Source organism: Arenimonas composti TR7-09 = DSM 18010 (assembly GCF_000426365.1).
GTDB classification, from domain to species: Bacteria; Pseudomonadota; Gammaproteobacteria; order Xanthomonadales; family Xanthomonadaceae; genus Arenimonas; species Arenimonas composti.
Genome location: NZ_AUFF01000002.1, coordinates 1 through 225,717, shown reverse-complemented (window position 1 = coordinate 225,717; position 225,717 = coordinate 1). Strand labels below are relative to the sequence as shown.

Sequence of the window (225,717 nt, the reverse complement as noted above, 5' to 3'; positions counted from 1 at the left end):
AGGCGCACGGCATTCCGGTGTACGACCTGAACGCGGTCGGGCCGCTGAAGCTCTACATCGACGGCGCCGACGAATGCGACCCGTGGGACCGCCTGATCAAGGGCGGCGGCGCCGCGCTGACCCGCGAGAAGATCATCGCCCAGGCCAGCGAGACCTTCGTCTGCATCATCGATCCGGCCAAGCAGGTCGAGCTGCTGGGCGCCTTCCCGCTGCCCGTCGAGGTCGTGCCGATGGCGCGCAGCCTGGTCGGCCGCGAGATCCTGAAGCTCGACGGCCAGCCGGTCTGGCGCGAGGGCGTCGTCACCGACAATGGCGGCTGGATCATCGACGTGCACGGCTGGCGCATCCAGGACCCGGTGGCGCTGGAAGCCAGGCTCAACCAGATCCCCGGCGTGATCAGCGTCGGCCTGTTCGCCGCCCGCCCGGCCGACGTGGTGATCGTCGGCGACCAGATCCGCCCGAAGCGCCCCCTCGCCGCCCCCTGACCCCGCCCACGTCCCCTCGGTCTGTAGGAGCGCCTTCAGGCGCGATAAGCGAAAACGAGAAACGAGAAACGAGAAACGAGGAACGAGGAACGAGGAACGAGTGAAGGCGGGCCGCCCCACTCGTTTCTCGTTCCTCGTTTCTCGCTTCTCGTCTTTCTCCCTGCCGCGGATCGCGCCTGAAGGCGCTCCTACACGGGAGGGGGGGGAGGTCAGGCTGCGGGCGCGTTGGCGAGCAGGCGCAGCATCGCGCCGAGGCCGCCGTGCAGGGCGCTGACCTCGTAGCCGAGGCGCTTGAGCACGAACGCGGCGGCGGCCGAGCGCTCGCCGGTGTTGCAGTAGACGACGAGGCGGCTGCCCGACGGCACGACCTGGTCGATGTCCTCGCGCAGGCGATAGAGCGGCACGTTCACCGAACCGTCGATCGCGCGCTGGGCGTGCTCCTCCGGCATCCGCACGTCGAGCAGCGCGGCACCGGACTGCACCAGGCGCGCGGCCTCGGCCGGCAGCACCCACGACAGCATCGGCGGCTTCAGCACCGCCTCGAAGGCCTCGCGCGACAGCCGCATCAGCTTGCCGCCCTGCATCATCCGCACGGTGGCGTTGCGCGGCAGGTTCGACAGCAGCGCGTCCTCGCCGAAGGTGTCGCCCTCGCGCAGGTAGGCGACGACCTGCGGGGCGCCGTCGAGGTATTTGGACACCGAGGCGGTGCCCTCGCGCACGACGTAGAAATAGTCGGCCGTGTCGCCCTCGCGCATCACGACCTCGCTGGGCTTGACCGTGACCGGCTCGAACATCTGGAACATCTTCTCGATGTTGCCGGTCGGCAGGCGCGCGAATGCCGGCGCCCGCAGCAGCCGGAACACCCAGTTGTTGCCGCCCGGGGCGGTGCCGAAGTGGCGGTAGCTGTCGTCGCGGCTGAGCTGGTCCCAGGTGATCAGCTTCTCGAGGTAACGCCGGTCCAGCCGCATCACCTTCGCCTTGCCCGACACGACCTTGGCGGTGAAGCGGCGCGGCACCGCGTCGTTCAGCGAATAACGCCCGTGCGGCGCCGTGGCGATGTGGGCGACGCTGCGGCCGTCGGGATAGTTGCAGCGCAGCTCGCCCTCGAGCAGGTACACGGTGTCGTCGTCGAGGTCGCCGGCTTCGAACACGTTCTCGCCGCGCTGGTACTCCGACACCAGGGCTTCGCGCGCCAGCTGCTCGCGCGTCTCCTGCCGCAGCGATTCCAGCGGGAACAGGCGCGAGAGGGCTTCGACGGGAACGGGCATGGGGACAACTCTCCGGGAGCGTACCGCCCGAGTCTAATCCCCGGCGGCGCGGCTTGGGTAGCGGACGAACGCGGGCCGCGACGGGGAGCGGACAAGGAAAAGGCCCCCTTGCGGGGGCCTTTCCAGTTTGGCTGGGGGACTAGGATTCGAACCTAGATAGGCAGAGTCAGAGTCTGCAGTCCTACCATTAGACGATCCCCCAATCCGGGGCCGCGACAGTTTACGAAACGATCAGCGCTTCGAGAACTGGGTCGCGCGGCGGGCCTTGTGCAGGCCGACCTTCTTGCGCTCGACCTCGCGGGCGTCGCGCGTCATCAGACCGGCCTTGCGCAGATCGGCCTTCAGCGTGTCGTCGTACTCGACCAGGGCGCGGGCGATGCCGAGGCGGATGGCGCCGGCCTGGCCGGTGATGCCACCACCCTCGACCGTCACCATGACGTCGAACTTGTCGCTCGTCTGGCTGACGACCAGCGGCTGGCGCACGATCATGCGCGAGGTCTCGCGGCCGAAGAACTCGTCGACCGGACGGCCGTTGACGACGATGTTGCCGCTGCCCTGGCGCAGGAACACGCGGGCGGTGGAGGACTTGCGACGGCCGGTGCCGTAATTCTGCTGAAGTGCCATTTCTGTGCCCTTGGCTTAGAAGTCCAGCGCCTGCGGCTGCTGGGCGGTGTGCGGATGCTCGGAGCCCTTGTAGACCTTGAGCTTGCGGAACATCGCGCGGCCGAGCGGGTTCTTCGGGAGCATGCCCTTGACGCCGATCTCGATGACCCGCTCCGGATGCGCGTCGAGGGCCTGGCCGAGGGTCTCGGTCTTCAGGTTGCCGACGTAGCCGGTGAAGCGGTGGTACTTCTTGTCCTGCAGCTTGTTGCCGGTGACGTGGATCTTCTCGGCGTTGATGACGACGAGGTAATCACCGGTATCGACGTGCGGGGTGTAGACGGGCTTGTGCTTGCCCTTCAGGCGACGGGCGAGTTCCGAGCACAGGCGGCCCAGGGTCTTGCCGGTCGCGTCGACCACGAACCAGTCGCGCTGGACGGTCTCGGGCTTGGCGCTGACGGTCATGGACTTCATGACGGCTCCAAAGAGGAATGCGGGGTAGAAAGAAGCGGAATGATAACGGGCCCTCCGGGCTCGCGCAAGCCCGATTTGCTCGCGTGCTAGCATCCGGCCATGTCCGTAGCGCCCGAACAGGCGGCCCGCGCCGCGCCGGAGCCTTCTCCGCCGGGGGCGGATCCGCGGATCGCGCCGCTGCTGGCGCTGGCCGACCGCTGCGTGCAATGCGGCCTGTGCCTGCCGCATTGCCCGACCTACCGGCTGGACCGGATCGAAGCCGAATCGCCGCGCGGCCGCATCGCCTGGGCGCGGGCCACCGCGGCCGGGCGGCTGGCCCCGACGGAGGCCGGCGACGTCCATCTCGACCACTGCCTGGGCTGCCGCCGCTGCGAACCGGTCTGCCCCGCGGGCGTGAAGTATGGCGAACTGCTGGTCCAGGCGCGAACCGTGCAGGCGCAGCGCCGGCCACCGGCGCCGCGCGTGCAACGGCTGCTCGCACTGCTTCGCCGCCCGCGCCGGCTCGCGGCCCTGCTGCGCCTCTACCGCTTCGCCTGGCCGCTGCTGCCGGCGCGCTGGCGCCCGCTGCCGCGGCCGCCGGCGTCGTTTCCGTCGTCATCCGCGTCATCCGGGTACGTCCCCGTAAGCACCGGGTACGTCCCTGTAGGAAGTCCGGCGCTGGCGATCTTCGTGGGCTGCATCGCCCGCAGCTACGAGGGGCCGGCGCGCGCCGCGCTGGTCGCCCTGCTGCGCGCCGCCGGTGTCGAGCCGCGGCTGCCGGACGGCCAGGGCTGCTGCGGCGCCGCCGACGCCCATGCCGGCCTCGCGGACCCGGCCGCCGTCAGTGCGGCCACGAACCGCCAGGCCTTCGCCGGTGCCGGCGACGTGCTGTGCCTGGCCAGCGGCTGCCACGACAGCCTCGCGCGCAGCCTCGACGGGGTCGCCACGGTGTCGGAACCGCTGGCGTGGCTGGCCAGCCGCGGCGAGGGACTGCGCTTCCGCGCCGCGAACCGGCGCGTGGCCCTGCACCTGCCCTGCACCCAGCGCAGCGTCCTCGGCGGTGGCGAGCCGATCCGGGCGCTGCTGGCACGAATTCCCGGCCTCGAACTCGTGCTGCTGCCCGACACCGGTTGCTGCGGCGCCGCCGGCCTGCACCAGATGACCGAACCGGCGCGCGCCGCGGCGTTCCGGGCGCCGCTGCTCGAGGCCTTCACGGCCAGCGGCGCCAGCGAACTGCTGTCCACGAATATCGGTTGCCGGCTGCACCTCGGCACCGGCACTACACTCCCCGTCCGTCACCCGATCGAATTCCTCGCCGAGCACCTGGCATGAGCACCCGCAGCTTCAGCCCGCTGGACCGCCTGCTGATCGAGGCCCAGCGCGCCCTCACCACCACCCTGGGCCCGGCGCATGCCGAGCGCGGAAACCCGGCCGGCGATATTCCGGAGCCGGCGCTCGACGACACCGACCGCCGCCACGCCGCCGGCCTGATGCGCATCAACCACACCGGCGAGGTCTGCGCGCAGGCGCTGTACGTCGGCCAGGCCGCGGTCGCCCGCGACGAGGCGACGCGGGCGCAGCTACTGCACGCCGCGCAGGAGGAAGAAGACCACCTGGCCTGGTGCGCCGACCGCCTGCGCGAGCTCGACAGCCGCCCGAGCCTGCTGAACCCGCTGTGGTACGCCGGCAGCTGGGCGATCGGGTTCGCCGCCGGCCTGCGTGGCGACGGCTGGAACCTCGGCTTCGTGGTCGAAACCGAGCGCCAGGTCGAGGCCCACCTCGACGAACACATGGTGTCCCTGCCCGCCGCCGACGGTCGCAGCCGCGCGATCCTGACGACGATGAAGGCCGACGAGGCCCGCCACGCCGACAACGCCGAAGCCGCCGGCGCCCGCATCCTGCCGCGACCGGTGGCGGCGGTGATGGCGGGGATGTCGAAGGTGATGAAGACGGTCGCCTACAGGCTCTGAGCGGCTTCGATGCGCTTCCCCCTCCTCCACGGCCCCTGGCCCGCCACCGTCTGGACGCTCGGCCACTCGACGCTGACGGCCGAGGCCTTCGTCGCGCGGCTGCGCGGCCACGGCATCGAGGCGATCGCCGACGTGCGGCGGTTTCCGATGTCGCGGCGACATCCGCAGTTCGGGCGCGAGGCGATGCAGGCCTGGCTCGCCGACGCCGGCATCGACTATCGGTGGCTGCCGCAGCTCGGCGGCCGTCGCCGGCCGGCGGCCGACAGTCCGAACTCCGCCTGGCGCAACGAGTCTTTCCGCGGCTATGCCGACCATCTGGTGAGCGCCGAGTTCGCCGAGGGCTTCAATGCCCTGCTCGCGCTCGCGCACCGGCGCCGCACCGCGCTGATGTGCGCCGAAGTGCTGTGGTGGCAATGCCACCGCTCGCTGATCGCCGACGTGCTGAAGGTGCACGGCGTCGAAGTGCGGCACGTGACCGGCGACGCGGCGAGCGCGGAGCAGGCGCATCCGTTCACCGGCGCGGCGAGTGTGGTGGATGGCGAGCTCCGGTACGGCCCGCCGGCGCAGCCCGGCCTCTTCTGAATCACGAACGCCCCCTGTAGGAGCGGCTTCAGCCGCGATGCCCCCTCGCGCGCGCTGCGCGCGAATCGCGGCTGAAGCCGCTCCTACCGATCGCGGCTGAAGCCGCTCCTGCAGGGGCGGGGTGTTACTCGCTCCAGAGCTTCAGGCCGACGATGCCGGCGCAGATCAGCGCGATGCAGGCGAGCCGCGGCCACGCTGCCGACTCGCCGAACAGCACGATGCCGAGGATCGCCGTGCCGACCGCGCCGATGCCGACCCAGACGGCGTAGCCGGTACCGAGCGGGATCTGCTTCAGCGCCAGCGCGAGCAGCCAGAGGCTGCCGAGCATCGCCACCACCGTGATCGCGCTCGGGACGGGCTTCGTGAAGCCCTGCGCATATTTCAGTCCGACCGCCCAGACGATCTCGAGCAGTCCGGCGAAAACCAGGTAGACCCATGCCATCTCGTTCTCCTCGCGGGCCGGGTTCACCGGCCTGAAAACGGCGACGGCCCGGGGCCTTCGCCACGGACCGTCGTCGGTCGGGGTTCACCGGCGGACCGGTGCGCGGGTCGTCCCGCGGGGGGTGTTCAGTCGATCAGGTTGCGGCCGTGGAAGAGTTCCTCGATCTCGCGCTTGAGCTGCATCTCGATGCGCTGGCGGTCCTTGAAGCCGAGGTTCTTCGCCTTCTCCTCGAACAGGTAGGTGTCGAGGTCGAAGTCCTTCAGGTGCATCTTCGTGTGGAACAGGTTCTCCTGGTACACGTTGACGTCGATCATCTCGTAGCGCTGCTTGATCGGCTTCGACAGGAAGTCCTGGATCGAGTTGATCTTGTGGTCGATGTAGTGCTTCTTGCCCTTCACGTCGCGGGTGAAGCCGCGCACGCGGTAATCCATCACCACGATGTCGGACTCGAAGCTCTCGATCAGGTAGTTCAGCGCCTTCAGGGGCGAGATCACGCCGCAGGTGGCGACGTCGATGTCGGCACGGAAGGTCGCGATGCCGTTGTGCGGATGCGTTTCCGGATACGTGTGCACCGTGATGTGCGACTTGTCCAGGTGCGCGACGACGGCGTCGGAGATCAGCTCCTTGCCGGCCGCCTTCTTGTCGATCACCGGTTCCTCGGAGATCAGGATCGTCACCGACGCACCCTGCGGGTCGTAGTCCTGGCGGGCGACGTTGAGGATGTTGGCGCCGATGATCTCGGCGACGTCGGTGAGGATCTGCGTCAGCCGGTCGGCGTTGTATTCCTCGTCGATGTACTCGATGTAGCGCGAGCGCTGCTCCTCGCTCACCGCGTAGCAGATGTCGTAGATGTTGAAGCTCAGGGCCTTGGTCAGGTTGTTGAAACCCTGGAGCCTGAGGCGCGGAAGCGGCTTGACCACGGTGGCTTTCCTGCTGCGGGAGGGGGCTTGCGAAGGGGGCGCATTATCCGGCAATCGCCCCCCGGGGGAAACCGCTGTGGGTCAGCGGGCCTTCACGTCGATTGCCCCGCGCGGGCGTGCTGCTTAAGCTGGCCGCCGCTGCCCGCGCCCGGAAACGAAGGGATCGAAGATGGCCCTGCATGCCCCCAAGGTCGTGAACAGCCCACTGGCGCCGGATTCGGCGACCATGGGGCGCTTCCTCGACTACTGCCACCGCCGTCGCTACGGCAGCCGTACCGACGTGTTCCGTCCGGGTGCGCAGGCCACGTCGCTGTATTACGTCGTCAGTGGTTCACTCAGCGTGATCAGCGAGGAACCCGACGGCCGCGAGCTGATCCTCGGCTATGTGAATGCCGGTGAGTTCATCGGCGAGATGGGCCTGTTCTTCGCGGCCGACAACCGCGCGGTCGTCGTGCGCACGCGCGCGCCGTGCGAACTCGCGGAGATTCCCTACGAACGCCTGCACCAGCTGTTCGAAGGTCCGCTCGCCGCCGAATGCCCGCGCATCCTCTACGCGATCGGCCTGCAGCTCTCCAAGCGCCTGCTCGACACCAGCCGCAAGGCCAGCCGACTGGCCTTCCTCGACGTCAGCGGCCGCATCGTCCGCACCCTCAACGACCTGTGCCAGGAACCGGACGCGCTGACGCATCCGCAGGGCACGCAGATCAAGGTCTCGCGACAGGAGCTGGCGCGCATCGTCGGCTGCTCGCGCGAGATGGCCGGCCGCGTGCTCAAGCAGCTGCAGGAACAGGGCATGCTGCAGGCGCGGGGCAAGACCCTCGTCATCTACGGCACGCGGTGACTCAACAACTGGGGTTAACAACTGGGGTCGGATTCCTTCGTTAAGACAGGCGACGCCTGTCTTAACGAAGGAATCCGACCCCAGTTGTTAACCCCAGTTGTTAAGCGAGTTCTTCCACGCGGCCGCGCAAGCGCCGCAGCACGCGCTTCCTGCTCCGCGCGTCCGGGCAGACGAGTACCGGCCTGGCCGTTTCGCAGAGCAGCGGCAGGTCGAGGGCGCTGTCGCTGTAGACGGCGGCGAACGGCGGGCGGAAGCCGCTGCGGGCCAGCGCCGCCAGCTTGCGCGGGCCGATCGTGTGCTCGGCGCCGATCCAGCCACCGAAGGCCGGGCGGATGCTCGAGCCGATCACCGGCACCTCGGGCTGCCCCAGCGCCGACCACAGCCCGCGGGCCAGTCCAGCCTCGGCGCCGGTGACGATCACGACCGGATCGCCGGCGGCGAGATGGGCGCGCAGCCGCGCCACCGCCGGCGCGATCAGCAGCGCCTCGCGGCGGGCCGCGCATTCGCGCAGGTAGTCCTCGCGCGCTTCCGCCAGGGCCTCGGGGGTGCGGCCGACGGTCGCGAGCCAGGAATAGAAACTCGCCGGCAGCCAGGCACTACGCCACCAGCGGAAGGCCGGTTTCAGCACCGGGAAACTGAGGCCGGCGACCAGCTTGCGCAGCGGGTGCGCCGTGAGTTGTCCACGCAGCCAGCTGGCGACGCAATCGCCGCGCACCAGCGTTCCGTCGAAGTCGAAGACGACGGCGCCGGACACCGCCGCCGGGTTCGCACTCATGCCGCGAACAGCCGCGCCAGTTCGGCCCCGGGATCCTGCGCGCGCATGAAGGTCTCGCCGACCAGGAAGGCGTGCACGCCGGCGGCACGCATCCGCGCGACGTCTTCCGGCGTCGCGATGCCGCTCTCGGTGACGAGGCGGCGGTCCGGCGGCACCGCGTCGCGCAGCGCCAGCGTGGTGTCGAGCGAGACCTCGAACGTCCGCAGGCTGCGGTTGTTGACGCCGACCAGCGGCGCGCCGATCTGCAGCGCGCGCTCGAGCTCGTCGACGTCATGCACCTCGACCAGCACGTCCATGCCCAGCTCCAGCGCCAGGTGCGACAACTCGGCGAGCGCCGCGTCGCCGAGCGCGGCGACGATCAGCAGGATGCAGTCGGCGCCGAGCGCGCGTGCCTCGTAGACCTGGTAGGCGTCGATCGTGAAATCCTTGCGCAGCACCGGCAGCGTGCAGGCGGCGCGGGCCTGGCGCAGGTGGTCGTCGTGGCCCTGGAAGAAGTCGACGTCGGTCAGCACCGACAGGCAGGCGGCGCCGTGGCGGGCATAACTCGCGGCGATCGCGGCCGGGTCGAAGTCCGGGCGGATCAGGCCCTTGCTCGGGCTGGCCTTCTTGATCTCGGCGATCACCGCGGCCGCACCGGCGGCGATCTTCGCCTCGAGCGCGTTCGCGAAACCACGCGTCGGCGGCAGGTCGGCGCAGCGCGCGGACAGCTCGCGCAGCGGCAGGCGGGTCGCGCGTTCGGCGACTTCTTCGGACTTGCGGGAAAGGATGCGGGTCAGGATATCCACGGGGGCAACCGGAAAACCGGGCTCGTAAAAACTGGGGTCAGAGTACATTTCCCTCGGGATCTCCCGAGGCGCTCGTGGCAACCGGGGGAAATGTACTCTGACCCCAGTCTTGCCGGTTTTCGCGGCCGTAGGCGCGTTCGACGCGCGCGACGCGCAATTCGAAACCGGCGTACCAGCGCGCCCGCCCGTCGTCGCGCGCGGCGGTGTGCTCGGCATGGCGGCGCCAGGCGGCGATCGCGTCCTCGCTCTCCCAGTAGCTGACGGTGATGCCGAGGCCGTCGGCGTCGCGCACCGACTCGACGCCGAGGAAACCCGGCTGCTGCGCCGCCAGCTCGACCATGCGGTCGGCGGTCGCCGCGTAGCCCTCGGCATCGTCGGCCGTGCGCCGGCTGGTGAAGATCACCGCGTAATACGGCGGCGCCGGCGTGCGCGCGAGGCCCGCATCGCCGGCCTCCGGATCAGCGGACGGCGCGGAAGACATCTCAGCCCGCCGCCAGCCGTCGCGTCGCCGCGACGAACTCGTCGAGCTTGCGCCGCGCCGCGCCCGAGGCGATCGCCGCCCGCGCCAGGCCGATGCCGTCGGCGATCGACACCGCCTTGCCGGCCGCGTACAGCGCCGCGCCGGCGTTGAGCGCGACGATCTCCCGCGGCAGCCCGTCGACGCCTTCCAGCGCCTCCTTCAGCATCGCCATCGACGCCTGCGGGCCGGCGACGCGCAGGTTGCGGGTCGAGGCCATCGCGATGCCGAAGTCCTCGGGGTGGATTTCGTACTCGATCACGTCGTCGCCGCGCAGCTCGCCGACCATCGTCGCGCCGCCGAGCGAGATCTCGTCCATGCCGTCGCGGCCCCAGACCACCAGCGCCCGCTTCGCGCCGAGCTTCTGCAGCACGCGCGCCTGGATGCCGACGAGGTCGGGGTGGAACACGCCCATCAGGATGTTCGGCGCCGACGCCGGGTTGGTCAGCGGCCCGAGGATGTTGAAGATCGTGCGCACGCCGAGCTCGCGCCGTACCGCGGCGACGTTCTTCATCGCCGGGTGGTGGATCGGCGCGTACATGAAGCCGATGCCGGTCTCGGCGATGCAGGCCGACACCTGTTCCGGCTGCAGCTCGATCGCCACGCCGAGGGCCTCGAGCACGTCGGCGCTGCCGGAACTCGACGACACGCTGCGGTTGCCGTGCTTGGCGACCTTGGCGCCGGCGGCGGCGACCACGAACATGCTCGCCGTCGAGATGTTGAAAGTGTGTGCGGAATCGCCGCCGGTGCCGACGATGTCGACGAAGTCGCCGGCATCCGGCACCACCACGCGGGCGGCGAACTCGCGCATCGCCTTCGCGGCGCCGGCGATCTCGCCGACGGTCTCCTTCTTCACCCGCAGGCCGATCAGCAGCGCCGCCAGCATCGGCGCCGGCACCTCGCCGCGCATCACCTGGCGCATCAGCCCGACCATCTCGTCGTGGAAGATCTCGCGGTGCTCGATCACCCGCTGCAGCGCGTCCTTCGGCGTGATGCCGGTCGGCGCCGCGCAGTCGCGGGCAGCGTCAGCGGGCGAGGAAATTGCGGAGGAGGTCGTGGCCATGCTGGGTCAGGATCGATTCGGGATGGAACTGCACGCCTTCGACGGGCAGGGTCTTGTGGCGCAGGCCCATGATCTCGTCGACGTCGCCGTCGGCGGTTTCGGTCCACGCGGTGATCTCGAGGCAGTCGGGCAGCGATTCCCGGCGCACCACCAGCGAGTGGTAGCGGGTCGCCTCGAACGGATCCGGCAGGCCGGCGAAGACGCCCTGGCCGCGGTGGCGGATCGGCGAGGTCTTGCCGTGCATGATCGTCTTCGCGCGCACCACCTCGCCGCCGAAGGCCTGGCCGATCGCCTGGTGGCCGAGGCAGACGCCGAGGATCGGCATCGTGCCGGCGAGCTCATGCAGCACCTGCAGCGACACCCCCGCCTCGTTCGGCGTGCACGGGCCCGGCGAGATCACGATGCGCTCGGGCTTCATCGCGGCGATCTCCGCGACCGTCTTCGCGTCGTTGCGGATAACGACGACGTCCTGCCCCAGCTCGCCGAAGTACTGCACGAGGTTGAAGGTGAACGAATCGTAGTTGTCGATCATCAACAGCATGGGTCGGTTCGCCCGCTTGCCCCGGCCGGGGGCCGCCAAGGATAGCCGGCCCACCGCCGGCTGTGAGACCTCGCGCGGCGAAGGGGATCGGCCGCCGGGGCTAGGGCGGGTCCGCGCCCGGCGGTGGGCCGGGTGCGAAGCCGGCCGCCGCCAGCAGCATCGGCAGCGCCGTCCCGCGCCAGAACGGCAGGAAAACGTAGCCCGACGACATGCCGCCGTGCGCGTACGCCTGCACGAAAACCTCGCGGCGGGGATCGTCGAGCGGAAACCCGGCCAGTTCGGCGAAGGCGGCTTCGATCAGCGTCCGCAGGGCCTGCGCGTCGTCCGGCACCGGCACGCCGGCGAAATGTCGCTCCAGGGCAGCCCACAGGTGCGGGTCGCCGCGCAGGCCCCACTGCCAGGGCCGGGTCGCGAACAGCGCGGCGACGTCGCGGCTCATCGCCCGGCGATGCCTTCCAGCGCCGCGATCGCCAGCGCGAACGAATGCAGGCGGGCGGCGTGATCGAATACGTTCGCGGTGAGGATCAGTTCGTCGGGCCGGTAACGCTCGACGAAGGCGGCGACCTCGGCACGCACCTTCTTCGGCGAGCCCACCGCCCGGCAGGCCAGCGTCGCCTCGAGCATCGCCCGCTCGGCCGGGCTGGCGTAGTCCTCGATCGCCTCCGCGGAGGCCAGCGGCGGCGGTACGAGCCCGGGACGACCGCGGCGCAGGTTCACGAAGGCCTGCTGCTGGGTCGTGAACAGCCGCCCGGCTTCGGCGTCGTCGCCGGCGCAGACGACATTCAGCGCCAGCATCGTGTGCGGTTTCGCGCGGCGCGGCGACGGCCGGAATTCGCGGTGATAGAGCGCGAGGGCCTGCTCGAGGGCATCCGGCGCGAAGTGCGAGGCGAACGCGTACGGCAGCCCGAGCGCCGCCGCCAGCCGCGCGCCGAACAGGCTGGAACCGAGGATCCACACTTCGACCTCGATGCCGGCGCCGGGCACGGCCTGCACCGGCTGACCCGGCACCACCGGCGCGAAGTAGCCGAGCAGTTCCTGTACGTCGGCCGGGAATTCCTCGGCGCTGGCGTAGTAGCGGCGCAGCGCCTGCGCCGCCGCCTGGTCGGTACCGGGCGCGCGGCCGAGGCCGAGGTCGATGCGGCCGGGAAACAGCGCGCCGAGGGTGCCGAACTGTTCGGCGACCTGCAGCGGCGCGTGGTTGGGCAGCATCACCCCGCCGGCGCCGACGCGGATCGTCGACGTGCCGGCAGCGACGTGGCCGATCAGCACCGCGGTCGCGGCGCTGGCGATCCCGGGCATGTTGTGGTGCTCGGCGAGCCAGAAACGGCGATAGCCCAGGCGCTCGCCGTGGCGTGCGAGGTCGAGGGTGTTGGCGAACGTGACCGCCGGCGTCGAGCCTTCGGTCACCGGCGCCAGGTCGAGGATCGACAGCGGCAGCGTGCTTTTCATGGCGGCCAGTCTAGCCGCCGGGCGACAATGGGCCGCCGGAACACTCCGGTGCCACAGGACACACGACCCGATGCCCTCGCCTTCCCTGTCGACGACCGGCCGCGTGTTCGCGGTCGCCGCCTTCCTCGAAGCCCTGACCTGGGTCGGCCTGCTGGTCGCGATGTTCCTGAAGTACCAGGTGCAGACGCCGGACAACTACGTCTGGCTGTTCGGCCGCCTGCACGGCGGCATGTTCCTCGCCTACTTCGTGATCGCCTTCGTCGCCGGCGCGCGGCTGAAGTGGCCGGGCTGGGCCCTGCTCGTCGCCCTGCTGGCGGCGGTACCACCGCTGGTCACGGTGCCGGTGGAGATGTGGTTCCGGCGGCGGGGGCTGCTGGCGGCGGCCTCCGGCGGGAGTGAGCCGCACTGACGCGCTGAGGCTCGCTGCGAAACACGCGGGCGCCGATGGACGCGGCGGCGCGGCCCCTACCTTCGCAACGGGTTCGACTGTTCGGTGATCCGGCCGCCGCCCACGATCACAGCCGGGCGATCAGCGCCCGCGCCGTCACGATCGCGACCTCGCGGTTGCGCGCCATGTCGTCGCTGACGTCGACGACGAGCTTCGCGCTGCCGCCGTTGTGGAAGATGTGCAGCGTCGGCACATCGGCACCCGGCTCCCACATCGCCGCCTCGCCGACGCCCTCGACCGGCTCGACGTCACGACCGTCGTTACCGGCCTCCAGCGCCTGCATCGCCGCCGCGGCGACCGCGCGCTGCTGGTCGTTGCCGTCGAAGTGCTCGTCGAGCGCGCGCCGGGCGGCAGCCTTCTGGTCCTCGCCGATCGCCTCGAAGCGCGACAGGAAGAATTCGCGGGTGATGCCGGCGAGCATCGGCGTGAACTCGATCGCGTCCTTCTTCGGGATCCGCGAACCGGCGTATTCGGTGCTGCGTCCGCCGTTCCACTCGTAGCGGATGCGCAGGCCCGGGGTCAGGCGCTGGTGGGCGGCGGCCTCGTCGTAGCCGGTGACCTCGGCGGCGAGCGCCGGCGGGAACAGCGCCGCCAGGTCCGCGCGGTGCTCGATGAAGCCCGGGCCGTGGGCGACGGGCGCCGCATCGTCGGCGTCTCCGGCGGCACGGTCGCGGACGTCCTGCATCGCCTCGGCGATGCCGGCGGGGCGGGACGCCGGTTCGCTGCCGCAGGCGCCCAGCAGGGTCGCGAGCAGGGCGCCGGAAAGCAGTCGGTTCATGGATCGGGTCCTTCGCAATGGGCCGGCTGGCCGGGACTGCCCTCTTACGCGATGACCGGAGGCAATCCGGACATTCCGGCGATGTCCGGATCGGGCCCCGCGGCTGCGTAGGGCGGCCCACCCCTTTCGTGGAGTTCCCGATGCGACGGCTGTCGATCCCTGCCCTGTTCTCGCTAGCCCTGCTCTCTGCCGAACCGGGTCTTGCCGTCCCGCCGGCCGATGCGCCTGCGGCGATCGTCGGTGACGACCCGGGCGCGGGTCCCGACGACGACGACATCCGGAATATTCCCGGCCCGCTGCAGGGCACCTGGCGGCTCGTGCATGCCGCCGACCGGACCGACGCGCCGCTGATGCGCTTCACCCTGCATCACGACCACGGCGCCACCATCGCTCAGGGCGAGTTGCTGATGTATCCGCCGTTCTGCGCGACCGTCGCCGGTGGCCCGCCGGGCAGCGAGCACGACTGCGAGCTGGCCTTCGAGTCGATGGAATTCAGCGCGATCGAGGTCGACTGCGTGCAGTTGCACGCCGTGTTCCACCCGACCGCCGACGGACTGCCGCACCACCTCGAACTGAGGCTGTCGCAGGGCCGCCTGGTCGGCCACTACCGCAGCGACGACGGCGAAATCCGCGTGCCGGTGATCGCCAGCCCGCCGCCGAAGTGAGGTTCAGACCCGCCCGGTGATCGGGATCAGCGCGCCGGTGATCGCCGACGCGCGCTCCGACAGCAGGAACACGATCGCGTCGGCGATCTGCTCCGGCCGCACCCACTTGCCGAAATCGGCGTCGGGCATGTCGGCGCGGTTGGCCGGGGTATCGATGATGCTCGGCAGCAGCGCGTTGACGGTGATGTCGCGCGGCTTCAGTTCCTCGGCCAGTGCTTCGGTCAGTTTCGCGACGCCGGATTTCGACGCGGCATAGGCGCCCATCCCGGCCGCCGCCTTCACCGCGCCGTTGGCGCCGATGTTGACGATGCGGCCGCCGGCGCCCAGATGCGGCAGCGCCGCGCGGCAGGCGGCGACGGTGCTGCGCACGTTCATCCGGTACAGCGCGTCCCAGCTGTCGAGCGAACCGCCTTCGACGGTCTCCCAGCGAAAACCACCGGCGATGTTCACCAGGCCGTCGATGCGGCCGAACTTCGCGATTACCGCGGCCATCGCCTGCGCCGCCGCCGCCTCGTCGGCGACATCGACGCCGCCGAAGGCTTTGGCCCCGTGCAGCGCCGCCGGATCGCGCGGCGCATCGGCGCGGTCGAGCGCGGCGACATCGGCGCCTTCGCGGCGCAGGGCCTGCACGACGGCGGTGCCGAGGGCGCCGAAGGCGCCGGTGATGGCGAAGGTCTTGCCGGACAGTGTGGTCATTTCTTTGCTCTCCTGTCTTATCCGCGTTCATCCGCGTGGATCCGCGTCGAGAAGCATCGCGCCTGAAGGCGCTCCTACAGGCCTGAGGCGGCCTGGGCGACGGCGCGGAACAGGGCGCGGCCCTTGTTCATCGTTTCGTCCCATTCCTTCGCGGGATCGGAGTCGTGGACGATGCCGGCGCCGGCCTGTACGTGCAGGCGGCCGTCCTTGATCACCGCGGTGCGGATCGCGATCGCGGTGTCGGCATCGCCCCACCAGTTCAGCCAGCCGACGGCGCCGCTGTAGACGTTGCGGCGCACCGGCTCGAGTTCGCGGATCACCTCGAGCGCGCGGATCTTCGGCGCGCCGCTGACGGTGCCGGCCGGGAAGGTCGCCTTCAGCACGTCGGCGAAGCCGAGGCCGTCGCGCAGCTGGCCCTGGACCTCGCTGACGATGTGCATCACATGCGAGTAGCGCTCGATCACGAAGCGGTCGGGAATGCGCACGCTGCCCGGTTCGGCGACGCGGCCGACATCGTTGCGGCCGAGGTCGATCAGCATCAGGTGCTCGGCGCGCTCCTTCGGATCGGCGAGCAGCTCGGCCTCGAGCGCGGCATCGGCCTCGGGCGTCGCGCCGCGCGGTCGGGTGCCGGCGATCGGGCGCACGGTGACCTCGCCCTGCTGCAGGCGCACCAGGATCTCCGGCGAGCTGCCGACGACCTGGAAGCCGTCGAGGTCGAGGAAATACATGTAGGGCGAGGGATTCAGCGCCCGCAGCGCGCGATACACGTCCACCGGGCGGGCGCGGAACGGCACGCTCATGCGCTGGCTGAGCACCACCTGGAAGACGTCGCCGGCGCGGATGTATTCCTTCGCCTTCTCGACCGCAGCGAGGAAACCCTCGCGGGTGAAACCGCTGACGAAGTCGGCCTCCTGCAGCAGCGACGGGTCGAGCACGTCCGGATACGAACGGCCGGAATGGCGCAGGCGGTGCACGAGTTCATCGAGCCGGCGCAGCGCACGCGCATACGCCTGCGGCTGCGACGGGTCGGCGTGCACGATCAGGTAGAGCCGCCCGGCGAGGTTGTCGAAGACCGCGACCTCGTCGCTGAGCATCAGCAGCGCGTCGGGGGTGCCGAGGTGGTCGGGCTGGTGCGCGCCGGAGGCCGCCAGGCGCGGTTCGATCCAGTCGATCGTCTCGAATCCGAAATAGCCGACGAGGCCGCCGCTGAAGGCCGGCATGCCCGGCAGCTGCGGCACCGACCAGGCCGCGCGCAGGGCCTCGATTTCGGCCAGCGGATCGGCGACCTCGCGCGACTCGATCAGTTCGCCGTGATCGCGGGTCTCCAGGGTGTTGCCGCGAAAGGTCCAGGTGCGCTTCGCCGGCAGGCCGATGATCGAATGCCGTCCCCAGGTCTCGCCGCCCTCGACCGATTCGAACAGATAGGTGTGCGGGCCGTCGGCGAGCTTCAGGTATACCGACAGCGGCGTATCGAGGTCCGACAGCACCGCGCGCACGACCGGGATGCGGGTGTGGCCGGCGGCGGCGAGCTGGGCGAATTCTTCGGCGGAAATCATCGGCACGAGGGCGTTCGGCGGGGCGGCCGAGTATGGCAGGACTCCACTTTCTCAGCCCATGCCGCGCAGATGCAGCACGAACTCCACGCCGCTGCCGTCCGCCAGATTGCGCGCTTCCGCCCGGCCGCCGTGCAGTTCGGCGACCAGGCGCACGACGTAGAGGCCGAAGCCGAGATGGGCGGCGCCGTCGGTGCGCTGCGGCTTGTCGCGCAGGCTGACCAGGGAATCGAAGAGCTGGGTGCGCATCGATTCCGGCAGGGTGGGCCCGGTATTGGCGAGGGCGATGCGGACGCCGTCGCCTTCCTTCGTCAGGCTCAGGCGCACGCAGCCGTCCGGCGGGCAGAAGCTGCGGGCGTTGTCGACCAGCTTGTCGAGGGCCTGCACGATCAGCTCGGGCGCGCCCCGAAGCTGAACGGGGTACGTCCCCGTTTCGAAGGTGCGGGGGGCGAGGAGGTCGGCGTAGGCGTCGGCGCAGCCGGCGAGCAGGGCGGCGAGGTCGAAGTCCTCGGCTTCGGCGGCCTCGATCGCGTGTTCGATGCGGGTGACTTCGCTCATCGTGCGGACGAGATTGCCCATGCGCTCGACGCCGTCGCGGGCGCGGCCGAGGTAGGGCCGCACGTCCGCGGGCAGCGCCGCGCTGTCGAGGTTGTCGAGCGAGGTGCGGACGATCGCCAGCGGCGTGTTCAGTTCGTGCGACAGCTTGCCGGACAGCGAGCGCAGGTAGTCGGTGTAGGCGGCGACGCGGTCGAGCAGCGCCGCGAAGCTGCGCGACAGGTCGCCGATCTCGTCGCGGGCACGGGTGCGCGGGAAGGCGCCGACGCGGCCCTCGCGGTCGAGCGCGGATTCGGCGGCATCGCGCAGGCGGCGGATGCGCGCGGCCAGGCGCGAGGCGTACCAGAGCAGCACGCCACCGCTGAGCAGCAGCGCGACCAGGGTGACCGCCAGCAGGCGCGAGAACGCGCGGTCGGTGAGCAGCAGCACTTCCGAGTTCGTGCGCTCCAGCAGCAGGGCGCCGCGGATCGCGCCGTCGCCGGCGCGCAGCGGCACCGCCGCCGCCAGCAACAGCCGCGCGCCGCCGGGATCGCGCCGCCAGGCGACGCCGCTGCGGCCTTCCAGCGCGACATCGACTTCCGGCCGCTCGACGCGACGCTCGCCGGGCGCGGTCGCGATCTCGTCGACGTCGCGGAACAGCAGCGCGCGATACAGCGCTCGGCGCCACGGCAGCAGGTCCTCGTCGGTGGCGTCGGCCCGCAGGGTGCCGGCGCGCGCGAACACCGTCGCGTCGCGGTCGACCAGCACGACGCGCATGCCCGGCGGCGCCAGCGCCAGCAGTTCAGGCTCGAGGGCGCCGACGTAGCCGTGCAGCGCTCGCAGCGCCAGTTCGCCGTTCGCGAGCGTGCCGGCCTCGCGGCGGTCACCGCCGGCATCGAGGTCGAGCGCGGCGATGCCGACGGCGTCGACCTGCAGCGCCTGCGGCAGCGCCAGTTCGACCGTGTAGCCGGCGTCGTGTTCGCGCCAGAAGCCTTCCACCCGGAACGGCAGCGCGCCGCCGTCGGCACCGGCGACGCGCAGTTCGCCCGGCGTGTTGTTGGCGACGTGCAGCAGCCAGTCGCCGCCGGGGCCGCGCAGGCGCAGGCGCAGGCGGTCGAAGGCGAGATCGCCGGGCCAGTAGGCCTCGCCGCGCTGGCGGCTGGTATCGGCGACCTCCACCAGCAGGTGCAGGCGTTCGGCGCTGCGGGCGAGCGCGACACGCAGCCAGGGATTCGCGCCGCCGAAGACCGCCGGCGCTTGCTGCGCGCCCTGCCAGTCGCCGCCCTCGCCGTCGAGGCGCGGCGCGAACTGCAGGCGGTGCACGAAGAAGCCGCCTTGCGCCGGGGGCAGCCGCCCCGGCCGCACCGCGACCCCGCGCGCCAGCGCTTCCGCCGACGCGACGATCGCCTGCTCCTGGCCCTGGCGCAGCAACTCCTCCATCTGCCGCACGAACTGCCAGCCGGCCCACGGCAGCACCAGCACCGACAGGGCGACCAGCAGCAGCTTCGCGCGCAGCGACATCAGCGGGCGGCCGGCATCGCGCTCAGGCGCGCCAGCGGTAGCCGGCGCCGTGCACGGTGTCGATCTCGTCGAAAGCCGGATCGAGCGCCTGGAACTTCCGGCGGATGCGCTTGATGTGCGAGGTGATCGTGGCGTCGTCGACGACGATCTGCGCCTCGCGCATCAGCTGGTCGCGCGACTTCACGTGGCCGGGGTAGCGCACCATCGCGTGCACCATCCAGAACTCGGTGACGGTCAGCGCGACTTCCTGTTCGCGCCAGGTCACGCGCATGCGCTCGAGCTCGAGCGTCAGCTCGCGCAGCCGGAACACCGACTCGCGCACCTGCGGCGCCGCCAGCGAATCCATGCGCCGGAACAGTGCGTGGATGCGCGCGGTGAGCTGCGGCAGCGAGGTGTGCTTGCTCAGGTAGTCGTCGGCGCCCAACCGGAGGCCCGAGATCACGTCGAAGTCGGAATCGCGTGCGGTCAGGAACAGGATCGGCAGCGTCGCCGAACGCGCACGCAGCTCGCGGCACAGATCGAAGCCGCCCTCCGGCTCGTCGCCCAGGCCGACGTCGATGATCACCAGGTCCGGCAGCTTCAGCGCGAAGGCCGCCTTCGCTTCGCTGCGGCTGGCGAAGGCCGCGACCTGGTAGCCGTGGCGGCGCAGGGCCTCGGCGTAGTTGTCGCGGATGGCGGGTTCGTCTTCGACGATGGCGACGGTTCTGCTCATGGCCGCAAGTCTGGCCGCCGCGACCGGCGCCGGCAATGGACTGCCCGCGAATCGCCATGAATGATCGCCGTCCTGCCCGCAGCCGCGCCCGCGCCTTGCGCCGGGCCGGGATGCACTGGTGCCGTCCACAGGAGGCGAGCCATGCATATCCGCGAGACCCGCAAACCCCGCATGTTCCGGCGCCTGCAGCGGCCGCCGCAGCCGGTGCGCTGCTACTGGGCGGGAATGATGCTGCTGATCGGTTTCCTCTTCGCCGGGTTGCCGGCGATCGCCCGCGCGGACGGCGCCGGCAACGGCCTGCTGCTGCGCGACGGCGACACCTGGATGCCGGGTCTGGTGATGGACACCCGCGTGGAGATGCAGGTGCGTGGCCTGCTCGCCGAGGTCACGGTGACGCAGACCTGGGTCAACGCCGACAGCGACTGGCGCGAGGGCCGGTATCTGTTGCCGCTGCCGGAGAACGCCGCGGTCGGCGCGCTGACGCTGCGCATCGGCGAGCGGCTGATCGAGGGCGAGATCCGCGAGAAGGAGGAAGCGCAGCGCGTCTACGCCGAAGCCGCCGCCAGCGGCCGCCGCGCCGGCCTCGTCGCCCAGGACCGGCCGAACCTGTTCCAGACCGCGGTCGCCAACGTCGGCCCCGGCGAGACCGTCGAGATCGAAGTGCGTTACTGGCAGCCGGTCGACTTCCGCGATGGCGTCTTCTCGCTGTCGCTGCCACTGACATTCACCCCCCGCTACACCCCCGCCCCTTCTGTAGGAGCGCCTTCAGGCGCGATGCCCCCCTCCCCTGGTACCGCGCCGGGAGGCGCTCCTGCGGTTCGAATTGCTTCCGGAAGTTCCGAGATTTCGGTGATCGCGCCTGAAGGCGCTCCTACGGGAGCGGCGGAGGGGCGTGGCGTGATGGGTTCGACGCTGCCGCCGACCTTCGAGCTGGTCGCCGAGATCGAGGCCGGCCTGCCGCTGGCCGTGGTCGAAAGCCCCAGCCACGTCGTCGACGTGCACGAATCGGCCGGCATCCACCGCGTCGTGCTCGCGCACTGGGTCGAGGGCAGCGACCGCGACTTCGTGCTGCGCTGGGCGCCGGTGCCGAGCGACGCACCGCGCAGCGCGCTGTTCACCGACCGCGTGCACGGCGAGGACTTCGCGCTGCTGATGCTGGTGCCGCCGACGCTGCCGCAGGCGCCGCTGTCGCGCGAACTCGTGCTGGTCATCGACAACTCCGGATCGATGGAAGGCGCGTCGATGCGCCAGGCGATCGAAGGCGCCGACCGCGCGCTGGCGCGCCTGCGTCCGGGCGACCGCTTCAACGTGATCCGCTTCGACGACAGCTTCGACGTGCTGTTCCCGGAAGCCGTGCCGGCCGAACCCGGCAACGTGGCCCGCGCCCGCGCCTTCGTGCGCTCGCTGCGCGCCGCCGGCGGCACCGAGATGATGCCGGCGCTGCGTGCCGCGTTCGCCGGGCAGGCGCCGGCCGGATTCCTGCGCCAGGTCGTGCTGGTCACCGATGCGGCGATCTCCAACGAGGACGAACTGCTGGCGCTGGTGCAGTCGGGACGCGGCGAATCGCGGCTGTTCCCGGTCGGCATCGGCAGTGCCCCGAACGGCCACTTCCTGCGCAAGGCGGCCGAACTCGGCCGCGGCACCCATGTGGTGATCCGCGACATCCAGGAAGTGTCGGCACGCATGGACGAGCTGCTGGCGAAGCTCGACCGCCCGGCAATGCGCGACATCCAGCTCGACTGGCCGGCCGGCGCCGACGCCTATCCGCAGCGCGTGCCCGACCTCTATGCCGGCGAGGCGCTGCAGGTCGTCGCGAAGCTGCGCGCGATGGACGGCCACGTCACCGTGCGCGGTTTGCGCCCGCAGCCCTGGGTGCGGCAGATCGAACTCGGCGACCGCGCGGTGATCGCGCCGGGTGTCGGACGCCTGTGGGCGCGCGCACGCATCGATGCGCTCGAGGACCAGGTGCGCGCCGGTGGCGAGCTCGCTTCGCTGCGGCCGCTGATCGTCGACACCGCGCTGCGGCACGGGCTGGTCAGCAGCTACACCAGCCTCGTCGCGGTCGAACGCACGCCGGCGCGACCACAGACGGCACCGCTGAGCACCACACGCGTGAACAACGCGTCGCCGGAAGGTTCGCTGGCGTTCGCGCAGGGCAGCCTCGGCTGGCGCGCGGAACTGCTGCTGGCGATCGCGCTCGCGACGCTGTCGGCCTTGCTCTTGCGCTCACGCGGGTGACGCCATGCTCCATCGCGCCGCCGCCTGCGTCTTCTGCACGCTCGTGATGTGCCTGCTGCGAGCCCCCGCACGCCGCTGAAGCCATGAAGGAGACCCGCCATGATCCTGGTCGTCGAGAATGCAACGGACCTGCAGCCGATCCCGCAGGAACCGCGTCGGTGCTCCCTGGAGCAGGCGCTGCGCAACATGGGCTGGCCGTGCCCGGAAGCGACCGCCGCGAAGCACGCGGTCACCCCGGCGCGCCGGCCGCTGCCGCTGAAGCCGCGCCTGCAGGTCGTGCCGGCACCCGCACCGGTGCGCCCGGTCGCCGTGCCGCTGCCGCAGCTGCAGCCGATGCCGCAGGCCGCGATCGCCGTCGCCGGCTGAGTCCGGAGCTTTCATCGGGCGCGGATGCAGGCCCGGCCGCGCGTGGCCCTCGCTGGCTGGCGCGGCTTCTTCTGCCCGTCGCCGCCGTGCTCGCGCTGCACGCCGGCTGGATGCCGGCGAAGGCGGCGCTGGCGCAGCATCTGCTCGGCGAAGCCTGGGAACAGGCGCGTGGCGACGGCGGCGCCCACCGTCCCTGGCCCTGGGCCGATACCCATCCGGTGGCGCGCCTGTCGGCGCCACGCCTGGGCCGGAGCCAGATCGTGCTCGCCGGCGACGCCGGCCGCCCCCTCGCCTTCGGCCCCGGCTGGGCCGAAGCCAGCGCCGCGCCGGGCACCACCGGCACCACCGTGATCAGCGGCCACCGCGACAGCCACTTCGAATGGCTGCGAGAGCTGCAGCATGGCGACGTCGTCGAACTGGAAGCGGCGTCGGGCATCAGCCGCTGGACCGTGGCCGGCAGTGAAGTGGTCGATTCGCGCACGACACGCCTGGACGTGACGGCGGCTGCGGACCGCCTGGTGCTGGTGACCTGCTGGCCCTTCGACGCGGTCGCGGCTGGCGGACCGATGCGCTATGTGGTGACGCTGGAACCCCAGCCGGAGTAGCGGCGACTCGCTCAGGCGTTCGCGCTGCGTGCCGCCGCGACCTCCGCGCGCATCTTCGCGATCACGGCCGCGTAGTCGGGGGCGTTGAAGATCGCCGAACCCGCGACGAAGGTGTCGGCGCCGGCCGCAGCGATCGCACCGATGTTGTCGGGCTTCACGCCGCCGTCGATCTCGAGGCGGATGTCGCGGCCACTGGCGGCGATGCGCTCGCGCACGCGGCGCAGCTTGTCCAGCGCCGACGGGATGAAGGCCTGGCCGCCGAAGCCGGGGTTCACCGACATCAGCAGCACCAGGTCGAGCTCGTCGAGCAAGTAGTCGAGCACCTCGACCGGCGTCGCGGGGTTCAGCACCAGGCCCGGCCTGCAGCCGTGGCTGCGGATCAGCTGGATCGTGCGGTGCACGTGCTCGCTGGCTTCGGGGTGGAAGCTGATGTACGTGGCGCCGGCCTGGGCGAAGTCCGGGACGATGCGGTCGACCGGCTTCACCATCAGGTGGACGTCGATCGGGGCGGTGACGCCGTGCCTGCGCAGCGCTTCGCAGACCATCGGGCCGATCGTCAGGTTCGGCACGTAATGGTTGTCCATCACGTCGAAATGCACCCAGTCGGCGCCGGCCTGCAGCACCGCGTCGACCTCGGCGCCGAGGCGGGCGAAGTCCGCGGACAGGATGGAAGGGGCAATCAGGCAGGCGGACATCGGGGCGGCTCCGGGCGCGGGACGCCATCTTAATCGGCGGGCCGGCCCGCCCGGCGGTTTTTTCCCGGGCCCGTAACCACTACCATGCGGGGCCTGTACGTCCATTCGGCCGCCCCACCGGCCCGGAGAACCCGATGAAGCCGTTGTTCGCCCTTTCGCTGACCGCCCTGTTCGCCGCGGCCTCGACGCCCGCCGCCGCCCAGTGGAGCTGGGACGGCTTCCACATCGGCATCCACGGCGGCGCTACCTCGCAGAGCAACGACAGCCGGGAAATGCTCGACTTCGACACCGACGGCGACGGCCGCTACGGCGACGGCGTGTCCTCGGATCCGGTGCTGCTGATCAACGCGTTCGCGCCGGGCTTCTGCGGCGGCACCGCGAATTCCGGCTGGCCGCAGTCGGGCTGCCGCAACAACATGGACGACAATTCCGGCGACGTCGGCATCCGCATCGGCTACGACTGGCAGACCCTGGACCTGGTGGTCGGCGTCGCGATCGAGCATTCGACGAACGAGTTCGCCGACAGCGTCACCGGCTACACCACCGCGCTGAACACCTACACGATGCATCGCGAGGTCGGCGACGTCAGCTCCATCCGCGGCCGCATCGGCTTCACCTTCGGCGACGGCAGCAACCTGGCCTACGCGACGCTGGGCTATGGCCGCGCCGACGTGGTCAACCGCTTCACGACCAGCGACAACGGCTCCACCTACACCCTGTCCGGCGAGGAAGGCACCGCCAGTGGCTGGCAGTTCGGCATCGGCTACGAGACCTTCGTCACCCGCAACATCACGCTGGGCCTCGAGTGGCTGAGCAGCAGCTTCGACGACGACAGCGACTTCACGGTGCACGCCGACGGCGGCATCTTCGACCACCGCGACCCCGACGGCACCGACATCCGCCGCACCCGTTCCGCGGTCGACTTCAGCTCGACCCGGCTGACCCTCGGCTGGCGCTTCAACGACGGTGACTGGTAACGGTGTCGGAGACAGTTATTTGGATAACTGTCTCTGACACCGTTATCTGACACCGTTATCTGCGGAGTTTCTGGATCCGGTCGTAGGCGGCGTTGATCGCGCGCGCCTTGTCCTCGGCCTGCAGGCGCAGGTCCTCGGCCGCGCCGACCAGGCGGTCCGGGTGGTACTGGGCGATCAGCTGGCGGTAGGCGCGGTCGACCTCGCCGTCGGTGGCGTCGTCGCGCAGGCCGAGCACCGCATAGGGGTCGTAGCGCTTCGGGCGCAGCCAGTCGGCGTCGAAGGCATGGCCGACCAGCAGGCCGATCACCGCGCCCGCCGGATGCCGCAGCAGCAGCCAGCCGGCAATGAATCCGAGCAGCTTTCCGTACCAGCGCATCGTTCCAGGCGTCCTCCGTCGCGGGCCCGCAGTCTAGCAGCGGCCACGGCCGCGCCGGGCTGTGCATAATGTCGCCCCGCCCGCGTACCGGATCCGCCGTGTCCACCACGCTGCACACTTCCGACCTCCCGCTGCCGCTGCTGCATCGCGGCAAGGTCCGCGACGTCTACGAACTGCCGGGCAACCGGCTGCTGATGGTCGCGACCGATCGCCTCTCCGCCTTCGACGTCGTATTGCCCGACCCGATCCCGGGCAAGGGCGAAATGCTCTGCCGGATCAGCAATTTCTGGTTCGCGCGCACCGCCCACCTGATGCCCAACCATCTGACCGGCGACGACGTCGCCGCGGTGCTGCCGGAAGGCGTCGACCCGGCGCCGTACCTGCAGCGTTCGGTGGTGACGAAGAAGCTGCGGCCGGTGCCGGTCGAGGCGATCGCCCGCGGCTACCTGATCGGCAGCGGCTGGGCCGACTACCAGCGCACCGGCGCGGTCTGCGGCATCGCCCTGCCCGGCGGCCTGCGCCAGGCCGACCGCCTGCCGCAGCCGATCTTCACGCCGTCGACCAAAGCCGCCGTCGGCGACCACGACCAGAACGTCGACTTCGACGCGGTGGTGCGCCTGATCGGCGCCGACCTCGCCGAACAGGTGCGCTCCGCGACCCTGGCGATCTATCGCTACGCCGCCGACTACGCGGCCACCCGCGGCATCATCATCGCCGACACCAAGCTCGAGTTCGGCCTCGACGAGGCCGGCGTGCTGCACGTGATGGACGAGCTGCTGACGCCCGACTCGTCGCGCTTCTGGCCGGCCGACGAATACGCGCCCGGAAGCAGCCCGCCGAGCTACGACAAGCAGTTCGTGCGCGACTTCCTGGAAACCCTCGACTGGAACAAGACCGCCCCCGGCCCGCGGCTGCCGGCGGAGGTCGTCGCGGGCACGCGGCAGCGGTATGCGGAGGCGCTGGCGCGGCTGGCTGACCTGTGAAGCGAGTGGAGAGTGGAGAGCGACGAGTAACGAGTGGAGACCCGCGCTCGCGCGAAGCGCGGGGGTTTACTCGTTACTCGTTACTCTCCGCTCGTTACTCGCCCTAGAATGGCCAAAGCATTCTCCGGAGCCAGTCCATGTCGACGACCGAGACCCTGCAGGACGCACCCGACCCGCGCCGGCCGATCGACCGCTGGCTCTTCAGCTATTCCGGCGACCACCAGCACCCGACCAACCAGCTGATCCATGTGATCTGCGTGCCGACCATCGTCTGGTCGGTGACCGCGCTGATGTGGACGATCCCGGTGCCGTCGGCCTACCTGCAGCCGGGCACGTGGATGGCGGTCGGCATGTTCTTCGCGTGGCTGTACTACTGGAAACTGTCGAAGCCGCTGGCGTTCGGCATGCTCGCCACCTTCGTCGCCTTCGGGGTGATCAACCGCCTGCTCTGGCTGCAGTTCGGGATCCCGGGGCTGCTTTGGATCGCGATCGGCGTGTTCGTCGTCGCATGGATCGGCCAGTTCATCGGCCACAGGATCGAAGGCCGTAAGCCGAGCTTCTTCACCGACCTGAGCTATCTGCTGATCGGGCCGCTGTGGACGCTCGACAAGCTCTACCGCCGGCTCGGCTGGGGCCACTGACCGCGACCGATCCTGCCCGGTCGCGGACGCCGAGGCGGACGAGGACGCCGACGCCGACGCGGATGCCGACGCCGCGGTACCGGACCGCGGGCGCATAATGCCGCGCCCCGTCCGGACCCCCTGAATGCCGCTGCGCGATCTCCTGCTGGCCCTGCTGATCTGCCTGGCCTGGGCCGGCAACTTCCTGATGTCGGCGCTGGCGCTGCGCGAGCTGCCGCCGCTGCTGTTCACCGCGCTGCGCCTGGCCGTGCTGGTGCTGCTGCTGGCGCCGCTGCTGCGGCGGCCGCCGCCGGGGCAGTGGCCGCGCCTGCTGGCGATCGCCACGTGCACCGGCGTGCTGCATTTCGGGCTGAGCTTCTGGGCGCTGAAGCTGGCGGGCAACCTGTCGTCGCCGGCGATCGTGATGCAGAGCTACATCCCGATGTCGGTGCTGCTGGCCTGGTTGCTGCTCGGCGAGCGCTTTGCGTGGCGGACCGGTACCGCGGTGGCGCTGAGCTTCGCCGGCGTGCTGGTGCTCGGCTTCGATCCGCTGGTGCTCGCGCGGCCGGCATCGCTGGGGCTGATGCTGGTGTCGGCGTTCTTCCTCGCGCTGGGCACGGTGCTGATGCGCGGGATCGGCGGCCTGTCGCCGTGGAGCATGCAGGCCTGGATCGCGCTGGTCGGGCTGCCGCCGCTGCTCGCGCTCAGCGCGTGGCTGGAACCGGGCGGCTTCGCGCTGATCCCGGCGCTGACGGCGACCGCCTGGGCCGGCATCGCCTGGGCGGCGCTGGTGGCGTCCCTGCTGGGGCACGGCCTCTACTACGTGCTGGTGCGCCGCCACCCGGTCGCGACGGTGATGCCGTGGCTGCTGCTGACGCCGGTGTTCGCGGTCGCGCTCGGCATCGTGTTCTGGGGCGACCGTCCCGGTCCGCGCCTGTGGCTCGGCGGCGCGATGGTACTCGGCGGCATCCTCGTGATCGCGCTGCGCAGCCGGACGCGCGCGCGGCCGCCGGTGGTCGAGCCGCAGGAGCTCTAGTCGTCCTCGCCGATGCGGCGGCTCGGGCGCAGCGGCGGCTGCCTTCGTGGCGGCTCGTCGCTGCCGGCGGCCTCGCGCGCCAGTGACGACACCAATGCGGCGATCGCCAGGGTCTGCGCGTAACTGAGCCGGCGCAGGTCGACCAGGATACGTTCCTCGGTCTCGTCCTGGGCGCAATAGCGCAGCAGCACGCCGGCTTCCTCGCGGTCGTCGAGCGCCTGGTAGACCATGCGGCCGCGGCCGGTGCACAGCCATTCGAAGGCGACCCCGGTGACGTGGGCGACGCAGCTCAGGTGGGCCAGCGTCGGCCGCGTGCCTTCCGGGTGCTCCCAGTGGGTGACGGCGTTGCGGCTGACCCCGCAGGCGGCGGCGACCGCGCTCTGGGTCAGGCGCGCGTATCGCCGCGCCTTGCGCAGGCGCACATGGAAGTCGGCCGCCAGGTCAGGGAGATGCCTGTCACCCATGCGACCGCCTCCGGTCAGAGCTTCGGGCGCCAGTCGTCGCTTTCGCCCGGGCGCAGCAGCCAGCGGCACAGCGCCGGCAGGAAGATGATCGCCGCGATCATGTTCACCACGAACATGAAGGTCAGCATCACGCCCATGTCGGCCTGGAACTTCAGGTCCGAGAAGATCCACATCGCCACGCCCACCGCCAGGGTCAGCGCGGTGTAGAAGATCGCGATGCCGGTGGTCTTCAGCGCGATGAAGTAGCTCTCCGACAGGCTGCGGCCCTGCGACATCGCCTCGCGCATGCGCGCGAAGATGTAGATGCCGTAGTCGACGCCGATGCCGACGCCCAGCGCCACCACGCAGAGCGTGTTGACCTTCATGCCGATGCCGAGTTCGACCATCAGCGAGTGGCCCAGCTCGGTGACCAGCACCAGCGGCGCCAGCACGCACAGCGCCGCCAGCGGGTTGCGGAAGCTGAGCAGGCACATCACGAACACCGCGGCGTACAGCAGGCCGAGGATCCAGTGTTCGGCCTTGCGCACCTCGTCGTTGGTCGCCGCCATCACGCCGACGTTGCCGGTGGCCAGGCGCAGGTTCACCTGGTCGGTCTGGAAGTCCGGCGTGTTCGCCGCTTCCTCGGCCAGCTTCAGCTGCAGGTTGCCCGGCACGAAGGCGTTGTTGGCCTCGCGGAAATCCTTCACCGCCGCGACCACGCGGTCGATCGTCGTCGCCTGGTGGTCGGCGAGGAAGATCGTGATCGGCATCGCGCTGCAGTCGGCGTTGAGCAGGCCGGAATCGGTCTCGAAGTTCTGCGTCGCCTGGCGCAGCGTGTCGGGATCGCGCGGCAGCACGCGCCAGCGCATCGAGCCGTCGTTCCAGCCGGCGTTCACGATCTTCGCCGCCGCCGGCAGGGTGATCACCTGCTCGACGCCCTCGACGTTCTGCATGTGCCAGGCGAAGCGGTCGATCAGCTCCATCGCCGCGTAGCTGGTGGTGCACGCGGACGGGCCGGACTCGGCGATCACGTTGAGGATGTCGACGCCGAGCGAGAAGCGCTCGGAGATCAGCACCGCGTCCTGGTTGTAGCGGGCGTCGGCGTGCAGCTCGGCGACGCCCTTCTGCGCATCGCCGATCATCACGTTGTTGCCGTGCTGCCAGGCGAAGAACCAGCCGACCAGGCCGACCAGGATCACCACCGCCGCCGCCGGCCGACTCGACAGCCGCGACAGCGCCGCCCAGATGCGGTCGAAGCGGGTCAGCTGGCGCAGGCGGAATTCGCGCTTGCGGTCGATGTTGCGCAGCTTCGTGTAGCTCAGCAGCACCGGCAGCAGCACCAGGTCGGTCAGGATCGTCAGGGCGACGCCGACGGTGGCGGTGATCGCCAGCTCGCGCACCATGTCGATCGGGATCACCATGATCGCGCCGAAGCCGATGCAGCCGGCCAGCAGCGCGACGGTGCCCGGGCCGAGCAGCATGCGGAACGACAGCCGCGCCGCCTCCAGCGGCCCGACCGCGTTAGCGGCGCGCGCGCGCAGCTCCTCGACGGTGCCCTCCTCGAGGCCACCGAAGAAGATCTCGCCGCGGAAGCGGTTGATCATCTGTTCGCCGTGGCTGACCGCGATCGCGAATATCAGGAACGGCGTCAGCATGTTCATCGGGTCGATGCCGAAGCCCATCAGCTTCAGCGCGCCCAGCATCCAGATCACCGACACCAGCGCGGCGGCGACGGTCAGGCTCGCCAGCTTCGCCGAGGTCGAGTACAGGAACAGCAGCAGCCACGTGAAAGCGACCGTCAGCGCGAAGAACTTCACCACCGAGGCGGCGCCGTCGGCGATGTCGCCGACCATCTTGGCGAAGCCGATCACGTGGATCGTGACGCCTTCCTTCTCGTACTTCCGGCGGATCTCCTCGAACTGTTCGGCGATCGCCCGGTAGTCGACCTTGTTGTCGCCCGATTCGGGGATCAGGTCGGCCCAGATCATCGCGCCGGAACCGTCGCGCGCGACCAGGCGGCCGGTGATGTTGGCCTTCAGGATGTTGCTGCGGATCTGCGCGAAGTCCTCCGGGGTCGCCTCGAAGCCCGGCACGTTCGGGGTGAACGTCTGCGGGATCACGTTGCCGCCGGACAGGCCGTCCTCGACGACCTCGATGAAGCGCACGTTCGGGGTGAACAGCGAGCGCGAGCGGGCGTCGTCGGTCGCCTCGAGGTTGATGACCTCGTTGGTGACGTTCTCCAGCACCTGCATGAAGTGCTGGTCGTACATGTCGCCGTCCTCGGCGATCACCGCGACCAGCACGCGGTTGGCGCCGCCGAAGTCCGCCTCGTACTCGAGGAAGGTCTGCATGTACTCGTGCTGCAGCGGCACCTGCTTCTTGAAGCCGGCGTCGATCTCGAGCTGGGCGGCGAAGTAGAGCATCGCCGCGGTGATCGCCGCGAAGACGATCAGCACGAGCGGGCGGTTTCCGAAGACCAGCGTCTCGGCGAACCGGGCGAAGGGGCCGGGCTGGGCGTTGGGCAGGCTCATTGCTACTCCGTTACTGCGGGCGGTACAGGTCGGCACCCATCTCGCCGACCACGAGGAAGCCGTCATCGCCGGCCGGCACCACCGCCGAGAGCTGCGGGATGCCGTCGCCGTCGGTCACGGTGCTGGCGCTGAACGGCGCCTGCGCGTTCGCACGCGTCAGCAGGGTGCCGTTGGCGCCGACCAGGATCGCACCGCCGGACGGCAGCGCCGCGCCGCCCATCAGGCTGGCGGTGGTGCCGGTCTCGACGCGCGTCCAGCTGTCGCCGAGGTCGGTGGATTCGTAGACGTTGCCCCGCAGGCCGAAGACCATGATGTGGTCGCCGTCCCAGGACAGCACGCCGAACATCGAGCCCTCGTAGGGCAGGCGGCGGCTTTCCCAGGTCTGGCCGCCGTCGCGCGAACGCAGGAAGGCGCCGCGCTCGCCGGCGATCACCAGCGCCCCGGAACCGCTGCGGGCGATCGCGTTGAAATGCGGATCGGACTCGGCGTCGAGCATCAGGTCGGACTCGTCGAAGGTCCAGTCCTCGCCTTCGTCACCGCCGTCCTCGGCAGCCGCGGCGACCGCCGCCGGGGCGTCGTCCTCGTCGCTGGCGACGCCGCGTGGGGTCCAGGTCACGCCGCCGTCGTCGGTCACCAGCATCAGGCTGTAGGCGCCGACCGCGAAGCCGTGACTGGCGTCGGTGAACAGCAGGTCGAGCACCGGCACGCCTTCACTGGCGTCGAAGGTGTCCGGCGTCCACGGCGCGGCGCGGCGGCGGGTCCAGGTCTGGCCGCCGTCGGTCGAGTGCACGATCACGCCGTCGTGGCCGGCGGCCCACAGGATGCCGTCGGCGGTGGCGATCGAGGTCAGCGTGGAACGGGTCGGGATCTTCGCCTGGGTCCAGCGGCGGCCGTCCTCGGAGACGAGCACGTGGCCGCGTTCGCCGACGACGAAGAAACCGGAATTGGTGCGCACCGCGTCGAGCAGCATCGAGTCGGCGGCGCGGGGCATCGGTTCGGCATCGAGCAGCGCGGGATCGGTCGCCGCGACCGCGGGTGCCGCGTCGACGAGGGGCTCGTCGCCCTCGTCGGTTTCCATCGGATAGTCGCCTTCCCCGGTGTCGTCGGCGATCGGGTCCTGCGCCAGCGTGGGCGCGGCGAGGGCCAGTGCGGCCAGCATGGCCAGCGGGAGGCGCGCGCGTCGGAAGGGGGTTCGGGACATGAAGGCTCCTGCTCGGGTGGCCCCCGGTTCGGGAGCCCGGAACGCCGCCGCGCCCTTGCGGGCGCGGCGGGTGTTGCTACGGCGACTGCCGGATCAGCGCACGCCTGCGGTACGCAGGTTCTGCGGCGAGTAGTTCGCCGGGGTGCTCTGGTAGCCGAAGTCACGCGGCTTGTCCTCGTTGTCCAGCAGCATCGTGATGTAGCGGCCGGACTTGAGGTCGTGGTGGGTTTCCAGCGTCGACCAGAACGTCGGCACCTCGTAGTAGTTCACCGAGGGCGCGTCGGAGAAGCGCCACAGATTCCCCTGACCGTCGTAGTGATCGATCATCAGGATCTGCCAGCTGTCCTCGTCGACGTAGAAGGTGCGGCGGCTGTTGATGTGGCGCTGGCCCGGCTTCAGCTTGGCCTCGACCACCCAGACGCGGTGCCGCTCGTAGCGCATGTAGTCCGGGTTCAGATGGCCCGGGCGGATCAGGTCGCTGATGCGGGTCGTGCCGGCGTGGGCGCGGTAGGCGTTGTACGGGACGAGCATTTCGCGCTTGCCGACCAGGGTCCAGTCGAAGCGGTCCATCGCGCCGTTGAACATGTCGGTCATGTCGTTGGTGCGCAGGCCGTCCGAGGCGGTGCCCGGGTTGTCGTAGGCGACGTTCGGAGCGCGGCGCACGCGGCGCTGGCCCGGGTTGTACACCCACGCCTGGCGCGGCGCGGCGGCCGCGTTCAGGGTCTCGTGCACCAGCAGCACCTGGCCGGCCAGGCGCGCCGGACCGAGCACTTCCTGCTTGAAGTACAGCAGGATGTTGTTGATGGTCTCGGAGGTGTTGCCCGGCTTGTAGTACAGGCCGAGCAGTTCCTCGCGCAGCTTCACCAGCGTGTAGGCACCGCTGGCGGTCGGCGCCGCCTGGTTCGAGTAGCTGACGACCGACAGGCCCTTGTACTTGAGCTTGTGGTTCCAGATGACCTCGTAGGCGTTCTGCGGGATCGGGAACGGAATGCCCTCGGCGCAGTTCTGCACGCCCTCACCGTCGGCGACCAGACGGCACTGGGTCGCGTTGCGGCGGGTCATCTCGTAGGTCCGCTGCGGGAACGAGGCGCTGCGGCGGGTCGGATAGACGTCCATGCGGTAGGTGTTCGGATACCGCTCGAACATCGCCCGCTGGCCCGGCGACAGGTACTGCGCGTACTGGGCGACGTTGGCCCGGCTGATCTGGAACAGCGGCTTGTCGGCCGCGTACGGATCGGGGTGGAACTCGCCGACCTTGTAGCCCGCCGGCGGGCGGGTGATGCCACCGTCCCACGCGGGGATGGTGCCGTCGGCATTGCCGGCGCGTTCGCCGCCGACCGGGGTCAGCGTCGTTCCGAGCTTGGCGGCTTCCGTTTCGCTGACCGCGGCGGTTGCCTGGCCGGCGGTGAAGACCGCGGCTGCGACCGTCATGGCCAGCGCGGTTTTCCTGGTGATGTTCATCCTCTGCCTCCCTTGTATGGCGTCAGAACGAATAGCGGACCGAGAACGCCGCGAAATCGCGGTCGTGGATCTGGTTGTATTCCTCGGCGCCGAAGAAGTACGTCACGCTGAGGTCGAACACCCACTGGTTCAGGTAGTTCGCTTCGAGGCCGACCGTCAGCGACTTGCGGTCCTCGAGGAAGTTGCCGCCCGGGCCGGGGGTGGTACCGCTGACGTCGTGGTTGAAGGCGACGCGCGGCGAGAAGGTCAGCGGGCTGCCGAAGGCGTTCGCATAGTCGGCACGCGCGGCGACGCGGTAGCCCCACGAGAAGCTGGTCGGGAAGCCGCCGGTGAGCGTGTACGGGTTGCGGGCGCAGCCGTACATCAGCACGCCCGGACCGCCGAAGCCGCCGTTGGCGAGCACGTCGCCGACGTCGCAGCTGCCGGCGGTGTCGGTGCCTTCGCCCTCGTAGCGCAGTTCGGACTGCGGCGGCAGGTCGTGGACCTCGGTGGCGCCGACCTCGGCGACCATCGCGAGCTGCTGCGCGCCGAGCACGTTGGCGAACGCCTTCGTGAAGGTCATCTGCAGCTGGCTGACCTCGTGCTCGCGCCAGCCGCGCACTTCCTGGCCGAAGTTGTACTGGCCGAGCTGGCTGTTGAAGCGCAGCGCCGGCGCGGCGATGAACGGATTCAGCGGGCTCAGCGCGGCGTACAGCAGCTCGACGTCGTCGACCTGCAGCGGCATGTTCGGGCGGTGGCTGACCTCACCCTGCCAGGCGATGCCGCCGGGGAGCGTGGTGTTCCACGAGATGCCGTACAGCTGGATGTCTTCCGGATACTCGGCGAAGAAGCGGCCGGTGGCGGCGCCGCCGACCGGGTCGGTGACCGCGCGGCCCGACAGCAGCGGCACGCGGCTGTGGTAGTTCAGGAAGTAGAAGCCGAACTCGGTTTCGTTCAGCGCTTCCGCGTACCAGCGCAGCGCGACGCCGAACTGGCCGCTGTCGCTGGCCGGGCGGTCCGGCAGGCGGCCGACCGCGTTGCCGCAGCCGATCGCGATGATCGCGCCGGCGTTGGCCGGGCCGTAGACCGCGGCGAGGTCGGCGAAGCGGTCGGAGTTCGCGTAACCGGCGGCACCGTTGTAGCAGGTCGCCTCGAAGTATTCCGGGTTGTAGACCGGCTGCGGCGTGGTGCCGAAGCCCAGCATCACGTAGCTGCCGCCCGGGGTGCCGAAGTCGTTCGAGCTGAAGTAGGTGCCGGCGGCGTCGACCTCGATCTCCTCGAACTCGAACATGTACAGCGCTTCGAGCGAGACGTTCTCGGAGATCTGCACCGAGCCCCAGATCATGTCGATCGGCAGGAACGCTTCCTTCAGCTCGGCACCGGCGACGCGCAGCGCCGACAGGTCCACCGGGTTGATGACGTTGATGCCGTTCTGGATGAAGGTGCTCTCGCCCCAGCTGACCGCCTGGCGACCGAGGCGGACGGTGCCGCTGATGCCGCTTTCGCCGCCGCCGAAATCCTTGAAGACGAAGGCGTCGAGCATGCGGAAGCGCTGGCCGATGCGGTCCTGCGCGACCTCGGTCAGGTCGTCGCGGTCGTGGTTCTCGAAGTCGTGGAAGAAGGTCGCGCGGGTGAACAGGCCCCAGTCGCGCCAGTTCAGCGAGAACTCGGAGGTGATCTTCACCGCGTTCGAGATCGCGTCACCGCGGTCGTACTTCAGGTTGCCGTCGTCGCGGTTGGCGGAGAAACGGCCGCGCGCGCCGATCTGGTAGTCCGAACCCGGCACGCCGCCGGTCGAGGTGCAGCGCCCGGTACCGACCGGGATCGCACCCAGCGGCACGTTCTGCGCGCACAGCAGCGGGTCGAACCAGGACTTGCCGATCAGGTCGGGATCCTGCTCGTCGATGCGCCACGAGTAACCGTAGGAGACCGTGGTGTCGAAGCTGCCGGTCAGCTCACCGCGGCTGAATTCGAAGGCCTGGGCCCCGGGCGCCATCAGCAGGCCGAAGGCGACGGCGGCGGCCAGCGGGGCACGAGCGACCAGCCCGTGGCGTGGATGCGGTTTCTTCATGGAGACTTCCTCGGGTCGGTGCAGGTCGGTTTGCGAAGGATCGGGCGGAAGGCCGGGGCGGAGCCGCGAAACGACAGCCGGCTGGCTTGTCGGTCAAGACGGACGTCGCTCTGGATTCCCCCCGGATTAGAGCATTTCCTCGGGCATATTAATTGTTCGTTACGGAAAGGCAATGCTCCTGCGTATGGACAGCGCACCTCACGGTCGGAATGGCCGGGGACGCCACTGGAATCGGGTAGTCGCGGGCCCGGAATCGTGAACCTGGTCACGCCGCAGCCGGGCCAGGCGGCCGGGGCCGGCCGTCAGCGGCTGGCCGGCGATCCGCGCCAGCGCGAATCCCAGCCGGAAGGCCACGTCCGGCAGCACGAGCAGGCGCGCCCCCGGCGCCCGTGACGCCAGCACCCGCGCCACCATCTCCCGCCACGCCAGCGCCTCGCCGCCCGGCAGGTCGTAAGTTCCGGCGAAGTCGCCCGCCACCGCAGCGAGCACCGCGGCGGCGACGTCGTCGACATGCACGGGCTGGCGCAGGCCGGTCGCCGATCGCGGCACCGGCAGCAGGCGCCAGCGGCGCGCGGCGGCCACCAGGGGCGTGAACGCATCCGCTTCCCCGCCCCACAGCAGGCCCGGCCGCAGCAGCACCAGCCGGCTTTCGCGCGCGGCACAGGCGGCGGCAAGCCGCGCTTCCGCGGCGGCGAGACGCGCCGCGAGTTCGCGTTCCGCCGGATCGGGCGAAGCCGCCTTGTCGTGCACGCCGGTGGAGCCGAGCGCGACGAGCACCGGCGCCCGGACGCCCTGCGCGCAGAACCATGCGGCGAAGCGGTCCAGCGGGCCCAGGCTCAGCACGGCGTCCCAGGCCTCGGCGAGCGGTGGCGGGGCTTCGAGGCTGCCGCGGTGCCAGTGCAGGCCCGGCGCGTCGGCGCGCGCCTCGCGGCTCACGGCATCGATCGTCGCCAGCAGTGGCGACCAGCGCGCCCGCAGTGCCTGACCGACGGCGCCGCTCAGGCCGAAGGCCAGCCAGCGCCTCATCCGCGCTTCGGCAATCGCCACGCCAGGAAAGCCCAGCCGACCAGCGCCGACAGCAGCGAGCCGGTCAGGATGCCGATGCGGTTCTCCACCAGCAGGTCGGCGTGACTGGCGTCGAACGACAGCGCGCCGATGAACAGGCTCATCGTGAAGCCGATGCCGCACAGGATCGCCATGCCGTAGAGCGCGCTCCAGCCGACGCCGTCCGGCCGCCGCACGAGACCGCTGGCGATCAGCGCTGCGGCCGCGCCGAAAATGCCGAGCTGCTTGCCGACGAACAGGCCCAGGGCGATGCCCAGCGGCACCGGATGCACGAGGCTCGCCAACGTCAGACCCTCGAGGCTGACGCCGGCATTCGCGAACGCGAACAGCGGCAGGATGCCGTAGGCGACCCAGGGATGCAGCGCGTCCTCGAAGGTTTCCAGCGGCTGTTTCGCGGGATCGCGCCGGTCCTGCAGCGGGACCGTCAGGCCGAGCAGCACGCCGGCCAGGGTCGCGTGCACGCCGGACTTCAGCATCGCCACCCACATCACCACGCCGAGCAGCACGTAGGCCGCCGGACGCACGACGCCGAGCCGGTTGATCAGCAGCAGCCCGGCGAAGGCCGCGCCGGCGATGGCGAGCGACAGCAGGGACAGGTCGTTCGTGTACCAGACCGCGATGATCACGATCGCGCCGAGGTCGTCGGCGACGGCGATCGCGGTCAGCAGCAGCTTCAGCGCGACCGGCACCCGGCTGCCGAGCAGGGCCAGCACGCCGAGCGCGAAGGCGATGTCGGTCGCCGCCGGGATCGCGACGCCGCGCATCGCCACCGCGTCGCCGCGGTTGACGAAGGCGTAGATCGCCATCGGCACCAGCATGCCGGCGAGCGCGCAGACACCCGGCAGCAGCACCTGGCGGCGATCGGCGAACTGGCCGACGACGAATTCGCGCTTCAGCTCCAGCCCGACGAGCAGGAAGAACACCGCCATCAGGCCGTCGTTGATCCACAGCAGCAGCGGCTTGTCGATGTCGAGTTCGCCGACGCGCACCTGCACGCCGACATGGAACAGCTCGGCGTAGGCGTCCGCCAGCGGTGAGTTCGCGACGACCAGGGCCACGGCCGCGGCGATCACCAGCAGCACGCCACCGGCCGATTCCAGCTTCATGAACTCGGCGAATTCGCGCGCGGCGCGCCGGGCCAGGGTCTCGCGATCGTTCATCCATGTCCTCCGTGGTCCGGGCGCGAGTATAGGTGGCCCGGGCAAGCGGAGGACGCTGGCGATAGCGATCGCCTATCGCCGCATTCGCAAGAATCGAATGGACGCCATTGGGCGCCGGCGCGACGATCGTGGCCGATCCCGGAACCGCCGCCATGACCAAGACCCTGTCCTTCGCCGCCGTGCATTTCACCACCGCCTTCGCCGTCGGCTGGGCGATGAGCGGCAGCGTGCTGGTCGGCGGTGCGCTGGCCCTGGTCGAGCCCTTCTGCAACACCATCGCCTTCCACTTCCACGAAAAACTCTGGCGACGCCTCGAGCGCCGCCGCAGCCGCCGCCACGGCGAATTCGCCCACACCCCCCTGTAGGAGCGCCTTCAGGCGCGATCCATCTTCCCCTATCGTGCGGCGAGCCCACCCGGAGCCGCCGCATGGCCCACCCCGCCCGCCAGGCCGCACTGATCGCCGGCCCGCTGCTCGCCCTGCTCTCCTACATGCTGGTCGATCGCAGCGGCGAATCGCATGCCCTGGCCGCGACCGTCGCGCTGACCGTCTGGTGCGCGACCTGGTGGGTGATGGAGCCGGTGAAGGCCCCGGTGACCGCGCTGCTGCCGCTCGCCGCCTTCCCGGTGCTCGGCGTGCTCGACGCCCGACAGGTCGCGCAGAGCTACGGGCATGAACTCATCCTGCTGCTCGGCGGCGGCTTCATGCTCTCGCGCGCGCTCGAACGCAGCGGCGGCCACCGCCGGCTGGCACTGGCGATGGTGCGCGCCTTCGGCGGCCGCAGCGGCCGCCACCTGCTCTACGGCTTCATCGCCGCCACCGGCTTCATCAGCATGTGGATCAGCAACACCGCGACGACCCTGCTGATGCTGCCGGTCGCGATGGCGATCCTGGAGACCTATCCGGACCGCCGCCTGCACGCACCGCTGGTGCTGGCGATCGCCTACGCGGCCAGCATCGGCGGCCTCGGCACCCCGATCGGCTCGCCGCCGAACCTGGTCTTCATGCAGGTCTACGCCGACGTCACCGGCTCCCGCTACGGCTTTCTCGACTGGATGGCGATCGGCGTACCGGTGGTGCTGCTGTTCCTGCCGCTGCTCGGGCTGTGGCTGGGCCGACGCCTCGCCGGCGCGCCGGCGGCGGAACTGCCGGAGACCGGTGCGTGGTCGCCGGCCGAGCGGCGCGTGCTCGCGGTGTTCGCGCTCACCGCCGCCGCATGGATCTTCCGCAGCGAACCCTTCGGCGGCTGGAGCGGCGCGCTCGGCCTCGATGGCGCCAACGACGCCAGCATCGCCCTGCTCGCCGTCGTCGTGCTGTGCGTGATTCCCGACGGCCGCGGCAGCCGCCTGCTCGACTGGGAAACGGCCGAGAAGGTGCCCTGGGGCGCGCTGGTGCTGTTCGGCGGCGGCATCGCGCTGGCGGCGGCGTTCCAGAGTTCGGGACTCAGCGACCGGCTGGCGGTGTCGCTCTCCGGCCTGAGCGCATTGCCGCTGCCGCTGCTGCTGGTCGGCATCGTCGGCAGCGTCGTGCTGATGTCCGAGGTCGCCAGCAATACCGCGACGGCGGTGCTCCTGATGCCGATCCTCGCCGCCACCGGCAGCGCCGTCGGTGTCGATCCGGCGCTCTTCATGTTTCCGGCGGTGCTCGCCGCGAGCGTGGGCTTCATGCTGCCCGTCGCTACCGCCCCGAATGCGATCGCCTACGGATCGGGGCATGTGTCGGCGCAGGACATGCTGCGGGAGGGGGCGGTGTTGGATGTGGTTGGGGTTTGTGTGCTTTGTGGCGTCTGCTACGTCGCGTTCGGGTAAGGCAGAAATGATTCAGGAGAAGTGAGAAATGGAGTCACCGGCGGAAGTGACGGCGCAGCGCCGTCAGCATTCTGCCGGTATCGGACTCGAGGGCAGCGATCCGCTCGAAACTTTCCGGATCGCCCCATCCGAGTCGCCTGCACAGGATCAGCTGCGTCGTGAGTTCCGCGAGTGAGCCTTGCGCTACCGCGAGGAAATGCGACTTTTCCCTGACCGATTCGCGCGCCCAGCCTTCCGCGATGTTGCTGGCCACCGAGACGGCAGCACGAATGATCTGTGGCCGAACGGTGTACCTCTCCTGGCTCGGAAGTGTTGCGGCGAGCCGACAGGCGGCTTCCGCGAGCAACATCGCGTTCTGCCAGACGGGAGCCTGTCGGTAGTGCATGCCCCATCTTCCGGCTCAACCCGAACCCCCCGCCATCAGAGAATCACCCGGAGACAGGTGAGCCTCTTCATTTCTCACTTATGGGCCATCACTTCTTCTTCGGGAGGTAGAGATCGGTAATCGACCCTTCCTGGATCTCCGCCGCCATGCCCACCGACTCCGACAGCGTCGGATGCGGATGGATCGTGTGGCCGATGTCGGCGGCCTCGCAGCCCATCTCGATCGCCAGCGCGATCTCGGCGATCAGGTCGCCGGCGCGCACGCCGACGATGCCGCCGCCGATCACGCGGTCGGTGTCGGGATCGAAGATCAGCTTGGTGAAGCCTTCCGTGCGGCCGAGGCCGACCGCGCGGCCCGAGGCCGCCCACGGGAACTTCGCGACGTGCACCGCGAGGTTCTTCGCCTTCGCTTCGGTCTCGGTGACGCCGACCCAGGCGATTTCGGGATCGGTGTAGGCCACCGACGGGATCACGCGCGCGACCCACTCCTTCTTCGCGCCGTGCGCGACCTCGGCGGCGAGCTTGCCTTCGTGCGTCGCCTTGTGCGCGAGCATCGGCTGGCCGACGAGGTCGCCGATCGCGAAGATGTGCGGCACGTTCGTGCGCATCTGCCGGTCGACGGGAATGAAGCCGCGGTCGGTGACGGCGATGCCGGCCTGGTCGGCGCCGATCTTCGCGCCGTTCGGGGCGCGGCCGACCGAGACGAGCGCGCGGTCGAACACCGAGGTCTCCGGGACCAACTCGCCTTCGAATGTCGCGTGCAGGCCGTTCTTCTTCGCCTCGACCTTCGCGACCTTGGTCTTCAGGTGCACGGCGACGCCCTGCTTCTTCAGGCGCTCGGCGAGCGGCTTGACGAGGTCGGGGTCGGCGCCGGGCATCAGCTGCGGCATGAACTCGACGACGGTGACGGCGCTGCCGAGCGCGGAATACACGCAGGCCATCTCGAGGCCGATGATGCCGCCGCCGACGACGAGCAGCTTCTTCGGGATGTCGGCGAGCATCAGCGCGTCGGTGGAATCCATCACGCGCGGGTCGTCCCAGGGGAAGGCCGGCAGTTTCACCGGCTGCGAGCCGGCGGCGATGATGGCCTTCGCGAAGCGGATCAGCGTGAGCTTGCCGTCGGCGCCGGTCACTTCCAGTTCGTTGGGCGACACGAACATGCCGGTGCCGGTGACGGTGCGCACCTTGCGCTGCTTCGCCATGCCGGCGAGGCCCTTGACCATCTGGCCGACGACCTTGTCCTTGTGCGCGCGTAACTTGTCGACGTCGATCTTCGGGGTGCCGAAGCTGATGCCGTAGTCGGCGGCGTGCTTCGCCTCGTTGAGCACCTCGGCGGCGTGCAGCAGCGCCTTCGACGGGATGCAGCCGACGTTGAGGCAGACGCCGCCGAGCACGTCGTAGCGCTCGACCAGCACGGTGTCCATGCCGAGGTCGGCGCTGCGGAAGGCGGCGGTGTAGCCGCCCGGGCCGGCGCCGAGTACCAGCATCTCGCAGTCGATGTCGGGCTTGCGGCCGCTGGGTTTCGCCGACGACGGCACCGACGACGGCACCGACGCCGGCACCGGCACCGGCACCGACTCCGACGCCGGCGCCGACGCCGACACCGTAGGAGCGGCTTCAGCCGCGATGCTTTTCCCCGCTCCCGCGGGGGCGGCTCCTGCGGGAACCTCCGCGGCGGGTGTGCCGGCGGAAGGCATCGCGGCTGAAGCCGCTCCTACAGGAGAAGAGGCGGGGGATTCGGCTTCGGCGATGAGGTCGCCGGCGCGGACCTGGTCGCCGACCTTGACCTTCAGCGCGGTGATCCTGCCGCCGGCGCTCGCCGGCACTTCCATCGTCGCCTTGTCGGATTCCAGGGTCAGCAGGCCCTGGTCCTTGGCGACGGTGTCGCCGACGGCGACGAGCAACTCGATCACGTCGACGGCGTCGTCGGTGCCGAGGTCGGGTACGCGCAGTTCGATGGTCGCCATTCGCGCGCCTCCGTCAGAGCAGCAGCCGGCGCAGGTCGCCCAGCACCTGCGCGAGATAGGCGGTGAAGCGCGCGGCGGCGGCGCCGTCGATCACCCGGTGGTCGTAGCTCAGGCTCAGCGGCAGCATCAGCCGCGCGTCGAAGTCCCTGCCGTTCCACACCGGCTTCATCGCGCTGCGCGAGACGCCGAGGATCGCCACTTCCGGCGCGTTGATGATCGGTGTGAAGCCGGTGCCGCCGATGCCGCCGAGCGAGCTGATCGAGAAGCAGCCGCCCTGCATGTCGGCCGGCGCCAGCTTCTTCTCGCGCGCCTTCGCGCTGATTTCCGCGAGCTCCTTCGCCAGCTCGAGCAGGCCCTTGCGGTCGGCGTCGCGGATCACCGGCACGACCAGGCCGTCGGGCGTGTCGACGGCGATGCCGATGTGGAAGTACTGCTTCAGCACCAGGTGCTCGCCGTCGAGCGAGGCATTGAAGGTCGGGAACTTCTTCAGCGCGGCGACGGCGGCCTTGATCAGGAACACCAGCGGCGTGACCTTGACGTCCTTGTTCTCCTCGCCGAGGCGCTTGCGGAAGGCCTCCATCTCGGTGATGTCGGCGTCGTCGTGCTGGGTGACGTGCGGGATCATCGCCCAGTTGCGCGCGAGGTTGGCGCCGCTGAGCTTCTGGATGCGGGTGAGCGGCTTCGATTCCACCGGGCCGAACTTCGCGAAGTCGACCTTCGGCCACGGGATCAGGTCCAGACCACCACCGCCACCGCCGCCGGACGTACGCGGCGCGGGACCACCTTCGAGCGCCTTCTTCACGAAGGCCTGGACGTCTTCCCTGAGGATGCGGCTGCTGCGGCCGCTACCGGAAACCTGTGCGAGATCCACGCCGAGTTCGCGCGCGAACAGGCGCACGGCCGGGCTGGCGTACGGCACCTTGCCCGGCAGCAGTTCGTCGGCATCGAAGGCGACGGGCGGCGCGGACCGGCCCGGCGCGGCATCGCTGGCCGGGGCCTGCGCGGCGGCGCGCGCCGCATCGGTATGGGCGGCGGCGGCGGGCGTGCGCGCGGCGGCTTCGGCGGCCGGCTTCGCGGCGACCGGCTCGACGACGGGATCCGGTTCCTTGCCGGGATCCTTCGCGGGCGCGGCGGGCTTCGCCGGCGCGGCCGCGGCTTCTTCGGCCGCCTCGATCAGTGCGACCACCGAGCCTTCCGACAGCTGATCGCCGACCCCGACCTTCAGCTCGCGGATCACGCCGGCGAACGGCGACGGCACTTCCATCGTCGCCTTGTCCGATTCGAGCGTGACCAGGCCCTGGTCCTTCTTCACCGTATCGCCGACGGCGACCAGCAGTTCGATGACCGGAACGTCCTTGTCGTCGCCGATGTCCGGCACCCGCGCTTCTCTGAGCTCGGCCATTTCACACCTGGGGGATTTGGAGTAACCGCTCCATTCTCGCCCCGATCCCCGATCCCAGGCAAAAAAACGCCCCGGCCATCGCTGGCCGGGGCGTCGTCCATCGTGGAACTCAGTCGGCCTGGGCCGGACGCTCGCGGTGACGGCGCGGATGACCGGCGTGGCCTTCGCGATCGCCGCGGGCTTCGGCGAACTCGGCGCGCTTCGCGGCGTGGAAGGCCCGCAGTTCGTCGCGGCTCAGGGCGCCGTCGTCGTTCAGATCGATGACGTCGAAGTTTTCGGCGAGCATCGGCGCCTTGGTGCCGAGTTCGGCGCGGGTGATGTTGCCGTCGCCGTCGTCGTCCATGCCGCGCAGCAGGCCGGCCATGTAGCCCATGCCGTGGTGGCCACGGCCGCGCATGCCCATGCGGTGGCCGGAACGCAGTTCGTCCTGGCTGAGCTTGCCGTCCTTGTCGCGGTCGAGGCGGTCGAAGCGGGCGACGAAGCGCTCGCCGAACGCCGCCGCCTCCGCGCGGTCGATCAGGCCGTCCTTGTCGGCATCGGCCGCATTGAAGCGGGCTTCGGCACGCTCGCGCCATTCGCCGCGGCGGGCATCACGCTCGGCATCGGTGGCGGGCGCGGTACCGGCGAAGGCGAGACCGCTGGCGGCGGCGAGGGACAGGCAAAGAAGTCGCTTGATCATCGGTGTCTCCGGATCGGCGGTGGATTCCGCCAGTGGAGGCAAGAACGCCGCCGCTGCGGAACGCGTTGACTTCGAAGCCGCACCGCGCCGGAATCCGTTCAGCCGCGTGACGACGCCCGCCTGCGCTATTGCCGCCGGCAGGACGCTGCGGCATCGTCGCCGCGTCCCCCCGGAGTCCGCCGAATGAAGCGCGCGCTCGTGCTCGTCCCCGTCCTGCTCCTCGCCGCGGCCTGCGAGCGCGAGGCCGTTTCCGAAGCCGCGACCGCGAACGACCCGGTCGCGCTGGCGACCCCCGCTCCCGCGGGACCCGTCGCCGCCGGCGACGCCGACGGTCACGACGCGGATGCCGCGAACGATGCTTCGCTGACCGTCCTGCGCTTCGACTGCCGCGGCCAGGAAACCGCGTGGCGCCTGCGCCTGGGCGCCGACGGTCGCGGCCGCCTGCGCGAGGACGCCGGCACCACCGAACTCGCCGGCGAACTGAAGCAGACCGGCAGCGGCCACGCCTGGCGGGCGGCGCCGCTCGACGCGCCCGGCGAGTCCTTCGCCGCGCTGCTCACCCCGCTCGCATGCTTCCCGCCGGAAGGCGGCAACGCGAAGCCCTACACCGCCGCGCTGAGCTGGCCCGACGGCCGCCGCGAAGACGGCTGCTGCAGTGCCGTGCGCGGCCTCGACGTCCATCACGCGCCCGACTTCCATGCGCCGGAGGACAGCGCCGACTGGAGCGCGTGGATTCCGCGACGGCTCGCCGGCATCGAACACTGTGCGCTCGATGCCGGCGTCGACGTGCGCGCGGTCGTGCACGTGCGCGAGGGCGCCGCCGGCCGGCTCGTCGTGCGCCTGCGCGACAGCGACGGCGGCCGCTACGACTGCCTGCTCGACCCGGCCGGCGGCGACATCGAGGCGGTGACCGCGGTCGCCGCCGCCGACGTCCTGCGCGGCGAAGGCCGCAGCGAATGGCTGCCCGCCGATCCCGACCGGGCGCCGGCGCTGCAATGCGGCCACGTCTTCGCCACCCGCGACGGCGACGGCGAACTGCGCGGCTGGCTGCACCGCCGCGACGGCTGCTGAGGCGCGCGGCGGCTCAGGCGGCCGGCAGGCGCAGACGCGCGCGCAGGCCGCCGCCGGGGGCGTCGTCCAGTTCGAGGCTGCCGCCGTAACTCGCGGCGATGTCGAGCACGATCGCCAGGCCCAGGCCGCTGCCCGCGACGCGTTCGTCGAGGCGCACCCCGCGCTGCAGCACCGCCGCGCGCTGTTCCGGCGGCAGGCCGGGGCCATCGTCGCTCACGTCGATCCACAGGCGATCGCCGTCGCGGCCGGCGCGCACCGACAGCCGCGCGCGCGCCCATTTGCAGGCGTTCTCGAGCAGGTTGCCGAGCATCTCCTCGAGATCGTCGGCGGTGCCGCGGAACTTCAGCCCGGTGGCGGCATCGGCCGCCATCGCCAAACCGCGATCGCGGAAGGCCGACGCCATGAAGGCCAGCAGGCGCTCGAGCACCGGCGCCACCGCGGTCTCCGCATGCGCCGGCGCCGGCGACGCGGCGGCGAGGTGGCGTTCGATCACCCGCCGCATCCGCTGCACCTGCTCGTCGACTTGCGCGGGCAGCGCCGGCCCGGGCTGCTCCGCCTCGGAGGCGAGCACGGCCAGCGGCGTCTTCAGCGCGTGTGCGAGGTCCTGCGCCGATTCGCGCGCGCGCTGCACCATGCGTTCGTGGTGGCGCAGCAGTTCCTCGAGGTGTTCGCCGAGCGGCCGGACCTCGGCCGGCAGCGCCGCCGCATCGATGCTGGCGGCGTGGCCGCGACGCAGCAGCGCGAGTTTCTCCGCGAGCCCCTGCAGTGGCCGCAGGCCGTAACGCACCTGCCAGGCCGCGGCGATCAGCAGCGTCGCCGCCAGCAGCGCCGCCGCCGCGGCGACCTGCCAGCGGAACCAGGCGACGTCGGCGCGCAGTTCGCCGATGTCGCTGCCGACCCAGACCCGCACGGGCGCGCCGACGCCGGGCAGGCGCAGCATCTGCTCGGCCGTACGCAGCGTCTGCCCGCGCGGGCCGGCGAGTTCGCCGTAGCGCAGGTCGCCGGTGCCCTGCGGCCGCGGCGGCAGCGCCAGCGGGTGGTCCCAGAGCGAACGCGAGCGGAAGTCGTCGCTGCCGTCGTCGACGTACCAGTAGTGCCCGGAGAAGACGCCGGCATAGCGGCGGTCGGACGGCGTGCGGCGCAGGTGCACGCCGCCGTCGCCGTCGCGGCCGAGGGCGCCGGCGACGTAGGCGAGGTCGTCGGCGAGGCGACGGTCGAGCGCGTCCAGCGCGCTGCGCTCGAAGGCCGCACCGAGCAGCCATGCGGCGCCGGCCGCCGCCAGCACGATGCCGGGAATGCCGGCGGCCAGCAGGCGGCCGCGCAGCGAGCGCAGCGGGCTCACGGCGGCGTCGTGCCGAGCAGGAAGCCCTGGCCGCGCACGGTATGCAGCAGGCCGGCGCCGAGCTTGCGGCGCAGGCGGCTGACCATCACGTCGAGCACGTTCGAATCCGGGTCGTAGCCGCCCTCGTACAGGTGTTCGCCGAGGCTCGCGCGTGAGATCACCTTTTCCGGGTGGTGCATCAGGTAGGCGAGCAGGCGGAATTCCTGGGCGGTCAGCGGCAGCGGCGCGCCGTCGAGGCTGAAGCGGCCGGCGTTGACGTCCAGTTCCAGCGCGCCGACCGCCAGCCGCGGATGCGCGTGCCCGGCGCTGCGACGGATCAGCGCGCGCAGGCGCACGATCAGTTCCTCGAGCTGGAAGGGCTTGGTCAGGTAGTCGTCGGCACCGGCATTGAAGCCGGCCAGCTTGTCGTGCCAGCGCCCGCGCGCGGTCAGCACCAGCACCGGAAAGCCGCGGCCGCCGTCGCGCCAGCGTTGCAGCGCCGACAGCCCGTCCATGCCGGGCAGGCCGAGGTCGAGCACGGCGGCGTCGAAGTCCTCGGTCTGCCCGAGGAATTCCGCCTGCACGCCGTCGCCGACCGCGTCGACGACGAAACCCGCCGCCTGCAGCGCGGCGGCGATCCGCTGGCGCAGGTCGGCATCGTCCTCGGCGAGCAGCACGCGCATCAGTCGTCCTCGAACTCGACCCCGAGCAGGCGGCCGTCGCGGGCATCGTAGGTCAGTTCGGCGACGCGGCCGTCGGCGGCGAGGATCTCGATCTCGTATTCCCCGTCGTCGAGGTCGACCTCGAGCACGCGGCCGGGGAAGCGCCGTTCGGCGTCGGCGAGCAGCGATTCCAGCGGCACCAGTTCGCCGCGGGCGACCGCGTCGCGGACCCGGCGGGAATCGCCGTCGCGGATGGCGGGCGGCGCGGCTTCGATGGCGGCGGCGGCGCCGGCGGCGGGGAGGCCGGGCGCCGGTCCGCGCTGCGGCCGCCACAGGGCGATCAGCGCGGCCAGCAGCGCCAGCGAAAGCACGGCGATCACGAGGTTCTTCATGCGCGCCAGTCTGCGGCGGCCGACTAACGGAATCGTGAACCGGCGACTCACGATGCGGTGAGCCGCGATCGGGAAACTGGCGCCACCGGATCCCCCGGCCCTACGGAGAAACACGATGAACCTGCGCCACACCCCCCTCGCCCTCGTCCTCGTCCTGGCCGCCGGCAGCGTCGCCGCCCAGTCGGTGAACGGCCCCGCCGACGTCGAATCGAAGCTGCGCGCCGCCGGCTACACCGAGGTCCGTGACGTCGAATTCGACGACGGCCTGTGGGAAGCCGAAGTGCGCGCCGCCGACGGCCGCTGGCACGACGTCGCGATCGTCGCCGCCGACGGCGAACTGCTCGACGCCCGCGGCGGCCGCCCGCTGCTGACCGCTGCCGAGATCACCGCCCGCCTGCAGGCGGCCGGCTACGCGACGATCACCGACCTCGAACTCGACGACGCGATCTGGGAAGCCGACGCTGTCGCCGCCGACGGCCGCCGCGTCGAGATCCGTCTGAACGGGCACACCGGTGCGGTGATCGATGTCGAGGACGACCGCTGACTGCATGGAGTCAGCCGACAGGAGGTAAGAGGTAGTCGGCGCGGGTGGGGGGCTGCCTCCCCTCCAGCGTCCTCCCTGCAGCACCCGGCGAACCCGGGCACGCCGCGCCTATCCACTACCTCTATCTCCTATCTCTACCTCTGCCTCCGGCGGGCCGGAAAAGCCCGACACTGGCCGAATCCGCCCGCTCCCCGTCGTTTTCGCCACTGCCGGGCGGAAACCGCCAGCGCGATCCTGTCGCTGCCCGGGCCGATGCCCGATCCGTGGAGCCAGCCATGAAAGCCCTCGCCGCCCTGTTCCTCGCCCTTCTGCTGGCCCCGGCCGCCGCGCCCGCGGCGGTACCGGTGGCCGACGACGCCGTATTCGTCGAAGGCGCCCGCTACGACGCCGTGCTCGACGCCGCCTCCGGCGCCTGGCGCCTGCTGCCGATCCGTGGCGCCGACCTGCAGGTGCGCGTCGACGCCGCGTGCCGCACCGGTACCGCGCTGCCGCCCGGCCTGTGGCTGGTGAGCAGCGACGCCCTCGGCCGCCCGGTCCTGCTGGCGCTGTCCTCGACCCCGCTGCCGCCCGGGCATCGCGGTGTGGTGCCGATCGTCGGCTGCGATGCCGCCGTCGCCGGCGCCCTCGCCGTTCCGGCCGGCGTCGCCGCGTGGCTGCAGCAGCACTCGGGGGTCGTGCATGTCGGCCGCTGAGCAGCACCACCGCCTCGGCCTGCTGGCGATGGACGGGGCGATCCTGTCCGCGCTGGCCGGACCGATGGACATCCTGCGGGTCGCCCAGAGGCTGGCGCAGGTCCGCGAGCCGGCGACCCGGCTGCGCCTCGAGGCCAGCCTGGTCGGCGCGCGCGGCCAGGACCGGGTGGCGACCGCCACCGGTCTGGAGGTCGGACCGGTGCAAGACGGCCCCGCCGGACTCGACCTGCTGCTGGTGCCCGGCTACATGCACGCCAGCGCCGAGGATGTGGTCGCCCGCCTCGCCGACTACGGCCCGGAGATCGCCCGGGTCCGTGCCGAAGCCGAGCGCGGTGTGCCGATCGCCGCCAGCTGCTGCGGCGCCTTCCTGCTCGCCGAGGCCGGCCTGCTCGACGGCCGCAGCGCGACCACCAGCTGGTGGCTGGCCTCCGCCTTCCGCCGCCGCTATCCGAAGGTGCGGCTGGAGATCGACCGCATGGTCGTCGAGGACGGCCCGTTCACGACCACCGGCGCCAGCACCGCCGTGCTCGGCTTCGTGCTGCAGTGGCTGGCGCGGCGCACCGACACCGGCCTGGCCCAGCACACCGGCCGGATGATGCTGATCGACCCCGACCGGCAGTCGCAGGCGCCCTACATCAGCCTCGCCCTGACCGAGCGGCCACGGCATTCGCTGTCGGAGAAGGCCGAACACTTCCTGCAGCGCAACCTGCACGCGGACATCGGCGTCGCCGACCTCGCGCGCGCCTGCGGCACCAGCGAACGCAGCCTGCTGCGGCACTTCCGCCAGCACTACGGCGTGCCGCCGCTGGCGCACATCCAGCACCTGCGGGTGGAGCGCGCGAAGGCCCTGCTCGAGACCACCCTGCTGAGCTTCGAGGAGATCGTCGAGCGCTGCGGCTATTCCGATGCCTCGAGCTTCCGCAAGCTGTTCAAGCGGGCGACGTCGCTGACGCCGGCCGACTATCGCGACCGGTTCCGGCTGCGCGCGGCCTGAACTTCAGCCCGAACAGCGGCCGCAGCGGCGGTACCCGGCGCACGAATTCGTAGCCGGCGGCGCAGGCCAGCACCGTGCCGCCGACGACCAGCAGCGCTTCCCGCCAGACCCCGAGCTGCAGCGGCACCACCCAGTACGCGACCAGCACCGTCGCGCTCTGGTGGATCACGTACCAGGGGAAGACCGCCTCGCTGGCATAGGGCAGCCAGCGGAACGGCCGGTTCAGCGCGTGCTGCGCCCAGGCCACGACCGCCAGCAGCACCGTCCAGACCAGCAGGCCCCGCAGGGCGCGGATCGCCACCAGCGCCGGCTCCGCGAACTCGACGCCCGACAGCAGCAGCGGCACGTAGACCGCGATCATGAGCAGCGCACCACCGGCCAGCGGCCGCCGCAGCCGGCGCAGCTCCGCCCAGAAGATCTCGCTGCGCGCGAGCAGGAAGCCCAGGCCGAACACGGTCAGGAATTGGGCGTGCTGGAAGCCGTCGTGCAGCAGGTCGTTGGTGGGCTCGAAGCGCGGCAGCAGCAGCTCGACGTAGAGCACCAACGGAAGCGCCGGCAGCAGCCACAGCTTCCAGCCCCTCAGGCCGGCGACCGCGGCCTGCAGGCGCTGCCCGGGCCGGGTCCGCAGCAGCGGCAGTGCGGCCGCCAGCAGCAGGGTGTAGACCCACAGATAGGCCAGGTACCACAGGTGGTTCCAGGTGATGCCGTGTTCGGCGCCGTCCCAGCCACCGGCCGGCCAGGGCTGTACCTGCCAGTAGCGCCAAAGGAACGCGGCGTAGCCGGGTTCGACGGTCCCGTTGGTCACACCCTGGGCATAGGCCTGTACCGGCACGATCACGAACATCCCGAACAGCAGCGGGAGCAGCAGCCGCCAGGTGCGCATCAGGGCGAAGCGGCCGGGTTCGCGTTCCGGCCGGTACAGGCCGATGGCGATGCCCGAGATCAGGAACAGCAGCGACATCCGCCAGCGGTTCATCGCCAGCATCGGCCACTGCAGCCACTCCTGCAGATAGCCGGACTTGATGTGCCAGCCCCAGTCGGCGACGTAGAGCATGCCGCAGTGGTAGGCGATCAGGGACAGCAGGGCCAGGACGCGCAGGGCGTCGAGGTCGTGGCGGCGGGACATGGCGGGCTCCGGTGATGGGGAGCGCAGGCTGGCCCGGCGGCTGGAAAGCGGCGACCGCAGGGTGACGGAATCGCCGGCCCTGGTGACGGAACGCGGATGGCCGGGACGAGTTCCTGGTTCGTACGAGGTACGAACCGATCCCAGCCAATAGAATGCGGCGATGCCGCCCGCCCCCACCCCCACCGCCTACGCCCGATACGCGCCCTGGCGGCGCTGGGTCGAGATCGGCTTCTGGGTCATGAACATCGCGGTCTCGGCGATCGGCAACTCGATCACCGTCCGGATGGAGATGGCGCGGGCCGGCCTGGTCTTCCACCCGGCGGAACCGGTGGTCTGGGAATGGAGCAGCGCCCTGACCTTCCTGGCGCTGGTGCCGGCCCTGGTCTGGTTCACCCGCCGCTTCCCGCTCGACCGCGAGCGCTGGCGCCGGCACCTGGTGCTGTATGCGGCGGCCAGCGTCGTGTTCAGCCTCGGCCACGTACTCGGCATGGTCGGCCTGCGCGAACTTGCCTATGCCTGGGGCGGCGGCGACTACGACTTCGGACCCTGGGGCCGGCAGTTCCTCTACGAGTACGTCAAGGATGTGCGCACGTTCGTGTCGATGGTGGCGGTGATCGCCGCCTACCGCTTCGGACTGCGCCGGCTGCAGGGCGAAGCGAGCCTGCTCGACGCCCCCGACGACGACAGCCCGCCGGTGGAACCGGTCGAGCGCCCGGAGCGCTTCCTGGTGCGCAAGCTCGGCCGCGAGTTCCTGATCGCCGCCGAGGACATCGAGGCCCTGCACGCCGCCGGCAACTACGTGAACCTGCGCGTGCGCGGCCGCGAGTACCCGCTGCGCAGCACGATCACCGCGATCGAAGGCCGGCTCGACCCGGCGCGCTTCCGCCGCGTCCACCGCAGCCACATCGTCAATCTCGACCACATCGGCTCGATCGAGCCGCTCGACACCGGCGATGCCCGCGTGCACCTGAAGGACGGCACCGTCGTGCCCTGCAGCCGCCGCTACCGGACTGCGCTCAGTTCGTAGGTCGTGGAAGCGACTTGAGAAAGATCATCCACATCGACATGGACGCGTTCTATGCGTCGGTCGAACAGCGCGACGACCCGGCGCTGCGCGGGCGCCCGGTGGTGGTCGCCTGGCGCGGCGCGCGCTCGGTGGTCTGCGCCGCCAGCTACGAGGCCAGGGAGTTCGGCGTGCGTTCGGCGATGCCGGCGCTGCGGGCGGAGAAGCTGTGTCCGCAGGCGGTGTTCGTGCCGCCGGATTTCGTGCGCTACCGGGCGGTGTCGCGACAGGTGCGCGAGATCTTCGCCCGCCACACCGACCTGATCGAGCCGCTGTCGCTCGACGAGGCCTATCTCGACGTCACCGCGCCGAAATCGGAATTCGCCAGCGCCACCGCGATCGCCGAAGCGATCCGCGCGGCGATCCGCGAAGAAACCGCGCTCACCGCTTCGGCCGGCATCGCCGGCAACAAGTTCCTCGCCAAGATCGCCAGCGACTGGCGCAAGCCGGACGGCCTGTTCGTGATCCGCCCGGCCGCCGCACTCGACTTCCTGACGCCGTTGCCGGTCGGCCGCCTGCCCGGCGTCGGCAAGGTGATGGAGGCGAAGCTCGGCGAACTCGGCGTCGCCACGGTGGGCGAACTGCGCGCGCTCGGCGCGGCGCTGCTCGAGGCCCGTTTCGGGCGCTGGGGCCGGCGCCTGCACGAACTGTCGCTGGGCATCGACGAGCACCCGGTGGTTTCCGAGCGGCCGACCACCCAGGTCTCGGCCGAGGACACCTTCGCGACCGACGTGCCGCTGGTGGACACCGCCGAGGCGATCGTGCGGCTGGCCGCGAAGGCCTGGGCCGGCGCCGCCCGCGAAGTGGACCGCCGGCCGCGCACCGTCGTGCTGAAGCTCAAGACCGCCGACTTCCGCATCCTGAGCCGCAGCCTGACCCCACCGGTGCCGCCGGCGTCGCTGGCCGAAGTCACCGCCGTCGCCCTCGCCCTGCGCGAACGCGTCGCGCTGCCGGCGGCGACCCGCTACCGGCTGGTCGGGGTCGGCCTCGGCAACTTCGTCGCGCACGGGCAGCTGCTGCCGCAGCCGGGGCTGTTCCCCGACGGCGCGCAAGAAGAAGGGGCGGACGTCGTCGCGACCGTCCGCCCCGCCCCGCCATGAAAGGCGTGGATGCCGCTACGCCTTACTCGGCGATCTCGTCCTCTTCCAGCGAGCCCGTGTAGGCGTCGAACTCGGCCTGGCTCAGGCGCTGGTCGTTATCGGTGTCGGCCACCGAGAACTGCAGCGACAGCTCGTGCTCGGCCGGAATGTCGGTCGCGGTCAGGTAGCCGTCGGCATCGGTGTCGAGGTCGGCGAAGCTCGCATCGCTGCGGTCACCGGTCATCGGCAGGTCGGTGGCGGTCTGCGTCAGCGGCTCGTTCGGAACCGGGTCGGCGGAACCGGTCAGGTCCGGATCGTTCGCGAACGCGAAACCACTCAGCGCGAAACCCAGCGCGGCGGTCAGCAGGCTGCGGTTGAAAGTCTTCATGTGTTTCTCCTTCGGCGTTCCGTTGGGGGGACGAAGCCGGTGTCCAGCTTCGACCCCAAGGTGCCAAAGGGGCGGCGAACCAAGCCTGAAAAAATCCTCAGCGAAACGTGAGGGCCCGCCGCCGGAAGCCTGCACGCGGCGCTAACGAATCCGCGCTACACGCCTGTCGCGACGGGCTCGGCGGGGGCCACGTCGTCCTGCGCCGGGTCGGCTTCCTCCTCGCCTACCGGCGCCGCCCCGGGCTGCGGTTCACCTTCGATCGTCGAATCGTCCATCGACTTGCCCGCCGGCGCCTCGCGCGCCACATGCTGCTCGGCTCCGACCGGTTGCCCACGCAGGATCGCGCGCGCGGTTTCACGCCGCAGCGCTTCCCCGTCGCGTGCGGCGACGAGGTCGTCGCCGGTGACCACGCGCCCGGCCGGCAGCGAGACCAGCGTGCGGTCGCGGGTGTAGATCAGCACCCGCCCGTCGCCCTCGTCGACCAGCACGCCCGCGAACTCCTCGAGCCCGAGTTCGCCGACCACGCCGATCGCGGCATCACGGGGCACATCGGGCAGCTCGCGTTCCGTCACCGCCAGCCCGACCAGGTCCGCGGCCGCCGCGCTGATCGCGGCGCGCGCCTGCGCCGCATCGTCGGCGAGCCAGGCGGCCAGCGCCTCGTCGCGATCGGCGGCAGGCAGCGGGTCGGTGTACCAGACGATGTCGCGGCGGATCAGGCCCGACATCCGGTTGCGGTTGCCCTGGCGGACATCGACATCGACCGCCAGCCGCAACTGGCGCCCGCTGTCGTGCATCGCGACCGGCAGCGGGTAGGCGCCGTCGGCATAGCGGCCGGGGCGCACGAGCACGAACCGGCGGCTCGTGCGGGCGGCGGCCAGCCGTTCGAACAGCGCCGTCTCGACCTTGCCGGGAGAGAAGGCGAGGCCTTGCTGCGCCATCCCGTGTCGCGCCAGCCCGTCGCCGAAGCCGGCGCGGAACGCCGCCTGGAACCCCTTCTCGCCGAGCGCGAGCTTCAGCGGCTCCAGGGTCGCGTCGACCCGCCGCTGCGCGGCCTCGTCTGCGGTGGCGTTCACGATCAGGCCGGCGATCGCGAAGCCGAGCGCATCGGCGGCGATGTTGCCCGAGCTCGGAATGCCCTGGCCGGGCATCGCCGAGGACATGTCGACGAATTCCAGATCCAGGTCGCCCGGCCAGAGCTGGTGGACCTCGTCGAAGCGGTGGTCGACCAGCACGGCGGTGGGCACCGCCTCTTCGGAAGCGGCCGCCAAACCGGCGACGAGCAGCGGTACGGCGGCGAACAGGCGGCGGCTCATGGCGCTCCAGGGCGTGGAAGGAGCGTGATTCTAATCCGCAAAAGAGAGGGGCCGGACGTGCCGGCCCCTCGGTACCACGCGGATTGTGACGGCGCTCAGTAGTAGAAGCCGTACAGGATGTCGCGGATCAGGCCGGTGGCCAGCGCGACCAGGACGATGTCGCGGTCGACGCGGACCCAGTGGTAGCCGTACGGCGGCGGCGGCAGGTCGTACATCCGGTAATCGACGTAGTAGTCGCGCGCGTAGTAGGTCGGCGGCAGGCGGTAACCGACCTGCCAGCGGTACGACGGACGCCAGTCGCGGGGATACACGTAGCGCACCGGGGCGCGGTAGCGGTACTGCGGATGCCAGTTGTGGCCGTTCCAGCGGCGATCGTCGCGGCGCGAATAGTCGCGGTGGTCGCGGCGATCGTGGCGCGGGTCGTGGCGCACGACCGGACGCGGGTCGTGACGCACCGGCGGCCGCGGGTCGTGGCGGACGGCCGGGCGGTTGTCGTGGCGAATCACCGGACGGTTGTCGCGGCGGTCGTCACGACGCACGACCGGACGGTCACCGCGGTTGTCGGGACGCACAACCGGGCGGTTGTCGCGACGGTCGTCGCGAACCACCGGACGGTTGTCGCGGCGATCGTCACGGGCGACCGGACGGTCGTCACGGCGTTCCTCGCGGTTGCCGCGACGGTCGCCACGATCGTCACGGCTGGAACGGGCATCGCCACTGCGCGCACCGCCGCGCACGTCGGCCGAATGCGAGCGGCCATCGCGCGCCGCTTCGCCACGCGCACTCTGCGCCATGGCCGGCATCGCCACGGCGCCGGCGAGCACGAGGCTCGTCAGGGAAGCAAGCAGGGTCTTTTTCATGTCGATCCTCGCAGCAGGCATGGACCCGATGTCCACGGGCTGCATATAGCCGCTCAGCGGATGAATTCGGATTGAATCGGAACGGCAACGGATGTTCAGTTTCGACAGCCTTCAGGAACGCATACGCGTGCACGCTGGCTGGGAAAGCGCGGAGAGTCGCGCGCAGCCTGCGTTTCCGACGGCTACTCACGTCGCTGCGGTCGCTACTCGCCAGCCGGTCCCGCGAAGATCCGTTCACGATCACTGGTCGGGAGGATCCGCCATTCACCCGCCGCCAACCCCCCCAGTTCCAGGCCCCCGACGCGTTCGCGGTGCAGGGTGACGACGTGATTGCCGGTGGCGGCGAACATCCGCCGCACCTGGTGGTAGCGCCCTTCGTGCAGCACCAGGCGTGCGTGACGCGGACCGAGCACCGTGAGTTCGGCCGGGCGCAGCGGCGTCGTTTCGCCCTCGAGCATCAGCGTGCCGGCGGCGAACAGCGCCGCCTCGTCACCACGCAGGTCCTGCGCGAGGGTCGCGACGTAGACCTTGTCGAGCCCCGACTTAGGCGAGGTGATGCGATGCAGCAGCTGGCCGTCGTCGGTCATCAGCAGCAGGCCGGAGGTGTCGCGGTCGAGCCTGCCGACCGGTGACAGCCGCGGTTCGCGCAGGCGGAAGCGCGGCGGCAGCAGGTCGTAGATCACCCGGCCGGGATCCTTCGTCGAGCAGGTGACGCCGGTCGGCTTGTGCAGCATCAGCAGCAGTCCCGGCGCAGGATCCAGCGGCTCGCCGTCGACGAGCACGCGGGCCGGATCGACGACGTCGTCGCCGTACAGCACTTCGCCGTCGAGGTCGGTGACGAGGCCGGCGCGGAACAGGGCGGTGACCTGCTTGCGGCTGCCGTAGCCGAGGTTCGCGACGAGTCTGAGCAGCTTCATGCCTTCACCGCCCCGATCACCTTGTAGCCGCCGGCATCGCGCAGCACGCGCACGTCGGCGAAGCCCGCCGCCAGCGCGCCTTCGTAAGGCAGATGGCGATTGGCCACCAGCAGCAGCCGCCCGCGTGGACGCAGCGCTGCCGCCGCCGCGGCGATGAAGGCGCGACCGAGGCCGGGGTCGTCCTCGCGGCCGGCGTGGAACGGCGGATTGGTGACGATGAAGTCGTAGCGCCCCGGCACCCCGGCGGCGACGTCGTGCCAGTGGAAGCCGAGCGGAACCCGCGCGCCGGCGAGGTTGCGTCGTGCCAGCGCCAGTGCACGCGCGTTCGCCTCGAACAGGTCGAGCCCGGTGACGCCCGGTGCGCGCGCCAGCACCGCATCGGCGAGCACCCCGATGCCGGCGCCGAGGTCGGCGCCCTGCCCCGTGAGGTCGGCCGGCAGCGCCTCGATCAGCAGGGCGCTGCCGGCATCGATGCGATCCCAGGCGAACACCCCGGGCCGACTGGTGAAGCGGCCCTCGCGCACCGGCCGCGGCGCGTCCAGCGCGGCCCACTCGGCGCGCAGTGCCGGCGCGAATCCGGCGGCGCCGGGCCGTGTCCACATCACCCGGCAATGGGCGCGGCTCTCGACCGTCAACGGTCCGGCCAGTGCCGCGAGGTCGGCCTGCAGCGAACGCGCGCCCTCCTGGTTGCCGGTGCAGGCGACGACCACCCCGTGCCCGCCGGCGAGTGCCAGCGCACGCGCCAGCGTGGCGCGCGATTCCAGCCGCTGCCGCGGCGCCCGCACGAGCACCAGGTCGACCGCGTCCGCCGGCGTCCCGTCGAGCTCGGCGACGACGCGGTGGCCGTCGCGCTCGAGCGCCGCGGCCCAGGGTCGGAACGGCTGCTCGAACAGCAGCGACTGCGCCCGCGCCGCGTTCGCGGCCTCGCCGGCGCGGGCGCCGAGCACGCGGCCGCGCCCGGGCGCCGGCCAGGCCAGCGCGCCGGTCTGCAGCGGCAGGAACAGTACTTCCGAGGCCGGATCGAGGCCGGGACGCATCGGGAACTCCGGGCGGAAACAGCGGCAATTCTAGCCGTCGCCGGCGGCCACCCGGTCGCGGCCGGCCGATTTCGCCGCGTACAGCGCCCGGTCGACCGCGCGGTAGAGGCCGTCGCCGTCGCGGTGGTGCTCCGGGACGAAACCGCAGACGCCGATGCTCACCGTCACCGCCACCGCGCGTCCCTCGCAGTCGAGCCGGGTCGCCGCGAGCGCGGCGCGGAAGGCTTCCGCATGCGCCTTCGCCTGCGCACCGTCGCAGGGCAGCAGCACGCCGAACTCCTCGCCGCCGAGCCGCGCGACCAGGCCGCCGTCGCCGGCGAAGGCGGCGCGCAGGCGCTGGGCGAGCGCGCGCAGGCAGGCGTCGCCGACCGCGTGGCCGTGTTCGTCGTTGATCCGCTTGAAGTGGTCGACGTCGAGGATCAGCAGCGCGAAGCCGGCATCGCCGGACATGCGCGTGGCCTCCGCGAGGCGGACGCCGAACTCGCGCCGGTTCGCCAGCGCGGTCAGGGGATCGGTGCGACTCAGGCGCTCGTAGCGATCGCGCTGTTCGTGCAGCGCCGCGTCGAGGTCGAGCCGGCGCCGGTACTCGCGCGCACTGCGCGGCAGCGCACCGCCGAGGTAGACCGCGTACAGCGTGCAGGCCACCGCCAGCGCACGGTAGGCCGGCTGCAGCCACAGCGCCGCGAGCATCGGCGCGAACAGCACGAATGCGCCGATCGCCGCCGTGCGCGGCATCGTCGTGTAGACGTTGGCGATCACCGTTGCGTAACCGATCGTCGCGATCACCGACACCATCACCGCGTCGGCCCCGAAACGCGGATCCAGCAGCAGCCAGGTCTGCGCCGTCGCCCACAGCAGCGGTGCCAGCGTCAATGCGGCCCCGTAGCGGAGCAGCCAGCGGTCGTGCCCCGGCCGGTCCTCGGCGGCCGGCGGCGGCAGGCGCAGACGCAGGATCGCCGCCACCAGGAAGACCACTGCGCCCGCCACCCCCCAGGCGGGCGCGAGCGCGAACACGTCACCGATCCAGGCCACCACCACCCAGCCGAACACGTACAGGAAACCGGCGATGCGCGAGCGCTGCCAGCTGTCGAGCACGACCTGCCGGCGCCGGCGGAAGGCGGCGTCGTCCTGCAGGGCGTCGGCGGGGGTCGGCGGCATGGCGGCTCCGGGCCGGCGTCGGCCCGCAGCGATTCGACACCGGAAATCCGGCGCGGACAACGCGGACGCGGCGCCGCGCCGACGGCCGGCCGCCGCGGACCCGATGGCCGGTCGCGACGGGGCGGTCGCGGCGGGCCGGTCGCGGCGGGCGGTCGCGACGGGCCGGCCGCGGCGGGCCGGTGCCGGGTTGGCCAGCTCAGCCGCGCGCGGCGGCCGGGGGCGGCGCGCAGCGGCCGGCATCGGCGCGGCGCAGGCTCTGCGGCACGTAATAGCCGAGCATGTCGCGCGCCAGGCGGCGCTGGCCTTCGTCCGGCAGCAGCGGCGCGGCATCGGCGATCCAGCCGTCGATGCACGCCGCTTCCGGCGCCGGCGACGCCGCGCAGGCGAGCAGCCGGTCGAAGGCGCGCCGGTAGACCTCGAGACCGGCGCGGGTCAGCGGCGGCCCATGCCCGGGCACCAGCACGGTGAATTCCTGCGCGGCGAGGCGCTCGAGCGCCGGCTGCCAGTTCGCCGGGCAGGCGGTGTCGAGGAAGGGCACCGGCAGCGTCACCAGGTCGCCGGCCGCGAGCACGCCGCGCTCGCGGTCGAGCAGCCAGAGGTCGCCGTCGCTGGCGCCGGCCGCAGCGCCGATCAGGAAACGCCGGCCGCCGAGCGCGAGCTCTTCGTCGGCACACACGACCCGGTCGGGGCGCAGCGCATCGCCGGCCTCGATCCGTGCCAGCTCGGCCTGCCAGTCCGCGGCTTGCGGCGCGTCCGGCTGCTGCGCCAGCGCCTCGCGCAGCTGTTCGGCATAGCGCGCGAGGAAGCCGGCGAGGGCGGCGTCGATCGCCGGCGACGCCAGCACCTGCAGGCGCGGGAACGCCTGCCGCAGCAGCGGATTGCCGCCGACGTGGTCGAGATGCCAGTGGCTGTTCACCAGCACCACGATCGCGGCCGGCGTCGCGTCGTCGTGTTCCGCCGCCAGCGCGATCAGCGCCTGCGCGTGTTGCGGATGCCGCCCGCTGTCGAAGGCCAGCCAGCCGGCCGGAGTCGCGAACAGCAGGCTGTTGCCGTCGGGTTGGCGCGGAGGCGCGTTCTGACCGCGCAGCAGGCGAACGCCGGCCGGGAGTTCGCCGGCGAACGCTTCGGGCACCGCCGGCGCCGCAGGATCGTCCGCCGCGACCGCCGTCCCCGCCAGCACGGCGACCAGCGCCGCCGCCACGACACCACGGATTCCCCGCCGGTTCCTGTCCGCCATCGCCACCCTCCCGCTGTGCCCGCCGGAAACTGCCGCCTGCACCGAACCTGCGGCAATGGGCCGGAAGCCACGCCTTCAGCCGCTGCGCGCGTCGTCCCAGTCGGTCTCACCGCCGCCGGTCGCGGTAGCCGCGTCGGCGCGTCCGGTGCCGGGCACACGCCACTCCAGCGTGCGGTGGTCGAAACCCATCTCGATCCGCGGCTTCACGATCTGGAAGAAGGGCGAGACGTCGAAGTCGCGCGGTGCGTAAAGACTGTGGTGGCGGATGTGCAGGATCTCGCGGCGTGCGCGTTCGCTGGCGCCGCGGCTCGCGGCGTCGCCGCGGCCGTCGGCGATCTCGACCTCCGGCAGGATCGGGTAGCGGATCGACTCGAAGGCCTGCGCGAGCAGGGTCGAGCAGATCGCCTTCGTCGGTTCGCCGCTGCCCAGCGCCAGCATGCGCCGCCGCATCGAACCCGGCAGCGGTGGCGTGCGGATGAAGTAGCGCGCGAGGTCGAAGATGTTCTTCAGGTCGTAGGTGATGCCTTTGCGGTCGAGCATGAAGCGGATCAGCGCCTCGATCTCGTCCGCGCGGAGGCCGACCGGCCGGCAGATGCGGGTATGCAGGCCGGCGAATTCGCCCAGCGGAATCGTGCGCACGCCCTGCACGACGTCGACGTCGACCAGCACCCGTGGTTCCTCGCCCGGCGGCGGCGGCCCGAGGGTGTCGCCGATGTACAGCGCCGCATGCGACCAGGTCGACTGGGTCAGGTACTTGATCGCCGACGAGAAGCGGCTGCTGCCCTCGACCAGCACGACATCGCCCTTGCGCAGCGTCGCCGCCAGCAGCCCCCACGGACTCGTCGGGATATGGCTGTTGCGCTCGCGCGGCTTCGCCAGAAAGGCGGCCAGGCGGCGGCCGAGGGCGTGCAGGGGGTTCATGGATCGAGACTAGCGAAAAGCAGAGAAACGAGGAACGAGGAACGAGGAACGAGGAACGAGGAACGAGGAACCAGAGAGGGCCCGCGCCTTTGGCGCGGACGCTTCGCGAGGGGGTAGGGATCGCGGCTGAAGCTCCTACAACGCGTTTCCCGGCTCCTGGAGTGGAGTGCCGGCGAGCAGGGCGCGCACTTCCCGAAGCTTGGCCTTGACCCGCGCCGCGTGGTCCGGACCGAGCCGCAACAGGGCCTTGTGGCCGACCGACGCGGCCTCGCGTTCGGGGTCGGCGTAGATCCAGCGCGGACGGTTGGGATCGCGGCGCAGTTCGATCGGGCCGCTGATCTCCGGCGCCGCGAGCAGGTGGTCGACCACCTCGACCAGGCGGTCGTTGAAGCGGCGATCGGACTCCCCGAGCTCGCGCCAGGCGCGTTCGAACAGCGGGTACCACTGCACGTACAGGCTCACGAGCTGGCGCGAATCGCTGCGCATGAAGGCCTCGACCGCGCCGTCGTATCGCGCCGCGTTGCCGGCATCGAGCCACTGTCGGCCGTCGGCGTCGGCGATGTGCAGCTCGCCGGTGGCCGGACGGGCTACATAGATCTGCCGCGTCAGCGACCGCTTCGGCAGGTTGTCGATGGTCGCGACCAGACGCGGGATCACGAACTCGCCGACGAGGTAGTCGCGCGACTGCGCGAACACACCGGCGAGGGCATCGAGGAAGCCGGCATCGCTGGCCTCGAGCGCCGGCAGTTCGATCGCCGGCAGGATCGGGTCGACCGGGATCTGCTCGACCGGATAGGTCGGCGCGGGCGGCTCCGGCATCGGCGTCGGCGTCGCCGCGACCGGCGGCGCTTCGGCCACCGGCGCCGGTGCGGGTGCCGTCCGCGGCCAGAAGAACCAGAGGGCGCCACCGGCGACGGCGGCGGCGAGCAGGGCGATCCAGGGTCCGGGATTGCGGCTGGCCATTGCAGTTCTCTCCTCGACGTCCTCGTCCAGCCTCGCCGTCCCCGGCTGAAGCCGGGCGGAACCAGCCGCACCCCGGAAAACTCCGGGGACGTCCCCCGGGCCCCGGAAAACTCCGGGTACGTCCCCCGGGCCCCGGAAAACTCCGGGTACGTCCCCCGGGCCTCCGCGAAGGACACGAGCTGTTTTCCTGCGCGTGGCTCGGAAAACACTCGTGCCCTTCGCGGAGGCCCGGCCCGGTTTCCCTCGTGGCTCCGGCGACGGGCCACGTCGGCGCGCTGACCACGCGGGCCGATGGACTGTCTGCGCGTTCGCGGAACAACCGCCAGCCGCGGCGATCGGACTGTGCGGCGGGCCCCGGGCCAGCCAGCGGTGACCGCGGAGCCGCCCTCGCGGCGCGCGTGCGTCCCGTCCTCCGGTACCGGGAACGCCACGCCGACTGCGATCTCGATCGTGTTCCGGGCCGAACGCGGACGCTGCGCCGGCTTGCACAACGCCCGGTTCCGCCCGTTGCCGATCCTCCGGAAACCTTTCGCGCGCCGCGCGCTGCGCGCGGCGACGGCGTCGGCCCGTTAACCCCGATTCCGGGAGTCGCGATGTTGCGGTGCGGCCGGAGGACTGCGCATCGGTGAAACCAGGTAAGGCGGCGGCGTCGTTGCGATCCGCGTTCGCTTCCGGACAAGACCGAGCTTGCAGTCGGCGTGGCGTTCCCGGTACCGGAGGACGGGACCCACGCGCGCCGCGACGAAAGCGCCGCGGTCACCGCTGGCTGGCCCGCTCCAGGCCGCAGGGGCCGATCGCCACGCAGGGCGGTTGTTTCGCGGACCCGCAGCGAATCACCGGCCAAAGCCACCTTGCGCGCCCGGACTGCAGCAGCCGGACCGCCAGCGAAAACCGGGCCGGGCCTCCGCGAAGGGCACGAGTGTTTTCCGAGCCACGCGCAGGAAAACAGCTCGTGTCCTTCGCCGAGGCCCGGGCGACGTAGCGCAAGCGCGGGCGACGGAGCGCAGGCGCGGGCGACGTACCGGAGGCCCGGGCGACGTACCGCAGACCGGCTGGCGAAACGGAAGACGGAACCACGGTAGGCCGGAAGTTGACTTGACGCCGTCGCACCGGGCTGGACAGAGTCGACGGGCTGGTGACTGCCGCGCGCTGCGCGGTCCGCACGACTTCCCCGCTGGAGCCAATGATGGACAGACGAGACTTCCTGACGATCTCGGGGGTGGGCCTCGCCGGCCTGCTGATGCCCTACAGCCGCACGATCGCCGCCGCGGAGCTCGTCTCCGGCATCGACATCGCGCTGAAGAAGGCGGTCGCCGACACCGCCCTGCAGGCCGCCCGCGACGCCGGCGCCACTTACTGCGACGTGCGCATCGGCCGTTACCTGCAGCAGTTCGTGGTGACCCGCGAGGACAAGGTCCAGAACGTCGTCAACACCGAATCTTCCGGTGTCGGCATCCGCGTGATCGCCGACGGCGCCTGGGGCTTCGCCGCGACCCGCGACCTCGGCAACGAGGCCGTCGCGACCGCGGCCCGGCAGGCCGTGGCGATCGCGAAGGCGAACGCCCGCCTGCAGACCACGCCGGTGCAGCTGGCGCCGGTCAAGGGCGCCGGTGAAGTCGCGTGGCGGACGCCGATCCGCCGCAATGCGATGGAGGTGCCGATCAGCGAGAAGGTCGAGCTGCTGCTGTCGGTGAACGCCGCGGCGATGGCCGCCGGCGCCGACTTCGTGAACTCGACGCTGTTCCTGGTCAACGAGCAGAAGTATTTCGCCTCCACGGACGGCAGCTACATCGACCAGGACGTGCACCGCATCTGGGCGCCGTTCACCGTCACCGCGATCGACAAGGAGTCCGGCAAGTTCCGCACCCGCGACGGCCTGTCGGCGCCGATGGGCATGGGCTGGGAATACCTGCAGGAACCGAAGCGCTTCGTGGCGCCGAACGGCGTCGTCAATTACGGCCTCGGCTACGACATGCTCGAGGACGCCACCGCCGCCGCCAAGCAGGCGCGCGAGAAGCTGTCGGCACCGTCGGTTCGCCCCGGCAAGTACGACCTCGTGCTCGACCCGAGCCATCTGTGGCTGACGATCCATGAGAGCGTCGGCCATCCGCTGGAGCTCGACCGCGTGCTCGGCTACGAGGCCAATTACGCCGGCACCAGCTTCGCGACCCTCGACAAGCGCGAGAGCCGCTTCCAGTACGGCAGCGGCAAGGTCACGCTGTTCGCCGACAAGGTGCAGGAAGGCAGTCTCGGCGCGGTCGCCTACGACGACGAGGGCGTCAAGACCAAGCGCTGGGACCTGGTGAAGGACGGCGTGCTCGTCGACTACCAGGCCATCCGCGACCAGGCGCACATCCTCGGCAAGACCGAATCCGACGGCTGCTGCTACGCCGATTCCTGGTCGAGCGTGCAGTTCCAGCGCATGGCCAATGTGTCGCTGGCGCCGGGCAAGACCCCGCTGAGCGTCGAACAGATGATTTCGGACGTCGAGGACGGCATCTACATCGTCGGCGACGGCTCCTTCTCGATCGACCAGCAGCGCTACAACGCCCAGTTCGGCGGCCAGCTGTTCTACGAGATCAAGAACGGCAAGCTCGGCCGGATGATCGAGGACGTCGCCTACCAGATGCGCACGCCGGAGTTCTGGAACGCCTGCAGCGCGATCTGCGACGAGTCGGATTACCGCCTCAACGGCTCGTTCTTCGACGGCAAGGGCCAGCCGGGCCAGGTCTCGGCGGTCTCGCACGGCGCGTCGACGGCCCGCTTCGACGGCATCAACGTCATCAACACCGCCCGCAACCTCGGCTGAGCCCGGAGACCCATCCATGAGCATCTTCACCGAAGAACAGGCGCGGGCCATCCTGCAGAAGGCGGTCTCGCTGTCCACCGCCGACGACTGCACCGCGACCCTCGCCGGCTCGATCAGCGGCAACATCCGCTTCGCGCTGAACGCCGTGTCGACCAGCGGCATCGTCAGCGACTGCGACCTGATCGTCTCGTGCGCGTTCGGCAACCGCGAGGGCACGGCGACGATCAACAGCTTCGACGACGCCTCGATCGAGCGCTGCGTGCGCCGCGCCGAGGAACTGGCGAAGCTGGCGCCGGAGAATCCGGAATACATGCCGGCGCTCGAGAAGCAGACCTACCGGCCGAGCGCGACCTTCGTGCAGGCCACCGCCGACATCACCCCGGAACTGCGCGCCCGCATCGCCGAGGCCTCGATCAACCCGAGCAAGGCCGGGAACCTGGTCGCCGCCGGCTTCCTGCAGGACAGCCAGAGCTTCTTCGCATTCGCCAACAACAAGGGCAACTTCGGTTACGCGAAGTCCACCGGCGCCGACTACACCTGCACCGTGCGCACCGCCGACGGCCGCGGCTCCGGCTGGGTGACCCGCAACGTCGCCGACATCACGAAGTTCGACGCCGACGAGTCGATCGCGGTGGCGATCCAGAAGGCGCGCGACTCGGTCGACGCGCGCGCGCTCGAGCCGGGCAAGTACACGGTGATCCTGGAGCCGGCCGCGGCCGCCGGCCTGATCAACTTCATGATGTTCTTCTTCGACGCGCGTTCCGCCGACGAGGGCCGCAGCTTCCTGTCGAAGAAGGGCGGCGGCACGAAGGTCGGCGAGCAGGTCTACGACCCGCGCGTGAACATCTGGGCCGATCCGTGGCATCCGGGTGCCGAGGTGATGCCCTGGGACGGCGAGGGTCTGCCGCGCGAGAAGCACCACATCGTCAGGAACGGCGTCGTCGAATACCTGCAGTACTCGCGCTACTGGGCGAAGGAGAAGGGCAAGCGCGCAGTCGGCCAGCCCGGCAACATCCTGATGGCCGGTGGCACGAAGACCACCGCCGAACTGGTGAAGTCGACCCAGAAGGGCATCCTGGTCAGCCGCACCTGGTACATCCGCATGGTCGACCCGCAGACCGTACTGCTTACCGGCCTGACCCGCGACGGCACCTTCTACATCGAGAACGGCGAGATCAAGTACCCGATCAAGAACTTCCGCTTCAACGAATCGCCGGTGATCATGCTCAACAACATCGAGGAGCTCGGCCTGCCGGTGCGCCTCGGCGACGACGAGTCGCCGTTCACGATGATGATCCCGCCGATGAAGCTGCGCGACTTCACCTTCACCTCCCTGTCGGACGCGGTCTGATCGATGGCGGGCGCCCGACCACCCGCGGTCGCCCGCCGCGATTTCCTCCGCCGCCTCGCCGCCGCCACCGTAGGAGCGGCTTCAGCCGCGATGCTCTTCCCGCGCAAAGGCATCGCGGCTGAAGCCGCTCCTACAGCAGGCAGCGCAGCGGAGGACTACGACTTCTGGTTCACCCGCCTGATGTACGACAGCGGCGACTGGGACGTCGACCAGCGCATGCCGGCCAACCTGATCGACGCGCTGCTGCAGTACACCCGCCTGCGCGTCGACCCGAAGGAACACGTGCTGGCGCTGGCCGATCCGCGCATGCTCGAGGCGCCGTTCTGCTACCTGGCCGGGCACAAGCTGGTCGAGTTCAACGACGACGAGCGGCGCAACTTCGAGCGCTACGTGCGCAACGGCGGCTTCGTCTTCGTCGACGACTGCAACCACGACATCGACGGCCTGTTCGCGCGATCGTTCGAGGAGCAGATGGCGGCGATCTTCGGCTCCCGGGCACTGCAGAAGCTGCCCGACCGCCACCCTGTCTATTCCAGCTTCTTCCGCTTCGACGGCCCGCCGGCCACCAGCTACGAACTCAACGGCTGGGGCGACGACCTCGTGCACGACTACCTCAAGGGCATCGAGATCGACGGCCGCCTCGGCGTGCTCTACAGCAACAAGGACTACGGCTGCGAGTGGGACTACGACTGGCGGAACAAGCGGTGGCTGGCGGAGGACAATACGAAGTTCGCGGTGAATATCGTCGTCTATGCTCTTACTGCGTGAAGGGCGGAGCTTGAAGGCAAGTAGGGGATAACAAATAGGAAATAGCGAGCCTTGCGGTGGGCCGGGACGTTTCGCACGCGACGCCAGCCGCCTTTGCCCGCTATTTCCTATTTCCTATCCACTACTTCCTATCCTTCCAGCCAGATGAACATGACCGCCCCCGACGTGCAGCAACAGCTCGCCAAAGTCGCGCCACTGCGCGCCGCCATCGCCCAGGCCATCGTCGGCCAGCACGAGGTCGTCGAGCAGTTGCTGATCGGCCTGTTCGCCGGTGGGCACTGCCTGCTCGAGGGCGTGCCCGGGCTGGGCAAGACGCTGCTGGTGCGCACGCTGGGGCAGGCGCTGGACCTGCAGAGCCGGCGCGTGCAGTTCACCCCGGACCTGATGCCCAGCGACATCCTCGGCACCGAGATCCTCGAGGAGGACCACGGCACCGGCCACCGCCACTTCAAGTTCCAGCCCGGGCCGGTGTTCACCAACCTGCTGCTCGCCGACGAGCTCAATCGCACGCCGCCGAAGACCCAGGCGGCGCTGCTGGAGGCGATGCAGGAACGCACCGTCAGCCAGGCCGGCGTGACCCGCGAATTGCCGAAACCCTTCTTCGTGCTGGCGACGCAGAACCCGCTCGAGCAGGCCGGCACCTATCCGCTGCCGGAAGCGCAGCTCGACCGCTTCCTGCTGCACGTGCGCGTCGACTACCCGAGCCTCGACGAGGAGCGCGCGATCATCGAGCAGACCACCGGCAGCCAGCACGCCGTGGTGCCGACGGTGATGCATGCCGACGAGGTGATCGCGCTGCAGGCGCGGGTCCGCGAAGTGCACCTCGGCGCCGACCTGCTCGACTGGATCGCCCGCCTCGTACGCGCGACCCGGCCGGGACCGGACGCGCCGAAGGAGATCGCCCAGTACGTGCGCTGGGGCGCCGGCCCGCGTGCCGGCCAGTCGCTGGTGCTGGCGGCGAAGGCGCGGGCGCTGCTGCACGGCCGTTTCGCCGCGACGCGCGAGGACATCGCCGCGCTGGCCGCGCCGGTGCTGCGCCATCGCCTGCTGCTTTCGTTCGCCGCCGAAGCCGAGCAGCGCTCCGCCGACGACGTGATCGCGGCCCTGCTGCGCACCTGTCCGCCGCCGGCGGGCTGAAGCCACGATGGCGGCGGAAACGCTGATCCCGGCCGAGGTGCGGGCGCGCCTGCGCACGCTGCGCCTGGCCGGCCGCCGCGCCGCCGGTGGCGACGGCTTCGGCCAGCACCGCAGCCGCAGCCGCGGCGCCGGCCTCGAATTCGCCCAGTACCGCGCCTACGAACCCGGCGACGAGCTGCGGCAGATCGACTGGAAGCTGTACGCGCGCTCCGACCGTTTCTTCGTGCGCGAGGCCGAGCGCGACAGCCCGCTGACCGCCTGGGTCGTACTCGACGCCAGCGCATCGATGGGCCAGCGCAGCAGCGCGCGCGACCCGCGCAGCCGCCTCGACGTCGGCCGCGCCCTCGCCGCCTGCGTGTTCGAACTGGCGCTGGCCCAGGGCGACCGCTGCGGCCTCGCGGTGGTCGGCGGCGAGGGGCTGCAGCTGCTGCTGCCCGCCGACGCCGGTGCGCGCGCGCGTGACCGCGCCACCCATGCGCTGCTTGCGCTGCGCGCCGGCGGCGGCTGGCCGCCGGAGACGGCACTGCGCCCGCTGTGGGAACGCATCGGCGCCGGCCAGCTGGTGATCGTGTTGTCCGACGACTTCGACGAAGGCGCGGTCGCGCTGATGGAGCGCCTGTCCGCGGCCCGACGCGAAGTGCTGAACATCCAGTTGCTCACCGCCGACGAGCGCGACTTCCCGTTCCGCGGTGGCCATCGCTTCCGCGATCCCGAAAGCGGCGCCGAACGGATCAGCGACGGTGCCGCCGCACGCGACGATTTCCTCGCCCGCTTCGCCGTCGCCCGCGGCGAACTCGCGGCGCGGCTGGCGGCGTCCGGCGTGCGCCATGTCGAACACTGGCTCGACGCCCCGCTCGACGCGCCGCTGCGCCGGCTGTTCGCACCGATGGCCGGGGAGCGCGGATGAGCCTGCTGCTGCCGCTCGGCCAGCTCGCGCTCGCCGCCTGGGCGCTGCCGCTGCTGCTGCACCTGGCGCGGCGGCAACAGCAGCAGCCGGTCGACTTCGCGGCGCTGCGCTGGCTCGGCGCGAAGCTGCGGCCGCGGCAGCGCCTGCGCTTCGAGGAGATCCCGCTGCTGCTGGCCCGGCTCGCCCTGCTCGCGGCGCTGGCGCTGCTGCTGGCGATGCCGGTGCGCGAGCGCGCTGCGCCGGCGTCGGCGGTGACCGCGGTGCATCCGGCGCTCGCCGGAGCGCTGCCGGCGGGCCTCGTCCGCGACGATGCGGCCGCCGTCTGGCTGGCGCCCGACTTTCCCTCGCTGGCCGCGCCGGCGCCCGAGGTCGCTTCGGCACTGCCGCCCTTCAGCCTGCTGCGCGAACTCGATGCGGCGCTGCCGGCCGGCACGCCGCTGGTGGTGCACGTGCCGGCGCGGCTCGCCGGTGGCGACGGCGAGCGGCCGCGGCTGGCGCGTGCGGTCGACTGGCGGGTCGCCCCGAATCCCGCCGGTGATTCGGAAGCGCCGACCACCGCGCCCGCCGCACCGCTGCCCGCGGAGATCGAGCTGGTCGGCGAACCGGCGCAGCGCCGCTGGTTGCGCGCGGCGCTGCGCGTGCTCGCCGGCGAGCGGCCGCCGCGGATCGTCGAAACCGATACGGCCGATGCCGCGCTCGCCGAACGCATTGCTGCCGGCAGCACCGCGCTGCTGGCGAGCGATGTCGCCTGGCCCTTGCGGATCGAAGGCGCGAACGCCTGGCGCGCCGACGACGGCCGCGTGTTGCTGCGCGCCGCCGGCCACGGCGCCGGTCGCGTGCTGCAGTGGCAGCGGCCGTTGCGTCCGGACACGCTGCCGGAACTGCTTCAGGCCGATTTCCCGCAGCGGCTGCGCACTGCCCTGCAGGCTTCGGCGCCAGCGCCGACCATGGCCGACGCCGCCCGCGTGGCGCCACGGACCGGCGGCCCGCCGCCATCGCCACCGCCGGTGCCGCTCGACGGCGGGCTGATCGCGCTGGTGCTGGCGCTGTTCGCGCTCGAACGCTGGCTCGCGAGCGGGCGGCGACAGCGGGAGGCCGCGTGAGCGCCGTCGATACCGGCGCGCCGGCGGCCTTGCGCGCCGCGATCCGCGCGGCCCGCCGCCGCGCGCTCGTGGCGACGCTGGCGGGCTGGCTGCCGGTACTCGTCGCGGCGGTACTGGTGGCCGCGGCGTTCGCCGGTCGCGCGGCGGCGATCGCGGCGGCGGCCGTCGTGATCGCCCTCGCCGCCTTCGCGCTGCGTGCGCGGATCGCACGGCTGACGGCAAGGCACTTCGCGCGTCGCCTCGACACCGATCCGGCCTTCGAAGACAGCGCCGACCTGCTGTTCGCCGCCGGTGCTGCGCTCGGGCCGTTGCAGCGCCTGCAACGCGAGCGCCTCGAAGCCCTGCTCGCGGCTTCGCCGGCGCGCGACCTGCGTCCGGCCTGGCCGGTGCGTGGCATCGCCCTCGCATGGTTCGCCGCCGCGCTCGCGCTGGCCGCGCTGTACTGGCCGTCCGCCGCGCAGACGCCGGCGGAAACCGTCGCCGCCACCCCAGGCAGCGACGCGCCGACGGTGACGCTGCTGGTCGCCGCCGAACTGACGGTGGCGCCGCCGCCGTATACCGGGATGCCGACGACGGCCAGCGACGGCCTGTCGACCACCACGCCGGCCGGTAGCACGCTGCGCTGGCGGCTGCACCTGTCGCCGCAGCCGGAGGCGGTCGCGCTGGCCCTGCATGACGGCAGCACGCTGCCGCTGCAGTTCGACGGTGAAGCCTGGACCGGCGAACTCCCGCTGGAACGACCGACCCTCTACCGCATCGCGGTCGACGGCGCGCTGCCCTACGAGGACACCACCCTGCACCGCCTGCAACCGATCCCGGACCGCCCGCCGCGGGTGCGCGTGCTGGCCCCCGACCGCAACCTGAGCCTGCGCGCCGAAGGGCAGCGCGGCTGGACGCTGGAGTTCGCCGCCGAGGACGACCACGGCCTCGGCGACGCCCGCCTGCGCCTGACGATGACCAAGGGCAGCGGCGAACAGGTCGCGGTCAGCGAACGTACGCTGCCGATCCGTGGCGAGGGCGACGGTCGCCAGCGCCGCTACGCGACGACGCTCGACCTCGCCACGCTCGGCATGGCCGAGGGCGACGACCTGATCGTCCGCCTCGAGGTCGCGGACCGCCGCCACGACGCCGCCGGCCGGCCGGCGCCGCAGCGCAGCCGCAGCGCCAGCGTGATCCTGCGCTGGCCGCCGCCGGCCGGCGACGAATCGGTCGGCATGGAAGGCCTGGTGCGACGGGCGCTGCCGGCCTACTTCCGCAGCCAGCGGCAGATCATCATCGACACCGAAGCCCTGCTCGCGGAACGGCCACGGCTGCCGGCGGAGCGCTTCAGCCAGCGCGCCGACGCGATCGGCGTCGACCAGCGCATCCTGCGCATGCGCTACGGCGAATTCCTCGGCGAGGAGAACGACGGCGGCCGCGACGTCGGCGGCGCGGACGCGCATGCCGACGACGATGGCCACGGTGCCGACGGCGGCGACGGTTTCGGCGCCGCCGGCGACGTGGTGGCCGCCTACGGCCACACCCACGACGACGCCGAGGCCGCGACCCTGCTCGACCCGGAGACACGGGCGATCCTGAAGCAGGCGCTGGATGCGATGTGGCAGTCGGAGCGCGAACTGCGCAGCGGCGATCCGCGCGACGCGCTGCCGCACCAGTACCGCGCGCTCGACTTCATCAAGCGCGTGCAGCAGGCCTCGCGCATCTATCTGGCGCGCGTGGGGCTGGAATTGCCGCCGATCGATCCGGCGCGGCGCATGACCGGCGACCGCGCCGGCATCGGCAGCCGCCGCGACGGCCTGCGTGCCGCGGACGTCGCGCCGTCGCCGGCGCTCGACCTCTGGCAGGCGGCGGCGACGCTGCCGGTGCCGGTGGCGGTCCTCGACGACTTCGCGGTCTGGATCGACGTGCATCCGGATGCGGTCGCCGAACCGGTCGACCTGCTCGCGGCGCTGGCGATGCTGCGTGCCGAGCCCGACTGCACGCGCTGCGCCGAAGACCTGCGCATGCGCCTGTGGCCGCTGCTGCCGAGGGCGGTGCCGGCGCCGACGGCGCGGCCGGCGGCGGATGCGGCCGGTGGCGCCTGGCTCGATGCGCTCGCGCGCGGCGCCGCGGCCGCCGACGACACCGCGACGGAGGACGGCGAATGAGGGAGCTGGTGCTCACGCCGTCGCTGCTCGCCGGGCTGCTCGCGGCGATCGCCTCGCTGGCGGCGCTGCGGGCCGGGTGGTCGGCACGGCGGCGCGGTGACGGTCTGCCGCGGCGCCTGCTGCTCGTGCTGGCGCCGTTCGCGCTGGCGGCACTGCTGTGGCCGGTGCTGATGCCGCCGCCGAACGCCGTGGCGCCGCTGCGCCTGGTGGTCGCGACCGCCGGCGCGCCGGCGTCGCTGGCGGCCGGCGACGGCGAACGGCTCGTGGCGCTGCCGGAGGCGGCCGCGGCCTTTCCCGCCGCGCTGCACGTGCCCGACCTCGGCAGCGCCCTGCGTCGCCACCCGGAGGCGCGCGCGCTGCGCATCGTCGGCAGCGGCCTGCCGGCCCGCGACCGCGATGCCGCCGCGGGCCTGCCGCTGCACTTCGAACCGGCGGCGCTGCCGGCCGGGCTGGTCGAACTGCGGATGCCGGCGCGGATCGCGGCGGGCCGGCGCTGGACGGTCCGCGGGCGCGTCGAGGGGGGCGCCGGCGGGACGCTCGAACTGCGCGATCCCGCCGGTGCGGTGGTGGCGAGCCGAACGCTCGATGCCACCGGCGAATTCGCGCTGACCGCGACGGCCGGCTTCCCGGGGCACTCCGACTGGACGCTGCGCCGGCGCGATGCCGGCGGTGAGGTCGTCGAGACGGCGAACCTGCCGCTGCAGGTCGAGGCCGGCGCCCCGCTGCGCCTGCTCGTGCTCGCCGGCGGCATCGACCCCGAGAGCAAGTACCTGCGCCGCTGGGCGCTCGACGCCGGGCTCGCGCTCGGGCGCCAGGCCAGCCTCGGCGGCGGTGTGGAAGTCGGCGATTTCGCCGGCAGCCCGACCGCGGCCCAGCTCGCCGAGATCGACCTGCTGATCCTCGACGACCGCCGCTGGTCGGCGCTCGGCCCGGGCGGGCGCGAGACGCTGCGGGCGGCGGTACGCGACGGCCTCGGCGTGCTGCTGCGGCTCACCGCGGAGCCGACGGAGAGCGAGCGCGCGGGCCTGCGCGACTGGGGTTTCGAGCTCATGCCGGCGGCCCTCCCACGCGAGGTCGATCTGCCCGGAGCCGGCGCCGCTGCGGTGAAGCCGACGCGGCGGCCACTGCGCCTGGCCGCTGCCGATGGCGCCTTGTTGCAGGCCGACGCCGCGGGCGAACCCCTCGCCCTATGGCGGGCCGAGGGGCGCGGGCGCGTCGCGCTGTGGAATCTCGGCGCGAGTTTCCGTCTGCAGCTCGCCGGTCACGGCGACATGCACGGCGAGCTGTGGGCGCACGCGGTCACGACGCTGGCGCGGGCGCGTGGCGGGGCGTTGCCGGCGGTGCCCGTCTTCGCGCGCGTCGGCGAGCGTGCCGTGTTCTGCGATTTGCCCGCGGAGGCGCGGATCATCGCCCCCGACGGCGGCGAGACCGCGCTGCTGGCCGATGCGACGGCCGCGGGCTGCGCGGGATTCTGGCCGGTGGCCGCCGGCTGGCATGCGCTGCAGACGGATGACGCGACGGCGTCCTTCCACGTGCTCGGCGAGGATGAGCTGCCCGGCCTCGCGGCCAGCGAACGCCGCGAAGCGACCCTGGCACTGGCCGCGAATGCCCCCGCCACGGCGCCTGCGGTCGCGACGACGACACCGGGCCCGCGCTGGCCCTGGCTGCTGGCCTGGCTGCTGCTGGCCGCCCTGGCCTGGTGGCTCGAACGCCCCAAGCCTTGACAACTGGGTTAACAACTGGGGTCAGATTCCTGCGTTAAGACCGCTGAAACCCCTGGTGCGCGCGAGCAATCATCTGCGGTCTTAACGCAGGAATCTGACCCCAGTTGTTAACCCCAGTTGTTGACCCCGGGTGTCAAGGGGCGTCGCCGCGCATGAGTTCAGCGGCGAGCTCGGGCGAGACGCCGGGGATCTTCGTCCAGTCGATCGCGTCGATCTGCGATTCCGGCAGGAAGCGCCGCGCGTATTCGAGCCAGACCTTCTCGCGGATGAAGATGTCGAACAGGTCCGGATCGACGTGGTGGTCGAGCTTCATCCGGCCGAGGATCGTCAGCGATTCGCTGAGGGTCTTGCCGGGCTTGTAGGGCCGGTCGCTGGCCGTCAGCGCCTCGAAGATGTCGGCGATGCCCATCACCCGCGCCTGCACGCTCATCTGCTCGCGGGTCAGGCCGCGCGGATAGCCCTTGCCGTCCATGCGCTCGTGGTGGCCGCCGGCGTATTCGGGCACGTTGCGCAGGTGCGCCGGCCACGGCAGCTGCTCGAGCAGGCGGATCGTCATCGTGATGTGGTGGTTGATGATCTGCCGCTCCTGCTCGTTGAGCGTGCCGCGGCGGATGCACAGGTTCTCGAGCTCGTCGGCGTCGAGGAAGTCGCGCTCGGCGCCGTCCGGGCCGCGCCAGCGGTAGCCGGCGATTCGCTTCATCGCCGCGATCTTCTCGTCGCTCATGAACTCGCCGCCGGTGTTGGCCGCGCGCACCGCCTCGCGGTCGGCGCGAAGCTGGGCGCAACGCGCCGCGTAGGCGTCGGCGTCGAGCTCGCCCTTCAGGTGGGCGATCTCGGCGTCGCGCAGCAGCACCTCGAAACGGGTGTCGACCAGGGCGATGCGGTCGAACAGCGTCTGCAGCTTGGTCGCCTTGTCGACCACGTGCACCGGCGTGGTGATCTTGCCGCAGTCGTGCAGCAGGCCGGCGATCTTCAGCTCGTAGCGGTCGGCGTCGGTCATCGTGAAGTCGGCGAGCGGGCCGTCGCCGGTGCGCGCGACCGCATCGGCGAGCAGGGTCGTCAGCGCCGGCACGCGTTCGCAGTGGCCACCCGTGTAGGGCGACTTCTCGTCGATCGCGGTGTTGATCAGGTTGATCAGCGCCTCGAACAGTTGCTCGAGCTGGACGATCAGCTGGCGGTTGTTGATCGCGATCGCCGCCTGCGAGGCCAGCGACTCCACCAGGTGCTGCACGTGCTCGTCGAAGGCCTGGACGGTGCCGGACTCGTCGCGGGCGTTGATCAGCTGCAGCACGCCGATCACCCGGCCGTCGTGGTCCTTCATCGGCACGGTCAGGAACGACTGCGAGCGGTAGCCGGTCTTGGCGTCGAAGGCACGGGTGCCGCTGAAGTCGTAACCCTCGGCGGTGTAGGCGTCGGCGATGTTGACGGTCTCGCCGGTCAGCGCCGCGTGCACCACCACCATCGAATGGTTGCCGGCGCCGTCGTCGCCGTACATGCGGATCGGCGCGAAGGTGATCGGGCTGCCGCTGCGGCCGCCCATGCGCGCGCCGAGGGTGTCGTTGCGCAGCACCTCGAAGACCAGGGTGTCGCCTTCGACCCGATAGAGCGTACCGCCGTCGGCGCGGGTGAACTCGCGCGCGGCCTCGAGGATGCGCTCGAGCAGGGTCGGCAGGTCGCGTTCGGTCGACAGCGCGACGCCGATCGCGTTGAGGGTGTAAAGGCGCTCGAGGATGTCGGATTCGCGGGTCACGGGCGGCGGCGACGGATCGGGGACGGCGTCACACTGCCGCCAATCCCGGCGCCACGCAATTACCCTTCGTCACCGCCGCGCGGGTATCGTGCGCGCCGGGGAGAGGGGAGATCCGATGACGCAGGCAGCACAGCCGCAGGTCGAGCTGGCGACCACGCTCGCGTACGCGCAGGGCGGCTACAGCGTCGAGCTCCGGCTCGGCAGCGAGGCGCGGTCGGCGAACGTGCTGCTGGACACCGGCAGCAGCTCGCTGGCGGTGCTGCCGCGCTGCTACGCGCCGGAGCGCGACCGGGCGCTGGCGCCGACCGCGCTGGCGCAGGAGATCAGCTACGGCGGCGGCGCCTGGGCCGGGCCGGTGCTGCGCTCCTGGCTGGGCTTCGGCAGCGGTCGGCACGCGCGCACGATCGACGACGCCGCGTTCGCGCTGGTCGAATCGGCCGATCCGCCGTTCCGGCACGCCGACGGCATCCTCGGCCTCGCCTACCGCGACCTCGACCCGGCCTACGACATGACGACGCTGCTGCAGGCGCACGGCGTCGATCCGCCGCTGACCTGGCCGTGGCCTTTCGACTCGGGACACGCGCTCGACCTGGCGAACTTCCGCGACTTCCTGCACCGGCAGCCACGCACGAGCCTGGTGCCGGCGCTCAGCGCGCTCGAGGAACACGACGTCGTCCGCGACCGCTTCGGCTTCCTCGCCGGGCGCGCCGTGGTCCACGTCGCCGGCGACGGCGTGTCGCTGCACGCGCAGGCGGCCGACCCGCTGAACCGCGGCGCCCTCGTCGCCGGCGGCGGCGCCGAACAGCAGCACCTGTACCGCGGCGGCTTCGCCGACGTGCGCATCCTCCACGACCTCTACTACAACGCGAACCTGCGCGCGGTGCAGGTCGGCAGCGAGGCGCCGATCCCGGTGCCGCCGCTCGACCCCGCCGACCTCGCCAGCCGCTACAGCAACGCCCTGCTCGACACCGGCAGCAGCTTCCTCGTGCTGGAGGCCTCGGTGTACGACGCGGTGCTCGCGGCGCTGGGGCGCCACGATCCGCGCTTCCCGTCACTGGTCGCCGAGGCGCAGCAGGCGCTGGCGCACGACGGCGGCGTCGCCAACGAACGCATCGACCCGCATGCCTGGCCCGACCTGCGCCTGCGCCTGGAAGCGCCCGGCGGTGGCGACACGGTGCTGCGCGTGCACGGCGCCGCGTACTGGCCGCGCAACGCGCTCGCGCACGGCCAGTCGATGTGCCTGCTGATGCGCCAGCTGGCGCATTTCCCGAAGCAGTCGATCCTGGGGCTGCCGCTGTTCGCCGGCCGTTACGCGGTGTTCGACCGCCGCGCCGCCGATGGCCTCGGCGTCGTGCGTTTCGCCGCCGCACGCGCCGACTGAGCCGTGGCCGCCTTCCTCGAGGGCCCGCGCCTGCGCCTGCGCCTGCTCGATGCCGGCGACGGCGGCCTGTATGCACGCCTGTACGGCGACCCGGCGACGATGCGCTTCGTCAGCGCTGCCGGCGACGCCGCCAGCCTGGAGCGCAGCTTCGCCGCCGCCTGCCGGCTCAACCGGGAGATGCCGCCACGGCGGCGCTTCTGGGTGATCCAGCCGCGGCGTTGTCCGGCGATCGGCCTGATCGGCCTGCACTGGGATGCCCGTGCCGATGCCGCGGGCCGGATCGGCGCCGAACTCGGGGTGATGCTGCCGCCGGATGCGCAGAACCGTGGCTGGGCCGCCGAGGCCATCACGACCCTGCTGCCGCATGCCTTCGACGACCTCGGCCTGGACCGGCTGCACACCGCGCACGCCGCCGACCACGCCCTCGCCGCCGGGCTGATGCGCAAGACCGGCTTCACCCGCGTCGACGACGGCGACGACGGCCGCTGGCGCTGGCATTACCCGCGCGGGAATCACGACCGCGGCTGAGCGCGCAGCGGTTATGCTCGCCGGCTCCGGGATGGGGACACGCATGCAGTCGAAGGGAAGCCTGGCGATCGTCGGCGTCGGCATGACGCTCGGCGCCCACATCACGCCGCGGGCGCGCAGCCGCATCGAGAACGCCGACGTCGTGTTCGTCGCGGTCAGCGACCCGGTGGTCGAGCTGTGGGTGCAGGAGATGCACCCGGACGTGCGCAGCCTGCAGCCGCTGTACGGCCGCGAATCCGGCGAGAAGTCGCGCCAGGACACCTACCGCGAGATGGTCGGCGTGATGCTCGCCGAAGTGCGCGCCGGCCAACGCGTCTGCGGCGCCTTCTACGGCCATCCCGGGGTGTTCGCGCTGGCCCCGCACCGCGCGGTCGAGCAGGCGCGCGCGGAGGGCTACGAGGCGGTGATGGAACCGGGCGTCTCCGCCGAGGACTGCCTGTACGCCGACCTCGGCATCGATCCCGGGCGGACCGGCTGCCAGCACTTCGAGGCCAGCCAGATGATGTTCTACCGGCGCCGGGTGGACCCGGGCGCCTGGCTGGTGGTCTGGCAGCCGGCGATCGCCGGCGACCGCGGCTTCCGCCGCTTCGCCACCGGCCCCGCCTACCTGCAGGTACTCGTCGACGTGCTCGCCGCCGACTACCCGCTGGACCATCCGTGCACGATCTACGAGGCGGCGACGCTGCCGATCCAGCGCCCACGGATCGAACAGGTGGCGTTGCGCGACCTGCCGCAGGCCGCGCTGAGCCTCGCGTCGACGCTGGTGCTTCCGCCGGCGCGGCCACTGCAGCAGAATCCGGACATCCTCGCCCGCCTCGCCGCGCTCGACGCGGCCGGGTGAGTCCGCTCCACCACGCTGGACCAACGAAGGGGAAAACCTGATGTCGAATGTGATCGCATTCCTGGAAGCGATGGGCCGCGACGCCGTGCTGCCGGCGCAGGGCGAGGAGTTCACCGCCGCCGCGAAGGCCGCCGGGCTCGACGACGACGTGCGGATGGCGCTGCTGTCCGGCGATGCCGCGACGATCGCGGCCGGCCTCGGCGGCCGCCCGAAGATGATCTGCGCGCTGTTCCCGGCCGACGACGAACCGCAGAAGGACGGGGAAGACCAGCCGACCGACGAGCCCGGCGAAGAGAAGGAAGCGGAAATCCGTCACTGACGGACCACGGTGAAGGTCACCGGAATCGCGCTCGCCCTCGCGATCGCCGCCGCCTCGGCGGCGGCGGTCGTACCGCCGTCTTCCGCTGAACCGCTGCAGGCGCTGCTCGATCGCGCCGAGGCGCTGCGCAGCTCCGACCCGCGCGAATTCAGTGCGACCCTGCGCCAGGTCGAAGCCCTCACCGCCAGCGCCACCGCCGACCAGCTCGAGCAGCTGCAGTACCTGCGCGCCTACGAGCTCGCCTACTCCGGCCGCTTCGACGACGCGATCGTGCAGGCGCGGACCCTGTTCGAGGCCAGCGACGATCCCGGCATCCGCCTCCGCGCCGGCGCGCTCGCGGTCAATTCGCTGGCGGCGACCCGCGATTTCGCCGAGGGCCTGCGCCAGCTCGATCGCACGCTGGAACTGGTCGAACGCGTCCCCGACCCGGAACTGCGCAGCCATGCCTGGTTCGCGGCTTCCGCGCTGTACACCCAGATCGGCCAGTTCGCGCTCGCCAGCCATTACGCCGACCGCGTGCTGGTGGCGAGCCGCGACCCGCGGTCGCACTGCTTCGCCGGCCAGCAGAAACTCGAGGCCGAATACCAGAACTTCCTCGCCTCCGAGCCGGACGTCGTGATCCGGCCACCGTCGCCGGCCGAGATCGAGGAAACGATCGCCGCCTGCGACGCGCTCGGCGAGACCATCGTCACCAGCTTCTCGCGCAGCCTGCTCGCGCGCGTGCACGAGCAGCAGGGCGGCCGTGCCGAGGCGATGGCGATCCTCGAGGACAACCTGGCGGCGATCGAGGGCACCCGCTATCCGCGCCTGATCGGCGAGGTGCATTCCCTGCTCGCCCGCCTGTATTTCGAGAACGGCGACGACGCCAGGGCGACGCAGCACGCCCGCGAGGCGCTCGCGCGCAGCTCGGAGATGGCGTTCTCGCTGCCGCTGGTGCAGGCGCACGAAACGCTGTACCGGGTCGCGGAACGACGCGGCGATTTCGCCGCTGCGTTCGACCACTACCGCCGCTACGCGCAGGCGGACAAGGCCTATCTCGACGCAGTGAAGGCGCGCGAACTCGCCTTCCAGGCGGTGCGCCAGGAGACCGAGGAGAAGAACCGGACGATCCAGCGCCTCGACGACCAGAACCGGCTGCTGCAGCTCGAGCAGAAGGTCGCGCAGCAGGCGGCGCGCAACACCCAGCTGCTGGTCGCGCTACTGCTGGTGCTGCTGACGGTCATCGTCTACTGGGCGTGGAAGACCAAGCGCACGCAGATGGTGTTCCGGCGCATGGCCGAGCTCGACGCGCTGACGCGCTCGAGCAACCGCCACCACTTCACCCGCAGCGCCGAACTGACGCTCGACCGCTGCCAGCGCGACGGCGAGGCGGTGGCGATGGTGATGTTCGACCTGGACGAGTTCAAGTCGATCAACGACCGCTTCGGGCACGGGGTCGGCGACTGGGTGCTGCGCCAGGTCGCGGACGCCTGTCGCGGCTGCATCCGCCGCGCCGACCTGCTCGGGCGCATCGGCGGCGAGGAGTTCGCGGTGCTGCTGCCGGGCGCCACCGCGGCGGAGGGCATCGTGCTCGCCGAGAAATGCCGCGAGGCCCTGCACCGGATCGACACGCAGTCGACCGGCCGCGACTTCCGCATCTCCGGCAGTTTCGGGGTGGCCGACACCCTGCGCGCCGGCTTCGACTTCAACAAGCTGCTGGCCAGCGCCGATGCGGCGATGTACGCGGCCAAGCGCGGCGGCCGTGACCGCGTCGCCGTGTTCACTCCGGACCTCGACGGAATGTCCCCGCCTTGAAGGAAATCCTGCGCACGCCGCGCCTGCGCCTGCGCGAACTGGTCGCCGACGATGCGCCGTTCGTGCTCGAGCTGCTGACCGATCCGGATTTCCTGCGCCACATCGGCGACCGCGGCGTGCGCGACCTCGACAGCGCGCGCGCCTATGTCGGCGACGGACCGCAGGCCAGCTATGCCCGTCACGGCCACGGACTGTGGCTCTGCGAGCTGCTGGAAACCGGCGAGCCCGCCGGGATCTGCGGGCTGATCCGCCGCGACACGCTCGAGGCGCCGGACCTCGGCTATGCCTGGCTGCCGCGTTTCCGCGGGCGCGGGTTCGCGCTCGAGGCGGCCGCGGCGACGCTGGCGCATGCGCGCTCGGCGCTGGCGATGGACCGGCTGCTGGCGATCGTCAGCCCCGGAAACGACGCTTCCTGCAGGCTGCTCGAAAAGCTCGGCATGGTGTCGCTGGGCGAACGCGAGATCGGCGAACAGCGCCTGAGCGTCTACGCGACGCCCTGAAAGCAGAACGGGACGATCTCGCGATCGTCCCGCTCCGGGCACACAGGAATTGCAGCGGCGATCAGGCCGCGGCGTCCTTCAGCTTCTTCAGCGGGCGCACCTTGACCTTCACCGAGGCCGGCTTGGCGGCGAACCACTGCTCTTCCTTGGTGAACGGGTTGATGCCCTTGCGCTTCGGCTTGGCCGGCACGTTGACGGCGGTGATCTTCAGCAGGCCCGGCAGGGTGAACTGGCCGGCGCCCTTCTTGCTGATCGAGGCGTGCACGGCGCTCTCGAGCGAAGCGAGCACGGCGCGGACGTCCTTCGCCGCGACGCCGGTGCCTTCGGCGATGTGCGCCACCAGGCCCGACTTGCTCAGCGCTTCCTTGATCGGCTTGGCGGCGGCCTTCGGGGCGGCCTTCTTCGCAGCAACTTTCTTCTTGGTAGCCATTCTTCGTTTTCCCGTGTCGCTCGTTGGGTGATTGGGTGTCCGGGCGGGGCCGGCAGGGCGAATGTAGGGCAACTGCGCGTGCCCGCCAAGTACGCAAGGGCGTTTTTTCGCGGGTTTTTTCGCCTTCCAACGGGAACGGACCCGTTCCGGGCGGGAACGGGTCCGTCGGACCTCGGGAAAACCGGGTTTTCCGCTGCCGCCGCGCCGGCGGGGGCGGGGCGGCACGACGGTCAGTTCGAGTCGCGGATCGCGTCGGCGTTCTGCTGGGCCGCGTCGAGTTCGGCCTTCGCGGCCGCCTTCGCCATGTCGAAGGCCGCATCGGCGGCGTCGTTGCACGGACCGCGCTGGCCGTCGGCCAGGCCGTCGCAGCGCTCCTTCTCGATGTCGCGCACGCCCTCGGCCTCGGCGACGCGCAGGTCGTAGCGCTCTTCGGCGGTCGCCTCGGTGCCGTCGGCGCGCGCCTCGGCCAGGCCGTCCAGGTCACCCTGCACGGACTCGTCGGCGATCTCCTCGTTGGCGTCGCGCATCGCGTCGTTCAGTTCTTCGCGCTCGTCGGCGATCTCGCGTGCGGCGTCGGCGCGTGCTTCGGCCATGTCCTCCTGGACTTCGGCCGGGGACTCGGGCTTGCAGGCGCCCAGCGACAGGGTCAGGGCGAAAGCGAGGGCGGAAATGATCGGGGTCTTCATGGTGGGGGACTCCAGTGGTGTGGGGACTCGCGGACGCGGCTTGCGTCGGCGATGCGAGAACGCTCGCAAGACCCGTGCCAACAGGATGAGAAGAGGGGAGAGGAACGAGTAACGAGTGGTTGCGCGCGCTGCGCGCGAAAGGCGTGTGAGAGCGCGGGGTCCGGAGCCGGCGAGGGATTGCAGGCTGCATGGTGGCGAGGGGCGGCGGAGTTGCGTTTCGCCTTTCCGTTCGCGCGGCGCCGATGCGAAAACGAGGCGCGGCGCACGTTTCGTGCTTGGCATGGAACTTGTAACCGTCCTGGTGAGCGCGGCCTTCCGCTTGCGCATTCCAGGAGAACGCCATGCTGTCCTACACGATCATCTTCCTCGTCGTCGCGATCATCGCCGCGATCCTCGGCTTCGGCGGCATCGCCGGCGCCGCCGCGGGCATCGCCAAGATCCTGTTCTTCGTCTTCCTCGTGCTGTTCGTCATCTCGCTGTTCACCGGCCGCAAGGCCGTCTGAACCGCGCTTCCCCCGCCCCACCACGTCACCAGGAGCACCCCCATGAACAAGACCACCCGCACGCTCGGCGTCGCCACCCTGCTCGGCCTGATGTTCGTCCTCGGCGCCTGCCACACCGTCGAAGGCGCCGGCCGCGACATCCAGGAAGTCGGCGAGGGCATCGAGGAAGCGGCCGAAGACACCCGCACCTGATCGCGCGCTTCTTCGATCGCTTCCGGAAGGGCGCCTTTGCGGCGCCCTTCTTCTTGCCGGGTCGCGAGAGGTCAGTCGACCCGCGGCAGCTCGAGGGTGAAACACGCGCCGCCGCCGGGCCGCGGGTCGTACCAGAGGTCACCGCCCATCGCCCTCGCCTTCTGCTTCGCGAGGCTCAGGCCCAGGCCGGTCGACTTCTCGCCGCCGGTGGTCTGGCTCGACAGCGGCGCGAAGCGGCGGAACAGCATCGCCTGGTCGGTGCTGGAGACGCCGGGCCCCTGGTCCATCACCTGCAGGCGTCCGAACTCCTCGTGGCGCACGGCGGCGACGGTGATCACGCTCTCGCGCGGCGCGTACTTGATCGCGTTCGAGACGAGGTTCTGCAGTACATGCTGCACGGCGGCGCGCTGGCCCTTGACCAGCAGGTGGCGGTCGAGGCGCAGGTCGAAGCGCATCGCCTTGCCGGCCGCGTGCTCGCTGAAGGCGTCGATGCACTCCTGCGCCATCTGCGCCGCCGGCAGCGGTTCCATCGTGACGCCGCGCGCCTCGTCGGCGGCCTGGTCGAGCACGGCCTGCAGGAACATCAGGCCGGCGTTGGCCGAACTGCGGATGTTCTCGCCGAGGCGTGCGCGCTGGGTCGCGGCGACGCTTTCGTTGGACATCAGGTCGCAGGCGAACAGCACGTTCGTGAAGTGGTTGCGCAGGTCGTGGGCGATCAGCTCCAGGCTCTGCTGGCGTTCCTCGGCCAGGCGCGACAGGCGGTCGCGGGCGATCTTCAGTTCCGCATGGGTGCGCACCCGCGCCAGCAGTTCCTCCGGCACGAAGGGTTTGGTGACGTAGTCCACCGCGCCGGCGCCGAAGGCGCGCACCAGCGATTCGCGCTCGTGGTCGGCGGTCAGGAAGATCACCGGCAACTCGCGCGTCGCCGGGTCGGCACGCAGTTTCTCCAGCACCTGGAAGCCGTCCATCACCGGCATGCGCATGTCGAGCAGCACCAGGTCCGGCGGACCGACGGCGATCCGGTCGAGCGCCTCGACGCCGCTGTAGCAGGGCGCGACGTCGAAGCCCGCCCGGCTCAGCAGGGCGCCGACGGTGCGGACGTTGGCTTCCTGGTCGTCGACGACCATCACCAGGGCGTGGCTGGAATCATTCATCGGTGGGATTCTCGGGCATGGGGCAATCATCCAGCAGTTTGCGGATCGCGGGGACATCGAAGGCCTCGACCGCGGCGGCGAGCTCCCCGGCGTGCGCCTGCAGGCGCGGCCAGTCGAGGTCCGCGGCGAGGCGCGCGAGGCGTTCGGCGAGGGCACCGGCCTCGCGCATGCGCAGGTGCGCCCGCAGCGAGGGCACCTCGTCGGCATACAGGCGCTGCAGCGCCGCCAGCGCCTTCGGATCGGGGCGGCCTGGCAGTGGCGACAGCGGTTCCGGCGCCTCGGCCACGGCAGGCGACGTGCCCGGCGCCGGGGCCGCGTCGAAATGCGCGGCCAGCGCGGTGAACAGGTCGGCGCGCGAGAACGGCTTGCGCACGTAGCCGTCGAAGCGGTTGCGCAGCCAGTTCTCGTCGTTGCTCATGCTCGAGGCCGTGACCGCGATCACCGGCACCAGCGCGCTCTCGGGGTCCGACTTGATCTGCAGCAGGGCCTGCTCGCCCGACATCCGCGGCATCCGCAGGTCCATCAGCACGACATCGGGCCGCGCGCGGCGCACCTCGTCGACGGCGAACTGGCCATCTTCGGCCTGGCGCACGCGGTGGTGGCTGCCGCGCAGGTAGGCGCTGACCAGATCGCGGTTCCAGGCGACGTCGTCCACCACCAGCACGTCCAGCGGTGGCAAGCGGTCGAAATCGATCGCCGGGCCGGAGGTCGGCTGCTGCGTCACCGGATCGGCGCAGATCCTGCGGCCCGGGGCGTCGAGCACGAAGCGGGAGCCGCTGCCGAGCGTGCTCTCGGCGTGCAGCGAGCCACCCATCAGCGCGGCCAGACGGCGGGCGATGCTCAGGCCGAGACCGGTGCCCTCGCGCGACTTGCCGTCGGGGCTGTCGCCCTGCTCGAAGGGCTCGAAGATCACCCCGAGCTGGTGCGCCGGGATGCCGGTGCCGGTGTCGACCACCTCGGCGCGCAGGTCGCATTCGCTCTCGTCGCCGCCCGCCGACACGCCGTTCCTGGGCACGCAGACGATGCGCACGGTGACGCTGCCGCGCTCGGTGTACTTGACCGCGTTGCTGACGAGGTTGATCAGCACCTGGCGTAGGCGCACCGGGTCCACCAGCAGCGGCCGGTCGACCGGACCCTCGAATTCGGCGCGCAGGTCGATGCCGCGGGCCGAGGCGTTCTGCCGGAACATCGTCAGGATCTGGTCGACGATCTCGCGGATGTCGGTCGGTTCCTCGCGCAGTTCGAGCTTGCCCGCCTCCATCTTCGACAGGTCGAGCACGTCGTTGATCAGCGACAGCAGGGCCTGCCCGCTCTTGCGGATCGCGGCGACGTGCTCGGCCTGGGTCGGGTCGGTGACCGAGTCGGCGAGCAGGTTGGCGAAGCCGAAGATCGCGTTCATCGGCGTGCGGATCTCGTGGCTCATGCTGGCCAGGAACACCGACTTGTCGTGGCTGGAGCGGCGCGCCTGCTCGGCCTGGAGTTCGGCGCGATAGGCCTCCTGCGCCCGCCGCTGCAGGCGCCGGGTCGACGAATAGCCGACCAGGCCGGCGACCAGCGCCAGGCAGTTGGCCACCAGCACCGTCGCCCAGTTCTGCTGGATCATCTGGTTGCGCGATGCGTTGCGTTCGGCCAGGCGCGCGTTCTCGTCGCGCACGAGCTCGTCGCGGGCCTCCTTCATCTCGATCAGGAAGCGCGCCCCGCGCCCGCTGCGGATGCGCGCCTCCACCTCGGCACCCGCCGCGGCGTCGCCGCGCAGCGCGCGCAGGCGCAGCTGCTGGGTGACGCCGCCGTATTCGGTGCGCTCGCGGTGCAGGCGCCGCAGCGTTCCGACGAGGGCGTACTGCCGCGGATCGTCGACCGTGAGCACCTGCAGCTCGTCCAGCGCCGCGTCCATCTCGAGCACGGTGTGGCGGAATTCGGTGAGGTACTGCTCGTTGCCGGTGATCGTGAAGCGCAGGCCGTGCGACTCGCTGTCGCCCAGCAGGCCCCAGAAGTGATGGATCTGCTCGAGCACCTGCTGCGAGGTGCTGGCCCGCTCCACCGACGCCTGCAGCTCGCTGGTCGCGCGCAGCGACATCAGCGAGGTGCCCATGACGACCACCACCGCGAGCAGCAGCAGGCCGTTGTAGACGCGGTAGCGGAAGGTCGAAGGTCGGTGCGGCATGGCTCCCCGTTTCGCCGCGGCGCTCAGTTCATCAGCCAGATCGTGCCGTTGAGCACGAGCGCGAAACTGACCCAAAGCACGTACGGCCACAACAGGTAGCCGGCCAGCGGCCGGACCCGGCCGAACAGCAGCGTCGTCGCCAGCACCGCCAGCCACAGCAGGCAGATGTCGAGGAAGGCCAGGCCCGGGGAGTGCAGCCGGAAGAACAGCGGCGACCACGCCAGGTTCAGCCCGGCCTGCAGCGCGAAGGCCACCCAGGCGGCGCGGCGTTCGCCGGGTGGCCCGCCGGGCGTGCGCGCGAACAGCCATGCGGCGGCGCCGATCAGCGCGTAAAGCAGGGTCCACACCGGGCCGAACAGCCAGTCCGGCGGCTGCCAGGTCGGCTTGGCGAGGCTTTCGAACCAGGCGTCGGGGCGGGTGAACCAGCCGACGGCGCCACCGATGGCGATGCTGCCGAATACCCAGGCGAGCAGGGCCAGCCAGCCCAGCGGGCCCGGGCGCTCCGGTGCCGGCGGCAGGGCCGCGGCACCCGGCGCCGCCAGCGAAGGCGCCGCGCCGGCGCCGGCCGTCGGCGAGCCCTGCGCGGAGGCCGCGGTCGTCGGGGGGACGGGGCGACGGTCGGCGCTCACAGGCCGTACGCCTTGCGCTTGCGGTACAGGGTCGAGCTGTCGATGCCGAGCGTGCGCGCGGCGGCATCCAGCGTCGGACTGCCGGCGAGGATCGCCTCGATGTGCCGGCGCTCGAGCACCTCCAGGGTCATCGGCGCGCCGGCGACCGGCAGCGGGTCGTTGCTCGCGCCGGCAGCGGCTTCCGGCGGGCCGAGCGCGAGGTGTTCGTCGCCGACGACTTCGCCGCTGCTGAGGATCACCGCCCGCTCGATCACGTTCTGCAGCTCGCGCACGTTGCCCGGCCAGGCGTAGGCGCGCATCCGCGCCAGCGCCGCCGGCGACAGCCGCGCCGCCGGCAGGTGGTAGGCGCGGGCGTAGCGCTGCAGGAAGCCGAGCGCCAGGTCCTCCAGGTCCTCCATTCGCTCGCGCAGCGGCGGCAGGGTCAGCGCGATCACGTTCAGGCGGTACATCAGGTCGAGGCGGAACTGGCCGTCGCGGACCATCGCCTCGAGATCACGGTTGGTCGCCGAGACGATGCGCACGTCGGCGCGGCGCGTGCTCGGGTCGCCGATGCGCTCGTAGGTCTTGTCCTGGATGAAGCGCAGCAGCTTCGGCTGCAGCGCCAGCGGGAAGTCGCCGACCTCGTCGAGGAACAGGGTGCCGCCGTCGGCGTTGCTGACCCGGCCCTGGGTGCTCTGGGTGGCGCCGGTGAACGAGCCCTTCGCATGCCCGAACAGTTCGCTCTCCATCAGCTCCGCCGACAGCGACGGGCAGTTGATGGTGGCGAACGGCGCCTCGGCGCGCGCGCTCCAGTCGTGGATCGCCGCCGCCAGCACGCCCTTGCCGGTGCCGCTTTCGCCGAGCAGCAGCACGTTGGCGTCGGTGCGCGCGACCTGGCGCGCCATCTCCAGCACCTTCTGCATCGCCGGGTTGCGGCTCTGCGGCTCGGCGCGCGCATCGGGCACCTCGCGCTCGAGCCGCTCGATGCGCTCGAGCAGGCGCAGCGTTTCCATCTGCCGGGCGACGGCGATGCGCAGCTGCTCCGGCGAGCACGGCTTGACCAGGTAGTCGGCGGCGCCGTCGGTGATCGCCTGCACCGCGTCGTCGACCCGCGAATGGCCGGTGACCATGATCACCCGCATCGCCGGCGCCAGCTCGCGCAGCTTCGGCAGCGCGTCGAGGCCGGAGTCGTAGCCGATGTTGCGGTCGAGCAGGCAGACGTGGAACGGCTGCGTCGCCGCCAGCTTCAGCCCTTCCGGGACCGAGGCCGCCGTGGTCACCCGATAGCCGACGCCCTGCAGGCAGAGCGCGAAGCTCTCCAGCAACCCGCGGTCGTCGTCGATCGCGAGGATGCGCCCCGCCGGTGAATTCTTGCCCTCGTCCGCCATTCCTGCCCGCCTGTTCCGACCAGGCGTGGAGGATGGCGGGGCGCCCGTGAGCGGGCCGTGCATTTCGCACGGGGCCGCGAAGGGCGCCCGGAGCGCACGCGGTGCTTGACAACGCTGCCGCCAGGAGTATCGTGCGCGACCTCTTCGTGACACACGCGAAGACATCCCACGGAAGTCCACCATGTCAGCCCGTAACGCACACGACGCGAACTATTTCCTGCCGCGCCCCCGGCGCGGTGCGGACGCGTGCGTGCGTCTGCGGCGGCAGGAACGCGACTACCCGATCTGATCCCCCGCGCACGGGAGATCGGTCACCCCGATCTCCCGAGGCCACGCGAACGCCCTCGGGTTCCGTCCCGGGGGCGTTTTGTTTCCGGCGTTCGCGAAGGGATTCCACACGATGCGATGACGGCCGGCCGCCGTCGTCGCGAAGGAATTGCCACTGCGCGAGCGGCGGCAATGACGGGCACGAAGAACCGGTTCCCAGCGGTACGGGTTGTGATCCCGTCCGGTGCGCGCGGCGTTGCCGTGGCGTATGCCGGGGCCGGAACGGCGTGTCCGATAGGGCTCGCGGGTTCGAATCCCGCTCCATGGCAACGGCCGCCAAGACCGTGTTCGACAACGGACGCAAGTCCAACCAGGGAAACGCCCCGGGCGGCACGTCGCCGGCATCAGCACATCGATGCCGGCAGCGACCGCAGCGCCGACCGGGCCGGGCGACGGCCACCGCGCCGGACGCGCCACCACGATGCACCGCACGCCTGCCGCGAGGCCGGCGTGCGCGGCGGACGGTGGCGCCCCGGACCGGCCGCCATCGCTCCGCCAGGCCGGCGCCGGGGCGTTCCCGCCACTGCCACGAAACGAAGAAGAAAGAAGAAGAAGAAGGAGAACGACATGTCCCTGTTCCGCAAGATCGTCATCGGCGACACCGAGCGCGGCCTGGTGTTCCGCAACCGCCGCTTCGAGCGCGTGCTCGGTCCGGGCGTGCACCGCCTGTCCGGCTTCGGCCTCGAGGTGAGCGTGCACGACGCCGCGAACGGCGAGTACACCGGCAAGGACGCCGACAGCCTGGTCGTCGCGCTCGGCGCCGGCCTGCTCGAGCACTTCGTGCTGGCCGACCTGGGCATGCACGAAATCGGTCTCGTGCACCGCCACGGCAAGCTGGTCGACGTGCTCGCCCCGGGCAGCCGCCAGCTCTACTGGCGCGGCCCGGCCGGCATCGCCGTGCAGACGCTGGCGCTGACGGACGGCCTCGAGGTCGAGGCCGGCGTCGCCCACCGCCTGCGCCAGCTCGGCCTGCTCGAGACGCTGGCGACGGCGGTGACGGTGCCGTCGGAATCCGCCGGCCTGCTGTTCGTCGACGGCCGCTACGTGCGGACGCTGGCGCCGGGCGCGCACGCGTTCTGGAACCTGCGCCGCAACGTCGTGATCGACGTCGTCGACCTGCGCGTGCAGGCGATCGACGTCGGCGGCCAGGAACTGCTGACCCGCGACAAGGTCTCGCTGCGCGTGAACCTGTCGGCCAGCCTGCGCGTGACCGACCCGGTCGCCGCGCGCGGCAAGGTCGGCAAGTACGCCGAGTTCGTCTACCGCGAGCTGCAGTACGGCCTGCGCAAGGCGATCTCGGCGAAGACGCTCGACGAGCTGCTCGGCGACAAGGCCTCGCTCGACGCCGACATCTTCGGATACGTGCGCGGCCAGGTCGGCGACGTCGGCGTCGAGATCCTCGGCGTCGGCGTCAAGGACGTGATCCTGCCGGGCGAGATGAAGGAGATCCTCAACGCGGTGGTGCAGGCGGAGAAGGCGGCGCAGGCCAACGTGATCCGCCGGCGCGAGGAGGCGAATGCGACGCGCAGCCTGCTCAACACCGCGAAGCTGCTCGACGAAAGCCCGACCCTGCTGCGCCTCAAGGAACTCGAGGCGCTGGAGAAGGTCACCGAGAAGATCGACAAGCTGACCGTCTTCGGCGGCCTGGACGGCGTGCTGAAGCAGCTCGTCAGCCTGAAGCACTGACTACGAACTACGAAACTCGATAACAGAGAAAATTGATGAGTACGTTCAACTATGAAATCCTCGAGGCCGGCGACAAGCCCATCAAGGCCTGGACGAAAGGCGTTCCTTTCGACGCCAAGGCGCACGAGCAGCTGCGCAACCTCGCAGCGCTGCCCTTCGTCGGGCCGTGGGTCGCGGTGATGCCGGATGTGCACGTCGGCATCGGCGCGACCGTCGGTTCGGTGATCCCGACCCGCGGTGCGATCATCCCGGCCGCGGTCGGCGTCGACATCGGCTGCGGCATGGCGGCGGTGCGCACGAGCCTGCATGCGCGCCAGCTGCCGGACGACCTGGCGCCGGTGCGCAGCGCGATCGAGCGCAGCGTGCCGGTCGGCAGCGCCGACCACCGCCAGCTGCCCGACAGCATCGGCACGCGTTTGGCCGCGTCCGGGCTGGAGGCGCGGCTGGAGCGCATCCGTGCGCGGCATCCGAAGCTGCGCCCGGACAAGGTCGGGCGCCAGCTCGGCACCCTCGGCGGCGGCAACCACTTCATCGAGCTCTGCCTCGACGAGGACGACGCCGTGTGGGTGATGCTGCACTCGGGCTCGCGCGGCACCGGTAACGTGATCGGCACCTACTTCATCGAGCAGGCGCGGCGGGCGCTGGAGAAGCGCGTGCTCGGCTTCCGCGTGCCGGACCGCGACCTCGCTTTCTTCCTCGAGGGCGAGCCGCTGTTCGACGACTACATCGCCGCGGTCGCCTGGGCCCAGGACTACGCCCGCCACAACCGCGAGGCGATGATGGAGCGGGTGCTGCGCGAGCTGCGGCGCTTCCTGCCGAAGTTCCGGCTCGACACCGTGGCGGTGAACTGCCACCACAACTACGTCGAGCGCGAGCAGCACCACGGCGAATCGCTGCTGGTGACCCGCAAGGGCGCCGTCAGCGCCGCCGAAGGCCAGCTCGGCATCATCCCGGGCAGCATGGGCACGCGCAGCTACATCGTGCGCGGCAAAGGCAATGCCGACAGCTTCCACTCGTGCAGCCACGGCGCCGGGCGGGTGATGAGCCGTGGCCAGGCGAAGCAGGAAATCACCCTGAAGCAGCACCGCGAGGCCACCGCGCACGTGGAATGCCGCAAGGATGCCGGCGTGCTCGACGAATCGCCGGCGGCCTACAAGCCGATCGAGGCGGTGATGGCGGCGCAGGCCGACCTCGTCGACATCGTGCACGAGCTGCGGCAGGTGCTCTGCGTGAAGGGCTAGGTCACACTGTCGCGAACCTCCCGGGAAACGCCCGCATGCAAAAGCTGTTCTGCCTGCCCATCCTGCTCGCGCTGTCCGTGCCGGCCACCGCCACCGACGCGCCGGCGCTGGCGACGGAAAAGCCGGTCCGCCAGCGCGACGGTGAGGCCCAGCCGCCCGTGGCGCTGGTCGACCGGGTGCGGGCGCTGATGCGTGACATCGAAGGCGGTGCGCATGCGCAGGCACGGGTGCAGGCCGACGCCGTGCTCGCCGATCCGGGCTTCGCCCGGCTGCCACCGGCGCGCCAGGCGGAAATGCGCTACCTCGCCGGCTGGCTCGCCCTGGTCGCCGGCGATGGACCGGCCGGCTACGAACATCTGTGGCAGGCCACGCGCGCGCCCTCGGCCGAAGCGCCGATGTGGGAGATGTTCGCACGCGCGGCGCTGGTGCTCGGTCGCTTCGACGAGGCTTGCGCGGCACTCGCCGAGATGCTGGCGCGCTTCCCGGAATCCACCGACGGCCTCGACCCGCTGCTGGCGATGAGCGCGCTCTATCACGGCGATGCCGGCGACTATGGTCCGGGCAAGCGCCGCCTGCTCGAAACGCTGTTCGCCGCGGGGCTGCCGCTGAACGCGGTCGGCGACGGCAGCCGCCACTGGTACGAGCTGGCGCTGCTGCGGCTGGCCGGCGGGGATCGCGCCGGCACCGAGGAGGCGATCGCGCGGATCGAGAACCCGGAGGTTCTGGTCCGGCTGCTCTCCGACCGCCGCTTCGACGGTCTGGCGGGTGCGCCGGAAAGCTTCGACCTGCGCCGCGTCGCCGAACGCTACGAGGCGAAGCTGCGTACGCGTGCGCTGCTGCAGCCGGACGTGCTCGAGCTGCAGGTGGCACTGGTGCACGCGCTGAGGTCGCTCGACGCGGCCGAGGCGGCCGTCGCGCTCGCCGAGGCCACCGGCCCGGCCGAAAACTTCGTCGACGGCGACACCCAGTGGATCTGGATGCGCAATGCCCTGGCGAACGCCCTGCTCCAGCTCGGACGGCACGAGGAGGCGCTGCGCGTGCTGGCCGAGGCCGCGGCGGCCTCGCGCGGCGGGCACGACGGGGTCAGCCTCGTCCTCAACCACGCCCAGGTGCTGGCGTCGCTGCAACAGCCGCAGGCGGCGCTGGACCCGTTGTCCGATCTCGGCGCGATGTCGGGCTACGGCCGGCTCGTCCTGGTCGACGTGCAGCACCGCGCCGCGCTGCAGACCGGCAATGCCGCGAGCGCCGCAGCGGCGCTGGCCTACCTGCGTGAACACGGCACCGCCTTTCCGGTGTTCGCGACGAATGCCCTGCTCGATGAAGGACGCATCGACGAAGCGGCGGAAACCGTCGTCGCCGCCCTCGCCGATCCGCTCACGCGCGGCGACATGCTGCTGCACCTGCAGCGCTATCGCGAAGTCACGCTGCCGGGCGACGCCGCCGTCACCGCCGGCTGGGAGACCCTGCGCAGCCGCGAGGACGTCGCGGCCGCGGTCGACGCACACGGCCGGATCCTCGACGTCCCGCTGTATCGTTGAGTCCCCCAACCGCGAATCCGCCGATGCGTTCCCATACCCTGCTGCTGCCGCTTCTGCTCGCCCTCGTCGCGCCGCTCGCCTCCGCCGACGTCGACCCGCGCAAGCGTTCGGTCGAGAAGAATCCGACCTCTGCCCCGGCCGAGAGCCGCAGCCGCAGCCGCAGCGAAGGCACGGCGCCGGCCGGGCCGACGGCCGCCGGCAATGCCGACCTGCACGCGGCGATCGCACTCGAACAACGTGCCCTGCAGGCAGCCCGCGACGGCGATGGCGATGCGGCCGCGCTGGCCCTCGCCGAACTGGCGACCCGCTTCCCCGGCGTATTGCCGGCGGTGCATCCGCCGCTGCTGCGTTTCGCGGTCGAGGAAGCGAGCCGCGGCGGCAACGCCCGTGTGGCGCTGTTGCAGGCCCTGGTCGATGCCGATTACGCGTCGCGCGAGACTGGCGACGGCAGCGGCTACGCCTACGAACTGGCGCTGGAGCGCCTGCAGCAGGGCGACCTCGAGGCGGCGGCGCGCGCGCATGCGCGCATCCAGGCACCGGAGCAGCTGGTGCTGACGCTGATCGACCGCCGCTTCGATCCGCTGACCGGCGGTGACGAAGCCGGAATCGACATCGAGGCCGCCTCGCGTCGCCATGTCGACCGCCTGCGTACCCGCGCCTTCCTCGACCAGAACGTGCTCGCGCTGCAGGTCGTGTTCGGGCAGGCACAGCTGGTAGTCGGTGACTTCGCGGAAGCGCTGGCGCTCGCCGAGCAGGTCGAGGCCAGCTTCGCCGAGGCCCAGCCCTGGCTGGATCCGGACCAGCGCTTCTCGATGCGGCTGGTCCGCATGCAGGCGCAGTTCGGGCTCGGTCGCGAACAGGAGGCCGTTGCCGACCTCGCCGCGGCAGTGCAGGCCGGCGATGCGGTCGGCGGCGAGTTCCCACGCCTGCTGCTGGCGGCACTGCAGTGCAGCCGCGGCGACTATGCCGAGGCGCTGAAGACGCTGGAGCCGGTACCGGCACCGGAGAACCTGCTCGGCCTGCTGCGTGCATCGATCGTCGGCTGCGCGGCCAGCCGCACCGGTGACACGGCCGCCTTCGCGGCGGCGCTGGCCTGGGCGCGCGAGCATCGCGCGCTGATGCCGCGCGTGTATACCGAGGTACTGCTGTACGACAGCCGCCTCGACGAGGCGGCCGCCGATCTGATCGCCCGCCTGCGCGACCCGGAAACGCGGGCCGACGCGCTGATCGACGTGCAGGATTTCCGCGAGCTGCCGACCGCGCCCGGCGAACGGATCCTCAAGGCCAATGGCGAGGCCCTGCTCGCCCGTGCCGACGTGCAGGCCGCGATCGCCGAGGTCGGCCGTCGCCGCGCATGGCCGATCTACAAGCCATGAAGCCCGCCGCCGACGCGGCTAGAATCCGCGCTCCGTTTTCCGACCGGATACCGCAATGAGCCAGGACACTCCGCCCGACCGCCTCGCCAACGACCCACGCAGCCCCTTCCACGACCCGGCCGCGCTCGAACGCGGCATCGGCGTGCGCTTCAACGGCGTCGAGCGCCACAACGTCGAGGAATACTGCGTCAGCGAGGGCTGGGTGCGGGTGCCGGTCGGCAAGTCCCTCGACCGCCGCGGCAATCCGATGACGGTGAAGGTCAACGGCACGGTCGAGGTCTGGTACCTGAGCTGAGCACAATGAAGGCTCGTACGCGCCGGGAGTCACGCAGATGGTCGCCACCCGTTCGGACTTCGGATTGCTGCTGATGCGCGTCGCGCTCGGCGGCCTCGTGCTGCTGCACGGCATCGCCAAGATCACCGGCGGCGTGCTCGGCATCCAGCAGTTGCTGGTCGCCCACGGCCTGCCGCCGGCGCTGAGCTACGGCGCCTACTTCGGCGAGGTGCTCGGCCCGTTGCTGCTGATCGTCGGCTGGCAGGCGCGCATCGGCGCGGCGCTGATCGGGGTGAACATGGCGGCGGCGATCTTCCTGGCCCACGCCGGCGAGCTGATGAAGCTCGACGCGACCGGCGGCTGGGCGATCGAACTGCAGGCGATCTACCTGCTGGGCGCGATCGGCCTGCTGCTCACCGGCCCGGGCCGGCTCAGCTTCGACACCCGCTGAGACTGCGGGTGGCGTAGCGGAACGCAGACCACAACGGATCAGAGCCGATCACAGCCGATTCGGTTCGTCTCGTCGTTCGGGAACGTGCGAGCTCCGCTGGATGCTTCGACACGCGGCGTGGCTCCGTTTCGAAGCGATGTTCCCGCTCCGACCGCGCCTCATCGGCTTTGATCGGCTCCGATCCGTTGTGATTGCATTGATGCCGTTGTCGCTGGGGTCAGAAGACGCCCATCAACCAGAGCACGATCACGATCAGCAGGATCACGCCGACGGCGCCGCTCGGGCCGTAGCCCCAGCCGCGGCTGTGCGGCCAGGCCGGCACGACGCCGATGAGGATGAGGATCAGCAGGATCAGCAGGATCAGGGAAATGGACATGGCAGGTCTCCGTGGGATGGGGGGACGGATCGGCGATCCGACCCGGGAGACTCAGCAGGAAGCGTGCCAGCGTTTGGCCCGGGATTTTCAGCGCTCGCGAGGGCGTTTCCCGGGCGATCGGCATGAAGCGGTCGTGCAGCTTGCAACTCCGCAGCCGACGCCGCGCCTACGCGGCGGGCCGTGGCCAGGTGAGCCGCACCCGCAGGCCGCCGAGTCCGGCACGCGCGAGCGCGAGGCGGCCGCCGGTCGCGTCGGCGAGGTCGCGGGCGATCGCGAGACCGAGGCCGCTGCCGCCGCTTTGATCGAGGCGGGCACCGCGGGCCAGCGCCTCGCGATGGCGGTCGTCGGGAATGCCGGGGCCGTCGTCGTCGATGTCGAGCACGAAGCCGCCGTCCGCGTCGTGCGCGGCGGCGACACGGACCTGGCGGCGGGCGTGGCGGACGGCGTTCTCGAGTAGCGGACCGAGCAGTTCGACGAGGAGATCCGCGGCGATGCCGAGGCGCAGCGCATCGTCGACCTCGACCGCGAACGCCAGTTCGCCGCCGCGTTCGGTGCGTTCGAGCACGCTGAGCACGCGTTCGACCATCGCGCGCAGGGACGTACCCTCGTCGGCGCCGCCCACAGCGCCCACGCCGGCCGCGGCGCCGGCGCCGGCGACCCGCGCCCGCGCCAGTTCCGCCTCGACCGCGGCGGCGACCGCGGCGACCGCGCGATCCATGCCTTCTGCGGCGTCGACGGCGCCGGCCTCGCGGGCGCGCCGGCTCTGCGCCTGCAGCGCCGCCAGCGGCGTCTTCAGCCCGTGCGCGAGGTCGGCGGCGCGGCGGCGCGCACGTTCGAGGTCGGCCTCGCGGGCATCGGCGAGCGCGTTGATCGCCGCGGTCAGCGGCTGCAGTTCGCGCACGCCGGGATCGGGCAGGCGCTGGCGCGCGTTCGCGCGCAGCGTCTGCAGGGCCAGGCGCACGCGGTCGAGCGGGCGCAGGCCGAGACTCACCTGCGCCCAGGCGGCCGCCGACAGCACCGCCCACAGCAGGGCGAGCGACAGCGCCAGCTCGCGGGCGAAGCCGGCGCGTGCCTCGTGCAGCGGTGCGAGGTCGCGGGCGAGCTGCAGCGTCGCCTCGCCACCGTCGCCGTCGCGGATACGGCGGACCAGGCGGGCGACCCGCTGCTCGAACGGGCCGGCGACGTCGACTTCGAAGCGCCAGTCGTCGCCGCCGGCATCTTCGGCGGGCGCCAGCTGCTGGTCCCAGAGCGAGCGCGAACGCGCGACCCCCACCGCGTTCTCCGCCTGCCAGTAATAGCCGCCGGCCGGCGTCTGCAGGCGCACGTCGACCGGCCCGCCCTCGATCCGCGGCGTGCCGTCGGGCGCCCAGGCGAGATCGGCGACCAGGGCGAGCGCGTCGCGGGTCAGGTCGGCCTCGAGCTGGCGCTGCAGGTGGCGTTCGAACAGCAGGGTCATCGCCAGCCCGGCGATCGTCAGCGCCACCAGGATCGCCGCCGCGGCCGCGACCAGCAGTCGCCAGCGCAGCGAGCTCATCCGCACGGCGGCTCGCCGAGCAGGTAACCGAAGCCGCGCCGGGTCACGATGAGGTCGGCACCGAACTTGCGGCGCAGGCGCGCGACCACCGCCTCGATCGCATTGGCGTCGCCGCTGTCGGCAGCACCGTAGAGATGTTCGGCGAGTTCACCGGCCGGCACCGCGCGGCCGCGCTGGTGCGCCAGATGGTCGAGCAGGCGGAATTCCAGCGGCGACAGCGCCGCCGGTGCGCCGTCGAAGCTCGCGCTCATCCGGCCGAGGTCGAGGCGCAGGCGGCCGACCTCGATCACGTTCGAGCTGCGCTCGGCGCCGCGGCGCACCAGCGCGCGCACACGCGCGACCAGTTCGCCCATCGCGAAGGGCTTGCCCATGTAGTCGTCGGCGCCGGCCTCGATGCCCTCGACCTTCTCGGTCCAGTCGTCGCGCGCCGACAGCACGATGACCGGGAAGCGGCGACCGCCGGCGCGCCAGCGGCGCAGCACGCCGAGGCCGTCCATGCGCGGCAGGCCGAGATCGAGCACGACCGCGTCGTAATCCTCGGTATCGCCCTGGAACCACGCGGTCTCGCCGTCGCCGACCGCATCGACGGCGAAGCCGGCGGCTGCCAGCGCACGCTGCAGGTCGGCGCGGATGTCGGGCTCGTCCTCGACGACCAGGCAGCGCATCAGTCGTCGTCCTTCACCTTCAGCACCTCGCCGGTGCGCGCATCGAGCGTGAGCTTGCGGACGACGCCCGAGGGCGTCAGCACCTTGACGTCGTATTCCCAGCCCTCGTCCTCGCGTTCGAGCTCGATCTCGATCACGTCGCCGGGTTCGCGCCGCTGCACCTGCTCGAGGATACGCGCCAGCGGCAGGATCTCGCCGCGCTGCAGGGCGGCGCGCGCGGCGATGTGGTCGTCGTCGCCGGCACGGGCGGGAGCGATCGCAAGGCCGAGGAAAACAACGGCGGCGAGGGTCGGGAGGATCGGCGTGCGCATCGGAGGGCTCCTTCGGGATGCACGCATCGTCGGTGGGCGAAGCTGACATCGCGCTGACAGCGGCCGTCGGCGCGGCGTCAGCGCGCCCATTCTAGCTTTGCGGCATCCCGTCCGAGCCGCGCCCGCATGCCACCCCGACCGTCGCCGTTCCGCCCCTCTACTGCCCTGCGTCTGCTGCCGCTGGCGCTGCTGCTGGCCAGCGCCGCGGCCGCCGCGCAGTTGCCCGCGACGGAGACACGGCGCAGCTTCGCCGCCGGCTACTTCGCCGACAGCGCGCCGGCGAATGCCTGGGAGATGCTGCAGCGGGTGCCGGGCTTCGCGGTCGTCGACGCCGATGCCGACGTGCGCGGCTACGCCGCCGCCCAGGGCAATGTGCTGGTCGACGGCGCGCTGCCGGCGAGCAAGCACGAATCGCTGTCCGATCTGCTTCGGCGCATCCCGGCGTCCGCGGTGGAACGCATCGAACTGATCCGCGCCGGCGAAGGCGTCGACATGGGCGGCTACGCCCTGCTCGCGAACATCGTGCGCAGGGCGCAGCCGGCACCGACGCGGACCTTCGCCTTCGGCCTGCTGGCGGCCGGCGACGGCTGGCGCACGCCGGTCGGCGAATTCGGCTACGCCCGCCAACGCGACGAGCGCACGCTCGAGCTCGCGTTCGCGCGCGAGGCCGAAGCCGACGAGGACGGCGGCCGCGGCAGCCGCCGGCGGTTCGCCGCCGACGGCGCCCTGCTCGAAGCCGCCGACGGCGACCTCCGCAGCCATGCGATCGAGCACCGCGCGGCGCTCGCCTGGTCGCGCCCGCTCGCCGGCGGCCGCCTGCACCTCGACCTGGCGGCGTTGCAGGAACGCAGCGACGAGTCGGAGCGCTGGTGGCCGACGCTCGCCGGCGGCGACGCCGAGCGCAGCCGCGACACCGAGGACCTGCGCGAGGGCGAGATCGGCCTGCGTTGGCTGCGCCGCGATGGCGACCGCCGCATCACCGCCTTCGCCAGCAGCCGCCACGGTCGGATCGACGCCGCCGAGACCGGGGTCGACGAGGACGGCGAGGAGAGCTTCGTCGAGGACAGCCGCCGCGGCGAAAGCCTGGCCGGGCTCGCGCTCGAACGCGAAGTCACCGGCAGCCTGGGCCTCGGCGCCGCCGCCGAAATCGCGCTCAACCGCCTCGACGGCCGCGCCCGCCTGCGCGTCGGCGGCATCGAGCAACCGCTGCCGGGCGCCGACGTCGCGGTGCGCGAACGCCGCGGCGAGCTGGCCTTCACCGCGAGCTGGCGGCCACGCGGGCACTGGCGGCTCGACGGCGGCCTGCGCCTCGAAGCCTCGCGCATCGGCCATGCCGACGGCGGCGAGCGCGACTTCTTCTACCTGAAGCCGCGGATCGCGCTGGCCTGGAACCCCACACCGGCGCACACGCTGCGCTGGGCGGTCGCGCGCGAGGTCGGCCAGCTCGATTTCGGCGATTTCGTCGCCAGCGCCTCGCTGGCCGATGGCGATGTCGCCGCCGGCGCCGTCGACCTGGTGCCGGACCGGATCTGGCGTAGCACCCTGGCCTGGGAATGGGACATCGGCGACGCCGCCGGCCTGCAGCTGGCCTGGATCCACGAACGCATCGACGACGTGATCGACCGCGTCGTGGTGATCGATGCCGACGGCGAGTGGCTCGATGCGCCCGGCAACCTCGGCAGCGGCCGCCGCGATGCGATCAGCCTGGACTTCGACACCTCGCTGGCGGCGCTGGGCCTGCCCTCGCTGCAGCTCGACGCCAGCCTGCGCTGGCAGCGCAGCCGCGTGATCGACCCGGTGACCGGCACTTCGCGGCCGGTTTCCGGCGACAAGCCGCGCGAGGGCGAGATCGCCCTGCGCCAGGTGCTCGCCGGCGGCCGCTTCCATTGGGGCATCGAGGCGAAGCTCGCCGAGAGCGAGGCCGAATACCGCTTCGACCGCGTCACCCGCGACGTCGAGGGCAGCCGTTACGAACTGTTCGCCGAACGCCGCTGGGACGGCGGCTGGCGCCTGCGCGCGGAAGTGACCGCCCCCGGCCAGTCGGTGCGCCGCGAACGCGAGCGCCACGACGGACCGCGCGACGGCAGCACCTTCGACGGCACGGAACGGCGCCGGCATCGCGCGCCGGGAATGCTGCTGCTCACTCTTCGCCGCGATATCGGCGGTTAGGCCAGCCCTCCTCGGGCTCGAAGCCGTAATAGCCCTTGCCGGCGCGGAAATTGCGCAGACGTTCGTGCTCGAGCGGGTCGATCAGGCGGTCCCAGCTGCGCACGCCGTTGCGCAGGTCGGCCGGGGTCAGCACCAGCGGCGCCCAGACCGGCTTGGCCAGGGTGTCGTGCAGCGTATAGGTCAGCGTCGGCACCGGCCCGGTCATGTCGAAACGCAGCAGGCCGACGTTGGCGCTGCGCGTCCAGGTGTCGCGGATGCGCATCTCCGGCACCTGGCGCACGTTCTTCGCCGCCGGCGCCTGCGCCAGCGGCGAGGAGCAGAAGTCGTAGAGGTCGTAGCCGCCCTGCTCCGAGCGCGGGATGCAGTTGAGCTCACCCATGTGCGAATCGCCGGAGATGCAGACCACGCCCTCGATGCCCGCGTCGCGGATGAAGTCGAAGATCTCGTCGCGCTCGCTCAGGTAGACGCCCCAGGAATCGCCGCCGCTCTCGTTCTCGGCGCAGGACCAGCCGCCGCCGATCGCCAGCACCTTGAACGGCGCCGTGCTCGCGCGCAGCTCGCGCTTCAGCCAGGCTTTCTGGCGGGCGCCGAGCATGGTCTTGGCCGGCGTGTCCGGCCGCCGGCTCGGGTCGCGGTGGTAGCGACCATCGAGCACGAAGAAGTCGACGCCGCCGTAGTGCTGGCGGAAGTAGACGCCGGGATTGTCGGGCTCGCCGTAGGACGGGTTCGCCCAGAACTGCCTGAACACCTCCAGCGCGCCGTCCTTGTGCGGGCCGGTGCCGTCGGAATCGTTGAAGCCGAAGTCGTGGTCGTCCCAGGTCGCCAGCTGCGGTACCGATCGCAGCAGCGGTTCGATGCGCTCGACGATGCGGCCGCGCGCGTACAGGTCGGCCATCGCGTCCGGGTCGTCGCTGTCGGCATAGATGTTGTCGCCGAGCCAGAAGAACACATCGGGCTCGAGCTGGCGCACCGCGTTCCAGATGCGCTGGTCGGGGTCGTATTCGATCCGGCAGCAGGACCCGAAGGCGACCCGGAAGTTCGCCGGGCCCGCCGGCGCGGTGCGCGCGCGGAACGGGTGCGCCTGGTGGCGGTCCTCGAGCCCGGCGAAGCGCAGCCGGTAGAAGTATTCGGTATCCGGTTCCAGGCCGTCGGCGCGGAGCACGATGCAGCCGCGGTCCGCGTGCGTGGTCTCGCCGCGGGCGGTGGCGACCTGGTCGCGGAAGTCGCGGTCGCGCGCCACCTGCAGCTCGACCTCGAAAGCGCCGCTGGCGCGCACCCAGACGCTCAGGTGGTTCGGGCCGGGCGCACCGAGCATCGGCCCCTGCAGCGCCCGCGGATAGCCGAGCGGCGCGGCGCCGCTGCGGCCCGGCAGGGCGCCGGCGATCGCACTGGCGAGGGCGGTGAGCAGCAGGCCGCGGCGGCGGCGGTCGACCGCGTCGTCGATGGCTTCGTTTTCGGTCATCTCAGTCCTCCTGCGCGGCAAGCCGCAGTTGTTCGAGCAGCGCGGCGTGGATCGCGCCGTTGCTGACGCAGACATGGCCGCCGTACAGGTCGAGCGGGCCGCCGTCGGCCCCGGTGGCGATACCGCCGGCTTCCTGCACCAGGATCACCCCGGGCGCCATGTCCCAGGAATTGAGCGTGCGTTCCCAGTAGGCGTCCCAGCGGCCGGCGGCGACGAAGGCCATGTCGACCGAACAGGCGCCGGTACGGCGCATTCCGGCGGTGACCGCGGTCAGGCGCGTCATCTCGCGCGCGAACAGCGGATGGTCCGGCTTGCCGTGGAAGGGAATGCCGCAGGACAGCACCGCCTCGACCAGGGTCGCGCGCGGCGACACCTGCAGGCGCCGGCCGTTGAGCCAGGCGCCGCGGCCGGCTTCGGCGACGTAGAGCTCTTCGAGCGCCGGCAGCCAGGTCACGCCGGCGATCACCCGCCCCGCTTCCGCGAGCGCGACGTTGACGCCCCACAGCGGGCCGCCGAACAGGAAATTGGTGGTGCCGTCGAGCGGATCGACGATCCACTGCCGCTCGCCGTTGCCTTCGGCGCCGCCCTCCTCGCCGAGGAAGGCGTAGTCGGGACGCGCCGCCGCGAGGTGCGCACGCACGGTGGCCTCGGCCTCCTCGTCGGCGATCGACACCAGGTCGGCCGGGCCGGACTTGCTGCGCACCGCCAGCGCATGCAGTTCGCGCTGGCGCGCGCGCAGGCCGGCGCCGGCGGCGCGGGCGGCGGCGACCATCGCTTCGAGTTCGCGCGAAGGGGTCTGCATCAGTCGTGCATCCGGGTGCGCCACAGGCTCGCCGCCAGCAGCATCGAGAGGACCGACGAGCCGATCCAGAACAGGATCGCCGCGTCGAAGTCGTAATGGCGCACGCCGTCGACGACGGTCATGCCCTGCTGCACCAGCCGTCCGGTCACCTGTTCCTGGATGCCGGCGCCGATGTAGCTGAAGATGCCGATCACGCCCATCGCCGCGCCGGCGACGCGCTTGGGCGCGATGTCGACCGCGAACAGACCGCCGAGCGAGGTCACCAGCCCGGTCAGGCCGACACCGAACATCAGCAGGCCGATCGTCAGCGTCGTGGTGTTCGTCGGGCCGTAGAAGATCAGCAGCAGGCCGGCGATCTCGACCAGCGCGAACAGCAGGTTCGCCGGCGGGCGGCGCGCAGCGAAGAAACGGTCGGAGACGAAGCCGTAGGCGACCGCGCCGGCGATGCCCGCGAGCGTGCTGACCATCAGCAACGTGCCGGCCATCGGCAGGCTGAAGCCGCGCACTTCCTGCAGGTAGAGCACGCCCCAGGAATTGATCGCGTAGCGGGTGACGTAGGTGGTCGCGGCGGCCAGGCACAGCACCCAGATCGCCGGCAGCTTCAGGATCGACAGCTGCAGCGCCAGCACCGAACGGGCGTCGACCTTCAGCGTCTCGCCGTAGTGGTCGTTCTTCCAGTCGGCGACCGTCGGCAGGCCGAGCGTGCGCGGGCGGTCCTGCAGCAGCCACCAGGCGCAGGCGGCCGCGGCGAAGCCGAACAGGCCCGGCCCGAGGTAGCCCCAGCGCCAGCCGAGCCAGGCGACCAGGCTGCCGACGACGAGGAAGGTCAGGCCCTCGCCGAGCGAGTGCGCGGTGCTCCAGATGCCGTACATCCGTCCGCGTTCGCGGTTGGAGAACCACGCGGTCATCGCGACCACGCCGCCGGGCGCCCCGAAGCTCTGGAACCAGCCGTTGAGTCCCCACAGCAGCACCGCCGTCCACAACGCGGTGGTGAAGCCCATCAGCACGTTGCACACCGCCGTCGCCGCGAACGCGAAGGCGATGAAGCGCTTCATGTTCGCGTGGTCGGCGAGGAAGCCGTTGGTCAGCTTGCCGATCGCGTAGGTGTAGAACAGCGCCGAGCCGATATGGCCGAGTTCGGCCGGCGTGAACACGCCTTCGTCGATCAGCGGCTGCTTGACCACGCCGAGCGCCAGCCGGCAGGTGTAGATCACGCCGTAGCCCAGGGTGATCGCCAGCATCACCCGCAGGCGGTGGCGACGGTAGGTGGCGTCGATCCAGGCGCGGTCGGTGGACTCGGGCCGGTCCGGCCCGGTGGCGAAGAAGCGGAGAAGTGCGATGGCGTGGTCCTCCCCTGGATCGTGCCGCGCTCAGCGCATCGTCGGGATCACGAAGCTCTGGCCGCTGTCGACGCTGCCCTTCGGCCAGCGCTGGGTGACGGTCTTGGTGCGCGTCCAGAAGCGGACGCCGTCCATGCCGTACTGGTTGAGGTCGGCGAAGCCGCTGCGCTTCCAGCCGCCGAAGCTGTGATAGGCCACCGGCACCGGGATCGGCACGTTGATGCCGACCATGCCGCAGTCGACACGCTCGGCGAACTCGCGGGCGGCGCCGCCGTCGCGGGTGAAGATCGCGACGCCGTTGCCGTACTGGTGCTTCGACGCCAGCGCCAGCGCCTCCTCGAGGCCGTCGGCGCGCACGATCTGCAGCACCGGCCCGAAGATCTCTTCCTGGTAGGCGCGGTGTTCCGGGCGCACGTGGTCGAACAGGCACGGGCCGAGGAAGAATCCGTCCTCGTGCCCGGGCAGGCGGAAGTCGCGGCCGTCGAGCACCAGCTCGGCGCCTTCGTCGACGCCGGTGCCGATCCAGTCGAGGATGCGACGCCGGTGCGCGGCGGTGACCACCGGACCGTAATGCGCCTGCGGATCCGTCGACGGGCCGATCCGCAGCGCCTGAACCGCAGCGACCAGGCGCGCGCGCAGTTCGACCGCGGTGCGTTCGCCGACCGGCACCACCACCGGCAGGGCCATGCAGCGTTCGCCGGCGGAACCGTAGGCGGCGCCGATGATGTCGGCGACCGCGTGCTCCAGGTCGGCGTCGGGCAGCACGATGCCGTGGTTCTTGGCGCCGCCCATGCACTGCACGCGCTTGCCGTGGGCGGCGCCGGTGGCGTAGACGTGCTGGGCGATGTCGGAGGAGCCGACGAAGCTGACCGCGCGGATGTCGGGGTGGCGCAGGATCGCCTCGACGACCTCGCGATCGCCGTGCACGACCTGCAGCACGCCCGGCGGCAGGCCGGCCGCGAGCAGCAGCTCGGCCAGCCGCACCGGCACCGAGGGATCGCGCTCGGACGGCTTGACGATGAAGGCGTTGCCGGTCGCCAGCGCCGGCCCGAACATCCACATCGGGATCATCGCCGGGAAGTTGAACGGGGTGATGCCGGCACCGACGCCGAGCGGCTGGCGCAGCGAATACACGTCGATGCCCGGCCCGGCGCCGTAGCTGTGCTCGCCCTTCTGCAGGTGCGGGATGCCGCAGCAGAACTCGATCACCTCGAGGCCGCGCTGGATGTCGCCGCGGGCATCGGCCAGCACCTTGCCGTGCTCGCTGCTGAGCAGGGCCGCGAGTTCGTCCATGTGCACTTCGAGCAGGCGCTTGAACTCGAACATCACCCGCGCCCGTCGCTGCGGGTTCGTCGCCGCCCAGCCCGGCTGCGCCGCCTTCGCGCCGGCGACCGCGGCATCGAGCTCGGCGGCGGTCGCGAACGGTACCCGCGCCTGCACGGCGCCGGTGTTCGGGTCGAAGACGTCGCCGTGGCGATCGGCGGCGCCGCGAACCCGGCGGCCGTCGATGAAGTGGTCGATGTGGCGGACGCCGGCGGCGACGTCCTGCTTTGCTTCGTTCATTTCGCGGAGTCCTTCACCGGTCCGGCGATCCAGGCATGGTCGGGATCGTTGCGGAAGATCCAGCGGCGGGACGGGCCCGCCATCACGTTGAGGTAGTACAGGGCGTAACCATGCGGCGCCCCCACCGGATGGTAGCCGCGCGGCACCAGCACCACGTCGCCGTCCTCGACGCAGACCGTCTCGTCGAGGCTGCGGTCGTCGGTGTAGACGCGCTGGAACGCGAAACCCTGCGGCGGGTCGAGGCGATGCCAGTAGGTTTCCTCGAGCGCGGTCTCCTCGTCGCCGGTGGCGGTGTCGTGCTTGTGCGGCGGATAGCTGGACCAGTGGCCGGGCGGAGTGATCACCTCGACCACCAGCAGGCTGTGCGCCGGCTGATCCTGCGGCAGGATGTTGCGCACGTGGCGGGTGTTGGTGCCCTGCCCGCGCACTTCGCGCGACATCGTCGCCGGGTCGATCAGCCGCGCCTCGCCGCCTTCGCCCGGGGCGCTGCAGACGGCGAGTTCGACCGGGCCACGTGCGCGCACCGACCAGCGGCCGCCGGCCGGCACGTAGACCGCGCCGGGCGGCGCATCGGCGAAGGCCGAGGCGCGGCCACCGACGCCGGTGAAGCTGCGGCGCGTGCCGGCGACCTCGGTGTCGACGTCGGCGCTGCCGGCCACCAGCACCAGGCAGGTCTCGCGATCGTCGCTGCCGCCGGCGTGTTCCTGGCCGTCGGCGAGCAACACGACGCGGAAGCCGACGTGCTGCCAGCCGGCCGACGCCGGCGTCACCTCGAGCACGGTGCCGTCGGCGGCGGGCGCATGCGGGCGGACGCGCAGCTTCGACATCAGTGCAGTCCCGCGGCCGCGGCCTGGGCGCGCAGCGTGCGCAGGCCGAGATCGGCATAGGTGCGCGGATCGGCGAGCTTCGGATCCTGCTCGGCCTCGACGACGATCCAGCCGGAATAGTCGATGCGCGCCAGCGCCGCCATCACCGCCGCGAAGTCGAGGTCGCCGTCGCCCGGCACCGTGTACATGCCGGCCAGCACGCCGTCGAGGAAGCTGGCGCCGGCCGCGCGCGCCGCCGTGTGGCGGGCGGTGCGCACGTCCTTGCAGTGCACGTGGGCGATGCGCCCGGGGTGGTCGCGGATCACGTCGAGCGGGTCGATGCCGCCGAGCGCCGCGTGGCCGGTGTCGAGCGTGAGCCCGACGCTGGGCCCGGTGTGGCCGAGGAAGGCGGCGAGGTCGGCGGCGGTCTCGACCACGGTGCCGAGGTGATGGTGGTAGGCGAAACGCATTCCCTGCGCGGCGATGTGCTCGGCGACCGCGGTCATGCGCGCACCGAAGGCCGCCCAGTCGCGGTCGCCGAGCCGCGGCGTCGCGGTCAGCGGCTTGCCGCGCTCACCGTGGATCGCGTTCGAGGTCTCGGCGAACACGAACACCTCGCTGCCCAGCGCCTGCAGCAGGCGCAGGTGCGGCTGCAGCGCGGCGATCTCGGCCTCGGCATCGCGTTCGAGCAGGGCGCCGCTGTACCAGCCGCCGACCAGGGCGAGATCGTGCCGCTGCAGCAGTTCGCGCAGCGCCGCCGGCTCGCGCGGGAAGCGGCCGCCGAGCTCGACGCCTTCGAAGCCGACCGCACGGATGTCGGCGAGGATCGATTCCAGCGGGGTGTCGCCCCCCAGCTCCGGCATGTCGTCGTTCGACCAGGCGATCGGGCTGACCCCGAAACGGATGCTCATGACCTGTCCCTGCGGCGGCGCTGGCCGCACTCGTAGTCGCGGCGGGCGGCGAGCACCTCCGCGTGGGTGGAAACTTCCGGCACCGCGACGTCCCACCACCAGCCGCCGGCTTCGGTGCTGCGGCGCGGATCGGTCTCGATGACGACGACGCTGCTGCGGTCGGCGGTCCGCGCGCGCGCCAGCGCGGCGGCGAGTTCGCCGAGGTCGCCGGCCTTCTCGGCATGGGCGCCGAGGCTGCGCGCGTGGGCGACGAAATCGATGTCCGGCAGGGTCGCGTGCGCGGCGTCTTCGAGCAGGTTGTTGAAGCCGGGGCTGCCGGTGGAACGCTGCAAACGGTCGATGCAGCCGAAGCCGCGGTTGTCGAGCAGCACGACGACGAGCTTCGTGCCGAGCATCACCGATGTCGCGAGTTCGGAATTGAGCATCAGGTAGCTGCCGTCGCCGACCATCACGACGACCTCGCGCGCCGGCTCGGCGAGCTTCACGCCGATGCCGCCGGCGATCTCGTAACCCATGCACGAATAGCCGTATTCGAGGTGGTAGCCGCCGGGGCGCGCGCAGCGCCAGAGCTTGTGCAGCTCGCCCGGCAAGCCGCCGGCGGCACCGACGACGACGGCGTCGTCGGGCATCGCCGCCTGCACCGCGCCGATCACCTGCGCATCGGAAGGCCGCTCGACCTCGGCGCCGCCGGCGGTCGCGACCTCGACCGCGCGCCGCCATTCGCCGGCGCGGACTTCGTCGCCGGCGACCACGTCGTCGCTCAGGCGCCAGCCCTGCAGCCGCGCCTGCAGCGCCGCGAGCACGACGCCGGCATCGCCGACCACCGGCGCGGCGCCGTGCTTGTGCGCGTCGAAGGGCTGCACGTTGACCTGGAACAGCCGCGCCTGCGGAAACAGCGTGCGCGAGCCGGTGGTGAAGTCCTGCAGTCGGGTGCCGAGGCCGACCACGACGTCGGCCTCGGCGGCCACGGCGTTCGCGGCGCTGGCGCCGGTGACGCCGAGCGAACCGAGCTGGCGCGGGTGGTCCCAGGCCAGCACCCCCTTGCCGGCCTGGGTTTCCGCCACCGGCAGCCCGGTCGCGCTGGCGAAGTCGGCGAGCGCCGCCTCGGCGCCGGCGTAGCGCACGCCACCCCCGGCGATCAGCAGGGGCCGGCGGGCGTTGCGCAAGGCTTCGGCGAGCGCCGCGAGTTCATCGGCATCGGGCTGCGGGCGGCGCTGCGGCCACAGCCGCGGCGCGAAGAAGTCGGCGGGGTACTCGCAGGCCTCGGCCTGCACGTCCTGGCACAGCGCCAGCGTCACCGGGCCGCAGTTCGCCGGGTCGCGCAGCGTCGCCATCGCCTTCGGCAGCGCGTCGAGCAGCTGTTCCGGGCGGACGATGCGGTCGAAGTAGCGCGACACCGGCCGCAGGCAGTCGTTCGCCGACACGGTGCCGTCGGCGAAGGCCTCGACCTGCTGCAGCACCGGGTCCGGCCGGCGGCTGGCGTAGACGTCGCCGGGCAGCAGCAGCAGCGGCAGCCGGTTCACGTGCGCGAGCGCCGCGGCGGTGACCAGGTTGGTCGCCCCGGGCCCGATCGAGGTCGTGCAGACCATCGCCCGCTGCCGCCGCATCTGCTTGGCGTAGGCGATCGCGGCATGCGCCATCGCCTGCTCGTTGTGCGCGCGCCAGGTCGGCAGGGTGTCGCGCACGCCTTGCAGGGCCTCGCCGAGCGCGGCGACGTTGCCGTGGCCGAAGATCGCCCAGACGCCGGCGAAATAGTTCGTCGTGACGCCGTCGACCTCGACCTGCTGCGCGCACAGCCAGCGCACCAGCGCCTGCGCGGCGGTCAGGCGGATCGTGTCCGGTTCAGGCCGCATTCCTGCTCTCCGCATCGGCGCGCGCGGCGCGCCAGGCTTGCACGAGTTCACCGAAGCGGCCGGCGAGCTGCGCGACCGCCTCGTCGTCGCCGATATGTCCGGCGAGCCAGGCTTCGGCGGTGTCGGCCCAGATCGTGCGGCCGACCGCGAAACCGCGCACCACCGGCGTCGCCGCCGCCGCCGGAAACCCGGCGATCAGTTCTTCCGGGCTCGCCGCGAGTCCGAGCAGGACGACGCCCCGACAGTGCGGGTCGTTGTCCTGGATCGTGCGCTGCACCGCCTGCCAGGCCTGCGGGTCACCGTTCGGCTCGAGCTTCCACCAGTCGGGGCGCATGCCCAGATCATAGAAGCGCTGCATGACCGCCGGGACCGTGCCGGCGTCGACCGGCCGTTCGCGCGAGGCGATGATCTCGACCAGCAGTTCGTGACCGGTGCCGAGCGCGGCATGCTGCAGGCGCAGCAGCTGGCGCTCCTGACGCTCGCGCAGGTCCTGCGGATCGTCCGGGTGATGGAAGACCAGGCATTTCACGACATGGTTCGCCGGCCAGGTGCGCAGCTCGACGCCGACATCCGGGCCGCATTCGAAGGCCACCGGACAGGAACCGGGCACTTCGATCGGGCGGCCGATCCAGTACGGATAGTCGGCGGCGTCCTCGAGGCCACGCCGGCCGTAGCGGCCGTCGAGCAGCAGGCCGACGCGGCCGTCGCCACCGGCGAAACGGTGCACGGCGCGCAGCGACAGCGCCTTGAAGCCTTCGATGCGGTCGGCGCCGACGCCCAGGCGCGCGGCCAGCGCCTCGAACTGGCTGCGATGGTCCATCGCCAGCACCGTGAGCTGGTCCCAGCAACCGGCGCGCGTGGTGACGCGATGCAGGTGTTCCAGCGCACGGTCGTCGCGCAGCCGGCGCGGCGCGGTGCCGGCCGGCGCGCCGCCGTAGCGGGCGAGGAAGTCCTGCAGTTCCGGCCAGGTCGGCATCGCCGGCGCGCAGCCATGCCGCGACACGACGATCGCGCCGCAGGCATTGCCCCAGCTGCAGCAGGTCGCCAGCGCCTCGCCGCGCAGCCAGCCGCGCAGGAAGCCGGCCATGAAGGCATCGCCGGCGCCGAGGACGTTGTAGACCTCGACCGCGAAGCCGGCGCCGACCACGCCCTCGTCGAGGGACGCGGGTACGTCCCCGGGGAAGGCGACGCAGCCCTGCGGGCCGCGTTTGCACACCAGCAGGGCGCCGCTGCGTTCGCGGATCGCGCGCAGCGCGGCGACGGTGTCGGTGCTGCCGCCGAGGATGTGCATTTCCTCCTCGGTGCCGACGATCAGGTCGCACAGCGGCAGGATCGCCTGCAGGCGCGCGGTGACCTCGGGATCGGCGACGAAGCGGTCCTCGCCGCGGTCGCGCCCGGCCAGGCCCCAGAGCACCGGCCGGTAATCGACGTCGAACACGACCCGCCTGCCGGCGGCGCGCGCCAGTTCGGCGGCGCGCCGCGACACCGCGAACACGTTCGGCCGCGACAGATGGGTGCCGCCGATCAGCACCGCGCCGGCGGAACGGAGCCAGTCCTCGTCGAGCTCGCCGACATCGAGCGCCATGTCGGCGCAATTCTCGCGATAGAAGATCAGCGGGAAGCGCTCGCGGTCGCGGATGCCGAGGATCACCAGGGCGGTGAGCCGGTCGGGATCGTCGTGCAGGCCGGCGACCGAGACCCCTTCGCGCTGCAGCTGCTCGCGGATGAAGCGGCCGAAGTGGTCGGCGCCGACGCGGCTGCACAGGGCGCTGCGCAGGCCGAGCCTGGCGGCGCCGATCGCGGTGTTGCCGGGGCTGCCGCCGACGTAGCGGGCGAAACTGGTGACATCCTCGAGGCGGCCGCCGACCTGTTCGCCGTAGAGGTCGATGCCGACGCGGCCGATCGCGATCAGGTCGAGCTCGTCGTCGGACTCCGCCATGGCCGCCTCGATGAAACCCGGGTTCCAGAACCCGGCGATTCTGTAAAATCTATTCTATTCGTACTGCCGCCGCAAGAAGCGGAAAACGCGGGCGCGGGCCGGCTTGCTGCCTCGCGCGATCACGAACCACGCCTTCCCCGCTTCGGCGCCGGCTCCGCGGCCGTCGTCGCGAACGCATAGGCGATCACCAGGGCCTGCGCCAGGCACATCGAGGCCGACAGCGAGCGGAACTTGCGGATCTCGGCCTCGCGCACCTGCAGCACCAGCGAGGCCGGCTTGGCGACCGGGCTGACCAGGCTGTCGCTGATCGACACGACCCGGCAGTGGGCGTCGACGGCGGCGTCGATCAGGTGCACGGCCTCCTCGGCATAGGGGTGGTAGCTGACGACGATCAGCAGGTCGTCGCGGCCGATGCCGTGGATCTGCTGCTTCGCCATGCCGCCGAGGCTGTCGATGAACACCGTCTTCTTGTCGACCTGGTGCAGCGAGTACGCCAGGTAGGCGGCGACCGGGAACGAGCGCCGGAAACCGGCGACGTAGACGGTGTTGGCCTGGCGCAGCAGCTTCACCACTTCGACCATCCGCTTGCGGTCGATGCTGGCACCGAGGTTCTGCAGCGCCATCACGTTGCCTTCGACGAACTCGGTCAGCACCTGGCCGGGGTCGCCGACCTGGCGGCGGTCGACGCTGCGCGCGAACTCGCGCACGCGCTCGCCGTAGCCGAGCGACGGGGCACCGGCGAGCAGACCGTCGCGGAACAGCCGCTGCATCTGGGTAGCGCCGTCGAAGCCGAAGGATTTGGCGAAGCGCACGATCGCCGACGGCTGCACGCCGATGCGCTCGGACAGCACCGCCAGCGTCTCCAGCGCGACCGCGTTCGGCTCGTCGAGCACGTAGCGGGCGATCTGCTGCAGGCGTTTGCTGAGGGTTTCGTAGCGCTGGAGGATGGACAGCCGGAGTTCGTCGGCAGTGGCGGGGGGCGGCAGGGCGGCGTCGGCCATCGGCAGTGCTCGGGTGGAGCCGGGCGATGCCGGCGGGCTTTTGCTTTCCGAAAATTCTATTACACTCGGCAAACGGAACAAATGTTCCATTGGGCGGCAGGACCGCACGGAGCCATTGTGGAACGAATCCAGGTCGCCCTGATCGGCGCCGGCCGGATGGGCCAGGTGCACGGGCCGAATGCGGCCGCCCACCCGGGGCTGCGGCTGCGCTACGTGATCGATCCGCGCGACGAGGCGGCGGCGGCGCTGGCCGCCCGGCTGGGCGCGGAGGCGGCGACGCTGGACGCGGCGCTGGCCGATCCGGAGATCCGCGGCGTGCTCGTCTGCAGCTCCACCGACCAGCATCTGGCGCATGCGCTGGCCGCGGTCGCCGCCGGCAAGGCGGTGTTCTGCGAAAAGCCCATCGACCTCGACCTGGACAAGGCGCGGGCCGCGGCGCCGCAGTTCGCCGGCGCGCGGTTCCTGCTCGGCTTCAACCGCCGCTTCGACCCGCATTTCCAGGCCCTGAAGCAGCGCCTGGACGAAGGCGCGATCGGCGCGCTGGAGTCGCTGCACATCATCAATCACGACCCGGCGGCGCCACCGCCCGGCTTCGTGCCGACCAGCGGCGGCCTGTTCAAGGACTTCACGATCCACGACCTCGACCTCGCGCGCTGGCTGCTCGGCGAGGAGCCGGTGAAGCTCTACGCGACCGCGTCCTGCCTGGTGGATCCGGAGATCGGCCGCCAGGGCGATGTCGATACCGCGCGCACGGTGCTCGCCACCGCCAGCGGCCGGCTCTGCGTGATCTCGAACACCCGCCGCAGCGGCTGCGGCTACGACCAGCGGATCGAGGCGTTCGGCGCGCGCGGCATGCTCTGCGCCGGCAACCCGGGGCTCGACACCGTGCAGATGCTCGACGCCAGCGGCGTGCACGCGGCGCCGATCCATCCGGGCTTCGCGTCGCGCTACGCGCTGGCCTATGCGCGCCAGCTCGGCCACTTCGCCGACGTGCTGCACGGGCGTGCGGATGCGGCCGTCGGTTACGCCGACGGGCTGGCGGCGCTGGCGCTCGCCGAAGCCTGCGCCGATTCGCTCCGCCGCGGCCACGCCGTCGCCCTCTGAGGATCCTGCGATGCACGATGTCGTTCTGATCGGGGCGGGCCGCATCGGCCGCATCCATGCCGCCAACGCGGCGCAGCACCCGCGGCTGCGGCTCGCCGGCATCGTCGATCCGGTGCCGGAAGCGGCAGCGGCGCTGGCGGCCGAACACGGCAGCCGGGTGACGACGCTGGACGCAGCGCTGGCGGATCCGGCGGTGGCCGGGGTGATCATCGCCTCGTCGACCGACACCCACCTCGACTACAGCCTGCGCGCGGCGGCGGCCGGCAAGGCCGTCTTCTGCGAAAAGCCGGTCGACCAGGACCTGGCGCGGGCGCAGGCGGCGGCGCCGACGCTGGCGGATGCGCGCGTGCTGATCGGTTTCAATCGCCGCTTCGACCCGAACTTCCGGGCGCTGAAGGCGCGCCTCGACGCCGGTGCGGTCGGCAAGCTGGAATCGCTGCAGATCACCTCGAACGATCCCTCGCCGCCGCCGCCGTCCTATGTGGCGGTGTCGGGCGGGCTGTACCGGGACATGGCGATCCACGACTTCGACATGGCGCGCTGGCTGCTCGGCGGCGAGGAGATCGTGTCGGTGTACGCGATCGGCAGCTGCCTGGTGGACCCGGAGATCGGCCGCCTCGGCGACGTCGACACCGCGCGCACGGTGCTGACCACCGTCAGCGGCCGCCTGTGCGTGATCAGCAACAGCCGGCGCAGCGGCTTCGGCTACGACCAGCGCATCGAGGCCTACGGCTCCGCCGGCATGCTGCGCGCCGACAACGTGCTGGAGTCGACGGCGCAGCTGTGGAACGAGAACGGCGCGGCGAACGACCGCTTCCGCAACTTCTTCCTCGACCGCTACGCCGACGCCTACCGGGCCGAGATGGACCACTTCGCCGACGTGCTGGACGGCGCCGCTCCGGAAATCAGTTTCGCCGACGGCGTCGCAGCCCTGGCCCTGGCCGACACCGCCGCCCGCGTTGGGGACCTACTCCGCTGACGGGGACGTACCCCGTAGGAAGGGGACGTACCCTGTAGGAAAGGGACGTACCCCGTTAAGGTTTCCGCGGCGGTTGTCTACAGCCGGGGTCTCACCCGCGATGCCGCGACATTGACGACGCCATTCGCGAACGGCTGGCCCAGCATGGCTGGCATCGTCACCCCCGCCCTCGCCGCCATGCCCCGCACCGCGCGTTTCGTCATCCCAGGCATCCCGTTCCACGTGACCCAACGCGGCGTCGACCGCATGGCGATCTTTCGTGACGACAGCGACCGTCGTCACTTCTGCGGCCTGTTGCGCGACGCCACGCGCTTGCATGGCGTCGCGGTCAATGCATGGACGTTGATGCACAACCACGTCCACCTGCTGCTCACTCCCAAGACAGCCGATGGCCTGTGGCGTGCGATGAAGCGCTGCACCCAGCGCTACGCGAGCGCGTTCAACAGCCGGCACGGCCGCATCGGTCCACTCGTGCAGGGGCGATTCCACTCGTCGCCGGTCGGCACTCGGCGATATTTCCTCGAGGTGGTTCGCTACATCGAACTCAACCCGGTGCGCGCGGGGATGGTGCGGGATGCGATCCACTACCCGTGGACGAGCGCGCACGTCCACCTGGATCACGGGACGGACTCGCTGGTAGACGTGCATGAGGAATTCCTCATGCTCGGACCGACGCCCGCGGAACGCGCACGTGTCTGGAATGCCTGGCTTCGCGCGGGGATTCGGCCCAGGCGATTGCAGTCCCTGCGCGAACACCTGGGCCGAGGGCGCCCCTACGGCGATGGTGCGTTTCGTGCCGCCGTGGTGACGGCACGTGAACGCGATCCTGAACGGGGTACGTCCCTGTAAGACGGGGTACGTCCCCGTAGGAGGTGGTTCAGAAGACCCAGCGGAAGGTGAGGGTCCAGCGCGGGGAGGAGTTCTCGCGTTCCACTTCGAACGCGTCGACGTCGTAGGCGCGCTGGTTCGCGAGGATCTCGGCGCCGTTGTCCCCGTCGAAGCCGGCCTCGGCCTGGCGGCTGTCGGCGTCGAGCAGGTTCGTGCCGGTCAGGCGCAGCACCATGTTCGTGCCGATCCGCTTCTCGAGGAAGAACTCGAGGTTGCCGTCGTACAGCTGGCTCTCGATCTCGCCGTAGGTCACGAACCGCGACTCGCCCTGCTTCTGGTAGCTGAAGCCGAAGCTCGCCTCCCAGGACGGGATGTTCTGGGTGATGCCGACGTTGTAGACGTAGGTCGGCTGGAAATCGATGGCGATGTCGCCGCCGCCGGCCGGATCGGCGCGCTCCGAATAAAGCCGCGTGTAGTTCGCGAAGATGCCGGTCTCCGGCAGGCCGATGAAGTCCAGCGGCGTCGACAGGTCGAACTCGAAGCCCCAGGTCTCGGCGTCGCCGATGTTGCGGTAGCTGTACAGGCCGCCCGGATAGTCGCCCGGGTCCAGGCCGAGCACCGCCACCGATTCGCCGGTGTTGACCAGCGCGATCAGGTCGCTGATGTCGCGTCGGAACACGTTGAAGCCCATCACGCCGCGGTCGCCGAAACGGTGCTCGTAGCCGATGTCGAAACCGATCGAGGTCTCGAAGCCGAGCGCCGGATTGCCGACCACCACGTCCTCGTCGCCGGGCGACTCGAGTTCGAACGACGGAATCAGCTGGTCGATGCCCGGCCGGCGCACGGTGCGCGCCAGGCTCATGCGCAGCTGGCCGTCCTCGGACAGCTTCCACTGCAGGTGCACCGACGGGTTGAGCAGGAACTCGCTGCCGTCGGCGGTGCCGCTCACGGTCGAGTCGAGCACGCCGCCCTCGAGGAAGTCGGTGCGGAAACGCTGCTCGGTCTCGGTGTTCTCGGCACGCAGGCCGGTCTCGAGCACGACGTTCTCGCTCAGGTTCCACTTGATGCGGGCGTAGACGTCCAGCCGCCGCTCCTCGTAGCGGAAGAAGCCGTCGGTCGTTTCCGGCGTGGCCCGGTCCAGGTCCTCGTCGAGGGTGAGCCGGTAATCGCGCTGCTTCCACTTGCCGGCGAAGCCGATCTTCAGCTCGGCCCCGTACGGCGCCCAGTCGGGCAGGTCGCGCGAGTAGGACGCACCGAAGGTCCACTCGCTGTCCTCGGCGTCGATCGACTCGCGCTCGACGAGGTTGGTTTCGGTCTCCTCGAAGTTCCACTGCACGCTGTCGTCGACGAACCGGGCGTAGCTGAAGTCGATCGCGAACTTCGACACGTCCGACAGCCGGCGCTCGTACAGCGCCGACAGGCCCCAGCTGTCCTGGTTGAAGTCGGAATTCTGGAACTCGAATTCCGGATTGCCGAGATCGAGGCCACCGACGCTGCCGTCGCCCTCGTAGATCGTCGTGCTCTCGCCCTCGTCGCGCGCGGTGCTCAGGTAGAAGGCGTCGATGCGCAGCGACGAGTTCTCGTCGATCAGCCAGGTGATGTCGCCGTTGAAGCTGAGGTCGCGGCTGTCGCGCCAGTCGGTCTCCTCGACGCGCTCGACGGCGACGGACGAATCGCGGTCGTCCCAGCGCTGCAGCGCGCGGCCCATGCCGCCGCGGGCGACCTCGTCGTCGAAGCCGACCGAGTCGCTCTCGAACACCTCCTCGGTGGTCGCCTTGCTGTTGAAGCGTTCCTGCGCGTCGAACGTGACCGAGTAGAAGACCGTCTGGTCGGCATTGCCGCCGGAGTTCGACAGCGCCAGGTTGCCGCGGTTCCTGTCGTTGTCGATGTCGCGGACGACGCCGGCGCGCAGGATCGTGCCCGGCGGCAGCGTCGCGCCGTCCTTCAGGATGATGTTGATCGTGCCGCCGACGCCCTGGCTGTCGATGTCGGCACCAGGCGAGCGGATGATCTCGATGCGGTCGACGATCTCGGCCGGGATGCGGTCGACGAACACCGTGCGGTCGTTGCCGGCGCCGGGAATCGGCCGCCCGTTGACCAGCACCTGGGTGTAGCCGTTGCCGAGGCCGCGCAGCTGCGGCGAGTCGGATTCGCCGATGTCGCTGGTGAAGGCGACGCCGGGCACGCGGCGCAGCTGGTCGCCTACCGATACCGGTTCGAATTCGGCGAAGAACTGCTGGTCGTAGACCAGCTGTGGCGCGACCGTCTCGGTGCGGTTGCGGTACTGGATCTGGCCGTTGACGACCAGCTCCTCGAGCAGGACCGCCTCGGAGTCGAGTTCCTCCGCCGTTGCCGGCGGGTTCTGGGCGAGCGCGGTGCCCGCCGGCATCAGGCACGACGCGATCAGCGCCGCGAGAACGTTGCGCTTCAGCTTCCGCATGGTCCGGTCCCTCCCGAGGACGTCCCCTGGTCCGCCACCCTGGAGGGTGGTCTGTGCGGCGAGAGTACGAACAAAGATTCCATTTTGCAACACACTTGGAAAATTCCTTGCACGGCCGGCGCGGGGCATGGAAAATCGCCCCGCCCGTCGCCGCGAACCTTGCCTGCCGATCGCGACGGTTCGATGACACCGGCACCGTCCGTTCCAGGGAGAACCGCGATGCGCCCGCACCTTTCGATCCTCCTCGCTTCCGTGCTGTCCGCCCTCGCCGCCGGCTGCAGCGACGTCGATGCCGTCGCCGCCGCCGGCAATGACGGGGCGATCGCCGGCGACACCGGCCAGGCCGCGACGGTCGCGGCGCGCGCGACGACCGCCACCAGCGCGACCGGCAAGGTCGGCAGCGCCGCGCATGTGCTGTCGCCGGCCGGACACGGCCCGGGCCGCTTCGTCGGCAGCGCCGCGCTCGGCGGCCTCGAGATCTACACCGTCGACGGCTCGCGCATCGGCCAGGCCCCTGGCGGCGAAGTGGCGGCGGTGACCGTCGCCTACGGCCTCGACGTCGCCGGCGCCGCCGCGACCGTGGTCGCGGCGCTGGACACCACCGACAACCGCCTGCGCCTGTACCGGCTGCAAGGCGAGGCCCTGGAAGAGGTCGGCGACGGCGACCTGCTGCTCGGCTTCGCCGGCGAGGGACTCTGCAGCTGGCGCAATCCGCTGGACGGTTCGGTGAACCTGTTCGTCGTCGGCGACGGCGGCGAGATCGAACAGCGGCAACTGCATGCGACGCCGGGCGGCCGCGTCGGCGCGCGCTCCGTGCGGCGGGTTTCGGTGCCCTCGACGCTGACCCAGTGCGTGGTGTCGCGCGACGGCATGGTCTATGCGACCGAGGAGGCGGTGGGCGTCTGGCGTTTCGCCGCCGATCCGGAGGCCGACATCGCCGCGGCGCTGGTCGAATCACCGCGCAGCGGCCGCCTCGCCGGGGAAACCAAGGGCGTCGCGATCGTCGACGGCGGCGACGGCCACGAGTGGCTGCTGGTGTCGGATACCGACGGCGGCCGCATCAATGTCTACGACCGTGGCGAGGACGATGCCTTCGTCGGCGCCTTCGCACCGCTGCCGCCCGGCGGCGGCGATCCGCTGGAAGAACCCGGCCCGCTGTTCGCGACGACCGTGGCGGTGCCGGGTTTCGACGGTGGCGTGCTGGCGGTCGCCGACGAGGAGGCCGCGGACGGCGGCGACTTCAAGCTCTACGCGATCGCCGAGGTGCTGGCGGCGGTCGGGCGCGAGGCCGGCGGCGCGGTCGATCCACGCGTGGCGACGGCGGCGGCGGTGCCGGTGGTGCAGCCGCGCTACGAGACGGCGCCGGTACCGAGCTTCGGCGATGCCGCCGACGATCCGGCGATCTGGGCGCATCCGCGCGACCCGGCACGCAGCCTGATCGTCGCCACCGACAAGAAGGGCGGCCTGGTGCTCTACGACATGCAGGGCCGGCAGCTGCAGTACCTGGCCGACGGCAAGATGAACAACGTCGACCTGCGCGACGGCTTCCTGCTGGGTGGGAAGGAAGTGACCCTGGTGACCGCCAGCGACCGCACCCGCCGCGCGGTCGCGATCTATGTCCTCGACGGGCCGGGGCGGCAACTGCGCGACGTCGCCGACGGCGTGCAGGAGTCCGGCCTCGAAGACCCCTACGGCCTGTGCATGTACCGCAGCGCCGCGAGCGGGCGCACCTACGTCTTCATCAACAGTGGCGACGGTCCGCTGTTCCAGTGGGAACTGGTCGATGCCGGCAACGGCAGGGTGCGCGCGGAGCTGGTGCGGCAGCTGCGCTTCGAGTCGCAGACCGAGGGCTGCGTCGCCGACGACGGGACCGGCACGCTGTTCATCGGCGAGGAAGACGTCGGGATCTGGAAGCTGTCGGCCGAGCCCGATGGCGGCGACACGATGACGCCGCTGGTCCGTGTCGAGGACAACCCGGCCCTGCGCGCCGACATCGAGGGCATGGGCCTGTACGTACAGCCGGACGGGCGCGGCTACCTGGTGGCGTCGAGCCAGGGCAACGACACCTATGCGGTGTTCCGCCGGGAAGCGCCGCACGATTACGTCGGATCGTTCGCCGTGGCCAGCGACGGTGCTGCCGGCATCGACGGAATCAGCGAGACCGACGGCCTCGACGTCAGCAGCGCGAACCTGGGGCCCGGCCTCGAGCGCGGCGCGATGGTGGCCCAGGACGGCCGCAACGTGATGCCGGTCGAGAACCAGAACTACAAGGTCGTGCCCTGGTCCGCGATCGCCGAAGCCCTCGGCCTCGACTGAACGGGGACGTACCCCGTTAAGCGGGACGTACACCGTTGAAGCGGTTTCCCGCTTAACGGTGTACGTCCCGGACCATCAGATGCCGTCGCCGTCGGCGTCGCCCGGGAGGGCACGCTCGACCTTGTGCCACGCGGCGCGGGTCGCGTACTTGGCGTCGGTCCAGGCCAGGCGCGAGGAGCCGCGGGTGGCGTCCCACTTGCGCTCGAGCTCGCTCTCGATCTCGTCGTAGCGCTTGCCCGGATAGGCGCTGCGGGCGTCGTAGCCGAGGCGATAGGCCGGGGCGTAGTCGTCGTAGGTGTAGTCGGACAGGTAGTACGGCTCGCTGGCGTACTGGTCGCGCCAGTAGGCGTCCTCGACCGTCGGGTTGACGCCCTCGGCGACGCCCTTGCCGGCCAGGCCGCCGACGACCGCGCCGACGGTCGCGCCGATCGCGGTGCCGACCGGACCGGCGACGGTGCCGACCGCCGCACCGGCGACCGCACCACCGGCCGCGGCGCCGAGGCCGGTGCCGACCGGATGCGCGCCCGGGGCGCCGGTGATCGGATCGGGATTCGTGTCGGGATTCTTGTTCGTCATGGGGGATTCTCCGTTGAAGGCCCGGGCCGCATTGCCCGGACTCCCCGAACGCAGCAACTCGCGTGCCAACCGCGCGACGCCGGTGCGGCAATGGTTCCCGCTAACGGTGCCGCGCACGGTTAACCGCGAAGAAAACGGTGCCGCGCACGGTCATCCGCGGATAACGGTGCGCGGCACCGTTTTCGCGACGCCGCGTGCTGCACGATTCCGCCCGCCGCGACCCGGCAGCCTGCAATGCGCGGCGCCGGGGGTTTTCATCGCCCGCGCACGCCACCGGTACGAGCATGTCGCCACGCCGGCCCGTCGCCGGCCTGGAGAACCGTCATGATCAAGTGGGCCCTCATCTTCCTCGTCATCGCGCTGATCGCCGGCGCGCTCGGCTTCACCGGTGTCGCCGGTGCCGCGATGGGCATCGCGAAGTTCCTGTTCTGGGCCTTCGTCGCGATCGCCGCGCTGCTGTTCATCCTCGGCCTGACGGTGTTCAAGGCCGTCACCTGAAGTTCGCGCTCCGGCGCCTCAGGTCCCGCAGAACGTCGCGCAGACCCGCGCGGCCGGCGCCGGCGCGGCGATGAAGGGCTGCTGCGCGGCATCGTCGGCGAACGGCCGCCGGACCGCCGCCAGCAGCGCCCGGAACGGCGCGAGTTCGCCGTCCTCGGCCGCCCGCAGCGCGGCCTCGACCTGGTGGTTGCGCGGGATCACCGCCGGCGCCACCGCACGGGTCGCCGCGGCGACCTGCTGCGGCGGCCGCGCTTCCGCCGCCAGGCGTTCGCGCCAGCGCGGCAACCAGGGCGCGAGGAAGTCGGCCGGTGCGACCGGATCCATCGGCAGCGGTGCCCGCGCGCCGGCGCCGAAGGCGTCGACCGGGTCGACCGCACCCGCTTCGCCGGCAGCGAACCCGTCCTCCACCCATTCCGCGAGGCGCCGGAACGTCAGCGTCCAGTCGGCGCCGGCCGCGTGCATCGCCGCGAGCAGGTCGGCGGCCAGGCCGTCGTCGCCGTCGCGCGTCTCGACCAGGCCGAGCCTGGCGCGCAGCCGCGCCTGCCACTGCGCCTCGAAGCGTGCCGGGAAGGCCTGCAGCTCGGCGGTCGCCGCAGCGACCGCGGCCGCCTCGTCGGGGATCGCGCTGCCGGGCGCGATCATCAGCGGCAGCAGGCATTCGCCGAGCCGCGCCAGGTTCCACTGCGCGATCACCGGCTGGTTCGCGAACGCATAGCGGCCGTGGCGGTCGATCGAGCTGAAGGTCTTGCCGGGCGCGTACTCGTCGAGGAAGGCGCAGGGGCCGAAGTCGATCGACTCGCCCGAGACCGCCATGTTGTCGGTGTTCATCACCCCGTGCACGAAGCCGACCGCCATCCACATCGCCAGCAGCGCCGCCTGGCGTTCGCTCACCGCCCGCAGCAGGGCCAGCGCGGCCTCGTGCGGGGCGGCGCTCGCGAGTTCCGGGTAATGGCGGTCGATCACGTAGTCGGCGAGCCGGCGCAGCGCCTCGACATCGCCGCGGGCGGCGAAGAACTCGAACGTTCCGACCCGCACATGGCTCGCCGCGACCCGCGTCAGCACCGCCCCCGGCAGCGGCCCGCGGTCGCGCAGTACCGGTTCGCCGGTGGCGACGGCGGCGAGCGCGCGCGTCGTCGGAATGCCGAGCGCGTGCAGCGCCTCGCCGATGATGACTTCGCGCAGCACCGGCCCGACCACGGCGCGACCGTCGCCGCCGCGCGAGAACGCGGTGCGCCCGGCGCCCTTCAGCTGCAGGTCGCGGCGCACGCCGTGCACGTCGACCAGTTCGCCGAGCAGGATCGCGCGGCCGTCGCCGAGCTGCGGCACGAAATGGCCGAACTGGTGCCCGGCGTAGGCCATCGCCAGCGGCCGCGCCGACGGCGGCAGCGCATTGCCGGCGAACACCGCCAGTCCCGCCTCAGCGTCGACGCCGGCGGCGTCGGCGATGCCGAGTTCGGCCGCGAGCTCGTGATTGAAGGCCAGCCACGCCGGCAAGCCCACCGGCGTCGGCGCGACCTGCTGGAAGAAGCGCGGCGGCAGCGTGGCGTAGGTGTGGGTGAGCGGCAGGTCGAGGGGCATGCCGGCAGGTTCGCACGACTGCCGTGAAACCGCAGTCCGCACCCCGCACCGACGCGGCCTGCGAACCGCGGATCGCGGGCTGCGAATCGTCAGCTCATCGGCGGGAGACCATCGCCCGCAAGGCGCCGCCATGCGCGACGACCTCGACGATCTCGTGGCGCAGCGCGGCGCGGTCCGGCGCCGGTTCCTCGAGCAGGCGGCGGGCGGTCAGCGGATGCACCACGAGGTCCTTCATCTGGTAGCAGCGCGCGCGTTCGCGGGGATCGGCAACCGGCGGCAGCGCGCCGTCGTGGTGGTAATCGGCCTCGATGCGGGCGGGGCTGAGCGTGCGCCAGGCCTCGCGCAACCCGGTGCTGGCGCGCAGGTAGTCGCCGCAGGCGGGGAAGCGCTGCACGAAGGGTTCGACGAGCGCGATCGCGTCGTCGGCGAGGGTCTCGAGCGCCTGCGCCTGCTGTGCGACCGGCGCATCCGCGTCGATCGCGTCGACCGCCGCCTGCGCGGCCACGACGTAGCGCGCCAGGCCGTCGGCCAGATCATCTTCGTGCGGCGAATGGCGGGCGTGGCCGTCGTGGGCGGCATCGCCCGCCGCCGCATCGACGGCCGCGAGCGCGAAGCCGCCGGCGCAGATCGCGGCGAACAGCGTGAGGGGAGCGAGCACGGGGCGACGCATGCGGATCTCCGGGGTGGCGCGGACGGCGGCAGTCTCGCCGCGGCGCCGCGCGCGCACCTTGATCCAGGTCATGCCGGGCCGGCTTCGCCCGTCAAGCCCGGCGGGGAGCCGGGGAGCGGCTAGAGTGGCGTCACCTCCACGACCTCGTATCCCGTACGGAGCACGAACCGGGCAGTGAACTACCTGGCCCACATCACCCTGGCCCGCCATTCGCCGGCGGCGATGCTCGGCGGCCTGCTCGGCGACTTCGTCTTCGGCCGCGCGGCGCTGTCCGACTGGGCGCCGGAAGTGCGGATCGAGATCCTCGTGCACCGGCGCATCGACCATTTCACCGACACCTTCCCGGCGGTGGAAGCGCTGCGCACGCACTTCCCGCAGGGGCTGCGGCGCTATGCCGGCATCGCCATCGACGTGTTCTTCGACCACTGCCTGGCGCGCGACTGGCCGCGCTGGTGCGACGAGCCGCTGGCGACGCTCACGGCGCGCTTCCACCGCATCCTGCTGGCGACGCTCGACGATCCCGCGATGCCGCCGCGGCTGCGCCGGATCGCGCCGCACATGGTCGAACACGACTGGCTGGGCTCGTATGCGCGGCGCGACAACGTCGACCTCGCGGTGCGGCGCATCGCCACCCGGCTGTCGCGGCACGGCGACCGTCTCATCGCCTGCCTCGATGGCCTGCGCGCGCACGAAGGGGAGGCGGCGGCGGCGTTCGCGGCGCTGTTTCCGCAGCTCGGGGCGTTCGCCGAGGCCCAGCGGCGCGACCCCGCCCTGATCGGGGACGTACACCGTTAAGCGCGCTTAACGGTGTACGTCCCGCATAACGGTGTACGTCCCGGATCAGCAGGCGAGGATGCGGGAGGTGTCGAGGCCGGGCGCGAACATGGCCTCGGCGCCGCTGAACATCGCGTAGAGGCGCGGGCCGGCGGCGTCGCGCTTGTGGCCGGCGAGGAGGAAGCGGCGGCCGTGTTCGTGCGCCTCGGCGATCGCCACGAAACCCGGCGTCGGCGTGTCCGGCAGGCCGCGGGTGACGCGACGGAACCCGGGGAAATCCGGCAGCGGCCCGACGTAGACGTCGACCGTGCCGCCGGAATGGCGCAGCGCTGCCGTCGTGGCCTCGCCGTCGACGCGCACGCCGGTCAGTTCCTCGCCGGCGCGCAGGCGCAGGCAGACGCCGGTGCCGGCGCCGACGGGCACCTGCTGGCCTGCATCGGCGGTCGCCGCCGGGGCCTGCCCCGGCCCCGACGTAGCGGGCGCGCCGCCTCCCGGCTGGCAGCCGGCGGCCAGCACGAGGGAAGCGGTGGCGAAAACCAGCGCCGCGCGCCGGCGGAAAGGCATGAACGTCGACATGCCGCTATGAAACCACGGCACGGCCCCGTGCCGCAGCCCGCGCGGATGCACTAGCCTGTCGCCCCGCCCGCGAGAACCGCGCCGCATGCCCGCGACCGCCACCGCCACCTCGTCCCCGCCACCGACCCCTGCCGCCGCCGGCGCGCCGATCCTGCAGCTGCGCGGGGTCGGCAAGACCTGGCCGAACGGCCAGACCGCCCTGCACGCGATCGACCTCGACATCCGCCGCGGCGAGATCTTCGCCCTGCTCGGCCCCAACGGTGCCGGCAAGACGACCCTGATCGGCAGCGTCTGCGGCATCGTGAAGCCGAGCAGCGGCACGATCGTCGTCGACGGCCACGACCTCGCCCGCGAGCCGATGCCGGCGCGCCGCAAGATCGGCCTGGTGCCGCAGGAGATCTACACCGACGCCTTCGAGTCGGTGTGGGCGACGATGCGCTTCAGCCGCGGCCTGTTCGGCTTCCCGCCGGACCCGGCCCACCTCGAACGCGTGCTGCGGGCGCTGTCGCTGTGGGACAAGCGCGACGCGAAGATCATGAGCCTCTCCGGCGGCATGAAGCGCCGCGTGATGATCGGCAAGGCGCTGACCCACGAGCCGAAGATCCTGTTCCTCGACGAACCCACCGCCGGCGTCGACGTCGAGCTGCGCCGCGACATGTGGGCGATGGTGCGCGAGCTGCGCGAGCGCGGCACGACGATCATCCTGACCACCCATTACATCGAGGAAGCCGAGGAGATGGCCGACCGCATCGGTGTCATCGACAAGGGCCGGCTGATCCTGGTCGAGGACAAGGCGGTGCTGATGCGCAAGCTCGGCCGCAAGCAGCTCACGCTGCAGCTGCAGGCGCCGCTGGCGGCGATCCCGGCGGCGCTGGCCGGACTGCCGCTGGAACTCGCCGACGACGGCCACGCGCTGGTCTACACCTTCGACGCCCAGGGCGAGCGCACCGGCATCGCCGGGCTGCTGCGCCAGCTCGGCGAGCTCGGCATCGGCTACCGCGACCTCAACACCCGCGAGAGCTCGCTGGAGGACATCTTCGTCGACCTGGTGAAACGCGGCGGTACCGCCGGAGGTGCGGCATGAACCTGCACGCGGTCGCGGCGATCTACCGCTTCGAGATGTCGCGCACCTTCCGCACGATCACCGAGTCGATCGCCTCGCCGGTGCTGACGACCTCGTTGTACTTCGTGGTCTTCGGCGCCGCGATCGGCGCGCGCATGGGCGATGTCGAGGGCGTCAGCTACGGCGCCTTCATCATTCCCGGCCTGGTGATGCTGGCGATCCTCAACGAATCGATCTCGAACGCCTCGTTCGGCATCTACATGCCGAAGTGGGCCGGGACGATCTACGAGCTGCTGTCGGCGCCGGTGACGTGGCGCGAGGCGGTGCTCGGCTACGTCGGCGCAGCGACGACCAAGTCGCTGATGATCGGCACGCTCATCCTGGTCACCGCGCGCTTCTTCGTGCCGTACACGGTCGCGCATCCGCTGTGGATGCTGGTGTTCCTGGTGTTGACGGCGCTGAGCTTCTGCCTGTTCGGCTTCATCGTCGGCCTGTGGGCGACCGACTTCCAGAAGCTGCAGGTGATCCCGGTGATGATCGTCACGCCGCTGACCTTCCTCGGCGGCGCCTTCTACTCGATCGACATGCTGCCGCCGCTGTGGCAGAAGATCGCGCTGGCCAATCCGGTGGTCTACCTGATCAGCGGCTTCCGCTGGAGCTTCTACGGCCAGGCCGACGTCGACGTGCGCATCAGCTTCGCCGCGATCCTCGTCTTCCTCGCGGCTTGCCTGCTGGTCGTGCGCGGAATCTTCACCACCGGGTGGCGCCTGCGCTCCTGAAACGAGAGCGAGAAACGAGGAACGAGTGAAGGCGCGCGTTTCGCGCGCGCGGGGCGCGCGGGCGTCCACTCGTTACTCGTTACTCTCTACTCGTTACTCGCCGCCCCCCGCAACGGGAAGGCGCCAGCCGCGGCGGATGGCGGCCAGGCGCAGCAGGAAGCAGAGGCCCGCGCCGGCGAAGGCGGCCGGCGTCGCGGGCAGATCGAACGCCGCGGCGATCACGACGACGAGGGCGCCGGCCAGCGCCGCGACCGCATAGAGCTCGCGCTGCAGCACCGCCGGGATCTGCGCGACCAGCACGTCGCGGGCGATGCCGCCGCCGATGCCCGACAGCACGCCGAGCATCACCGCCGCGAACGGGCCGGCGCCGAACTGCAGCGCCTTGCCGGCGCCGAGCACCGCGAACAGCGCCAGCCCGACCGCGTCGAACAACTGCACCGGATTGCGCAGGCGTTCGACGCGTTCATGCCAGGCGAAACAGACCAGGCCCGCCGCGATCGCCGTCACCGGATAGCGCCAGTCGGCGATCGCCGCCGGCGTGACGTCGAGCAGCACATCACGCAGCACACCGCCAGCGACCGCCGCCGCGATCGCCAGCACCAGCACCCCGAACAGGTCGAGGCGGTGGCGCACGGCGACGAGGCCGCCGGAAAGCGCGAAGGCGAAGGTGCCGATGAGGTCGGTGAGCGTAAGGAGCATCGCGGGGAGCCGATGAGTGCTGTAGGAGCGCCTTCAGGCGCGATGCGCGCGAAGCGCGCCTAAGAATTCGCGTCGTAGGGGCATCGCGGCTGAAGCCGCTCCTACAGGTGGGGCCCCAGCCTCAGCCGCCGGCGGGGGAGAGTTTCAGCAAGCGGCCCTCGCCGCCGTCGGTCAGGAGCCACAAGGCGCCGTCCGGGCCCTGCTCGACCTCGCGGATGCGCCGGCGCATGTCGAAGCGCTGGGCCTCGCGGGCGCCACCGTCGCCGTCGAACTCGATGCGGATCAGGGCCATGCCGGACAGGCCGCCCATGAAGGCATTGCCCTGCCACTGCGGGAAGGCGTCGCCGTCGTAGACCAGCAGCCCGGCCGGCGAGATCGACGGGTTCCAGAACACCACCGGGGCGCGGAATTCCGGCCGCGTCGGGTGGTCGGGGATGTCGCGGCCGTCGTAGTGGTCGCCATTGCTGACGATCGGGTAGCCGTAGTTGGCGCCGCGCTCGATGCGGTTGAGTTCGTCGCCGCCCTTCGGGCCCATCTCGTGCGCCCAGAGCTGGCCGGCGGCATCGAAGGCCAGGCCGAGCACGTTGCGGTGGCCGAGCGTCCACACCTGCGCGGCGACGCCGCCCTGGTCGGCGAACGGGTTGTCGGCGGGCACGCTGCCGTCGTCGTGCAGACGCACGATCTTGCCGAGGTTGCCGCCCATGTCCTGCGCCGGGGTGAACTCCTGGCGCTCGCTCGAGCTGATGTACAGCATGCCGTCGGGGCCGAAGGCGATGCGCTGGCCGAAATGGCCGTCGCCGCCGCGCTTCGGCGACTGTCGCCAGATCACCTCGAGGCCCTGCAGCGTGCCGCCGCCGGCCTCGTCGAGCACCAGCGTCGCGCGGCCGACCGCACTGCCGGTGCCGCCCGGCCCCGCCTCGACCCAGCTCAGATAGACCCAGCCGTTGTCGGCGAAACCCGGATGCAGCACGACGTCGCCGAAACCGCCCTGGCCGCGCTCGACCACCTCCGGCACGCCGCCGATCTCGCCGGCAGCGCGGGTGCCGGGATCGAACAGGCGCAGCACGCCGGCCTTCTCGGTGACCAGCAGGCGGCCGTCGGGCAGGAAGCTCATCGCCCAGGGGTCCACGAAGCCGGCGACGTCCTCGATCGCGAACGCGGTCGCCGGATCGGCGGGCGCGACCTGCGAAGGCTTCGCCGGATCGGTCGCGACCGGCACTTCGGCGTCGTCGGGGTCCGCATCGACCAGCGCCTGCCGGCCGTTGCTGTCGGTGCAGCCGGCGAGCGCGAACACCAGCGCGGCGGCGAGAACGGTGCGACGTGACATGGCCCTACTCCTGGCATTGCGTGCGGGCATGGTAGCTGTGGTCCACCTGCGACGTCCGGGAGAAGCATTCTTACAGGGATTCACACCGATCGAAGCCGATAGGGGCGAAAGGCATCCGATGGTTGCCTGCGCGGCCAATACCCTGTCAAAAACCCTGCCTCGCACCCCCCCGCGGCACTACCCGCCAGACGGTGTTCGAGAGGTCGTCGCAGACGATCAGCGCGCCGCGCGGGTCGACGGTGACGCCGACCGGGCGGCCGCGGGTCTTGCCATCGTCGCCGAGGAAGCCGGTGACGATGTCGACCGGGTCGCCGGCCGGGCGGCCGTCGCGGAAGGGCACGAAGACGACCTTGTAGCCGACCGGCGGATCGCGGTTCCAGCTGCCGTGCTGGCCGACGAAGACGCCGTCGGCGAAGTCGGCGCCCATCACCGGCGACGAGAACGCCAGCCCGAGCGCGGCCACATGCGAGCCGAGCGCGTAGTCGGGCACGATCGCCGCCGCGACCTTGTCGGGATCCTGCGGCATCACGCGGACATCGGGATTCGGGCCCCAGTAGGCGTAGGGCCAGCCGTAGAAGCCGCCGTCGCGCACGGACGTCAGATAGTCGGGCACCAGGTTCGGGCCGATCTCGTCGCGTTCGTTGACGACCGCCCACAGCGTGCCGCTGCCGGGCTGGATCGCCAGCGCGGTCGGATTGCGCAGGCCGGTCGCGTAGGGGCGGTGCGCGCCGGTGGCGGCGTCGACCTCCCAGACCATCGCGCGGTCGACCTCGGCGGTCATGCCGCGCTCGGTGATGTTGCTGTTCGAGCCGATGCCGACGTAGAGGAAGCGGCCGTCGGCGCTCGCCGCCAGCGCCTTGGTCCAGTGGTGATTGATGTCCGACGGCAGATCGGTGACGACTTCCGGCGCCCCGGCGGCGCGGGTCTGGCCGTCGCGGTAGGCGATGCGCAGCAGCTGGTCCTGGTTGGCGACGTAGATCGTGCCGTCGACGTAGGCCAGGCCGTAGGGTGCGTTCAGATCGTCGGCGAACACCGTCTGCAGTTCGTAGACGCCGTCGCCGTCGGCGTCGCGCAGCAGGCTCAGGCGGTTGCCGCTCTCGACCTGGGTCGTGCCCTTCGCCTTGATGTAGCCGGCGATCACGTCCTTGGGTTTGAGCTTCGGCGCGTTGCCGCCGCGGCCTTCGGCGACGAGGATGTCGCCGTTCGGCAGCACCAGGGTCTGGCGCGGGATGCCGAGGTCGGTGGCGATCGCGCTGATCGTCCAGCCTTCCGGCACGGTCGGCAGGCGGTCGCCCCATTCTGCGGGTTCGGCGATCTTCATCGTCGGCAGCAGGCTGCGTTCCGGAGTCGGCAGGTTCACTTCGGTGCCGACCTGCGGCGCGCCGGTGTCGCGGTCGCCGCAGGCGGCGAGCAGCGCGACGGTGAGGGTCGCGAGCGCGATCCGGTGGCAAAGGACGCGGGAGAAAAGCCGGTTCATGGCGTACCCCCCGTGCGCTGCAGCGGTACCGGCCGCGGCGGGGGCGGCAGCGCCGCGAACACCACGAAGCCGGCGATCACCGCGAGCAGCGACGACAGCGCCGACAGCACGAGGCCGGTGGGCATCACCGCCCACGCGTCGCGCGCGTGCACCAGGGCATTGACGAAGCCGAGGATCCACAGCGCTGCCTGCAGGACGACGCGCATCGTCGTGCCACCGTCGCGATGGCGGACGAGGTCGACGATCGCGAACACCAGCGCCGCCGCGCCGACCACCAGCGCGCCGACCAGCAGCCAGGACGCGAAATTCGCCCACTGGATCTGATGGCTCTGCCGGTAGGCCCAGTCGTTGAGCAGCACACCGAGGTGGAGCGGCACCGCCGCCGCCAGCAGGAAGGCGTGCGTGCGCCCTGGAGACATCTGCATACACGGGATCTCCCTTAACAACTGGGGTCAGATTCCCTCGTTAAGCGCGACCGCACCGTGAAGCAGAACCGGGGTCGGAGTACATTTCCCGGCCGCCGACCCGGAGTCAGCGGCCCGGAATGTACTCCGACCCCGGTTTCTTGACGCAGGAATCCGACCCCGGTTGTCAAGGGGTCAGGACGACCTTGCGGCAGTCGTCGAGCTTGTCGTTGAACATCTCGTAGCCGCGCGCCGCCTCGGCCAGCGGCAGGTGATGGGAAATGATCACTTCCGGCCGCAGCTCGCCGTTGCCGATCTTCTCGAGCAGCTCCGGCATGAACTTCGCGGTGTGGGTCTGGCCCATGCGGAAGCTCAGGCCCTTCTCGAAGGCGTCGCCGAACAGGAAACCGTGGATGAAACCCGCATACACGCCGGGCACGCTGATCACGCCGCCGCGGCGGGTCGCGGCGATGGCCTGGCGCAGCGCCTTGCCGCTGGAGCCCTCGAGCTTGAGGTTGGTCATCACCGTCTCGATCGCGCTGCCCTTCGCCTCGAAACCGATCGCGTCGATGCAGGCGTCGACGCCGCGGCCGCCGGTCAGCTCGATGATCCGCTCCGCCGGGTCGTCCTCGTCGTCGAAATTCACCGGCTCGACGCCGTAGGTCGCCATCGCGAACTGCAGCCGGTAGTCGTTGTGGTCGACCATGATGATCTGCTCGGCGCCGAGGTGGCGCGCGCACAGCGCCGACATCAGCCCGACCGGACCGGCGCCGAAGATCGCGACGCGCGAACCCGGTTTGACCTCGGCATTGAGTGCCGCCTGGTAGCCGGTCGGCAGGATGTCCGAGAGGAACAGCACCTGGTCGTCGCCGAGCACGTCGGGAATGTTCAGTGGGCCGACGTTCGCCTTCGGTACCCGCACGAATTCGGCCTGGCCGCCGGCGTAACCGCCGTACAGGTGGGTGTAGCCGAACATGCCGGCGCCGGGCGGGATCTGCTTCTTGTTCATGATCGCGCCACGCGCCGGGTTGGTGTTCTCGCAGGCCGCGTAGAGGTCCATGTCGCAGAAGAAGCACTGCCCGCAGGCGATGTTGAACGGCACGACGACGCGGTCGCCCGGGCGCAGTTCCGTGACGCCAGCGCCGACGCTTTCGACGATGCCCATGAACTCGTGGCCGAGGATGTCGCCGTCCTGCATGCCCGGCATCTTGCCGCGGTAGATATGCAGGTCGGAGCCGCAGATCGCGGTGGCGGTGACGCGCAGGATGATGTCGTCGGCGGCCTCGATCGTCGGATCGGGCACGGTTTCGACGCGGACGTCCTTCGCGCCCTGGTAGGTCAGCGCCCTCACGGTCCACCGACCTTCGCGGCGACCGCGCGCAGGCCGGACTTGGCGCCCTCCATGCCGAGCGCCATCGCCGCGGCCGGGGATTCCTTCCAGGCGGCGTAGGCCTCGTCGAAGTCGGCCAGTTCCTCGGCGCTGAACAGCTCGCGCGCCATCCGGAACATCGTGGTCTCTTCCTCGCGGGCGTGGTGGTCGATCAGCTCGCCGAAGACCTTGGCGCGGCCGGCGAATTCCTCGCTGGCGGTGGCGGCGGCCTTCACTGCCGGCAGCACCGTCTTCTCGACCGCGGCGTGCTCGAGCATCGCTTCGGCGTAGGTCTTGCGGCCGTCGCGGTCGGCGCGCTCGCGGAAGGCCGGATAGAACACCGACTCCTCCCACTTCGCGTGCGGGATCAGGTTCTGCTCGATCTTCATCAGCAGCTCGGCGCGGGTCTTCTCGGCGCGGTCGGTCGTTTCGTCGATGCGGGCGAACAGCTCGCGCAGGGCGTCGTGTTCGGCTTTGAGGGTGGTCAGGATGCTGCGGCGGGCCATGGCGATCTCCTCCGTGGGGAATAACAGCAGGGCTTAACAACTGGGGTCAGATTCCTTCGTTAAGCGCAATCGATTCCGGACCCACTGCGCCCGCTTAACGAAGGAATCTGACCCCAGTTGTTAAGCCCTGCTGTTATGGTTTGCCGGCGATGCGGCCTTCGCCGCCGGCGGCGTAAAGGGTTCCCGCCGGATGCTGCGGCGGGATGTTCTTCTGCTGGTTGCCGGCCTGGCGCGCGGCCATGCGGTCGGCGAAGGCCGGCAGCAGGGTCGAGAGCATGGTGTTCACGGAGGCCATCGCCCCGACCTTGATGTCGCGGCCGCCCTCCGTCGCCGCGCGCAGGATCGCCTCGGCGACCTGCTGCGCCTCGATCCGCGGCTCCGGCAGCTTCGGCTCCCAGTCCATGTAGTTGCGCGCGTGTTCCGGGAACGGCGTCTGGACCGCGGTCGGCTGGATGAGCACCACCTGCACCGGCGCGTTCTCGACCTCGAGTTCCACCCGCAGCGCGTCGGTGAATCCCTTCACCGCATGCTTGGAGGCGCTGTACATGCCCTGCAGCGGTACCACCGCTTCGGACACCTCGCTGCCGACGTTGATCAGCGTGCCGCCGCTCGCCTGCAGCGCCGGCAGCGCCGCCAGCGAGCCGTTGACGACGCCCCAGAAGTTGACGTCGAACAGCCGCCGCGAATCCTCCTCGCCGACCTCGACGAGGCGGCCGTAGATCGACACGCCGGCGTTGTTCACCCAGGTGTCGATGCGCCCGAAGGCGCCGAGTGCCTGGAACACCGCCGCGTCGACCGCGTCGCGCGAGGCGACGTCGGCATGCACCGCAACCGCGTGGCCGCCGCGCTCCTCGATCGCCGCGACCGCGTCGGCCAGCGTCTCGTCGCTGCGCGCGATCAGCACGACCTTGGCGCCGCGCTCGGCGGCGAGCAGCGCGGTGCACAGGCCGATGCCGGACGAGGCGCCGGTGATCGCGATCACCTGCTTTTCCACTGGCTTCTTCGTGGGTTCGGATATCGGCGACTCCTGTTTTGAGGAACGAGAAACGAGGAACGTGGAACGAGTGACGGCAATCGGGCGCTACACCAGCGGGGGATCCTTCTCCCTCGCGTAGTTGCGGTGCCGCGCGATCGCGGCGATGAAGCGCGCCGGCAGCTCGTCGTCCCATTCGTCTTCGGCGACCAGCGCGAAATCGTCGGGGTCGCGCAGGATGCCGGCGCCTTCGAGCAGGGCGTTGCCGTCGCCGACCGCGAGCATCGGCTTGTTGTGGCGGAACTGGTTCTGCAGGAACTCGGCGGCGCGGCCGTCGGTCTTCAGCGCCTCCAGTACGCCCGCCGGCACCGCGACCGCGTCGAACAGCGGACCGGGTTCGTTCTCGAACGAGGCGTCGGCATCGACGCCCTCGCCACCGCCGCCGTCGGCGAACGGGCCGATGCGCGGGCCGACCAGGCGCGCCACCGCGCCGGCGGCGAACAGTGCCGCCTGCAACCCGCGCACGGCCTCGGCATCGACGCCGTCGGCGACGAAGATCGCGACCTTGCGCGTGCGCGCCCCGCCCTCGCCGGGGAACGCCGCGATCGACAGCCGCGCCGACACCGTCACCTCCGGCTTCGGCGGCTTCGCGAGCGCCCGCGGCGCCGGCTCCGGCAGCGCGGTCCCGATGCCGTCGGCGACCGCCTGTGCCAGTCCCTCGTCGACGTTGCGCAGCAGCGACAGCATGCGCGCGCGGATCGCCGGCACCGTCACCTTGCTCAGCTCGAAGGCATAGGCCTGGATGATGTGCCGCTGCTCGACCGGGCTCTGGCTGTTCCAGAACAGCGTCGCCTGGTTGAAGTGCTCGGCGAAACGTTCCGGATGCACGCGCAGCTCGACGTCCTCGACCGGTTCCGGGAAGGACACGAACCCTGCCATGCCCTGCTGGAACGGACAGCCACCGGCGAGCGAGTTCGGCTCGTAACTCACCCGGCCGCGGTTGATCGTCTGCCGGTGGAAGCCGTCCCGCTGGTTGTTGTGCACCGGCACCACCGGCGCATTGATCGGGATCTCGTGGAAATTCGGGCCGCCCAGGCGCAGCAGCTGGGTGTCGACATAGGAATGGATGCGGCCGGCGAGCAGCGGGTCGTTGGTGAAGTCGATGCCCGGCACCACGTGGGCGGTGCAGAAGGCGACCTGCTCGGTCTCGGCGAAGAAGTTGTCCGGATTGCGGTTCAGCACCAGGCGGCCGACCGGCTGCACCGGCACCAGTTCCTCGGGGATCAGCTTGGTGGCGTCGAGCACGTCGAAGGAGAAGCGCTCGGCATCGGCCTCGCTGAACACCTGGATGCCGAGCTCCCACTCCGGGAACTCGCCGGCCTCGATCGCCTCCCACAGGTCGCGGCGGTTGTAGTCCGGGTCGGCGCCGGAGATCTTCACCGCCTCGTCCCAGACCAGCGAATGCACGCCGAGCTTCGGCGTCCAGTGGAATTTGACCAGCACCGCCTCGCCGTCGGCATTGACCAGGCGGAAGGTGTGCACGCCGAAGCCCTGCATCGTGCGATAGCTGCGCGGGATCGCGCGGTCGCTCATCAGCCACATCAGCATGTGGGTGGATTCCGGCATCAGCGACACGAAGTCCCAGAAGGTGTCGTGCGCCGAGGCCGCCTGCGGCATCGCGTGGTGCGGCTCGGGCTTCACCGCGTGCACCAGGTCCGGGAACTTCATCGCGTCCTGGATGAAGAACACCGGCATGTTGTTGCCGACCAGGTCCCAGTTGCCCTCGTCGGTGTAGAACTTCACCGCGAAACCGCGCACGTCGCGCGGGGTGTCCTTGCTGCCGCGCTCGCCCTGCACGGTCGAGAAGCGCACGAACACCGGCGTGCGCTTGCCGGCCTCGGCGAACAGGCTGGCGCGGGTGAGTTCGGTCAGCGGCGCGTAGCACTCGAAGAAGCCGTGCGCGCCGCTGCCACGCGCGTGCACGATGCGCTCGGGGATGCGCTCGTGGTCGAAGTGGGTCAGCTTCTCGCGCAGGATGAAGTCCTTCAGCAGCGCCGGTCCGCGCGCGCCGGCCTTCAGCGAATGCTGGTTGTTCGCGACCGGCACGCCCTGGTTGGTGGTCAGGCCCTGGCCGGTGGAATCGGCGCGCACGCGCTCGAGTTCACCGCGGTTGCGGTTCTCGCCGGGCAGCGCCGGTTCGGCCGCCTTCGCGGTCGAACCGAGTTCGCTCAGCGTGCTCGCACCGGTGGTGTCCGAAGGCGGATCGACCGCGAACCCCGGCGGCGGCGCCAGCCCGTCCTCGCGGCGATATTCGGCCGGCTTGTTCGGATTGAAGGGACAGGCGGCCGCGAGTTCCTGCGTCTCGGCGGCATGGCGCGCGAGCGCGTCGGCGACATCGCCCGGCGGCGGCGCGGCGGCGGCGCTGTCGGTGTTGCGGGCGTCGCTGGCCGCGGCGACGGCCTTGCCGCGGGACGCGGCCTTCTTCGCGGCGGGGCGACCGGCGCCTCTCGCCGGCGTCTTTCGGGTGGGCATGGGCGGCTCTCGCGGACGGGAACCGCCAGCAAACGACCCACCCCGTCGTCGCCGCGTGACCCGGGGAACCTCGACAGGGAAATCCTTTCAACACGGGGGAGCTTCACAACGGATAAGAGCCGATTTCACGGATTTGGTTCGGGGTCGTCGCCCGTCGCGACGCCTCCCCGGAGTAGCCGATGTCCGGATCGGGGCGCGGGTTCGCGTAAGGGCCCGGACCCGAGACCGAGGAATCGCCGATGTCGACCCCCCGTGCCGCCGTCTTGCTGTTGTCGCCGCTCGCCCTGTCCACCGCCGTCGCCGGCGCCACCGTTGCCGCGCCGGCGGCCGCGCCGGGGCTCGAGGACCGCGCGACCTGGGCCCTGTGCCTGTCCGGCGAGGGTTGCCGGCTGTGCAAAACCACCCTGACGCATGCCCAGGCCGATGCGGTGCTGGGCTCGATGGGACTGATCCAAGGGAACCCCGGCCACACCGTGGTGACGATGCGCCGCAAGGACGGCGAGTGGACCTGGTACTACGACGTCCGCCGCGGCCCCGCCGAGCTCAACGAGTATTTCGGCGGCAGCGGCGACCCCGGCATCGGCCAGTGCCCCAGCCTGCCCGGCGACATCGAGCCGCGCGACGGCCACTGGACGATCGCCAACGCGGCGCCGGCCGCCACCGGCTGCCCGGCCGGCGTCGCCGGGCAGGTCGCGGCGGTGCAGATGCTGAAGAGCGGGCCGGTGGTGTTCGCGCGGCCTTTCCGCGCCGGCTCGGCGCTGCCGGATCCGGCGGTGAGCTGGGTGCAGGTCGCGCCGAACCGGCACAGGGGCCACTTCGCGCCGGCAGGACAGACGGCGATGCAGGCGCGCTACGAGTTCGAGGTCGTCTCGGAGGAGGCGATGCGGGGCACGCTGACCGTATTCGTCGCGATCCCCGGCCAGCCGCAATGCCGCATCGAGACGCCGTTCACCTACACCCGCACCGGCGACTGAAGGTCCACGGATCCGCACGGGCGGGGCGTCGCGCCGCCGGCGGCGTGCTACCGTCGCCGGCGATGGCCCCCGACACCGGTTTTCCCGACGCCGACGGCGCCCCCGCGGAACCCGCCGACAGCCCCGCGGTGCTCGCCACCGCGGCGAAGCTCGTGCCGCTGCTGATGGACGACCTGCGCCGGCGCGCCCGCCACGAACGCCGCCGCGTGCGCGCCGGCGAGACCCTGCGCACCACCGCCCTCGTCAACGAAGCCTTCCTGCGGTTGCAGCGCAGCGAGGGCTGGATGGGCGAACTGCATTTCCTGCGCGCGGCGGCGCTGGCGATGCGCCAGGCCCTGGTCGACCACGCGCGGCAGAAGCTCGCGGAAAAACGCGGCGGCGGCCGGGTCGAATCGCTGGACGAACTGCCGCACGAGCCCTTCGAACTCGCCGACGAGCGCCTGGTCGAACTCGACGAGGCGCTGCAGCGGTTGTCGCAACTCAATCCGCGCCTGACGCGGATCATCGAATGCCGTTTCTTCGCCGGCTATTCCGAGGTCGACACCGCACGCGTGCTCGGCATCACCGACCGCACGGTGCGCCGTGACTGGGTCAAGGCGAAGGCGTGGCTGTACCAGGCGCTGGGCCCGGAGCCGGCGCCGACCACGCCGCCCTGAGCGACTGCGCCTGCTGCTGCAGGCGGGCGCCGGCGGCGCCGGCAGCCGCGGCGATCGCCTCGACCTGGGCGAGCAGGTCCTCGGCCCCAGCGCGGTCGCCCTGGGCCGCGCGCACGCGCGCCAGCGCCAGCGCGGCGACGCCGACACCGGGGTGGCGCTCGCCCAGGGTCTGCTTCGCCGCCGACAGCGCGATGCCGGCGGTGGTCTCCGCCGCATCCGGCTCGCCGAGCGCGAGTTCGGCCTCGGCGACGCCGGCCAGCGCCGAAACGTGGTGCAGGCTGCCGGCGCCGGCATAGCGCTCGCCCATCGCCGCGGCATCGCGCAGCAGCGGCAGCGCGCGCGCCGGCTCGCCGTTCTGCAGCGCCAGCTTGCCGGTGTTGTTGAGCAGGGCCGCGGTCGCCGCGGACGGGCCGTAATGGGCGCGACGGATCGCCACCGCCTGCGCGAACAGCGGCTCGGCGGCGGCGGGGCGACCGGCGGCGACTTCCACCGCGCCCCAGTTGTTCAGCGTGTTCAGCGCGTCCGGCTGCTGCGCGAGCCCGGCCGCTTCCCAGACCTTCGATGCGGCGGCGAAGGCGTCGCGCGCCTCGTCGAGCCGGCCGGCGCGGAACAGCGCGACGCCGAGGTTGTTGTGGAAGACGCCGGTCTCCGGGTGCCCGGCGCCGCTGATCGCGATGCGTTCGGCCAGCGCGGCACGCAGCAGCGCGAGCGCCGCCTCGCCGTCGCCGGTACCGGCCAGCAGCTGCGCTTCGAGCAAGCGGCTGTCGACCAGGCGCGAGCGCCAGCGCTCCGGATCCGAGACCCAGAACGCCTGCGCCTGCGCCAGCAGCGTGCGCGCCTCGTCGGCGTCGCCGCGGCGCAGCCTTACCTGCGCGAGGTCGTAGCGGCCGGCGGCGATGTGGCCGGCGTCGACCTTCGCCGGGTCGGCGTCGGCGAGGCGGCGCAGCAGCGGCTCGGCGGCCTCGTAGTCGTTGAGCAGGAAATACAGTTCGCCGAGCGCATGCAGCACCGGCGCGCCGGCGTCGGGCGCGCGCGCGAACTCGTCCTCGATGCGGCGGGCGGCGCCGTTCAGCACCTCGCCGGCGCTCACGTCGCCGCCCTGCTCGCCGGCGCTGCGGAACATCAGGTAGACCGCCTGCCGCACCGCCTCGAGCCGCGCCTGTTCGGCGAGTGCGTTGTCGCGCTGCAGCCGCGCCTCGCGCGCCTGCGACAGGGCGACGCCGAGACCGCCGGCCAGCGTCGCGACCACCAGCACTGCCGCGGCGACCGGGCCGCGGTGCCGGCGCAGCCAGCGTGCCGGCGCATGCCAGCGCTCGCCGCTGCGGGCAGCGAGCGCGTCGCGGGCCAGCGCGCGGCGCAGGTCGTCGGCGAAGCGCTCGACGCCGGCGTAGCGCCGCGCCGGATCCGGATGCAGCGCCTGCGCGAGGATCGCGTCGAGGTCGGCGAACAAAGCGCGCTCGCGACCATCGCGCTGCCAGCGCGCGCCGGCGCCGGTGTCGCGCAGGCGCGGCGGCGGCCCGGCGAACAGGCGGGCGAGCGCGGCCGGCGTCGGCAGCCCGGCGGTCTCGCGCGGCGGCCTGCCGCTGGCGAGCCGGTAGGCGAGCGCGGCCAGCCCGTACGCGTCGGCGCCGGCGTCGACCTGGCCGCCGGCGAGTTCCGGCGCGGCGTAGTCGAAGTTCAGCGCGGCGCTGCCGCCGGCTTCGTCGCCGAGGGCGCCGGCGATGCCGAAATCGATCAGGCGCACGCGGCCGTCGTGATCGACCAGCAGGTTCGCCGGGCTGACATCGCGGTGCAGCACGCCGCGGGCGTGGGCATGCATCAGCGCCTCGGCGGCCTGCAGCAGCAGGCGCAGGCGACCGGCGAGGTCGAGGCCGCGCGCCTCGCACCAGGCATCGATGCGGTCGCCGTCGATCCGCTCCATCACCAGCCACGGGCGACCGCCGTGCAGGCCGCCGTCGATCAGGCGGGCGATGCCGGGATGCTCGAGCCGCGCGAGCAGCTGGCGTTCGTGCTGGAAGCGCAGTGCGGCGTCGGTGTCGGCGGCGTTCAGCAGTTTCAGCGCCGCCGGCTGCGCGAACTGGCCGTCGTCGCGCTCGACCGCATGCACCTCGCCCATGCCGCCACGACCGAGCGGCGCGAGCACCCGCCAGGCACCGACGCGTTCCCCCGGCGACAGCACCGGTGGCGGCGCCTCGCCTGCCCCGCGCGTCTCGAGGAATTCCCCCGCCTCGGCCGCCGCGACGAACAGCCGCCGCACCGCCGCGACCACGTCCGCCGGCGCCTCCTGCGCCGCCAGCCAGGCCTCGCGCTCGGCCTCCGGCAATTCCCAGGCGGCGTCGAACAGCGCCTCGATCTCCGACCAGTCGGCTTGCGGCATGCGCTCTCTCACTCTCCCCTTGCCGAAGCATCCCGGGGATCGGTGGCTCCGGCAAGTCGAGGAACGAGAAACGAGGAACGAGAAACGAGAGACGGCCCGCGCGCCTTGCGCGCGAAGAACCGGGGTCAGAGTACTTTTCCGGGCGGTTTACTCCGACCCCGGTTTTTCGCGGGAAACGCGCGGTCTACTCCGACTCACTCCACTGCCTCTTCGTCCTCGACGAAGATCAGGGCCACGCCCTCGCGGATCCCCGCCACCCAGCCTTCGCCCTCGTGTTTCAGGGTGACGGCGAAGTGGTGGCCTTTCAGGTGGCAGCGCGGATAGCTCACGAAATAGCTGCCGGTCGGTTCGTAGTGCCAGCCGGCGCACTGGGTGTTCTCCAGGCAGATCCGCTGGCAGTCCTCGGCGGTCTGATCGACGGTGAAGTCGAGGTTCTCGAGGCCCGGGGCCTCGCCGGGGGTGAGCGTGATGTCGGTGTAGGGCCACAGCGCATAGCCCTCGATCCACTGCTCGCCTTCGCGCGCCTTCACATTCGGATGGCCCGGCGCGGCTTCCGGCGCGGCCGGCGGCGGCGGCGGTTCGGCGGCAGCGACTTCTTCCAGCGCGGCGTCGAGGCCGGCGGCGTCCTCGGCCTCGAAGTAGCGGCCGCCGGTGGATTCGGCCAGGCACTGCAGCTGCGCGCGCGCCGGCCCCTCGCGCAGGTCGAAGCCGATCACGTGCGCGGTGAAGTCGACGCCGGCCGCCTCGAGTTCGCGGCCGAGGGCGCAGGGATCGGCGTCGCAGGTCTCCTCGCCGTCGCTGACCAGGATCACCGTCGCCTTCTGTTCGCTGAAGCGCAGCAGTTCGGCGGCCTGGCGCACCGCGGCGCTGATCGGGGTCATGCCGCGCGGATTCAGCGCGCCGGCGCGGCGGCGGATCGTCGAGGCGTCGAAGGCACCGACCGGCTGCAACAGCTCGATGTCGTTGCAGTCGCCCTTGCGGCGATGTCCGTAGGCCATCAGCCCGAGGTCGCCGCCGGACCATTCGGCGAGCATGCGGTCGATCGCCTCGCGGGCGATCGTGATCTTCGGGCGGCCGTCGATCTGCCCCCACATCGAACCGGACGCATCCAGCACCAGCAGGCTCTGCGGACGCGGCTCGGCGGCCGGCGCGGCGGCGCTCGCGAGGCCCAAGGCAAGGGCGATCGACATGACAGGGCGGGTCTTCATCGGCGGCTCCGGTGCGGGTTGAAGCCGGCCCTTACGCAGCCCCGGCCCCGAATCCGGACATGGGTGCGAACGGGAACGCAGATTTCGCGGATCAAGGCGGACTCTGCGTTTTGACGCGACACCCCGGTTCCCGGGTCCGTGACGTTCGGCCGGCCCGGCGGCCGGGGGGTGGTGCTAGCTTGGCCGTCGCCCGCGCCGGCGGGGAATGCAACCCGGCGCCCGTGAACTGCATCGCAAGCACGTCCCTTCCGCCGCCCGGAGCCTGTCATGCGCCCTGCCCGTTTCGTCCGTTCGTCGCTGTTCGCCGCCCTGATCCTCGTGTTCGCCGCTCCCGCGCTGGCCGCACCGCCACCGCCGCCCGCGCCGGTGCCGGTGGCCGAGCTGGTGCGGGAGGTGGCGATTCCGTACGAGCAGTTCACCCTCGACAACGGCCTGCGGGTGATCGTGCACACCGACCGCAAGGCGCCGGTGGTCGCGGTGCAGGCCTGGTACAACGTCGGCAGCAAGGACGAACGCGCGGGGCGCACCGGCTTCGCCCACCTGTTCGAGCACATCGGCCTGTTCAACCCGACCGAGAACCTGCCCGGCGGCCTGATGCAGCCGCTGCGCGCGCTCGGCGCGACCGACTGGAACGGCACGACCTGGTTCGACCGCACGAATTTCTTCCAGACCGTGCCGACGCCGGCGCTCGAGCAGGCGCTGTACATGGAGAGCGACCGCATGGGCCACCTGCTCGGTGCGCTGAACCAGGAGCGGCTCGACAACCAGCGCGGCGTCGTCCAGAACGAGAAGCGCCAGGGCGACAACCAGCCCTACGGCCTGGTCGAGTACGCGCAGCTCGAGGCGCTGTTCCCGGAAGGCCATCCGTACCGGCATTCGACGATCGGCTCGATGGCCGACCTCGACGCCGCGACGCTCGAGGACCTGCGCAACTGGCACCGCGAGAAGTACGGCCCGAACAACGCGGTGCTGGTGCTCGCCGGCGACATCGACGTGGCCACCGCGCGCCGCCTGGTGCAGCAGTACTTCGGGCACATCCCGCGCGGGCCGCAGAACGTGCCGGCCGCCGCCGACGTGCCGACGCTGCCCGCGCGGGTCGACATCGCCCTGCACGACCGCGTGCCCGCCACGCGGCTGTACCGCACCTGGGTCGTGCCCGGCCTGACCGATGCCGATGCCGCCGAGCTCGACATCGCCGCCACCGTGTTCGGCGGTCTCAACAGCTCGCGGCTCGACGAGGTGCTGGTGCGCCGGGAACAGGTCGCGGTGCGGGTCACGGCCTCCTACCAGGCCTTCCACCGCATCGGCCTGTTCGAGGTCAGCGTCGACGTGAAGCCGGGCGAGGACGTCGAGGCGGTCGGCAAGCGCCTGGACGCGCTGATCGCCGACTACGTCGGCAGCGGCCCGAATGCCGACGAGGTCGCGCGCGCGCAGACGCAGTGGCTGTCGAACTTCATCCGCGCGCTCGAGCCCACCGGCGGTTTCAGCGGCAAGGCGGTGGCGCTGGCCGAAGGCGCGCTGTACGCCGACGACCCGGGCTTCTACGCGCAGCGGCGCACCCGCGAATACGCGCAGGCGACGCCGGAGAGCGTGCGCGCGGCGATGGCGCGCTGGCTGACGCGGCCGGTGCTGGCGCTGAGCGTCGCGCCGGGCGAGCGCGAGGCCTATGCCGAAGCCGCCGCCGAGCGGCCGGCGCCGGCGCCGGTCGAAGCGCTGGAGTACAGCGCGCGCGAGCCGATGCCGCCGATCGGGCCGATGAAGTCGCTCGACTTCCCGGACGTCGAGCGCATCGCGCTGAGCAACGGGCTGGAGGTGAGCTACGCGCGGGTCGCGACGGTGCCGCTGACCCAGGTCGCGATCGAGTTCGATGCCGGTGTCGCCGCCGACCCGGCGAACGCGCTCGGCACCCAGCAGCTGCTGCTGTCCCTGCTCGACCAGGGCACCCGCTCGCGCGACGCGCTGCGCATCGCCGAGGACAGCGAACGCCTCGGCGCCACCGTGACTGCCAGTGCGACGATGGACCGCACGGTGGTCCAGCTCGGCGTGCTCAGCCCGAACCTCGCCGGTGGGCTCGACCTGCTCGTCGACATCGTGCGCAACCCGGCGCTGGACGAGGCCGACATCGAGCGCGTGCGCGCGCAGCAGCTGGCACGCATCGCCCAGGAGCGCGCGTCGCCGAACGGCATCGGCGCGCGGGCGCTGCCGGCGCTGCTGTACGGGGCCGGGCATCCCTATGGCCGGCCGCAGTCGGGGCTGGGCGATGCCGAGGTCGTCGCACGGCTCGGCCAGCGCGAGCTGAGCAATTTCCACCGCCAGTGGTTCCGCATCGACAACGCACGGCTGTTCGTGGTCTCCGACCGGCCGCTGGCGGAACTGCGGCCGCTGCTCGAGGCCGCCTTCACCGACTGGGAGCAGCCGGCCAACGCGCCGCCGCTGAAGCACTTCCCGGCGACGCTGCCGGCGCCGCGGCCGCGCATCGTGCTGATCGACCGGCCGCAATCGCCGCAGTCGCTGATCCTCGGGGCGCAGGTGCTGGCGGCGAGCGGGCGCGACGACCTCGTCGCCTTCAATGCGGCCAACGAGGTGATCGGCAACGGCTTCCTGTCGCGCATCAACCAGGACATCCGCGAGACCCGCGGCTGGTCCTACGGCGTCAACGGCCGGCTGAGCCAGACCTGGGAGCGGTCGCCCTACGTCATCACCGCGCCGGTGCAGGCCGACCGCACCGGCGAGTCGATCGCGGCGCTGCTGCAGCAGTACCGCGACTTCCTCGGCCCGCGCGGCGTCACCGCCGCGGAGGCGCGGCGGACGATGGACGGCAGCGCGCGCTCGATCCCCGGCCTGTTCGAGACCTCGGCGGCGGTGCTCGGCGCGATGCGCGGCAACGCCCTGTTCGGCCGCCCGGACGACTACTGGGAGAAGATCGCGGGCCGCTACCAGGCGCTAGACCCGGCGACGATGGACGCGGCGGCGCGGCGGCTGCTCGACGCCGAGGCCTTCACCTGGGTGGTCGTCGGCGACGCCGCTGTCGTACGGCCGCAGCTCGAGAAGCTGGGGCTGGAAATCGAAGTGCAGCCCACCCCCTGACGGGGACGTACCCCGTAGGAAGGGGACGTACCCTGTAGGACGGGGTACGTCCCCGATTTGCCCGGGAATTGCCAGATTCGCGGCGGAAACTGGCGCTCCCTCATCCCACCGGGGACGTGCATCGCCTAACGGTGTACGTCCCGATTCACATGATCCTGTCCCGCCGCCGCCTGCTGGTCTCGTCGCTCGCCGCCATGCCCGCGCTCGCTTTCGCGCGCGAGCGTCTGCCCTGGGGCGACGACCCCGCGAACCGCATCGCCGACCTCGAGGAACGCCACGGCGGCCGGCTCGGCGTCGCGGTGCTCGACACCGCCACCGGCGAAGGTTTCGCGTGGCGCGCCTATGAACGCTTCCCGATGTGCAGCACCTTCAAGTGGCTGCTGGCCGCGCAGGTGCTGGCGGCGGTGGACGCGGGCGAGGCCTCGCTCGACCGTCGCCTGCACTGGCGGCGCGAGGACCTGATCAGCGGGTCGCCGGTGGTCGGGAAGGCCGATCCGGCGGCCGGGCTGACGGTCGGCGAACTCTGCGCCGCGGCGATCACGACCAGTGACAACACCGCCGCGAACCGGCTGCTGGCCGAGTTCGGCGGCCCGTCGGGCCTGACCGCCTGGCTGCGCGCGACCGGCGATGAATCCACGCGCCTCGACCGCAACGAACCGACGCTCAACCTCTGGCGGCCCGGCGAGCTGCGCGACACCACGACGCCGATGGCGATGGCCGACTCGCTGCGGCGGATCCTGACCGGCGATGTGCTGTCGGCGGCGTCGCGTGCGCAGCTCATCGGCTGGCTGCTCGCCAACACCACCGGCGATTCGCGCCTGCGCGCGGGGCTGTCGGGCTGGCGGGTCGGCGACAAGACCGGCACGGGCAACGACGGCACCAGCAACGACGTCGCGATCGCCTGGCCGCCGCGATCGCCCGACGCAGCGCCGATCCTGATCGCCGCCTACTACTGCGAGGGCGGCGACGATGCGGCGAAGCGCGATGCGGTGCTCGCCGAAGTCGGGGCGATCGCCGGCGCCTGGGCGAAAAGCGCTTAACAACTGGGGTCGGATTCCTGCGTTAAGACGCGCCGGCTCTTCGGACGCCGGCTGGTGCACTGCGTCTTAACGCGGGAATCCGACCCCAGTTGTTAAGCGAGCTGGCGAAGGGCACGTTCGAAGACCTCGACCGGCTGCCCACCACTGATCAGGTGGGTGCGGTTGAAGATGATCGCCGGCACGCCGCGGATGCCGGCATCGACGAAGAACTTCTCCGCCGCACGCACCTCGTCGGCGAACTCGCCATTGCCGAGCACCTCGCGCGCACGCACGAGGTCGAGACCGACACTGCCGGCCGCCTCGACCAGCACCGCGTGATCGGAGACGTCGCGCCCGTCGGTGAAATAGGCCGCGAGCAGCGCCCGCTTCAGCGCCAGCTGCCGGCCGCCACCCTCGATCCCGGCCCAGTGCAGCAGCCGGTGGCCGTCGAAGGTGTCGTGGATGCGCCGGCGTTCGGGCGCGAACGTGAAACCGAGTTCGGCGCCGCGCTGGCGGATCGCCTCCTGGCTGGCGGCGATCTGCGCCGCGCCGATCGCGTACTTCTTCTGCAGGTGGGCGACGAGGTCCTCGCCCGCGGGCCCGAGCCCCGGGTTGAGCTCGAAGGGCTGCACGTGCAGCGCGACGGTCACCGCATCGCCGACGCGCCGGATCGCCGCCTCGAGTGCGCTCAGCCCGATCGCACACCAGGGGCAGACGATGTCGGACACGAAGTCGATGCGCAGTGGCGTAGTCATGGCGGCAGCCCAATCCAGCCCAATCCGTAGGAGCGGCTTCAGCCGCGATCGCGCGAAGCGCGGGATCTTCGATCCACATCATACGAATGCCGCGACGCAGCGACGCAGCGACGCGGCAACCGGCAACCGGCAACCGGCAACCCGGCAACCGGCCTCCTTGCCGATCGCCGGGGAACTCCGGCCATCACGAGTGCGTTCAACGCCTGCGCTCCGCCCGGGAATCCGACCCCGTTGCGCAACGAAGGAATCCGCCCCCCGTCCTTAACGAAGGAATCCGACCCCAGTTGTTAAGCCGGGTCGTCAGGCCCGCTTCGCGCCGAGCAGACCCAGCTGCACGATCGCCGACACGCCGACCAGCACGTAGACCACGCGCGCCAGCGGCGCCGTCTGGCCACCGAAGATCGCCGCCACCAGGTCGAAGTCGAAGGCGCCGACCAGGCCCCAGTTGAGGCCACCGACGATCACCAGGATCAGGGTGGCGAGGTTCAGAACTTTCATCGCGGTTTCTCCCGGTCGTCGCTCAGTTCGGCAACAGGACCTTGTCGACGACGTGGATCACGCCGTTGCTGGCGGCGATGTCGGCGGTCACGACGTTGGCGCCGTCGATGGTCACGCCACCGTTCGCGGCATCGATATCGAGCTCGCCGCCCTGCACGGTCTTCGCGCTGTCCAGGGTCGCGGCCTGCGCCGCGGTCACGCGGCCCGGCACAACGTGGTAGGTCAGGATCGCGACGAGCTGGTCGCGGTTCTCCGGCTTCAGCAGGTTCTCGACGGTGCCGGCCGGGAGCGCGGCGAAGGCGGCGTCGGTCGGCGCGAACACCGTGAACGGGCCGGGGCCCTTCAGGGTGTCGGCGAGGCCGGCGGCCTGCACCGCGGCCACCAGGGTCTTGAAGTTGCCGGCGGCGATGGCGGTGTCGACGATGTCGCCGGCCGGCTGCGCGGCGGTGCGGGCCGGAGCGTCGGCGCCGGCATTGCCGGCCACCGCCAGCGGGGCGGCGACGGCGATCGCGAGGGCGGCGGCGAGCGCCGTCATGCGGCGGGAAAGACGGAAGGACATGGCGGTTCTCCTGGAGCGGGTGGTGGGAAGGGGATCCCGGGGCCGGCCGGATGAAGGGGTGGGGGAAACCGGCCGGCGCTCCGGGACGGGCGCAGTGTCGTCATCGGCCCGTTAAACGCTCGTCCACCCTTGTCATGTACATTGGCTGTACAGTATCGCCCGCATGTACCCGATCAAGGCCGTCGCCGAACTCACCGGCATCAGTGCCGAGACGCTGCGCGCCTGGGAGCGCCGTCACGGCGCGATCCGGCCCGTCCGCGATGCCCAGGGCCGGCGGCTCTACGACGCCGCGACCGTCGAACGCCTCGGCCGCCTCTTCCGGTTGACCGGCCGCGGCCATCCGATCCGCGACCTCGCCGCGCTCGACGATGCCGCCCTCGACCGCCTGCTCGACGATGGCCGCCAGGCCGCCTACGGCGGCGTCGAGCTGCTGCCCGAGCGGCTGCTCGCCGCGGTCGCCGCCTACCGCGTCGACGAATTCGACCGTGACCTCGCCGTCGCGATCGCGACGTTGCCGCTGCCGGTGCTGCTCGGGCGGGTGGTGATGCCGCTGCTGCGCGAGGTCGGCGTGCGCTGGGCCGACGGCCGCCTCGCGATCGCCCAGGAACGCCTCGTCAGCAGCCTGCTGCGCACCCGCCTGCTGGCGGTGCTGGCCCCTGCGGCGAACGACCGCCGGCCGCGGCTGCCCTTCGCGACCCTGAGCGGCGAACCGCACGAACTCGGCCTGCTCGGCGCGGCGCTGCATGCACACGAGGCCGGGGTGGCGGTGCTCTATCTCGGCACGGAGCTGCCGGCGGAGGAAATCGCGCGGGTCGCCACGCATGTCCGCGCACCCGGGGTCGCGCTGAGTTCAGTGGATCCCGGGCAGGCGCCGGCGGCGCTGGCGGCGCTGCGCGAGCTGGATGCGCTGTTGCCGGCGGCGCTGCCCGTCTGGCTCGGTGGGGCGAATGCGCGCTATCTGGCGGAGGAACTGCGTTCGCCGCGGATCCGCGCGGTCACGGATCCGGGCACGTTCACCCGACTTCTGGGAAGCGCTTAACAACCGGGGTCGGATTCCCTGGTTAAGACGCGCGACGCGCGTCTTAACCAGGGAATCCGACCCCGGTTGTTAAGCGGTCATCGCATGCGCTCGACGCGCTTGCGCCAGTCGCTCTTGTTGTTGCCGCTGATGAAGGCGTTGCGCACGCCGGTGACCTGGCCGACCTTCTCGTCGGACCCGGTCATCGGCTTGGCGACGACGTGGGTTTCCTTCTCGAAGGCATGCGACTTGTCGGTGTTGCGGTAGAACCGGTACAGCATCCAGTACAGGCTGGCGCCGGCGCCGGGGCCGAGCAGCAGCAGCAGGAGATCGCCTTCGTCGCTCATGACATTGCCCACAGAAGCCAGAGGGCGAAGCCCTCGACGATGGTGCCGACGGTGAACGCGGCCAGGAACAGCTTCCAGTGCTGCACCGGCACGCTGCCCATGGTCTCGCCGGTGCGGCCGTTGACGGCGATGTAGTGCAGCATCCCGTTCTTGCCCGGCTCGCGGTAGGAATACAGCCACACCGGCAGGTACATCGACACCCAGCGGCTGCCGTGCACCTGCAGGCCCTCGCGCTCCCAGCGCACACCGCGGTCGTACTTGCCGAGCGTCTTCTCGATCTGGCAGCGGCCGATCGACAGCGCCTGGTCCTCGAGCCGCGGCATCAGCTTCGACACGTCGACGTCGCGCTTCTCGGAACTGACGCCGACCAGGTACGAGGCGTTCCACTTCACCGCGTTCTTGGTGTCGAACGGCAGGATCGTGTTGATGATGTTGTTGGTGTTGACCCGCGTGTCGAGGTTGCCGCGCGCCTGCGAAGCCTCCAGCGGCAGGTCGTCGACGGTGAAGTCGACGTGGCGCGTCACCCGGTAGACGTCGGCGTCGTAATAGGTCGTCTTGTTCTTGCCGGTGCCGCGGGTGTAGCGCCGGGTCTCGATCTCGGCCTGGCCGGCGTAGTCGGCGCTGATGTTGCCGTCGACGATCATGTACGGCAGGTAGACCGCGCTGACGTTCTCCGGCGTGAACTCCTGCTTGAACGCCTTCAGCGCGAACAGCCGGCGCTTGTCGACGAACTGGCGGATGCGCGCGACCGCGTCGTCCTTCTTGATGTGGAAGGGCAGCACCGCATCGGGCACCGCGCCGTTGGCGATCTGCTCGTTGACGCCGAACACGTGCCGGCACCAGTGGCAGCGTGCGGTCATCGCGGTTTCGGTGTTCACCGTGACCTCGGCGCCGCAGCCGTTGCACTTGAAGCTGCGCAGGTGCGAGGCGTCGGCGTCGATGTCCTTCGCGCCCGACGAGATGATGGTGCCGCGCAGGTCGTCGTGGCCCTCGCCGAAACCGAAGGCTTCCTCGACCCGCTCGCCGACCCATTCGTGACGGCAGAACATGCAGACCACATGATCGGTGCCGGGCTTGTGGCGGATGTCGGTGGCGCCGCACTTCGGGCAGTGGTTGCTGCCGTCCCTGAGCTCGGGCGAGGCGGTGTCGATGGCGACCGGATCGGGCGCCTCGAGTTCCTCGCGGATCGCCTTAGGCAGCGTGGAGGTGTCGATCGGCGACACGCCGGGATCCGGCGGCACGTCCTGCGGCGAACCGGGACCGGTGAAGTGCGCGCCGCCGGGCGAACCCGGCGGCGGCGGCGGAACGTTGCGGTTGGACACTTAGAGCCCCAGCACCTTGGCCTTCACAGCGTCGAAATCGGCCTGCGAGATCAGCCCCATGTCGAGCATCTCCTTGGCCTTCTTCAGCTTGGCCACCGGATCCTCGGCCGGCGGCTGCGCCGGCTGGGTCGGCTGCTGCATGCCGGCGATGCCGCCGAGCATGCCGCCGGCCATGCCGATGCCGACCAGGCCGGCCGGACCCCCGGTTTCGCCGGCGGACTGGATGCCGGCGGCGACGCTGGCCTGCAGGTTCGAGTTGCCGCGCGCACCGCTGAGGGCGTCGGCACGCTGCACCGTCTTCAGCAGCTCGCGGGTGTTGGCGTCGTACTCGATCGAGACGATCGCCACCTTGGCGATCACCAGGCCGCGGTCGCTGCGCCACTGGTAGCCGTTCTCGACCGCCGCCGACAGCGACTGCGCGAAGCCGATCGAGTCACGCTGCAGGTTGGTGATGCGGTTCTGCTTGTTCGGGTCGTTGGTGTAGTGGCTGAACGCCGGCGCCAGCGAGCCGACGACCTCGTTGAACAGCTGGCTGGCCGCCGCGTTGTCCATGTCGGTGAAGTCGAAGGCCGGGCCGCCCGGCTGCAGGTAGGTGGCCGGCACGAAGTTCTTCACGAACAGGATCGGGTCGACGATCTTCAGCGTGTACGAGCCGCGGGTGATCGCGCCGACCTGGGTGTTGAGGAAGCCGTCGTCCCAGTAGATCTCCGACTGGGTGCCGAAGCGGTTGTCGGGCAGTTCCTTCAGCGAGACGAAGAACGCCGCCTGCTGGGCGCCCGGGCGGCCGCCGAACTTGAAGCGCTCCCAGCTCTGCTTGATGAGCGGGCTGACGATGCCGTCGCCGGCGAAGATCGACTGCGACTCGATGTCGTCCGAGTTCCAGATGTAGCCGCCCGGCTCGGCCGCGAAGCCGGTGATCTTGCCGTCCTGCACGAGCAGCAGGCCGTAACCTTCCGGCACCACGATCTTCGAGCCGTTGCTGATGATGTTGCGCGAGCCGCTGGTGTTGGAACCGCGGCCGGCGTTGGTGCCCTGCGGCACGGCCGCGAACAGCGCCGCGGTGGGCGCCAGCCCGGCCGGGACCGTGTAGAAGTCCTTCCACTGGTCGCCCAGCATCCCGCCGATCGCACCCTTCGCCGCCTGGATCAGACCCATCTTCGTTCTCCGCGTTCGTGGCCGGACATCGGCCGTGCGAGCAGCATATAACGCCAACCGCCGACAACTGGGGTCAGAGTACTTTCCTGACGTTTTCGCACGCGTCGCCGAGCGCGGTGCAGGTCATTCGCCGGGCGTGTTCAGTGCGCCGCCGATTCGGCCTCGCTCAACGCCTTCAGCACCGCCAGCGCCTTCGGCCACGCCGCGTCCATGTGCGCGGCCCACTCGTCGGAGACGTCGAGCTCGACGTCGAGGCGCGTGCCTTCCGGCACCGCGGTGAACCGATAGTTCTCGTACGCCGGCGCCCACGCGCGGACGGCGTCGCTGGTGGTGTCCTCGACGCCGTCCTGGATCACGCCCAGGTGCCGGATCGAGATGTACTCGTGCTCGCGGTTCACGGCGATCTCCGCGACCATGCCGTCGCCCGACGGCCCGGTGAAAACGATGCGCGAGCCCTCCTCCCACGTGCCCACGAAGTCGGACCCCTCGGCGAACGGCGCGGTCCAGCGGCGGTAGCTTTCGTGGGCGAGCATCAGCCGCCAGACGGTCGGGACCGGGGCGGCGATGGTGGTGGTGTACTTCAGGCGCCGGGTGTCGGGCATGGCGGTCTCCTGGCTCCGGGGCAGGGAATCTGCCGCGTGGTGAATATCCCTCCGCGGCCGGCGAAAGTCACACCGCCCCTGGCGCGTGCCCCGTACGAACCCCGGACTTCCCGGGTTACATTCCCCCCGGGGAAACAAGACCACGTACCGGAGGCCTCATGCGCAGTCCGCGTCGCCCGCACGCCCGTCCGTTCGCCCGGCTGACCGCCCTGGCGCTCGCCGCATTCCTCCCGCTCCCGGCCGCCGCGCTGGAGCCGCCGGTGCAACCCGATCCGCCGCCGCCGGCGATGGTGCCGAGCGTGCCGGCGGATGCGTCGCTGGAGGAACGGGTCACCGCGATGGCGAGCATGGGCGCCGCCAGCGGCGCGCGCTGGTCACCGGACGGCACGAAGATCCTGTTCACCACGAACATCAGCGGCGTCCCGCAGGTGTGGTGGATCCCGGCCGAAGGCGGTTACCCGCGCATGGTCACGCAGGGGCCGGACGCGGCGCAGGGGCCGCGCTGGTCGCCGGACGGGCGCATCGCGTACGGCGTCGCGCCGGGCGGCGGCTACAACATGGCGCTGCGCCTGACCACGATCGACGGCACCGGCACCGTGGCCATCGACGACGACGGCGACGCCAACACCTTCCTCGGCGATTTCGCCGACGACGGCCGCTACCACTTCGCGAGCAACGCGCGCTCGCCCGACAGCATGGATCCGTGGATCTGGGACCCGAAGACGGGCGAGGCCACGCTGGCGTTCGAGGTGAGGGGCCTCGGCGGCATCGCCGAACTGCGCGGCGACACCGCGCTCGAATGGGAACTGGTGACGCGCGGCGACCTCAATGCGTATGTGCGCGACCTGGAGAGCGGCGACCGCGTGCTGCTGACGCCGCACGAAGGCACCGCGAACCTGTTCGGCCGCTTCGGCGCCGATGCGGGCACGGTGTACCTGGCGCACAACCTCGACCGCGACCGCATGGAATTTGGGCAGGTGACCGTGGCCGACGGCATGGCCTCGCCGATCACGCCGCTGGCCGCGCGCGACGACGCCGAACTCGAGGACTTCGTGCTCGACGACGCCGCCACGTTCGCGCTGCTGGTGTGGAACGTCGCCGGCCGCAACGAGCTCGAGCGCATCGACCTGCGCAGCGGCACGCGCACGCCGCTGCCGAAGGCGCCGGCCGAACTGGTGTACAGCATCGACGTCGCGCCCGACGGCCAGCGCGTGGTGCTGTCGCTCGCCGGCGCCGCGCAGCCGGCCGACCTGTACGTACTCGACCTCGCCGCGGGCACGTACAAGCGGCTGACGTGGAGCCCGCATCCGGGCGTGGACCTCGCGCAGCTGGTCGTGCCGGAACTGCGCACGTTCAAGGCGCACGACGGCCTGGAACTCAGCGGCTGGCTGTACCTGCCGAAGGACTTCGCCGCGCCGGGCCCAGTGGTGCTGAGCTTCCACGGCGGCCCCGAAGGCCAGGAGCAGCCGGAGTTCCGCAGCGACTACCAGGCCCTGCTCGCCGCCGGCATCGCCGTGTTCGCACCGAACATCCGCGGCTCGTCGGGCTTCGGCAAGGCGTTCATGTCGCTGGACAACCATGCCGGCCGCTTCGACGCGAACCGCGACATCAAGGCCGCGGCCGATTACCTGGTGGCCGAAGGCATCGCCGATGCGCGCCGGCTCGGCATCACCGGCGGCAGCTACGGCGGCTACGCGACGATGGTCGGCGTCACCGACTACCCCGACACCTTCGCCGCCGCCGCGAACCTGTTCGGCATCGTCAACTTCGAGACCTTCTTCAGCCAGAGCACGCCGTGGATGGCCGCGATCAGCACCGGCGAATACGGCGACCCCGCCACCCAGGCCGAGCTGCTGCGCGACCTGTCACCGATCCACAAGCTCGACCGCGTCACCACCCCGCTGCTGGTGATGCACGGCGCCAACGACACCAACGTGCCGGTGGTGGAGGCCGAACAGATCGTCGCGAGCCTGCAGGCCCGCGGCGTGCCGGTGCAGTACCTGCTGTTCCCCGACGAGGGGCATGGGTGGCGGAAGCGGGAGAACCGGGTGCGGAGTACGGTGGAGATGGTGCGGTTCTTCCGGACGCATCTGCAGGTGGATTGAGCTGGCGGCTCTCAGGATCGCCGCCAGACCAGGCAGCGATTGTTCGCCGGCATCGCCACATCGTCGACGGCGCGCAGGCCGGCCTGCGCCGCGAGCGCCTGCACGGCTTCGAGGTCCCGGATCCCGGAGCGCGGATCGCGCGCCTTGAGCCACGCGTCGAAGTCGCGGTTGCTGGCGCTCGTGAAGGTGCCGCCCTCGTTGAAGGGGCCGTAGGCGACCAGCACGCCGGCATCGCCGAGCACGCGGCCGACGCCGGCGAAGAACGCCGCGACGCCGGGCGCGTCGACGATGTGCAGCACGTTCGCGCTGAACACCGCATCGTACGGTCCGGGCGGCCACGGCCCGGCGACGTCGAGCGCGAGCGGCGGCGGCGTGTTCGGCAGGCCGGCCTCGTCGAGCCACTGCCGGATGCCCGGCAGCTGCGGCGGGAGATCGGCGCACTGCCACGACAGCCACGGCATCCCGGCCGCGAAAAACACCGCGTGCTGGCCGGTGCCGCTGCCGACCTCGAGCACGGTGCGGCAGGCGGCGAAGGCCGACCGCAGCACGCCGAGGATCGGGTCGCGGTTGCGTTCGCAGGCGGGGGCGAAGGGCTTCGTGTCCATCTGTCCGGCGTGCCGGATCGTGCGCCCGGCCCGGCCCTCAGGCAGCGACGTCGACGTAGTTCACCTGCACCGTCGGCGGCGGGATCGGATCGCCATCCTCGCGCATGCCGGCGAGATGCATCTCGATCGCCTCGCGCATCAGCTCGCGGGTCTCCTCGACGGTGTCGCCGGCAGCGACGCAGCCCGGCAGGTCGGGCGCGTAAGCGCTCCAGTTGTCGCCGGCCTTCTCGATGATGATGGCGTACCGCATCGCGTTCACCTCTTCAGCCCAGCCTGTCGCAGGATACTCCTCCACGTCTCCTGCGATGCCACTTTCCCGGGGTGACCCCAACGGTCACTCGGCCGGGCTTGGTCGGATGCGTGTCGATGAGCGCGGCCCTGCCGACGAACCTAGTTCGATGCGACGAACTGCCGCCAATGCCCCTCGATTCGGCGGTTCATGACGCGAAATGCATCCCCTGCCTTCATCGTCGGACCGAGGTGCACCAGCGACTGATTGTCCTCGACACACATTGGCACTCCGATCGAGCGCAGCGATTCGAGCACATTCTCTGCAACGCGCCGTCGAGGGACTTCAAACACGAACGGGAACGTCCCCAACATGAAAACTTGATCCTTTGCATTCCTAGCCAGCCCGCAAAGCGCGGGCGCAAACTTTGAAATGAGTCCGCCGAAGTCCACAAAAAACACGATTCGGTCGGCCGATCCGATGATCCGGAAAGCTCTATCGCGCACGTCTTCAGGAACCCCTTTCAGATCCGCATCAGTCTCGCCCTCTTCCTCCCGAACTTCGACCCGCCAGACATGATCGAATCGAGCGTACCGATCATCTTCGGGATCCTGGCTCCCGATGATGGCCACCGCCAGATCGGCATCGAGCTGTGCAATTGAGTTGACGAAGTTGACTCCAGCTCCACCCAGTGCGATCACGACTCTTCTGTTCATGTCGTTCAGTCCTTCCGCCTCTGTGGAATCGGCGAAGGAACTCGTGTCCTCGCAGTCCATGAAAACGGGTGTGCGATACGCCAATGGCTTCGGAAGATCGCGGCCCTCACGAGCTCATGGAGAGGTGTCGCTCCTGTCCCGCGCGTGCATGCGTTGACAATCACCGCATCGTGGCGCGCGTAGTTATCGAGCCTGTCCGCGAACTCCTCACGGGCACCATCATTCCAGCAGTCTTCGAAAACCCTGTCTCGATGACGGCTCGTGTTCTCGAAAAGCGAGCATGGGAACTGGATGGCATTCATGAGGATGACGCTGGTCGCACCAGGAAGGCTTTCGAACTCTCCGTGCCTCCTGATCAGCCGGTCGAAGCCGTTTCTGAGCCGCACCCCGGTTGGGCCTCGGGCCGGCCCGTCGGCAACCTTCGACCTGCCGCCTCCACAAGTCGGGTATTCCATCTTGTGAGGAGATTCGAGAATCAAGATCAGGCGGCGATCCGTCGCGGCAAACGGAGAATCCTCACGGCAGTAATTCCGATCTCCGACGCAGGACAGCTGCCCGATCCACAGGTCGGGACATGGCTTGGTACCGGCGAACTGAGGCCGATCCGCGCCATTGCGCACCGCGATCTCCAGAAACCTGTGCTCGTCGAACATCGACCGGTCCCTCGCCATCTTCCGTCTGATCAGAGCCGCGACGGAGGCCGCGGAGGCAATCCCCGTTCCGATCGCTGCGCGAGATCCCAGGAGACCGCGAGCTCAAGAGCCGATTTCCCGCGTCGCCGTTGCGTGTCGGGATCAGCGCGGAAGTTGCGCCAGTCGGTAGGACCGGTCGACGGAATGAATACGCGTTTCATGGTGACTCCGGTTGAGGACCAGGAACTACCGAGGACGGATCATGACGCGGACCGGTGCCGCCGTCAGAGGGGGGCGGCATTCGGTTGACCAGCATCGCGATTTCATCGGGTCCGAACAGGTGTGAGCCTCCTGCATACACAATGCCGACGGGGAGTCTCACATTCCGAGATCTGGCGGGCGATGTCGGATCGCGTCCTGGCAAGACCGCAAGGAACGCCGGGCCGAGGGGCGAACGGTCGCCGCAGATCTCCGACGCTTCCGCGAATGACTCCGTGCTCTGAGGGAGGACCCTCCCGAGTTTGCCAACTCCCGCCCGCCCGGCGGAGGATGCGCCGGACCCCGTCGCGAGGACCTCCCCATGCAACTCGGTGCCTTTTCGATCAGCCTGGCGATGAGGGACCTCGCCGCGTCGCGCGCGTTCTACGAAGCCTTCGGCTTCGCCGCCACCGGCGGCGGTGCGTGTCAAGGTAGTTGTCGCGTGATCTTATGCAGCTAGTTGCTTACTTTCTTGCATCGACGCGACCGCATCGCGCTCGGGATTGAGGGTGACGGCGCCGACGCGGCTCCAGTCCCTGGTCGCTCCGGTCCAACGTTGCGGATGGCGCTGGCGGGCGAGCTCATACACCTGTCTGCGAGCCTGCAGCTGGATGTCATCCTGGCCAGCGTGGCGAACGGCCGGGGCCACGAAGCGCAGCGCGCTGTGCAGGTGCTCGTGGTTGTACCAGTGTACGAACTGCGCGGCCCACGCCTGTGCACCCTGCAGATCGGCGAAGCCCTTGACCGGGAAGCCCGGACGGTACTTGGCGGTGCGGAACAGGCTTTCCCGGACTCGATCTCATGCACCTCGTGGCCGACGATCTTGCGGCTGTACAAGTCCAGGATCAGGTACAGGTAGAACCAGCGTCCGGTCACCCGCGAGCGCAGCCATGTCACGTCCCAGCACCACACCTGGTTGGGGGCGCGGGCTACATGCGTGGTCGACTTGCGACGGTTCTGCGGTGCCTTGGCCCGGCCGCGGTGGTGGGCTTGTCCAGCCTCACGTGGACCCGGTGGAAGCTCGACTCGCTGGCCAGGTAGCGGCCCGCGTCGGCCAGTCGCGGCACGATCTGCGCCGGCGGCAGGGCGGCGTACTGCGGCGTGTTGGCCACCTCCACGATGTCCGCCCGCTCCTGCTCGCTCAATGCGTTCACCGGCTTGGGGTGCACCGCATCGGGCCGGCCATCGGCGCGGATGCCGGCCTCCGGATCACGCCAGCGCTGCAGCGTACGCAGCGTGACGCCGGCCTCGCGACAGGCCACCGCCAGGCGCGCACCTCCGGTATGCGCTTCCTCGATCAGGGTCACCAGACGCTGGCGCTCTTCCCGGGCGGTCATTCGTCCGCGTCCCTGGGGTAGAGCGCCTCGAGTTTTTTTGACAGCACCAGCAACGCCGCCGCCTCCGCCAGCGCCTTGTCCTTGCGCCGAAGCTCGCGTTCCAGGTCACGCACCCGCCGACGCTCCGCCCGGCTCGCCGCGTTCGCCGTCGCTCCCTCCGACGTCCCCAGGGACGCCGTCGCGGTCTGTCGCCACTCGTCCAGCTCCGAAGGAAACAGACCCTGCGCACGGCACCAGGCGCTCTTCTCCGCCTCGCTCATCGACGCAGTCGCAATCACCGCTTCCAGTCGAGCTACCGGCGTCCAGCCGCCACTCTTGCGCCCGGATGCGAGTGCATCGGCACGCCAGCGCTCCAGCGTGCCTGACGACACGCCCAACTCCCGCGAAACTACTTCCAGTTCTGCGCTCTCAGGCGGCAACAGCCGCGCTACCGCCTTGTCCTTGAATGCTTGTCCGTACCGAGCCAATGCGTTGTCCTCTGCCCCCGAGCGTGGAGTCTATCGGGGCGACAACTATCCTGACGCAGGGGGAGTACTTCAACCGCGCCGTGCTCGGTCCGCGGCTACTGGTGGTCGACGAACTGGGCTACTTGCCGTTCGGGCGCGAGCAGGCCAGCCTGTTCTTCAACGTCGTCGCCAAACGCTACGAGCGCGGAAGCATGATCCTGACGAGCAACCTGCCGTTCCCGCAGTGGGCAACCGCGCTGGCGGACGACGCGACGCTGACGGCCGCACTGCTGGACCGCCTTCTGCACCACGCCCACATCGTGCAGATCACCGGCGACAGCTATCGGCTCAAGGACAAGCGCAAGGCGGGGGCGGTGCGAGCGGCAAACGGAGCATGAGCGCCGGGGTGGGTCAGATTTGAATCGGCGGCAGCGGGGCTAAGTGGGTCAGATTTGGATCGGCGTTGACACCCATGATCCCCCTCTCGATAACGGTGCGGGGTCGGCACGCATCCGAATCGCGGTTTCGAGGCAGTGACGATCGTCTATACAGGCGAGGTCGAGCATCCCCCCGCCGGGGGCCGTAGCTCAAACGTTGACGGACCTGAGATAGTCCAAAGCGGAGCGCGCTTCCACTTGACCTCCCTGCAAAGGACGGTTCATGCACACCGAAATCGCAGAAGTGCCCAAGAACTTTCAGTTCGCGGATGCGATTGTCTTCTACGCGGACTTGTTGGGGTTTAGCCATCAAGTCGCGGCGGCGGGCACGCTGGCGCAGGCTGACGGCCTGATGCGCGTGCTCAAACGCTTCGCCGGAGAGTTCACCGAGTCCGGCGAGATGCATGGCTTCTTTGGCCGCAAGTACTGGGCGATTTCGGATTCGATGGTGGCGGTGTGGGATATGCAGTCCGAAGCGGTCAAGACCATGACCGAGTTCGACGCGATCTTGCACCAGCTCTCTGGCCTGGCTATCGCACAGGGTCGCATGCTCGTCGACGATGGGCAGTTAGTGCGGGGCGGGGTCGCGCGCGGCTGGTTCAAGGAGGACAGCGACACGATCGTTAGCCCGGCCCTGGTTCGTGCCGCGCGCATCGAAGGGGCTATCGGGTCTCCCTTCATTGGCGTGGACGCCGACCTGTATGCGTACTTTGTCGGACACCAAGGTCGCGGCATGTACGCGCCGCAAATTGATCCGATTCCCGACGTGTTCATTGCGCCAGCAGCGTACACCTCCGGCTTGCCGGCACTGGACTACTTGACCATGGCCTTGGGCGAAATCGAGCTGAGCACGAAGGAGCTCAAGCACGCATTGACTATACCCCCCGGCGAGGCGCGCGATGACTACATGAACTTTCGAGCTTGGGAAAACAAGCGCGAGTTCATGGGTCGCCACCGCGACATCATCGCCAAGGCGCTCGGGACCCACTCAGGAAGTGTCTTAAACAAGTACGAAGCGCTGCGGGAATACCACAACGAACGCGTCCACGAGCGCTTTCAGGACCCGGCGTTGTTGGTCTAGCGGCGAGCATCTAGCCGCCGCTTTCCTTGTACCAATGCGGGGCGGCGAACGGCGGGCGATCTTGCCAACGCCGGGACAGAGCTTTCGACGACAAGCTTTCGCGCATGGGATTCTTCTCGCTCAACAGGCGCTTGAGCATTGCGTGAAAGGCGTCCTTCTCAGGACGCGTCGTCTGGTCCTTGTTGCAGAAGAAGTCCGCAACCACCGTGGCCAGAACCGAGAGCATATCCATCTGCGGGCACGGCAGCCGCACGAACTCCAAGTTCATCTCCGCGTGCTCGACATGAATCTTGTCCTCCGGTAGGTGGGAGGCCATCATCGCTTGCGCGACCACCTTGGCAGGCGTGATCAGCGTGGAGTAGCCGCGCTGGGCGTGGAACATGGGATGAAATTCGCTCTGCGTATCCGCGGGCTCGATGTCGAAGTGCATCGAGTCGATCAAGGTGAGCGTGTAGGACACGTTGGCTACATTTACCGTGTCGTACACGACCAAGTTGCAGGCGGCCTGCACGAGGTCGAAGCTGCGACCATTCTCCCGGACCCGAAAGGTGCCGTCGACGAACAGTGCCCGCCGTCCTCCGGGCTTGTGGCTGCCGCCGCGAAGCGGCGCGCCGTAGAACATGACCGGCTCGTGCAAGTAGATCTCCTGGTCACCGCCGTCCAAGTCGCGCAGTCCCAGCTGATCTGGAAACAGTAAGGTCGCGTGGCGCTTGACCACTCGCTTGATGTCCGACCCGACATCGCGCCAGAAGCGCCCGAACAGGCTCACGGCACTCATCGCGCTAGATACTCAGCAACGGGCCAAGTTCATCGAGCTTGGACTGCTTCACGCGCGACTGCACTGCGCCGATGGGGATCCACTCGGGATTGGGCGCTGTCTCGGACGCCAGCACCGGGGCCTGCGAGAGCACACACCAGTACACCTCGGCACCCGGGTCGTCCGGATCGAGGCGCGTGAGCGCCGCGTCGGCGAGCGCCGGCGCGCGCGCTAGATCGCCGCCGTGGGCTTCAAGCAGTTGCATCAGGTCCGATCGCCAGTAATAGCGTTCCGTCTGGCCGAACGGACCGCTGTAACGCGCCGGTTCGACCAGCGTCTGCACCGCCTCAAGGTTGAACGAATCTTGGTCCAGGTTAAGGAAGGCGGCGGCCGCCCCGGCCGGCAAGATCGGTCCGGGAAAGGTCAGCACATAGTTGTACAACCAGTAGCCAAGGCGCGTGGCATAGCGCTGCGATGGCGTGCGCACGTCCGAGGGCTCGTCCGCGGCGGCGAAGAACAGCAGGCTGTGCGATGTGTAGCCGAGCAGGTCAACCATGGCGTTTGGCTTGTCCAGCAGCAGGGCCAGGACATCCGCGGGGCCCAGATCCGACTTGGCTTGCAGCAGTTGCGGCGCTGCTTCCAGGCGCTGCGACAATGTCTGGAAGCCCGTGCAGATGTCCTGCAGCCACGGCACCAACTCATCCATGCGATCGCCACTAACCATCGCGCGCGGCACCCAGATCGCGTCCGCGCCTTCGGACATGGCGCGGTTCAAGCGCTTCCACCAGGTGAACTGCGTTTCCGAGCCTCCCTTCTGGTAACGGCACACCGGCATGCCCAACTGGTGCAAGGCCGCGCGGTACCCGGATTGCGCCTGCAACTCGCCCTTGGCGTGTGTAAGGTCCGAGTCCAGCACGACCAGGTCGATCTGGTGCTCCCGAATTATCCCGCCAAGGATGTCAGCCAGCTGGTCTTCTGCTGGCCCTTCGCCCGGCAGTTCGCGCATCAGCAAGCCGACGTCGCCCGGCGCCAGCACAGTGGCGGCGCCGTCGGCCAGCTGCACGAGATCTTCAATGAAGTCCGCCTCGTCCTCGATCAACAACAGCTTCATGCCTGGTCCTGTTCTGCCAGCGGCAGCGTGACGCGAAAGGCCGTGATGTATCCCGGCGGGGCTTCCTTTAGCAACTCAATGCGCCCGTCGAAGCGCTTGACCACGCGCTGCACGACGCTGAGCCCCAACCCCAATCCGGACGCGAGCGGATTGTCTTCAGAACTGCCGGTCGTGGTGAACAGTGGGTCCCAGATGCGCTCGCGCAAATATTCGGGGATGCCGATGCCGGTGTCGGCGCACACCAAAATGTGGCGATTGCCCTCGTTTGTGGCGAACAGGCGAATCTTGCGCTCGGCCTTGCCTATGCGCGCGACCACGGCCTTCATGGCGTTGGACACAAGATTCACTACCACCCCGTGGTAGGCGGCGACCGGCACGTATGGGCCGGGCAGCTTGGCATCGGCGGCAATTGTGATGGAAATGCCGTGGTCCGCGGCGAGCGACTCCAACGCATGGGTGGCGACGGTGAGCTGTGCGCGCGCCTTGAAGCGTTCCGGCGCAGGAATGCGCGCCTTTTCGGCGAAAAGACGCATGTATTCAAGGTAGTTGGCTAGTGTCCTCTCGTTCTCGGCCAGCTTGTCCGCCGCCTCTTTCAGAGATGGCTCGCGCTTCGCCAAGGTGCGGGCGCCGCGGGTTATGCGCTGCATAGTCGCCAGCGCTTTCTCGAACTCGTGCGTCATGAAGCCAGCCATCACGCCCATCAGCGACATCAGCTCGAGCGAGATCCGCGCTTCTTGCTGGTATTCATCGGCTTCCTGCAATCGGGTCTGCGCGGCCTTGAGCTGCTGGACGACCTTTTCGCGGTAGGCCGGCTCGATCTGCGTGGAGGTCTTGATCTCAGCGATGGCCGCTGACAAGGCCGTCCTTGCCTCGCGCTGGGCGTCGCGCTCGGCCGCTTCCTTTTCTTCCAGGCGCAGTTTGCGATCGAAATGAGCCAGCGCCTCGGCGGCGAAGCGGCAAAGGTGCCAGAGTAGATTGAGCGCGCCATTGGCGCGCAGGGACTCGCGGTCCATGTTCGGCTGTAACCAGCTGTCGTCATCGACGTCGTCCAAGCGCTTCTGCGTGGAGATGTGCACCCGACCGAACAACTGCGTCATGCGCGGAAGCGCCAGCATCGGGTTGCGCTGCGGGTTGGCCTTGTCGGCCGGGTCCATGGGGTACCAGACCGGCGTTAGTACGGACTGCCAAGAGCGCTCATTGTGCGATTTGCTCGTTTCGATCGCCAACCAGTCACTGTCTTGGTCGGCGTATGCGGGCATTACGAATTGGTTGTCGACGACGGCGAAGCTGCCGTGATCCTTGAGCCAGGACTGCGCCTGTACGCCGTTGACTGGGAGCCCTTGAAAGGCGCCCTTGCGCTTCGGGAAAAAGCGCAGGTCAATGAACACCGGCGAGTTGAGCTTTGGAGCTAAAGGCAGGTGCTGAATGCGCTCGAGTTCCATAGGCACACCGCGGTGGTCAACTGGACCATCGTGCTTTGCAAAGCGCGCAGCGGTGAACGGCAGCGCCAGACGTCGCAGGGAAAACCGCTTGTTTTCGATCGGTGCGTCCTGACCACGCCAATACACCTTGAAGTCGACTTGGCCGTCTTCGTCTACTTCCATGCGCACACGGCCGGTGTAGGCTGCCAATACCGCTTTTGCGACGTCGGTGGCTTCCGCGGGCGAGCCTTCATCCTCGTCCGACTCGTGAATGACGACTTGGAAGCCCGGATCGCCCTTCTTTGCGCGCTGAGTGCTTTGGTGGAATTGTGGGCGCTCCAGACCACCGGACGGATCGATTAGGCGCAACACATCAGTCTTGACTCGATCCGTCGCCAGTGCGTCGACGCCCTCGCGCAGCTGGGTGATGCGCAATGTCGTGCCAGTCCGCACGCCGTCGTCGACAGCAGTGACCGTGTACGGGATGATCACAGCCTCGATACTTTGCGCGCGCGAGATCGCCTTCCAGTCGAACTGCGCCACCAGTCGAGTGCGCTGCTTGCTGACCGGATCGATCGAGACGCTATCCAGTTCCAAGTGCGAGCCCAAGAAGCGCGCAGAGAAGCGTCCCACCCCCTTCGAACCGGCCATCGGACGAAGGTAGCGGCGCGAGAAGCGCTGCTTCCCCTTGACTTGAGTGCTCACCACCATCCAGTTGCCCAGGAATTCGCCCTCAGTCAGACCATGACCGTTATCGCTCACTTCGATCTGCTCGGGTGCGATGCGGATACGGCAGCGCGCGGCATCGGCGTCGTAGGCGTTCTTGATGAGCTCGGCTAGCGCGATCTCCGGGCGGCTGACCAAGCGTTCGCCCAGTTCCTCGAACAGAGCGGCGTCGATATGAAAATGCGCCTTGCGCATTTTTTTGGAGGCGGCGAGCGCTTTTGTGGCCACGCAGGTCCTTAGCCGAACAACTGATTCAAGATCGTATTGAGCTGGCGAACTTCGAGCTTCTTCAGATTGTTGGAGTGATGCACAATGCGCCGCCCGAAATCGAAACCGGCCAATCCTTGTGCAATTGTGCGGGCGCTGGGAGCGCCCTCATCGGTCAAGATGCCATAGACCGAGCCCACTGCGATCGCCTTAGTCTCGTTGACCACAATTTTCGGAGCGTTGCCAATGAAGCCCGAGGCGACCAGCACAGCCGGCACTGGGTGCGGCTTGTAACGCCACCACGGCGAGCGCGTTGTGCAAGTGCTGTACTGCTTCCAGCGCGGGCCGACATGGCGCAGGTAGTCCTTCAACGCCTCCGAGAGCGACTCACGATCGCTGCGGATGAGCCAGCACCGACGGCCCTGCGCGACATAGTGCGACTCGAACGCCTTTGCCGTGAGCTGGCCGATGTTCTCATTCAGGTGCCGGAGGCTGGTGACTGCGGGCACCACGTCGGTGCGACGCCGCAGCCCGAAGAACAGTCGCTCCTCCTCGGTGAGAACGAACAGGTCCTGACCGCCCGGACTTAGGCCTCGGATCGCGTGCAGCGTTTCGTGGCCGGCGCTGTAGGCGATGGGCTTGGAGCGCGAGCCCGTGGCTTGGGGGACGGCCCGCACTTCCCCCGCGCGCCCGATCTGGCCAAATTTCCAGAGGCCCTCGCGTCCCGCCTTGTCGATCACCGTCACCGAGGCGGTGGTCAATACTGTGGGGAAGATGTTTGCATCGAAGCGATAGACGTATACGTTCCATCCTTGTGCTTGGATGTACTCGCGCAGCTCCAGCGCGCTGGGCCGCGTAACCCACTCGTAGGGCACCAACTGCACGACGAGGCCGGCGTCGTCCGTCTTAAGCAGCGCCTGAGTAAGAAAGATCACGAAGGCGTTGGCCGTCTTCTTCAAGGTCGGCCCGCCAGCATGGGCGATCCGGGCCAGCGCGGCGTCACGCCAGTGCGGCTCCAGTCCGTGATGGCGAATGTAGGGCGGGTTGCCGATTGCCAGCCCGTAGCCCGAGTCTGGCCAACTCAGCGCATCGCCCACCACCAGGCGCGAGCCGTGCGGCATGCGCGCACCGGCGACTTTGGCCGCATCCTTCTCCACGCCGGTGTAGGAGCGGTAGCGCTGCGGCTGGCGTCCGAAGCGGCCATCGCCCGCGCCCAAGTCGAGAACGTTGCCGAAGGACTCGCCGCCACGAAACTGGCTGGCCAGATTCCACAATACGTCCACGACATCTGGTGGGGTTTCGACTTGGCAGCGGCGGAAGTAGGCAGCCTTCATGATTCGATATTAGCGTGATCAAGCACTTGTTGAATCGCGCGGCACTCCTCGAGGTTGCGCGCATTGCCCGGCTCAAAAACAGCCCCCACCGCGGGCCTGCCGACCGAAGTAGCGCGAGGCCACCAAGGTGCGCCTAGGCCGGACGCCTTGGATCGAGGCGCCGGCCGGAACTCCCGGCACTCGGGTCGGCTCTTTGTCCCGGCTTAGTTACGCCACTCGCTGACGTAGCGCCTCGACTGGTCGACAGCGGCGATGCTTGCGCGCGGCCATGCCCCTAACCTGCCATTAGCTTTTCCCGATGGTGGCCTCAAGTTGCTCCGCATCACACGCTTGTCGGACTTGGTTTGTGTAAGTCTATCTTGTACGTCTTGATCGCCCGCGCCACATCCCTAGCGTTCATCTTCCCCTCCGCCGCCAAGGCCGCAATCGCCGCATGCGCGATGTGGTGCCGGTCGACTTCGAAGAAGCGGCGAAGATTCGCCCGCGTATCGGAACGCCCGAAGCCGTCCGTGCCCAGCACCGTGTACTTCATCGGCACGAAAGCGCGGATCTGGTCGGCGAAGGCGCGCACGTAGTCGGTCGCGGCGATCGCCGGCCCGCTGCGCCCCTCGAGGCACTGGGTCACGTACGGCACGCGCTGCTCGCCCTCCGGGTGGAAGCGGTTGTGCCGCTCGCAGTCGAACCCGTCGCGCCGCAACTCGGTGAAACTCGGGCAGCTCCAGATATCGGCCTTGACACCGAAGTCCTTGTCGAGCAGCTCGGCCGCCGCGATCGCCTCGCGCAGGATCGTGCCGCTGCCGAGCAGCTGCACGCGCAGCTCGCCCTTCTTCGGCTTGCCGGCGTCCTGGAACAGGTACATGCCGCGCAGGATGCCGTCCTCCACGCCCTCGGGCATCGCCGGGTGCGGGTAGCTTTCGTTCATCAGCGTCAGGTACCAGTACTCGTCGTGCTGCTCTTCGAGCATGCGCTTCATGCCGTGCTGGAAGATCACCGCGACCTCGTAGCCGAAGGTCGGGTCGTAGGCGCGGCAGTTCGGGATGGCGCCGGCGAGCAGGTGGCTGTGGCCGTCCTCGTGCTGCAGGCCCTCGCCGTTGAGGGTGGTGCGGCCGGCGGTGGCGCCGAGCAGGAAGCCGCGGGCGCGCATGTCGGCGGCCTGCCAGGCGCTGTCGCCGATGCGCTGGAAGCCGAACATCGAGTAGTAGATGAAGAACGGCAGCATCGCCACGTCGCTCGACGAATAGCTCGTCGCCGCCGCCAGCCAGCTGCTGAACGCGCCGCACTCGGTGATGCCTTCCTGCAGCACCTGGCCGCTGGCGTCCTCGCGGTAGTACATGAGCTGGTCGGCGTCGACCGGCTTGTACTTCTGCCCTTCCGGCGCGTAGATGCCGATCTGCCGGAACAGGCCTTCCATGCCGAAGGTGCGCGCCTCGTCGGCGACGATCGGCACGCAGCGCGGGCCGACCTGCTTGTCGCGCAGCACGATGTTCAGCGCCTGCACGAAGCTCATCGTGGTGCTGTTCTCGCGCTCGCCGGTGGACTTCAGCAGGCGCTCGAAGGCGGCCAGTTCCGGCACCTTGAGCGGCTGGCTGGCCTTGCGCCGGCGCTGCGGCAGGAAGCCGCCGAGCTTCTCGCGCCGGCTCAGCAGGTACTGCACTTCCGGCGAGTCCTTGCCCGGGTGGTAGAACGGCACCTCCGGCAGCTTCGCGTCCGGCACCGGGATCTGGAAGCGGTCGCGGAAGGCGCGCACGGCCTCGTCGTCGAGCTTCTTGGTCTGGTGGGTCGGGTTGAGGCTCTCGCCCCAGGAACCCATGCCGTAACCCTTGACCGTCTTGGCCAGGATCACCGTCGGCTGGCCCTTGTGCCGGCTGGCGGCGGCGTAGGCGGCATAGACCTTGTGCGGGTCGTGGCCACCGCGGTTCAGGCGGCGGATGTCGTCGTCGCTGAGGTTGTCGACCAGGCGCGCGGTCTGCTCGTACTTGCCGAAGAAGTGCTCGCGCGTATAGGCACCGCCGAAGGCCTTGCAGTTCTGGTACTCGCCGTCGACGGTTTCCATCATCAGCTTCTTCAGCATGCCGTCGCGGTCGCGCGCCAGCAGCGGATCCCAGTAGCTGCCCCAGATCAGCTTGAGCACGTTCCAGCCGGCGCCGCGGAAGCTGCCCTCCAGCTCCTGGATGATCTTGCCGTTGCCGCGCACCGGGCCGTCGAGGCGCTGCAGGTTGCAGTTGATGACGAAGACCAGGTTGTCGAGGCCCTCGCGGCCGGCGACGCCGATCGCGCCCAGGCTCTCGGGCTCGTCGGTCTCGCCGTCGCCGAGGAAGCACCAGACCTTGCGGTCGCTGGGCGCGATCAGGCCGCGCGCCTCGAGGTACTTCAGGAAACGCGCCTGGTAGATGGCGCTGATCGGACCCAGGCCCATGCTGACCGTCGGCGTCTGCCAGTAGTCCGGCATCAGCCACGGGTGCGGATAGCTGGAGATGCCCTTGCCGTCGACTTCCATGCGGAAGTTGTCGAGCTGGCTCTCGCTGATGCGGCCCTCGAGGAAGCTGCGCGCATAGATGCCCGGCGAGCTGTGGCCCTGGATGTAGAGGATGTCGCCCGGGTGCTGTTCGCTCGGGGCGCGCCAGAAGTGGTTGAAGCCGACGTCGTAGAGGGTGGCGCTGGACGCGAAGCTGGCGATGTGGCCGCCGAGGTCGCCGGGCTTGCGGTTGGCGCGCACGACCATCGCCATCGCGTTCCAGCGGATGATGCTGCGGATGCGCCATTCGAGCTGGGCGTCGCCGTCGCTCTTGGCCTCGAGCTGCGGCGGGATGGTGTTGATGTATTCGGTGGTCGGCTGGAAGGGCAGCTGCGCGCCGGCCTGGCGGGTCATCGTGACCATCTGCTCGAGCAGGTGGTGGGCCCGCTCCGGGCCGTCGGTGTCGAGCACCGCCTTCAGCGATTCCAGCCACTCGCGGGTTTCGGTGGGGTCGATGTCGTTTTCGAGCGCGTGCTGCAGCCAGTTCATCGTTCTTCCTCTCGCCCTCTTTTCCGGGCATTCGTCGCGGTTTTTAGAGCCGACATTCTACCCGGGATCGGGGGCGGCTTTCCCCGGCCCAGTTCCGGTGGGAGCGGCTTCAGCCGCGATGCTCTTTCCGTAGGAGCGGCTTCAGCCGCGATGCTCTTCCGGTCTTCGGCAGGAGGGGAAGAAAAGCATCGCGGCTGAAGCCGCTCCTACGGTATGCGGGGGTCCTGGCCTATGCTCCCCCCATGGCCGCCCTGCCCCGCGCCCAGTCTTCCGGTCCCGCCGTGCCCTGGTGGAAGAGCCTGCGCACGCGGTTGATGCTGATGTTCGGCACGCTCGCCGCGGTGCTGCTGCTGGCGGGGTTCGCGGCGGCCTACGCGATGGTGCAGCGGCAGGTGGTCGCCGATGCCGAGGCGCGCACGCGCTACGAGGCGCAGCAGTCGGCCGAGCGGCTGCAGGCGGCGATGACCACGGTCGCGGTGACCGTCGACGGCATGGCGCGGTTGTTCCGCGAGATCCCGATGGGCCGAGGCGAGCTCGCGCAGGCGATGGGCGCGCTGGTGCAGGCCGAACCCTCGGCGATCGGCGGCCTGCTGGCGCTCGAGCCCGGCGTGCTTCCCGACGGCGCGCCGATGGCCTGGTACACCGGCACCACGGTCCGCAACGTCTCCCGCGACCTCTACGACGAGGACTACGACGTCCGCGCCCAGGGCTGGTACCGGCGCACGCTGGAATCCGATACCGCCTGGTGGTCGGACCCGTATTTCAACGAGGCCGCCGGCGGCGTCTGGATGACCACGCTGAACGCGCCGCTGCGCGATGCCGCCGGCAGCACGGTCGGCATGGTCAGCCTGGACGTGCCGGTGCGGCGGCTGTCGGAACTGCTCGACACCCTGCGCCGCATCCCCGGCCAGCGCCCGACGCTGATCGCGCCCGGCGGCATGTTCGCGGTGCACTCCGACCCCGGCATCGCCCTGCAGAACACGCTGTCCGAATACATCGACCGGCACGGCCGCGAGGACCTGCGGCCGCTGGAACGCGCGCAGATGAGCGGCGAGCCGCTGGCCTTCACCCACGTGATCGCGCCCCGGGGCGAGACCCGCTATTCGGTGTTCACCCCGATCGGCGACACCGGCTGGAGCCTGCAGCTGTCGCTGTCGCACGACGCGATCCTGGCCGACCTGCGCCAGCTCGCGCTCGGGATGTCGCTGGCGGCGCTGGCGAGCGTCGCGCTGGTGTCGCTGCTGGTGCGCCGGCTGGCCGCGCGCATCACCGTGCCGCTGAGCGAGCTGACGACGTCGGCCGGGCACTTCGCGGTCGGCGAGTTCGACTGGCCGGTGCCGCACGACGAACGCGCCGACGAGGTCGGCGTGATGGCGCGGGCGCTGGAACGCGCGCGCGACTCGATCCGCTTCCAGCTCGACCAGATCGCCGAGATGGCCGGCGAGCGCGCCAAGCTGCAGAGCGAGCTCGACATCGCCCGCGACATCCAGCTGGCGATGCTGCCGCGCGACCGCGAGCTGCTCGACGCCGGCAGCGTCGTCGAGGCCGGCGCGCTGCTGCAGGCGGCGAAGGCGATCGGCGGCGACTTCTACAACTACTTCACCCACGAAGCCGGGGCGCTGTGGTTCGTCGCCGGCGACGTCAGCGACAAGGGCGTGCCGGCGGCGCTGTTCATGGCGCGCACGATGACGGTGCTGGAGGTGGCGACGCGGATCAGCGATTGCCCGACGAAGGCGCTTTCGGTCGCCGCGCGGCACCTGGTCGAAGGCAACGACACCTGCATGTTCGCGACCGCGATCTGCGGCCGGCTGGCCCTGGCCACCGGCGACCTGCAGCTCGCCAGCGCCGGGCACGAGCCGCCGGTGCGGCTGCACGCCGACGGCCACCGCGAATGGCTGCAACTGCCCGGCGGCCCGGTGCTCGGCATCGAGGAGGACGGCGAGTTCGTGGCCTGGGAAGGGCGGCTGCAGCCCGGCGACACCCTGCTGGTCTACACCGACGGCGTCACCGAGGCCTTCGACGCCGGCGACCAGGCCTTCGGCGAGGCGCGCCTGCTGGACGCCCTCGCCGCCGGCCGCCACGCCGACGAGCAGTGCGCGGCGGTGGTCGCGGCGGTGCACGCGTTCGCGGCCGGGGCGCCGCAGTCCGACGACATCACCGTGCTGGCGATCCGTTTCCAGCGCCGCAGCGAGGTGGAGGCGAATGAGCTCGCCGCCTGACCCGGCACCGACACCCGCGACGACGCCGGCGATCCGCCGCGTCGGCTGGCGGCACAGCCTGCGCACGCGGATGGCGGTGTCGTCGACGATCGCCGGGGTGGCGATGCTGCTGATGATGTCGCTGGCGGCCTACCTGGGCATGCGCGACCTGCTGCAGCGCAATGTGCGCGAGGAAGTCGTCGGCATGGCGCGGCAGACCAGCCTCGGCCTGCACGCGACCCTGGACTCGGTGCAGATCAGCGGCGACACCCTGGCGATGAACGCCGCCGGCATCGGCCGCAACCCGCTCGAGCTGCGCACGTTGCTGGTGTCGACGGTGCGCGCCGACCCGGACATCTTCGGGGCGATGCTGGTGATCGAGCCGGGGCGCCTGGCGCCGGACGATCCCGGCTTCAGCTGGTACGTGCGCCGCGGCGTCGACGGCGAGCTGCACGAGTCGACCCTGCCCGACCTCGGCATCGATTACCGCATCGAGCCCTGGTACATCCGCACGGTGACGACGACGACGCCGTGGTGGTCGGAGCCGGCGGCCTCGAACACCTTCGGCGGCAGCGCGCTGACGACGTATTACCGGCCGCTGCGCACGCCCGGCGTCGACGGCGAGCCGGGTACCGCCTTCGGCCTGGTCGGGCTGGACGTGCCGATCGCCCGCCTGCGCGCCCAGCTCGCCTCGCTGCCGACCGACCGCAACCTGCGGCTGATGCTGCTCTCGCCGGAGCGCCTGTACGTGCTGCATCCGGATCCGACGATCCGCATGCACGTGACCCTCGACCACCTGGTCCACGCCGGCGGCCGGGCGGACCTGGTGCCCTTCCTCGAGGCGGTGCGGGCCCGCCGCGAGATCCAGCTCGACCACGTGATCGCGGCGCCGAGCGACGGCGCCTCCCCCGGCGAGCGCCGCTTCAGCGTCGGCGTGCCGGTGTCGGACACCGGCTGGACGCTGGTGGTGTCGGCCGCCAGCGGCTTCGTGCTCGAGCGCCTGGACGGCATCACCGCGTCGGTGGTGATGTTCGGCCTGCTCGGCATCCTGGTCTGCGTGGTGGCGATGCGGCGCACCTCGCAGGCGATCGCCCGGCCGATCGAGGACCTGACGCGCTCGGCGCGCCACCTGGGCCGCGGCGACTTCGACTACCCGCTGCGCCACACCGAGCGCGAGGACGAGGTCGGGGTGATGGCGCGCGCCTTCGACCGCGCCCGCGAATCGCTGAAGCGGCAGATGGCCGAGATCGCCGAGATGGGCGAGGCGCGCTCGCGCATCGACAACGAGCTGCGCATCGCCGCCGACATCCAGCAGGCGATGCTGCCGCGCAGCAACGAGTTCGACGCCGGCGGCGCGCACCTGGCGCTGGCGGCGCGGCTGGTGCCGGCGAAGGCGGTCGGCGGCGACTTCTACAACTTCTTCGAGCGCGACGGCGTGCTCTGGTTCGTGATCGGCGACGTCTCCGACAAGGGCGTGCCGGCGGCGGTGTTCATGGCGCGGACGATGACGGTGCTGGAGGTGGCGGCGCAGGCCGGCGAGGGCCCGGGGCGTGCGCTGCGGGCGGCGGCGCGGCATCTGTTCGAAGGCAACGACACCTGCATGTTCGCGACCGTGCTGTGCGGCGTGATCGACCTGCGTACCGGCGCGCTGACCCTGGCCAGCGCCGCGCACGAGCCGCCGGTGCTGCTGCGCGCCGACGGCCGCCGCGAACTGGCGCCGGTGGAGACCACGGCGCCGCTGGGCGTCGAGGTCGCGGCGCATTACCCCGAGTGGCAAGGCCGCCTGCAGCCGGGCGACACCCTGCTGAGCTATACCGACGGCATCACCGAGGCCTTCGACGGCGACGACCACGAGTTCGGCACGCAGCGCCTGCTCGACACCCTGGACCCGGCGCTGGACCCGGAGGCGCAATGCCGCGCGCTGGTCGCGGCGGCGCAGCGGCACGCCGCCGACGCTCCGCAATCCGACGACATCACGGTACTGGCGATGCGATACCTGCGCGAAACCACCACGGGCCCGCGGCACTTCGTCGTCGAGGCGACCGTGCCCGATCCGCCGCCCGGGGAACCGGTGCGCGCGCTGATCACCCAGGTCGAAGCCGGGCTGGCGCCGGCACAGTTGCCGGCGGCGCTGATCCACGACCTGGACCTGGTGATCGAGGAGGTCGCGACCAATGTGCTCGGCCACTGCGGCGACTGTCCGATGCCGCAGCTGTCGCTGCAGGCGGTCGTGGACGGCGACCGCCTGGCCCTGCGTTTCACCGATGACGGCCCGGCCTTCGATCCGCTCGCGGCGCCGCCGCCGGACCTCGAGGCCGACATCGCCGACCGGCCGATCGGCGGGCTCGGGGTCTTCCTGATCCGCGAGCTGTCCGAAGAAGTGGCGTACGCACGGGTGGGTCCACACAATGTCCTGCGCGTCGTGCTCAGGATTCCTCGAGAGGAGAACCACGCATGAGCCTCACGATCGACATCGCCCCCCCCGGCAACGGCTACCAGCGGGTCGCCCTCGCCGGCCGCCTCGACACCCACACCTACGGCGAGCTCGACGCCAAACTGGCGCCGGTGCTGGCCTCGCCGATCCGTTCGCTGGTGCTGGACCTCGAGCACCTGATCTACATCAGCTCGGCCGGCGTGCGCTCGATCTTCAAGGCCCGCAAGGCGCTGGCGGCGCGCGACGGCAAGGTGGTGGTGGTGAACCCGCAGCCGCAGATCCAGAAGGTCTTCGACGTCGTGAAGGCGGTGCCGCTCAACGAGATCTTCAGCAGCGTGCAGGAGGCCGACGCCTACCTCGACGCGATCCAGAAGCGCATCGTCTCCGGCGATCAGGACGACGACTAGGGCAGTAGCGGGGACGTACCCCCTCGGTCCGGAGCACCGCCTTCACGGGTTGGTCCGTTCCCACAAGAAGGATGGGGTACGTCCCCGCTACTGCCCGCTACTGCCCGCTACTGCCGGGGTACGTCCCCTATCCCCGCGCCGCGCGGATCTGCGCGTCGACCGCCGCGATCGCGCTCATGTTGACGACGCGGCGGACGGTGGAGGACGGGGTCATCACGTGTGCCGCTGCGGCCAGGCCCATCAGGATCGGGCCGATGCCGACGCCGTCGGTCATGCCGCGCACCAGGTTGTAGCTGGCGTTGGCGGCGTCGAGGTCGGAGAAGGCCAGCAGGTTCGCCCGCCCGCTCAGGCGCGAGCCCGGCAGGATGCGTTCGCGCGCCTCCGGGTCCAGCGCGATGTCGGCGTGCATCTCGCCGTCGACCTCGAGCTTCGGCGCGCGCTCGCGCAGGATCGCCAGCGCCTCGCGCATCTTGCGGGCGCTCTCGGACTCGCTCGAGCCGAAGTTCGAATGCGAGATCAGCGCCGCCTTCGGGGTGATGCCGAACAGCTTCAGGCGGAACGCCGCCTGCACCACCGACTCGGCGATCTGCGCCGCGCTCGGCTCGACGTTCACGTGGGTGTCGGTGAAGAAGAACACGCCCTTGTCGTTGACCACCGCGCTCAGCGCCGACAACCCGCGGTGCTCGCTCTCGACACCGAGGATCTGGCGCACGTACTTGAGCTTGCGGGCGAAGCGCCCGACCAGGCCGCAGAGCATCGCGTCGGCCTCGCCGCGGCGCACCATCAGCGCCGCGATCACGGTGTCGCGCGAACGCACGATCGCCTTGGCCGCCGACGGCGTGATGCCCTTGCGCGCCATGATCTCGTGGTAGAGCTGCCAGTAGTCGTTGAAGCGCGGGTCGTCGTCGATGTTGGTGATCTCGATGTCGACGCCCTGCTGCAGGCGCAGGCCGAGCTTCTGGATACGCCGCTCGATCACCGCCGGCCGGCCGATCAGCACCGGGAAGGCCAGGCCTTCGTCGACGACCGTCTGCACCGCGCGCAGCACGACCTCTTCCTCGCCCTCGGCGTAGACGACGCGCTTGCGGTCGCTGCGGGCGCGGTCGAACACCGGCTTCATCAGCAGGCCGGTGCGGAAGACCTGCGAGGCCAGGCGCTCGCGGTAGGCGGCCGGATCGGCGAGCGGACGGGTGGCGACGCCGCTGGCCATCGCCGCTTCGGCGACGGCCGGCGCCAGTGACACCAGCAGGCGCGGGTCGAACGGGCGCGGGATCAGGTAGTCGGCGCCGAAGCGCGGCGTCTCGCCGGCGTAGGCGGCGCCGAGGTCGGTGGCCTCGCGGCGCGCCAGCTCGGCGATCGCGTGCACGCAGGCCCGCTTCATCGCCTCGTTGATCGCGGTGGCGCCGACGTCGAGCGCGCCGCGGAAGATGTACGGGAAGCAGAGCGCGTTGTTGACCTGGTTCGGGTAGTCGCTGCGGCCGGTGGCGATGATCGCGTCCGGGCGCACTTCCCGCGCCAGCCCCGGATCGATTTCCGGGGTCGGATTGGCGAGCGCGAAGATGATCGGCCGCGCCGCCATCGTCGCGACCATCTCCGGCTTCAGCACGCCGCCGGCGGAGACGCCGACGAAGACGTCGGCACCGGCGACGATCTCGGCCAGCGTGCGCGCGCCGGTGCGGCGGGCGTAGCGGGCGATCCCGGCGTTGACGCCACCGGGCTGCAGGTCGGCGCGGTCCTCGTGCAGCACGCCGTCGCGGTCGACGACGTGGATGTTCTCCGGCGTCACCCCGAGCGCGACCACCATGTCCAGGCAGGCGATGCCGGCGGCGCCGGCGCCGCTGACCGCGAGCTTCACGTCGGCGATCTGCTTGCCGGCGACGCGCAGCGCATTGAGCAGCGCCGCGCCGACGATGATCGCGGTGCCGTGCTGGTCGTCGTGGAAGACCGGAATCTGCATCCGCTCGCGCAGCTTGCGCTCGACGACGAAGCATTCCGGCGCCTTGATGTCCTCGAGGTTGATGCCGCCGAAGGTCGGCTCGAGGCTGGCGATGATGTCGACCAGCTTGTCCGGGTCGTTCTCGGCGATCTCGAGGTCGAACACGTCGATGCCGGCGAACTTCTTGAACAGCACGCCCTTGCCTTCCATCACCGGCTTGCCGGCGAGCGGGCCGATGTTGCCCAGGCCCAGCACCGCGGTGCCATTGGTGATCACCGCGACCAGGTTGGCGCGCGCGGTCAGCGCACTGGCCTCGGCCGGGTCGGCGACGATCGCCTCGCAGGCATGCGCGACGCCCGGCGAATACGCCAGGGCGAGGTCGCGCTGCGTCAGCATCGACTTGGTCGGGCTGACCCTGATCTTCCCGGCCGGCGCCATGCGGTGGTAGTCGAGCGCGGCCTGCTTGAAATCTTCCTGGGGCATGTCTGACTTCGGCGCGGCGAGGGGATGCCGCGAGGGCCCGTGATTGTAGCTCCCCTGCCCCCGGGGGGCCGGGCGCGCGCCGGTGTGGGCCCGCCAGCGGCTACGATCTCGGCCTTTCGCAAGGAAACCGCGATGGCCCTTCGCCCCGCCACGCTGCACCCGCCGCGGCCGCCCGCCGCGCCGGTGCCGGCCGCGCTCGCGAGCCTGCTGCTCGCGGCGCTGGCGCAGTGGACGCTGGCGACCAATCCCGGCTGGTTCAGCCACGACGAGCTGCAGTGGGGCGCACGCGCGGCCGCGTCCGGGCCGCTGCCGGCGGTGGACTGGACGGCGCTCGGGGCGGTGCAGTGGCGGCCGCTGACCTTCCAGCTCTGGCTGTGGCTGGCGCGGGCGCTGTTCGCCGCGCCGCCGGCCTGGCATGCGCTGTGGGTGCTGGCCGGCAGTGCGAACGCGGCGCTGCTGGCGGCCGTGCTGGTGCGGCTCGGCAGTGGCCACGGCGTCGCCGTCGGCGCGGCGCTGGTGTTCGCGCTCGGGCCGTACGCGGTCTACGTGCACGGCTGGGTGGCGACACTCGCCGACCTGCTCGTGGTCGCGATCGGACTCGGGCTCGCGCATGGGCTGGCCAGCGCGCGCGGCGCGCCGTCGGCGTTCGCGAGCGGGCGCGGCTGGCCGGCGTGGCAGGTCGCGAGCCTCGCCTTCGCCGCCACCGCGCTCGCGCTCGCCGCGAAGGAATCGGCGCTGGCCTTCGCGCCGGTGCTGGCGCTGTGCTGGGCCGCGTGGCCGCGGCCGCGGGTGTTCGCGGCGGCGACGGCCGGCGCCACGACGGCGTGCGGGCTCTACCTGGCGCTGCGGCTGCCGGCGCTGCTCGCCGCCGGCGCGGCCGAGCCGGCCTATGCGCTGGTGCCGGCGCAGATCCCGGCGAACTGGTTCGCCTATCACCTGTTCGTGCCGCGCACGTCGACCTTCGAGATCGCCGGCCTGTGGCGGGCGCCGACCGGCGCGCTGGTGCTGGCGGCGGCATTCTGGAGCGCGCTGTGGACAGCGGTCGCGCGCGCCGCCGGGCTGCGGCTGGCCCTGGTGCTGGTGCTCGGCGGCACGCTGTGGCTGGCCCCGGTGCTGGCGATCGGCATGACGGCGAACCAGTACGGCTACGCCTTCTCGGCCTGGTGCGCAGCGCTGGTGGCGCTGGCCTGGCCGCGCCTGGGGCGCAGCGCGCGGGTCTTCGTGCTGGTGTTCGCGGCACTGGCGCTCTGGCACGGCGCCAACGTGCAGCGCGGCATGCGCGCGGCCGGCGAACGCGCGGCGGTCTTCCTGCCCGCGCTCGCCGCCACCCTCGACGCGCAGCCCGGCCGCGTCCGTCCGCTTTACCTGCATGCGCCGCCCGACGAGGCCTGGCTCTACCGCCGCCTCACCCACCAGATCCCGCACTGGCACGGCACCGTCATCGCCGACCGCGTGCAACTCGTCGACAGCGCCGACCTCGCCGACCACGTGATCACCGACAGCGGGACGCTCGAACAGCGGGAGCAGTGACGACGGATCACGGCCGATAACAGCCGATCTGGCGCGTCGTGGCTGCGAGGTCGGCGATCCGGTCCGATGACGGCGCGGCTTGATTTCCGTAGCCCAGCGCGCTCGCGGCCGCGCCCCCCGAATCGGCTTTGATCGGCTTCGATCCGTTGTCGAATCCGTCAGAAGCCGAGGACGAGGTCGTCGGCTTCGACGCGGTCGAGGCGGATGCGGTTGGCGAACAGCGAGAAGGCCAGCATGCCCGCGAGGCCGTTGGCGCGCTGGATCCACGGCGGCACATAGAGCGGCTCGGCGAGCACGCCGGCGTCGAACAGCGGCTCGAACGCGAACACGTCCTGCAGCGTCATCTTGCCGGCGAACAGCAGCCGGGTCAGGCGCAGCCGGCGGTGGCGCAGGCTCCAGCGGAAGAAGGTGTGCACGCTGAGCAGACCGTGCAGGTAGACGGTGTCCTTGGTGAAGGCGGCGCCGCCGGTCACCGGCACGCCGCGGAACACGCGCTGCGCCGAGGCGAAGCTGTCGGTCTCGGTCTGGCCGGCGTCGAGGAAGAAGCGGAAGACCTCGATGAAGTCGGCGCCCCGGATCGCCATGTCGATCGCGACGATGCGCAGGCTGATGCGCTTCATGCGCTCGATGTCGATCGCGCCGGTGATCAGTTCGGCGAAGGTCGCCAGCCCTTCCTGGGTCGCGGTGACCCGCGGCGACGAGCGCGACAACGAGCGGAAATGCGGCTGCTCGCGGCCGTTGAGGCCGGTCAGCGAATGCACGAAGGCCTCGTGCTCGAGCAGCTGGTGGCGGTCGTATTCGGTGAAGCCGGTGGCGCTGCGCAGGCGGATGCGGGTCGGGCCGGCGGCGGCCTTGGCGATCAGGTCGGGGTCCAGTTCGACCGACACCCGGTGGTGCACGAAGAATCCGTCGAGCGCGGCCTGCAGCTCGGCCTGCACGGTCTCGGCGCTGAGCACGTAATCGGCCTCGGCGCCGTGCAGTTCGCCGTCGAGTTCGTCGGCGACGCCGATGAAGTGGCGGGCGGCGTCGAGGTTGGTCGGGCCCTCGCCGGGCAGGGCGTCGCCGGGGCGGCCGAACAGCGCCGTCGAGTGTTCGCAGACTTCGGGCGTGCCGAGCGCTTCCAGCAGCCGGGTCGCGACGATCCAGCTCTGCGCGGTGCGCTGCAGGTAGGTCGCGAGCGGGTGCTCGGATCCCGACGTGGCGGCGACGACCGCCTCGAGTTCGGCGCGTTCTGCGCCGTAGTCGAGTTTCGGGAATTCGATCCGCGGCAGCGCGTGCCGGCGTTGCCGCCAGCCGGCGAGGAACTCGCCCTGCACGTGCGCCGGCCAGCTGACCGACTGCAGCAGGCGGATCGAGCGCGTCGCCGCGACGAGGCGGTCGTCGAGCGCGGCCAGGGCCTGCAGTCCGGCGTCGAGTGCGGTCATCGCGTGACCGGGATCGCGTGGTCGTCGATCAGCACGAACCAGCCGTCGACGCGGTCGAGCTGAAGCTGCACCGTCATGCGCAGCACGGCGGGCGGGTCCTCGCCGAACTCCGGCTTCAGCGCGACGTTGAAGCTCGCGCCGGTGAAGGGCGCGGCGTCGCCGGCGTCGGCCGCGCGCAGTGCCCGTTGCACGTCGGCGAATCCACGGCGGCCGTCGGCGTCGAGCGCCCACACCTGCCAGGGCAACCGCGCGTCCGGCCCGGCCTGGTTGCGGGACTCGAGCGCGAATTCGTGGCGCACGTCGTCCCCGTCGTCGCGGCTCAGCGCGAGCGTCAGTCGCACGCTGTCGGGAAGGATCTGCACCTGCGGCACGAGCGTGGTCGCGACGCGCAGGTCGGCGGGATCGAGCTGCATCAGCGTCTGCGCGTCGAAGCCGCGCAGTTTCCACATCGTCGACAGCGGGATGCTCGCGCAGGCCGACAGCAGCGCGGGCAGCAGCGCGAGCAGCAGCGTGGCGGCGAGCAGGCGCGCCGGCGGGGCGCCCGGCGGGCGCGCGGGCCGGCCGCCGCGACGGCCGCGGATTTCAGCGCCTTCCATACTTGTCCTTCAGGCGCTTGCCGAACGCCTTGTTGGCGCTGCGCGCCTCGGCGCGGCGCTGTGCCAGCGTGACCTGCGCGGCTTCCTGTTCGTCGCGCAGCTTCACGTAGTTGCGGTAGCGGGCTTCGTCGAGGCTGCCGTCCTCGATCGCGGCCTGCACCGCGCAGCCGGGCTCGTCGCCGTGGGCGCAGTCGCGGAAGCGGCAGTTCACGGCGATCGCCTCGACGTCGTCGAAGCTGTCGACGACGTCCTCGTCGCCGCTCATCTTCAGTTCGCGCATGCCCGGCGTGTCGATCAGGCAGCCGCCCTGCGGCAGCGGCGTCAGCACCCGGCTGGTGGTGGTGTGGCGGCCGCGCGAGTCGTTGGCGCGCACCGCATTGGTCTTCATCTTCTCGCGGCCGAGCAGGGTGTTGGTCAGCGTCGACTTGCCGGCGCCGGAGCTGCCGACCAGCACGACGGTCCGTCCCGGACCCAGGTACGGCTGCAGCACGCGCAGCGATTCCGGATCCTTGGCGTTGACCGGATGGATCGGCACGCCGCTGGCGGCGACCTCGTCGAGCAGGGCGACGCAGTCGTCGACGATTTCGCACTGGTCGGCCTTGGTCAGCACCAGCACCGGATCGGCGCCGCTGGCGCGGATCAGCACGAGATAGCGTTCGATGCGGCGCGGGTTGAAGTCCTGGTCGAGGCCGACGACGACCAGCACATGGTCGACGTTCGCGGCGATCAGCTGCTGGCGGTGGTGCTCACCGGCGGCGCCGCGCTTGAGCAGGCTGCGGCGCGGCAGCAGCGCGGCGATTTCGCGTCCGTGGGCGTCGAGCACGACCCAGTCGCCGACCGCGGCGCGCTCCTCGGGCGGAAAGCGCGGGCGGGTCCAAGGCACCGGCGGCTGCACCTTGCGCAGCGCGTCCGGGCCGGTGGCGACCTCGTAGGCGCTGCGGTGCTGGCCGACCACGCGGGCCAGGCGGCCGTCGGGCACGGCGGCGAGGGCGGCCTGGCGGGCGGGGTCGTCGTCGTCGGGCCAGCCGATCGCGGTCAGTGGGTTCATAACTGGGGTCAGAGTACTTTTTCCCCGCGATTTCGGCCATTTGCCGGGCTGGATCGGCGGAAAAAGTACTCCGACCCCGGTTTCTTGCCGCCGAATTGCCAGAACCTGACGTTAAGATTCCGCTAACACCCCGAAACCGGCGCCCGTCCCGATGCATCACCCGCCCCTGCCGACCCGCGAGAGCCTGCGCGAGGTCCGCTACGACATCCGCGGCGAACTGTCCCGCCGCGCCCACGAACTGCAGGGTCAGGGCCGGGAGCTGATCCGGCTCAACATCGGCAATCCCGGCGCCTTCGGCTTCCGCGCGCCGGAGCATCTGCAGCAGGCGGTCGTCGCGGGCCTGGCCGGGGCCGATGCCTACACCCACCAGCAGGGATTGCCGGCCGCGCGCGAGGCGCTCGCCGACTTCCACCGCCGCCGCGGCACCCCGAACGCCAGTGCCGAGCGGATCTTCGTCGGCAACGGCGTCAGCGAGCTGATCGACATCTCGCTGCGCGCCCTGCTCGACCCGGGCGACGAAGTGCTGCTGCCCAGCCCCGATTACCCGCTGTGGAGCGCCGCGACGATCCTCAACCAGGGCCGCCCGGTCTATTACCCGTGCACGCCGGAGCACGGCTTCCTGCCCGAGCCCGCCGCGATCGAGGCCCTGATCACCCCGCGCACCCGCGCCCTGGTCGTGATCAACCCGAACAACCCGACCGGCGCCAACTACCCGCCGGAACTCCTGCGCGTGCTGGTCGACATCGCCGCCCGCCACCGCCTGCTGCTGATGGCCGACGAGATCTACGACGGCATCACCTACGACGGCGCCGAGTTCAACCCGCTGGCGCCGCTGGCCGGCGACGTGCCCTGCCTGACCTTCGGCGGCCTGTCGAAGGTGTGGCGGGCCTGCGGCTGGCGCGTCGGCTGGGGCGTGCTCAGCGGTGATCCGCTGGTGATCGGCGATTACCACCACGCCCTCGACCTGCTGAGCGCGCTGCGGCTGTGCGCGAACGTGCCGGCGCAGTCGGCGGTGCCGGCGGCACTCGACGGCCCGGAAACCATCCGCGAACTGACCGCGCCCGGCGGCCGCCTGCACGCCTCGCGGCAGGCGGTGATCGATGCCTGCGCCTCCAGCAGGCACCTGTCCCTGGTCGCCCCCGCCGGCGCGCTGTACGCCTTCCCGCAGGTGGTCGGCGATGCCGCGGCCGACTTCGACGACCAGCGCTTCGCGCTCGAACTGCTCGAGCAGGAGAGCGTGCTGGTCGTGCCGGGCAGTGGCTTCAACGTGCCGGCCTCGCGCCACTTCCGCGTGACCCTGCTGCCGGATGCGGCGACGATCCGCGAGGTCTTCGCACGCATCGACCGGCTGCTGGAACGGATGGCGGCGCGGGTGGCGGAGCGGCGGGTGGCCTGACGGTGCCGAGCTGGCTCGCCCTCGGTGACAGCTACACGATCGGCGAAGCGGTGCCGGAACACGGCCGCTGGCCGGTGCAGCTGGCGCGGCGACTGCGCGCGCACGGCGTCGCGATCGATGAACCGCGCATCCTCGCGACCACCGGCTGGACCACCGACGAGCTGGCGGCGGCGATGGATGCGGCCCGGCTGGCGCTTCCCGGGGATGACGCCGGAACCGGGACCTTCGACCTCGTCTCGCTGCTGATCGGCGTCAACAACCAGTACCGCGGCCGGCCGCTGGACGAATACAGCGAGCAGTTCGCGGCGCTGCTGGCACGCGCGATCGCGCTCGCCGGGCATCGGCCGGACCGCGTGTTCGTGCTGGCGATCCCGGATTGGGGGGTGACCCCGTTCGGCCAGGACAGCGGCCGCGACACCGCGCGGATCGCCGCCGAGCTCGATGCCTTCAACGCGGCCGCGGCGGCGGAATGCGCCCGCCGCGGCGTCGCCTTCGTCGACATCGCCCCGGTCTCGCGCGCCTGCGGGGCGGTGCTGGTCGCCGCCGATGGCCTGCATCCGTCGGCGGACCTGCACGGCGAGTGGGCACGGCTCGCGGAGCCGGTGGTGCTGCGGCTGCTGGGGGCGCCCCTCCCCCCGTCCCTCTGTAGGAGCGGCTTCAGCCGCGATGCTTCTGTGTAAGAGCGGCTTCAGCCGCGATCCGACTCTGTAGGAGCGGCTTCAGCCGCGATGTTTTTCAGGCCACAAGCATCGCGGCTGAAGCCGCTCCTACAGGGGGGCGTAGAATCGGGGCCAGCGAAGAACCGCCTACCGGAGCCCCCATGTCCCTGTCCCCCGAAACCCGCGCCCGCATCGAGCAGCTGCTCGGCGACAACCGCGTCGTGCTGTTCATGAAAGGCCGCCCGGGCGCGCCGCAGTGCGGCTTCTCGGCGAAGGCGGCGGGCATCCTCGACAGCCTGATCGGCCGCTACGCGCACGTCGACGTGCTGGCCGATCCGGAGCTGCGCGAGGGCATCAAGGTCTACGGCCAGTGGCCGACGATTCCGCAGCTGTACGTCGGCGGCGAGCTGGTCGGCGGCAGCGACATCATCGAGCAGATGCACAACAGCGGCGAGCTGCACGAGGCGCTCGGCCTGCCGGCGCCGGACCGCACGCCGCCGCGGATCGACGTCACCCCGGCGGCGGCCGAGGCGATCGCCCGCGCGCTCGCCAACGGCGAGGCCGGCGACGTGCTGCACCTGGCGGTCGACCCGCGCTTCAACGCGCGCTTCGAACTGCGCCCGGCGACCGGCCAGGAAATCGTCGCCGAGGCCGGCGGCCTGCGCATCCATCTCGACCTGGCCAGCGTGCCGCGCGCCCGCGGACTGCGCATCGACTGGGTCGAGGACGCGCGCGGCGCCGGCCTGGCGATCCACAACCCGAACGCGCCGCCGCCGGTGAAGGCGATGACGGTGCAGCAGCTGCACGACCACGTGATCGCCGGCAGCATCGACGTGATCGACGTGCGCCCGGCGTCGGCGCGCGCGATCGCGCCGTTCCCGCATCCGCACGAGGTGCTCGACGAGACCACCCGCGAGCGGCTCGAGGCGCTGCCGAAGGACCTGCCGCTGGCCTTCCTCTGCCACCACGGCAACTCCAGCCGCCAGGCGGCCGAGTACTTCCGCGGGCTGGGTTTCCACGACCTGTACAACGTCGAGGGGGGCATCGACGCCTGGTCGCAGCACATCGACCCGTCCGTGCCGCGTTACTGAGCGGCGCTTTCTCCGACAGCGAACGGCGTCGCTCGCCGACGCCGCCCCGGCCGTTCGTCCTATTGGCGCGACTAGAGTGTTTGCGCTAATTTGAACCCGTTCGCAGTTTCGCCCGCCTCCCCCCAAGGCCCGGGCTTCGACCGGAGAGGTGTCGGATGCGTATTTGGCTGGTGTCGTTGGCGACCGTGCTCATGGCCGGGTGCGGCGGCGGTGGAAGCGACGCCGGCGGGGGCAGCCCCGCGGAAGCGGCGGCGAAGGTCTGCGAGGAACACGCGGTCGCCCAGCTCGACGGCAAGCTCCACGAGATGGACGTCGCCGCACTGGCGGCGAGCATGCGCGACGCCGAGGAAGGCACCAAGTTCCTGACCGCGCCGATCGTCATCGAACCCGGCCTCGCCTCGGAGACGAAGCAGGTCGTCGAATGCACGGTCCGCTTCAACGACGGGCAGGCGGCACCCGAGATCATCCGGTTCGTCTTCAACTGGTGAAGCCGCACGCGCCCAGCCGCCCCTGGGTCATCGCGGTGGCCTGCCTGGGCTGCGTGCTGGTGACGACCGGGGTGTTCCTGCACCACATCGACGCCCAGCGCGGCGGCGGCGAGCCGGGCTGGTACGTGCTGCCGGCGGCTTCGCTGATGTGTGGCTTCCTCGCCTTCCTGGCGATCCGCGGCTCGGGACTGACGACGACCGCGCCGGCGGTGCTCGGTGCCATCCTGATGACCGCATTCACCGGCGCGGTACTCGTCGCGGGACTATCCTCGGCCTTCGACTGAAACGCCGGGCGCCGCGCCGCATGGGTCACGGTCACGGGCACGACCACGATCAGGACCACGATCACGGCCACGATCACCAGCACGTGCCGGCCGACATCCGCCACGAGCGGCCGCTGTGGATCGCGCTCGGGCTGACGGCGGGCTTCCTGCTGGTCGAACTGTTCGTCGCCTGGCTGGCGAACAGCCTGGCGCTGCTGTCCGACGCCGCCCACATGGCCACCGACACGCTGGCGCTGGGCATCGCCCTGGTGGCCGTGCGGCTGGCGCGGCGACCGCCGGATGCGCACCGCAGCTACGGCTACGGCCGCATGGAAGCCCTCGGCGCGCTGTGCAACGGCGTGCTGCTGCTGGCGGTGGCGGCGTGGATCCTCGTCGAGGCGTTCGAGCGCTTCCGCTCGCCGCCGCCGGTGGCGACCGGGGCGATGATGCTGGTGGCCGCGCTCGGGCTGGCGGTGAACCTGCTGGCGATGCGGCTGCTGCACGCGGCCGCCGGCGAAAGCCTGAACCTGCGCGGTGCCTACCTCGAGGTCTGGGCCGACATGATCGGTTCGATCGCGGTGCTGGTCGCCGGCGCGCTGATCCGGTGGACCGGCTGGTACTGGATCGACGCGGCGACGGCGGTGGCGGTCGGGCTCTGGGTGCTGCCGCGCACGCTGCGGCTGGCCGGGGCGGCCGTGCACCTGCTGCTGGAAGGCGTGCCGCGCGGGCTGTCGCTCGACGAGGTGCGGGCGGCCTTGCTGGCGGTCGACGGCGTCGCCGGCGTGCACGACCTGCACGTGTGGTCGCTGACCTCGACCCGCCCGCTGCTCAGCGCCCATGTCGCGGTGGCGGCGGGACGCGACGCGGACGCCCTGTGCCGGGACCTGGGCGCGCTCCTGCGCGAACGCTTCGGCATCGCCCACACCACGCTGCAGATGGAAACCGCCGCGTGCCAGGGCCACGGCTGCGACCCTCCTTAACGGTGTCAGAGACAGTTAATCGATTAACTGTCTCTGACACCGTTAATCACACCGTCAATCGGGGCTGCGCCTGGGGCGGTGCGCCGGCCGGACACCGGTGAATCGCCTCAGCTTCGCCTCGGTGACCTTCCGGAACGCATCGCTTCCCAGCGCCGCCCTTTGTTTCAGATGAGAGCGGAACGCTTCGACGGTTTCCTCCGGAAGCGGCTGGTCGAACAGTCGCCGGTAGCACTCGAACCGACGTAGCGGCTCACGATGCAACTCCCGGTACAGGTTGTGCGGAGTGAGCAGCCGGTCGAATACCTGCCCGCAATTGCCGCGATGGCTCGACCAGGGGAATGCTTCCGGCGAGGCCACCATCCTCGCCCGCACCGGATTCAGCTCGATGTAGCGATAGCAGGCGAGCAGATGAGCATCGTTGTCGACGAGGTGTCCGTCGTAGCGACCCTCCCAGAGCGTGCCGGGCCGTCCGTACCTGCGGTTGAAGGTGACCGCGTAGTTGCGGCCGAACGTCTGCATCAACTTCGGGAGCGACTTCGGCTCCCTGGGCGAAATCAACAGATGGACATGGTTGTCCATCAACACATAGGCATGCAGGTCGCACTCGTAGCGCGGCAGGCACTGCCCCAGCAACTGCAGGTAGGTACGCCGGTCGTGGTCGCCGAGGAAGCAAGGCAAGCGGTTGTTGCCACGCTGGACCACGTGGTGCGAACAGCCGGGAACGTCGGGGCGCGGGGGGCGGGGCATGGACGCACCATGCCGCCGGCACACGAGCGGCGTCAGGCGAAGACGCCGCGATGAGACCTGCGAATCCTGCCCGGAACGGTGTCAGAGACAGTTTTCGGAAAAACTGTCTCTGACACCGTTAATCATTACGAGTCGAAGCGGAGGTGCTTGACGGACTTGCCACGCCGCCGGATCAGCCGCAGCGCCTCGATGCCGATCTGGATGTGCTGCTCGACGAAGCTCTCGGACACCTTGCGGTCGGAGGCCTCGGTCTTGACGCCTTCCGGCACCATCGGCTGGTCCGAAACCAGCAGCAGCGCGCCGGACGGAATGCGGTTGTGGAAGCCGGCGGCGAACACCGTCGCGGTCTCCATGTCGATCGCCATGCAGCGCAGCTTGCGCAGGTAGTCCTTGAAGCCGTCGTCGTGTTCCCAGACACGCCGGTTGGTCGTGTAGACCGTGCCGGTCCAGTAGTCGTGGCCGAGGTCGCGGATCATCGTCGACACCGCACGCTGCAGCGCGAACGCCGGCAGCGCCGGCACCTCCGGCGGCAGGTAGTCGTTCGACGTACCGTCGCCGCGGATCGCCGCGATCGGCAGCACCAGGTCGCCGAGCTGGTTCTTGCGCTTCAGGCCGCCGCACTTGCCGAGGAACAGCGTCGCCTTCGGCGCGATCGCACTCAGCAGGTCCATCACCGTCGCGGCATTGGCGCTGCCCATGCCGAAATTGATCATCGTGATGCCGTCGGCGGTCGCACTCGGCATCGGCCGGTCCAGGCCGACGACCTCGGCCCCGGTCAGGCGCGCGAAGGTGTTGAGGTAACCCCCGAAATTGGTCAGCAGGATGTGCTCGCCGAAGCCGTCCAGCGGAACGCCGGTGTAGCGCGGCAGCCAGTTGCTGACGATCTCGCTCTTCTCTTTCATCTTCCCTTCTTCTTTTCTCGTCGTTTATCCCGCCTATTTTGCCCGCTTTCGGGGGGCACCGCAGACCGGCGTCCCGTTCACGTCCGCGGCACGTGTTGGCAAGCGGGGCTCACCGCGGCTAGGGTGGCGCGGTCCGCAGATTGGGGGGAAACCATGCGATTGGGATGGCAGTTGGCCGCGCTCGCCGCGGCTGCGATGACGATGCTCGCGCCCGCGGCGCAGGCCGACGAACCGTTCGCGAGCACCTACCGGCCGATCGCCGGCGAACCGGTACTGATCCGCGGCGCCACCGTGCTGACCGGTGACGGCGGCCGCATCGACGGCGGCGACGTGCTGCTGCGCGACGGCGTCATCGTCGCGGTCGGCAGCGGCCTGGACGCCGACGGCGCGACGGTGATCGACGGCGCCGGCAAGTGGGTCACCCCCGGCATCATCGACGTGCATTCGCACCTCGGCGTGTATCCGTCGCCGGGCATGAACGCGCACAGCGACGGCAACGAGATGACCGCGCCGGTCACCGCCCAGGTCTGGGCCGAGCACGGCGTGTGGCCGCAGGACCCCGGCTTCGATGCCGCCCGCGCCGCCGGCGTCACGACGATGCTGATCCTGCCCGGCTCGGCGAACCTGATCGGCGGCCGCGGCGTCGTGCTGCGCAACGTGCCCGGCACGAGCGTGATGGACATGAAGTTCCCGGACGCGCCGCACGCGGTGAAGATGGCCTGCGGCGAGAACCCCAAGCGCGTCTATGGCAGCCGCGGGCAGTCGCCGCAGACGCGCATGGGCAACATCGCCGGTTACCGCGCCGCCTTCATCGAGGCGCAGCGCTACCGCCAGCAGTGGGATGCCTACGAGTCCGCGCGCGAGCAGGCCGGCGAACGCCGCCGCGGCGGCGAGACCCCGAGCGAGCCGAACCGCGACCTGCGCCTGGAAACCCTCGCCGGCGTGCTGCGCGGCGACATCACCGTGCAGATCCACTGCTACCGCGCCGACGAGATGGCGCTGATGCTGGAGCTCGCCGACGAATTCGGCTTCCGCATTTCCGCCTTCCACCACGGCGTCGAGGCCTACAAGCTCGCCGACCGCCTCGCCAACGAAGGCGTCTGCGCGGCGCTGTGGGCCGACTGGTGGGGCTTCAAGATGGAAGCCTGGGACGGCATCCAGGAGAACATCGCCCTGGTCGACCGCCCCGAGGGCAGCTGCGCGATCGTGCATTCGGATTCGTCCGAAGGCATCCAGCGCCTGAACCAGGAAGCCGGCAAGGCGATGGCGCGCGGGCGTGCGCTCGGCCTCGACATCACCCCCGAACACGCGATCCGCTGGCTGACCGCCAACGCCGCGCGCGCGATCGGCATCGCCGAGTCCACCGGCACGCTCGCGCCCGGCAAGCGCGCCGACGTCGTGCTCTGGGACCGCGATCCCTTCTCGGTGTACGCGCACGCCGAACGCGTGTGGATCGACGGCGCCCTGCTGCACGACCGCAGCGACCGCGCGCGGCAACCGGTGTCCGATTTCCTGCTCGGTACGGAGGTGGCGCCGTGATCCGTCATCGCATCGCTTCGAAGCGCTTCCTCGCCGCGGCGTTCGCCGGCCTCGCCGCCGCCGCGCTGGCCCTGCCGGCCGCCGCCCAGGACCTGTTGATCCGCGGCGCCACCGTGCACACCGCCGGCGCCCAGGGCACGCTGCAGGACGCCGACGTGCTGGTGCAGGGCGGCGTGATCCGCGCGGTCGGCCCCGGCTTGTCGGCCCCCGCCGGCATCCCGGTCGTCGACGGCAAGGGCCGGCAGCTGACGCCGGGTTTCTTCGGCGGTCTGACCGCGCTCGGCCTCGAGGAGGTCAGCGGCGAACCCTCGACGGTCGACCATCGCCTCGCGCTCGGCAGCATGGCGCCGCCGGACGCGCATCCGCTGCGGCCGGAGTTCGACGTCGACGTCGCCTTCGACCCGGATTCGCTGGTGGTCGGGGTCAACCGCGTCGAGGGCGTGGCGTGGACGGTGCTGTCGCCGGCCAGCGTGTCGGGCGGCAGTTTCATCGCCGGCCAGGGCAGCGCGATGCGCCTCGACGGCCGCTTCGACGGCCCGCTGGCGAACAGCCGCAGCCTGCACGTGAACCTCGGCGGCGATGCGCTGGCGATGTCCGGCGGCAGCCGCGCCGGCCAGTGGATGCTGCTCGAGCAGGCGATCGCGGAAGCGCGCAGCGGCGTCGGCGACGACCTGCTGACCCGCGCCGGCCGCAGCACGCTCGCGCGCTACCTCGCCGGCGGCCGCGTCGTCTTCCACGTCGACCGTGCCGCCGACATCCGCCAGGTGCTGGTCTTCGCGCGCCGGCACGGGCTGAAGGCGGTGATTTCTGGCGGCGCGGAAGCCTGGCGGGTCGCCGCCGAGCTGAAAGCCGCCGACGTGCCGGTGCTGCTCGACGCCCTCGACAACCTGCCGCGCGATTTCGACGCGCTGAACGCGACGCTGGAGAACGCCGCCCGCCTGCACCGCGCCGGCGTGCGCGTGGCCTTCAGCAACGGCGATACCCACAACGCCCGCCGTCTGCGCCAGATCGCCGGTGTCGCCGTCGCCAACGGCCTGCCCTGGGGCGCGGCGCTGGCCGGGCTGACGTCGGTGCCGGCGCAGGTGTTCGGCGTGGACGACCGCATCGGCCGCATCGCCCCCGGGCAGCTCGCCGACCTGGTGCTCTGGGATGGCGACCCGCTCGAGGTGACGACGCTGCCGGTGCAGGTGTGGTCGGGCGGCGTGGCGCTGCCGATGCGTTCGCGGCAGACGCTGCTGCGCGACCGCTACGCCGCCGACGAAGGCTCCCTGCCCCGCGCCTACCACTGACCCCCCCACCCCTGTAGGAGCGGCTTCAGCCGCGATGCTCTGGGATCGGCTTCAGCCGCGATGCTCTTGGATATCGGCAAAGCCGCGATGTTCTGGGTATCGGCTTCGGCCGCGAGTTTTTCAGGAGCATCGCGGCTGAAGCCGCTCCTACGGGGGCTAGTGGGCGCGTGATCGGGCAGTGAATCCGTGACTGTCGTCGCGGCCTCGTGATCGCAGGCTTGCACACAGCGGGCACCGGCGGCGACAGTGACGCCATGGCCGCCCCCCGCCATGCGTTTCTTCTCCTCGCGGCATCGACCGCCCTGCCGGCCTGGGCCGCGTCCGCCTCGCGCGCGACCGCCGAGAGCGTGCCGGCGCTGGCCGTCGCGTTCTGGTTCGCGACCGGTGCCGCGATCGCGGTCGCCGCGGCGATGCTGCTCGGCTGGCTGGTGCTGCGCGATCGCGTGTCGGTGCGGCGCTCGTGGCTGCCCTTCGTGCTGGCCGCGCTGGCCTTGCCGGTGCTCGGCAGCGTGCAGGAGCCGTCGACCTGGATGGTGGTGGTCGCGTCGCTGGTGCTGTTCTACGGCCTCGGGCTCGTGGCCTGGCTGGCGCATCGGATCCACAACCTGCTCGAGGAACGCGACCGCGCCCGCGCCGAAGCCCGCCAGGTGCGCCAGGATTCCGAACGCGACGCGCTGACCGGCGTGCTCAACCGCGGCGGCTGGCGGCGCCGGCTCGAACGCATGTCGGCGGCGGCGGTCGAGGACGGCAAGCCGATCTCGGTGCTGTTCTTCGACATCGACCTGTTCAAGCTGATCAACGACAGCCTCGGGCACGCGGTCGGCGACGACTGCCTGCGCCTGGTCGCGGCGACCGTCGGCGAGGAGCTGCGTGGCGGCGACGTGCTCGGGCGCCTCGGCGGCGAAGAGTTCGCGGTGATCCTGCCGACCGCGAAGCGCATCCACGCGATCGCGGTCGCCGAGCGCATCCGCCAGGCGATCCAGAAGCACTGCCGGGTGGTCGGCGAAGAAGTCGTCGAGCTGACGGTGAGCATCGGCGCCGCCGAATACCTGGGCCCCGACGAGCCGCTCGACACCCTGATGGGCCGCGCCGACCGCGCGATGTACAACGCCAAGGATTCCGGCCGCAACATCGTCGTCGCCGACCCCCTCACCCCCCAGAATTAACAACCGGGGTCGGATTCCTGCGTTAAGCGGAAGCCTGCGGGCCGACGACGGCATCACGCCCGGTCTTGGTATGGTGGCCTTCGCTTAACGCAGGAATCCGACCCCGGTTGTTAATCCGATGGCTACCCGCTACTTCATCCGCCTGACCGATCCCGAACGCGCGCGCGGCGAGGATCCCGACCTCGCGTTCCGCTCGCAGGGCGCCGAGGGTTTCGCCGCCGAACTGCAGGAAGCCCTGCGTACACCCGTGTTGTTCGAGCGCTGGCGGGCGAAGCAGGACGATCCCGACGAGGTCGATCCGTCCCTCGGTGCCACCGACCCGGCGGCCACCGTCACCGGCCGCGACGAGCACCTCGACGTCTGGCTGGAAGCCACCACCTCCCTGCCCGGCACGCTGTTCAAGCAGCGCATGCGCTGGCTCGCCGGCAACCAGTGGTCGCTGACGGACGTCAAGTCCGTCTGAGCGGCGAAGCCGCACCGCGCGTCCCCTCGCCGCACGCCGCGCACCCCGGCGATAATCGCCGTCCACCTCCGGAGGACGCATGGGAACGCTCGGACTCGGCAGCCTGCACCTGCTGCTCGCGCTCTATTTCGGCGTGCACGCCGTGCGCAACGGCCAGCCGCTGTACTGGCTGCTGATCCTGTTCATGTTCCCGCTGCTGGGCAGCGCGGTGTACGCGTTCGCGGTATGGCTGCCGGAGATGCGGCAGTCGCGCGGCGCCCGCACCGCGACCCGCAAGGTGCGCGCCCTGCTCGACCCCGGGCGCGAGCTGCGCGAAGCCCGCGAGGCGTACGAACACGCGCCGTCGGTGCGCAACGCCGTCCGCCTCGGCGACGCCCTGCTCGCGGATGGCCGGGCCGCCGAGGCACTGCCGCTGTACGACGGCGCGCTGAGCGGCCTGTATGCCGACGACCCCGACCTGGGCGCGCGCAAGGCCCGCGCCCTGCTCGAACTCGGCCACGCCGACGAGGCCCGCGACCTGCTCGATGCTCTGATCGCCGCCAAGCCCGACTACCGCTCGCCCGACGCGCACCTGACCTATGCCCGCGCCGTCGCCGCCACCGGCGACCGCGAGCGTGCGCACGAGGAATTCGCGGCGCTGCTCGATTCCTTCCCCGGCCTCGAGGCCCGGGCCCGCTACGCCACGCTGCTGCGCGACTGGGGCGAAACCGATCGCGCCCGCCTGCTCGCTGCCGACTCGTTGCGCCTGAGCCAGCGGCTGCCGAAGCACAGCCGGGATGCGGACCGGCAGTGGATCGCGGTGTTGCAGGGGATCGATCGCGGGTGATGCGGGAAAGGCATCGCGGCTGAAGCCGCTCCTGCGGGGGACGGGGTCAGCCGGTGTTCTGGATGCCGGCGGCGATGCCGTTCACCGTCGCGACGAGGGCGCGGAAGGTGGCGTCGTCGCGGCGGCCGTCGGCGCGCCAGCGCGCCAGCAGGTCGACCTGCAGCAGGCTGATCGGGTCGACGTAAGGATTGCGCAGACGGATCGACTCGCGCAGGCGGTAATCGCCGGCGAGCAGGCGATCGGCGGACTTCAGCGCGAGGATCGCATCGCGGGTGCGCGCGAACTCGCCGGCGATGCGCGGATGGAATTCGCCGTGCGCAGCGGCCAGCCGCGAATAGCACGCGAAGATATCCGGATCGGACTTCGCCAGCACCATCTCGACGTCGTCGACCAGGGCCGCGAAGAAGGCCCAGTCGCGGGTCATCGCCTGCATCGGCTGCAGCCCGTAGCGGGCGATGCCGGCGGCGAGCCCGCTGCCGACGCCGTACCAGGCGGTCAGGCCGCAGCGGTTCTGCGCCCAGGCGAACACCCACGGAATCGCGCGCAGCGACTCGACGCCGCCGTCGCCGCCGCGCCGGCTCGGCCGCGAGCCGATGCGCAGGCGCTCGATCACGTCGATCGGCGTCGCCTCGCGGAAATAGGGAACGAAGCCGGGGCTTTCATGCACCAGTGCGCGGTAGTGCGCCCGCGAGGCCGCGGCGATCGCCGCCGCCATCTCCCGCCACTGCGGCTCGCGCGGATCCGCCGGCGGCGGCCGCAGGCTGGCGCGCAGCACCGCCCCGGTGGCCTGTTCGAGATTGCGCAGCGCCAGCGCGCGGATGCCGTACTTGCGGTGGATCACCTCGCCCTGCTCGGTCAGGCGCAGGAAACCGTCGACCGTGCCCGGCGGCGAGGCGAGCACGGCACGTTCGGTGCGACCACCGCCGCGGCTCAGCGAACCGCCGCGGCCGTGGAAGAAATCGATGCGGATGCCGCTTTCCGCAGCCAGCGCACCGAGCCGGATCTGGGTCTGCTGCAGCGCCCAGCGCGAGGCGACGAGACCGCCGTCCTTGGCGCTGTCCGAGTAGCCGAGCATCACCAGCTGGCGGTCGCCGCGGCGGCGCAGGTGGCCGCGGTAGCCGGCGTCGGCGAACAGGGCGCGCAGCGTTTCCTCCGCCGCCTGCAGGTCGTCGATCGTCTCGAACAGCGGCGCGACGTCGAGCGGTACCGCGCCGTCGCCGTCGACACAGCCGGCGTCGCGGGCCAGCGCCAGCACCGCGCGCACGTCGTCGGCCTCGCGGCACATGCTGATGATGAAGGCGCCGACCGCGCGCGGGCCGTAGCGGCGCAGTGCGTCGGCGACCGTGCGGAACACCGCCGGCACGCCGGCGACGACCTCGCCGCCCTCGCCCCCGCCCGCGCCCCCGCCTTCGCCAGCTGCCGGCGTCTCGATCCGCGCCGCGGCCGCACGCAGCGTCGCCGCGTCCTGGCGCAGGTCCAGCGCCGCGAGATGGAAACCGAAGGCGCCGGCGCGGCGCAGCAGCCGGCGCACCGCGAACACGCCGGCATGTTCGCCAGCGTTCGCGAGCAGGCTGGCTTCGAGCAGGCGCAGGTCGGCGACGAATCCGTCGGGGCCGGCATAGGCTTCGGCGGCGTCGCTCGCGGTCGCCGCGAGGCGCGCCGCCAGCAGGGTGCAGAAGCGTCGGTAGGGCATGTCGGCGTGGCGCGCCCTGAACTCGGCGGCGGTGTCGGGAAAGCGGCGCGCGTAATCGTCGAGCCGCGTGGTCAGCGCCGGATCGATGCCGACGCGGCGATCGGACTGGCTGAGCATCGTCGCCAGCTTCGCCAGTTCGCGACGGTAGTTGCCCAGCACCAGTGCGCGCTGGGTCGCCAGCGTCGCCGCGACCGTCGCGGCGCCGACGCTCGGGTTGCCGTCCATGTCGCCGCCGACCCAGGAGCCGAAGCGCAGGAAGTCGGGCACCGGCAGCGAATCGCCGAACACCTCGCGGCACTGCTCGTCGAGCTGTTCGGCGAGCACCGGCAGCACGCGGTACAGCACGTCGGCGAGATAGAAGGCCACGTGCTCGAGTTCGTCGGCGACGGTCGGCTTCTCCGGCGGCGTCTCGTCGGTCTGCCAGGCGGCGGTCAGCGCCTGGCGCATGCGCTCGACGTCGGCGCGGCGTTCCTGCGGCGTCAGCGCCCGGTCGATGTCGGCGACGAGGCAGCGCACGACCTCGGCCTCCTTCTCGAGCAGTGCGCGGCGCACCGCTTCGGTCGGGTGCGCGGTGAACACGAGTTCGATCGTCAGCCGACGCAGCAGCGCCGCCAGCGCCCCGGCGTCGACACCGGCCGCGCGCAGGCCGCGCAGCACGTGGGCGATGCCGCCCGGTTGCGGCGCCTCCTCGAGCCGCTGGTAATCGCGGCGGCGGCGGATCCGGTGCACGCGCTCGGCGAGGTTCACCGCGCCGAAGTAGGCGGCGAAGGCGCGCACCAGGCGTTCGGCACGCGGCAGCGGCAGGTCCTGCAGCAGGCGCGCCAGGTCGTCGATCGGTGCGGCGTCCTCGCGTCGGCGGATCGCAGCGACGCGCACCGCTTCGACTTCGGCGAGGAAATCGGCACCGACCTGTTCGGCGAGGATCTCGCCGACCAGCGCGCCGAGACGGCGCACGTCCTCGCGCAGCAGTGCGTCGGTCGGGGGCAGGTCGCTGTCGCGCAACGGCAGGGGCTCGGCGGTCATGCGGCCAGCCTACCCCGCCGGCGCGAAGGATCAGTCGTCGACGGCGCCGGCGGCGGGGTTGCCGCCGTTCGCCAGCGCGCAGCCGGTCCCTTGCCGGGCACAGGTGTCGGCGACGAGTTCGCCGTCGGGGTCGAGCTCGGCGATGCGGGCGCGGACGCGGGCGATTTCCGCAGTCAGCTCGCTGTTCTTGCGCTCGAGCAGCTGGTTGCTGCTGCGCAGGCGGTCGATCTCGGCGCGGATCTCGGCCGAGGGCACACGCGGCGCGTCGGGGGACGTCGCCGGCGCGCCGCCTTCCTGCGCCGACGCCGTCATGGCGGCCAGCCCGAGGAGTAGCGGCAATGCGGACAGGAGAAGTTTCATCGCGGCATCGGCGGTCGACGGGGGGACGGCCATGCTACGCCGGCCCCGCGGGGGCCGCTATCCTGCGACGACGGAGGACACATGCGGATCCTGCTGGTCGAGGACGAAACCGTGATCGCGCGCACGGTTCTGTACGCGCTGGAAGCCGAGGGCTTCGCGGGCGAACACGCGCTGAGCGGCGGCGAGGCGCTGGCGAAGGCCGACGCCGGCCGTTTCGATCTGGCGATCCTCGACGTCGGCCTGCCCGACATCGACGGCTTCGCGCTGTGCCGCGAACTGCGCCGACGCGGCGACCTGCCGGTGATCTTCCTCACCGCGCGCGCAGCCGAACCGGAACGCATGCTGGGCTTCGAACTCGGCGCCGACGACTACCTCGCCAAACCCTTTTCGCCGCGCGAGCTGGTGGCGCGGGTGAAAGCGGTGCTGCGGCGGACCGGCAGTGCCGGCACGCGGGACGCGGACGCCGGCAGCACATCGGCCGCCGCCGCGCAGGCCTCCGCACCGGCCGCGCAGGCCGCCGCGGCGACGCTGGCGACCACCGGCGACTTCGGCCACGACGCCGAGGGCCACCGCATCCATTACCGCGGCCGCCCGCTGCCGCTGACGCGTTACGAATACGGCCTGCTCGCCGCGCTGCTGCAGCGCCCCGGTGCGATCCTGACCCGGGCGCAGCTGCTCGACCGCGTCTGGGGCCACGACAGCGACACCGGCGACCGCAGCGTCGACACCCACATCAAGACGCTGCGCGCCAAGCTGCGCGAGATCGCCCCGGACGCCGACCCGATCCGCACCGAACGCGGCATCGGCTATTCGCTGCAGCCCGGCTGATGCGCATCGGCCTGCGCATCCTGCTGGGCACCTTCCTGGTGGTCGCCGCGGCGGCGCTGCTGCTCACGCAGGTGTTCGTCGCCGAGGTGAAGCCCGGCGTGCGGCAGACGATGGAGGACACCCTGGTCGACATGGCCAATGTGCTCGCCGAGCTGGCCACCGACGACCTGCTCGCGGGGCGCATCGGCGACGGCGATTTCGCGCGCCGGGTGCGGGCGATGGCCGAGCGCGATCCCGGCGCCGAGATCTGGGGTTTTCCGAAGCGCGACACCAGCACCCGCGTCACCATCACCGACGCCCGCGGCATCGTCGTCTTCGACAGCGAAGGCCGCGACCTCGGCGCCGACCATTCGCGCTGGAACGACGTGCTGCGCACGCTGCGCGGCGAATACGGCGCGCGCTCGACGCTGGCCGATCCGGCCGACCCGAACTCGTCGGTGATGCACGTCGCCGCGCCGATCCGCGACGACGCCGGCGCGGTGGTCGGCGCGCTGACGGTGTCGCGGCCGAACCGCGCGATCGCGCCGTTCGTCGAGCGCAGCCAGGCGATCGTGACGCGCTGGGGCATCGCCCTGCTGGCGCTGGCGCTGGTGGTCGGGCTGGCGACGGCGGCGTGGCTGGGCGGCCAGCTCGGCCGGCTGCGCCGCTACGCGCAGGCGGTGACCGCCGGCGAGCGGGTGCCGCTGCCGCGCACCGCCGGCGAGTTCGCCGAACTCGGCGCGGCGCTGGAGACGATGCGCGAACGTCTCGAAGGGCGGCAGTACGTCGAGGATTACGTGCAGGCGCTGACGCACGAGATGAAGAGCCCGCTGGCGGCGATCCGCGCCAGTGCCGAGCTGCTCGAACGGCCGCTGCCGGCCGCCGACCAGGCGCAGTTCGCGGCGACGATCCGCGGCCAGAGCGAGCGACTCGCGGCGATGATCGACCGCATGCTGGCGCTGGCGGCGGTCGAGCACCGGCGCCGGATCGACGCCCCGCAGCGGCTCGCGGTCACGGCGCTGTTGCAACAGGTCGCACACGATCTGGCGCCGAAACTGCAGGCGCGCGCACTGGGGCTGAGCCTGCCGGCCGACGGCGACGCCACGGTTTCCGGAGACGCCTTCCTGCTGCGCCAGGCGCTGGCCAACCTGGTCGACAACGCCGCCGATTTCGCGCCGGCCGGCAGCACGATCGAAACCCGCCTCGAAACCACCGGCCGGCATGTCGCGATCCATGTCGCGGACCGCGGCCCGGGCATACCCGACTACGCCCGCGAGCGCGTGTTCGAGCGCTTCTACTCGCTGCCGCGCCCGGATGGCCAGCGCAGCAGCGGCCTCGGGCTGACCTTCGTCGCCGAAGTGGCGACCCTGCATGGGGGCGGCATCCGCCTGGCGCCGCGCGACGTCGGCGGCACCGTGGCGACCTTGTCCCTCCCGCGCGCGTAGCGGGAGCAGCGCCTCGACTCAGGCGCCGCCGGCCGCGCTTGGCCTCAGCGCAGGAAGGCCATGACCATCGTGAAGCCGCCGCCGAGCAGGCCGGCGAAGAATACGAGCGGGTGGTGGATCAGCATCGTGCAGCGATTCCGGGCATGACGATCCCGGAGCGTGGCCAAACCGGCGCGCGCGATCAAGCCTGCGCCGCGCGGAAGAGCGCGGCGGCGAGCAGCCAGGGCAAGGCGAACAGCGCGATCAGCGCGGCCTCGTACGCTGTGCCGGCGAACAGCGCGAAACCCGCGCAGCCCAGCTGCGCCACGCCCGCCGCGGCCATCGCCCACGCCATCCCGCGGGCGCGGAAGCCGGCCGCCGCGGTACCGACCGCGGCGATGCCGAGCACGCCGGCGAACACCAGGTTCGCCGCGTCGTTCTCGTTGCCGATCATGCCGACCGCGAGGTTCACCCATACCGTCAGGAAGCCGGTGCCGGCGGCGATCGCGAAAGCGGCGCGGTAGGCCAGGCTGCGCGACAGACGTGCCCCGAGTTCGACCAGGCCGCACAGGGTCGCCAGCATCACCCCCATCACCGCGAAGTCGGCGCCGGTCCAGTGGACGCCCTCGACCCCGCGCCACATCGCGATCCCGGGCAGCGCCAGCAGTGCCGCGGCCCCGAGCCACATCAGGTTGCGCAGGCTGCGCCCCTCGCGTTCGCCGTTCATCGTGCTCATTCCCGATCCTCCGTCCGTTGAGGAGGACAGGCTGCCCCGGCGCTGTGTGGCCACGATGTGGCCAGCGTGAACCGGGACGTACACCGTTAAGCATTCTTAACGGTGTACGTCCCCGTTCAGGCGCCGCAGCACTTCTTGTACTTCTTCCCACTGCCGCAGGGGCAGGGATCGTTGCGTTCGGGGATGGCGGCGCGGCGCACCGGTGTGCGCGGGATCAGCGACTCGATCCGGTGCAGGTGCAGGTCGTGCAGCATGTCCGGCAGGCTGAAGTAGATCTCCAGGCGCTCGCGGTAACTCAGATCCACCGGCTCGGCGCCCTCCTCCAACGGCGGAAGGCTGCCGATCGCCAGCGCGGTCACGTGGTCCTCGATCTCGCCGATCCACTCTTCTTCGGCGATCCACGCGTCCCAGGCCTCGTCGCGCAGCGCCATGCCTTCGAGGAAGCCGCCGGCCCAGACGGCGCCGATCTCGAGTTCGTCGCCTTGCTCGGCCTCCGGATCGTCCGGCAGCCACCAGAACACCGCGTGTTCGGCATTGTGTTCCCCCGGCGGCGTACGCAGCCGGCGCGCGACGGTTTCATGCGCGAGCATCAGCAGCGCCGTGGCTTCGGCCTCGTCGCGTTCCGATTCCCAGCGCGGCGGGTGTTTGCCCCAGATCAGCGCCGACCATTCCGCGAAACCGATGTCGCCGCCGGGCGCCAGCAGCACCGCCGACAGATAGCCGTCCAGCGCCTCCAGCCCGAAGCCACCGAAGGGCACCGCGCGCTGCTCCAGCAAGCGGTCGAGCTCGTCGACCCGGTCATCCTCCGCCCTGAACCAGTCCTTCCGCATCGCCCCACTCCTCATCGTGGCGCGCAGGATACCGCTCATCTCCGGGGCATTCTCATTCCTTGCCGCGGACGAGCACGGATGAACACGGACGAGCACGGAGATGCAATTGATTTGGCGGCGTGCCTGCTGTTTCCGAGCCGGCCGGGAAACTTCCGGGGCCGGTGAGCGCAGGTCGTTCTCCGGACAATCGGCGACATGGATGTCGCCGATTAGCCTACATGGACGTACTTGCGGCGTGTCCGGAGAACGACCTGCGCTCGCCGGCCACCCGCGAACCGTCCCGCCGGCTGGAATCAGTAGGCGAATTCGCGGAAGACGTGGTCGATGTCGCCGTTCCAGGGGCCGTGGAAGCGCGCCAGCTTGCGCTCGGCCGGGGTTTCGTTGGCGAGCGCGAATTCGAACAGCGGTTCGAGGAACACCGACTCGTCGGCGCCCGAGGGGTTGGTGCGGGCACGCCGGCGCAGGCCTTCGGCGGAGATCTTCAGGGCCTCGAGCGCCAGCTCGCGCACGGTCGCGCCGCGGAAGGGCAGCTTCAGCGCGTGCTTCGGCACGCCGTCGCGCAGGGCGTGGCGTTCCTCGCGGCTGAAGTCCTTCACCAGGTCCCAGGCGGCATCGAGCGCGGTGGCGTCGTAGAGCAGACCGACCCAGAACGCCGGCAGCGCGCACAGCCGGTTCCAGGGGCCGCCGTCGGCGCCGCGCATCTCGAGGTATTTCTTCAGGCGCACTTCCGGGAAGGCGGTGGTCAGGTGGTCGGCCCAGTCCTTCATCGTCGGGCGCGCGCCGGGAAGCTCGGCGAGTTCGCCGGCCAGGAACCTGCGGAACGAGCGGCCGCTGAGGTCGAGGTATTCGCCGCCGCGGTAGCTGAAGTACATCGGCACGTCGAGGATGTAATCGACATAGCGCTCGAAACCGAAGCCGTCCTCGAACACGAAGTCGAGCATGCCGGTGCGGTCGGGATCGGTGTCGGTCCAGATGTGCGAGCGGTAGCTCAGGTAGCCGTTCGGCCGGCCTTCGGTGAAGGGCGAATCGGCGAACAGCGCGGTCGCCACCGGCTGCAGCGCCAGCGAGGTTCGGAACTTCTTCACCATGTCCGCTTCGTCGCGGAAGTCGAGGTTGACCTGCACCGTGCAGGTGCGGGTCATCATGTCGAGGCCGAGGTTGCCGCGCTTGGGCATGTACTCGCGCATGATCCGGTAGCGGCCTTTCGGCATCCACGGCATGTCGGCGCGGGCCCACTTCGGCTGGAAGCCCATGCCGAGGAAGCCGAGGCCGAGTTCGTCGCCGACGGCCTTGACCTCGCGCAGGTGCGCATGGGTCTCGGCGCAGGTCTGGTGGATGTTCTCGAGCGCGGCACCGGAGAGTTCGAGCTGGCCGGCGGGTTCGAGCGTCACCGAGGCGCCGTCCTTGGCCAGTGCGATCAGCTTGCCGTGCTCCTCGTACGGCGCCCAGCCGAAGCGGGTCAGGCCGCGCAGCAGGGCCTCGATGCCGTTCGGTCCTTCCCAGCTCGGCGGGCGCAGGTCGTCGAGGCGGAAGCCGAACTTCTCGTGCTCGGTGCCGATGCGCCAGTCGCTTTCCGGCTTGCCGCCGCTCGCGAGGAAGGCCACGAGCTGGTCGCGGTCGCGGATCGGGGCTTCTTCGACGGTGCTGGGTCCGGACATGCGCGCCTCGTGGCTGGAACGGCGATCTGCGGCCGGGTCGCGCCGATCGCAAGGGGCGCAGGTTACCGCGCGGGCAGCACCGCCGGCGCCCCCGGCGACGTCCCGCACCGTTGCAGGCCGTCGCCCGGCAGGTCCGTGGCTGGGCAGTGGCGGCCCGCCGCCGCTATCTTGGCCGCGCACGTGCAGAGGAATTGCTCCATGCCCCAGCATAGGTTCGCCGCCGGCGCCCAGATCCAGCGCGAGGACGATGTCGGCCCGATCGAAACGGTCGCGGCCGGCGAGCGCGTGCCGGCCTGCCCCGGCGGCGCGGCGGGATGGCGCCGGCCGCTGGCCGCGCTGCTGCTCGCCGGTCTGCTGACGCCGACCGCGTGGTCCCAGGCCGCGCCGCAGACGCTCGAACGCGGCAATGGCCCCGAACCCTCGACCCTCGATGCCCACCGCTGCCCGGAAGTCGCCTGCGCGAACATCCTGCGCGACCTCTACGAGGGCCTGGTCGCGGAAGATGCCGGCGGCCGCCTGATCCCGGGCATCGCCGATCGCTGGGAGCTCGGCGCCGATGGCCGCACCTGGACCTTCCGCCTGCGCGAGGGGCTGCGCTGGAGCAATGGCGAGGCGCTGGACGCGATGCAGGTCGTCGCCAGCTTCCGGCGTGCCTTCGCGCCGGCGACCGCGGCGCCGTTCGCGGCCCACTTCGACGCGCTCGCGAATGCGCCGGCGGTGCAGCGCGGCGAGCTGCCGGCGGAGGCGCTCGGTGTCGCCGCGCCGGATGCGCGCACCGTCGTGTTCACCCTGACCCGCAGCGCCGACCTGCCGCGCCTGCTGACGCTGCCGATCGCCTATCCGCTGCACCTGCCCTCGCTCGCGGCGCATGGCAACCGGCACACGCGGCCGGGCAATCTCGTCAGCAACGGCGCCTACACGCTGGTCGACTGGCTGCCGCAGTCGCAGGTGACGCTCGAACGCAATCCGCACTTCCGTGAAGCCGCGCCGATCCCGCGGGTGCGCTTCCATGTGACCGAGGACGCCGCGAGCGAGCTCAAGCGTTACGAAGCCGGCGGCCTGCACATCACCGAAACGGTGCCGCCGCAGCCGCTCGCCTCGCTGCAGGCGCGCTTCGGCGGGCAGCTGCGCATCGCCCCGTATCTCGGCACGTTCTGGTTCGGCTACAACCTGACGAAACCGCCCTTCCGCGACGCGAAGGCGCTGCGCGAGGCGCTGTCGCTGGCGATCGACCGCGACATCCTGACCCGGCACGTGACCGGGCTCGGCGAGGTGCCGGCCTACGGTGTCGTGCCGCCGGCGATCGCCGGCTACGCCGCGGCGACCCTGCCCTGGGACCCGTCGCGCCGGGACCAAGCGGCGCGCGAGGCGCGGGCGCGGCAGCTGTATGCGCAGGCCGGCTATTCCGAAGCGAATCCGCTCGAGGTGGAGATCCGCTACAACACCTCGACCCCGCACCGGCGGCTGGCGCTGGCGGTGGCGGCGATGTGGCGCGAGGTGCTCGGCGTGCGGGTGCGCCTGCGCAACGAGGAATGGAAGGTGTTCGTCGGCACGCGGCGGGCGCGGGCGATCACCCAGGTGTTCCGCGGCGGCTGGATCGCCGACATCGACGACCCGCGCAACTTCCTGGCGAGCTTCCGGCGCGGCGACGGCAGCAACTGGAGCGGCGTCGACCTGCCGGAATTCGAGGCCCTGCTGGCGCGCGCGGACGCCGCGCCGACCCTGGAGGAACGCGCCCGCCTGCTGCGCGCCGCCGAGGCCCGGCTGCTCGCCGAACACGCGCTGATCCCGGTCTACCACTACACCTCGAAACACCTCGTGCGGCCGGAAGTCGGCGGCTTCGAAGCCAACCCCCTCGACCGCCACCCCAGCCGCTTCCTCACCCTCGGGGACGTACCCCGTTAAGCGGGACGTACACCGGTGACCCACCGGTGACCACCGGTGACCTTCCGCCCTGTCCCCGCGAAGCGGCGGAGGTAGGATGCAGGGGCATCCCGGGAGGATCGAACCGATGAAAGTCCTGCTGATCGCGATCTGCTGGTGCCTGCTGTTCGTGCTCGCCTGGCCGCTGGCGCTGCTCGTGCTGGTGCTGTGGCCGGTGTTCTGGCTGGTGTCGCTGCCCTTCCGTGCGCTCGGCATCGCCGTCGACGCGGTGTTCGCGCTGCTGCGCGCGGTGCTGTTCCTGCCCGCGCGCCTGTTCGGCTGGCGCCCGGCGGCCGGCCACGCCTGAGCCGGGCTCCCGACGAGGGGCGATGAAGCGCTTCTGGCTAGGGTTGCGGCGCCGCTGGTCCGGCCTGCCGCATCCGGCCGACGGCGCCCTCCACTTCGACGACGCCGGCTTCCGCCGGGCACCGCCCGACGGTTTCGCGGCCGCGTGGAACGAGGTCGTGCGCATCAGCGGCTGGCGCAGCGACCTGTGGAGTCCGGACGAGGTCCGCATCCAGGTCGACCTCGCCGGCGGTGACGTCGTGGTCTTCGGCGAGGAAAGCCCGGGCTTCCCGGCGCTGATGGTCGCGTTCGAACAGCGCTTCCCCCCGGTCGCCGGCTGGTTCGAGCGGATCGCCCTGCCGGCCGACGACGGCCATCGCACCCTGACCCTGTACGAGCGCGGCGGCTGAGCGCGGCGAACCGGGCGGCCACCAGCCCCGATCATCTGGCGCCGGCACGCGCGATGGCTAGAATTGCCCACCCCCCGAACGTCCCGGATGCCGATGGGCCTGATCGCCGATTTTTTCGTTGCGACCGAAGCACGCGCCCGCTCCTACGCCCGCCGCGGCACCGCCGTCGACGACGGCGCGCCACCCGACCTCCGCGAGTACGAGAATTTCACCGGCACCGACCTCGGACTGTTGTGGGCGATCCTCGCCGGCGAACGCTTCGACGGCGACCGCCACGACCTCGGCGAGACCTGGGTCTCGGACGACGGCGACCGCTGGCTGATCCGCTTTCCGGACGCCCTGACCACGCTGCTCGCCGACGCGCCGGCGAAGAAACTCGCGACCGCCGCCACCGCGTGGGCGAAATCCGACGACCTGCACCCCGACGTCGGCGAGCTCGGCCCGGTGCTCGACGACCTGCAGCGGCTCGCGCTTCTGGCGCGGGAAAAAGGCTGGGCGCTGTGGTTGGCCGGCATGCTCTGACGCACGCGACAGCCCCCGCGTCCTAGCCCGCGCCCGGCAGCTCGCCTGCGCGCGCAGTCATGCCACCGGTCAGCTGCAGCTCGTCGAGCATCGCCGCGACCTCGGCGCGGGCGCCGAGCGAGTGCACCGGCATCACCAGCACGTCGCCGGGACGCGACCAGCGCAGCAGGGTGCGGGCGGCTTCGGCTTCGGGCAGCACGGTGACCATGTCCGCGTCCGGGATGCCGCGGGCGAGCAGCGCCTCGCGCAGCACCGCAGCGACCGCGCCCGGCGTGCGGCCGCGCAGATAGCCGTCGATGTCCTTGAGCACGACGAAGGCCGGCGCGGCTTCGGCGGCGACCGCGGCGAGTGCGCGCAGGTCCTCGTCCGGGCGGTTGCCGGCCTGGCCGAGCAGCATGCCGAGGCGGCCGTCGCCGGCGGCGCGTGCGACCCGCAGCAGGCCACGCAGGCCGTCGGGATTGTGCGCGTAGTCCATCAGCACCTGCAGGCCACCGAAATGCCAGCGCTGCAGGCGGCCCGGGTTGTCGTCGGGGTCGCTGCCGAAGCGCGCGAGCACCTGGGCGATCGTCGCCGTCGGCACGCCGAGCGCGAACGCCAGCAGGCCGGCCGCGGCGGCGTTGGCGACGTTGTAGGCGGCGATGCCGCCGGCCGCGAGCGGCATCGACGCGGTGTCGGCGATGCCGGCCTCGGCACTGCCGTCGGACAGCAGCAGCACGCCGGCACGTACGCCGGCGCTCAGGCCGCCGGCGGCGCGATGGGCACGCAGCCGCGGCGCATCGAAGTCGTCGGCGAACCAGGCCAGCCGCGGCGGGCGGCCGTCGTGGCCGCGGATCAGGCCAGCGTCGGCGCGCGCGCACAGCCGCGGGTCGTCGGCGTTGAGCACGAGCACGCCGTCGTCGCCGAGCGCGCGGGCGACGGTCAGCTTGGCGTCGGCGAGGCCGTCGAGGTCGTCGATGCCGTATTCGCCGAAGTGGTCCTCGGCGGTGTTGGTGACCACCGCCACATCCGCCCGCGCGACCGCGAGCCCACGCCGCAGCAGGCCGCCACGCGCGGTCTCGAGCACTGCGGCGGTCACCCGCGGATCGCGCAGCACGCGGCGCGCGCCGGCCGGGCCGGACCAGTCGCCGCGCTCGACCGCCGCGCCGCCGACGATCACGCCGTCGGTGCAGCTGTGGCCGGTGACCGCACCGTTCGCCGCGAGCATCGCCGCGAGCAGGCGCGTCGTCGTCGTCTTGCCGTTGGAGCCGGTGACCAGCGCAACCGGAATGCCGCGGAGTTCCGCCCAGGGCACCGCAGCAGGCGCCGGTAGCGCATCGAGCGGCCAGCTGCAGCCGTGGCTGCCGAGGCCGAGCGTCAGCATCTCGTCGTCGAGCAGCGCCGGCACGCCGCGGCCTTCGCTCTCGGCGAGCAGCGCGCGCAGCGCCGGCCGGGCCTCGGCGGCGACCAGCGCGCGCAGGGTCTCGCGGGCGGCATCGGCATCCCAGCTCGCCGGGTGCCCGGGCGCGTGGAATGCGTGGAAGCCGACCGCGGCGCACCAGGCCCATTCATCGAGTTCGGTGGCCGCGAACAGGGCGTCGACCGGTGCGGTCAGCGCGAGCAGGGTGCCGCCGGCATGGGCGCGCTCGGCGAGCGCGACCTCGCCCCAGCCCAGCGCCGCGGCCATCGACCTCACCGCGCTGCGCCAGCGCGCCAGCGCGTCGGCATCCCGCGCCTGCGGACCGAGGGCATCGAGGACCGCGGCGGGCACGGCGAAGAACAGGTTCGCGCCGGTCAGCCGGCGCGAATCGGCGAAGGGCGCCGGGATCGCCGGCACCGCGGGTGCTGCGTCGGCCGCCACGCTCAGTCCGCTTCCTCGCGCGACAGGTGCACGCCGCGTTCGTCGCGCACCAGGCCCTCGTAGTCGCTGAGCGCGGGCTCCTCGCGCGGGCCCTGCTCGACCACCGGCGCCGGCGCCGGCTTCGGCGCCACCGGAGCGGCGGCGCCTTCCGGGCGGAAGCGGATCACCTGCTTCCACGAACGCGTCAGCGCGTCGGCGAAGATCAGCACCAGGTCGCCGGGTCGGCCCATGCGCAGCGCGGCGTCGATCGCTTCCTGTTCGTCGGGAATGATCGTGATCGCCGATTCCGGCACGCCCTTCGCCTGCAGCGCCGCCGCCTGGATGCGCGGCACCTCGTCGCCGTCGCGGCCGCGCAGGGAATCGTCGCGGCGGCAGATGTAGTGGTCGAAGCGGCCGGCCACCGCGTCGGCGATCGCCACCAGGTCCTCGTCGCGGCGGTCACCGGGGCCGGCGAGCACGACGATGCGCCGGCCGGCGACGTCGAGGCGCTGCGCGAGGTCGGCCATCGCCCCGACCGCGTGCGCGTTGTGGCCGTAGTCGAACAGCACCTTGAACGGATGCTCGTTGAACACGTTCATCCGGCCCGGGGCCTGGAAGAAGGTGGTGTCGAAGGTGCGCAGGCCGGTGCGGATCGCGTCGAGCTTGATGCCGAGCGCATAGGCCATCGACGCGGCGACCATCGCGTTCTGCACGTTGTGCAGCGCGCGTCCTTCCAGCGTCGCCGGGATCAGGTGGGTCCACAGCAGCGGGATGTGGCTGCCCTTGTCGTAGAGCGTGATCATCTGCCCGTTGACGCCGGCCTCGAGCGCGCAGGCGCGGCCGCCGGCGCGGATGTGCTCGCGCACCAGTCCGTGCTGCGGGTTCATCGTGACGTAGCAGATGCACTTGGCCTCGGTGTAGCCGGACATCTTCAGCACCTGCGGGTCGTCGGCGTTGAGCACCGCGCAGTCGGTGGCGATCTCGACGACGATGCGCTTGACCTCGGCGAGCTGCTCGAGGGTGTCGATGCCCTTCAGGCCGAGGTGGTCGGACTGCACGTTCAGTACCGCGCCGACCTCGACCTTGCGCACGCCCATGCCGGCGCGCAGCAGGCCGCCGCGGGCGGTTTCGAGCACGGCGATGTCGATCATCGGGTCCGACAGCACCATGCGCGCCGACACCGGTCCGGTCATGTCGCCCTCGACGGTGCGCTGGCCGTCGATGTAGACGCCGTCGGTCGTCGTCAGGCCCGGCGTGTAGCCGGCCATCTTGGTGATGTGCGCGAGCATGCGCGCGGTGGTGGTCTTGCCGTTGGTGCCGGTGACCGCGGCGATCGGCACCCGCGCCGGCGCACCCGGCGGGAACAGCATGTCGATGACCGGCCCGGCGACGTCGCGCGGCGTGCCCTCGCTCGGCGCCACGTGCATGCGGAAGCCAGGCGCGGCATTGACCTCGCAGATGCCGCCGCCTATTGCACGATAAGACTCGGCAATATTCGTCGTCAGGAAGTCGACACCGCCGACGTCGAGGCCGATCGCGCGGATCGCCCGCACCGCCATGTCGCGGTTGTCGGGATGGATGATGTCGGTGACGTCGGTGGCGGTGCCGCCGGTCGAAAGGTTCGCGGTCGAACGCAGGTACACCACCTGGTCGGCGGCCGGCACGCTGTCGGCGGTGAGGCCGGCGCGCTCGAGCATCATCTCGGCCTGGGCGTCGAGCACGAGCCGGGTCAGCACCTTCTCGTGGCCGACGCCGCGGCGCGGGTCCTGGTTCACGAGGTCGATGAGTTCGCGCACGGTGCGGCGGCCGTCGCCGACGACATGGCCGGGCGTGCGCCGGGTCGCCGCGACGAGTTCGCCGTTGACGACCAGCAGGCGGTGGTCGTCGCCTTCCAGGTAGGTCTCGACGATCACCGAGCGCGAATGTTCCTTCGCCGCTGCGAAGCCGGCGACCACTTCGTCGTCGCTGCGCAGGCCGATCGAGATGCCGCGGCCGTGGTTGCCGTTGTAGGGCTTGGTGACCACCGGATAGCCGAGCCGACGGGCCGCGCGGATCGCGCCCGCCTCGGTCTGCACCAGCTCCTGCTTCGGCACCGGCAGGCCGAGCGAGCCGAGGATGCGGTTGGTCTCCTCCTTGTCGCTCGCCAGCTCGACGGCGATGTGCGGCGTGCGCCCGGTCACCGTCGCCTGGATGCGCTGCTGGTACTTGCCGTGGCCGAGCTGCACCAGCGACTGCTCGTTGAGCCGCAGCCACGGAATGCCGCGCTCCTCGGCCGCGCGCACCAGCGAGGCCGTCGACGGGCCGAGCGCGCGCCGCTGCGCATAGCGGATGTAGTCGTCGCGCGCTTCCTCCCATTGCCAGTCCGCCGGCACCAGGTCGCCGCGCAGGTTTTCCGGCAGCAGCGAGGCGAGCAGCTTCAATGCCAGTTCGCCGGCGGCGACGCCTTCCTCGCGCTGGGCGTATTCGTAGACGACGCTGTAGACGCCGGGGCGGCCGTCGATCGAGCGCGTCTTGCCGAACGTGACGTCCTCGCCGGCGACGTTCTGCAGCTCGATCGCGACGTGTTCGAGCACATGCCCGAGCCAGGTGCCCTCGCCTTCCCGCATGCGCCGGATCAGGCCGCCGGGTTCGCGGTAGGAGCAGCCGTGCTCGGCGAGGCCGGGCAGCGCCGCGACCAGGCCGTCGACGAAGGCATCGCCGAGGCGCGCCGTCGGCCACTGCTCGAGCTCGCCGAGATCCAGCTCCAGCCGGATCACCGGGAAATGCGCATACAGCGACGGGCCTACGTAGACGGAACGGTCGAGGATGCGCATCGGGCGAAGCTCCTATTCCTTCTGGGGCGAGAGATCCCCCGCCGAGGCGCGGCGGGTATGCAGGTTGAAGGTAGCGCCGGCGACGAGCACATGCACCGTCAGCCCGAGCAGGCAGACCGGCTGGCGCTCCTCGACCTGGTCCATCGACGAGAACTGCAGGCCGTTGGCGTCGATCACGGTGACCGCGCCGGAGCCGACGACTTCCAGCTCGTTGTCCGGCCCGATGAAGGCGGCGGTGTCCTCGTCGAGGCCGATGCCGATCGCGAACGGATTGAAGGCCAGCGCGGTCGACAGCCGGCCGAAGCGGTCGCGCTGGCGGAAGTGCTGGTCGATGATGAAGCGGTTGGTCAGGCCCAGGCCCGGCGCCAGCCGCACGCTGCCGGCGCGCGGCGAACTGCCTTCCTCGCCGAACGCGATCATGTGCTCGCTGAGCACGGCGGCGCCGGCGCTGGTGCCGGCGACGTGCACGCCGGCGGCGTTGCGGGCGCGGATCAGCTTGGCGATCGGGGTGCCGCCGAGCAGGGTCGTGATGCGCAGCTGGTTCCCGCCGGTCAGGAAGATGCCGGTGGCCTGCGCCAGGCGCTCGAGGCGACCGTCCTCCTCGGCGTCGCGGCGGGTGTCGAAGTCCATCTGCTCGGCGCGGCCGGCGCCGAGTTCGCGGAACAGCTTCTCGTAACGCTCGCCGGTGTCGCGCAGGCGGCTGGCGGTCGGAATGACGACGATGTCGGCATCGAGGCCGCCGCAGAGCTTGACGAAGCGGCGCAGGATCGCCGGGTCGTTCTCCTTCTCCTCGGCGCCGCCGATCGGGATGATCCAGCCACGCTGGCCACCGTCGGGGATCTTGCTGGGCATTGCTCGGCTTCCTTTCTCTTCTAGTCGTGGTGATGCGGGTCGGGCGCGTGCGAAGCGGCCGCCGCGGCCGCCGTCTCGAACGCACCGGCGCGCACGCAGGCGCCGGCGCGGACATGCGGAACGCCGCCGGCGAACACGTCGTGCACGCGATGGTCGGAATCGAGCGCCACCAGGTCGGCATCGGCGCCGACGGCGATGCGGCCCTTGCCGGGCAACCGCAGCAGCGCCGCGACGTTGGTGGTGAACGCCGGCAGCACGCGCTCCAGCGGCTGGCCGCGGCGCAGCAGTTCGGCCAGCGTCGCCGACATCGCCCCGGGGTCGCCGACGCCGAAACCGCAGAGCTGGCCGCGATGATCGAAACAGGCCAGGCAGCCGCCGGCGTCGGAACTGATCGTCACGTGCTGCGCCGGCGCGCCGGAATCGAGGTAGCGCAGCAGGGCATCGGCGGCGGTGTAGGCGTCCTCGCCGTCCTCGACCGGGAAGGCGGTGATGTCGACGGTGCAGCCGCGGCGCGCGAGTTCCAGCGCCTCCTCGAACAGCGCGGTGCGCCGGTTCACGTGGGTCGGGTTGAACACGCGGGCGGGGATCTCGCTGGTGTCGAGCGCGCGCCGCACCAGCTCGAGCCCCCGGGGTCCGTCCCCGAGATGCAGATGGACGATACCGGCCTTGCCGCTCATCAGCCCGGCGACATGCGCCTCGCTGGCCAGGCGCAGCAGCTCGTCGAACGTCGGCTGGCTGGAGCGGTGGTCGCTGAGCGCGACCTCGCCGACGCCGATCAGCGGATCGACGAAGGCGATGTCGGCGCGCACGCTGCCGGTCAGCGTCGTCGGCGGCAGGTGGTAGCCGCCGCAGTGCGCCCAGGCCGACAGCCCCTGCTCGCGCAGCGCCAGCACGGTCGCGACAAGTTCGCGGGTCGAGCGCGCGCAGTCGTCGGTGCCGAGCAGGCCGATCACCGTGGTGACGCCGCCGCGGGTGTAGCGCGACAGCGCCGGCGCCGGCACCCGGGTCGCGAAGCCGCCCTCGCCGCCGCCGCCGGTGACGTGCACGTGGCCGTCGATCAGGCCGGGGATCAGCCGGCGCCCGTCGAGCTCGATCACCTCGCAGTCGAAACCCGCCGGCGGCGCTGCATCGGCCGCGGCGATCGCCAGGATGCGGCCGCCGCCGAGCAGCAGCGAACGCCGCCCGAGCGGTTCCGGGGCGTAGACGTCGGCGTTGCGGAGCAGGACCAGCGAAGGTCCGGGGGTCGATCCGGGCATCGCCCGAATCTAGCAGCTACGCCCGGTCCGGCGCTGCCCCGGCAGCGTCTGCCCAGCCCGCGCGGGGCTGCTAACCTCGCCGCGGCCCGCCGGGGCCGAACACGCCGGAAGCCAGCCGAAGACGAATGCCGCGATTCGCCGCCCGCACCCTCGAAGCCCTGGTCACGCTGTGGCTGCTGGCCACGCTGTGCTTCGTGCTGCTGCGCGCCGCGCCCGGCGGGCCCTTCGACAGCGAGAAGGCGGCGCCGCCCGAGGTCGAGGCCGCGCTCGCGGCCACCTACCGCCTCGACCGGCCGCCGCTGGCGCAATACGGCGCCTGGCTCGGCGACGTGCTGCGCGGCGACCTCGGCCCCTCGTTCCAGTACCCGGACTACACGGTCAACGAACTGCTGGCGGCCAGTCTGCCGATCACGGTGACCCTGGGCCTGGCGGCGCTGGCACTGGCCCTGCTGCTCGGGGTGCCGCTCGGCGTGCTGGCGGCGCTGCGTGCCGGGCGCTGGAGCGACCGCCTGCTGATGTTCGCCGCCGGCCTCGGCCTGGCGGTGCCGAAGTTCGTCGCCGCGCCGCTGCTGATCCTGCTGTTCGCGGTGAGCCTGCACTGGCTGCCGGCCGGCGGCTGGGACGGCGGCTGGCGCGGCGCGGTGCTGCCGGTGCTGGCGCTGGCCTTGCCGAATCTCGCCTACTGCGCGCGGCTGACCCGCGCCTCGCTGCTCGAGGTACTCGAAGCGGACTGGGTGCGCGCCGCCCGCGGCCGCGGCCTCGGCGGCGCCCGCCTGCTGTTCGTGCACCTGCTGCGGCCGGCCCTGTTGCCGGTCGTGGCCTGGCTGAGCCCGGCGCTGATCAATGTCGTCAGCGGTTCGGCGGTCGTCGAGCAGGTCTTCGGGATCCCCGGCGTCGGCCGGCACTTCGTCCAGGGGGCGCTGAATCGCGACTACACCCTCGTGCTCGGCGTGGTGCTGGTGGTGGGCGCGGCGATCGTCGTGATCAATGTGCTGGTGGATGCGCTGCGGGGAAGGATGGATCCGCGGCTGGGGGGCGAGTAACGAGTCGAGAGTAACGAGTAACGAGTGACAGCCCGCGCACTGCGTCGCGCTTATCGCGGCTGAAGCCGCTCCTACAACTTCGCGCCTTCAAATTCCGAGCCAGGCCGCGATCACCGCCCGCGCTTCCTCGAGGCCGAGCTTCGCGTCGGCCGAGAACACCTGGGCGCTGGCCCGGTCGCCGAGTTCGCGGCGGACGGCGGCGAGGGTCTTCGCCTGTTCGCCGCGGCCGAACTTGTCGGCCTTGGTCAGCAGGCAGTGTGCCGGCAGGCCGCGGGCGACGGCGTAGTCGAGCATCTGCAGGTCGTACTCGCGCAGCGGGTGGCGAATGTCCATCACGATCACCAGGCCGGTGAGCTGTTCGCGGGTCTGGAAGTAGATGTTGATGGTCTTCTTCCAGGCCTCGCGCATCGCCTCCGGCACCTTGGCGTAGCCGTAGCCGGGCAGGTCGACGAGGTAGCGGTCCGCGCCGACCTCGAAGTAGTTCAGCGCCTGGGTGCGGCCCGGCGTCTTCGACACCCGCGCCAGGCCCTTCTGGTTGCTCAGCGCGTTCAGCGCGCTGGACTTGCCGGCGTTGGAGCGCCCGGCGAACACGACCTCGCGGCCGTCCGCGGCCGGCAGCTGGCGCAGGTTGTGGACGGAGTCGTGGTACTTGGCCTTCGCCAGGGGATTGGGCATGGGGGCGATCCGGTAGGGCTGGCAATGATCGCAGAGCGGCCGCGACCTCGTACGAACCGCGAACTAGCCGTTATAATCCCGGCTTCTGCGTCCGCGCATCCCGTAAACCCCTGATTTTACGTGTTTCGGAGCCCCTCCATGAAGTTCACGCGCATCCTCGGTGTCGCCGCCGCGCTCGCCGCCGCCTCGGTCGTCGCCCAGGAACCCGGTTCGGCTCCGGCCGACACCGCCCCGGCCGATACCGCGACCGTCACCCCGGCCGCCGATCCGGCGCCGGCGCCGGTTTCGGTGCTGGAAAGCGATGACGTGACCGCGACCTGGGGCGACGCCGCCGCCGGCGCGAGCAAGGCCGCCGCCTGTGCGGCCTGCCACGGCGCCGACGGCAATTCCGCCGACCCGCAGTACCCGAAGCTGGCCGGCCAGAACGAGCGCTACATCGCCCGCCAGCTGGCGCTGTTCAAGAGCGGCGAGCGCAACAGCCCGATCATGATGCCGTTCGCGGCCCCGCTGAGCGCGCAGGACATGCGCGACATCGGCGCCCACTTCGCCGGGATGCGGGTCGTGCCGGGCGTCGCCGACGACACCGAGATCGCCGAGGGCCCGAACGCCGGCCGCCGCTTCTTCGAAGTCGGCCAGCGCATCTTCCTGTCCGGCAAGCCCGAGGGCGGCGTCCCGGCCTGCCTGGCCTGCCACGGCCCGACCGGTGCCGGCAACCCGGGCGCCGCGTGGCCGTCGATCGGCGGCCAGCATGCCGGCTACACCGCCGCCAAGCTCGCCGAGTTCCACAACGGCATGGTCTGGGGCTCGGGCGACCGCGCCAATCCGATCATGGCGCAGGTCGCCTCCGGCCTGACCGACGAGGAGATCCAGGGTCTGGCCAGCTTCCTCGAAGGCCTGCACAACGTCGCCGACGCCCCGGCCGCCGATGCGGTCGCCGCGGTCGCCGCCGCGCCGGCGGAAGCCCCGGCCGCGGTCGTGGCCGACGAAGCCGCCGCAACCCAGGAATGAGCCGGAACGGTCCGGCCCCGCGCCGGACCGTTGCAACTTCGCACGCCGGCCGTGGTCTGCTGGCTGTCCCGAACTGGAGCCGTCATCGATGAAGCGTCTGCTGCCCCTCCTGCTGGCCGTTGCCCTGGCCGCCTGCGCCCCGGACTCGCCCGACACCGCCGCGCCCGCCGCCGACGCCCCGGCCGCCACGCCGGCGCCGGCCGAGACCCCGGCCCCGGCGACCGACGAGGTCGTGGACGAGGCCCCGGCCGACGAGACCGCGCCGGCCGAGGAAGCCGCCCCGGTCGAGGAGGCGCCGGCCGAAGAAACCGCCGCCGCGCCGGCGCCGGCCGCTCCCGCCGCCGAGCCGACGCCGCCGGCGCCGCCGGTCATGGACCCGGCGCGCGCGCCGCGTCCGGGCATCGACTACGTGGTGCTGCCGACTCCGCAGCCGACCTTCGGCAGCGGCGGCATCGAGGTCGCCGAGGTGTTCGCCTACACCTGCATCCACTGCGCGAACCTGCAGCCGCACGTGAGCTCGTGGAAGCCGACGCTGGCCTCCGACGTGCGCTTCGAATACGTCCCGGGCGTGTTCGGTGGCCCGAGCGACAACCTCGCGCGCATGTTCTTCGCGGCGCAGTCGCTCGGCCTGCTCGACAAGATGCACGAGGCGACCTTCAACGCCTTCTTCATCGACCGCCGCTTCACCACCGGCTCGCTCGAGGAGCTCGCCGGCTTCCTGGCCACCTTCGGCTCGGACGAGGCCACGATCACCGCGACGATGAACAGCTTCGCGGTCAACGCGAAGCTCGACCGCGCCCGTCAGTTCGCGCTGCGCACCGGCGTCAGCTCGACCCCGACGTTCATCATCAACGGCAAGTACAGCGCCCACGTCAACGATCGCGGTCCGCAGGGCCTGTTCGACACGGTCGAGTTCCTGGTCGCGCACGAGCGGGCCGGCACCACGCCCTGACGCAGTCCGTCGTTCGGACCACGTAGTTCGCCGGGGGCCGCGTTCGCGGCCCTCGACGTTTCCGGGCCCCGGCTGTTCACGTGCCGTGGATTGCGGTTCGCGGGGTACGTCCCCATCCTTGGCGGCATGTCCAAGCTGCCCGAACGCCTGCGTCTGCTGAGCGCCAACATCCAGGCGGGCTCGAGCACGCGCGCGTACAGCGAGTACGTCACGCGCAGCTGGTCGCACGTGTTCCACCACGGCAAGCAGGGCAACCTGGACGCGCTGGCGAAGGTCGCCGAACCCTTCGACGTCGTCGGCCTGCAGGAGTCCGACCCCGGCAGCCTGCGCTCGGGCTTCACCAACCAGGCCGACTACCTGGCCGAAGCGGCGCGTTTCCCGTTCTGGACCCACCAGCCGAACCGGCGCATCTCGCGGATCGCCGGCAGCGGCAACGCGATCCTGAGCCGGATCGAGCCCGACGACCTGCTCGACTACGCCCTGCCCGGCCGCATCGCCGGCCGCGGCGTGCTGGTCGCCACCTTCGGCAAGGGCGAGGACGCCTGGCAGCTCGCGGTCACCCACCTGTCGCTCGGCGCGAAGTCGCGCCACCTGCAGCTCGGCTTCCTCGCCGAGCTGCTGTCCGACAGCAAGCGCCTGGTGCTGATGGGCGACTTCAATTGCGATGCCGACGCGCCGGAGATGCGGGCGCTCTACCGGCAGACGGTGTTGCAGCCGCCGCCGCACAAGCTCTGCACGTTCCCGAGCTGGGCGCCGCAGCGTTGCCTCGATCACGTGCTCGTCGGTGGCTTCGACATCACCGACTACGCCGCCACCGCCGCCGCCGGCTCCGACCACATGGCAGTGGCGGTGGAATTGCGCCCTTCGTAGCCGGTGCCACCGTGGTGGAGGGGTTGCTGCTGGCTCACATGAAGCCTTTACGTTCGCCAGCAGCAACCCCTCCACCACGGCGTCCCCGGACGATTGCCGTCCCCAGTTCCGGGATGGGCGCGGATTCAGCGCTCAGACGGCGTGGCCGGATCAGTTCCCTGCGCGGTTGCGGACAAGCCCCATCACCGCGACCGGATGCATCGGCCGGTACCAGTTGACCGATCCGGGCGCGCACCTGAAGTGCGCAGGTTCCATAGCGTGGTGGCCGAGGGAAATCTGCGCTCACTGCCTTCGTGAAACCGAGCCTGCGATGAATCTGCTGCGACATTGGTCGCAGAGCGCGTGTCGTGTACGGACCGCAGGAGTACCGCCCTTGCGGCCGCCAGCCTAAAGCCTCGGCGCTCCGCGTCGCATTCGATCTGCGCGTTCACCCGGCAATGCGGTTCCGCCGCGGTATCCACAGCCGATTCCCCTCGGCCACCACGCTATGGAACCTGCGCACTTCAGGTGCGCGCCCGGATCGGTAAGTCGGGATGCCGAAAGCGCCATCCGGTCGCGGCGAAAGGAGTTTGTTCGCGATCCCGGAACACTTCGCCGGTGACGTGGCAGCGCGCGCCGGTGCGGCGCGTCCCGGCGAATCGCAGCCGTGTGTGCGGCGGTGTCGTGCGGGAGGGGTGGCCCGGGCCGAACGTAAAGGCCTTGTGTGAGGCCCGGGCCACCCCTCCCGCGCGGCATCGCCGCCGCCGAACCGATGAACCGACGAACCGTCGAACCGTCGAAAGCGGGAAAACACCGGGGCCACGACGGCCCCGGCGGAGTTTCAGAAGCGGTAGTCGAGGCTGACGTACCAGAAGCGACCGGGCAGGTCGTAGGTACCGGCGTCGTAACCGTTGAGCGAGCAGGTGAGGCAGATCGGCGGGTCCTCGTCGAAGACGTTGTTGACGCCGACCGCGAGCTTCAGGCCCGGCATCGTGAACGCGTCGTTCCAGGACACCTGCAGGTCGTTGTACCAGGTCGCGTCGAGCTCGTTGCGGTCGGCGTCGGTCGGGCAGCCGGGAAGCCCGGCCAGGCCGGCGCAGGACTCGCTGACCTCGCTGATATAGCGCACGTTCCAGGCCACGAACCAGTCGCCGATCGCCCAGCCGAGCTGCACGTTCGTCTGCCACTCGGGGATCGCGCCGTCGTTGGCCTCGACACCCGGGGCGCGGGTGGCGACGTTGCCGTCGCGGTCGACCTCGCGATAGTCGATCACATGCGACGCCTGCAGCGAGGCGGTGAGCCGGCCCCAGGCGAACTCCGGGCTGCGCCAGTCGAACTTCACGTCGACGCCGTCGGTCTCGATGACCGCCAGGTTGTCGAGGAAGTTGTTCGGCGGGTTGAGGTTGCCGCCGGCGCCGCGGGTGAACGGCGAGCACAGCGTGGCATCGAGGCCACCAGCCGCGAGGCAGGCGTCGAGCAGGGCCTGGATGTCGCGCGGCTGGATCGCACCATCGATCTCGTGGTGGTAGTAGCCGAGTTCGATGTCGATGCGCTCGGACCAGGTGAGGTTCTCGAAGAAGTCCGGGCTCCACACCGCGCCGACCGTCCAGCTCTCCGACTCTTCCGGCTGCAGGTTCGGATTGCCGCCGGTGAAGGTCGTGATCTGGGTGTTGGCCTGCTCGAAGCCGTTGGGCACGCCCTGGGCGCGGCAGGCGGTTTCCAGCGGCGTGGTGTTGAGGCCGTCGGCGTCGTTGACGATCAGCGTGCCGGTCGGGCCGCAGGGGTCGGTGAGCGTCGCGCCGAACTGGGTCAGGCCGTAGAGCTCGCCGAGGTTCGGGGCGCGAAAGCCTTCCGACCAGTTGCCGCGGATCACCAGGTCGTCGACCGGCTGCCAGCGGAAGCCGACCTTGCCGGTGGTGGCGCCGCCGAAGGTGCTGTAGTCGGAGTAGCGGATCGCCGCGTTCAGGTCGAAGGTGTCGGCGAACGGCAGCCGGAACTCCGCGTAGACCTCGTCGACGTCGTAGTCGGCGCGCACCGGCGCCGCGAAGCTGTCCTGCGACTCGCCGGTCTGGCGCAGCGGATCGGGATCGAAGCTGCCCTCGTAGACGCGGTGCTCGATGCCGGCGGCGAAACCGGCGGCGCGGCCACCGATGTCGAACAGGTCACCGGTGACGTTGAACGACCAGATGTCGAGCACCTGCTTGCTGGCGTCGTGCTGGGTCGTGCGGATCCAGTCGATCATCTGCGGCGTCATCGGCCGGCCCTGGCCGCCGAACAGGTCGAGCGGCACGCAGCCGGGCGTCGCCGCGCAGATCGCCGGGTCGCCGAGCGCGAGCTTGATCTTGGCGATGTTGTAGCCGTTGTAGAACGTCTGCTCGGCCGAGTTCTCCGAGCGCACGTAGTCGAGGTTCCAGTCCAGGCCGTTGTCGCCGAAGCGCCACTGCCCGTCGAGGCCGAGGTTGAAGTACCAGGTGTCGACGTCCTGCTCGAAGATGCGCGGCCCGACTTCCACCGGACGCCGGGTCACCCAGCCGAAGTTGCTCGCCGGGTCCAGGGTGATGCCGAACGGGTTGTACGGGTTGTTCGCGTGGATGATCACCGTGTCGGCGAGGCCGCCGGTGCCGGCATAGGGGCCGACGAAAATCGGCTCGGGCGCCGCCTGGTTCATCGACTGGCGGTTGTTGTAGAGCATCTTGCCGCGCAGCGTGAGCGTGTCGCTGATGTCGAAGCCGAACGCGCCGAACAGGCTCTTGCGCTCCGACGGCGTCAGCAGCAGGTTGAACGGCGCGTAGTTGAAGCGGTCGGCGCCGCTGAAGTCGTGGTAGGTGCCGGCGGACGGATCCGCCGGATTCCACACCGGCACGACGGTGCCGTCGTCGAGGGTGATGTCGTAGAAGAACTCCTGGCTCGGCGTGCACGAACCGTAGCTGCCGATGGGCCGCGCCGGGTCGCAGAACGTGAAGCGGCCCTGCGGCGTACCGGAGCTGCCGAAGGCCAGGCCACCGCCGGGGATCGGCCACGACGACTGATCCCACTCGCCGGCGCCGATGGATTCCTGTTCGAACCAGCTCGCCGAGAACACGCCGTGGAAGCGGTCGCCGCCACCGCCGACGGTGATGCTGGCCTCGGTGGTGTCGCCGCCACGGCTCCACTGGCCGAAATAACCGTGCACCAGCGCACCGTCGAAGTCGCGGCGGGTGATGATGTTGACGACGCCGGCGATCGCGTCGGAACCGTAGATCGCCGAGGCGCCGTCCTCGAGCACCTCGATGCGCTCGACGATCGCCAGCGGGATGGTGTTGAGGTCGGCGCTGCCGGACACGCCGGAAGCCGAGGACTCGTTCACCCAGCGGATGCCGTCGACGAGCACGAGCACGCGCTGCGAACCGAGGTGGCGCAGGTCGACCTGGGACGAACCGGCGCCGATGCCGCCGCCGCTGGACGGATAGCCGAAGTTGCCCGAGGAATTGAACTTCGCGTTCAGCGCCTTGCCGCCGGCGGTGAGCTGCAGCAGCAGTTCGCCGACGTTCGCGACGCCGGAGCGGTCGATCGTCGCGCGGTCGATCACCGCGACCGGATTGGCGCCGACGGCTTCGGTCTGCTTGATGCGGCTGCCGGTGACCTCGACCGCATCCAGCGTGGTCGGTGCCTCCTGGGCCTGGGCCGCGACCGGCAGGAACGCGCACAGCAAGGCCCCGCGAACCGCCTGACTCAGGCGGGTGGTACGGATGGTGTTCATTGCAATGCCCTTGGAAAGATGGGAGTGGGTCCGGCGGCGCCTTGCCCCCAATGCGCGCCGGCCCCTCGTTCTAGGCAAAGGTGTGACGGACGGCAACGTTCACGGAGTTTGACGTCGTTAGCGGGGCTTTACGTGCACGATCGCTGCAAACGACCGAGGCCGCGCCATTGCGCGCGGAGCGCCGTTCAGCCAGCGAACCAGAGGCTCGCGGCGACGATCCACAGGAAGGCCGCGAACAGCCGCCGCAGCGTCAGCGGCGGCAGCCGGTGCGCGAGCCGGGTGCCCAGCGGCGCGGTCAGCACCGAGGCCGCGGCGATGCCGATCGCCGCCGGCACGAACACATAGCCCCAGCTCGGCGACGGCATGACGCCGGCTTCCGGACCGTGGCTGGCGTAGCCGGCCGCGCTGGCGATCGCGATCGCGACGCCGCAGGCGCTCGAGGTCCCGACCGCCAGCACCGGGCGCACGCCGCGCCAGACCAGCAGCGGCACGGTCATCGAGCCGCCGCCGATGCCGACCAGCGCCGATACCGCGCCGATCAGGCCGCCGGCAGCGGCATAGCCCGGCCCGCGCGGGATGTCGGCACGTTCGGGCCGCGAGCGTGGCCAGTCCAGCGCCAGCTGCAGGCCGGCCAGCGCGCAGTAGATCGCGATGAAACCACGCAGGAAGCCGCCGTCGATGCGGGTCGCCAGCCAGGCGCCGAGCCAGCCGCCGAGCAGCAGTCCCGGCAGCAGCCAGCCCACCGTCGGCCACATCACGCTGCCGCGGCGGTGGTGTGCGCGCGCCGAGGACAGGCCGGTCAGCACGATGCTGCCGAGGGCGGTGGCCAGTGCGGCATGCACGGCGATCTCCGTCGGCACGCCCTGGCTCGGCAGCAGGAAGACCAGGGCTGCGACCAGCACCAGCCCGCCGCCGATGCCGAGCAGGCCGGCGAGCACGCCGGCGACCGCGCCGAGGGCGACGTAGACCAGCCAGGCGAGGCTCACCGCCACGCGTCCCGTGCACCGGCCGCGCGGGGACGTTCGGCTACACTCGCGGGCATGTTCGCTTCCGTTCGCATCGTGTTCCTGTTGCTGCTCGTGGCGGCGGCGGCGCCGTCGACCGCGCGGATCGCGCCGCCCGACCTGGCGCCGCAGCGGGTCGCGATCCAGGAGGCGTTCCGCGCCGCAGAACGCGGGCCGCTGAGCGTACAGGACCGCGCGAAAATCGCCGATCACCCGTTGCGGGGATGGGTCGAAGCCTATGCGCTGCGGCGACGCATCACCGCCGCCCAGGCCAGCGAGGTGCGCGCGGTGCTGGCCGCGCAGGCCGGCACGGCCGCCGCCGAATGGCTGCGCGAGGCCTGGCTGGCCGAGCTGGTCCGGCGCCAGGACTGGCCCGGCTTCCTCGACGACCTGCCGGCCGGCGCCGCCGGTGACGCGGCGACGCCGGAGCTGCGTTGCGCCCACCTCGCCGCCCGCCATGCCACCGGCCGCACCGATGCGCAGTGGATCGCCGACGGCCGCAGCCTGTGGCTGACCGCCGCTACCCTGCCGGCGACCTGCGACACGCCTTTCAAGGCGCTCGCCGCGCTCGGCCACATCGACGACGAATTGCGCTGGCAGCGCATCGTGCTCGCCGCCGAAGCCGGCCAGACTGGCCTGATGCGCTTCGTGGCCGGACAGCTTTCGGGTGCCGATGCCGCGCTGGCGAAGGACTACGCCGATTTCGTCGACGCCCCGCACGCCCGCGCCGCGAACTGGCCGGCGAATCCGCGCAGCGCCCGCGTCGCCGCCGCCGGTCTGGCGAAGCTGGCCAAGCGCTCGCCCGACGACGCCGAGGCACAGCTGGCCGTGCTGGCGCCGAAGCTCGGCATGGACGAGGCGCAGCGCGGCAAGGTGCTGTACGAGGTCGCGCTGTGGACGGTCGCCTCCTACCTGCCGAAGTCGCAGCAGCGCCTCGCGGCGGTGCCGGCTACCGCCTACGACGAACGCCTGCACGAATGGCGCGCCCGCGAGGCGATGAACCGGCGCGACGACGCCGGCGCGATCCAGGCGATCGAGGCGATGCCCGCCGCGCAGCGCGAGGATCCGCGCTGGCGCTATTTCGAGGCGCGGCTGCGCGAGCGGCTCGGCCAGATCGACGCCGCGAAGGCGCTGTTCGCGCAGGCCGCGGCCACCGCCACCTTCCACGGCTTCCTCGCCGCCGACCGCCTCGGCCAGCCCTACACGCTGTGCCCGCTCGAGCCGTCGCCGGACCCGGCGCTGCGGCAGCGGGTCGCCGCGCGGCCGGAGCTGGCGCGGGCGATCGAGCTGTACGCGCTCGACCGCATCGGCATGGCGATCCGCGAGTGGGCGGCGCTGCTGAAGACGCTGTCGCCGGCGGAGCGCTACGTGGCGATCGGGTTCGCCCAGGACGCCGGCTGGCACGACCGTGCGGTGTTCACGATCGGCACCGGCGCCGACGACCTGCGCCACTACACGCTGCGCTTCCCGCTGCACCACGACGCGACCCTGCGCCGCGAGGCGCGCAAGAACGATCTCGATCCCGCCTGGATCGCCGCCCAGACCCGCGCCGAAAGCGCCTGGATGCCGCGCGCGCGTTCGCACGCCGACGCCCGCGGCCTGATGCAGCTGCTGCCCTCGACCGCGCAGCGCACCGCCCGCCGCCTCGGCCTGCCGTGGAGCGGCGCCGCCAGCCTGTACGACCCGGACACCAACCTGAAGCTCGGCATCGCCCACCTGCGGCACGAGCTCGACGCGCACGGCGGCATCGCCTACCGCGCGATCGCCGCCTACAACGCCGGCCCGGCGCCGGTCGCGCGCTGGCTGCGCGACCGCCCGGCCTTCGATCCCGACTTCTGGATCGAGACCGTGACCTATCGCGAGACCCGCGAATACGTCGCCCGCGTGCTCGCCTTCAGCGTGATCTACGACTGGCGCCTCGACGGCCGCGCGGTGCCGGTCAGCGAGCGCATGGCCGGCCGCACGCTGCCGCCCGAGTCGCCGCGCCGCCGCGGCTTCGCCTGTCCCCTTTCCGTTTCCGCTTCCACGCCATGACCCCCAGAAACCTCGTCGTCATCGGCGGCACCGGCTTCGTCGGCCGCCATCTGATCGCCCGTCTCGCCCGCGACGGCCATCGCGTCGTGCTGCTGAGCCGCAACCTCGCCGCGCATCCGGACCGCCTGCTGCCGCCCGGCGTCGTGCTGCGCGAGATCGACGTCTACGATCCCGATGCGCTGCGCGCCGCCTTCACCGGCGCCGATGCGGTGATCAACCTCGTCGGCATCCTCAACGAGCGCGGCGACAACGGCCGCGGTTTCCGCCGCGCCCATGTCGAGCTGACCAAGCTGGTGATCGCGGCGATGCAGCTGGCCGGCGTGCGTCGCCTGCTGCAGATGAGTTCGCTCAACGCCGGCCGCGGCCGCAGCCACTACCTGAAGTCGCGCGGCGAGGCCGAGGCGGCGGTGAAGGCTTCGAACCTCGACTGGACGATCTTCGAGCCGTCGGTGATCTTCGGCCGCGGCGACGGCCTGTTCTGCCGCTTCGCGGCGCTGCTGAAGCTGGCGCCGGTGCTGCCGCTGGCGCGCGCCGGGGCGAAGTTCGCGCCGGTGTACATCGGCGACGTGGTCGAGGCCTTCGTGCGCGCGCTCGCCGACCGCCGCACGATCGGCGAGGTCTACGAGCTCTACGGCGCCGAGGTGTTCACCCTGGCGCAGATCGTGAAGCTGACGGCGCGCCAGCTCGGCCTGCGTCGCGTCGTCGTGCCGCTGCCGGACGCGCTCGGCCGACTGCAGGCGCTGTGCTGCGATTTCGTGCCGGGCAAGCCGTTCTCGTCCGACAACTTCCGCTCGCTGCAGACCGATTCGGTCGGCGGCATCGACGGCCTGCACCGGCTCGGCATCGAACCGACCCGGGTCGCGGCGAAACTGCCGGCGATCCTCGGCCACACCGACGGCCGCCAGGCTCGCCTCACCCGCAACCGCGCGGCGCGCTGATGCGCCGTTACCGCGTCGGCGGCGTCGTCCGCGACCGCCTGCTCGGGCAACCGCCGGGCGACTGCGACTGGGTCGTCGTCGGCGCGACGCCGGAGCAGCTGCGCGCGCAGGGCTACGCACAGGTCGGGCGCGACTTCCCGGTGTTCCTGCATCCGCAGACGAAGGAGGAGCACGCGCTGGCGCGCACCGAGCGCAAGTCGGCGCCCGGCTACCGCGGCTTCGTCGTGCACGCCGAACCCGACGTGACGCTGGAGCAGGACCTGCAGCGGCGCGACTTCACGATCAACGCGATCGCCGAAGACGAAAACGGCGAACTCGTCGATCCCTTCGGCGGCGTGCGCGACCTCGAGGCACGGGTGCTGCGACACGTGTCGCCGGCCTTCGCCGAGGACCCGGTGCGGATCCTGCGCGCGGCGCGTTTCCTCGCCCGCTTCGCCGACCTCGGCTTCAGCGTCGCGCCGGAGACGCTGGCGCTGATGCGCGACATGGTCGCCGCCGGCGAGGCCGACCACCTGGTGCCCGAACGCGTCTGGCAGGAACTGCGCCGGATGCTCGCGACCCCGCGCCCGTCGGCCGGCCTGCGCCTGCTGCGCGACTGCGGCGCGCTGAAGGTGGTCCTGCCCGAGGTCGACGCCCTCTACGGGGTGCCGCAGCGGCCGGAGTTCCACCCCGAAGTCGACACCGGCATCCACACCGAGATGGTGATCGACATGGCCGCTCGGCTGGCGCCCGGCGACGCGCTGATCGGCTTCTGCGCGCTCACCCACGACCTCGGCAAGGCGCTGACGCCGGCCGAGGTGCTGCCGAAGCACATCGAGCACGAACGCAATGGCCTGGCGCCGGTGCGCGCCGTCGCGGCGCGGCTGAAGGTGCCGCAGGAGTTCGGGGTGATGGCGCAGATCGTCTGCCGCGAGCACCTCAACGTGCACCGCATCGCCGAGCTGCGCCCGGAAACCGTGCACGACCTGATCCAGCGCTGCGACGGCTTCCGCCGGCCCGAGCGCATCGACCAGCTGGCGCTGGTCTGCGAATGCGACAAGCGCGGCCGTCTCGGACTGCAGGAGGCCGACTACCCGCCGCGGCGGCAGTTGCTGGCGATGCATGCGGCGGCGATGGCCGTCACCGCGGCCGATGCGCTGGCCGCAGGGCTCGAGGGAACGGCGGTGGGCGAGTGGCTGCGGCGGGCACGGGGAGCGGCGATCGCGGCGGCGAGGAAAGAGGAACGCGGATCGGCGGGGGAGTAGCAGGAGAGGAGCGCGATCGCCCTGTCAGTAGTCGACCTGACGGGCCAGAACGACGCCTGTCGAGAGCGTCTCGGACTCACGGACTTCGCAGCCACACTCCAGAGCGAGACGCGGGTGCCGCGCCGTCGACCTCAGGCAGCGAATGCGGCGGGAGGTTGACAGGGACATAGAGCTCATCTCGCGGTTCCTTCCGCGTCGAGTAGATCATCAGAGTTGCAATCCCAGCGTCGCTGCCGCGGATCTCGCGGCCGACAGGACCTCTTCTCCGCCGAGATAACCCTTGTACCGACGCCTATCTTCTTCAATCGGCGTGTACCAGACCACGACGTCAAACAGATCCTGGAATGCCGCCTCCTCAAGAGAAGAACGCCACCTGACCTGATCGGGTGCGTTGAATTCAACCTCATATCGTTCGCAGAATTGCTGTGTTGTGAGCCGCCCACCCAAGAAGTCAGCGACTATCGTGCGCAACTCTTCTGCAATGTACGTTACCTGTCGACCGCGCTGCTGATCATCGACGAACTCGGCTTCGAGCCGATGACCCGCGAGGAAGCCAGCTTGTTCTTCCGCCTGGTGACTTACCGCTACGGCCGCGGCGCGATCCTGATCACCACCAACAAGTCGGTCCGCGACTGGACCGAGCTGCTGGCCGGCGACGAAGCCCTGGCCGCGGCCATCCTCGACCGCCTGCTGCACAAGGCCCACGTCCTCAACATCAAGGGAAGGAGCTACCGACTCAGGGACCTCGAAGCGACCCTCGGCACTACCCGCAACTGACCCTCAAACCGACCCGGGGTGCGTGAATCTGGGTGTCGCCTTAATGCGTGAAACTGGGTGTCGTTTGACAGATGGATCGCTCAGCAGCTCCGGCCGCGCCTCGCGTTCGTATTGCGTGACCCAGGCCAGCGCCCGCTCGCCGATCGGCACGAACCGGTCCTTCTTCCCCTTGCCCAGCCGCACATGCAGCGTGCCGCGGGTCCTATCCAAGTCGGACTGGTGCAGGTTCGTCAGCTCCACCCGGCGGATGCCGGTGGCGTAGAACAGCTCCAGACAGGCGCGGTCGCGCAGGCCCTCGGCGGTCTCGATATCCGGCAGCGCCAGGACGGTTTCCATTTCCTGCAGCGTCAGCGGCTCGCGCAGGTCGTCGGTGCGCCGCGGCAGCTCCAGGTCGGCGGCGGGGTTCGACGTCATCACGCCCTGCCGCACCAGCCAGCGGAAGAACATTTCGACGGTGAACAGCGCGACGCGTTGCCCGTTGACCGCCATCGGCGCACCGTTGGCCTTGCGGTACAGGAACAGGTGCCGCTGGAACCGCGCCACGTGCGCGTGCGTGACCGTCTGTGGCGTCTGGATGCCGCGCTCGGCGCACCAGCCGTGGAAGTGCGCCAAGCGGCTGCGGCGCGTGCGCTGGTCGGCCACGCTGCGGTGCTGGGTTTCCAGGTGCTGCAGGTAGCGGCGGATCCACGCCGACAGGCTGTCGGGCGGCGACGGCGCCAGCAGCGCCTCGAGCCGCTGTGCGTCGGCCGGCCATCAGCGCTGCGCCGCGGCATGGCCGTTGACCCTCCGGCTACGTGCCTTCGGCGCCACGACCGGCGTGTTCGTGCGGTTGGCGGCTGTTTTCCCGGGCTTTCGCGGCGATGAAGCACCCCGCACGGGGGCCGCAGGGTCACCGCAAGCGGGCCGCAAGGTACCCGCAAGGTCGGGGTCCACACCCCGCAAGGTCGCGGACTTACCCCGCAAGGTCGACATCGGTGCGGCATCCCGCAAAGGTTCGGTGCCTATTTCCGGCACCGCACCACCCAGCCCCATCAGTTGGGGCGCGTCATCCTCGCTATGGCCGGCACAGACGGCGATCGGCAGGTGCGCAAGTCGGCGGATCAAGGGTCGATTTCCTGGAAAGAGTGAATCGTGACGGGTTCAAGTCTGAAGCCACTGCGGTCGGCTTCGTAATGGGGGAGAAGACGCACCGAAATGTCGACATCAATCCGGGCGGTGAACCCGCCGCCACGAAAGGCTCGGTCGTAATAGGCCTGACCGATGAGGCGTTCATCGAGCGAGATGATCAATGCCTGGCCGGGGCACGATCTGCCTGACAAGGTGGATGGGTCCATTAGGTTCGGATGCAGAATCCCTCGGATCCGGACTATTTGGCCCGCATCGTAAGTGCCAAGGTTGGCCATGAGATCGCAAGCTTCAATTGGCGCGCGCCCACGTGAGCAGCCCGCGAGCAAAACAAGCGCAATCGCTGCCGTCCTCAACATCCCGTCCCATTCCCTGATGGTTTCCCGGAACACGCATAGTTCACCGAGTTTTCAACCGCGCGAGCAACGGCGATGATTCGCGCTCCGCCAGTCATCCCAGGCAGAAAGAGGTCCGATCCGAATCCCAATGCGCGATACACATCCGATTGGGTGTTATAGGCACGATTCTCTATTTCGATCCTGTCGCGCCTACTCCAAGGGAAATAGTGCGGATGATGTTTCCCCGAAACACGGTCGAGATCATGGGAGACTTCATGCGCAATAATTCCCGCGCCATATTGTCGTTCCATCCTTTCGGGCGACGCCCCTACATTGAGGTGCCTGAGTAGGCCAAGATTCCGGCGGATCGCGCCATCATCGATCTCAATGACGCCAAGGCGTGGATTGGTCCCGTTCTCCCCCTTCATTCTGGTGACGCGGATCGTCAGACCTTCTTCACCTTCGTCGCCAATTCTTGCCAGGACGCTGGTCAGCCGTGAATGCTCCTTGGATCCGGATTTCAGCTTCTCCCGGGCCTTCTTCAACTCATCCACATAGTCGGCAACCCGTTCACATTGCCGTTTTGAGCCGTCACATACATAGCGACCGTCCGGATCGATGAATCGGTACGGATTTGATAGTGCGTAGTCGTACCTATTGAAGTTTGCGCCCGATACAACGTGAGTCCCAACCGGATCTGTGGAGATGAATATCCCGACGGTCGGGTCGTAGTGGCGCTGCTGCATGTACACGAGCCGCGAGCCCGCATCCACCACATGCCCGGTGAACCCCGGCCCGCTCTCCCATGATCCGTCCGCCGGCTCGCCGTAGGCCGTCTGCCGGTTGTAGCTGACCGCGGTGCCGTCATGGTTCGTCACCGCGATCGGCGAACCGAGCGCATCGCTGTGCTGGTACTCGATCACCGCCGTGCCGCCGCCCACCGGGATCGTGCGCTTCGCGACGAGGCTGCCGCCGAGATAGATGTAGGTGTGGTCGACGTCGGTCGCGGGCTTCAGGTCGCGCTGGTGCAGCAGTTGCCCGGCCTGGTTGTAACCCGAGTACGTCGCCTGCCCGCG

The 225,717-nt window shown here is 71.0% G+C and carries 202 protein-coding genes, 1 tRNA gene and 4 pseudogenes (1 of these 207 only partly in view); 90 read left to right on the top strand and 117 right to left on the bottom strand.

Features of this window, described 5'->3' with window-relative positions:
• On the top strand, window positions 1-485 hold the 3' portion of the coding sequence (gene rpiA / locus K311_RS0105345; protein ID WP_026816461.1) for a ribose-5-phosphate isomerase RpiA. It extends 181 nt beyond the left edge of the window; 485 of the gene's 666 nt are visible here — the last part of the coding sequence; its start codon lies beyond the left edge, outside the window; its stop codon occupies window positions 483-485.
• Between the two features lie 209 nt (window positions 486-694).
• Here the strand turns inward: rpiA and K311_RS0105340 are convergent, their stop codons facing one another.
• From K311_RS0105340 to rplM, 4 genes are all read right to left on the bottom strand, one after another.
• Window positions 695-1,753 carry a cyclic nucleotide-binding domain-containing protein gene (locus K311_RS0105340; RefSeq protein WP_026816460.1) on the bottom strand — a complete coding sequence of 353 codons (1,059 nt, stop codon included), beginning with the start codon at window positions 1,751-1,753 and terminating at the stop codon, window positions 695-697.
• Window positions 1,754-1,881: 128 nt separating this feature from the next.
• Window positions 1,882-1,955 (bottom strand) — tRNA-Gln (locus K311_RS0105335).
• Window positions 1,956-1,984: 29 nt separating this feature from the next.
• Window positions 1,985-2,377: a 30S ribosomal protein S9 gene (rpsI, locus tag K311_RS0105330; protein ID WP_026816459.1), complete on the bottom strand. Its 393-nt coding sequence runs from the start codon at window positions 2,375-2,377 to the stop codon at window positions 1,985-1,987.
• Window positions 2,378-2,392: 15 nt separating this feature from the next.
• Window positions 2,393-2,818: a 50S ribosomal protein L13 gene (gene rplM, locus K311_RS0105325; protein ID WP_081683291.1), complete on the bottom strand. Its 426-nt coding sequence runs from the start codon at window positions 2,816-2,818 to the stop codon at window positions 2,393-2,395.
• Window positions 2,819-2,926: 108 nt separating this feature from the next.
• Here rplM and K311_RS15490 point away from each other — a divergent pair, with 108 nt between their 5' ends.
• Genes K311_RS15490 through K311_RS0105310 form a run of 3 tightly spaced genes read left to right on the top strand, consistent with a single transcriptional unit; the run spans window position 2,927 to window position 5,358 of the window.
• Window positions 2,927-4,138: a (Fe-S)-binding protein gene (locus K311_RS15490; protein ID WP_051239538.1), complete on the top strand. Its 1,212-nt coding sequence runs from the start codon at window positions 2,927-2,929 to the stop codon at window positions 4,136-4,138.
• On the top strand, window positions 4,135-4,776 hold the full coding sequence (coq7, locus tag K311_RS0105315; protein ID WP_043796996.1) for a 2-polyprenyl-3-methyl-6-methoxy-1,4-benzoquinone monooxygenase: 642 nt from the start codon (window positions 4,135-4,137) through the stop codon (window positions 4,774-4,776). The genes K311_RS15490 and coq7 overlap by 4 nt, the downstream gene beginning before the upstream one ends.
• A 9-nt stretch (window positions 4,777-4,785) precedes the next feature.
• On the top strand, window positions 4,786-5,358 hold the full coding sequence (locus tag K311_RS0105310; protein WP_026816456.1) for a DUF488 domain-containing protein: 573 nt from the start codon (window positions 4,786-4,788) through the stop codon (window positions 5,356-5,358).
• Between the two features lie 124 nt (window positions 5,359-5,482).
• Here K311_RS0105310 and sugE read toward each other — a convergent pair whose 3' ends face one another.
• Window positions 5,483-5,800 carry a quaternary ammonium compound efflux SMR transporter SugE gene (sugE, locus tag K311_RS0105305; RefSeq protein ID WP_026816455.1) on the bottom strand — a complete coding sequence of 106 codons (318 nt, stop codon included), beginning with the start codon at window positions 5,798-5,800 and terminating at the stop codon, window positions 5,483-5,485.
• Between the two features lie 125 nt (window positions 5,801-5,925).
• Entirely contained in the window at window positions 5,926-6,720 is a 795-nt protein-coding gene (speD, locus tag K311_RS0105300; RefSeq protein WP_026816454.1) for an adenosylmethionine decarboxylase, read from the bottom strand.
• A gap of 169 nt (window positions 6,721-6,889) precedes the next feature.
• On the opposite strand from speD, the gene crp reads away from it, so the two are divergent.
• Entirely contained in the window at window positions 6,890-7,561 is a 672-nt protein-coding gene (gene crp / locus K311_RS0105295) for a cAMP-activated global transcriptional regulator CRP (protein ID WP_051239537.1), read from the top strand.
• Window positions 7,562-7,661: 100 nt separating this feature from the next.
• Here the strand turns inward: crp and K311_RS0105290 are convergent, their stop codons facing one another.
• From K311_RS0105290 to K311_RS0105260, 7 genes are all read right to left on the bottom strand, one after another.
• The gene (locus K311_RS0105290) at window positions 7,662-8,336 is read right to left on the bottom strand and encodes a haloacid dehalogenase-like hydrolase (protein WP_026816452.1); all 675 of its coding nucleotides are present in this window, start codon (window positions 8,334-8,336) and stop codon (window positions 7,662-7,664) included.
• A complete protein-coding gene (trpC, locus tag K311_RS0105285; protein WP_051239536.1) occupies window positions 8,333-9,169 on the bottom strand; it encodes an indole-3-glycerol phosphate synthase TrpC in 837 nt (278 codons plus the stop codon). Before trpC ends, K311_RS0105290 begins: the two co-directional genes overlap by 4 nt.
• Window positions 9,159-9,602, bottom strand: a complete 444-nt coding sequence (locus K311_RS15485; protein ID WP_081683290.1) for an antibiotic biosynthesis monooxygenase family protein — start codon at window positions 9,600-9,602, stop codon at window positions 9,159-9,161. Before K311_RS15485 ends, trpC begins: the two co-directional genes overlap by 11 nt.
• Window position 9,603: 1 nt before the next feature.
• Window positions 9,604-10,701, bottom strand: coding sequence for an anthranilate phosphoribosyltransferase (trpD, locus tag K311_RS0105275; protein ID WP_081683289.1), 1,098 nt, complete (start codon window positions 10,699-10,701; stop codon window positions 9,604-9,606).
• Window positions 10,664-11,242, bottom strand: a complete 579-nt coding sequence (locus tag K311_RS0105270) for an anthranilate synthase component II (RefSeq protein ID WP_026816449.1) — start codon at window positions 11,240-11,242, stop codon at window positions 10,664-10,666. Before K311_RS0105270 ends, trpD begins: the two co-directional genes overlap by 38 nt.
• Before the next feature lie 100 nt (window positions 11,243-11,342).
• Window positions 11,343-11,681: a hypothetical protein gene (locus K311_RS15480; protein ID WP_051239534.1), complete on the bottom strand. Its 339-nt coding sequence runs from the start codon at window positions 11,679-11,681 to the stop codon at window positions 11,343-11,345.
• Window positions 11,678-12,691: an LLM class flavin-dependent oxidoreductase gene (locus K311_RS0105260; protein ID WP_043796998.1), complete on the bottom strand. Its 1,014-nt coding sequence runs from the start codon at window positions 12,689-12,691 to the stop codon at window positions 11,678-11,680. Before K311_RS0105260 ends, K311_RS15480 begins: the two co-directional genes overlap by 4 nt.
• 70 nt (window positions 12,692-12,761) lie before the next feature.
• On the opposite strand from K311_RS0105260, the gene K311_RS0105255 reads away from it, so the two are divergent.
• Window positions 12,762-13,100, top strand: coding sequence for a DUF3817 domain-containing protein (locus K311_RS0105255; protein WP_081683288.1), 339 nt, complete (start codon window positions 12,762-12,764; stop codon window positions 13,098-13,100).
• Between the two features lie 106 nt (window positions 13,101-13,206).
• Here K311_RS0105255 and K311_RS0105250 read toward each other — a convergent pair whose 3' ends face one another.
• Window positions 13,207-13,917, bottom strand: a complete 711-nt coding sequence (locus K311_RS0105250) for a hypothetical protein (RefSeq protein ID WP_026816447.1) — start codon at window positions 13,915-13,917, stop codon at window positions 13,207-13,209.
• Between the two features lie 140 nt (window positions 13,918-14,057).
• On the opposite strand from K311_RS0105250, the gene K311_RS0105245 reads away from it, so the two are divergent.
• On the top strand, window positions 14,058-14,582 hold the full coding sequence (locus K311_RS0105245; protein ID WP_026816446.1) for a hypothetical protein: 525 nt from the start codon (window positions 14,058-14,060) through the stop codon (window positions 14,580-14,582).
• 3 nt (window positions 14,583-14,585) lie between these two features.
• Here the strand turns inward: K311_RS0105245 and K311_RS0105240 are convergent, their stop codons facing one another.
• The 4 genes from K311_RS0105240 to pdsR form a co-directional block, all read right to left on the bottom strand.
• The gene (locus K311_RS0105240) at window positions 14,586-15,278 is read right to left on the bottom strand and encodes an SDR family oxidoreductase (RefSeq protein WP_026816445.1); all 693 of its coding nucleotides are present in this window, start codon (window positions 15,276-15,278) and stop codon (window positions 14,586-14,588) included.
• 74 nt (window positions 15,279-15,352) lie between these two features.
• A complete protein-coding gene (gene trpE, locus K311_RS0105235) occupies window positions 15,353-16,834 on the bottom strand; it encodes an anthranilate synthase component I (protein WP_026816444.1) in 1,482 nt (493 codons plus the stop codon).
• A 51-nt stretch (window positions 16,835-16,885) separates the two neighbouring features.
• Complete coding sequence (locus tag K311_RS0105230; RefSeq protein WP_026816443.1) at window positions 16,886-18,886, bottom strand: ATP-binding protein; 2,001 nt, start codon at window positions 18,884-18,886, stop codon at window positions 16,886-16,888.
• Between the two features lie 22 nt (window positions 18,887-18,908).
• Entirely contained in the window at window positions 18,909-19,598 is a 690-nt protein-coding gene (gene pdsR / locus K311_RS0105225; protein ID WP_026816442.1) for a proteobacterial dedicated sortase system response regulator, read from the bottom strand.
• Between the two features lie 141 nt (window positions 19,599-19,739).
• Here pdsR and K311_RS15475 point away from each other — a divergent pair, with 141 nt between their 5' ends.
• The 3 genes from K311_RS15475 (at window position 19,740) to K311_RS18600 (ending at window position 22,807) form a co-directional block, all read left to right on the top strand.
• A complete protein-coding gene (locus K311_RS15475; protein WP_052049130.1) occupies window positions 19,740-21,836 on the top strand; it encodes a marine proteobacterial sortase target protein in 2,097 nt (698 codons plus the stop codon).
• 99 nt (window positions 21,837-21,935) lie between these two features.
• Complete coding sequence (locus K311_RS18605) at window positions 21,936-22,202, top strand: hypothetical protein (protein ID WP_026816441.1); 267 nt, start codon at window positions 21,936-21,938, stop codon at window positions 22,200-22,202.
• Window positions 22,199-22,807 carry a class GN sortase gene (locus K311_RS18600; RefSeq protein WP_281168214.1) on the top strand — a complete coding sequence of 203 codons (609 nt, stop codon included), beginning with the start codon at window positions 22,199-22,201 and terminating at the stop codon, window positions 22,805-22,807. The genes K311_RS18605 and K311_RS18600 overlap by 4 nt, the downstream gene beginning before the upstream one ends.
• 11 nt (window positions 22,808-22,818) lie before the next feature.
• Here the strand turns inward: K311_RS18600 and rpe are convergent, their stop codons facing one another.
• Entirely contained in the window at window positions 22,819-23,502 is a 684-nt protein-coding gene (rpe, locus tag K311_RS0105205; RefSeq protein WP_026816440.1) for a ribulose-phosphate 3-epimerase, read from the bottom strand.
• 134 nt (window positions 23,503-23,636) lie between these two features.
• Here rpe and K311_RS15465 point away from each other — a divergent pair, with 134 nt between their 5' ends.
• Window positions 23,637-24,479 carry an outer membrane protein gene (locus tag K311_RS15465; protein WP_051239529.1) on the top strand — a complete coding sequence of 281 codons (843 nt, stop codon included), beginning with the start codon at window positions 23,637-23,639 and terminating at the stop codon, window positions 24,477-24,479.
• Between the two features lie 55 nt (window positions 24,480-24,534).
• Here the strand turns inward: K311_RS15465 and K311_RS0105195 are convergent, their stop codons facing one another.
• Window positions 24,535-24,855, bottom strand: a complete 321-nt coding sequence (locus K311_RS0105195; RefSeq protein WP_026816439.1) for a J domain-containing protein — start codon at window positions 24,853-24,855, stop codon at window positions 24,535-24,537.
• 98 nt (window positions 24,856-24,953) lie between these two features.
• Between K311_RS0105195 and K311_RS0105190 the strand changes: the two genes are divergently transcribed.
• The 3 genes from K311_RS0105190 (at window position 24,954) to K311_RS15460 (ending at window position 27,494) form a co-directional block, all read left to right on the top strand.
• Window positions 24,954-25,838 carry a phosphoribosylaminoimidazolesuccinocarboxamide synthase gene (locus tag K311_RS0105190; protein WP_026816438.1) on the top strand — a complete coding sequence of 295 codons (885 nt, stop codon included), beginning with the start codon at window positions 24,954-24,956 and terminating at the stop codon, window positions 25,836-25,838.
• Window positions 25,839-25,975: 137 nt separating this feature from the next.
• Complete coding sequence (locus tag K311_RS0105185) at window positions 25,976-26,479, top strand: Mpo1 family 2-hydroxy fatty acid dioxygenase (RefSeq protein ID WP_051239528.1); 504 nt, start codon at window positions 25,976-25,978, stop codon at window positions 26,477-26,479.
• Window positions 26,480-26,603: 124 nt separating this feature from the next.
• Window positions 26,604-27,494: a DMT family transporter gene (locus K311_RS15460; protein ID WP_051239525.1), complete on the top strand. Its 891-nt coding sequence runs from the start codon at window positions 26,604-26,606 to the stop codon at window positions 27,492-27,494.
• Here the strand turns inward: K311_RS15460 and K311_RS17520 are convergent.
• The 7 genes from K311_RS17520 to nhaA all read right to left on the bottom strand — a co-directional run bounded on the left by K311_RS17520 (window position 27,491) and on the right by nhaA (window position 37,405).
• Window positions 27,491-27,958 carry a helix-turn-helix domain-containing protein gene (locus K311_RS17520; protein WP_051239523.1) on the bottom strand — a complete coding sequence of 156 codons (468 nt, stop codon included), beginning with the start codon at window positions 27,956-27,958 and terminating at the stop codon, window positions 27,491-27,493. The genes K311_RS15460 and K311_RS17520 overlap by 4 nt on opposite strands.
• 14 nt (window positions 27,959-27,972) lie before the next feature.
• Complete coding sequence (locus tag K311_RS15450; protein WP_051239522.1) at window positions 27,973-30,468, bottom strand: efflux RND transporter permease subunit; 2,496 nt, start codon at window positions 30,466-30,468, stop codon at window positions 27,973-27,975.
• A 10-nt stretch (window positions 30,469-30,478) separates the two neighbouring features.
• Window positions 30,479-31,669, bottom strand: coding sequence for a WD40/YVTN/BNR-like repeat-containing protein (locus K311_RS15445; protein WP_081683284.1), 1,191 nt, complete (start codon window positions 31,667-31,669; stop codon window positions 30,479-30,481).
• Window positions 31,670-31,762: 93 nt separating this feature from the next.
• Window positions 31,763-33,130 (bottom strand): DUF1329 domain-containing protein, encoded by a 1,368-nt coding sequence (locus K311_RS0105160; protein ID WP_081683283.1) that lies wholly within the window; start codon window positions 33,128-33,130, stop codon window positions 31,763-31,765.
• 22 nt (window positions 33,131-33,152) lie between these two features.
• Complete coding sequence (locus K311_RS0105155) at window positions 33,153-35,180, bottom strand: DUF1302 domain-containing protein (RefSeq protein WP_026816435.1); 2,028 nt, start codon at window positions 35,178-35,180, stop codon at window positions 33,153-33,155.
• A 198-nt stretch (window positions 35,181-35,378) separates the two neighbouring features.
• Window positions 35,379-36,206, bottom strand: coding sequence for a Rossmann-fold NAD(P)-binding domain-containing protein (locus tag K311_RS15440; RefSeq protein WP_043797001.1), 828 nt, complete (start codon window positions 36,204-36,206; stop codon window positions 35,379-35,381).
• The gene (gene nhaA, locus K311_RS0105145) at window positions 36,203-37,405 is read right to left on the bottom strand and encodes a Na+/H+ antiporter NhaA (RefSeq protein ID WP_051239520.1); all 1,203 of its coding nucleotides are present in this window, start codon (window positions 37,403-37,405) and stop codon (window positions 36,203-36,205) included. The genes K311_RS15440 and nhaA overlap by 4 nt, the downstream gene beginning before the upstream one ends.
• Before the next feature lie 152 nt (window positions 37,406-37,557).
• On the opposite strand from nhaA, the gene K311_RS0105140 reads away from it, so the two are divergent.
• Window positions 37,558-37,770 (top strand): DUF2061 domain-containing protein, encoded by a 213-nt coding sequence (locus tag K311_RS0105140; protein ID WP_026816433.1) that lies wholly within the window; start codon window positions 37,558-37,560, stop codon window positions 37,768-37,770.
• A gap of 62 nt (window positions 37,771-37,832) precedes the next feature.
• Entirely contained in the window at window positions 37,833-39,212 is a 1,380-nt protein-coding gene (locus tag K311_RS0105135) for an SLC13 family permease (RefSeq protein WP_026816432.1), read from the top strand.
• Between the two features lie 34 nt (window positions 39,213-39,246).
• Here K311_RS0105135 and K311_RS0105130 read toward each other — a convergent pair whose 3' ends face one another.
• The 4 genes from K311_RS0105130 to K311_RS18595 all read right to left on the bottom strand — a co-directional run bounded on the left by K311_RS0105130 (window position 39,247) and on the right by K311_RS18595 (window position 43,644).
• A complete protein-coding gene (locus K311_RS0105130; RefSeq protein WP_026816431.1) occupies window positions 39,247-39,597 on the bottom strand; it encodes a four helix bundle protein in 351 nt (116 codons plus the stop codon).
• Between the two features lie 88 nt (window positions 39,598-39,685).
• Window positions 39,686-41,563 carry a dihydrolipoyl dehydrogenase gene (lpdA, locus tag K311_RS0105125; RefSeq protein WP_026816430.1) on the bottom strand — a complete coding sequence of 626 codons (1,878 nt, stop codon included), beginning with the start codon at window positions 41,561-41,563 and terminating at the stop codon, window positions 39,686-39,688.
• A 13-nt stretch (window positions 41,564-41,576) separates the two neighbouring features.
• Entirely contained in the window at window positions 41,577-42,965 is a 1,389-nt protein-coding gene (locus K311_RS0105120) for a dihydrolipoyllysine-residue acetyltransferase (RefSeq protein ID WP_026816429.1), read from the bottom strand.
• A gap of 109 nt (window positions 42,966-43,074) precedes the next feature.
• Window positions 43,075-43,644: an EF-hand domain-containing protein gene (locus K311_RS18595; RefSeq protein ID WP_051239519.1), complete on the bottom strand. Its 570-nt coding sequence runs from the start codon at window positions 43,642-43,644 to the stop codon at window positions 43,075-43,077.
• Window positions 43,645-43,827: 183 nt separating this feature from the next.
• Here K311_RS18595 and K311_RS18590 point away from each other — a divergent pair, with 183 nt between their 5' ends.
• Window positions 43,828-44,715, top strand: coding sequence for a hypothetical protein (locus K311_RS18590; RefSeq protein ID WP_026816428.1), 888 nt, complete (start codon window positions 43,828-43,830; stop codon window positions 44,713-44,715).
• Between the two features lie 13 nt (window positions 44,716-44,728).
• On the opposite strand, the gene K311_RS0105105 is transcribed toward K311_RS18590, so the two are convergent.
• The 3 genes from K311_RS0105105 to K311_RS0105095 are packed head-to-tail and all read right to left on the bottom strand — an operon-like array spanning window position 44,729 to window position 47,090.
• On the bottom strand, window positions 44,729-46,057 hold the full coding sequence (locus tag K311_RS0105105; protein WP_026816427.1) for a sensor histidine kinase: 1,329 nt from the start codon (window positions 46,055-46,057) through the stop codon (window positions 44,729-44,731).
• Window positions 46,054-46,719 (bottom strand): response regulator transcription factor, encoded by a 666-nt coding sequence (locus tag K311_RS0105100; protein ID WP_026816426.1) that lies wholly within the window; start codon window positions 46,717-46,719, stop codon window positions 46,054-46,056. Before K311_RS0105100 ends, K311_RS0105105 begins: the two co-directional genes overlap by 4 nt.
• The gene (locus K311_RS0105095; RefSeq protein WP_245570627.1) at window positions 46,719-47,090 is read right to left on the bottom strand and encodes a PepSY domain-containing protein; all 372 of its coding nucleotides are present in this window, start codon (window positions 47,088-47,090) and stop codon (window positions 46,719-46,721) included. The genes K311_RS0105100 and K311_RS0105095 overlap by 1 nt, the downstream gene beginning before the upstream one ends.
• 115 nt (window positions 47,091-47,205) lie before the next feature.
• Here K311_RS0105095 and K311_RS15430 point away from each other — a divergent pair, with 115 nt between their 5' ends.
• From K311_RS15430 to K311_RS0105080, 3 genes are all read left to right on the top strand, one after another.
• Complete coding sequence (locus K311_RS15430; RefSeq protein ID WP_051239518.1) at window positions 47,206-47,634, top strand: PepSY domain-containing protein; 429 nt, start codon at window positions 47,206-47,208, stop codon at window positions 47,632-47,634.
• Window positions 47,635-47,909: 275 nt separating this feature from the next.
• A complete protein-coding gene (locus K311_RS0105085) occupies window positions 47,910-48,326 on the top strand; it encodes a hypothetical protein (RefSeq protein WP_026816424.1) in 417 nt (138 codons plus the stop codon).
• Window positions 48,313-49,320 carry a GlxA family transcriptional regulator gene (locus tag K311_RS0105080; RefSeq protein WP_026816423.1) on the top strand — a complete coding sequence of 336 codons (1,008 nt, stop codon included), beginning with the start codon at window positions 48,313-48,315 and terminating at the stop codon, window positions 49,318-49,320. Before K311_RS0105085 ends, K311_RS0105080 begins: the two co-directional genes overlap by 14 nt.
• Here the strand turns inward: K311_RS0105080 and K311_RS15425 are convergent.
• Window positions 49,256-50,446, bottom strand: coding sequence for an acyltransferase family protein (locus K311_RS15425; RefSeq protein ID WP_043797065.1), 1,191 nt, complete (start codon window positions 50,444-50,446; stop codon window positions 49,256-49,258). The genes K311_RS0105080 and K311_RS15425 overlap by 65 nt on opposite strands.
• Window positions 50,447-50,606: 160 nt before the next feature.
• Here K311_RS15425 and K311_RS0105070 point away from each other — a divergent pair, with 160 nt between their 5' ends.
• Window positions 50,607-51,473, top strand: a complete 867-nt coding sequence (locus tag K311_RS0105070; RefSeq protein WP_026816422.1) for a LytTR family DNA-binding domain-containing protein — start codon at window positions 50,607-50,609, stop codon at window positions 51,471-51,473.
• A 14-nt stretch (window positions 51,474-51,487) separates the two neighbouring features.
• Entirely contained in the window at window positions 51,488-52,609 is a 1,122-nt protein-coding gene (gene dinB, locus K311_RS15420) for a DNA polymerase IV (RefSeq protein WP_211223629.1), read from the top strand.
• A 22-nt stretch (window positions 52,610-52,631) separates the two neighbouring features.
• On the opposite strand, the gene K311_RS15415 is transcribed toward dinB, so the two are convergent.
• The 9 genes from K311_RS15415 to K311_RS0105020 form a co-directional block, all read right to left on the bottom strand.
• Window positions 52,632-52,976 carry an EF-hand domain-containing protein gene (locus K311_RS15415; RefSeq protein ID WP_043797066.1) on the bottom strand — a complete coding sequence of 115 codons (345 nt, stop codon included), beginning with the start codon at window positions 52,974-52,976 and terminating at the stop codon, window positions 52,632-52,634.
• 155 nt (window positions 52,977-53,131) lie between these two features.
• Window positions 53,132-54,289, bottom strand: coding sequence for a hypothetical protein (locus K311_RS0105055; RefSeq protein WP_026816421.1), 1,158 nt, complete (start codon window positions 54,287-54,289; stop codon window positions 53,132-53,134).
• A gap of 95 nt (window positions 54,290-54,384) precedes the next feature.
• Window positions 54,385-55,149, bottom strand: coding sequence for an RcnB family protein (locus K311_RS17515; protein ID WP_051239517.1), 765 nt, complete (start codon window positions 55,147-55,149; stop codon window positions 54,385-54,387).
• Between the two features lie 203 nt (window positions 55,150-55,352).
• Window positions 55,353-56,066, bottom strand: a complete 714-nt coding sequence (locus K311_RS0105045; RefSeq protein WP_026816420.1) for a pseudouridine synthase — start codon at window positions 56,064-56,066, stop codon at window positions 55,353-55,355.
• On the bottom strand, window positions 56,063-57,103 hold the full coding sequence (locus K311_RS0105040) for a class I SAM-dependent methyltransferase (protein ID WP_026816419.1): 1,041 nt from the start codon (window positions 57,101-57,103) through the stop codon (window positions 56,063-56,065). The genes K311_RS0105045 and K311_RS0105040 overlap by 4 nt, the downstream gene beginning before the upstream one ends.
• Before the next feature lie 30 nt (window positions 57,104-57,133).
• Window positions 57,134-58,261 carry a GGDEF domain-containing protein gene (locus K311_RS0105035; protein ID WP_051239516.1) on the bottom strand — a complete coding sequence of 376 codons (1,128 nt, stop codon included), beginning with the start codon at window positions 58,259-58,261 and terminating at the stop codon, window positions 57,134-57,136.
• A gap of 196 nt (window positions 58,262-58,457) precedes the next feature.
• Entirely contained in the window at window positions 58,458-59,498 is a 1,041-nt protein-coding gene (locus K311_RS0105030; protein ID WP_081683280.1) for an MBL fold metallo-hydrolase, read from the bottom strand.
• Window positions 59,499-59,573: 75 nt separating this feature from the next.
• The gene (locus tag K311_RS15405; protein WP_051239515.1) at window positions 59,574-60,419 is read right to left on the bottom strand and encodes a YiiX/YebB-like N1pC/P60 family cysteine hydrolase; all 846 of its coding nucleotides are present in this window, start codon (window positions 60,417-60,419) and stop codon (window positions 59,574-59,576) included.
• A gap of 135 nt (window positions 60,420-60,554) precedes the next feature.
• The gene (locus K311_RS0105020; protein WP_026816416.1) at window positions 60,555-61,382 is read right to left on the bottom strand and encodes a DUF3014 domain-containing protein; all 828 of its coding nucleotides are present in this window, start codon (window positions 61,380-61,382) and stop codon (window positions 60,555-60,557) included.
• A gap of 1,186 nt (window positions 61,383-62,568) precedes the next feature.
• On the opposite strand from K311_RS0105020, the gene K311_RS0105015 reads away from it, so the two are divergent.
• From K311_RS0105015 to K311_RS0104980, 8 genes are all read left to right on the top strand, one after another.
• Complete coding sequence (locus tag K311_RS0105015; RefSeq protein ID WP_026816415.1) at window positions 62,569-64,191, top strand: TldD/PmbA family protein; 1,623 nt, start codon at window positions 62,569-62,571, stop codon at window positions 64,189-64,191.
• Window positions 64,192-64,207: 16 nt separating this feature from the next.
• The gene (locus K311_RS0105010) at window positions 64,208-65,542 is read left to right on the top strand and encodes a TldD/PmbA family protein (protein WP_026816414.1); all 1,335 of its coding nucleotides are present in this window, start codon (window positions 64,208-64,210) and stop codon (window positions 65,540-65,542) included.
• Between the two features lie 90 nt (window positions 65,543-65,632).
• Window positions 65,633-66,310 (top strand): DUF4159 domain-containing protein, encoded by a 678-nt coding sequence (locus tag K311_RS0105005; protein ID WP_026816413.1) that lies wholly within the window; start codon window positions 65,633-65,635, stop codon window positions 66,308-66,310.
• Between the two features lie 150 nt (window positions 66,311-66,460).
• The gene (locus K311_RS0105000) at window positions 66,461-67,447 is read left to right on the top strand and encodes an AAA family ATPase (protein ID WP_026816412.1); all 987 of its coding nucleotides are present in this window, start codon (window positions 66,461-66,463) and stop codon (window positions 67,445-67,447) included.
• Window positions 67,448-67,454: 7 nt separating this feature from the next.
• Window positions 67,455-68,354: a DUF58 domain-containing protein gene (locus K311_RS0104995; protein WP_026816411.1), complete on the top strand. Its 900-nt coding sequence runs from the start codon at window positions 67,455-67,457 to the stop codon at window positions 68,352-68,354.
• Window positions 68,351-69,457 carry a BatA domain-containing protein gene (locus K311_RS0104990; RefSeq protein WP_026816410.1) on the top strand — a complete coding sequence of 369 codons (1,107 nt, stop codon included), beginning with the start codon at window positions 68,351-68,353 and terminating at the stop codon, window positions 69,455-69,457. Before K311_RS0104995 ends, K311_RS0104990 begins: the two co-directional genes overlap by 4 nt.
• Complete coding sequence (locus K311_RS15400) at window positions 69,454-71,604, top strand: DUF4175 family protein (RefSeq protein WP_051239514.1); 2,151 nt, start codon at window positions 69,454-69,456, stop codon at window positions 71,602-71,604. Before K311_RS0104990 ends, K311_RS15400 begins: the two co-directional genes overlap by 4 nt.
• Window positions 71,601-73,328: a hypothetical protein gene (locus tag K311_RS0104980; RefSeq protein WP_051239513.1), complete on the top strand. Its 1,728-nt coding sequence runs from the start codon at window positions 71,601-71,603 to the stop codon at window positions 73,326-73,328. The genes K311_RS15400 and K311_RS0104980 overlap by 4 nt, the downstream gene beginning before the upstream one ends.
• Window positions 73,329-73,461: 133 nt before the next feature.
• On the opposite strand, the gene K311_RS15395 is transcribed toward K311_RS0104980, so the two are convergent.
• Window positions 73,462-75,078 carry an HD domain-containing phosphohydrolase gene (locus K311_RS15395; RefSeq protein ID WP_043797772.1) on the bottom strand — a complete coding sequence of 539 codons (1,617 nt, stop codon included), beginning with the start codon at window positions 75,076-75,078 and terminating at the stop codon, window positions 73,462-73,464.
• Window positions 75,079-75,193: 115 nt separating this feature from the next.
• On the opposite strand from K311_RS15395, the gene K311_RS15390 reads away from it, so the two are divergent.
• From K311_RS15390 to K311_RS0104945, 6 genes are read left to right on the top strand one after another with little or no spacing between them, the layout of a single operon-like run.
• The gene (locus K311_RS15390) at window positions 75,194-76,459 is read left to right on the top strand and encodes a pepsin-like aspartic protease (RefSeq protein ID WP_043797774.1); all 1,266 of its coding nucleotides are present in this window, start codon (window positions 75,194-75,196) and stop codon (window positions 76,457-76,459) included.
• 3 nt (window positions 76,460-76,462) lie between these two features.
• Window positions 76,463-76,987, top strand: coding sequence for a GNAT family N-acetyltransferase (locus tag K311_RS0104965; RefSeq protein WP_026816408.1), 525 nt, complete (start codon window positions 76,463-76,465; stop codon window positions 76,985-76,987).
• Between the two features lie 43 nt (window positions 76,988-77,030).
• On the top strand, window positions 77,031-77,828 hold the full coding sequence (locus tag K311_RS0104960; RefSeq protein WP_026816407.1) for an SAM-dependent methyltransferase: 798 nt from the start codon (window positions 77,031-77,033) through the stop codon (window positions 77,826-77,828).
• A 40-nt stretch (window positions 77,829-77,868) separates the two neighbouring features.
• Window positions 77,869-78,147: a hypothetical protein gene (locus tag K311_RS0104955; RefSeq protein ID WP_026816406.1), complete on the top strand. Its 279-nt coding sequence runs from the start codon at window positions 77,869-77,871 to the stop codon at window positions 78,145-78,147.
• Window positions 78,148-78,156: 9 nt separating this feature from the next.
• On the top strand, window positions 78,157-79,941 hold the full coding sequence (locus K311_RS0104950; RefSeq protein WP_026816405.1) for a tetratricopeptide repeat-containing diguanylate cyclase: 1,785 nt from the start codon (window positions 78,157-78,159) through the stop codon (window positions 79,939-79,941).
• Window positions 79,938-80,441, top strand: coding sequence for a GNAT family N-acetyltransferase (locus K311_RS0104945; RefSeq protein WP_211223628.1), 504 nt, complete (start codon window positions 79,938-79,940; stop codon window positions 80,439-80,441). The genes K311_RS0104950 and K311_RS0104945 overlap by 4 nt, the downstream gene beginning before the upstream one ends.
• 61 nt (window positions 80,442-80,502) lie before the next feature.
• Here the strand turns inward: K311_RS0104945 and K311_RS0104940 are convergent, their stop codons facing one another.
• Together K311_RS0104940 and K311_RS17510 are read right to left on the bottom strand one after the other, a co-directional pair.
• The gene (locus tag K311_RS0104940; RefSeq protein ID WP_026816403.1) at window positions 80,503-80,871 is read right to left on the bottom strand and encodes an HU family DNA-binding protein; all 369 of its coding nucleotides are present in this window, start codon (window positions 80,869-80,871) and stop codon (window positions 80,503-80,505) included.
• A 230-nt stretch (window positions 80,872-81,101) separates the two neighbouring features.
• Window positions 81,102-81,557 (bottom strand): hypothetical protein, encoded by a 456-nt coding sequence (locus K311_RS17510; RefSeq protein WP_026816402.1) that lies wholly within the window; start codon window positions 81,555-81,557, stop codon window positions 81,102-81,104.
• A gap of 341 nt (window positions 81,558-81,898) precedes the next feature.
• Between K311_RS17510 and K311_RS18015 the strand changes: the two genes are divergently transcribed.
• Window positions 81,899-82,060: a DUF1328 family protein gene (locus K311_RS18015; RefSeq protein WP_026816401.1), complete on the top strand. Its 162-nt coding sequence runs from the start codon at window positions 81,899-81,901 to the stop codon at window positions 82,058-82,060.
• A 42-nt stretch (window positions 82,061-82,102) separates the two neighbouring features.
• Window positions 82,103-82,252, top strand: a complete 150-nt coding sequence (locus K311_RS18010; RefSeq protein WP_081683276.1) for an entericidin A/B family lipoprotein — start codon at window positions 82,103-82,105, stop codon at window positions 82,250-82,252.
• 71 nt (window positions 82,253-82,323) lie between these two features.
• On the opposite strand, the gene K311_RS18320 is transcribed toward K311_RS18010, so the two are convergent.
• The 4 genes from K311_RS18320 to K311_RS0104905 are packed head-to-tail and all read right to left on the bottom strand — an operon-like array spanning window position 82,324 to window position 87,566.
• On the bottom strand, window positions 82,324-83,406 hold the full coding sequence (locus tag K311_RS18320; RefSeq protein WP_026816400.1) for a hybrid sensor histidine kinase/response regulator: 1,083 nt from the start codon (window positions 83,404-83,406) through the stop codon (window positions 82,324-82,326).
• Entirely contained in the window at window positions 83,399-85,570 is a 2,172-nt protein-coding gene (locus K311_RS17505; protein ID WP_026816399.1) for an ATP-binding protein, read from the bottom strand. The genes K311_RS18320 and K311_RS17505 overlap by 8 nt, the downstream gene beginning before the upstream one ends.
• A 23-nt stretch (window positions 85,571-85,593) precedes the next feature.
• Window positions 85,594-86,199: a TspO/MBR family protein gene (locus tag K311_RS0104910; RefSeq protein WP_245570626.1), complete on the bottom strand. Its 606-nt coding sequence runs from the start codon at window positions 86,197-86,199 to the stop codon at window positions 85,594-85,596.
• The gene (locus K311_RS0104905; protein ID WP_026816397.1) at window positions 86,196-87,566 is read right to left on the bottom strand and encodes a sigma-54-dependent transcriptional regulator; all 1,371 of its coding nucleotides are present in this window, start codon (window positions 87,564-87,566) and stop codon (window positions 86,196-86,198) included. Before K311_RS0104905 ends, K311_RS0104910 begins: the two co-directional genes overlap by 4 nt.
• A gap of 894 nt (window positions 87,567-88,460) precedes the next feature.
• On the opposite strand from K311_RS0104905, the gene K311_RS0104900 reads away from it, so the two are divergent.
• Genes K311_RS0104900 through K311_RS0104875 form a run of 6 tightly spaced genes read left to right on the top strand, consistent with a single transcriptional unit; the run spans window position 88,461 to window position 94,459 of the window.
• Entirely contained in the window at window positions 88,461-89,579 is a 1,119-nt protein-coding gene (locus tag K311_RS0104900) for a slipin family protein (RefSeq protein ID WP_026816396.1), read from the top strand.
• Between the two features lie 35 nt (window positions 89,580-89,614).
• Window positions 89,615-90,820: an RtcB family protein gene (locus K311_RS0104895; RefSeq protein WP_026816395.1), complete on the top strand. Its 1,206-nt coding sequence runs from the start codon at window positions 89,615-89,617 to the stop codon at window positions 90,818-90,820.
• A 35-nt stretch (window positions 90,821-90,855) separates the two neighbouring features.
• Complete coding sequence (locus K311_RS0104890) at window positions 90,856-92,358, top strand: hypothetical protein (RefSeq protein WP_026816394.1); 1,503 nt, start codon at window positions 90,856-90,858, stop codon at window positions 92,356-92,358.
• Between the two features lie 23 nt (window positions 92,359-92,381).
• Window positions 92,382-93,734: a hypothetical protein gene (locus tag K311_RS0104885; protein ID WP_026816393.1), complete on the top strand. Its 1,353-nt coding sequence runs from the start codon at window positions 92,382-92,384 to the stop codon at window positions 93,732-93,734.
• 55 nt (window positions 93,735-93,789) lie between these two features.
• Window positions 93,790-94,029, top strand: coding sequence for a DUF3297 family protein (locus K311_RS0104880; protein WP_026816392.1), 240 nt, complete (start codon window positions 93,790-93,792; stop codon window positions 94,027-94,029).
• Window positions 94,030-94,066: 37 nt separating this feature from the next.
• Complete coding sequence (locus K311_RS0104875) at window positions 94,067-94,459, top strand: DoxX family protein (protein ID WP_026816391.1); 393 nt, start codon at window positions 94,067-94,069, stop codon at window positions 94,457-94,459.
• Window positions 94,460-94,676: 217 nt separating this feature from the next.
• Here the strand turns inward: K311_RS0104875 and K311_RS17995 are convergent, their stop codons facing one another.
• The 4 genes from K311_RS17995 to K311_RS0104855 form a co-directional block, all read right to left on the bottom strand.
• Complete coding sequence (locus tag K311_RS17995) at window positions 94,677-94,835, bottom strand: DUF3309 domain-containing protein (protein ID WP_043797776.1); 159 nt, start codon at window positions 94,833-94,835, stop codon at window positions 94,677-94,679.
• Window positions 94,836-95,001: 166 nt separating this feature from the next.
• Complete coding sequence (locus K311_RS0104865; protein WP_051239512.1) at window positions 95,002-96,369, bottom strand: ATP-binding protein; 1,368 nt, start codon at window positions 96,367-96,369, stop codon at window positions 95,002-95,004.
• Window positions 96,366-97,034, bottom strand: a complete 669-nt coding sequence (locus K311_RS0104860; protein WP_026816389.1) for a response regulator transcription factor — start codon at window positions 97,032-97,034, stop codon at window positions 96,366-96,368. Before K311_RS0104860 ends, K311_RS0104865 begins: the two co-directional genes overlap by 4 nt.
• Window positions 97,034-97,345, bottom strand: a complete 312-nt coding sequence (locus tag K311_RS0104855) for a PepSY domain-containing protein (RefSeq protein WP_051239511.1) — start codon at window positions 97,343-97,345, stop codon at window positions 97,034-97,036. Before K311_RS0104855 ends, K311_RS0104860 begins: the two co-directional genes overlap by 1 nt.
• 126 nt (window positions 97,346-97,471) lie before the next feature.
• On the opposite strand from K311_RS0104855, the gene K311_RS0104850 reads away from it, so the two are divergent.
• On the top strand, window positions 97,472-99,514 hold the full coding sequence (locus K311_RS0104850; RefSeq protein ID WP_026816387.1) for a TonB-dependent receptor plug domain-containing protein: 2,043 nt from the start codon (window positions 97,472-97,474) through the stop codon (window positions 99,512-99,514).
• Here the strand turns inward: K311_RS0104850 and K311_RS17500 are convergent.
• The 9 genes from K311_RS17500 to K311_RS15365 all read right to left on the bottom strand — a co-directional run bounded on the left by K311_RS17500 (window position 99,486) and on the right by K311_RS15365 (window position 111,191).
• Window positions 99,486-100,976: an alkaline phosphatase D family protein gene (locus K311_RS17500; RefSeq protein ID WP_051239510.1), complete on the bottom strand. Its 1,491-nt coding sequence runs from the start codon at window positions 100,974-100,976 to the stop codon at window positions 99,486-99,488. The two genes, K311_RS0104850 and K311_RS17500, sit on opposite strands and share 29 nt — an antisense overlap.
• A gap of 1 nt (window position 100,977) precedes the next feature.
• Window positions 100,978-101,778: an inositol monophosphatase family protein gene (locus K311_RS0104840; protein WP_026816386.1), complete on the bottom strand. Its 801-nt coding sequence runs from the start codon at window positions 101,776-101,778 to the stop codon at window positions 100,978-100,980.
• Window positions 101,778-103,019: an MFS transporter gene (locus tag K311_RS0104835; RefSeq protein ID WP_211223627.1), complete on the bottom strand. Its 1,242-nt coding sequence runs from the start codon at window positions 103,017-103,019 to the stop codon at window positions 101,778-101,780. The genes K311_RS0104840 and K311_RS0104835 overlap by 1 nt, the downstream gene beginning before the upstream one ends.
• Before the next feature lie 129 nt (window positions 103,020-103,148).
• Window positions 103,149-104,681, bottom strand: coding sequence for a CoA-acylating methylmalonate-semialdehyde dehydrogenase (locus K311_RS0104830; RefSeq protein WP_026816384.1), 1,533 nt, complete (start codon window positions 104,679-104,681; stop codon window positions 103,149-103,151).
• Window positions 104,678-105,508: a 5-deoxy-glucuronate isomerase gene (iolB, locus tag K311_RS0104825; protein ID WP_026816383.1), complete on the bottom strand. Its 831-nt coding sequence runs from the start codon at window positions 105,506-105,508 to the stop codon at window positions 104,678-104,680. The genes K311_RS0104830 and iolB overlap by 4 nt, the downstream gene beginning before the upstream one ends.
• The gene (gene iolE, locus K311_RS0104820; RefSeq protein ID WP_026816382.1) at window positions 105,508-106,398 is read right to left on the bottom strand and encodes a myo-inosose-2 dehydratase; all 891 of its coding nucleotides are present in this window, start codon (window positions 106,396-106,398) and stop codon (window positions 105,508-105,510) included. Before iolE ends, iolB begins: the two co-directional genes overlap by 1 nt.
• Complete coding sequence (gene iolD, locus K311_RS0104815) at window positions 106,395-108,251, bottom strand: 3D-(3,5/4)-trihydroxycyclohexane-1,2-dione acylhydrolase (decyclizing) (protein ID WP_026816381.1); 1,857 nt, start codon at window positions 108,249-108,251, stop codon at window positions 106,395-106,397. Before iolD ends, iolE begins: the two co-directional genes overlap by 4 nt.
• Window positions 108,241-110,190, bottom strand: a complete 1,950-nt coding sequence (locus K311_RS0104810) for a bifunctional 5-dehydro-2-deoxygluconokinase/5-dehydro-2-deoxyphosphogluconate aldolase (RefSeq protein WP_026816380.1) — start codon at window positions 110,188-110,190, stop codon at window positions 108,241-108,243. The genes iolD and K311_RS0104810 overlap by 11 nt, the downstream gene beginning before the upstream one ends.
• Window positions 110,191-110,309: 119 nt before the next feature.
• Complete coding sequence (locus tag K311_RS15365; protein ID WP_043797782.1) at window positions 110,310-111,191, bottom strand: MurR/RpiR family transcriptional regulator; 882 nt, start codon at window positions 111,189-111,191, stop codon at window positions 110,310-110,312.
• Between the two features lie 117 nt (window positions 111,192-111,308).
• Here K311_RS15365 and iolG (K311_RS15360) point away from each other — a divergent pair, with 117 nt between their 5' ends.
• From iolG (K311_RS15360) to K311_RS15355, 3 genes are all read left to right on the top strand, one after another.
• Window positions 111,309-112,295, top strand: a complete 987-nt coding sequence (gene iolG, locus K311_RS15360; protein ID WP_245570625.1) for an inositol 2-dehydrogenase — start codon at window positions 111,309-111,311, stop codon at window positions 112,293-112,295.
• A 10-nt stretch (window positions 112,296-112,305) separates the two neighbouring features.
• A complete protein-coding gene (gene iolG / locus K311_RS0104795; protein WP_026816379.1) occupies window positions 112,306-113,274 on the top strand; it encodes an inositol 2-dehydrogenase in 969 nt (322 codons plus the stop codon).
• A gap of 144 nt (window positions 113,275-113,418) precedes the next feature.
• Window positions 113,419-114,123, top strand: a complete 705-nt coding sequence (locus K311_RS15355) for a transposase (RefSeq protein WP_051239508.1) — start codon at window positions 113,419-113,421, stop codon at window positions 114,121-114,123.
• A gap of 28 nt (window positions 114,124-114,151) precedes the next feature.
• Here the strand turns inward: K311_RS15355 and K311_RS0104785 are convergent, their stop codons facing one another.
• Window positions 114,152-116,542, bottom strand: a complete 2,391-nt coding sequence (locus K311_RS0104785; RefSeq protein ID WP_026816378.1) for a TonB-dependent receptor plug domain-containing protein — start codon at window positions 116,540-116,542, stop codon at window positions 114,152-114,154.
• 219 nt (window positions 116,543-116,761) lie between these two features.
• Here K311_RS0104785 and K311_RS15350 point away from each other — a divergent pair, with 219 nt between their 5' ends.
• A complete protein-coding gene (locus K311_RS15350) occupies window positions 116,762-118,858 on the top strand; it encodes a phytase (RefSeq protein WP_051239507.1) in 2,097 nt (698 codons plus the stop codon).
• A 75-nt stretch (window positions 118,859-118,933) separates the two neighbouring features.
• Here K311_RS15350 and K311_RS0104775 read toward each other — a convergent pair whose 3' ends face one another.
• The gene (locus K311_RS0104775) at window positions 118,934-119,434 is read right to left on the bottom strand and encodes a hypothetical protein (protein WP_026816377.1); all 501 of its coding nucleotides are present in this window, start codon (window positions 119,432-119,434) and stop codon (window positions 118,934-118,936) included.
• A gap of 324 nt (window positions 119,435-119,758) precedes the next feature.
• On the opposite strand from K311_RS0104775, the gene K311_RS17990 reads away from it, so the two are divergent.
• Window positions 119,759-119,932, top strand: coding sequence for a DUF1328 domain-containing protein (locus tag K311_RS17990; protein WP_026816376.1), 174 nt, complete (start codon window positions 119,759-119,761; stop codon window positions 119,930-119,932).
• Window positions 119,933-119,950: 18 nt separating this feature from the next.
• Here K311_RS17990 and K311_RS0104765 read toward each other — a convergent pair whose 3' ends face one another.
• Together K311_RS0104765 and K311_RS17495 are read right to left on the bottom strand one after the other, a co-directional pair.
• Window positions 119,951-121,510, bottom strand: a complete 1,560-nt coding sequence (locus tag K311_RS0104765; RefSeq protein ID WP_026816375.1) for a protein adenylyltransferase SelO — start codon at window positions 121,508-121,510, stop codon at window positions 119,951-119,953.
• A gap of 94 nt (window positions 121,511-121,604) precedes the next feature.
• Window positions 121,605-122,252, bottom strand: a complete 648-nt coding sequence (locus K311_RS17495; RefSeq protein ID WP_051239506.1) for a hypothetical protein — start codon at window positions 122,250-122,252, stop codon at window positions 121,605-121,607.
• Between the two features lie 102 nt (window positions 122,253-122,354).
• On the opposite strand from K311_RS17495, the gene K311_RS15340 reads away from it, so the two are divergent.
• Complete coding sequence (locus K311_RS15340; protein ID WP_051239505.1) at window positions 122,355-122,975, top strand: acyl carrier protein phosphodiesterase; 621 nt, start codon at window positions 122,355-122,357, stop codon at window positions 122,973-122,975.
• A 45-nt stretch (window positions 122,976-123,020) separates the two neighbouring features.
• On the opposite strand, the gene K311_RS0104750 is transcribed toward K311_RS15340, so the two are convergent.
• Entirely contained in the window at window positions 123,021-123,530 is a 510-nt protein-coding gene (locus tag K311_RS0104750; RefSeq protein WP_026816374.1) for a hypothetical protein, read from the bottom strand.
• A gap of 85 nt (window positions 123,531-123,615) precedes the next feature.
• Between K311_RS0104750 and K311_RS0104745 the strand changes: the two genes are divergently transcribed.
• Complete coding sequence (locus tag K311_RS0104745; RefSeq protein WP_051239504.1) at window positions 123,616-124,614, top strand: ABC transporter ATP-binding protein; 999 nt, start codon at window positions 123,616-123,618, stop codon at window positions 124,612-124,614.
• Window positions 124,611-125,372, top strand: coding sequence for an ABC transporter permease (locus tag K311_RS0104740; protein ID WP_026816372.1), 762 nt, complete (start codon window positions 124,611-124,613; stop codon window positions 125,370-125,372). Before K311_RS0104745 ends, K311_RS0104740 begins: the two co-directional genes overlap by 4 nt.
• Window positions 125,373-125,465: 93 nt before the next feature.
• Here K311_RS0104740 and K311_RS0104735 read toward each other — a convergent pair whose 3' ends face one another.
• The 8 genes from K311_RS0104735 to K311_RS0104700 form a co-directional block, all read right to left on the bottom strand.
• Entirely contained in the window at window positions 125,466-126,071 is a 606-nt protein-coding gene (locus K311_RS0104735) for a trimeric intracellular cation channel family protein (protein WP_026816371.1), read from the bottom strand.
• Window positions 126,072-126,192: 121 nt separating this feature from the next.
• Entirely contained in the window at window positions 126,193-127,398 is a 1,206-nt protein-coding gene (locus tag K311_RS0104730; RefSeq protein WP_026816370.1) for a PQQ-dependent sugar dehydrogenase, read from the bottom strand.
• 145 nt (window positions 127,399-127,543) lie between these two features.
• Complete coding sequence (locus tag K311_RS0104725; protein WP_051239503.1) at window positions 127,544-128,875, bottom strand: PQQ-dependent sugar dehydrogenase; 1,332 nt, start codon at window positions 128,873-128,875, stop codon at window positions 127,544-127,546.
• Window positions 128,872-129,300: a DUF2231 domain-containing protein gene (locus tag K311_RS15335; RefSeq protein ID WP_051239502.1), complete on the bottom strand. Its 429-nt coding sequence runs from the start codon at window positions 129,298-129,300 to the stop codon at window positions 128,872-128,874. The genes K311_RS0104725 and K311_RS15335 overlap by 4 nt, the downstream gene beginning before the upstream one ends.
• A gap of 166 nt (window positions 129,301-129,466) precedes the next feature.
• Window positions 129,467-130,630, bottom strand: a complete 1,164-nt coding sequence (locus K311_RS0104715; protein ID WP_026816368.1) for a zinc-dependent alcohol dehydrogenase — start codon at window positions 130,628-130,630, stop codon at window positions 129,467-129,469.
• Entirely contained in the window at window positions 130,627-131,154 is a 528-nt protein-coding gene (locus K311_RS15330) for a hemerythrin domain-containing protein (RefSeq protein ID WP_026816367.1), read from the bottom strand. Before K311_RS15330 ends, K311_RS0104715 begins: the two co-directional genes overlap by 4 nt.
• 133 nt (window positions 131,155-131,287) lie before the next feature.
• Window positions 131,288-132,148 carry an SDR family oxidoreductase gene (locus K311_RS0104705; RefSeq protein WP_245570624.1) on the bottom strand — a complete coding sequence of 287 codons (861 nt, stop codon included), beginning with the start codon at window positions 132,146-132,148 and terminating at the stop codon, window positions 131,288-131,290.
• A gap of 87 nt (window positions 132,149-132,235) precedes the next feature.
• Complete coding sequence (locus K311_RS0104700) at window positions 132,236-134,659, bottom strand: catalase (protein ID WP_026816365.1); 2,424 nt, start codon at window positions 134,657-134,659, stop codon at window positions 132,236-132,238.
• A gap of 239 nt (window positions 134,660-134,898) precedes the next feature.
• Between K311_RS0104700 and K311_RS0104695 the strand changes: the two genes are divergently transcribed.
• The gene (locus K311_RS0104695; RefSeq protein ID WP_026816364.1) at window positions 134,899-135,633 is read left to right on the top strand and encodes a hypothetical protein; all 735 of its coding nucleotides are present in this window, start codon (window positions 134,899-134,901) and stop codon (window positions 135,631-135,633) included.
• Window positions 135,634-135,695: 62 nt separating this feature from the next.
• Window positions 135,696-136,289, top strand: a complete 594-nt coding sequence (locus K311_RS15325) for an ECF-type sigma factor (protein WP_051239501.1) — start codon at window positions 135,696-135,698, stop codon at window positions 136,287-136,289.
• On the opposite strand, the gene K311_RS0104685 is transcribed toward K311_RS15325, so the two are convergent.
• Both K311_RS0104685 and K311_RS17490 read right to left on the bottom strand, forming a co-directional pair.
• On the bottom strand, window positions 136,225-138,666 hold the full coding sequence (locus K311_RS0104685; RefSeq protein ID WP_026816363.1) for a serine/threonine-protein kinase: 2,442 nt from the start codon (window positions 138,664-138,666) through the stop codon (window positions 136,225-136,227). The two genes, K311_RS15325 and K311_RS0104685, sit on opposite strands and share 65 nt — an antisense overlap.
• A gap of 194 nt (window positions 138,667-138,860) precedes the next feature.
• A complete protein-coding gene (locus tag K311_RS17490; protein WP_081683271.1) occupies window positions 138,861-139,874 on the bottom strand; it encodes a VWA domain-containing protein in 1,014 nt (337 codons plus the stop codon).
• Window positions 139,875-140,141: 267 nt separating this feature from the next.
• Between K311_RS17490 and K311_RS0104675 the strand changes: the two genes are divergently transcribed.
• Window positions 140,142-142,961 (top strand): M16 family metallopeptidase, encoded by a 2,820-nt coding sequence (locus tag K311_RS0104675; RefSeq protein WP_026816362.1) that lies wholly within the window; start codon window positions 140,142-140,144, stop codon window positions 142,959-142,961.
• 152 nt (window positions 142,962-143,113) lie between these two features.
• Window positions 143,114-144,001 (top strand): class A beta-lactamase, encoded by an 888-nt coding sequence (gene bla / locus K311_RS0104670; protein ID WP_211223631.1) that lies wholly within the window; start codon window positions 143,114-143,116, stop codon window positions 143,999-144,001.
• Window positions 144,002-144,093: 92 nt separating this feature from the next.
• On the opposite strand, the gene K311_RS0104665 is transcribed toward bla, so the two are convergent.
• From K311_RS0104665 to K311_RS0104655, 3 genes and pseudogenes are all read right to left on the bottom strand, one after another.
• Window positions 144,094-144,735, bottom strand: a complete 642-nt coding sequence (locus K311_RS0104665; protein WP_026816360.1) for a DsbA family oxidoreductase — start codon at window positions 144,733-144,735, stop codon at window positions 144,094-144,096.
• A 327-nt stretch (window positions 144,736-145,062) separates the two neighbouring features.
• Window positions 145,063-145,233: pseudogene (locus K311_RS0104660) on the bottom strand (DUF378 domain-containing protein); the annotation flags it as partial.
• 22 nt (window positions 145,234-145,255) lie between these two features.
• Window positions 145,256-145,792 (bottom strand): fasciclin domain-containing protein, encoded by a 537-nt coding sequence (locus K311_RS0104655; protein WP_026816358.1) that lies wholly within the window; start codon window positions 145,790-145,792, stop codon window positions 145,256-145,258.
• Between the two features lie 163 nt (window positions 145,793-145,955).
• On the opposite strand from K311_RS0104655, the gene K311_RS0104650 reads away from it, so the two are divergent.
• Window positions 145,956-146,831, top strand: coding sequence for a MerR family transcriptional regulator (locus tag K311_RS0104650; protein ID WP_026816357.1), 876 nt, complete (start codon window positions 145,956-145,958; stop codon window positions 146,829-146,831).
• A 77-nt stretch (window positions 146,832-146,908) separates the two neighbouring features.
• Here K311_RS0104650 and K311_RS0104645 read toward each other — a convergent pair whose 3' ends face one another.
• The 4 genes from K311_RS0104645 to K311_RS0104630 all read right to left on the bottom strand — a co-directional run bounded on the left by K311_RS0104645 (window position 146,909) and on the right by K311_RS0104630 (window position 150,236).
• Window positions 146,909-147,157, bottom strand: coding sequence for a hypothetical protein (locus tag K311_RS0104645; RefSeq protein WP_026816356.1), 249 nt, complete (start codon window positions 147,155-147,157; stop codon window positions 146,909-146,911).
• On the bottom strand, window positions 147,154-148,479 hold the full coding sequence (locus K311_RS0104640) for a membrane protein (RefSeq protein ID WP_026816355.1): 1,326 nt from the start codon (window positions 148,477-148,479) through the stop codon (window positions 147,154-147,156). The genes K311_RS0104645 and K311_RS0104640 overlap by 4 nt, the downstream gene beginning before the upstream one ends.
• A complete protein-coding gene (locus K311_RS0104635) occupies window positions 148,480-149,634 on the bottom strand; it encodes an SPFH domain-containing protein (RefSeq protein WP_026816354.1) in 1,155 nt (384 codons plus the stop codon).
• 140 nt (window positions 149,635-149,774) lie between these two features.
• The gene (locus tag K311_RS0104630) at window positions 149,775-150,236 is read right to left on the bottom strand and encodes an SRPBCC family protein (protein ID WP_026816353.1); all 462 of its coding nucleotides are present in this window, start codon (window positions 150,234-150,236) and stop codon (window positions 149,775-149,777) included.
• A gap of 158 nt (window positions 150,237-150,394) precedes the next feature.
• Between K311_RS0104630 and K311_RS15315 the strand changes: the two genes are divergently transcribed.
• On the top strand, window positions 150,395-152,341 hold the full coding sequence (locus K311_RS15315) for a S9 family peptidase (RefSeq protein WP_026816352.1): 1,947 nt from the start codon (window positions 150,395-150,397) through the stop codon (window positions 152,339-152,341).
• Window positions 152,342-152,352: 11 nt separating this feature from the next.
• Here K311_RS15315 and K311_RS0104620 read toward each other — a convergent pair whose 3' ends face one another.
• The 4 genes and pseudogenes from K311_RS0104620 to K311_RS18305 all read right to left on the bottom strand — a co-directional run bounded on the left by K311_RS0104620 (window position 152,353) and on the right by K311_RS18305 (window position 156,585).
• Complete coding sequence (locus tag K311_RS0104620; RefSeq protein ID WP_026816351.1) at window positions 152,353-152,946, bottom strand: DUF938 domain-containing protein; 594 nt, start codon at window positions 152,944-152,946, stop codon at window positions 152,353-152,355.
• 37 nt (window positions 152,947-152,983) lie between these two features.
• On the bottom strand, window positions 152,984-153,196 hold the full coding sequence (locus K311_RS0104615) for a type II toxin-antitoxin system HicB family antitoxin (protein WP_026816350.1): 213 nt from the start codon (window positions 153,194-153,196) through the stop codon (window positions 152,984-152,986).
• Window positions 153,197-153,336: 140 nt separating this feature from the next.
• Window positions 153,337-153,951, bottom strand: a complete 615-nt coding sequence (locus tag K311_RS18315; protein WP_161627296.1) for a hypothetical protein — start codon at window positions 153,949-153,951, stop codon at window positions 153,337-153,339.
• 1,278 nt (window positions 153,952-155,229) lie between these two features.
• A pseudogene (locus K311_RS18305) lies at window positions 155,230-156,585 on the bottom strand (DDE-type integrase/transposase/recombinase).
• 65 nt (window positions 156,586-156,650) lie between these two features.
• Between K311_RS18305 and K311_RS18300 the strand changes: the two are divergent.
• Both K311_RS18300 and K311_RS0104585 read left to right on the top strand, forming a co-directional pair.
• Window positions 156,651-156,962: pseudogene (locus K311_RS18300) on the top strand (ATP-binding protein); the annotation flags it as partial.
• 262 nt (window positions 156,963-157,224) lie between these two features.
• A complete protein-coding gene (locus K311_RS0104585) occupies window positions 157,225-158,082 on the top strand; it encodes a hypothetical protein (protein ID WP_026816348.1) in 858 nt (285 codons plus the stop codon).
• A 10-nt stretch (window positions 158,083-158,092) separates the two neighbouring features.
• Here the strand turns inward: K311_RS0104585 and K311_RS0104580 are convergent, their stop codons facing one another.
• From K311_RS0104580 to aceE, 5 genes are all read right to left on the bottom strand, one after another.
• Window positions 158,093-158,851, bottom strand: a complete 759-nt coding sequence (locus K311_RS0104580) for a hypothetical protein (protein ID WP_154659453.1) — start codon at window positions 158,849-158,851, stop codon at window positions 158,093-158,095.
• A gap of 13 nt (window positions 158,852-158,864) precedes the next feature.
• The gene (locus K311_RS17475; RefSeq protein ID WP_026816346.1) at window positions 158,865-159,950 is read right to left on the bottom strand and encodes a hypothetical protein; all 1,086 of its coding nucleotides are present in this window, start codon (window positions 159,948-159,950) and stop codon (window positions 158,865-158,867) included.
• Window positions 159,947-162,325, bottom strand: a complete 2,379-nt coding sequence (locus K311_RS0104570) for a sensor histidine kinase (RefSeq protein ID WP_154659452.1) — start codon at window positions 162,323-162,325, stop codon at window positions 159,947-159,949. The genes K311_RS17475 and K311_RS0104570 overlap by 4 nt, the downstream gene beginning before the upstream one ends.
• Before the next feature lie 8 nt (window positions 162,326-162,333).
• Entirely contained in the window at window positions 162,334-163,638 is a 1,305-nt protein-coding gene (locus tag K311_RS0104565; RefSeq protein WP_043797972.1) for an Eco57I restriction-modification methylase domain-containing protein, read from the bottom strand.
• A 322-nt stretch (window positions 163,639-163,960) separates the two neighbouring features.
• Complete coding sequence (gene aceE, locus K311_RS0104560) at window positions 163,961-166,642, bottom strand: pyruvate dehydrogenase (acetyl-transferring), homodimeric type (RefSeq protein WP_026816343.1); 2,682 nt, start codon at window positions 166,640-166,642, stop codon at window positions 163,961-163,963.
• 242 nt (window positions 166,643-166,884) lie between these two features.
• On the opposite strand from aceE, the gene K311_RS0104555 reads away from it, so the two are divergent.
• From K311_RS0104555 to K311_RS0104545, 3 genes are read left to right on the top strand one after another with little or no spacing between them, the layout of a single operon-like run.
• Complete coding sequence (locus K311_RS0104555; protein ID WP_051239497.1) at window positions 166,885-168,861, top strand: SpoIIE family protein phosphatase; 1,977 nt, start codon at window positions 166,885-166,887, stop codon at window positions 168,859-168,861.
• Complete coding sequence (locus K311_RS15295; protein ID WP_081683269.1) at window positions 168,845-171,298, top strand: SpoIIE family protein phosphatase; 2,454 nt, start codon at window positions 168,845-168,847, stop codon at window positions 171,296-171,298. Before K311_RS0104555 ends, K311_RS15295 begins: the two co-directional genes overlap by 17 nt.
• On the top strand, window positions 171,295-171,681 hold the full coding sequence (locus K311_RS0104545) for an STAS domain-containing protein (protein ID WP_026816341.1): 387 nt from the start codon (window positions 171,295-171,297) through the stop codon (window positions 171,679-171,681). Before K311_RS15295 ends, K311_RS0104545 begins: the two co-directional genes overlap by 4 nt.
• A 127-nt stretch (window positions 171,682-171,808) precedes the next feature.
• Here the strand turns inward: K311_RS0104545 and K311_RS0104540 are convergent, their stop codons facing one another.
• Window positions 171,809-174,100: an NADP-dependent malic enzyme gene (locus K311_RS0104540; protein ID WP_026816340.1), complete on the bottom strand. Its 2,292-nt coding sequence runs from the start codon at window positions 174,098-174,100 to the stop codon at window positions 171,809-171,811.
• A gap of 132 nt (window positions 174,101-174,232) precedes the next feature.
• Between K311_RS0104540 and K311_RS0104535 the strand changes: the two genes are divergently transcribed.
• The gene (locus K311_RS0104535; RefSeq protein WP_026816339.1) at window positions 174,233-175,630 is read left to right on the top strand and encodes a hypothetical protein; all 1,398 of its coding nucleotides are present in this window, start codon (window positions 174,233-174,235) and stop codon (window positions 175,628-175,630) included.
• Window positions 175,631-175,788: 158 nt separating this feature from the next.
• Here the strand turns inward: K311_RS0104535 and K311_RS0104530 are convergent, their stop codons facing one another.
• The 3 genes from K311_RS0104530 to rsgA are packed head-to-tail and all read right to left on the bottom strand — an operon-like array spanning window position 175,789 to window position 178,698.
• Complete coding sequence (locus K311_RS0104530; protein ID WP_026816338.1) at window positions 175,789-177,054, bottom strand: peptidase MATCAP family protein; 1,266 nt, start codon at window positions 177,052-177,054, stop codon at window positions 175,789-175,791.
• A complete protein-coding gene (locus K311_RS0104525; RefSeq protein WP_026816337.1) occupies window positions 177,051-177,650 on the bottom strand; it encodes a hypothetical protein in 600 nt (199 codons plus the stop codon). Before K311_RS0104525 ends, K311_RS0104530 begins: the two co-directional genes overlap by 4 nt.
• Complete coding sequence (gene rsgA / locus K311_RS0104520) at window positions 177,637-178,698, bottom strand: ribosome small subunit-dependent GTPase A (RefSeq protein ID WP_043797966.1); 1,062 nt, start codon at window positions 178,696-178,698, stop codon at window positions 177,637-177,639. The genes K311_RS0104525 and rsgA overlap by 14 nt, the downstream gene beginning before the upstream one ends.
• A gap of 151 nt (window positions 178,699-178,849) precedes the next feature.
• Here rsgA and K311_RS0104515 point away from each other — a divergent pair, with 151 nt between their 5' ends.
• From K311_RS0104515 to K311_RS15285, 6 genes and pseudogenes are all read left to right on the top strand, one after another.
• Window positions 178,850-180,094, top strand: coding sequence for an aminotransferase class I/II-fold pyridoxal phosphate-dependent enzyme (locus K311_RS0104515; protein WP_026816335.1), 1,245 nt, complete (start codon window positions 178,850-178,852; stop codon window positions 180,092-180,094).
• A gap of 2 nt (window positions 180,095-180,096) precedes the next feature.
• Window positions 180,097-180,774: a GDSL-type esterase/lipase family protein gene (locus tag K311_RS15290; RefSeq protein WP_051239496.1), complete on the top strand. Its 678-nt coding sequence runs from the start codon at window positions 180,097-180,099 to the stop codon at window positions 180,772-180,774.
• Between the two features lie 140 nt (window positions 180,775-180,914).
• Window positions 180,915-181,844 (top strand): Grx4 family monothiol glutaredoxin, encoded by a 930-nt coding sequence (gene grxD, locus K311_RS0104505; RefSeq protein WP_026816334.1) that lies wholly within the window; start codon window positions 180,915-180,917, stop codon window positions 181,842-181,844.
• A gap of 155 nt (window positions 181,845-181,999) precedes the next feature.
• Window positions 182,000-182,332, top strand: coding sequence for a hypothetical protein (locus K311_RS0104500; RefSeq protein WP_154659451.1), 333 nt, complete (start codon window positions 182,000-182,002; stop codon window positions 182,330-182,332).
• Window positions 182,329-182,616 carry a hypothetical protein gene (locus K311_RS0104495; RefSeq protein ID WP_026816332.1) on the top strand — a complete coding sequence of 96 codons (288 nt, stop codon included), beginning with the start codon at window positions 182,329-182,331 and terminating at the stop codon, window positions 182,614-182,616. The genes K311_RS0104500 and K311_RS0104495 overlap by 4 nt, the downstream gene beginning before the upstream one ends.
• Before the next feature lie 20 nt (window positions 182,617-182,636).
• Window positions 182,637-183,572, top strand: a pseudogene (locus tag K311_RS15285) (cation diffusion facilitator family transporter); the annotation flags it as partial.
• Window positions 183,573-183,629: 57 nt separating this feature from the next.
• Here the strand turns inward: K311_RS15285 and K311_RS0104485 are convergent.
• Window positions 183,630-184,322 (bottom strand): transposase, encoded by a 693-nt coding sequence (locus K311_RS0104485; protein ID WP_026816331.1) that lies wholly within the window; start codon window positions 184,320-184,322, stop codon window positions 183,630-183,632.
• Window positions 184,323-184,447: 125 nt separating this feature from the next.
• Complete coding sequence (locus tag K311_RS0104480) at window positions 184,448-185,224, bottom strand: AMP nucleosidase (protein WP_026816330.1); 777 nt, start codon at window positions 185,222-185,224, stop codon at window positions 184,448-184,450.
• Window positions 185,225-185,377: 153 nt separating this feature from the next.
• On the opposite strand from K311_RS0104480, the gene K311_RS0104475 reads away from it, so the two are divergent.
• The 5 genes from K311_RS0104475 to K311_RS0104455 all read left to right on the top strand — a co-directional run bounded on the left by K311_RS0104475 (window position 185,378) and on the right by K311_RS0104455 (window position 190,507).
• Window positions 185,378-186,763 (top strand): amidohydrolase, encoded by a 1,386-nt coding sequence (locus tag K311_RS0104475; RefSeq protein WP_026816329.1) that lies wholly within the window; start codon window positions 185,378-185,380, stop codon window positions 186,761-186,763.
• A complete protein-coding gene (locus tag K311_RS0104470; RefSeq protein ID WP_051239494.1) occupies window positions 186,760-188,052 on the top strand; it encodes an amidohydrolase family protein in 1,293 nt (430 codons plus the stop codon). Before K311_RS0104475 ends, K311_RS0104470 begins: the two co-directional genes overlap by 4 nt.
• Before the next feature lie 254 nt (window positions 188,053-188,306).
• Window positions 188,307-189,218, top strand: coding sequence for a GGDEF domain-containing protein (locus tag K311_RS15280; protein WP_051239493.1), 912 nt, complete (start codon window positions 188,307-188,309; stop codon window positions 189,216-189,218).
• 118 nt (window positions 189,219-189,336) lie between these two features.
• A complete protein-coding gene (locus K311_RS0104460) occupies window positions 189,337-189,681 on the top strand; it encodes a hypothetical protein (RefSeq protein ID WP_026816327.1) in 345 nt (114 codons plus the stop codon).
• 79 nt (window positions 189,682-189,760) lie between these two features.
• Entirely contained in the window at window positions 189,761-190,507 is a 747-nt protein-coding gene (locus tag K311_RS0104455; RefSeq protein ID WP_026816326.1) for a tetratricopeptide repeat protein, read from the top strand.
• Window positions 190,508-190,553: 46 nt separating this feature from the next.
• Here K311_RS0104455 and K311_RS0104450 read toward each other — a convergent pair whose 3' ends face one another.
• On the bottom strand, window positions 190,554-193,223 hold the full coding sequence (locus tag K311_RS0104450) for a phosphoenolpyruvate carboxylase (protein WP_026816325.1): 2,670 nt from the start codon (window positions 193,221-193,223) through the stop codon (window positions 190,554-190,556).
• A gap of 30 nt (window positions 193,224-193,253) precedes the next feature.
• Window positions 193,254-193,583, bottom strand: coding sequence for a hypothetical protein (locus K311_RS0104445; protein ID WP_154659450.1), 330 nt, complete (start codon window positions 193,581-193,583; stop codon window positions 193,254-193,256).
• A gap of 81 nt (window positions 193,584-193,664) precedes the next feature.
• On the opposite strand from K311_RS0104445, the gene creB reads away from it, so the two are divergent.
• Both creB and creC read left to right on the top strand, forming a co-directional pair.
• Window positions 193,665-194,411, top strand: coding sequence for a two-component system response regulator CreB (gene creB / locus K311_RS0104440; protein ID WP_026816323.1), 747 nt, complete (start codon window positions 193,665-193,667; stop codon window positions 194,409-194,411).
• Window positions 194,411-195,835, top strand: a complete 1,425-nt coding sequence (gene creC, locus K311_RS0104435) for a two-component system sensor histidine kinase CreC (RefSeq protein ID WP_026816322.1) — start codon at window positions 194,411-194,413, stop codon at window positions 195,833-195,835. The genes creB and creC overlap by 1 nt, the downstream gene beginning before the upstream one ends.
• Window positions 195,836-195,879: 44 nt before the next feature.
• Here creC and K311_RS18295 read toward each other — a convergent pair whose 3' ends face one another.
• The 4 genes from K311_RS18295 to K311_RS0104415 all read right to left on the bottom strand — a co-directional run bounded on the left by K311_RS18295 (window position 195,880) and on the right by K311_RS0104415 (window position 199,038).
• The gene (locus K311_RS18295; RefSeq protein ID WP_154659449.1) at window positions 195,880-196,020 is read right to left on the bottom strand and encodes a hypothetical protein; all 141 of its coding nucleotides are present in this window, start codon (window positions 196,018-196,020) and stop codon (window positions 195,880-195,882) included.
• On the bottom strand, window positions 196,017-196,550 hold the full coding sequence (locus tag K311_RS0104425; RefSeq protein ID WP_026816321.1) for a hypothetical protein: 534 nt from the start codon (window positions 196,548-196,550) through the stop codon (window positions 196,017-196,019). The genes K311_RS18295 and K311_RS0104425 overlap by 4 nt, the downstream gene beginning before the upstream one ends.
• A 116-nt stretch (window positions 196,551-196,666) precedes the next feature.
• On the bottom strand, window positions 196,667-197,380 hold the full coding sequence (locus K311_RS0104420; protein WP_026816320.1) for a UPF0149 family protein: 714 nt from the start codon (window positions 197,378-197,380) through the stop codon (window positions 196,667-196,669).
• A 293-nt stretch (window positions 197,381-197,673) separates the two neighbouring features.
• A complete protein-coding gene (locus K311_RS0104415; RefSeq protein WP_026816319.1) occupies window positions 197,674-199,038 on the bottom strand; it encodes a glutamate--cysteine ligase in 1,365 nt (454 codons plus the stop codon).
• Window positions 199,039-199,236: 198 nt separating this feature from the next.
• On the opposite strand from K311_RS0104415, the gene K311_RS0104405 reads away from it, so the two are divergent.
• From K311_RS0104405 to K311_RS0104390, 4 genes are all read left to right on the top strand, one after another.
• Window positions 199,237-200,943 (top strand): peptide ABC transporter substrate-binding protein, encoded by a 1,707-nt coding sequence (locus tag K311_RS0104405; protein WP_051239492.1) that lies wholly within the window; start codon window positions 199,237-199,239, stop codon window positions 200,941-200,943.
• 106 nt (window positions 200,944-201,049) lie between these two features.
• Window positions 201,050-201,268, top strand: a complete 219-nt coding sequence (locus tag K311_RS0104400) for a hypothetical protein (RefSeq protein WP_026816317.1) — start codon at window positions 201,050-201,052, stop codon at window positions 201,266-201,268.
• Between the two features lie 22 nt (window positions 201,269-201,290).
• On the top strand, window positions 201,291-201,656 hold the full coding sequence (locus tag K311_RS0104395) for a hypothetical protein (RefSeq protein WP_154659448.1): 366 nt from the start codon (window positions 201,291-201,293) through the stop codon (window positions 201,654-201,656).
• A 93-nt stretch (window positions 201,657-201,749) separates the two neighbouring features.
• On the top strand, window positions 201,750-202,178 hold the full coding sequence (locus tag K311_RS0104390) for a hypothetical protein (protein ID WP_026816315.1): 429 nt from the start codon (window positions 201,750-201,752) through the stop codon (window positions 202,176-202,178).
• 22 nt (window positions 202,179-202,200) lie between these two features.
• On the opposite strand, the gene K311_RS0104385 is transcribed toward K311_RS0104390, so the two are convergent.
• From K311_RS0104385 to iadA, 4 genes are read right to left on the bottom strand one after another with little or no spacing between them, the layout of a single operon-like run.
• Complete coding sequence (locus tag K311_RS0104385) at window positions 202,201-204,015, bottom strand: Mur ligase family protein (protein WP_245570623.1); 1,815 nt, start codon at window positions 204,013-204,015, stop codon at window positions 202,201-202,203.
• 2 nt (window positions 204,016-204,017) lie between these two features.
• Window positions 204,018-206,807, bottom strand: coding sequence for a cyanophycin synthetase (gene cphA / locus K311_RS0104380; protein ID WP_026816313.1), 2,790 nt, complete (start codon window positions 206,805-206,807; stop codon window positions 204,018-204,020).
• Window positions 206,808-206,819: 12 nt separating this feature from the next.
• Window positions 206,820-207,659 carry a cyanophycinase gene (locus K311_RS0104375; protein WP_026816312.1) on the bottom strand — a complete coding sequence of 280 codons (840 nt, stop codon included), beginning with the start codon at window positions 207,657-207,659 and terminating at the stop codon, window positions 206,820-206,822.
• A 20-nt stretch (window positions 207,660-207,679) separates the two neighbouring features.
• Window positions 207,680-208,915: a beta-aspartyl-peptidase gene (gene iadA / locus K311_RS15275; protein ID WP_051239491.1), complete on the bottom strand. Its 1,236-nt coding sequence runs from the start codon at window positions 208,913-208,915 to the stop codon at window positions 207,680-207,682.
• A gap of 125 nt (window positions 208,916-209,040) precedes the next feature.
• On the opposite strand from iadA, the gene K311_RS0104365 reads away from it, so the two are divergent.
• Window positions 209,041-209,958, top strand: coding sequence for an ABC transporter permease subunit (locus K311_RS0104365; RefSeq protein WP_026816311.1), 918 nt, complete (start codon window positions 209,041-209,043; stop codon window positions 209,956-209,958).
• Between the two features lie 87 nt (window positions 209,959-210,045).
• On the opposite strand, the gene yihA is transcribed toward K311_RS0104365, so the two are convergent.
• The gene (gene yihA, locus K311_RS0104360; protein WP_026816310.1) at window positions 210,046-210,633 is read right to left on the bottom strand and encodes a ribosome biogenesis GTP-binding protein YihA/YsxC; all 588 of its coding nucleotides are present in this window, start codon (window positions 210,631-210,633) and stop codon (window positions 210,046-210,048) included.
• Window positions 210,634-210,771: 138 nt separating this feature from the next.
• Here yihA and K311_RS15270 point away from each other — a divergent pair, with 138 nt between their 5' ends.
• The 3 genes from K311_RS15270 (at window position 210,772) to K311_RS0104345 (ending at window position 213,463) form a co-directional block, all read left to right on the top strand.
• Entirely contained in the window at window positions 210,772-211,641 is an 870-nt protein-coding gene (locus K311_RS15270) for a c-type cytochrome (RefSeq protein ID WP_051239490.1), read from the top strand.
• A gap of 88 nt (window positions 211,642-211,729) precedes the next feature.
• Complete coding sequence (locus K311_RS0104350; RefSeq protein ID WP_043797943.1) at window positions 211,730-212,593, top strand: thiol:disulfide interchange protein DsbA/DsbL; 864 nt, start codon at window positions 211,730-211,732, stop codon at window positions 212,591-212,593.
• A gap of 126 nt (window positions 212,594-212,719) precedes the next feature.
• Complete coding sequence (locus tag K311_RS0104345) at window positions 212,720-213,463, top strand: endonuclease/exonuclease/phosphatase family protein (protein ID WP_026816308.1); 744 nt, start codon at window positions 212,720-212,722, stop codon at window positions 213,461-213,463.
• 820 nt (window positions 213,464-214,283) lie between these two features.
• Here K311_RS0104345 and K311_RS0104340 read toward each other — a convergent pair.
• Both K311_RS0104340 and K311_RS0104335 read right to left on the bottom strand, forming a co-directional pair.
• Window positions 214,284-217,181 (bottom strand): TonB-dependent receptor, encoded by a 2,898-nt coding sequence (locus K311_RS0104340; protein ID WP_051239489.1) that lies wholly within the window; start codon window positions 217,179-217,181, stop codon window positions 214,284-214,286.
• 185 nt (window positions 217,182-217,366) lie between these two features.
• Window positions 217,367-218,167: a sulfite exporter TauE/SafE family protein gene (locus K311_RS0104335; RefSeq protein ID WP_026816306.1), complete on the bottom strand. Its 801-nt coding sequence runs from the start codon at window positions 218,165-218,167 to the stop codon at window positions 217,367-217,369.
• Window positions 218,168-218,221: 54 nt separating this feature from the next.
• On the opposite strand from K311_RS0104335, the gene K311_RS0104330 reads away from it, so the two are divergent.
• The 4 genes from K311_RS0104330 to K311_RS18745 all read left to right on the top strand — a co-directional run bounded on the left by K311_RS0104330 (window position 218,222) and on the right by K311_RS18745 (window position 223,178).
• A complete protein-coding gene (locus K311_RS0104330; protein ID WP_043797942.1) occupies window positions 218,222-220,219 on the top strand; it encodes a lytic transglycosylase domain-containing protein in 1,998 nt (665 codons plus the stop codon).
• Complete coding sequence (locus K311_RS0104325; RefSeq protein ID WP_026816304.1) at window positions 220,216-221,157, top strand: complex I NDUFA9 subunit family protein; 942 nt, start codon at window positions 220,216-220,218, stop codon at window positions 221,155-221,157. The genes K311_RS0104330 and K311_RS0104325 overlap by 4 nt, the downstream gene beginning before the upstream one ends.
• Window positions 221,157-222,401, top strand: coding sequence for a multifunctional CCA addition/repair protein (locus tag K311_RS0104320; protein ID WP_026816303.1), 1,245 nt, complete (start codon window positions 221,157-221,159; stop codon window positions 222,399-222,401). Before K311_RS0104325 ends, K311_RS0104320 begins: the two co-directional genes overlap by 1 nt.
• A 420-nt stretch (window positions 222,402-222,821) precedes the next feature.
• Window positions 222,822-223,178, top strand: a complete 357-nt coding sequence (locus tag K311_RS18745) for an ATP-binding protein (protein WP_161627295.1) — start codon at window positions 222,822-222,824, stop codon at window positions 223,176-223,178.
• 3 nt (window positions 223,179-223,181) lie between these two features.
• Here K311_RS18745 and K311_RS15260 read toward each other — a convergent pair whose 3' ends face one another.
• The 3 genes from K311_RS15260 to K311_RS17965 form a co-directional block, all read right to left on the bottom strand.
• Window positions 223,182-223,820, bottom strand: a complete 639-nt coding sequence (locus tag K311_RS15260) for a tyrosine-type recombinase/integrase (RefSeq protein ID WP_051239488.1) — start codon at window positions 223,818-223,820, stop codon at window positions 223,182-223,184.
• A 458-nt stretch (window positions 223,821-224,278) separates the two neighbouring features.
• Window positions 224,279-224,467 (bottom strand): hypothetical protein, encoded by a 189-nt coding sequence (locus K311_RS18290; protein WP_154659447.1) that lies wholly within the window; start codon window positions 224,465-224,467, stop codon window positions 224,279-224,281.
• Between the two features lie 188 nt (window positions 224,468-224,655).
• Window positions 224,656-225,717: RHS repeat-associated core domain-containing protein (locus tag K311_RS17965; RefSeq protein WP_161627293.1), on the bottom strand; the 1,062-nt coding region annotated here is incomplete at its 5' end.

Bases quoted from the DNA above. Each gene is read 5' to 3' on its own strand.
- K311_RS15430 (WP_051239518.1), top strand. From the start codon at position 47,206: ATGAACCTGCGCCACACCCCCCTCGCCCTCGTCCTCGTCCTGGCCGCC.
- K311_RS0104900 (WP_026816396.1), top strand. From the start codon at position 88,461: ATGTCCCTGTTCCGCAAGATCGTCATCGGCGACACCGAGCGCGGCCTG.
- K311_RS17515 (WP_051239517.1), bottom strand. From the start codon at position 55,149: ATGAAAAAGACCCTGCTTGCTTCCCTGACGAGCCTCGTGCTCGCCGGC.
- K311_RS0104650 (WP_026816357.1), top strand. From the start codon at position 145,956: ATGTACCCGATCAAGGCCGTCGCCGAACTCACCGGCATCAGTGCCGAG.
- K311_RS0105135 (WP_026816432.1), top strand. From the start codon at position 37,833: ATGGCCCACCCCGCCCGCCAGGCCGCACTGATCGCCGGCCCGCTGCTC.
- iolE (WP_026816382.1), bottom strand. From the start codon at position 106,398: ATGAGCATCCGTTTCGGGGTCAGCCCGATCGCCTGGTCGAACGACGAC.
- K311_RS0104425 (WP_026816321.1), bottom strand. From the start codon at position 196,550: ATGAGCACGATGAACGGCGAACGCGAGGGGCGCAGCCTGCGCAACCTG.
- K311_RS0104840 (WP_026816386.1), bottom strand. From the start codon at position 101,778: ATGCAGACCCCTTCGCGCGAACTCGAAGCGATGGTCGCCGCCGCCCGC.
- trpE (WP_026816444.1), bottom strand. From the start codon at position 16,834: ATGATTTCCGCCGAAGAATTCGCCCAGCTCGCCGCCGCCGGCCACACC.
- K311_RS15330 (WP_026816367.1), bottom strand. From the start codon at position 131,154: ATGGCCCGCCGCAGCATCCTGACCACCCTCAAAGCCGAACACGACGCC.
- pdsR (WP_026816442.1), bottom strand. From the start codon at position 19,598: ATGAGCAGAACCGTCGCCATCGTCGAAGACGAACCCGCCATCCGCGAC.
- K311_RS0104750 (WP_026816374.1), bottom strand. From the start codon at position 123,530: ATGTCGACGTTCATGCCTTTCCGCCGGCGCGCGGCGCTGGTTTTCGCC.
- K311_RS15335 (WP_051239502.1), bottom strand. From the start codon at position 129,300: ATGCAGATGTCTCCAGGGCGCACGCACGCCTTCCTGCTGGCGGCGGCG.
- K311_RS0104530 (WP_026816338.1), bottom strand. From the start codon at position 177,054: ATGACCGCACTCGACGCCGGACTGCAGGCCCTGGCCGCGCTCGACGAC.
- K311_RS17510 (WP_026816402.1), bottom strand. From the start codon at position 81,557: ATGAAGACCCCGATCATTTCCGCCCTCGCTTTCGCCCTGACCCTGTCG.
- K311_RS0104620 (WP_026816351.1), bottom strand. From the start codon at position 152,946: ATGGACACGAAGCCCTTCGCCCCCGCCTGCGAACGCAACCGCGACCCG.
- K311_RS15445 (WP_081683284.1), bottom strand. From the start codon at position 31,669: ATGTCCCGAACCCCCTTCCGACGCGCGCGCCTCCCGCTGGCCATGCTG.
- K311_RS0104460 (WP_026816327.1), top strand. From the start codon at position 189,337: ATGGCTACCCGCTACTTCATCCGCCTGACCGATCCCGAACGCGCGCGC.
- K311_RS0104365 (WP_026816311.1), top strand. From the start codon at position 209,041: ATGCCGCGATTCGCCGCCCGCACCCTCGAAGCCCTGGTCACGCTGTGG.
- K311_RS0104990 (WP_026816410.1), top strand. From the start codon at position 68,351: ATGAGCCTGCTGCTGCCGCTCGGCCAGCTCGCGCTCGCCGCCTGGGCG.
- K311_RS15350 (WP_051239507.1), top strand. From the start codon at position 116,762: ATGCGCCCGCACCTTTCGATCCTCCTCGCTTCCGTGCTGTCCGCCCTC.
- K311_RS0105240 (WP_026816445.1), bottom strand. From the start codon at position 15,278: ATGACCACACTGTCCGGCAAGACCTTCGCCATCACCGGCGCCTTCGGC.
- K311_RS18320 (WP_026816400.1), bottom strand. From the start codon at position 83,406: ATGAATGATTCCAGCCACGCCCTGGTGATGGTCGTCGACGACCAGGAA.
- creC (WP_026816322.1), top strand. From the start codon at position 194,411: ATGCGCATCGGCCTGCGCATCCTGCTGGGCACCTTCCTGGTGGTCGCC.
- K311_RS0104765 (WP_026816375.1), bottom strand. From the start codon at position 121,510: ATGCCCCTCGACCTGCCGCTCACCCACACCTACGCCACGCTGCCGCCG.
- K311_RS0105290 (WP_026816452.1), bottom strand. From the start codon at position 8,336: ATGAGTGCGAACCCGGCGGCGGTGTCCGGCGCCGTCGTCTTCGACTTC.
- K311_RS0104515 (WP_026816335.1), top strand. From the start codon at position 178,850: ATGCATCACCCGCCCCTGCCGACCCGCGAGAGCCTGCGCGAGGTCCGC.
- K311_RS0104545 (WP_026816341.1), top strand. From the start codon at position 171,295: ATGAGCCTCACGATCGACATCGCCCCCCCCGGCAACGGCTACCAGCGG.
- K311_RS17500 (WP_051239510.1), bottom strand. From the start codon at position 100,976: ATGACCGAAAACGAAGCCATCGACGACGCGGTCGACCGCCGCCGCCGC.
- cphA (WP_026816313.1), bottom strand. From the start codon at position 206,807: ATGCGCATCCTCGACCGTTCCGTCTACGTAGGCCCGTCGCTGTATGCG.
- trpC (WP_051239536.1), bottom strand. From the start codon at position 9,169: ATGTACTCTGACCCCAGTTTTTACGAGCCCGGTTTTCCGGTTGCCCCC.
- creB (WP_026816323.1), top strand. From the start codon at position 193,665: ATGCGGATCCTGCTGGTCGAGGACGAAACCGTGATCGCGCGCACGGTT.
- K311_RS0105230 (WP_026816443.1), bottom strand. From the start codon at position 18,886: ATGTCGCTGCGCGCGAAGCTGCTGCTGGTCGCCCTGTCGGTGCTGGTG.
- K311_RS0104745 (WP_051239504.1), top strand. From the start codon at position 123,616: ATGCCCGCGACCGCCACCGCCACCTCGTCCCCGCCACCGACCCCTGCC.
- K311_RS0104980 (WP_051239513.1), top strand. From the start codon at position 71,601: ATGAGGGAGCTGGTGCTCACGCCGTCGCTGCTCGCCGGGCTGCTCGCG.
- K311_RS0104475 (WP_026816329.1), top strand. From the start codon at position 185,378: ATGCGATTGGGATGGCAGTTGGCCGCGCTCGCCGCGGCTGCGATGACG.
- sugE (WP_026816455.1), bottom strand. From the start codon at position 5,800: ATGGCATGGGTCTACCTGGTTTTCGCCGGACTGCTCGAGATCGTCTGG.
- K311_RS15390 (WP_043797774.1), top strand. From the start codon at position 75,194: ATGACGCAGGCAGCACAGCCGCAGGTCGAGCTGGCGACCACGCTCGCG.
- K311_RS0104400 (WP_026816317.1), top strand. From the start codon at position 201,050: ATGAAAGTCCTGCTGATCGCGATCTGCTGGTGCCTGCTGTTCGTGCTC.
- K311_RS0104905 (WP_026816397.1), bottom strand. From the start codon at position 87,566: ATGGCGGACGAGGGCAAGAATTCACCGGCGGGGCGCATCCTCGCGATC.
- K311_RS15465 (WP_051239529.1), top strand. From the start codon at position 23,637: ATGAAGCCGTTGTTCGCCCTTTCGCTGACCGCCCTGTTCGCCGCGGCC.
- K311_RS18010 (WP_081683276.1), top strand. From the start codon at position 82,103: ATGAACAAGACCACCCGCACGCTCGGCGTCGCCACCCTGCTCGGCCTG.
- K311_RS0104455 (WP_026816326.1), top strand. From the start codon at position 189,761: ATGGGAACGCTCGGACTCGGCAGCCTGCACCTGCTGCTCGCGCTCTAT.
- K311_RS0104615 (WP_026816350.1), bottom strand. From the start codon at position 153,196: ATGCGGTACGCCATCATCATCGAGAAGGCCGGCGACAACTGGAGCGCT.
- K311_RS0104865 (WP_051239512.1), bottom strand. From the start codon at position 96,369: ATGAGCTCGCTGCGCTGGCGACTGCTGGTCGCGGCCGCGGCGGCGATC.
- K311_RS0104725 (WP_051239503.1), bottom strand. From the start codon at position 128,875: ATGAACCGGCTTTTCTCCCGCGTCCTTTGCCACCGGATCGCGCTCGCG.
- K311_RS0105055 (WP_026816421.1), bottom strand. From the start codon at position 54,289: ATGAGCCGCCGCCTGTTCGCCGCCGTACCGCTGCTCGTCGCCGGTTTG.
- K311_RS15440 (WP_043797001.1), bottom strand. From the start codon at position 36,206: ATGAGGCGCTGGCTGGCCTTCGGCCTGAGCGGCGCCGTCGGTCAGGCA.
- K311_RS0105085 (WP_026816424.1), top strand. From the start codon at position 47,910: ATGAAAGCCCTCGCCGCCCTGTTCCTCGCCCTTCTGCTGGCCCCGGCC.
- nhaA (WP_051239520.1), bottom strand. From the start codon at position 37,405: ATGAACGATCGCGAGACCCTGGCCCGGCGCGCCGCGCGCGAATTCGCC.
- iolG (WP_026816379.1), top strand. From the start codon at position 112,306: ATGCACGATGTCGTTCTGATCGGGGCGGGCCGCATCGGCCGCATCCAT.
- K311_RS15450 (WP_051239522.1), bottom strand. From the start codon at position 30,468: ATGAGCCTGCCCAACGCCCAGCCCGGCCCCTTCGCCCGGTTCGCCGAG.
- K311_RS15490 (WP_051239538.1), top strand. From the start codon at position 2,927: ATGTCCGTAGCGCCCGAACAGGCGGCCCGCGCCGCGCCGGAGCCTTCT.
- K311_RS0104685 (WP_026816363.1), bottom strand. From the start codon at position 138,666: ATGCCGCAAGCCGACTGGTCGGAGATCGAGGCGCTGTTCGACGCCGCC.
- K311_RS17490 (WP_081683271.1), bottom strand. From the start codon at position 139,874: ATGAAGACCCGCCCTGTCATGTCGATCGCCCTTGCCTTGGGCCTCGCG.
- K311_RS0104445 (WP_154659450.1), bottom strand. From the start codon at position 193,583: ATGAAACTTCTCCTGTCCGCATTGCCGCTACTCCTCGGGCTGGCCGCC.
- K311_RS0104450 (WP_026816325.1), bottom strand. From the start codon at position 193,223: ATGACCGCCGAGCCCCTGCCGTTGCGCGACAGCGACCTGCCCCCGACC.
- K311_RS0105245 (WP_026816446.1), top strand. From the start codon at position 14,058: ATGCGACGGCTGTCGATCCCTGCCCTGTTCTCGCTAGCCCTGCTCTCT.
- K311_RS0104960 (WP_026816407.1), top strand. From the start codon at position 77,031: ATGCAGTCGAAGGGAAGCCTGGCGATCGTCGGCGTCGGCATGACGCTC.
- K311_RS0104415 (WP_026816319.1), bottom strand. From the start codon at position 199,038: ATGTCCGGACCCAGCACCGTCGAAGAAGCCCCGATCCGCGACCGCGAC.
- K311_RS0104700 (WP_026816365.1), bottom strand. From the start codon at position 134,659: ATGCCCACCCGAAAGACGCCGGCGAGAGGCGCCGGTCGCCCCGCCGCG.
- coq7 (WP_043796996.1), top strand. From the start codon at position 4,135: ATGAGCACCCGCAGCTTCAGCCCGCTGGACCGCCTGCTGATCGAGGCC.
- K311_RS0105040 (WP_026816419.1), bottom strand. From the start codon at position 57,103: ATGCGTCCCGGCCTCGATCCGGCCTCGGAAGTACTGTTCCTGCCGCTG.
- K311_RS0105155 (WP_026816435.1), bottom strand. From the start codon at position 35,180: ATGAAGAAACCGCATCCACGCCACGGGCTGGTCGCTCGTGCCCCGCTG.
- K311_RS0105010 (WP_026816414.1), top strand. From the start codon at position 64,208: ATGAGCATCTTCACCGAAGAACAGGCGCGGGCCATCCTGCAGAAGGCG.
- K311_RS0105070 (WP_026816422.1), top strand. From the start codon at position 50,607: ATGCCGCCCGCCCCCACCCCCACCGCCTACGCCCGATACGCGCCCTGG.
- crp (WP_051239537.1), top strand. From the start codon at position 6,890: ATGGCCCTGCATGCCCCCAAGGTCGTGAACAGCCCACTGGCGCCGGAT.
- K311_RS0104420 (WP_026816320.1), bottom strand. From the start codon at position 197,380: ATGCGGAAGGACTGGTTCAGGGCGGAGGATGACCGGGTCGACGAGCTC.
- K311_RS0105095 (WP_245570627.1), bottom strand. From the start codon at position 47,090: ATGAAGAACCTCGTGATCGCCGTGCTTTCGCTGGCGCTGCTGGCCGCG.
- K311_RS15425 (WP_043797065.1), bottom strand. From the start codon at position 50,446: ATGTCCCGCCGCCACGACCTCGACGCCCTGCGCGTCCTGGCCCTGCTG.
- K311_RS15280 (WP_051239493.1), top strand. From the start codon at position 188,307: ATGGCCGCCCCCCGCCATGCGTTTCTTCTCCTCGCGGCATCGACCGCC.
- K311_RS0104995 (WP_026816411.1), top strand. From the start codon at position 67,455: ATGGCGGCGGAAACGCTGATCCCGGCCGAGGTGCGGGCGCGCCTGCGC.
- K311_RS0104665 (WP_026816360.1), bottom strand. From the start codon at position 144,735: ATGACTACGCCACTGCGCATCGACTTCGTGTCCGACATCGTCTGCCCC.
- grxD (WP_026816334.1), top strand. From the start codon at position 180,915: ATGTCCCTGTCCCCCGAAACCCGCGCCCGCATCGAGCAGCTGCTCGGC.
- K311_RS0105255 (WP_081683288.1), top strand. From the start codon at position 12,762: ATGCCCTCGCCTTCCCTGTCGACGACCGGCCGCGTGTTCGCGGTCGCC.
- K311_RS0104655 (WP_026816358.1), bottom strand. From the start codon at position 145,792: ATGTCCTTCCGTCTTTCCCGCCGCATGACGGCGCTCGCCGCCGCCCTC.
- K311_RS0105270 (WP_026816449.1), bottom strand. From the start codon at position 11,242: ATGCTGTTGATGATCGACAACTACGATTCGTTCACCTTCAACCTCGTG.
- K311_RS0104340 (WP_051239489.1), bottom strand. From the start codon at position 217,181: ATGAACACCATCCGTACCACCCGCCTGAGTCAGGCGGTTCGCGGGGCC.
- K311_RS0104675 (WP_026816362.1), top strand. From the start codon at position 140,142: ATGCGCCCTGCCCGTTTCGTCCGTTCGTCGCTGTTCGCCGCCCTGATC.
- K311_RS0104810 (WP_026816380.1), bottom strand. From the start codon at position 110,190: ATGGCGGAGTCCGACGACGAGCTCGACCTGATCGCGATCGGCCGCGTC.
- K311_RS15480 (WP_051239534.1), bottom strand. From the start codon at position 11,681: ATGAGCCGCGACGTCGCCGCGCTGTTCGCGACCCGGCCCTGGCAGTGG.
- lpdA (WP_026816430.1), bottom strand. From the start codon at position 41,563: ATGGCGACCATCGAACTGCGCGTACCCGACCTCGGCACCGACGACGCC.
- K311_RS18590 (WP_026816428.1), top strand. From the start codon at position 43,828: ATGAAGCGCGCGCTCGTGCTCGTCCCCGTCCTGCTCCTCGCCGCGGCC.
- K311_RS0104645 (WP_026816356.1), bottom strand. From the start codon at position 147,157: ATGAGCGACGAAGGCGATCTCCTGCTGCTGCTGCTCGGCCCCGGCGCC.
- K311_RS0104830 (WP_026816384.1), bottom strand. From the start codon at position 104,681: ATGAACGAAGCAAAGCAGGACGTCGCCGCCGGCGTCCGCCACATCGAC.
- K311_RS0104325 (WP_026816304.1), top strand. From the start codon at position 220,216: ATGACCCCCAGAAACCTCGTCGTCATCGGCGGCACCGGCTTCGTCGGC.
- K311_RS15415 (WP_043797066.1), bottom strand. From the start codon at position 52,976: ATGAAGACTTTCAACCGCAGCCTGCTGACCGCCGCGCTGGGTTTCGCG.
- K311_RS0105015 (WP_026816415.1), top strand. From the start codon at position 62,569: ATGGACAGACGAGACTTCCTGACGATCTCGGGGGTGGGCCTCGCCGGC.
- K311_RS0104330 (WP_043797942.1), top strand. From the start codon at position 218,222: ATGTTCGCTTCCGTTCGCATCGTGTTCCTGTTGCTGCTCGTGGCGGCG.
- K311_RS0104835 (WP_211223627.1), bottom strand. From the start codon at position 103,019: ATGCTGGCGATCACCCTGGGCTACGGCGTGATCTACACCTGCCGGCTG.
- K311_RS0105005 (WP_026816413.1), top strand. From the start codon at position 65,633: ATGCTCTTCCCGCGCAAAGGCATCGCGGCTGAAGCCGCTCCTACAGCA.
- K311_RS0104540 (WP_026816340.1), bottom strand. From the start codon at position 174,100: ATGCCCCAGGAAGATTTCAAGCAGGCCGCGCTCGACTACCACCGCATG.
- K311_RS0105000 (WP_026816412.1), top strand. From the start codon at position 66,461: ATGACCGCCCCCGACGTGCAGCAACAGCTCGCCAAAGTCGCGCCACTG.
- K311_RS0104940 (WP_026816403.1), bottom strand. From the start codon at position 80,871: ATGGCTACCAAGAAGAAAGTTGCTGCGAAGAAGGCCGCCCCGAAGGCC.
- rsgA (WP_043797966.1), bottom strand. From the start codon at position 178,698: ATGAACCCACTGACCGCGATCGGCTGGCCCGACGACGACGACCCCGCC.
- K311_RS0105160 (WP_081683283.1), bottom strand. From the start codon at position 33,130: ATGAACATCACCAGGAAAACCGCGCTGGCCATGACGGTCGCAGCCGCG.
- K311_RS0105260 (WP_043796998.1), bottom strand. From the start codon at position 12,691: ATGAAAAGCACGCTGCCGCTGTCGATCCTCGACCTGGCGCCGGTGACC.
- K311_RS15295 (WP_081683269.1), top strand. From the start codon at position 168,845: ATGAGCTCGCCGCCTGACCCGGCACCGACACCCGCGACGACGCCGGCG.
- K311_RS15460 (WP_051239525.1), top strand. From the start codon at position 26,604: ATGCCGCTGCGCGATCTCCTGCTGGCCCTGCTGATCTGCCTGGCCTGG.
- K311_RS0104740 (WP_026816372.1), top strand. From the start codon at position 124,611: ATGAACCTGCACGCGGTCGCGGCGATCTACCGCTTCGAGATGTCGCGC.
- K311_RS0105340 (WP_026816460.1), bottom strand. From the start codon at position 1,753: ATGCCCGTTCCCGTCGAAGCCCTCTCGCGCCTGTTCCCGCTGGAATCG.
- yihA (WP_026816310.1), bottom strand. From the start codon at position 210,633: ATGCCCAATCCCCTGGCGAAGGCCAAGTACCACGACTCCGTCCACAAC.
- iadA (WP_051239491.1), bottom strand. From the start codon at position 208,915: ATGCCCGGATCGACCCCCGGACCTTCGCTGGTCCTGCTCCGCAACGCC.
- K311_RS0104320 (WP_026816303.1), top strand. From the start codon at position 221,157: ATGCGCCGTTACCGCGTCGGCGGCGTCGTCCGCGACCGCCTGCTCGGG.
- K311_RS15485 (WP_081683290.1), bottom strand. From the start codon at position 9,602: ATGTCTTCCGCGCCGTCCGCTGATCCGGAGGCCGGCGATGCGGGCCTC.
- K311_RS0104630 (WP_026816353.1), bottom strand. From the start codon at position 150,236: ATGCCCGACACCCGGCGCCTGAAGTACACCACCACCATCGCCGCCCCG.
- K311_RS0104855 (WP_051239511.1), bottom strand. From the start codon at position 97,345: ATGCGCACGCCGATCCTCCCGACCCTCGCCGCCGTTGTTTTCCTCGGC.
- K311_RS0105080 (WP_026816423.1), top strand. From the start codon at position 48,313: ATGTCGGCCGCTGAGCAGCACCACCGCCTCGGCCTGCTGGCGATGGAC.
- rpsI (WP_026816459.1), bottom strand. From the start codon at position 2,377: ATGGCACTTCAGCAGAATTACGGCACCGGCCGTCGCAAGTCCTCCACC.
- K311_RS0105130 (WP_026816431.1), bottom strand. From the start codon at position 39,597: ATGCACTACCGACAGGCTCCCGTCTGGCAGAACGCGATGTTGCTCGCG.
- K311_RS0105120 (WP_026816429.1), bottom strand. From the start codon at position 42,965: ATGGCCGAGCTCAGAGAAGCGCGGGTGCCGGACATCGGCGACGACAAG.
- K311_RS0105250 (WP_026816447.1), bottom strand. From the start codon at position 13,917: ATGAACCGACTGCTTTCCGGCGCCCTGCTCGCGACCCTGCTGGGCGCC.
- K311_RS15355 (WP_051239508.1), top strand. From the start codon at position 113,419: ATGGCTGGCATCGTCACCCCCGCCCTCGCCGCCATGCCCCGCACCGCG.
- K311_RS17520 (WP_051239523.1), bottom strand. From the start codon at position 27,958: ATGGGTGACAGGCATCTCCCTGACCTGGCGGCCGACTTCCATGTGCGC.
- K311_RS15475 (WP_052049130.1), top strand. From the start codon at position 19,740: ATGCATATCCGCGAGACCCGCAAACCCCGCATGTTCCGGCGCCTGCAG.
- K311_RS0105045 (WP_026816420.1), bottom strand. From the start codon at position 56,066: ATGAAGCTGCTCAGACTCGTCGCGAACCTCGGCTACGGCAGCCGCAAG.
- K311_RS0104860 (WP_026816389.1), bottom strand. From the start codon at position 97,034: ATGCGCTGCCTGGTCGTCGAGGACGAGCCCGACATCCGCGCCGACCTG.
- K311_RS0104555 (WP_051239497.1), top strand. From the start codon at position 166,885: ATGGCCGCCCTGCCCCGCGCCCAGTCTTCCGGTCCCGCCGTGCCCTGG.
- K311_RS0104875 (WP_026816391.1), top strand. From the start codon at position 94,067: ATGGTCGCCACCCGTTCGGACTTCGGATTGCTGCTGATGCGCGTCGCG.
- K311_RS0105310 (WP_026816456.1), top strand. From the start codon at position 4,786: ATGCGCTTCCCCCTCCTCCACGGCCCCTGGCCCGCCACCGTCTGGACG.
- K311_RS0104695 (WP_026816364.1), top strand. From the start codon at position 134,899: ATGTCGACCCCCCGTGCCGCCGTCTTGCTGTTGTCGCCGCTCGCCCTG.
- K311_RS0104635 (WP_026816354.1), bottom strand. From the start codon at position 149,634: ATGGGTCTGATCCAGGCGGCGAAGGGTGCGATCGGCGGGATGCTGGGC.
- K311_RS17505 (WP_026816399.1), bottom strand. From the start codon at position 85,570: ATGCCGCACCGACCTTCGACCTTCCGCTACCGCGTCTACAACGGCCTG.
- K311_RS0104890 (WP_026816394.1), top strand. From the start codon at position 90,856: ATGCAAAAGCTGTTCTGCCTGCCCATCCTGCTCGCGCTGTCCGTGCCG.
- K311_RS0104535 (WP_026816339.1), top strand. From the start codon at position 174,233: ATGGCCCTTCGCCCCGCCACGCTGCACCCGCCGCGGCCGCCCGCCGCG.
- K311_RS17495 (WP_051239506.1), bottom strand. From the start codon at position 122,252: ATGACCTGGATCAAGGTGCGCGCGCGGCGCCGCGGCGAGACTGCCGCC.
- K311_RS0104525 (WP_026816337.1), bottom strand. From the start codon at position 177,650: ATGGAAGGCGCTGAAATCCGCGGCCGTCGCGGCGGCCGGCCCGCGCGC.
- rpe (WP_026816440.1), bottom strand. From the start codon at position 23,502: ATGTCCGCCTGCCTGATTGCCCCTTCCATCCTGTCCGCGGACTTCGCC.
- K311_RS18605 (WP_026816441.1), top strand. From the start codon at position 21,936: ATGATCCTGGTCGTCGAGAATGCAACGGACCTGCAGCCGATCCCGCAG.
- aceE (WP_026816343.1), bottom strand. From the start codon at position 166,642: ATGAACTGGCTGCAGCACGCGCTCGAAAACGACATCGACCCCACCGAA.
- K311_RS0105140 (WP_026816433.1), top strand. From the start codon at position 37,558: ATGACCAAGACCCTGTCCTTCGCCGCCGTGCATTTCACCACCGCCTTC.
- K311_RS0104485 (WP_026816331.1), bottom strand. From the start codon at position 184,322: ATGCCCCGCCCCCCGCGCCCCGACGTTCCCGGCTGTTCGCACCACGTG.
- K311_RS0105100 (WP_026816426.1), bottom strand. From the start codon at position 46,719: ATGCGCGTGCTGCTCGCCGAGGACGATGCCGACCTGCGCCAGCGGATC.
- K311_RS17475 (WP_026816346.1), bottom strand. From the start codon at position 159,950: ATGAAGCTGTTGTTGATCGAGGACGAGGCGGACTTCATTGAAGATCTC.
- K311_RS0105195 (WP_026816439.1), bottom strand. From the start codon at position 24,855: ATGCGCTGGTACGGAAAGCTGCTCGGATTCATTGCCGGCTGGCTGCTG.
- K311_RS15270 (WP_051239490.1), top strand. From the start codon at position 210,772: ATGAAGTTCACGCGCATCCTCGGTGTCGCCGCCGCGCTCGCCGCCGCC.
- K311_RS15325 (WP_051239501.1), top strand. From the start codon at position 135,696: ATGGCCCCCGACACCGGTTTTCCCGACGCCGACGGCGCCCCCGCGGAA.
- trpD (WP_081683289.1), bottom strand. From the start codon at position 10,701: ATGGCCACGACCTCCTCCGCAATTTCCTCGCCCGCTGACGCTGCCCGC.
- K311_RS0104585 (WP_026816348.1), top strand. From the start codon at position 157,225: ATGCACACCGAAATCGCAGAAGTGCCCAAGAACTTTCAGTTCGCGGAT.
- K311_RS0104955 (WP_026816406.1), top strand. From the start codon at position 77,869: ATGTCGAATGTGATCGCATTCCTGGAAGCGATGGGCCGCGACGCCGTG.
- K311_RS0104775 (WP_026816377.1), bottom strand. From the start codon at position 119,434: ATGACGAACAAGAATCCCGACACGAATCCCGATCCGATCACCGGCGCC.
- K311_RS0104735 (WP_026816371.1), bottom strand. From the start codon at position 126,071: ATGCTCCTTACGCTCACCGACCTCATCGGCACCTTCGCCTTCGCGCTT.
- K311_RS0104785 (WP_026816378.1), bottom strand. From the start codon at position 116,542: ATGCGGAAGCTGAAGCGCAACGTTCTCGCGGCGCTGATCGCGTCGTGC.
- K311_RS0105020 (WP_026816416.1), bottom strand. From the start codon at position 61,382: ATGGCCAGCCGCAATCCCGGACCCTGGATCGCCCTGCTCGCCGCCGCC.
- K311_RS0104345 (WP_026816308.1), top strand. From the start codon at position 212,720: ATGTCCAAGCTGCCCGAACGCCTGCGTCTGCTGAGCGCCAACATCCAG.
- K311_RS18315 (WP_161627296.1), bottom strand. From the start codon at position 153,951: ATGGACTGCGAGGACACGAGTTCCTTCGCCGATTCCACAGAGGCGGAA.
- iolD (WP_026816381.1), bottom strand. From the start codon at position 108,251: ATGCGGCCTGAACCGGACACGATCCGCCTGACCGCCGCGCAGGCGCTG.
- K311_RS0105035 (WP_051239516.1), bottom strand. From the start codon at position 58,261: ATGCCGCCGACCCCCGCCGACGCCCTGCAGGACGACGCCGCCTTCCGC.
- K311_RS17995 (WP_043797776.1), bottom strand. From the start codon at position 94,835: ATGTCCATTTCCCTGATCCTGCTGATCCTGCTGATCCTCATCCTCATC.
- K311_RS0104395 (WP_154659448.1), top strand. From the start codon at position 201,291: ATGAAGCGCTTCTGGCTAGGGTTGCGGCGCCGCTGGTCCGGCCTGCCG.
- K311_RS0104500 (WP_154659451.1), top strand. From the start codon at position 182,000: ATGCGTATTTGGCTGGTGTCGTTGGCGACCGTGCTCATGGCCGGGTGC.
- iolB (WP_026816383.1), bottom strand. From the start codon at position 105,508: ATGTCGAAGCTGCGCGTCCGCCCGCATGCGCCCGCCGCCGACGGCACC.
- K311_RS0104895 (WP_026816395.1), top strand. From the start codon at position 89,615: ATGAGTACGTTCAACTATGAAATCCTCGAGGCCGGCGACAAGCCCATC.
- K311_RS0104390 (WP_026816315.1), top strand. From the start codon at position 201,750: ATGGGCCTGATCGCCGATTTTTTCGTTGCGACCGAAGCACGCGCCCGC.
- K311_RS0104730 (WP_026816370.1), bottom strand. From the start codon at position 127,398: ATGTCACGTCGCACCGTTCTCGCCGCCGCGCTGGTGTTCGCGCTCGCC.
- rplM (WP_081683291.1), bottom strand. From the start codon at position 2,818: ATGACCGTCAGCGCCAAGCCCGAGACCGTCCAGCGCGACTGGTTCGTG.
- K311_RS18015 (WP_026816401.1), top strand. From the start codon at position 81,899: ATGCTGTCCTACACGATCATCTTCCTCGTCGTCGCGATCATCGCCGCG.
- K311_RS0104375 (WP_026816312.1), bottom strand. From the start codon at position 207,659: ATGCCCAGCAAGATCCCCGACGGTGGCCAGCGTGGCTGGATCATCCCG.
- K311_RS0104565 (WP_043797972.1), bottom strand. From the start codon at position 163,638: ATGAAGGCTGCCTACTTCCGCCGCTGCCAAGTCGAAACCCCACCAGAT.
- K311_RS0104850 (WP_026816387.1), top strand. From the start codon at position 97,472: ATGCCACCCCGACCGTCGCCGTTCCGCCCCTCTACTGCCCTGCGTCTG.
- K311_RS0104885 (WP_026816393.1), top strand. From the start codon at position 92,382: ATGCGTTCCCATACCCTGCTGCTGCCGCTTCTGCTCGCCCTCGTCGCG.
- K311_RS0104350 (WP_043797943.1), top strand. From the start codon at position 211,730: ATGAAGCGTCTGCTGCCCCTCCTGCTGGCCGTTGCCCTGGCCGCCTGC.
- K311_RS0104480 (WP_026816330.1), bottom strand. From the start codon at position 185,224: ATGAAAGAGAAGAGCGAGATCGTCAGCAACTGGCTGCCGCGCTACACC.
- K311_RS0104405 (WP_051239492.1), top strand. From the start codon at position 199,237: ATGCCCCAGCATAGGTTCGCCGCCGGCGCCCAGATCCAGCGCGAGGAC.
- K311_RS17990 (WP_026816376.1), top strand. From the start codon at position 119,759: ATGATCAAGTGGGCCCTCATCTTCCTCGTCATCGCGCTGATCGCCGGC.
- K311_RS15365 (WP_043797782.1), bottom strand. From the start codon at position 111,191: ATGGCCGACGCCGCCCTGCCGCCCCCCGCCACTGCCGACGAACTCCGG.
- K311_RS0105185 (WP_051239528.1), top strand. From the start codon at position 25,976: ATGTCGACGACCGAGACCCTGCAGGACGCACCCGACCCGCGCCGGCCG.
- K311_RS0105030 (WP_081683280.1), bottom strand. From the start codon at position 59,498: ATGGCGGACAGGAACCGGCGGGGAATCCGTGGTGTCGTGGCGGCGGCG.
- K311_RS15405 (WP_051239515.1), bottom strand. From the start codon at position 60,419: ATGAACCCCCTGCACGCCCTCGGCCGCCGCCTGGCCGCCTTTCTGGCG.
- K311_RS18595 (WP_051239519.1), bottom strand. From the start codon at position 43,644: ATGATCAAGCGACTTCTTTGCCTGTCCCTCGCCGCCGCCAGCGGTCTC.
- K311_RS0104880 (WP_026816392.1), top strand. From the start codon at position 93,790: ATGAGCCAGGACACTCCGCCCGACCGCCTCGCCAACGACCCACGCAGC.
- K311_RS15315 (WP_026816352.1), top strand. From the start codon at position 150,395: ATGCGCAGTCCGCGTCGCCCGCACGCCCGTCCGTTCGCCCGGCTGACC.